Genomic DNA, 209,998 nt, shown 5'->3' with positions numbered 1-209,998 from the left:
CCTCTTCCCTCTTCCCTCTTCCCTCTTCCCTCTTCCCTCTTCCCTCTTCCCTCTTCCCTCTTCCCTCTTCCCTCTTCTTTCTTACTGCCCTGAATCCGGCCAGTCGATGGTTGCTTCCTGGCCGTCGGGCAGCACCTGCAGGAAGTGGTCCGGGTCGTCGCCGGGCTGCCAGCCTCCCAGGGAGCAGCGTACCTCGCAGCCCAGCCGGCCGGCGGCTTCGCGGGCGCAGTCGGTATCCGTCGCCCAGGGCGTGTCGGGGCTGTCGAACCATAGGCTGGCGAAGCCGTCGGCGGCCTTGAGCACCAGCAGGATAGCGATGTCATGGCCGTCATGCTGGCCTTGCGCGCGCCAGCGATTCTTGCCGGCCGAGGTCATTGGCGGGGCGCCAAGGGTGTCGCCGAGCCAGGCATTCAACGCCTCCGGATCGACGTTGGCCAGGTAGATCTCGATGTCGGGATACATTTCCATGACTACTACCTCCGGCTCAGGGCCGCGATGTGCCGTTGACGAACAGGCGGGCGAGAACGGCTTCGTAGATCCGGCTTAGATCATCGAGGTCGGCGGCCCTGACGCGTTCGTCGACCTTGTGAATGGTGGCGTTCAGGGGCCCTAGTTCGACCACCTGGCTGCCGAGGCTGGCGATGAAGCGACCGTCCGAGGTGCCTCCGGAGGTGGAAAGCTCAGGCCGTCGGGCGAGGACATCCTCGACGCCGGCCAGGGTGGCGTCGACTAGTTCGCCTTCGGCGGTCAGGAAGGGTTCGCCGTTGAGGGTCCAGTCGATGTGGAAATCCAGGCCGTGAGTTTCGAGGATGGCCTCGGTGCGCTGCTGCAGCGCCTCATGGGTGACCTCGGTGGAGTAGCGGAAGTTGAAGGTCGCTTCCAGGTCGCCGGGAATCACGTTGGTGGCGCCGGTGCCGGCACGCAGGTTGGAAATCTGGAAACTGGTGGCTGGGAAGAAGGCGTTGCCGCCGTCCCAGTGCTCGCGCACCAGGGCGTCGAGTGCCGGTGCGGCCTGGTGGATGGGGTTGCGGGCCAGGTGCGGGTAGGCCACATGGCCCTGAGTGCCACGCACATGCAGGACGCCGCCGAGCGAGCCGCGGCGGCCGTTCTTGATCACGTCGCCGAGTTGCTCGGTGGAGGAGGGCTCGCCGACGATGCAGTAATCCAGGCGGTCGTGTGACTCACGGAGGTGCTCGACCACCGCGCGGGTGCCGTCCACCGCCGGGCCTTCCTCGTCGGAGGTGATCAGAAAGGCGATGCGTCCGGGATGATCCGGATGCTCGGTGACGAAGCGCTCCACGGCGGTGAGCATGGCGGCCAGGCTGCCCTTCATGTCCGCCGCGCCGCGCCCGCACAGCATGCCGTCGTCGTCGATGCGCGGTTCGAAGGGCGGATATTGCCAGTGCACCTCGGGGCCGCTGGGCACTACGTCGGTATGGCCGGCGAACGCCAGTACCGGGCCGTGATGGCCGTGCACGGCCCAGAAGTTCTCGACGTCGCCGAACGGCAGTCGCTCGATCTGGAAGCCGAGCTGGGCGAGGCGCTCGATCATCAGCTCCTGACAGCCCTGATCGTCGGGGGTGACGGAGGGGCGTCGCATGAGCTCCATGGCGAGCTCGAGCGTGGGGGACAGGGTATTGACGGTCTCGGGTGAGGTCATGCGGGATTCCGGCGGGCCGGCCCCGGGCGCCGCAGCGCCCGGGAACGACTCAGTTGTGGGCGTGCAGCGCTTCGTTGAGGGCGATGGCGCTCTTGTTGGTCAGGCACTCGATGCGGCCGTTCTGGGAATTGCGACGCAGCAGCAGGTCGTCCTGGCCGGCCAGTTCGCGTGCCGCCACGGTACGGACTTCCTGGCCCTGGTCGTCGAGCAGGGTGACCTTGGCGCCGGCAGTGATATAGAGCCCGGCCTCGACGGTGCAGCGATCCCCCAGCGGAATGCCGATGCCGGCGTTGGCGCCGATCAGGCAGCCTTCGCCGACCTTGATGACGATGTTGCCGCCGCCGGACAGCGTGCCCATGGTGGAGCAGCCGCCACCCAGGTCGGAGCCCTTGCCGACCAGCACGCCGGCGGAGATCCGGCCCTCGATCATCCCGGGGCCTTCGGCACCGGCGTTGAAGTTGACGAAGCCTTCGTGCATCACTGTGGTGCCCTCGCCGAGGTAGGCGCCGAGGCGTACCCGGGCGGTGTCGGCGATACGCACGCCGCCGGGTACCACGTAGTCGGTCATCTTGGGGAATTTGTCGACGCAATCCACCGAGAGGGCCCGGCCTTCGAGGCGGGCCTTGAGGCGGCGTGCCGGCAGCTCTTCGATATCGATGGCGCCTTCGTTGGTCCAGGCGATGTTGCGTAGCAGTCCGAACATGCCGGTCAGATCGATGCCGTGCGGCTTGACCAGGCGATGGGAGAGCAGGTGTAGCTTGAGATAGACCTCGGGAGCGTTCTGGGGAGCGGTGTCCTCGGCGATGAAGGTGGCGACCAGCGGCCGCTGGCTGGCGGCCAGGGATTCGGCAAGCTCGGCCTGGACCTCATGGCCGGCGGCCTTGAGCGCCTCGGCGAGCTCGGCGCAGTGTTCCGGCAGGAAGCTGATCGCGGCGTTGCCGGCGGGGGCGTCCAGCACCTTGGCGGCGGCTTCGACCAGGCTGGCCTCGGGGTTCAGCAGGGGCGCCGGATAGTAGATCTCCAGCCAGTCGCCCTGGGTGTTCTGAGTGCCGATTCCGAGTGCAAAGCTGAGCATGTGGGAGTCCTCTCGGGTGCAGGGGCGCCGGGGCGCCTCACAGGTTGTCGTAGTCGCCATCGCGGAAGCCGACGAGGATGTCGTCGCCGGTGTCCAGCAGTGGTCGCTTGAGCAAAGTGGGGTTGGCCAGCATCAGCTCGCGGGCCTTGTTGGCGTCGATGTCGGCCTTGTCGGCGTCGTCGAGCAGCCGCCAGGTGGTGCTGCGCTTGTTGAGCAGGGTCATGACCGGAACATGCTCGAGGATGTGTTCGAGCAGCGCCGCGGACAGGCCGTCCTCGCGCAGGTCGTGGGTCTGGAAGGGGATGCCCTTGCCTTCCAGGGTCTTGCGGGCGCGACGGCAGGTGTCGCAATTCTTGATCATCATCAGCGTCATCATGGTGTCGTCTCCCAACTGACGGTTTGCTCGATCAGGTCGCGCATGCGCCAGGCCGCTTGCGTGGTGGCCTCCAGGTCGTCGACCAGCGCCAGGCGGACCCGGCCGGCGCCGGGGTTGTCGCCGTCGTTGCCTGGCCGCCCCATGTAGCTGCCCGGCAGTACGCTGACGTGCCTCTCGGCGTATAGCGTTCGGGCGAAGGCCTCGTCATCGCCGCCGGGCACCGCCGGCCAGAGATAGAAGCTGGCCTCGGGTGTCGGGAAATCCATCACCGGGGCGAGGATCTCGGTCACCGCCGCGAACTTCTCACGATAGGCGTCGCGGTTGGCGCGCACATGCGCCTCGTCGCGCCAGGCGGCAATGGAGGCGTGTTGCAGCGGCAGCGACATAGCGCAGCCATGGTAGGTGCGATAGCGACGGAAGGCCGAGATCAGCTCGGCGTCTCCGGCCACGAAGCCTGAGCGCAGCCCCGGCAGGTTGGAGCGCTTGGAGAGCGAATGGAAGACCAGGCAGCGCCGGTAGTCCTGGCGGCCGAGTTTCGCGCAGGCCTGCAGCAATCCCGGTGGTGGGGCGGATTCGTCCAGGTAGAGTTCCGAATAGCACTCGTCGGCGGCGATGATGAAATCGAATTCGTCGGCCAGTTGAATCAGGCGCTCGAGATCCTCGAGCGGGGTCACCGCGCCGGTGGGGTTGCCCGGTGAGCAGACGAAGACGATCTGCACCTCGCGCCAGGTCTCGGCCGGTACGGCCTCCAGGTCGGGACGGAAGTCGTGTTCGGCCCGGCAGTCCAGGGTGAGCGTCGTGCCGCCAGCCAGCAGGGTGGCGCCTTCATAGATTTGATAGAAGGGATTGGGCACGGCGACCCGCGCGGGGCGTGTCCGGTCCAGGGCCGCCTGGACGAAGGCGAAGATCGCCTCCCGGGTGCCGTTGACCGGTAGGACCTGGCGATCGGCATCGAGGTCGTCGAGGTCGAAACGCTGGCTCGCCCAGTCGGCGATGGCGCGGCGCAGCTCGACGAGCCCGCCGGTTGCCGGATAGCGGGCCATTTCGTGGCGCTGATCGACGAGTGCCTGCAGGGCGCCCTCGAAAGGGGCATGGCGAGGTTCGCCGATGGTCAGCGGAATATGGGGCAGTGCATCGGGCGGCGTAATGCCCGCCTTGAGGGCGGCAAGCCGCTCGAACGGATAGGGTTGGAGCGCGTCGAGGTCGGGGTTCATGAGTGTCCAGTCGAGGGCCGTGATCGGCGTCGTTGTGTCGTGTCGCGTCGCGCGGGCAGAAGGCCGATTATAGGGAACCCCCGGATGGGCCTCAAACGCGCCGGTCGGCATTCCCCTCAGCCGCTTATGTCGAGCACTTCGATCAGGCGTTCGCGCAGGCGACGCTGGCGTTCAGCGTCGATGAGCGGGGCTCCAGCCTTGTCGGTAATGAAGAAGACGTCCTCGACACGCTCGCCCAGGGTGGCGATCTTGGCTGCTGAGAGGGCGATGTCCTGCTCCATGAAGATGCGTCCGACGCGTGCCAGCAACCCTGGGCGGTCCGGGGCGATGAGCTCGAGCAGGGTGCGTTCATTGGCTGGGTCCTGGCGGATGAAGACCTGGGTGGGCACGCGGAAATGCTTGAGCTGCCTCGGTGTGTGCCGGGTGACGATCTGCGGATAGTCGTCGGGGTCGTCGAGTTCCTCCACCAGGTGGTGGCGGATTTCTTCCAGCCGAGCGGGATCGCGGATGGCATGGCCGTGGTCGTCGAGGACGATGAAGGTGTTGAGGGTCCAGTTGTTGCTCGAGGTGGCGATGCGGGCATCGTGGATCGATAGCCCCAGTTGTTCCATGGCCGCTGAGGTGGCGGCAAACAGATCGTCCACTGAGCGGGTGTGGATGAACACCTTGGTGCCGCCTTCGGCCATGTCGGCGGTGGGCGCGCTGAGCAGAATCAGCGGCAGGTCACTGCCGGCGTGGGCGAGGATACCCTGGGTCTGCCAGGCGATCTCGCTGGGGGCGTACTGGAGGAAGTAGTCCTCGCCCAGCGAGGCCCACAGGCGATCGACCTGCTCCATGTCGGCGCCGACCGTGGCCAGCAGGGAGTGGGCCTCATCACGCGTCTCGCGCACCGAGTCGTCGCGCTCCATGGGGTTTTCGAGGCCACGGCGCAGGGCGCGCCGGGTTTCGCCGTGGAGCTGGCGCAGCAGCGAGGCTCGCCATCCGTTCCATAGCGTGGGGTTGGTGGCATTGATGTCGGCCACCGTCAGCACGTAGAGGTAGTCGAGCCGGGTCTCGTCACCGACGCAGCGAGCGAAGTCGCTGATCACGTCGGGATCGGTGATGTCGCGCTTCTGGGCGACCATGGACATCAGCAGGTGATGCTCGACCAGCCAGCTCACCAGCCGGGTGTCGCGCTCGGAAAGACCGTGCTCGCGGGCGAAGGCCTCGACATCCTGGGCGCCGATCAGCGAGTGGTCGCCACCGCGGCCCTTGCCGATATCGTGGAACAGTCCGGCGATCCACAGCAGGTCCAGGCGGGGTAGCTGCTGCACCAGTTCGGCCGCGACGGGGAAGCTCTCCCGGGCGTCGGACTTGCGGAAGCCGTGAATGCACTTCAGCAGCAGCAGGGTGTGGGCATCCACGGTGTAGATGTGGAAGAGGTCATGTTGCATCAGGCCCACGGCCTGGCCGAAGATCGGCAGATACTTGCCGAGCACGCCGTAACGGTTCATGCGCCGCAACTGGCGGGCCACGTTGCCGCTGGAGCGCAGCAGCGCCATGAACAGGCGCTGGTGGTGAGGGTCGGCGCGAAAACGGTCGTCGATCAGATGACGATGGTCGCGGATCAGGCGGATGGTGTCGGCGCGCACGCCCTCGATCTCGGGGTGCTCGGCCATCAGCAGGAAAAGTTCCAGCAGTGCCGAGGGGTGTTCCTGGAAGAGTATCCGCGAGCGGGCCTGGATGTAGCCGCCCTTGATCTCGAAGCGCTCGTTGAGGGATGTGGTCTCGAACGACTCGCCGCCGTGCAGGATGGCTTCGTCAAAGTGCTGCAGCAGCATGTCGTTGAGCCTGGCGAGCGCGGTGACGTGGCGATAGTAGCGCTTCATGAACTGTTCGACGGCCAGGCGCTCCGGGGTGTCGTGGTAGCCGAACAGCTCGGCGATGGCGCGCTGGTGGTCGAACAGCAGGCGGTCCTCGGCGCGGCCACTGAGCATGTGCAGCGCATAACGCACCTGCCAGAGGAAGGCTTGGCCCTGGCTGAGGATGTGCAGCTCGGCGTCGTTCATGAAGCCATGGGCGACCAGGTCTTCGTAGCGCTGGGTGGCGAAGTGTCGCTTGGCCACCCAGCCGATCATCTGGATGTCGCGTAAGCCGCCCGGGGAGCTCTTGATGTTGGGCTCCAGGTGGTACTCGGAGTTGTTGAAGCGGTAGTGGCGGCTGATCTGCTCCTGCCACTTGGCCTCGAAGAAGCGGTCCGCCGGCCACAAGTGGTCTGGTGACAGGCGTTGCTGCATGGCCTCGCGCAGTCGCTCGGGGCCGGCCAGGGTGCGTGATTCGATCAGGTTGGTGATCACCGTGACGTCGGCGGCGGCCTCGTGGAAGCAGTCGGCGAGCGAGCGTACGCTGTGGCCGATTTCCAGGCCGATGTCCCAGAGAAAGGTGATGAAGGTGGTCAGGGGCTCGCGGTAGAGCGTGTCGTCGTCCTGTTCGAGCAGTAGCAGCAGGTCGATGTCCGAGTGGGGATGCAGTTCGCCGCGACCGTAGCCGCCTACGGCGAGCAGGGCGATGCCGTCGTCGGGCCAGTCATGCTGCTCCCAGGCGAGCGCCAGCAGGCGATCCAGGCACCGGGCGCGGCCATGAACCAGGTCGCGAATGTCGGCGCCGGCGCGAAAGCGTTCGTCGAGCCGTGCCTGAATCTCGCCCAGCGCCGCCTTGAAGGGCGCGATGGGCGAGCGGCTGCCGCCGAGTTCGGCGCGGAACTTCTCGATGTCGAACAGCGTCTCGTCGGACTCGAACCGATAATGGTGGAGCAGCATGATGGACCGGCTCAGTGATCGAGGAACGAGAGGTCTTCGTCGCGACGAGCGGTGAGGACCTCCACGCCGGTGGCGGTAACCAGCAGGGTGTGCTCCCACTGGGCGGTGAGCCCCTTGTCCTTGGTCACGGCGGTCCAGCCATCCCGGAGCACCTTGGTGCGATGGTCGCCGATATTGATCATCGGCTCGATGGTGAAGCACATGCCTTCCGCGAGGGTGATGTCTGCCTCGGGGGCATAACCATCATAGTGCAGGATCTGCGGTTCTTCGTGGAAGCCGGCGCCGATGCCGTGTCCACAGAAGTCACGTACCACTGAATAGCCGTTGGCTTCGGCGTGCTGCTGGATGACGCGGGCCAGGTCGGAGAGCCGCACACCCGGGCGTACCTCGGCGATACTCTTGTACAGGCACTCCTGGGTGACGCGCGACAGCCGCTCGCCCTGGATGGTCTCGCCGACGATGAACATCATGCTGGAGTCGCCGTGGTAGCCATCGGCGGTTTTTACCGTGATGTCGATGTTCATGATGTCGCCTTTCTTGAGCTTCTTGGCGTCATCGGGGATGCCGTGGCAGACCACGTGATTGAGCGAGGTGCAGATCGACTTGGGAAAACCGTGATAGTTCAGCGGGGCGGGCGTGGAGCCCAGCTCGTTGACGATGTAGTCGTGGCAGCGCCGATCGAGCTCGCCGGTGCTGACGCCGGCCTGCACGTAGGGGGTGATCATTTCCAGCACACTGGCGGCCTGGCGGCCCGCTTCGCGCATCTTCTCGATTTCGTCGGGCGTCTTGATGGGTACGTTCATGGAAACTCGGATTCAGGGGTGGCATGGCCGCCAGCAACGCGCCAATCGCGAAGCGTGGACGTCGGGCGACTTCATCTCGAAGGTAATCCATGGTATAAAGCTGCGCGCCTTCCTGCAATCGCCGATCCTGCTCGTCCCCAAGGTGTCGAGTTGGTAGTACGGTCGGAAGGTGCCAATGTAAACGCAACGCCTTGAAAACACACATGCACCGGCACATGGTCCCGGGTGCTGCCGGCACGACCGGCGGTCGGATCCATGGGGTGCATGGAGGCCTAACCCGATTTTTCAGGAGTCATCCATGGCACACGTCAATATGCGTGACCTGCTGAAGGCAGGCGCTCACTTCGGTCACCAGACCCGTTACTGGAACCCGAAGATGGGCAAGTACATCTTCGGCGCACGTAACAAGATTCACATCATCAACCTCGAGCATACGCTTCCGGCCCTGAACGAGGCCATCGATGTGGTCGAGAAAATGGCGGCCGCGAACAACAAGATCCTGTTCGTGGGCACCAAGCGCAGCGCCAGCAAGGTCATCAAGGAAGAAGCCAATCGCGTCGGTCAGTCGTTCGTCAATCATCGTTGGCTCGGCGGCATGCTGACCAACTTCAAGACGATTCGCCAGTCCATCAAGCGCCTGCGCGAACTTGAGACCATGCACGAGGACGGCACTTTCGAGAAGCTGACCAAGAAAGAAGTGCTGATGGCGACTCGCGAGCAGGACAAGCTCGAGCGTTCCATCGGTGGTATCAAGGACATGGGTGGCTTGCCCGATGCTCTGTTCGTGATCGATGTCGATCATGAGCGGATTGCCATCAACGAGGCGAACAAGCTGGGCATTCCGGTCATCGGTGTGGTGGATACCAACTCCGATCCGGATGGCGTCGACTACGTGATCCCGGGCAACGATGATTCCATCCGCGCCATTCAGATCTACGTGAAGGCGATCGCCGATGCCTGCGCCCGCGCGAAGGAAGGCCGTCCCGACGAATTCGTCGAGGTCACCGAGGAAAGTGCTGGCGACGACGCCGCCGCTGCCGAGTGATCGAGGGCCCGGCAGGGCCGTGAAATCGCGCCGCTTGTCGGCGGTCCGTCGCCGTGACGGCGCAAGGGGGCTCCGGCCCCCTTGCTTGCGCCCCGGGGCGGAAACGGGATTCGCCGGGTACGCCCGGCTCCCATCTTCCAGGTCGAACCATTCAGAGGACACTACCCATGGCAGCTATCAGCGCCTCTCAGGTCAAGGAACTGCGCGAGCGTACCGGGCTCGGCATGATGGAGTGCAAGAAGGCACTCACCGAAGCCGGTGGTGATATCGACACCGCCATCGAGAATCTGCGCAAGAACTCCGGTCTCAAGGCCGCCAAGAAGGCTGGTCGTACCGCCGCCGAAGGCGCCATCGTCACCCGCGTCGCGGAAGATGGCAGCTACGGTGTGATGGTCGAGATCAACTCCGAGACCGACTTCGTGGCCCGTGATGACAACTTCATCGCCTTCGCCGACAAGGTGGCCGATGCCTTCTTCGCCGCCAAGAGCGAAGACGTTGCCGCCATCATGGAAGGCGAGCTGGAAGCCGATCGCGAGCAACTGGTACAGAAGATCGGCGAGAACATCGGCGTGCGTCGCAGCGTCGTCGTCGAGGCCGCATCCCAGGGCGGCAGCCTGGTCGGTGCCTATGTGCATGGCAACCGCATCGGCGTGCTGACCGTGTTGAACGGTGGCAATGCCGAGGTCGCCAAGGATGTGTCCATGCACGTCGCCGCGCTCAACCCGGCCGTGGCACTGCCCGAGAACATGCCCCAGGAAAAACTGGACGAAGAGAAGGCGATCATCCTGGCCCAGCCTGATATGGCTGGCAAGCCGGAGCAGATCGCCGAGAAGATGGTCCAGGGTCGCCTGAAGAAGTTCCTGGCCGAGAACAGCCTGACCGAGCAGCCCTTCGTCAAGGATCCGAACCAGAGCGTTGCCGAGTACGTGAAGGCCGCCGACGGCGAAGTGATTGGCTTCACCCGTTTCGAGGTGGGCGAGGGCATCGAGAAGGAAGAAGTCGATTTTGCCCAGGAAGTGATGGAACAGGCCAAGCGTAGCTGAGGTCAAAGGTTCCAGCATGACGATGGCGTGCGCAATGGCGCACGCCATCGCGTATCCGGCCGGTGTGTCCGGCCACTCACGTCCATTCGCCGAGTTCCGGGAGATCCACGCATGAGCAGTGCCGAGCAAACCGTTCCAGCAAAGTCCGACAAGCCCCGTGCTGACGTCTCGAAATACAAGCGCATCCTGCTCAAGCTGTCCGGTGAAGCCCTGACCGGTGACGCAGAGTTCGGCATCGATCCCAAGGTGCTGGATCGGCTGGCGCTGGAGATCGGGCAACTGGTCGGCATCGGCGTCCAGGTCGGCATCGTCATCGGTGGCGGCAACCTGTTCCGTGGTGCGGCGCTTCACGAGGCCGGCATGGACCGGGTTACCGGCGATCATATGGGCATGCTGGCCACGGTGATGAACGCGCTCGCCATGCGCGACGCCCTGGAACGCTCCAACATCCGCTCGCGGGTGATGTCGGCGATTCCCATGAGTGGCGTGGTGGAGCACTACGACCGGCGCACCGCCATCCGTTACCTGACATCCGGTGACGTGGTGCTGTTCTCGGCGGGCACCGGCAACCCCTTCTTTACCACCGACTCCGCGGCTTGCTTGCGTGGTATCGAGATCGATGCCGATGTCGTGGTCAAGGCCACCAAGGTGGATGGCGTCTACGACAAGGATCCGGTCCGGCACGTCGACGCGGTCAAGTACGAACAGCTTTCCTATGACGACGCGCTCGACCAGAAGCTCGGCGTCATGGATTTGACCGCCATCTGCCTGGTGCGGGACCATGACATGCCGGTTCGCGTGTTCGACATGAACAAGTCCGGGGCGCTGCTGAACCTGGTGGTGGGCGGCAGGGAAGGCACGCTGATTGACAGAGGGTGAAATCGTGATTGACGACATCAAGAAGGATGCGGAAACCCGCATGAAGAAGAGCCTCGAGGCTCTTCACAATAACTTCAACAAGATCCGCACCGGGCGCGCTCACCCGAGCATCCTGGATGCGGTGAACGTGGAGTATTACGGCAGTCAGATGCCGATCAACCAGGTGGCCTCGGTCAACGTCGAGGACGCCCGGACCCTGACGGTGGTGCCCTGGGAACAGAGCATGGTGCCCAAGGTGGAAAAGGCCATCATGACCGCCGAACTGGGCCTCAACCCGGCCAGTGCCGGTAATGTCATCCGGGTGCCGATGCCGATGCTCACCGAGGAAACTCGCAAGGGCTACATCAAGCAGGCGCGTCAGGAGGCCGAGAACACTCGGGTGGCGGTGCGCAACGTGCGTCGCGATGCCAACCACGAGCTCAAGACGCTGCTCAAGGACAAGGAAATCACCGAGGACGATCAGCGTCAGGGTGAGGACGATATCCAGAAGATCACCGACAAGATCGTCGCCGAGATCGACAAGGCACTGGAGTCCAAGGAGCACGATCTGATGCAGGTCTGAGGGAAAAGCGGCGCCGCTCGAGGGCGTCGCCCCGATACCTGCACACCTGTGTTCCATTCGCCATGCGAGACATCATGACGTCACCGCAGTCCCTTCATCTGCCGCCCAACGGGAACGCCCCCCTTCCGCGTCACGTGGCCATCATCATGGACGGCAACAACCGCTGGGCGAAGGCCCGTGGCCTGTCCGGCGTACGGGGCCATCATGCTGGCGTCGAGGCCGTGCGAGCGGTCATTCGCCGGGCCGCCGAGCGCGGTGTCGGCACCCTGACGCTCTTTGCCTTCTCCAGCGAGAACTGGAGGCGCCCGGCCGCCGAGGTTCAGGCCTTGATGGAGCTGTTTCTGATGGCACTCAAGCGTGAGGTCAAGAAACTGCACGAGCATGATATCCGGTTGTCGGTCGTCGGGGAGCGCGAAGGCTTCTCGTCGGCGATCCAGAAGCATATCGAAGCGGCGGAATCCCTGACTGCCGACAATACCGGCCTGCACCTGGTGATCGCTGCCAACTATGGTGGCCGCTGGGATATCGCTCGCGCCGCCCGACAGCTCGGTGAGCGCGTCGCTGCGGGTGAACTTGACCCGGCCGGCATCGACGAACGGGCCATGCAGTCCGAACTGTGCCTCGGCGACGCCCCACCGGTGGATCTGTGCATTCGCACCAGTGGCGAGTGTCGTATCTCCAACTTTCTGCTGTGGCAAATGGCTTACGCCGAGCTTTATTTCACGCCGGTACTGTGGCCGGACTTCGGAGCTGAAGCCTTCGATGAGGCCCTGGTGGATTTCGCCGGGCGGCAGCGGCGCTTCGGCATGACGGACGAGCAGGTCGAGGCGCACGGTGCTTAAGCAGCGCATTATCACCGCCGCCTGGCTGGCGCCGTTGACTCTGCTCGGGCTGTTCGGCCTTGAGGGCGTCCCCTTTGCGTTGTTCACGGCGGTCGTCGTGCTACTGGCCGGGTGGGAATGGACCCGGCTGGCCGGCCTGGAGTCGTCGCGCCAGCGCGGACTGACGGTCGCCGCTCTGGGCGGTGCCATGTTGCTGCTCGGCCTGATGGGGGCCACCCATGCGACCTGGCCGCTGTATCTGGGCGCTCTGGGATGGTTGCTCAATCTCTACTGGGTGACGAGTTATCCGGCACGCTCGGCGCAGTGGCGTTTCTCCGGCGTGCGGCTGGCCATGGGCGCCTGGGTGCTCCTGCCGACCTGGGTGGGCTTCAGCGTGCTGCGCGAGAGCGGGGCAGTCTGGCTGTTGTTCGTGTTGTTGCTGGTCTGGGGGGCCGATATCGGCGCCTATTTCGTCGGCCGGGCGCTGGGGCGACGCAAGCTGGCGCCGAGTGTCAGCCCCGGCAAGTCCTGGGAAGGCGTGGCCGGCGGTGTGCTGGTCAGTTCGTTGCTGGCGGTGTTGTTCGCCGTTTGGCAAGGGCTGGGCGTGACCGATGGCCTGGGCCTGCTCGCCGTGACGATCATCGTGACGCTGGCCTCGGTACTGGGCGATCTTCTGGAAAGCATGCTCAAGCGTCATCGGGGGCTGAAGGATTCCAGTCAGCTGTTGCCCGGCCATGGCGGCGTGCTGGACCGCATCGATAGCCTGACCGCAGCCGTCCCCTTGTTCGCCCTGCTGCACCTGGGAGTCTCTTGACCATGTCCTTCGCTGCGCCGCTTGACGTGACCGTGCTGGGGGCTACCGGTTCTATCGGCACCAGTACGCTCGATGTCATCGCGCGTCACCCGGCCCGCTATCGCGTTCATGCCCTGTCGGCGAACCGCTCCCGGGATCGCCTGCTGGCGCAGTGCAAGACGCATCGGCCGAGGTTGGCCGTACTGGATCGCGAGGCGGACGCTGACTGGTTGCGCGAGCAACTCGCCGACGCGGGAGTGGACACCGAGGTCCGGGCCGGCGTCGAGGCGTTGGTCGAGGTCAGCGCGGCGCGCGAGGTCGATGTGGTGATGGCTGCCATCGTCGGTGCCGCCGGCCTGTTGCCGACCCTGGCGGCGGTGCGGGCTGGCAAGCGCGTCCTGCTGGCCAACAAGGAAGCCCTGGTGATGTCCGGGGGGCTGTTCATGGAGGAGGTGACGCGTTCCGGCGCCACCCTGTTGCCCATCGATTCCGAACACAATGCCATTTATCAGTGTCTACCCACCGAGCATCGCGGCGGATTGGCACGACATGGCGTCACGCAGTTGCTGCTGACGGCATCCGGTGGCCCTTTCCGGGGCTGGGATGCCTCGCGGCTGGCGAAGGTGACGCCGGAACAGGCCTGCGCCCATCCCAACTGGTCGATGGGCCGCAAGATTTCGGTCGACAGCGCCACCCTGATGAACAAGGGGCTCGAGTTGATCGAGGCCTGCTGGTTGTTCGATGCCCACCCCGATCAGATTCAGGTGGTGGTGCACCCGCAGAGCGTGATTCACTCCATGGCCGCCTATAACGACGGTTCGGTGATCGCCCAGTTGGGCAATCCCGACATGCGCACGCCGATCGCTTATGGGCTGGCTTGGCCGGAGCGCATCGAGTCAGGCGTGCAGGCGCTGGATCTGTTCGAGGTGGCGCGCCTTGATTTCGAGTCACCCGATGAGTCGGCCTTTCCCTGTCTGCGTCTGGCGCGCGAGGCCATGACTGCTGGCGGAACGGCGCCTGCGGTGCTCAATGCTGCCAACGAGGTGGCCGTCGAGGCCTTTCTCGAAGGGCGGCTGGGGTTTGCCGGGATCGGTGAGTTGGTGGGCCGAGTGCGTGATGCCTGCCCGGTGGAGTCGGCCGATGAACTCGGCGGGATCCTCGAAGCCGATGAGCGGGCGCGGCGCGAGGCGTGGACAAGGCTCGAGAGCCGATGACGTTGCCTGGTCATGCGACAATTGATCCGACGTGCCTCGATGGTGGGGCGGTCGTGGTAGGTAACGAGTGCCTGGACTGCCAGGTTAACAGGAGACTGCCGTGGGCCTGATCCAGAACGTGCTGGCCGTGATTGTGGTGCTCGGCCTGCTGATCACTTTCCATGAATTTGGCCACTTCTGGGTCGCGCGCCGTTGTGGCGTCAAGGTCCTGCGTTTCTCGGTGGGCTTCGGCAAGCCGCTGTGGTCGCGTCGTGACCGCCACGGTACCGAGTTCGCCATCGCGGCGATTCCCCTGGGCGGCTATGTCAAGATGCTCGACGAACGAGAGGGGCCGGTGCCTCCCGAGGAGCGGCATCGCGCGTTCAACCACAAGAATGTCTGGCAGCGTATCGCCATTGTGGCCGCTGGGCCGCTGGCCAATTTCCTGCTGGCACTGGTGGCTTACTGGGCGCTGTTCGTCGTCGGCACCACGACCGTAGTGCCGGTGATCGGAGACGTGACACCGGGTTCGCCGGCCGCCGAGGGTGGCCTTGCCGCCGGCCAGGAGATCACGGCGGTCGAGGGCGAGGCGGTGCGTTCCTGGGAGGAGGTCAATCTCGAGCTGGTCTCCGCCATCGGGGCCAGCGGTGAATTGAGCGTCGCCGCGCGCGATGAGGGCGACAGCGTCGCTCGCGAACATCGTCTGCCCGTGCAAGATTGGCTGGTGCGCCAGGATCCGCCTCGCCCGCTGGCAACTCTGGGCGTCACGCCTTGGCGTCCCGAGGTGCCGGCAGTGATCGATCGTGTTGCCGAAGGCGAGCCGGCCGCCGCGGCAGGGCTCGAGAGCGGCGACCGGATCCTGGCGGTGGCGGGCCAGCCGGTGAAGGATTGGTCGCACTTCGTCGAGGAGGTACAGGTTCGTCCCGGTGAGCGCGTTGACGTCGAGGTAGAGCGCGACGGTGAGACGTTGACCCTGCCGCTGACGCCGCGCGCCCGGGATCGCGAGGATGGCTCGAGTGTTGGCTATATCGGCGCCGGTGTGGCGCCGGTGGCCTGGCCGGAAGAATATCGCCGCGAGATTCGCTACGCTCCTCTGGCGGCATTGGGGCAGGCGGCGAATCGTACCGGCGACATGACGCTGTTGACCTTCGACGCTATTCGCAAGATGCTGGTGGGACTCATCTCTCCCTCCAATCTATCCGGTCCCATTACCATCGCACGTATCGCCGGCGACTCGGCGCGTTCGGGATTGGAGAGTTTTGTCAGTTTCCTGGCCTATCTGTCGATCAGCCTTGGCGTGCTCAACCTGCTGCCCATCCCGGTGCTCGATGGTGGGCATCTGCTCTATTACATCGTTGAGGTGGTGCGTGGCCGGCCGGTATCCGAGCGTGCCCAGGCCGTCGGCTTGAGAATCGGGCTGGCGCTGGTCGGGACCCTGATGTTGATGGCGCTGTATTTCGACCTGATGCGGCTCTGGTAAAACCGTACTGCGGCTTGTCAGTTGCCCGTACAAATGTATAAGGTGCCTGTCTGGACAGGTAGGCAGATCAACGCGAGCGAATGACTGCATGAAGATCAAGACCATCGGAATGGCGGCGCTGCTGCTTGCCGGTGCCAATACGGCACAGGCTGAATCCTTCGAAGTTTCCGACATCCGTGTGGAAGGCCTGCAGCGGGTCTCGGCCGCCTCGGTGTTCAATGCCTTTCCTGTCAGTGCACGGGAGCGGGTCGATGACCGTGAATTGGCGGCGGCGGCGCGCGATCTGTTCGCGACCGGGCTCTTCGATGATATTCACCTGGCACGCGAAGGCGATGTGCTGATCATCCAGGTGGAGGAGCGGCCGACCATTTCCCGCCTCAGCATCGAGGGCAATCAGCAGATTCAGGATGAGGATCTGCGCAATGGATTGAGCCAGGCCGGGCTGGTCGAAGGCCAGGTCCTGCAGCTTTCCACGCTCGAGGAAATCCAGCGTGAACTGGCCGGACTCTATCAGTCCCAGGGGCGCTACAACGCGACCATCGATGCCGAGGTCGAGCAGGTTGGCGCGGGTCAGGTGCAGGTCAATATCGACATCGATGAAGGCGATGTCACCAAGATCCGCGAGATCAACATCGTCGGCAATGAAGCCTTCGACGATGAGACGCTGCGCGATGTCTTCGAGCTCGAGGACCGGCCTGGCTGGTTCTTCGGCTGGTTCACCAATGACTCCTACTCCCGCGAGGCCTTGTCCGGCGATCTGGAGCGCCTGCGCTCCTTCTACATGGATCGCGGTTATGTCAACTTCGACATTGACTCGACCCAGGTGTCCGTGGCGCCGGACAAGTCGCGGATTTTCATTACCATCAACGTTAATGAAGGCGAACGCTATCACCTGGGTGACATCCGCTTCGCCGGCGACTTGCGTATCCCCGAAGACGAGGCGCGCGAACTGCTTCAGGTGCATAACGGCGAGGTCTTCTCGCGCAGTAATGTCATCGCCTCTTCCGAGGCGCTTCGCTCGCGACTGGGTGCCGAGGGGTTTGCCTTCGCCAATGTCGACGGTATTCCCGAGGTTCGCAACGACGGCGAGACGGTGGACCTGACCTTCCAGGTGGAGCCGGGACGCCGCGCCTATGTGCGTCGTATCGAGTTCGTCGGCAATACCACGACTCAGGACGAGGTGCTGCGCCGGGAAATGATCCAGATGGAGGGGGCGCCGGCCTCCACCGAGTCGATCAGCCAATCCCGGCAGCGTCTGGAGCGTCTGGGTTTCTTCAAGCAGGTCGAGGTGCAGACCGAGCCGGTGCCGAATGCCAATGATCAGCTCGATGTTACCTACAAGGTCGAGGAGCAACCGTCCGGCTCGATTTCCGCGAGTCTTGGTTTCTCCCAGAGCGCCGGGGTGATCTACGGCGCCTCGCTGTCGCAGAACAATTTCCTGGGTACCGGCAACCGCGTGAACATCGGTGCCCAGAAGAGTGATACCTACACCAATGTCAACTTGGGGTTCACCGATCCCTACTGGACGCTCGACGGCATCTCGCGTGGCTATAACCTGTACTATCGCAAGACCGATTACGAAGATTCCGACATCTCGACCTACTCGACGGATGCCATGGGGGCCGGCATCAACTTCGGCTACCCGATCAACGAGCTGACCCGCTTGAACTTCGGCGCCACCGTCGAGGATCTCACGGTCAATACCTATCGGGACACGCCTTCCGAGATCCAGCGGTATGTCGATGACCAGGGCGATCATGCCCAGGCGTTGAAGCTCACCGCCAGTTGGACACGCAACGATCTCAACCGGGGCATCATGCCTACCGCGGGCAACTATCAGCGGCTGTCGCTGGAAACGACGGCGCCGGGCAGCGACGCCGAGTACTACAAGGCGCGTGCCCAGGCTCGTCACTTCTTCCCGATGAACGAGGAAGAGACCTGGTCGCTCAAGTTCCGTGGCGAGGTCGGCTACGCCGATACCCTGGGGGGCAATGATCCCTATCCGTTCTACGAGAACTATCTGGCCGGTGGTCTCGGGTCGGTGCGTGGTTTCACCACCAATACCCTGGGTACGGCTACCACGCCGCGTAACCATGGCGACGACAAGACGCTCGGCGGCAACGTGCTGGTCGAGGGCAGTGCCGAACTCATCTTCCCCATGCCCTTCGTCGATGACAAGCGTTCGGTACAACCCTCGGTCTTCATCGATGCCGGTAACACCTTCCTCACCGAGTGCTACCCGGTTATGGATAGCGACAGTTCCCATTGCGACTCTGGTGTCGATCTGGGTGAGCTGCGTTACAGTGCTGGCGTCGGGGTTTCTTGGCTGACCCCGGTGGGGCCGCTGACCTTCAGCGTCGCCGAACCGCTCAACGAAAAGAGCGACGACGACACCCAGTTCTTCCAGTTCTCGCTGGGGCAGACCTTCTGATCCCGGGGTATGGCACAAGGAGTCGATGACATGCGCAAGTTGACCGCTGCTCTGTGTCTCGGGTTGATGGGGGCCTTTGCCGGCCCCCTTCAGGCTCAGGCTGCCGAGGTTGCCACGCTCGATTGGCAGAAGGCATTGCTCGAGACCAATGCCGCCCAGCGTTCGATGAACCAGTTCCGCAACAGCACCCATGCCAAGCAGCAGGAGGCCGAGTTGCTGGGACACACCCTGCAGTCGATGCAGCAGCGATTCCAGGACGGCGGACAGCCAAGCCAGGCAGAACAACAGGATTTCCAGGCCAAGCGGCAACGTTTTGAGCAGCTGCGCCAGGAGATTCTCCAGGCTCGCCAGGAGGCGGAACAGCGCTTTCTGGAGGATGCCGAGCCTAAGCTCGACCAGGCCGTGCAACGCGTCATCGATCGTCATGACGTCCAAGTGCTGGTGGCTCCACAGGGGGTGGTGCACGCCGAGGGTGACCTCCCTGACCTGACCGGTGAGGTGACCGAGATTCTCAACTCGCTCAATTGACCGGGCTCAGCCTTCCAGAACCGGAATTCCATGAACCAAGACGCCCACTCCCTGACACTTGCCGAGATCGCCACACGCCTGGGAGCCGAGCTCCGGGGCAACGGTGCACAGCGGGTGAACGGCCTGGCAACGCTGCGTGATGCCGGGCCGGAGCATATTACTTTTCTGGCCAATCGGGCCTACCTCAAGGATCTGGCGGATACCCGGGCCGCCGCCGTACTGCTGCACTCGAGTCATGCACAGAGCTGTCCGGTGGCCAGCCTGACGCTGGCGAACCCCTATCTGGGCTATGCCGAGCTGTCGCGGTTATTCGATCCACTGGCCAACCGTGAGTCGGCCGGCGTTCATCCCTCGGCGGTGGTTGCCGAAGATGCTCGACTGGGAGAGGGCGTGAGCGTCGGTCCCCAGGCGGTCATCGAATCCGGCGTGGTCCTCGGCGATGGGGTGATTGTCGGGCCGGGATGCGTGGTCGGTGCCGACACCCGGATCGGAGCCGACTCCCGTTTGCATGCCAATGTCACCCTCTATCATGGGGTCATCATCGGCGCTCGGGCCATCCTGCATAGCGGTTGTGTGATCGGTGGCGATGGCTTTGGCTTCGCCCACGATGGCAAGGGATGGCACAAGATCGCCCAACTGGGCGGCGTGGTGCTGGGTGATGATGTCGAAGTCGGCAGTTGTTCGAGTATCGACCGCGGGGCCCTTGGCGACACGTTGATCGGCGATGACGTCAAGATCGACAGCCAGGTGCAGATCGCACACAACGTGCAGATAGGCGAACACAGTGCCCTGGCGGGCTGTGTCGGTATTGCCGGCTCCACGCGGGTCGGGCGCCACTGCATGCTGGGCGGCGGCGTGGGGCTGTCGGGTCACCTGACGATCTGCGATGGCGTCCAGGTCACTGGCATGAGCCTGGTCACCAACTCCATCCATGAGCCGGGTATCTACTCGTCGGGTACCGGTGCCATGGACAACGCCCAGTGGCGGCGTAACGCAGTGCGCTTCAAACAACTGGACGACATCGCGCGCCGCCTGAGCCGCCTGGAAAAAGCCGAGCGCGGCGCTTGAGGCCGTATCGCAGGGCGGTATAATCCTCGCCCCTCCGCCGGCCTGGAGCCGGCGGTCATGCCCGTCGCGTGGGGCGGGCCATCTGTCATGTCAGAGGCTGCTACGATGGTAATGGACATCAATGAAATTCGTGAATATCTGCCCCACCGCTACCCTTTTCTGCTGGTGGACAGGGTGACGGAAATTGCCCTCGGCGAATCCATCGTTGCCTACAAGAATGTCAGTATCAATGAGCCGTTCTTCAACGGCCACTTTCCCCATCATCCGATCATGCCGGGCGTGCTGGTGATCGAGGCATTGGCGCAGGCGTGCGGTATTCTTGGGTTCAAGACCGTCAACAAGCTGCCCGCCGATGGTTATGTCTATTATCTGGTGGGTAGTGACAATGTCCGCTTCAAGCGCCCGGTGATGCCCGGCGACCAACTGCGCCTGGAAGCGCTGGTGGAGCGCGAGAAGCGGGGTATCTGGAAGTTTGCCTGCAAGGCCACCGTGGACGGCGACGTGGCCTGCGAGGCCGAGATCATCTGTGCCGAGAGGAAGGTCGCTTGATTCATCCCACCGCCATCGTCGACCCCGGAGCGTGCCTGGCCGATGACGTCGAGGTCGGGCCCTTCACGGTGATCGGCCCGGATGTCGAGATCGGCGCCGGTTCCCGCATCGGGCCCCATGTTGTGATCAAGGGCCCGGCAAGACTCGGTGAGCGTACGCGCATCTTTCAATTCGCCTCGGTCGGCGAGGATTGTCAGGACAAGAAATATGCAGGAGAGCCGACCCGCCTGGTGATGGGCGATGACAATGTGGTACGCGAAGGCGTGACCCTGCATCGCGGCACCATGCAGGACCGAGCCGAGACGACCGTCGGCTCACGCAACCTGTTCATGGCCTATGCGCATATTGGCCATGACTGCGTGATCGGCGACGACTGCATCCTGGCCAACCAGGTGACCCTGGCAGGCCACGTGACGTTGGGCGATTTCTCGATTCTCGGCGGTCTGTCGGCCGTGCACCAGTTCTGTCATTTCGGCGAGCATGCCATGGCGGGAGGCGGTTCGATCATCACCAAGGACACCCCGGCCTATGTGATGATCAATGGCAACCCCGCCCAGGTGCATGGGCTCAATTTGATAGGGTTGCGGCGCCGTGGCTTCAGCAACGAGGCGCTCAAGGCGCTGGGCGATGCCTATCGCCTGGTCTACCGCCAGGGGCTGACCGTCGAGCAGGCGCTGAGTACCATACGCTCGCGCTACTCCCTGCCGGAGACCGAGACCTTCGCGGCCTCCATCGAGGAGTCGTCCCGGGGCATCATTCGCTGAGCGAGGCGGTGCCATGGGCATGCAACGTATCTATGTGGTCGCCGGCGAACTTTCCGGCGACATTCTCGGGGCCGGGCTACTGCGCGAGCTCAAGGCGCGCCATCCCGAGGTGGAATTCCGGGGCATCGGCGGGCCGCGCATGATTGCCGAGGGCGTCGACAGCCGCTTCCCACTGGAGACACTATCCGTGATGGGGCTGGTCGAGGTGCTCAAGCACCTGCCCAGGCTCGTGGGCGTCCGTCGCGCCCTCCGCCGGGACGCCCTCGACTGGCAGCCGGACATCATGATCGGCATCGATGCGCCCGACTTCAATCTGGGGCTGGAGCGGCAACTGCGGGACGCCGGCCTGACCACCGCGCATTATGTCAGCCCCTCCGTCTGGGCTTGGCGCCAGGGGCGGGTCAAGGGCATCGCGCGTGCCGTGGACGCCATGCTGACCTTCCTGCCCTTCGAGGCCGCCTTCTATGCCCGCCACCGGGTGCCGGTGGCCTATGTCGGGCATCCCCTGGCCGACGAAATGCCGCTGACCAATGATCGGCTCGCCGCTCGCGAGTCGCTGGGGCTTCCGGCTCAGGGCACCATGCTGGCCGTGCTGCCGGGGTCGCGCTCCAATGAGGTGCGCTTCCTGGGAGCAACCTTCCTGGAGGCTGCCGAACGGTTGTGCGCCGAGCGCCTGGAGCTGAATGTCGTCATTCCCGCTGCCACGCCGGCTCGTCGAGAAGAGCTGGAAGCCCTACTGGCCGAGCGCGAGGCCCTGCGCGGTCGCGTGACGCTGGTCGATGGGCGCTCGCGCGACGCCATGGTGGCCAGCGACCTGGTGCTCTTGACCTCGGGAACCGCGGCGCTGGAGGCGATGCTCTGTCATCGCGCCATGCTGGTGGCCTATCGCATGGCACCCATGACGCACTTCCTGGCCAAGCGCCTGGTCAAGACCGAATGGATCTCGCTGCCCAATCTGATCGCTCGTGAAAGCTTGGTTCCCGAACTGATCCAGGAGGCGGCCAGCGCCGATGCCATCGCCGCTCGGCTGGCAGCGTTTCTCGATGATGACGAGACGCGCAAGGCCCTGGAGAAACGCTTCGCCGCCATGCACGCCGAACTGCGCCGGGACGCCAGTCGGCGTGCCTGCGACGCCATCGAAGCGCTGGTGGAAGGGCGCGCGCTGCCGGCCTCGGTATCGCCCGAAGGTGATGGTGTCGAGGAGATCGTCTCATGAACGCCAAGTCATTTCCGCCACTGGTCATCGAGTATCATGGCGAGCGGCTGGCCGGTGTCGACGAAGTCGGTCGCGGCCCTCTGGTGGGTCCGGTGGTGGCGGCGGCAGTGATTCTCGACTCGCGCGACCCCATCGACGGGCTCACCGATTCCAAGAAGCTGTCCGCCAAACGACGCGAAGCGCTCGATGTCGAAATTCGCGAGCGGGCGCTGGCCTGGTCGGTGGCCGAGGCATCGGCCGATGAAATCGATACGCTGAATATCTATCACGCTACGCACCTGGCCATGCGGCGCGCTATCGATGCCTTGAATCCCGCCGCCGAGTATCTGCTGGTGGACGGTAATCGACTGCCCGGGCATCATGTGCCGGGGCAGTCGGTGGTCAAGGGCGATGCTCGCCACGCGGCGATTGCCGCCGCCTCGATCCTGGCCAAGGTAGCCCGGGACGCCGGCATGCAGACCCTGGATACCCGCCATCCCGACTATGGCTTCGCCCGTCACAAGGGCTACCCGACCCGCGAACACTTGGCTGCCCTGGAGCGCCTGGGGCCTCTGCCCGAGCACCGGCGTTCCTTTGGCCCAGTGAAACGCCAGCTGACGTTACTCTGACGCGACTGTGCGATCCCAAGGCAGGGAATAACGGTTGCAGAGAGTGACACGCCCTGTTGCCAGTTCGCGGGCGCTATCGTTTCGTTTCCTTGTTCTCCATTCACTGCCAAGCCCCGAGTTCACCATGACCACACCCTTCGTTCATCTGCGCGTTCACAGTGAATTCTCCCTGGTCGACGGCCTGATCCGCCTCAAGCCGCTGATCAAGGCGGCGGTTGAGCAGGGCACGCCGGCGTTGGCGCTGACCGACGAAGCCAACCTGTTCGCCCTGGTCAAGTACTACACTGGCGCCCAGGGAGCTGGTCTCAAGCCGCTCATCGGCAGCGACCTGTGGCTGGCCAACCCTCATGACGAGGAGCATCCGTATCGCCTGACGCTGCTGGCGATGGACGAGACCGGCTATCGCAACCTCATCGAGCTGATCTCGCGCGGCTGGCTGGAGGGGCAGCGACAGGGCCGGGCGCTGCTCGAGCGTTCCTGGGTGATGGCCCAGAGCGAGGGGCTGATCGCGCTGTCCGGCGGCCGAGAAGGCGATATCGGCCGCCACCTGCTTGCCGATCACCATGCCGAGGCGCGTGAACTGCTTGACGAGTGGAATGCGGCCTTTCCCGGACGCTACTACCTTGAGCTGACGCGTACCGGCCGCGCCCTGGAAGAAGAATGCGTGCACCTCTCAGTGGATCTCGCCGTCGAGACGCAGACGCCGGTGGTGGCCACCAATGACGTGCGCTTCCTTGAGCGCGAGGACTTCTGGGCCCACGAGACCCGAGTGGCGATCGGCGAAGGCAAGGCGCTGGATGACGCCAGGCGCGAGCGCCATTACACCGAGGAACAGTATCTCAAGCCCCCCGAGGAAATGGCCGAGCTGTTCTCCGACATCCCCGAGGCGCTCGAGAATAGTGTGATGATCGCGGCGCGCTGCAACGTCGATGTGCGCCTTGGCGAGATCTTCCTGCCCGAGTACGGTATTCCCGAGGGCATGACCCAGGAAGAATTCTTCCGCAAGATCTCCCACGACGGCCTCACCGAACGTCTGGATTTCCTCTATCCGGCCGAACGCTATCCCCGGGACGGTGCCGAATATGCCGAGATCGACGCCCGTTATCGCGAGCGACTCGACTTCGAGCTCAACATCATTCTGCAGATGGGCTTCCCCGGCTATTTCCTGATCGTGATGGACTTCATCCAGTGGGCCAAGGACAACGATGTCCCGGTCGGGCCCGGACGAGGCTCTGGCGCCGGCTCGCTGGTAGCCTATGCGCAGAAGATCACCGATCTTGATCCTCTCGAGTATGACCTGCTGTTCGAGCGCTTCCTCAACCCCGAGCGCGTCTCGATGCCCGACTTCGATGTCGACTTCTGCATGGAGAAACGCGACCGGGTGATCGAGTACGTGGCCGACCGCTATGGGCGCGATGCGGTCTCGCAGATTGTCACCTTCGGCACCATGGCTGCCAAGGCGGTGGTGCGCGACGTGGCCAGGGCCCAGGGCAAGCCGTATTCGTTGGGAGACAAGCTCTCCAAGCTGATTCCCTTCGAGGTCGGCATGACGCTCGGCAAGGCGATCGAGGACGAGCCCCAGCTCAAGGAATTTCTCGAGGCCGACGAGGAAGCCCAGGAAATCTGGGAAATGGCGCTCAAGCTCGAGGGCATCACTCGCGGCACCGGCAAGCACGCCGGGGGCGTGGTGATCGCGCCGACCAAGCTGACCGATTTCTCCCCGCTGTTGTGCGACGAGGATGGCAGCGGGTTGCGCGTCCAGTACGACAAGAACGACATCGAGGACGCCGGCCTGGTCAAGTTCGACTTTCTGGGCCTGCGTACCCTGACCATCATCGACTGGGCGCTGGAGATGGTCGACAAGGTGCGTGCCGTGGAAGGCCAGGGGCCGCTGAACATCGACGCCATCCCGCTGGACGACAAGCCGACCTTCGAGATGCTCAAGAAGGCCGAGACCACGGCGGTTTTCCAGCTTGAATCCCGCGGCATGAAAGAACTGATCAAGCGCCTGCTGCCCGACTCGCTGGAGGACATGATCGCCCTGGTGGCGCTGTTCCGTCCCGGCCCGCTGCAGTCGGGCATGGTCGATGACTTCATCAACCGCAAGCACGGTCGGGCCGAGATCTCCTATCCCCACCCGGACTACCAGCACGAACTGCTCAAACCGGTGCTCGAGCCCACTTATGGCATCATCCTGTACCAGGAGCAGGTGATGCAGATCGCCCAGGTGATGGCCGGTTACAGCCTGGGCCAGGCCGACATGCTGCGCCGCGCGATGGGCAAGAAGAAGCCCGAGGAAATGGCCAAGCAGCGCGCCGGCTTCATGGAGGGCTGCGCCGAGAACGGTATCGACAAGGACCTGGCGGGCAACATCTTCGATCTGGTGGAGAAATTCGCCGGCTACGGTTTCAACAAGTCGCACTCCGCGGCCTACGGCCTGGTGTCGTACCAGACGGCCTGGTTGAAGGCGCACTATCCGGGCCCCTTCATGGCCGCGGTGATGTCCACCGAGATGGACAACCTCGACAAGGTGGTACCCTTGATCGAGGAGTGCCGGTCGCTCGGGCTCACCGTGACCCCGCCGGACGTCAATGTCGGGGGCTACAAGTTCACCGTCGATGCCGAGGCGCGGGTGGTTTATGGCCTGGGCGCCATTCGTGGCGTCGGCGAAGGGCCGATCGGCGCCATCGTCGAAGCCCGCGAGGACGGCGGCGCCTTCCACGACCTGTTCGACTTCTGCAAGCGGGTCGATCCCAAGCGCATGAACAAGCGTACCCTGGAGGCCTTGATTCGCGCCGGCGCCCTGGACAACCTGGGCCCGAGCCGCGCGGTGCTCGCCGCGTCGCTGGACGATGCCCTCAAGGCCGCGGCCCAGAATCAGACCAACCAGAACCTCGGCATGATGGACATGTTCGGTGAGGCATTTGCCACACCACAAGACGACGACATCGACGCCTACGCCGATTACCGTCGGGTTCGTGACTGGACGGACAAGGAGCGCCTGGCCGGCGAGAAGGACACCCTCGGGCTCTATCTCACCGGGCACCCGATCGACGAGTACGAGCAGGAGTTGTCGCGCTTCGTCTCGACCCGGATCGTCGATCTCAAACCATCCCGGGAGCCACAGCGGGTGGCCGGGCTGGTGGTGGGGGTTCGCACCATGAAGTCCAAGCGTGGCGACACCATGGCCTTCGTTACCCTGGACGATCGTACCGGCCGCATCGAAGCGTCGCTGTTCGGTGAGCTGTTCGACTCCCTGCGTGGTCGCATCGATACCGACCAGGTGCTGATCGTCGAAGGCGAGGTCTCCACCGACGACTATTCTGGCGGACTGCGGCTGCGCGGCAAGGATGTCACCCTGATGGTCGACGCCCGGACCCGCTATGGCCAGGCCGTAGAGCTGTCGCTCGATGGGGCCGCCGTCAACGGTCGTCTGGTGGATAGCCTGCGTGACAGCCTTATGCCGTATTGCAAGGATGATGGGCTGCCGGTGCGGTTGCGCTATCGCAATGCCGAGGCCGCCGGCTGGCTGGAGCTGGCCGAGCAGTGGAGGGTCCAGCCCACCGACGAGTTGCTGATCGCCCTGCGTGAGGTGCAGGGGCAGGATGGTGTTCGCCTCAAGTACCGATAATCAGGCGGTGGGCATGCGGGCCTGTGTATCGTGTACGGGGCCCGTCTTGCGTGGGATTGTCAGGGTGCGATAATGCCCGGCATTCGACGATTTTTTCCCGGTCACTCCGCGGCCGATGAGACAAGGCTAATCCATGAATCCGAACTACCTAGATTTCGAACAGCCCATCGCCGAGCTCCAGGCCAAGATCGAAGAACTGCGCATGGTCGGCAACGACAGCAAGGTCAGTCTGAGTGACGAGATCGGCCGGCTCGAAGAGAAGAGTCGCAAGCTCACCGAGTCGATCTTCAAGGACCTGAGCGCCTGGCAGGTCTCTCAGGTGTCTCGGCATCCGCAGCGCCCCTATACGCTGGATTACCTGGAACACGTCTTCACCGACTTCGACGAGCTCCACGGTGATCGTCGCTTCGCCGACGACGCCGCCATCGTCGGCGGCGTGGCGCGTCTGGACGACAAGCCAGTCATGATCATCGGCCACCAGAAGGGCCGCGACGTGCACGAGAAGGTGCGCCGCAACTTCGGTATGCCGCGCCCAGAGGGCTACCGCAAGGCATGCCGGCTGATGGAAATGGCCGAACGCTTTCGCATGCCGGTACTGACCTTCATCGACACTCCGGGCGCCTATCCCGGCATTGATGCCGAGGAGCGCGGGCAGAGTGAAGCCATCGCCTATAACCTGGGTGTGATGTCGCGCCTCAAGACGCCGATCATTTCCACCGTGGTGGGTGAGGGGGGGTCCGGCGGCGCCTTGGCCATCGGTGTCTGCGACGAGCTGGCCATGCTGCAGTATTCCACCTACTCGGTGATCTCGCCCGAGGGTTGCGCCTCCATCCTGTGGAAGAGTGCCGACAAGGCCTCCGAGGCGGCTCAGGCCATGGGGATAACCGCCGAGCGTCTCAAGGAGCTGGGTTTCGTCGATACGCTGATTCCCGAGCCCCTGGGCGGCGCTCATCGCCAGCCATCGGTCACCGCCGAGCGGATCAAGACGGCCCTGCTGGAGAGCCTGGATCGCCTCGAGGCCATGGAGACCGATGCGCTGCTGGAGCGGCGGTATGAGCGCTTGATGTCCTACGGCGCCCCGGTGTAAAGCCCTTTCTGCGCTCGGCCGTCCGGCGTTAAAAATCGGCGGGTGCGCCAGCCCGATCGAAATGTTCCTTTACCCACATGTAAACGCCGCTTTCTCGCCGGTTTTTGCCTTGTGGCCCTCAGGGATGTGGGAAATGTGTTGGCTGGAACAGCGATGACGTCTCCATCAGAGAGCCCGAGCGGTATCCCTGCCCATGAGTCTCGAGTCCTCCTCCCTGCAAACCTTGCTCGATGAGGCCCTGGCGGCGACGCCGCCGGGGCGTGCGGTCTGGGTGGCGCTGTCCGGCGGGCTCGATTCTTCCCTTCTGTTGACGCTGGCGGTGGAGGCGAGTCGACGCCATCCGCGGCCGCTGCGTGCCTTGCACGTTCATCATGGCCTGCAGGCCGCCGCCGACGATTTTGAGCGCCATTGCCACGAGCTTTGCGAGCGCCTTGGGGCGCCGCTGTGGGTCGAGCGGGTCGATGTCGATGTGTCCGGTGGAGAAGGTCTGGAAGGCGCGGCGCGGCGCGCCCGCTATGCGGCCTTTCAGCGCTGCCTGGAGGCGGGCGATACTCTGTGGCTGGCCCAGCATCGCGACGATCAGGCCGAGACCTTCCTGCTGGCGGCGCTGCGTGGCGCCGGTCCGCGGGGGGTAGCCGCCATGCCCATCGAACGCCAGCAGGCCGGGTTCCGGCTGGTACGCCCTTGGCTCGGTGTGTCCCGTGCGGCCCTGGAAGCCGAAGCGGCACGCCGGGGGCTCGGCTGGGCCGAGGATCCGAGTAACGCCGAGATGATTCAGGATCGCAACTTCTTGCGTCATCGTGTCATGCCGGCTTTACGGGAGCGCTGGCCCGAGGCCGGGGCAGCGTTGGCGCGCAGTGCTGAGCTGGCTGGCGAGGCCGACGGTCTGCTCGACGAGTTCGCTGCCGAGGATCTGGAAAGGCTGGGAGGCGATCCCGGTCGCCTGGCCATCGAGCACCTGATGATGCTTTCGACGGCGCGTCGTCGCCTGCTGATTCGGCATTGCTCGAGCCGCTTGGGGTTGTCGTTGCCACCGGCCAGGCGGCTGGACAGTCTGCTCGATCAGCTCGAGGCGCGACGCGATGCCGAGGTTCGGATCGTCTGGAAGGGCGCCGAGGCACGGGTCTGGCGCAAGGCGCTGTACCTGATGGCGCCGCCCGTGCCGCTGCCGCTTGCCTGGCGGGCCGAGTGGGATGGTCGGTCGCCGCTGGTGACGCCATTGGGGGAGTTCCACATGAATCTCGTGCGCGAGGGCGGCTCGCCCGCGAGCCTGATGCTGGCGCCGCGTCTCGGAGGCGAGCGCTTGCGATTGTCGGGGCGTGGCCGACGCGATCTCAAGCGTCTGCTGCAGGAACTGGACGTGCCGCCCTGGCAGCGTGACCGGGCATGGGTGGCCTGGCATGGCGAGAGTGTGGTGGCGCTGGGAGGCCCGGAAGGGTGGCTGGCGCTCGCCGAGGGCTGGCGAGCACCCTGAATTCAGCGCAACGTCAGTTCCAGGCCGGCGGCTTGCTGGTAGGCAATTTCCTGCTCGAGATCGGCCAGCAGCAGGTTGGGGTCGTCGCTCTCGTCGCAGTGGAGTTCCAGCGCTTCGCCCGAGGCGCGCAGCTCGGGCAGGGCGGGCGGCTGTTCGGGGCGCGAGTGGTTGAGCAGTACCGCCAGGCGCAGCAGGCGGGCCAGGCGCCCATGGGAGACCTGCTCGGACGCAGGCAAGGCCTGCCACTCCTTGACCGGGAACTTGCGCCGGTGGGCGCGAACGAGAAACGCCAGCAGGCGCTGCTCGGGACGCGAAAATCCCGAGAGGTCGGAATATTCCAGCAGGTAGGCACCATGGCGGTGGAACTGGCTATGCGAGATGGCCAGGCCGATCTCATGCAGCCAACTCGCCCATTCCAGGAAGTGTGCCTGGTCGTCGTTCAGTTGCCAGGCATCGCGTACCTGTTCCAGTAGTCCCAGCGCCGTGGTGGCGACGTTGTCGGCCTGCCGAATGTCGACGTCGTAGCGCTGCCGCAGGGCCTCCAGGGTCTTGAAGCGTGGATCTTCCGGACTGTTGCGCCCGACGAGGTCGTAGAGCACGCCCTCGCGCAGGGCGCCATCGGCGTAGCGCATTTCTTCCAGATCGAAGGCCTCGAAGATGGCGACGAGAATCGCTACCCCGGCGGGAAAGACACGAGCACGGTCGGGCTTGAGTCCACTCAGGGATACCTTGTCCAGGCGCTTGGTTTTGATCAATCGCTTGCGCAGGTCGAGCAGGCCCTGTCGGGTGATCACGCCGTCGGGCGACTTGGCGGTGGCGGCGATCACGCTGGCGGCGGCCTTGATGGTGCCGCTGGAGCCCACCGGGTCCCGCCAACCGACTTTCTGGTAAGGGCGGCGGATGCTGGCGAGTTCGGAAAGCGCGGCGAGTTCGGCGCGACGCATGCGTTTCTCGCTGAGTTCGCCGTTGTTGAAGAAGCGCTGGGTGAAGGTCACGCACCCCATGCTGAGGCTTTCCAGGGCCTGCGGCTCGAAATGCTCGCCGATGATGAACTCGGTGGATCCTCCTCCGATATCGATGATCAGGCGGCGCCCGTCCTCGGCCAGGGCATGTGCCGCACCGAGATAGATGAGGCGCGCCTCCTCGCGACCGGCGATGATCTCGATACGGGTATCCAGCAGGGCTTCGGCCCGTTCGATGAAATCCTGACTATTGTCGGCGCTGCGCAGGGCGTTGGTGCCGACCACGCGCAGGTTGTGCGGCGTGATGCCTTCAAGAAAGGGAGCGAAGCGTGCCAGGCAATCGAGGGCACGGGTCATGGAGGCTTCGTCGAGCCGGCCATCATCGTCGATGCCATCGGCCAACTGGACCTTTTCTCCCTGGCGGGCAACCACCTGCAACCGGTCATGCTGGTAGTTGGCCACCAACAGGTGAAAACTGTTGGAGCCGAGGTCGATGGCGGCCAGACGTCGCGGCTCGTCCGGCATGGCGATGGCTGTATCTCCGGGAGCGGTGTCCGGGCTGTCCTTGAGCGCTGTCATGGCGGGTCCTTCATGATGACTGGCCAAAGGTTGCGGGTCCCCCGGGGGCTTGTCAATCGCCAGGCGCAGGGGCTTGCGTTTCGTCGCGGTGTTGACTAGTATCGAGGCGTTCGCCTGTTCCGAATGCTTTCCGACCGCTCAACGGCGACAGCGCCGCGGTCAAACTTCAAGTCGTCAGATAGCCCACTACATCAGCTCATGATTCTGGCCTTTGGCCCAGAAGCGCTGATTCAGGCGAAACTAACCTGCTCCCTCGATATACGTTCATGGTAGACATCCCCATATTCGGTGGTTGTCCATTCATGGGCATAGGATTCACGCAACGAGAGCAGCCTGTCCGGGCTCTGAACGCATCCAAGATGGCGTTTCCGTCTCGCCTCCTGTCCATCACGGCGCATATCGCCCGGCTTTCAAGAGCAACGTCTGAACACACCGATGAATCTTACCGAACTCAAGCAAAAGCCCGTGCCGGAGCTCCTGGAAATTGCCCGCGACATGGGCATCGACAATCTGGCACGCTCCCGTAAGCAGGACATCATTTTTGCCATTCTCAAGAAGCACGCCAAGAGTGGCGAGGCCATCTACGGAGATGGTGTGCTGGAGATCCTGCAAGACGGGTTCGGCTTCCTGCGTAGTGCCGACAGTTCCTATCTGGCCGGCCCCGATGATATCTACGTCTCGCCTTCCCAGATTCGGCGTTTCAATCTGCGCAAGGGCGACTCCATTTCCGGCAAGATTCGTCCGCCCAAGGAAGGGGAGCGTTACTTTGCGTTGTTGAAGGTCAGCCAGATCAACTTCGACAAGCCGGAGAACGCCAAGCACAAGATCCTCTTCGAGAACCTCACGCCGCTGTTCCCCCAGGAACGGCTGCGCATGGAGATCGGCAACGGCTCCACCGAGGATCTGACGGCGCGCATCATTGACCTGACCTCGCCCATCGGCAAGGGGCAGCGTGGTCTGCTGGTGTCGCCGCCCAAGGCGGGCAAGACTCTGATGCTGCAGAACATCGCCACGTCCATCACCCGCAACAACCCCGAGTGCCACATGATCGTGCTGTTGATCGATGAGCGCCCGGAGGAAGTGACCGAAATGTCGCGTACGGTGCGTGGCGAGGTTGTGGCCTCGACCTTCGACGAGCCGCCCGCGCGTCACGTGCAGGTCGCCGAGATGGTTATCGAGAAGGCCAAGCGCCTGGTCGAGCACAAGAAGGATGTCGTGATCCTGCTCGACTCCATCACGCGCCTGGCCCGGGCTTACAACACCGTGGTGCCGTCCTCGGGCAAGGTGTTGACCGGTGGTGTCGATGCCCATGCCCTGGAGAAGCCCAAGCGCTTCTTCGGCGCGGCGCGCAACATCGAGGAAGGCGGCAGCCTGACCATCATCGCCACGGCGCTGGTCGATACCGGCTCCAAGATGGACGAGGTGATCTTCGAGGAATTCAAGGGCACCGGTAACATGGAAGCCCACCTGGATCGTAAGCTGGCCGAGAAGCGTGTCTATCCGGCGCTCAACATCCGTCGTTCCGGGACACGCCGCGAGGATCTCCTCGCCTCCGAGGAGGAGATGCAGCGCATGTGGATCCTGCGCAAGCTGCTCAATCCCATGGAAGACGTGGCGGCCACCGAGTTCCTGATCGATCGCTTGAAGGATACGAAGACTAACCTGGAGTTCTTCGAGGCCATGAAGCGGCGCTGATTCTGGCCTGCTGCGCTCGACGATACGGCGTTGAAAGCCTTGTCTGGCGAGCAGCGCTAGCCTGGAACTGGCAAGGCCGGGCGAAGTAAGGAGGGGCGGCATGATATGCTGCCCCTCTTGCTTTTTGTCGTTCAGGAAACGGGAAGGCCGCATGAAGTACAAGGACCTGCGCGAATTTATCGCGGCGCTGGAGCAGCAGGGCGAACTGCAACGCGTGACCGCCGAGGTGGATCCCTATCTCGAGATCACCGAGATCTGCGACCGCACCCTGCGGGCCGGCGGGCCGGCGCTGCTGTTCGAGAACGTCAAGGGGCACGACATGCCGCTGCTCGGCAACCTGTTCGGCACGCCGAAGCGAGTGGCCATGGGTATGGGGCAGGAGTCGGTGGCAGCGCTTGGCGAGGTGGGCGAGTTGCTGGCCTTCCTCAAGGAGCCCGAGCCGCCCAAGGGCTTTCGCGATGCGCTGGACAAGTTGCCGGTCTTCAAGCAGGTCATGCGCATGGGGCCCAAGACGGTACGCAAGGCACCGGTGCAGGAGCTGGTCTATGAAGGCGACGAGGTCGATCTCGATCGTCTGCCCATCCAGCATTGCTGGCCAGGCGATGCCGCACCGCTGATCACCTGGCCCCTGGTGGTAACCCGAGGGCCGCACAAGTCCCGCCAGAATCTGGGTATCTATCGCCAGCAGAAGCTCTCGCGCAACCGCCTGATCATGCGCTGGCTGTCCCACCGGGGCGGCGCGCTGGACTATCAGGAGTGGTGCGAGGCGCATCCCGGCGAGCCTTTTCCGGTAGCGGTGGCGCTGGGCGCCGACCCGGCGACCATCCTCGGCGCCGTGACGCCGGTGCCCGATACCCTGTCCGAGTATGCCTTTGCCGGCCTGTTGCGTGGTTCGCGCACCGAGCTGGTCAAGTGCGGCCATTCCGAGCTTGAGGTGCCCGCCTCGGCGGAGATCATCCTCGAGGGCGTCATCCATCCCGGCGACACGGCGCCGGAAGGCCCCTACGGTGACCATACCGGCTACTACAACGAGGTAGAGGAGTTTCCGGTCTTTACCGTGACGCGCATGACCATGCGCAAGGGGGCGATCTACCACTCTACCTATACCGGACGCCCCCCCGACGAGCCGGCGGTGCTTGGGCTGGCGCTCAATGAAGTGTTCGTGCCCATCCTGCGCAAGCAGTTTCCGGAGATCGTCGACTTCTATCTGCCGCCCGAGGGGTGTTCCTACCGCATGGCGGTGGTGACCATGAAGAAGCGCTACCCGGGCCATGCCAAGCGGGTGATGATGGGCGTGTGGAGCTTTCTGCGCCAGTTCATGTACACCAAGTTCGTGGTGGTGCTCGATGATGATGTGAACGCCCGGGACTGGAAGGATGTCATCTGGGCCATCACCACGCGCATGGATCCGGCCCGAGACACCGTGATGGTCGAGAATACGCCGATCGACTATCTGGATTTCGCCTCCCCGGTCGCGGGTCTCGGCTCCAAGATGGGGTTGGACGCCACCAACAAGTGGCCAGGCGAGACCGAGCGCGAGTGGGGCAGGCCCATCGTCATGGACGAGACCGTGAAGACCAGGGTCAGCGAGCGCTGGGCAGAATTTGGCATCGAACTTTCCGACACCGACAAGAGGCATGCATGACAGCCAGGACCCTGATCTGCCGGGTGATCGAGGTCGAAGACCTCACACCCGACGTCTTCCGCGTTTATCTGGAAGGGCGCGCCGAGGCCGTGGCCCACGCGGCCGGGCAGTATCTCGAACTCAACATCGGCGACGGCGAGTGGGTGCCTTTCTCCATTGCCAATGCGCATGGCGGAGATGGTCGCATCGAGCTGCATATCCAGCATTGGCCGGAGCGCAGCAACTCCGCCAAGCTGCGTGAACTGCTGGTGGAGGCTCAGCAATTGACGCTACGCCTGCCCGGTGGCGATTGCATCCTCGATCCCGGCAGCCAGCGCCCGCTGCTGCTGGTTGCCGCCGGTACTGGCTTCGCGCAGATGAAGGCCCTTGTGGAATCGGCCCTGGCCGATGACCCCGAGCGTCATATTGATCTATGGTGGGCCGCCAAGGAGCGGCGCGACCTCTATCTGGAACGCTTGCCCCGCGAGTGGGCCGAGCAGCACCCCAATGTCCACTTCCACGGTGTCAGCGAAGCCGGCGTGGAGGAGGGTTTCGACGCCGAGCGGGTGAGCGGCCATCATGGGCGCGTGGACGAGGTGCTAGCCGAGCAGCTCTCCGATGTCTCCGCCCATGATGTCTATCTGTCCGGTTCGCCGGGCATGGTCTATGCCTGTGTCGATGTCCTGGCCTCGCTTGGACTGGTGCCGTCGCGGGTGTTCTCCGATGTCTTCGCCTATGCGCCCCGTGAGCCGTTGGTGCCGACCGTGGGGAGCCTGGTCAGGGAGAGGCAGGCATGAGTGCATCGCCGATCCTGATCACCGGGGGCGCGCAGCGTCTTGGTCGGCATTGTGCCGAGCGATTGTGTGACGACGGACACCCGGTGATCATCAGCTATCGTCGCGAACGCCCGGCGTTGGAGGGGTTGCGGGCACGCGGCATCGTCACCCTGCAAGCCGATTTCGGTGACCAGGCGGGCATTCGCGATTTCATTGCGCGGTTGCGGGAAACCACTCCGTCGCTGCGGGCCATCGTCCACAATGCCAGCGACTGGCTGCCCGACGCCGAGGGTGACGAGGCCGCTGACAACTTCGAGCACCTGTTCCGGGTGCACATGCTGGCGCCCTACATGATCAACCTCGAGGCGCGTGAGTTGCTTGAGGCTTGTGGCGAGCCATTGCGTGACATCGTGCACATGACCGACTACGTGGCGAGCCGAGGCTCGCGCAAGCATATTGCCTATGCGGCCTCCAAGGCGGGCCTGGAGAATCTGACGTTGTCCTTCGCCGCCCGTTACGCACCCGCCATCCAGGTCAACACCATCGCACCGGCCATGATCATGCTCGGTGAGAACGACGACGAGGCCTACGCCGAGAAGGCCAGGGCCAAGTCGGCGCTGGCTACGATACCCGGCCCCGGGGTGATCTACGAAAGCCTGCGTTACCTGCTCGACAATCGTTATGTGACAGGAACGACGCTGCCGGTGGATGGCGGCCGGCACCTGCGCTGAGGCATCTGTATTGAGAGGGTGTTTGCCAATTTCGGCGCTTCGACATCGAACACTTGTCATCGGCGCCGCGACACGGCAGGATGTCGAGGAGACTTCAGGAGACGACCATGCACACGAACCGTTGCCCCCAACAGCCACTTCCCGCCCCGCAGGCGGCGTGTGGCTGTGAGCAGCGCTTCGAGAGTCGTTGGCCCGGCTACCGCTATTGGTTTAGCGACGGCGTGCCGGCGGCCGTGTCCTGACGCCACTTCAGCGAAGGACACGACCGCGAGGCACGCCCCATCAAGGGTTGCCTCCATCAACGAAACCCCCGGACGGCAACCCCGCTCGGGGGTTTCGCGTTTTGTCCCCATGCTTTCATCGAGGAGAACGACCATGACCGTCAACCATCGCTTTTACGCCGACCGCCGTATCCTGGGACGGGACTATTACGGCTATGGCTGGCGATTTAGCGTTGCGCGGTCGGGCCTGGATGCCACCTCCGACCGTGAGCTTGCCGGTGGCGCGGTAACCGCCAATCGATGTTCACGCTCACGGAGTTGAAGCCCATGAATGCCCCCGTTTCCTCGCTTTCCCAACATGCGGCCCTGGCCGCCCGAGACGACGACACTACTATCCTGCCTACTCCAGAAGCGCTGCGTCGCGATGTTTCGCTGGCTGCCCCGCTTGCCGGTCGTATTCACCAACAGCGCCAGGCCATACGCGATATCCTTGCCGGTCGCGATGATCGTCTGCTGGTAGTCGTCGGCCCCTGCTCGATCCACGATCCCGACGCCGCTCTCGACTATGCTCGTCGCCTGGCCGAACTGACGCCGCACATCGAAGACCGCATCCTGCCGGTGATGCGGGTTTATGTGGAGAAGCCCCGCACCACCGTGGGCTGGAAGGGGCTGGCCTATGATCCCGATCTGAACGGCGGCGGCGACATGGCCCGGGGACTTTCGCTGTCGCGCCGGTTGATGCGTGACATCGCTGAGCTGGGACTACCGGTGGCCACCGAGCTGCTACAGCCGATGCTGGCCGCCTACCTGGACGATTTGCTGTCCTGGGTCGCCATCGGGGCACGAACCACGGAGTCCCAGCTGCATCGCGAACTGGCCAGTGGCCTTGAGGCCGTAGTGGGCTTCAAGAATGCCACCAATGGCAATCTCGGAGTTGCCCTGGACGCCATGCACGCTGCACGACATCCCCATCAGCATTTCGCCATGGCGCCGGACGGACGCCCGGTGGTGCGGGAGACGCCCGGCAACTCCCATACCCATGTGGTGCTGCGCGGCGGACACGGTGAACCCAACTATCGGGCGCCCCAGGTGGCGGCCAGCCGCCGGGCCTTGGCGGATGCGGGGCTCCCGCCGCGCCTGATGGTGGACTGCAGCCACGCCAATGCGCGCAAGGACCACCGCCGCCAGAGCGAAGTGATGCTCGACGTGCTGGGCCAACGACTGGCGGGTGATGATGCGCTGATCGGCCTGATGCTCGAGAGCCACCTTCACGAGGGCAAACAGCCGCTCGAACCCGGTCATCTGCGCTATGGTGTTTCGGTGACCGACGCCTGCATCGGCTGGGAAACAACCGAGCACCTGTTGATGACAGCAGCCGAGAAGTTGCGCTGAAGGAGGAAAAGCGCGGCGACGCCGCTAGAAGAACGAAGAACGGCACTGCGTGCCTTCAAGAGAGAAGAAAGCCCTTTGGTGCCCCAACCCTTGGGGCGAGCTTGTCTTCTCTCTTCTTCTCTTCTCTCTTCCGTCTTAAGCGCGTGCCGCGTAGGCGTAGAGCAGGGTTTCCTGGGCGCTGATCGGGGCGGCGTCGCCGGGTGTCTGTTTGACGTAGGTGCCGTCGCCCTGCAGCAGCCAGCTCTGGCAGTTGTCCACCAGGTAGGTCTCAAGGTCCTTGCGGACCCGGGCCGCCAATTTCTTGTCGAGCAGCGGGAAGCAGGTCTCCACGCGGTGGAACATGTTGCGTGCCATGAAGTCGGCGCTGGAGCCCCAGGTTTCCGGCCTGCCGTCGTTGTGGAAGTGGAACACCCGGGTGTGTTCCAGGAAGCGGCCGATGATCGAACGCACGCGGATGGATTCCGAGATGCCTGGCAAACCGGGGCGCAGGCAGCACATGCCGCGGATGATCAGGTCGCATTCCACGCCGGCCTGGGAGGCGCGGTAGAGAGCCTGGATCAGCTTGGGCTCGGTGAGTGAATTGCACTTGATGATCAGGTGGGCACGCTTGCCCTTGCGGGCGTGCGCGGCTTCGCGGTCGATCATCTCCACCAGGCGCTCGTGCAGGGTGAAGGGCGCGTGCAGCAGTTTTTCGATCTTGCGTGCCCGGCCCATGCCGGAGAGCTGTTGGAAGACCTTGTGGACATCGGCGCACAACACCGGGTTAGCGGTAAGCAGGCTGTAGTCGGTATACAGCTTGGCGGTCTTGGAGTGGTAATTACCGGTGCCGAGGTGGGCGTAGTGGCGCAGTTCGCCTCGCTCGCGACGTACGATGTGCATCATCTTGGCGTGGGTCTTGTAGGCCATCACGCCGTAGATGACGATGGCGCCGGCCTCCTGCAGGCGCGAGGCGAGGGCCAGGTTGTCGGCCTCATCGAAGCGCGCCCGCAGTTCGATCACTACGGTCACTTCCTTGCCATTGCCGGCGGCCTCCACCAGGGCGTTGACGATCGGCGAGTCGGCGCCCGTGCGGTAGAGAGTCTGCTTGATGGCCAGCACGTCCGGGTCTCGGGCGGCTTCACGCAGCAACTCCTCCACGGGGGCGAAGGACTGGAAGGGGTGGTGGAGCAGGATATCGCCCTCGGCCATGGCGTGCAGCACACTGTCGCGCTTGCTGAGTACCTTGGGTTGCCCGGGAATGAAGGTGCGGTAGAGCAGTTCGGGACGATCCACATCGCCGAGCACTGACATCATGCGGGTCAGGTTCACCGGGCCGTTGACCCGGTAGAGGTCTGCCTCGCCCAGCTCGAACTGCTTGAGCAAAAAGTCGACGAGTTCGTCGGGGCAGTTGTCGGCTACCTCGAGCCGCACACCGCTGCCGTAGCGACGTGAAAGCAGCTCGCCGCGCAGTGCCGAGGCCAGATCGGAAACGTCTTCCGGATCCACCGAGAGGTCGGCGTTGCGGGTCAAGCGGAACTGGTAGCAACCGCGCACCGACATGCCCGGGAAGACTTCTTCGGCATGGGCGTGGATCATTGACGACAAGAAGACGTATTCGGTAAAACCTTCCTCGCACAGCTCGTTGGGGAGGGCGATCACCCGGGGCAGGGAGCGCGGTGCCGGCAGGATGGCCATGCCGCCTTCGCGCCCAAAGGCGTCCTTGCCCTCCAACTCGACGATGAAGTTCAGGCTCTTGTTGACCAGCCGCGGGAATGGATGCGATGGGTCCAGTCCGATGGGGCTGACAACCGGCATGATCTCGGCCTCGAAATACTGTCGTACCCAGTCGCTCTGTGCCTCGCTCCAGTCGCCACGGCGACGAAACCGCAGCCTTTGTCGTTCCAGCTCGGGGATCAAGTGATCGTTGAGGATCCGGTACTGGCGCTCGACCTGCTCATGGGCGATCTGGGAGATTTCGCTCAGCACCGAGCGAGGTGAGCGACCATCGGCACCGGTCGTCTCGTCGCCCAGCATTATCTGGTTCTTGAGACCCGCCACGCGAATCTCGAAGAACTCGTCCAGGTTGGACGAGAAAATCAGCAGGAACATCAACCGATTGAGTAGCGGATGCGCCTCGTCCAGCGCTTGCTCGAGGACTCGAACGTTGAACTGCAGGTGCGACAGCTCGCGGTTGAAGTACAGGCCTGGGTCGGTGAGGTCGGTCTCCGGGTCCGGCATCGCCTTGGGCTTGATGCCGGTTCGGGTCTGGTTGAGTCGAGGAGCCGGTGCCTCGCCGCTCGTGGTGATCTCCAGGTCGGTCTTGGCGTTGGGGCCGTGTGATTCTTCCATGGGAGTTCCCTGCTTTCATCCATCGGCCGGCGGGGCTCCCATCCGGCGCTCAGGTTTCGTTGGAACCGCCGGCGAGCAGGCGAGCCGCTCGCTTGGCGAAATATGTCAGGATGCCGTCGGCACCGGCACGCTTGAAGCACATCAGTGACTCCAGCATGACCTTGTCGGTATCCAGCCAGCCGTTGTCGAAGGCAGCCATGTGCATGGCATATTCGCCGCTGACCTGATAGGCGAAGGTGGGCACACGGAATTCATCCTTCACGCGGCGGACCACGTCCAGATAAGGCATGCCGGGCTTGACCATCACCATGTCGGCACCTTCGGCGAGGTCGAGTGCCACTTCGTGGAGGGCCTCGTCGCCGTTGGCGGGATCCATCTGGTAAGTGGCCTTGTCGGCGCGCCCCAGATTGCCGGCCGAACCCACGGCGTCGCGGAAGGGGCCGTAGTAGCTCGAGGCGTACTTGGCGCTGTAGGCCATGATTCGCGTATTGTGCAGTTGCTCTTTTTCCAGCACCCGACGAATGGTGCCGATACGCCCATCCATCATGTCGGAAGGGGCTATGATGTCGACGCCTGCCTCGGCGTGGGACAGGGCCTGCTTGAGCAGGGTCTCCACGGTACGGTCGTTGAGCACGTAGCCGTCGGCGTCGAGAATACCGTCCTGCCCGTGACGGGTGTAAGGATCCAGGGCCACGTCGGTCATGATACCCAGCTCCGGGACGGCCCGCTTGAGCTCGCGAATGCTGCGCTGGATCAGCCCACTGGCGCTGTAGGACTCTTCGGCCAGTTCACTCTTCAATGATGGCTCCACTACCGGAAAGAGCGCCAGTACCGGAATGCCCAGGTCGCGGGCTTCCCGAGCCTCCTCGATGAGCAGGTCCAGGGATAGCCGCTCCACGCCGGGCATGGAGGGTACCGCCTCGCGCTGGCCTTCGCCGTCGAGCACGAACACCGGCCAGATCAGGTCGGCCGGCGTCAGGGAATTCTCGCGCATCATGCGGCGCGAGAATTCGTCACGGCGCATGCGGCGCATGCGCGTATCGGGAAACTGGCGTGAGGTCATGAGACTCAAGGTTACTTCTCCGGCTGGTGACCTTGGCCGCCAGGCAAAGTCTGGAAGCTCAAGATGACATTATGATGACAATACCTCGAGTATATCAGCGCGTCTCGATGTCGAAAGATGCGTCTTGTCGCACCCGTGACGACTCTCTACAGTGAAGGGCTCACATTGACTGACCCCCGTCCGGTAAACCGGTGGGAACACGCGTTCAAGGAGACGAGCATGAGCAAGCAGGTGGCGGTGATTCTGTCGGGGTGCGGGGTGCAGGACGGTTCGGAGATCTACGAAGCCACCCTGACGCTGTTGCGCCTGGATCAACTTGGCATCGGCTATCGTTGCTTCGCCCCGGACATCGATCAGCACGACGTGATCGATCATCGCAGTGGAGAGGCCCGGGACGAGGAGCGTCGCAATGTGCTCGTCGAATCGGCGCGTCTTGCCCGCGGAGATGTCGCGGCCCTCGAAGAGCTCGAGGCCGATGAGTTCGATGCCGTGATCCTGCCGGGCGGTTTCGGTGCGGCCAAGAATCTCTCCACTTTCGCCGAGGACGGTGCCGACATGGTCGTCCAGACTGGCCTGCAGGAAGCATTGGCGGGCTTCTACGAGGATCGCAAACCGATCGGTCTGATGTGCATTGCCCCGGTGATGGTGCCGCGACTGCTCGGGCCGGGTATCGCCGTGACCATCGGCCATGATCCGGGCGTGGCCGGTGCCATCAGTGCCATGGGCGGGCTGCATCGCAGCTGCGGTGTCGAAGATATCGTCGTGGATTTCGAGAATCGCGTCGTCACCACGCCGGCCTACATGCTGGCGACCCGCATCGGCGAAGCCGCCACCGGCATTTTCAAGCTGGTCGACCGTATCGACGAATTGATGGACCTGTAGCCGCGGAGCGGCTCGGGAAGAACGCGGCTACGCCGCTAAAGAAGGAAGAACGGCGCTCGGCGCCTTAGCAAAGAAAACGCTTGATACCGCGGGGGAGGGGATCCTGTCTTCCCTCTTCCCTCTTCCCTCTTCCCTCTTCCCTCTTATTCCTCGCTTTCCGCGTCGCGTTTCCGCTTGACCAGTCGGCCGAAGAGTAGCCCCACTTCGTAGAGCAGGTACATCGGTACCGCCAGCAGGCTCTGGGAGACGACGTCGGGCGGGGTCAGCAGCATGCCGATGACGAAGCAGCCGAGAATGATGTAGGGCCGCTTGCGAGACAGGCTCTCCACCGTGGTGGCGCCGGAGAGGATCAGCAGGAAGGTGGCGACGGGGATCTCGAAGGCCACGCCGAAGGCGAAGAACAGCTTGAGAACAAAGTTGAGGTATTGCTGGATGTCGGTCATCACCGCGACTTTTGCTGGCCCGGCCTGGGTGAAGAACTGGAACAGCAGCGGAAAGACCACATAGTAGGCAAAGGCGATCCCGGCGTAGAAGAGCACGATGCTGGAGGCCAGCAAGGGCAGCGCCAGATGCTTTTCGTTGTCGTACAGGCCCGGGGCGATGAAGGCCCAGGCCTGGTGCAGCACGAAGGGGACCGCGATCAGGAAGGCCACCATCAGGGTCAGCTTGAAGGGTGCCAGGAAGGGCGAGGCCACCTCGGTGGCGATCATCTGCGAGCCTTCCGGCAGCAGTGCCATCAGCGGGTCGGCAACGAAGGTGTAGATATCGTTGGCGAAGGCATAGAGCCCCAGGAAGATCACCAGGATGACCACCACGGCACGCATCAGCCGCGAACGTAGCTCAACCAGGTGCTCGATCAGCGGGGCTTGCTTTTGCTCCTGTTGGCTCATCGGGGGGTGGCGTCCTTGTCAGCATCTTGAGAGGCGGACTCGCCGAGGCGTCGTTCGGTGTCGGCAGGTTCGGTGGGTGGCTCGGTAGTCGCTTCAGGCGAGGGCTTGCGCTGGGCCGGGGCGGTGTCATCGGAGGTGCGGGTATCGTGCTCGGCGATACCTTCCACACCGCGCTTGACGCGATCGACCCCTTCGTCGAGCTTCTTCTGCTGCTCGTCGAGCTTGCGACGCAGTTCCTCTGCCTCGAGCTGGGTGGTGATTTCCCGCTGTATATCGGACACGGAGCGCTTGATGCGACCGATCCATAGGCCGACAGTGCGGACCGCCTTTGGCAGTCGCTCGGGCCCCAGTACCAGCAGGCCGACGATACCGAGGAGCAGGAGTTCGAGAAAGCCGATGTCGAACATGGCGGCTTACTTGCGCTCGTCCTGTTCCTCTGCCTTTCGCTCGGCCTTGACGTCGTAGGTCGTGCCCTCGTCGTCATGGCTGACCCGCGCCTGAGGATCGTCCTGGCCCTTGGCGTCGTCTTTTTCACCCTCGTCCATGGCTTTCTTGAAACCCTTCACGGCACCGCCCAGGTCACCGCCCACGTTGCGCAGCTTCTTGGTGCCGAAGATCAGGATGATGATGCCGAGCACGATCAGCAGTTGCCAGATACTGATACCACCTAACATGGAGACTTCCTCAGTTTTGGCTTCGGACTTGCCGAAGCGAAAGTGCGAATCGAAACGATGCCGACACGAGTCGGGGTCGATGGCGTTATCGCGCGGCCTTCTCGTCGTGTCCTGACACGCCGAAGCGGCGGGCCAATTCGTCGAGCACCTGGCGATGGTCGAGATCCAGATGCGACAGCATCACCAGGCTATGAAACCACAGGTCGGCGGTCTCGGCGACCAGCGCTTGACGCTGCTCGTCTCCTCCGTCCTCGGCGTCCTTGGCCGCCAGCAGGGTCTCGGTGGCTTCCTCGCCGACTTTCTCGAGTATCTTGTTCAAGCCCTTGTGATGCAAGGCAGCCACGTAGGAATCTTCCGGGGCCGCGTGGCGGCGCTCTTCGAGCACGTCGTGAAGGCGTTCGAGAATATCGCTCATTGTTTAAGATTCCGTTACAGGGTTGTCAGTTCCAGACCAATAACAGAGCGCCCAGCAGGGCGGCGCCGAGCACCGGCCAGGGTTGTCCGCCGGCCCATTCGGCCAACGGCTGCCAGGCCAGGGCCGCCACCACCAGCAAGACGCCCAGGCGCAATCGCCGCTGGCGGCGACTCTGCAGGTCGAGGCGGCGTCGGATGTCGTCCACCGCCTCGGACTGACGACGTTGATGCTGATGGCCGTGTTCGGCCCGGGAAAGCGCCTGGTGGGCCAGTACGGGGAGTTCCGGTAGCTGGCGGGAGAGTTCCGGGGCCTGGCGCTTGAGCGATTCCCAGAGGCCGCGGGCGCCGGCGCGTTCGCGCATCCATTGCTCCAGGAAGGGCTTGGCGGTGGCCCACAGGTCCAGGTCTGGATAGAGCTGGCGCCCCAGGCCCTCGATGTTGAGCAGGGTTTTCTGCAACAGCACCAGTTGCGGCTGGACCTCCATGTTGAAGCGCCGCGCGGTCTGGAACAGACCCAGCAGTACCTGGCCGAAGGAGATGTCCTTCAGCGGCTTCTCGAGGATCGGCTCACAGACGGTACGCACCGCGGCGGCGAACTCGTTGGCCCGGGTATCCTCGCCGACCCAGCCGGACTCGATGTGCAGGGCAGCGACTTCGTAGTAGTCCTGATGGAAGAAGGCCAGCAGGTTGCGTGCCAGGTAGTCCTGGTCTTCGCGGGTCAGGCTGCCGACGATGCCGCAGTCGATGGCGATATACTGCGGGTCCCAGGGCGTCTCGCGCGCCACGAAGATGTTGCCCGGGTGCATGTCGGCGTGGAAGAAGTTGTCGCGGAAGACCTGGGTGAAGAAGATCTCCACGCCCCGTTCGGCGAGTTTCTTGAGATCGGTGCCCTGGGCCTCGAGCGCGGCGGTATCGGCCACCGGCACACCGTGGATGCGCTCCTGGACCATGACCCGATGGCGGGTCAGGTCCCAGTGGGTCGCCGGCACGTACAGTAGCGGCGAGTTCTGGAAGTTGCGCTTGAGCTGGGAGGTATTGGCGGCTTCCTTGGTCAGATCGAGTTCATCGAACAGCGTCGATTCGTAGTCGCGTACCACCTCCACCGGTCGCAGGCGGCGTGCCTCGGGAACCCGCGCCAGGATACCGGCGAGCCGGTACAGCAGCGCCATGTCCTGGCGCATGACCCGTTCGATGCCGGGGCGGATGATCTTGACCACCACGTCCTCGCCGCTGTGCAGGGTGGCGGCGTGAACCTGGGCGATGGAGGCCGAGGCCAGCGGCGCCACGGCGAAGCGGGCGAAGGCGTCGTCGAGCGACATGCCAAGTTCCTGCTCCACCAGTGCGCTGGCTTGCTCGCCGGGGAAGGGCGGCACCTGGTCCTGGAGGCGCTTGAGTTCGTCGGCGATATCCGGTGGCAGCAGGTCGCGGCGCGTCGACAGCATCTGGCCGAACTTGACAAAGATCGGGCCGAGGGTCTCCAGAGCCAGGCGCAGGCGCTCGCCGCGGCAGCGTGAACCGATGGGAATCAGGCGTAGCGGCGACAGCAAGAAGAGCATGCGCAGCCACCAGGGCATGCGTGCCAACGGCAACAGGGTATCCAGCCGGTAGCGGCTGATGACCCAGATGATGCGCAGCAGGCGCGGGGTCATGCCGAGGCCTCCGGGGCGGTCAGTCGGCGGCGTAACCGCTCGAGACGCGCTTCCAGGCGGTCGGTGGCGAGCTCGAGTTCGGTGAGGTGGTCGCGCATCACCTCGAACTGATGCTGCCCCGGTAGTAGCCGGGCCTCTTCGAAGACATATTCGGCCACGTCGGCGCGCAGTTCGCGCTGGGTGCGCAGGCCCCAGCGACCGACATTGCGCATGCCTTCGGCCAGGCTATGGGCGGGCACGTCGCCAAGCCAGCGCGCCAGTTCGCCTTCCCAGTCCAGATCCAGGTCCAGCAACAGGTCGCGGACTTCTTCCAGCAGGTGGACGCGCCCCCTGACGGACAGCTTGCCCTGGAACATCAGGCGCTCGATGGAGGCGCCGCCCAGCAGTTCGCCGAGCGTTTCAGCGTCGAGCTCGACGGTGACGTCGAAGGCCCCCTCATCGAGGTCATCGGGGCGCAGCAGATCGATGCCCTCGGGGTGGAAGTGGGCGCTGAGTGCCAGGGGCGGTTGCTCCAGGCGCAGCAGGATGTGTTTCCCGGCCAGGCGCGCCAGCCGTGACGGCGCGGCGGGATCGCGGGCGAGCAGGGCATTGAGGGTACGTTCGAGGCCGGCCAGCAGCAGGGTCGATGTCATCTCGGCCTCACAGTTTGATGCCGCGATGCAGGGCGACGATGCCGCCGGTGAGATTGGTGTACTCGACGCGCTCCAGACCGGCGGTTTCCATCATTCCCTTGAGAGTCTCCTGATCGGGGTGCATGCGAATCGACTCGGCCAGATAGCGGTAGCTGTCGGCGTCGCCGGCGACGCATTCGCCCATGCGGGGCAGCAGGCGGAAAGAATATTCGTCGTAGGCACGGTTGAGCAGGGCGCTGCGCGGTTTGGAGAACTCCAGGACCAGCAGGCGGCCACCGGGCTTGAGCACTCGCGTCATGGAGCGCAGGGCGGCGTTCTGGTCGGTGACGTTGCGCAGGCCGAAGGCAATGGTGATGCAGTCGAAGCTGTTGTCGGGGAAAGGCAGGGTCTCGGCGTTGGCCTGTACGTACTCGACATTGCCGCCCACGCCCCGGTCGAGCAGCTTGTCGCGGCCGACCCGCAGCATGGATTCGTTGATGTCGGCCAGTACCACGCGGCCGCGCGGGCCGACCAGACGCGAGAACTTGAAGGTCAGATCGCCCGTGCCGCCGGCGATGTCGAGCACGCTGTGGCCGGGCCGCACGCCGGCGCGTTCGATGGTCAGGCGCTTCCAGACCCGGTGAATGCCGAAGGACATCAGGTCGTTCATCACATCGTAGCGGGAGGCCACCGAGTGAAAGACGTCCGCCACGCGGGAGGCCTTCTCCGTGACCGGGACTTCCTGATAGCCGAAATGCGTGGTGTGCTTGTCGCTGGTCATGCGAGGGGCTCCCGAATCAGCTGCACTGAAGGAGGCGAGGCCAGGCCTCGCTCGATGGGGCGACATTGTAGCGCCCCGTGACCGTCCTTGTCTTGACGCGGACGTCACTTGCCTCGCAGGGAAATTGTCTCCCCTATAATTGTTTGATCTCGATGCCCAACGGCTCCCGCGAAGCACCGGCCTCTTCCAGGCGCTTCAGGTAGTCAGCCCAGTTGGTCTCGCGGTGCTGGATGAGATCATGCAGGTAATCCCAGCTGTATAGCCCGCTGTCGTGGCCATCGTCGAAGTGCAGCTTGATCGCGTAGCGGCCGACTCGCGAGATATTGGCCAGCCCGACGTCCTTCTTGCCGACCTGCAGGGTGGCGGACTCGGGGCCGCCATGGCCACGTACCTCGGCGGATGGCGAGAAGACGCGCAAGTATTCCACCGACAGCCGGAAACTGACGTCATCTTCATAGATCAGCTCCAGCTCGCGGGCCTGCTTGTGGTAGTGAACCTGAATGGGGATCGGAGCGGACATGGGCACCTCTGGTGAGACGCAAGAGAGAAGATGGAAGAAGGAAGGCGTTATGCTGCCGCCCCTGCGTCGATCAAGGGCCTTCTTCCTTCTTCCAGGCGCGAAGCGCCGTTCGTCCTTCTTACAGCGGCGCAGCCGCGTCTTAGAGAATATACCGCGACAGGTCTTCGTCCATCGCCAGCTCGCCGAGCTGGGAGTCGACGTAGGCGGCGTCGATGGTCAGTGTCTCACCGAGGTCGGAGCCCTTGAAAGAGGCGTCTTCGAGCAGCCGTTCCATCACCGTGTGCAGGCGGCGGGCGCCGATGTTTTCGGTGCCTTCGTTGACCTTCCAGGCGATCTCGGCGATGCGTTCGATGCCGTCGTCAGTAAACTCTACCTTGAGGTCTTCGGTAGCGAGCAGAGCCGCGTACTGACGGGTCAGGGCCGCGGAGGGTTCGGTGAGGATGCGCTTGAAGTCGTCTGGCGTCAGGGCGTTGAGCTCGACGCGGATCGGCAGGCGGCCCTGGAGTTCGGGGATCAGGTCCGACGGGCGCGACAGGTGGAAGGCGCCGGAGGCGATGAACAGGATGTGGTCGGTCTTCACCATGCCATGCTTGGTAGACACGCTGGAGCCTTCGATCAGCGGCAGCAGGTCGCGCTGCACGCCCTCGCGGGAGACCTCGCCACCGCTGGACTGGCCGCTGCCCTTGGCCACTTTGTCGAGCTCGTCGAGGAAGACGATGCCGTGCTGTTCGACGGCTTCGATGGCGCGCTGCTTGATGTCGTCCTCATTGACCAGCTTGGCGGCTTCCTCGTCGCGCAGCAGGGCGAAGGCGTCCTTGACCGCCACCCGGCGGGTTTCGGTCTTCTGCTTGCCCATGTTGGAGAACAGGCTCTGCAGCTGGCTGGTCATTTCTTCCATGCCCGGCGGGGTCATGATATCGACGCCCTGGCTCTGGGGCGTAACTTGGATATCGATCTCCTTGTCGTCGAGCTGGCCTTCACGGAGCTTCTTGCGGAAGGTCTGACGGGTGACGTTGTCGGTGCGTGGCTGGTCTTCCTGGCCGCGTGGCGGCGGCAGCAGAGCGTCGAGAATGCGATCCTCGGCGGCATCCTCGGCGCGATGGCGCACCTCGTCCTTGGCCTGTTCGCGGACCAGCTTGATGGCGGCTTCGGTGAGATCGCGAATGATCGATTCCACATCGCGGCCCACATAGCCCACCTCGGTGAACTTGGTTGCCTCGATCTTGATGAAGGGGGCGCCGGAGAGCTTGGCCAGACGGCGGGCGATCTCGGTCTTGCCCACACCGGTAGGACCGATCATCAGGATGTTCTTGGGCGTGACTTCCTGACGGAGTTCTTCGTCGAGCTGCATGCGCCGCCAGCGATTGCGCAGGGCGCTGGCCACGGCACGCTTGGCGTCCTGCTGGCCGATGATGTACTGGTCCAGGGCGTGGACGATTTCGCGGGGGGTCATCTGAGTCATGATCAGAGCTCTTCCAACGTGACGTGGTGGTTGGTGAACACGCAGATGTCGCCGGCGATCTCCAGCGATTTCTCGGTGATCTCACGGGCCGACAGCTCGGTGTTTTCGAGCAGGGCGCGAGCCGAGGCCAGGGCGTAGTTGCCGCCCGAGCCGATGGCAATGATGCCACGCTCCGGCTCGACCACATCGCCGTTGCCGGTGATGATCAGCGAGGCGTGCTTGTCGGCCACCGCCAGCAGCGCTTCAAGGCGACGCAGGGCGCGGTCGGTTCGCCAGTCCTTGGCCAGTTCCACGGCAGACTTGACCAGGTTGCCCTGGTACTTCTCGAGCTGGGCTTCGAAGCGCTCGAACAGGGTGAAGGCATCGGCGGTGCCGCCGGCGAAACCGGCGAGTACCTGACCGCGGTAGAGGCGACGCACCTTGCTGGCGTTGCCTTTCATCACGGTATTGCCCAGTGATACCTGACCATCGCCGGCCAGGGCCACCTGGTCGCCGCGACGCACGGAAACGATCGTGGTCATGGAGGGGACTCCTTGGGGGAGCGAGGCTCCCGATGACTTTGGAAAGGCTCCACGAAGGTCGGCGCGGATGAATCGCTGCGTTGCGCGGTGCGCGAAATCCTCACATGGCACTTGTCCATGCTTTGGTTCCAGCTCCGTGCGCCTTGCGCTTCACTCCGCTCGCCGAGTCGTGCAGCGATTCCCTTTGGGCGCCAGCTGGCTGGCGCCGTGAGAATGCGTTGTTCGAGTAGGTGTGGGCGGGGAGGGGGAAATTCAACCGCCCATGAGGGGCATGGCGGCGCAGGCCGCCGCCACTCAGTTCTGCAGTTGGATGAGCAGGGGCTCGATGCCCTGGGTGACCATCAGATCCTGGGCACGCGAGAGCTCGTTGCGGTCGGTATAGGGACCGGCCTGGACGCGATGCCAGGTGGCGCCATCACCGGTCTTGACCTCGGTGATATTGGCCAGCAGGCCGAAGTCCTTGAGGCGATTGGCGAGTTGCTTGGCATCGGCGGTCGAGCGGAAGGACGCGGCCTGCAACACGTAGCGGCCGTCGTCATCGACCTCCGGCTCTTCGGCCGGTGCCGCCGTGGATTGGGTGGTATTGGCGGCGATGACCTGGGCGATGGGGTCGTCCACTGGAGCTTCGTCGGACGACTCGTCGTCCTGCGACGTCGAGCTCGCCCGCTCCGGGCGCGAGACCGTCGAGTCGGGCATCTGGCCACCCGGCGCGACCACTTCGGATTCCGGCAGCAGGGTATAGAACTCGAAGGTCGGCATGGGCGACTCGTCCGGCTTTGCCTCCGGTTTGGCGGATGTCTCGTCCTGCGCCGTGGCGTCGGAAGACGACGATGCCACCTTGGCCCGGGGCGTGTCCGGCTCGTCCTGCCAGGGAGCGGTGCCATGTTGGTGCTGGGAGATCAGAAAGCCGGCCACCAGGCCGGCCAGCCCCCATAGCCATCCCGGTACGCCGCGGCTTGGTGCCTTGCTCTTGGAGGAACGGCGCTGGCTGGTGGCGCCACGCTTGCGGGGAGGTGCCTTCTTGTTGGTCGCCATGGCCTACATCTCCTCAGGGGCACCGACGCCCAGCAGGTCGAGACCGTTGCGCAGCACCTGGCGAGCCGCCAGGCCCAGCGCCAGGCGGGCGTTGCGTTGAGCGTCATCCTCGACCATGACCTTCACCGCGTTGTAGCAGGTATGGAACTCGGCGGCGAGGTCCTGCAGGTACTGGGCGATCTGCTGCGGTTCCCGGGCGAAGGCGGCGCGCTCGACGACCTCGGGGTAGCGCGCCAGCCGGTTGAGCAGGGCCTTTTCCTGTTCGGTATCGAGCAGGGACAGGTTGCCCATGGCCAGTGCGTGGTCGAAGGGGCGCTCATCGGCCTGGGCCTTGCGCAGCATGCTGCAGACCCGGGCATGGGCGTACTGGACGTAATAGACGGGGTTGTCGTTGGACTGGGAGCGCGCCAGGTCGATATCGAAGGTCAACTGGGAGTCGGCACGGCGCGCGGCCAGGAAGAAGCGCGTGGCGTCGCGCCCCACCTCGTCGATCAGGTCGCGCAGGGTGACGTAGCTGCCGGCACGCTTGGAGAGCTTTACCTCGACGCCGGAGCGGGTGACCAGCACCATCTGGTGCAGCACATAGTCGGGCCAGCCTTCGGGGATGCCGACGCCCAACGCCTGCAGGCCGGCACGGACCCGGGTCACCGTGGAATGGTGGTCGGCGCCCTGTTCGTTGATCACCGTGGTGAAGCCGCGCTGCCACTTGTCCAGGTGATAGGCGACGTCGGGCAGGAAATAGGTATAGTCGCCGTCGCGTTTGCGCATCACCCGGTCCTTGTCATCACCGAAGTCGGTGGTGCGCAGCCAGGTGGCGCCGTCCTGTTCGTAGGTGTGACCCTGCTCAGCCAGGCGCTCGGCGGTGCCCGCGACCTTGCCGTCGCGGTACAGCGATGACTCGAGGAAGTAGACATCGAAGGCCACGCCGAAGGCGCGCAGGTCCAGGTCCTGCTCGCGGCGCAGATAGGCCACGGCGAAGTCGCGGATGGCGTCCAGGTCGTCCGGATCGGCCTTGGCGGTGACATGGCGGTCGTCGGCATGGACGCTCTCGCCGGCTAGGTAGGCATTGGCCACGTCGGTGATGTAATCGCCCCGGTAGCCGTCGGCGGGCCAGGCATCGTCCTCGGGCGTCACGCCCTTGGCCCTGGCCTGCACCGACAGGGCCAGATTGCTGATCTGGGCGCCGGCGTCGTTGTAGTAGAACTCGCGGGTGACGTCGAAGCCCGTGGCTTCCAGCAGACGGCACAGGCAGTCGCCGATGGCGGCACCGCGACCATGGCCGACGTGCAGCGGCCCGGTAGGGTTGGCGGAGACGAATTCCACCTGAACTTTCTGCCCCTGGCCCACCAGACTGCGCCCGAAGGCATCACCGCTGTCGAGCACCTCGCGTACCACCTGGGCGGCGGCATCGGTGGCGGCGAAGAAGTTGATGAAGCCGGGGCCGGCGATCTCGACCTTGCTGACGGCTTCGCTGGCGGGCAGCGCCGCTACCAGTTTGTCGGCCAGTTCGCGCGGTTTCAGGCCGGCTGGTTTGGCCAGCATCAACGCCAGGTTGGTGGCGTAGTCGCCGTGGGCCTTGTCCTTGGCGGGATCGACCTTGATGGTCGGGGCGATCTCGGAGGGCAGTACCGCCTGGCGCTGGAGGTCTTCCAGGGCGCGCTCCAGAAGCGAGATGATGGTGTCTTTCATGGGAAAGTCTTCGATGTCCTGTGGCGCGGGCTCGTGGGGAGGCACCGAACCCATCGCCCGCATGGGCATTGAGCAGTGTCTCCCTGGCGCTCGCCCGTCAATGGGCAATTGGGCACGTATTATCGACAATTGTGCCGCGGCTTTAAACCCTAACCCGGCTTCGAGCTTCGAGCTTCGAGATGCGAGATGCGAGATGCGAGATGCGAGTAGTGGGGTAGCCTGATACTCGTCACTCGTCACTCGTCACTCGTCACTCGTCACTCGCCACTCGTCACTCGTCACTAGGCGAGGGTCTGCGGGTCGATGTCCAGCGACCAGCGTACGCGCCGTGCGGTGGGTTCGGCTTCCAGCCAGGCGATGAGCCAGGCGCCGGCTTCGTGAAGGTGACTGCGTTTGTCGGCGCCGAGCATCACCTGCATGTGGTAGCGGTTCTGGCGGCGTTCCATGGGCGCGGGGACTGGGCCGAGGCAGTCGACGTTCAGGCCGCGCTGTTCGATATGTTCGCGGGTGGCTTCGGCGACCCGCTCGCCGAGTTCGTTGACGTCGCTATCGCGTGGGCTTTCCAGGCGCAGCAGGGCTAGAAAGCGAAAGGGTGGCAGGCTGGCAGCACGCCTTTCCTCGAGCAGTTGCTCGGCCAGGGCGTCGTAGCCGCGAGCCGCCAGGAGCCTGAGGTTGGGATCGTCGGGGTGCAGGGTCTGTACCAGCACGCGACCGGGATGAGAGGAGCGACCGGCGCGGCCGGCGACCTGCTCGAGGAGCTGGGCGCTGTGCTCCAGGGCGCGAAAGTCGCTGGCGTAAAGACCGGCGTCGGCGTTGACCACGACGACCAGGTTGACGTGCGGCAGGTGGTGGCCCTTGGCCAGCATCTGGGTGCCCACCAGCAGGCAGGGCTCGCCCCGGCGCACTTCGCCGAGGGTGCGCTCCAGGGCGTCGCGTCGCCGGGTGCTGTCGCGGTCGATGCGATGCACGGGAATGTCGGGAAAGCGTTCCGCCAGGGTTTCTTCGGTGCGTTCCGTGCCGCTGCCCAGGGGGCGTAGATCGGCGCTGCCGCAATCGGGGCAGGCATCGGGCAGGCCGCGTCGGTGATCGCAGTGGTGGCAGGCCAGCAGCGGCGGCTGGCGATGCAGGGTCATGTGAGCATCGCAGTGGTTACACTCGGCCAGCCAGCCGCAGGCGTGACAGGCCAGGGTGGGAGCGAAGCCGCGGCGATTGATGAACACCAGGATCTGGTGCCCGGCATTCAGGGTCGTCTTGATGGCATCGATGACAGGGGCGATCAAGCCGCCCTGGCGGGGGCGGCCGCGCAGGTCGACCAGTTCCAGTCGGGCCGGGGCATGGCGGCTGGCGCGGCGGGTCAGGCGCAGGTGGCGGTAGTCGCCGGCCCGTGCGCGGTGCAGCGACTCCAGCGAAGGAGTGGCGCTGCCCAGCACGACCGGAATGCCATGCCGGTGGGCTCGGATTATCGCTAAGTCTCGGGCGTGATAGCGCAGCCCCTCCTGCTGCTTGAAAGAGCCGTCGTGTTCCTCGTCGACGATGATCGCGCCGGGGCGAGCCAGGGGCGTGAAGATCGCCGAGCGGGTGCCGATGACGATGGGCGCTCGGCCGTTGGCGGCGGCTTCCCAGGCATCCAGGCGTTCATGGTCGGTGAGACCGGAGTGCAATGCCACTACCGGTACCTGGAAGCGCTTGCGGAAGCGCTCCAGGGTCTGGGGCGTCAGGCCGATTTCGGGAACCAGGACCAGCGCCTGGCGTTGTCGGCCGACGACTGCCTCGATCAGTTGCAGATAAACTTCGGTCTTGCCGCTGCCCGTGACGCCGTGCAGCAGGCAAGGGTGAAAGGCGTCCAGTCCTTCGTGCAGCGCGCCCATGGCGGCCGCCTGTTCGCCGTTCAAGGGCAGGGCCGGCTCGGCGAGCGCGGGACCTTTCGGTGGGCCGCCGCCGGTCACGGGTTGTTCGTGACGTTCGATGAGCCCCTTGTTGACCAGGGCCTTGAGCTGCTCGCGAGTGAAGGACTGGGCCAGTACGGCCTGTGTGACCAGGCCGTGCGGATGCTGGCGCAGCATGGCTAGCAGGGCAGCCTGACGCGGGGCACGTTCGAGTCCTGCCGGGGCATCGGCGTGCCCTGCCTCGGTGACGTTCCAGTGCTCCCGGGTGCGTGCGGCCAGGGCGCGCCCCTGGCGGAGCAGGGCGGGCATGGCGTGATGGAGGGTGTCGCCGATGGCATGCTGGTAATAGCGGGCGGTGAAGCGGCACAGCCAGAGCCAGTCTTCGGGCAGGGGGGCGTCATCCAGGCAGGCATCGATCGGCTTGAGGTCGGCCAGTGGCAGCTCGCTCTCATCGCGGCACTCGATGATCACGCCGACCACCTGGCGCCGCCCGAAGGGCACGCGTACCCGCAGCCCCGGATGCCAGCCGTCCGAGGGTGCCGGGCCCGCGGGGCGATAGTCGAACAGCCGGCGCAATGGCGAAGGTATGGCGACCCTCAGAACACGAGGGGTGGGGCGAAGGAAATCGGGCAATTGGCCTCCGGTGCCGGCTCTGCTAGAATACTCCGCCGCCGCGTCACCTTGATGGCGCGGGCAGCCGGTTTGCACGTTCCGATAAACCGTATGCGGTGCCTGGCAGAAGATCAGGTGGCGGCATACAGCTTTGCGAGGCTCAAGATGAAACAAGGTATCCACCCGGATTACAAGACGGTCAGCGTGACCTGCTCCTGCGGCGCCGCTTTCGAAGTGGGCTCCACCGCCAATCACGAGCTGTCTCTGGACGTCTGCTCTCAGTGCCACCCCTTCTATACGGGCAAGCAGAAACAGGCCACCACCGGTGGTCGTGTCGAGCGCTTCAACAAGCGCTTCGGTGCTGCCCTCAAGCGCTGAGTCGATACCTCGCGGCCATGTGCCGGAGGAAACGAGAGGAACCCGCCCCTGGAGGCGGGTTCTTTTTTGCCTGCCAGTTTGCCTGCCAGTTGCCATGCATCAATAACGGATGCGTTATGACTGAGCTGCTTGCCATAAGATTCGACAAATAAGCGACATCGGTACTGAATTGGCTTGAAAAACTGCCTAGTTTCATAAAGTTGAGAAATGGAAGTTTTTTCTATAATCTGGATATCCTACTGAATCGCAGATCGGATCCTCAGCATGACAGACGCGAAGAGACAGGCGGCGCTGGACTATCACGCGAAACCCATCCCCGGGAAGCTGTCGGTGGAATTGACCAAGCCCACCGCCACGGCTCGAGATCTCTCCCTGGCCTATAGCCCGGGCGTGGCCGAGCCGGTTCGCGAGATCGCACGGGACCCGGAAAATGCCTATCTCTACACCGGGAAGGGCAATCTGGTCGCCGTCATTTCCGACGGTAGCGCCATCCTTGGTCTGGGCAATTTGGGCCCTCTGGCCAGCAAGCCGGTCATGGAAGGTAAGGGCGTGCTGTTCAAGCGCTTCGCCGGCATCAACTCCACCGATATCGAGGTCAATGCGGAAAGCCCACAGGCCTTCATCGATACCGTGGCGCGCATCGCTGATACCTGGGGGGGCATCAACCTCGAGGACATCAAGGCACCTGAGTGTTTCGAGATTGAACGTGCCCTGATCGAGCAGTGCAACATTCCGGTGTTTCACGACGACCAGCATGGCACTGCTATTGTCACCGCCGCCGGCATGCTCAATGCCCTGGATGTCGCCGGCAAGTCGCTGGAGAGCGCCAGGATCGTCTGCTTGGGCGCCGGTGCGGCGGCGATTGCCTGCATGAAGCTGCTGATCGCCTGTGGGGCGCGCTCCGAGAACCTGGTGATGCTGGACCGCAAGGGCGTGATCCACAGCGGCCGCGAGGACCTCAATCAGTACAAGGCGATGTTTGCCGTCGATACCGACAAGCGCACGCTGGGGGATGCCATCGAGGGTGCCGATGTCTTTGTCGGGCTGTCCGGCCCCGGCCTGATGACGGAGGAGCACATTCGTCGGATGGCGGACAATCCCGTGGTGTTCGCTTGCACCAACCCCGACCCCGAGATTCATCCGGACCTGGCGCGGGAAATTCGTCCGGACGTGATCATGGCCACGGGTCGTTCCGACTACCCCAATCAGGTCAATAACGTGCTGGGATTCCCCTTCATATTCCGCGGTGCCCTGGACGTACGAGCGACTCGCATCAACGAGGAAATGAAGGTGGCGGCGGTCCATGCGCTCAAGGACCTGGCGCGCGAGCCGGTCCCGCAGGCAGTGCTGGAGGCCTACGACAAGGAAGCCATGAGCTTCGGTCGTGACTACATCATTCCCACGCCGGTCGACGTTCGCCTGCTCGAGCGCGTGTCCTCGGCGGTGGCCCAGGCGGCGGTAGATTCAGGCGTGGCGCGCCGTCCTTATCCGGCCCATTATCCGCTGAAGACGGTGGATGATGTCTATGGCGGCGGCTGAGCCCGCGATCCCGTGTAATGCAAGACGACGCCGCCGGCCCCAGGGCCGGCGGCGTCGTTTCATGGGTTACCAGTCGTAGATCAGCGAGGCGGTGGTGGTGTGATCGGCCTTGGCCATCGCTTCCTCGGGCGGCTGGGAGTTGTGCTCGACCTCGTGGGAGAGCTTGAGGGCCAGGTGGTCGTTGAGGCTCGCGGTCAGTGAGGTCAGTGAACGTGACGTGAGGTTCTCGCGTGTGTGTTCGAGGGAGAATTCCTGGCCGAAGGTAGCGGTATCGGACATCTTCCACTGATAGTCCATGGCGCCGTAGACCACACTCAAGTCGCGGTCGCTCGTGCCCGGCAGGCTGTCGTGGCGGTAGCCTGGCCCGGTTTCCAGGGCCAGCGCCTGTCGGTCGTCGTTCAGTACGCGGCGACCATAACCGGCGATGGCGGTGATCTGGTAGTGGTAGCCGCTGAATCGGTCCTTATCCCAGCGCGTGAAGCCGAACAGGTAGTCCATGCCATTGAGGTCGTAACGCTCACGGGCGGTCGCCTGGTAGCGTTCGGCGCTGGTCTCGTTGTCCTGGGTGACGTGACGTATCTCGCCGCGCAGGCTGTGGGTGAAGTCGCCGGTCAGCCAGGCCAGATGGCCCTTGGTGATCAGTGTCTGGCTATCGGTATTGCCGGAGAGGCTGGTATAGCCGAGTTCGGCCGTGCCGCTCCAGGCCGGGGCATCCTCCGCAGGAGCTGGAGGCGAATAAAAGGGGCGAGCGCTGGCGTCGCTGGCGAGTGCCAGCAGTCCCAGACTGGTCCATAGGACGTGGCGCACCTTGAAACGCATGACGGTGGTCTCCCGGTCATCGTGAATGGAAGCTGGAGTGACGTCCGGGCGATGAGGAGAGGCGGCGTCCTGCCGCCTCTTCTCTCAGGGGTCAGAAAATAGCTTCGTAGATGCCGGTGCCCTGCGAGCCGCTTTCCTGCTCGACTTCTCGTTCCACGCGCCGCGGCTGGTAGCTGGGCAGGTGGTCAGCGCGGAACAGCTCCTGGATGCCGCCGCCCTGGTCATCACGCAGCAGGCGGCCAGTATCGGGATCCACGCGCCGCTCGACGACATTCTCGGGGCGTTCGGGCAGTTGCTCCGGGCGCCCTTCGAGCGCCTGTCCCATGAAGTCCAACCAGATGGGCAGGGCGGCCTGGGAGCCGTATTCGGCGGTGGGCGAGTTGTCATCCTTGCCCACCCAGACGGTCGTGGCGAGGTCCATGTTGAAGCCGGCAAACCAGGCATCACGCTGGTCGTTGGTGGTGCCGGTCTTGCCGACGATATCCTCGCGCTCCAGCGCCAGGGCGCCACGGGCGGTGCCGTGCTCAACCACTTCGCGGAGCATGTCGCGGAGGATGTAGATCGCGCCCGGATCGGCGATACGGGTCGCGACCCGGTAGGTTTCGCCATCGATCTCGGTGGTCGTCTGGCCGGGCGCGCAATCGCGGCAGGCCACCTTGGGATCGGCTTTTTCCACCAGGGTATGGTGTTCGCCGCGGGTCACGTTCTGGATGAACCAGGGCTGGACGCGGAAGCCGCCGTTGGCAAGCGTCGCGTAGGCGCGGGTCATTTCCAGCGGCGTCAGGCTGGCGCTGCCCAGGGCGAGGGAGAGGCCGTGGGGCAGGCGTTCGGGGTTGAAGCCGAACTCATCGAGGAACTCGAGGGTGCGGTCGAGGCCCAGCGATTGCAGCAGGCGAATCGTCACCAGGTTGCGGGAGCGGGCCAGTCCCACGCGCAGCCGGGTCGGCCCCAGAAAGTCGCCACTGGAGTTGCTGGGGCGCCACAGCTCGTTGCTGCCATCGCGCATGACCACCGGTGCATCGTTGATCACGGTGGCGGGAGTCACATCGCCACTGTTGAGTCCTGCCAGATAGATGAATGGCTTGAAGATGGAGCCGGATTGGCGACGGGCCTGGACGGCGCGATTGAACTTGCTGGCGTCGAAGTCGAAGCCGGCTTGCAGTGCCAGGATCGCTCCCGTCTGGGGGTCCATGACGACCAGCGAGCCCTGGGTATCGGGTTGCTGGGAAAGCCGCCAGCTGTCGTCCTCGCGCTGCATGATGCGCACCAGAGAGCCGGGGGTGGCGATGTCGGCGGCGCTGCTGGGCGTGGCGCCGCGGCTACGGGCGCTGTGATAGGGGCGGGCCCATTTGAGGCCGTCCCAGTCGAGCGTCTTGATCTCACGGTCGCTGGTCAGCACGCGCATCTCGCGGCCTTGGCTCTCGATCACGATGGCCGGTTGCAGCGGGCCGAGTTCAGGGGTGCGCTCGAGCACCTGCAGCCAGTTGCTGACGTCGCCGTCGATGCCTTCGACCTCGGTCTGGCTACGTTCGGCGGCGCGCCGTGCGGTTTCCATGACCTCCGGTGACTCGGAGAGTTCTTCCTCGAGTCCCTGGCGCTCGGTACGCTCTTGGGCTTCGGCCAGGCTGCGCGGGATGTCGGTCTGTTCGGGGCCGCGCCAGCCGTGGCGGGTATCGTAGGCGATCAGGCCGTTGGCCAGAGCCTGTCGAGCCATGGGCTGGAGTTCGCTGTCGAGGGTCGTGGTGATGCGATAGCCCCCGGTATAGGCCTTGTCGCCGAAGCGTTCGGTGGCGAACTGGCGCGCCATTTCGGCGACATAGTCGGCTCGCACCTCGGCCTTGGCGACATGGCGGCGAGCGGTGACCGGTTCCTGAACCGCTTCCTGGTAGGCGGCCTGGTCGATGAAGCCGAGATCTCGCATGCGGAACAGGATCCAGTTGCGGCGGATCAGCGCACGCTCGGCGTTGGCCAGCGGGTTGAAGGTAGAGGGGGCCTTGGGCAGGCCGGCGATCATGGCCTGCTCGGCCAGGGTCAGCTCTTCCAACGGCCGGTCATAGTAGACCTCGGCGGCGGCGGCGATGCCGTAAGAGCGGTGGCCAAGGAAGATCTTGTTGACGTAGAGCTCGAAGATTTCCTCCTTGCTGAGGATCTGCTCCATCTCCAGCGACAACAGGATCTCGCGGACCTTGCGAATATAGGTCCGATCGAGGGTCAGCAGATAGTTGCGCGCGACCTGCATGGTGATGGTCGAGCCCCCTGACTGTATGTCGCCACCACTGACGACCAGCTCGACGGCGGCCCGCGCCAACCCCTTGGGGTCGACCCCGTGATGGTCAAAGTAACTGGCATCCTCGGCGGCCAGCAGGGCCTGGACCATGCCTTCGGGGATCTCGTCGAACGACACCGGCATGCGTCGCTCTTCGCCGAATTCGCCGATCAACTTGCCGTCGCGGGTGAAGATGCGCAGCGGGGTCTGCAGCTCGAAGTCCTGTAACTGGCGGACGTCCGGTAGCCCCGGGGCGAAATACAGTGCCGCGCCGACCACGGCCAGCACCGAGGCGGTGGTAAGCGAAACCAGCAGCCAGAGTGCTGAAAAGACCAGGGTTCTGAGGAACTTCATGAAAACGCGGTATCCGTGCTGAGAACAAGAACGTCGTAGCGAGGTGCGCAGTGCGGTCGTGCGATGCGACGGCCATTATAGGAAGACGGAGAAGGGACCACCAGCGTTGACCGGTGGCGACAGTGTTTTTGTGTGGAATTTGTCATTTGCATCTAACCTTCGGGGACGGGCGTGCGACGATAGTCGCCAAGGTGCAGGGACGCACTGGATGTCCGTGGCATGACTCGCACCGGAGGGTGTGAGCAATGTGGCGATTCAAGGCAGCCGACAAGGGCTTGATCGGTGTCGATATCGGCGTATCGACCGTCAAGCTCATCGAGTTTCGCTTCAAGGGTGTCGAGCCGCAAGTATCGGGCCTTGCTATGGCGCCCCTGCGCATGGGCGCCGTGATCGAAAATCGTATTCATGATGATGGTGCTGTCGCTGACGCTCTATCGCATGCCCTGGCCGCTGCCAAACCACTTGGCAAGCGGGCGTGTGTTGCCGTGCCGGCCGGGGCTGCTATCGTCAAGACCCTGAGCCTGCCCGCCTCGCTGGGCGAGGACGACATCGAGTCCCGGCTCCAACTTGAGTCGGACAAGCATATTCCCTTTCCGTTCGATGACATCACCTTCGATTTCCAGTCGCTGGGAGCACTCGACGATGCTGATGATCAGCAGGCGGTGCTGCTGGTTGCCTGTCGGCGTCAGACCGTCGAGCAGCGTGTCGAGCTGTTGCGTCGCGTCGGGTTGACGTCAGTGGCCGTGGATGTCGATACCTTTGCCGTGGAACGGGCGATGGCGGTGCCCGGGATCCGTTTCTCGCCCTCTGGGGAAGACGGAGAAGGGGTGGCGCTGGTGGATATCGGTACCGACAGCAGCACCCTTTATATCCTGCAGCGTGGGCGCGTCGTCTATCGGCATGACATCGCCCTGGGTGGGCGGGTGCTGATCGAGGCAACCCGTGGTCGCCATGGAACTGAGCACCGGCAGGACGACACTCTGGCGCCCTGTGTCGATGCCCTGGCACGGCAGGTTGGCCGGGCTATGCAGCTTTATCATGCCGCAGGTCGGGGGCGTGAGATACGGCGCATGGCGCTGGCGGGAAGCGTCAGCCTGTTGCCAGGACTCGCGGGACGACTGGCGGGGGAAAGTGGCCTGCAGGTAGCGGTGACCAATCCGTTGCACGGAGTGAGATGGCATCCTCGCGTCGATGCTCGGGCCCTGGCCGAGGCGGCTCCGGATATGCTGATCGCTCGCGGGCTGGCGATGCGGGGGCGTTCATGAGTGTCGATATCAATCTGCTGCCATGGCGCGATGCCTGGCGGGAGAAACGTCGTCGTCGCTGGCGAATCATGCTGCTGGGTGCCCTGTTGGTCGGGGTGGCGGCGGGGTATGGCCTGGAGCGCCATCATGCTGATCGGTTCGAGGCGCAGCAGCGTCGCCATGCACTCATCGAACGCCATGCCGAGGCGCTACGCTCCGCCGTCCAGGCAGTTGAGCGCCAGGAAGCTCTGTTGGCTGATCTGGTGCTACGCCGGGCCGAGCTGAAGAGCCGTCTCGACAAGCGTGGGGAGGTCCTGGCCATCTTCAATGGCCTGGCCTCCACACGAGTGGCGGGGGTGCGCTATTTAAGCCTCGAGCGGCGAGGAGGGCTGTTGATGCTGGTTGGCTCGGCCGACAGTCACCAGCGGATCGCCGCGCAACTGCAGGCGCTTGAGGCGTCGCCTGCCTTTGAGGCGCCATCGTTGTCGGAAGTGGTGCCCCTGTCTCAGGGGTGGCAGTTCCGGCTGAACCTGGTGCAGGCAGGACGAGGAGGGCGCTCGTCATGAACTGGATGCCGGTTTGGCTGCGTATGCGGCAACTGGAGTGGCGCGAGCTTGACGTTCGTGACGCCGATCGGTGGCCACTCGGCTTGAAATGGCTGTGTTGCGCTCTGCTGGCGGTTGTCGTGTGTGTTGGGAGTTACGTTGTTCTGGCACTGCCGACCGTGAAGACCCTGGACGAGGCGAAGCGCGAGGAAGCCATGCTGCTGGAGGCGTACCGCCGTGATGCCGCCCGCGCGGCGCACCTGTCGGGGTTGCGAGAGCAGGTGGCGGCGCTCGAGCAGCGTCTGGCTGAGCTGCAAACTGCCTTCCCCGAAAAGGCCGATATGGCGTCGCTGATCGACGACGTCGGGGCTCTGGCGCTCGACCGTCAATTGACGATCGAGGCGGTTCGGCTTGGAAACGCCGCCGAAACGGGGCTCGTCGTTGTGCATCCTGTTTCGATCCAGGTGACGGGGTCCTTCAATCGGCTGGGAGACTTCGTTGCCGATGTCGCCAATCTCCCACGCTTGGTCACCTTGCATGATGTGCGACTGGCCGTGGAAGAGGGGCGATTGCACCTATCTGTACAGGCGAGGGCCTACAGCGTCGAACCGTCGAGTGCCAAGGAGGAAGGATGATGCGCTGGGTTCGCGTTGCTGCTCTGGGATTGGGGGTGCTGTCGGGGGGTTGTCATGACGCCGGTCTCGATGCACTGGAACGGCAACTCGTGGCATGGCGCGCCGATGCCGTGGCCACAGCCGTGGAAGAGGTATCGGCATTACCGGCGCCAGTGGCGGCGAGCTATCGCTTCGCCAATTCCCCAAATCCTTTCTCGGTCGTTGAGCCGGTGAGCGCGCGCCGTGGCGTGGCTGGAGTGTCGCCAGACCGCGCGCCACTCGAGGGCTATGCGCTAGAGGCATTGACCCTGGTGGGCACGCTGAGTACCGCGGGCGAAGCCTGGGTGCTGGTGAAAACGCCAGAAGGAAACGTGCATCGACTGGGTATCGGTGGCCGCCTTGGGCGCCATCAGGGGCGCATTGTCGCGATCTCAGGGACAAGAGTGCACCTGATGGAGAAACACCCCGATGGCAACGGGGGCTGGAATGAGCGCGACGTTATCCTGGGGTTGGATGGCTGAAGCGTCGCGCCCACGGCATGGAGGCTGAGGACATGGCAAGAAAGTGGAATGGCGCGATGGGCGCAGTCCTGTTGGCGGTGGCCATTGTGGCATCGCCTTGTCAGGTGAAGGCGGTGGAGAATGTCGGCGAGAAGGTCAGTGCTGACGCACGTCTCATCTCGCTCAATCTGCGGGATGTTTCGGTACGTACTGCGCTGGCGGCCATCGCCGATGTCACCGGGTTCAACCTGGTGGCCAGTGACAGCGTGTCCGGGCGGGTGACGCTAAACCTTGAGGAGGTGCCCTGGCAGCAGGCGTTGGCGTTGATTCTCGAAAGCCAGGGGCTGGCCAGCCGTTGGCAAGGTAACGTCATCATGGTGGCGCCCGCCGAGGAACTGGCGGAACGCGGGAGCCGGAGAGAACAAGCCGGGGGAATCGTGCCCGAGGTGCCGCTGGTGATCGAGCATCTGCGCGTCAAGTACGCCAAGGCGGAGGATCTGGCGGACATGTTGCGCGGCGAGACGGGCATTGGCCTGCTGACGGAGCGGGGGCGGGTTGCCGTGGATGTGCGTACCAATACGCTGCTGGTGCAAGATTCCGCCGAACGTGTCGCCGCGATTCGGCGGATGCTGGCGCGTCTCGACGTGGCGGTGCGCCAGGTACGCATCGAGGCGCGTATCGTCATCGCCCGGGACAGCGTGGCGCGCGAATTGGGTATCTCCTGGGGCTTGTCCGCCAACGAAGGGAGTACGCCGAACGGGCTCAACGCCGGCGGTGCGTCCAGCGGCGTGGCCGAATCGGGTGGATTGGCCGTGGACCTGGGAAGTGCTGGGTCACCGGCCACGACCTTTGGCTTCGGCTACCTGTCCGGCGACGTGCTGCTCGACCTCGAATTGCGCGCCCTGGAAAGCGAAGGCAAGAGCCGGATCATCTCCCAGCCCAGGGTGATCACCGCCAATCAGCGTACTGCGCTGATCAAGCAGGGCACCGAGATTCCCTATCAGGAGGCGACTTCGAGCGGCGCCACCAATGTCGAGTTCAAGGAAGCTGTCCTGTCCCTTGAAGTCACGCCCCAGATCACACCCGATGATCGCATCATCATGGAGCTTGTGATCAACAACGACACCGTGGCCCAGGAAACCTTCGGCGGGGCCCCGGCCATTGATACCAACCAGATCGCTACCCAGGTGCTGGTCGATGACGGCGATACGGTGGTGCTCGGCGGGATTCTCTCCACCGAGCAGGTTCGTCAGTTGTTCAAGACGCCCCTGTTGGGTGATTTGCCACTACTCGGCCACCTATTTCGCTATACCGAGAACAGCAGCGATCAGGTAGAGTTGTTGGTATTCATTACGCCCCGAATACTGGACGACAACCTGGCGACTCACTAATGCCGGCATTACCCAATCTGATCCTGGTCGGTCCCATGGGGGCCGGAAAAAGTACCATCGGCCGCCTGTTGGCGACCGAGTTGTCGCGGGAGTTCCTCGACAGCGATCATGAGATCCAGTCGCGTTGCGGCGCCGATATCCCCTGGATCTTCGATGTGGAGGGCGAGGCGGGCTTTCGTGACCGCGAATCCCAGATGCTCCGGGAGCTGGCCGAGCGTGAACAAGTGGTCATCGCGACCGGCGGCGGGGCCGTGCTGCGTGAGGGAAATCGCCGGGTCCTGCGCGAAAGTGGCACCGTCATCTATCTCTATACCACCGTGAACCAGCAATTGCGGCGTACGGCCAAGGATCGCAACCGTCCGCTGCTACAGCGTAACGACCGCCGTCAGGTGCTCGAGGAGATGTTCGCGCTGCGCGACCCGCTCTACCGGGCGACCGCGGATATCATCGTGCGTACTGACCGCCGTGGTCCGCGCGCCGTGGTCGGCGATATCCTGCGCCGCGTGGAACGCCTGGTCGACCCACTTCAATGCAAGGCCTGATGCCATGACGCAATCTCCTGAAGTTCCGCCGTCCCATGATGCCCTGCGCACTCTGCGAGTGGCATTGGGCGAGCGCAGCTATCCCATCCATATCGGCCCGGGGTTGCTGGGCGACCCTCAGTGGCTGACGCATCACCTGGCCGGTCGTCAGGTGATGGTCGTGACCAACGAGACGGTGGCGCCACTGTATCTGGAGGCGCTCAAGCGCGGCCTGCCGGACGATCTGGGGGTGCGCGAGCTGGTGTTGCCCGACGGCGAAGCGACCAAGAACCTGGCCAGCGTCGAGCGCATCTGGGACGAGTTGCTGGCGGCCGGATTCAACCGTCGGTGCACCTTGATCGCCCTGGGCGGCGGCGTGATTGGCGACATGGTCGGTTATGCCGCCGCCAGTTATCAGCGTGGCGTGGCCTTCATCCAGGTGCCCACGACCCTGCTGGCCCAGGTGGATTCCTCGGTCGGTGGCAAGACCGGGGTCAATCATCCGCGCGGCAAGAACATGATCGGTGCCTTCTGGCAGCCTCGGGCGGTGCTGATCGATACGGACACCCTGGTAAGCCTGCCGCCCCGCGAGCTTTCTGCCGGGCTCGCCGAAGTCATCAAGTACGGCCTGATTCGGGACGCCGACTTCCTGTCCTGGCTGGAGGAGCGCATGCCGGCGTTGCGTCATCTCGATGCCGCCGTCTTGACGTCCGCCATCGAGCGTAGCTGCAGTCTCAAGGCCGAGATCGTCGCCGAGGACGAGACCGAGCAGGGCGTGCGGGCTTTGCTCAACCTGGGTCACACCTTCGGCCATGCCATCGAGACTCATCAGGGCTATGGGCATTGGCTGCATGGCGAGGCCGTGGGGGCCGGCATGTTGATGGCCGCGGAACTGTCGCATCGGCTGGGCTGGCTCACGGAGGCCGATGTGGCACGGGTTCGCGCGATCCTCGAGGCGGCATCGTTGCCGCTGGCGGCACCGGCCGACATGAAGGCGGAGGACTTCCTGGCACTCATGCGACTGGACAAGAAGAACCTGGATACACGGTTGCGCTTGATCCTACTGCGTCGACTCGGTGATGCCTGCATTCATGATGAGACGCCGCCCGAGGTGCTGAGCGAGTTGCTGGAGGGCTTCCCACGCCGCTAGGAGAGCACTGATTCTAGCTATCCTGGACGATGGTGGGGTTCACAATACTCATTGAGCTGCCAGTCACAAGCATCTGACATTCGCATAACGACGCCCGCGCCTTGTCGCGGGCGTCGTCGTTTTGGGGTGTCCATATCGCCGTTTTGCGTGAATTTGCATGCCATATGCCATATCGGCATGGGGTTTTGAAAAGTTATGCGACTAAAGTCTCATTATGGGTGATGAGTCTCCGAGAACCACGTCAACGTTTTGCAAACTGTTGAGTTGCTAGGATTTTTTTCTTGAATGGATGTGCAAGTCACGGATTTTCTGGAGAAAACGCAGGGCGGGAGGTACGAGGGGCGTTGCGTTGAAGGTGGGGGCTGGCTATTCTGGACGGCCTTTTGCCGTGCAGTTTAGAGACCTGATCAGCGTCTCTGTGTAAAAAGAAAAACATAAAAATATAACACATAATTTCTGCAAATAAAACTCTTCGTAGCTGAGGCACGTCCATGAACCGAGGTCTCCACCAGCCCGACGAATTCCGTGACAACTGTGGGTTCGGCTTGATCGCCCACATGGAGGGGCAGGCTAGCCACGACTTGCTGAAAACCGCCATCGAGTCGCTGACCTGCATGACGCACCGTGGCGGCATCGCCGCCGATGGCAAGACCGGCGACGGCTGCGGCCTGTTGTTGAAAATGCCCGAGTCCTTCATGCGCGAAGTGGCGCGGGAAGCACTTGGCGCTGAGCTGGGCGAGCGCTTCGCGGTCGGTTCGATCTTCCTGCCCGACGACGACGCCCGGGAAGCGCAATGTCGGGAAACCCTGGAAGTCGAGCTGGTCAAGCGCGGATTGAACGTGCTCGGCTGGCGCGAGGTGCCGGTAGACCCCAGTGTCTGTGGCCCCATGGCGTTGGATTGTCTGCCGCGCATCCGGCAGTTGTTCGTCGAGCCCGGCGAGGCGAGCGGCGACACTTTCGACGTCGACCTGTTCATGGCGCGTCGCCATGCCGAGCAGGCCCTGCGCGACGACGCGGACTTCTATGTCTGTTCACTGTCGCCCGAGGTGGTGTCCTACAAGGGCCTGGTGATGCCGGTGGACCTTCCCGCCTTTTATCGCGACCTGGGCGATACTCGCCTGGAGACGGCCATCTGCGTCTTCCACCAGCGCTTCTCGACCAACACTGCGCCGCGTTGGCCGCTGGCCCAGCCGTTCCGGCTGCTGGCCCACAATGGCGAGATCAATACCATCGAGGCCAATCGTGGCTGGGCCAACTCGCGCAAGGAAAACTTCACCAGCGAGCGGCTGCCCGACATTGCCGAGCTCGACGAGATCGTCAACACCACGGGTTCCGACTCCTCGAGCATGGACAACATGCTCGAGGTGCTGCTCACTGGCGGCATGGATCTGCATCGGGCGGTGCGCATGATGGTGCCGCCGGCCTGGCAGAACGTCGAGATCATGGACGGCGATCTTCGTGCCTTCTATGAGTACAACTCCATGCATGCCGAGCCCTGGGATGGCCCGGCTGGTGTGGTCATGACCGATGGCCGCCAAGCGGTCTGCATGCTCGACCGCAATGGCCTGCGCCCGGCACGCTGGGTGATCACCCGCAACGGCTACATCACCCTGGCATCCGAGATCGGTACCTACGATTATCGGCCCGAGGACGTGGTGGCCAAGGGGCGTGTCGGCCCTGGCCAGATCCTGGCGGTGGATACCGAAACCGGCGAGGTCCTGCATACCGAGGACATCGACTCGCGGCTCAAGTCGGCTTATCCCTACAAGCGCTGGCTCAAGCAGGAGGCCAACTACCTGGAGTCGGCGCTCACCGAGCTGGCACGCTTCCAGAATATGGATGCCGATGCCCTGGCCGTGCAGCAGAAGATGTTCCAGATCAGCTTCGAGGAGCGTGACCAGATCCTGCGTCCCCTGGCCGAAAGCGGTCAGGAGGCGGTGGGTTCCATGGGCGACGACACGCCCATGGCGGTGCTTTCCACCAAGCAGCGGCTGTTGAGTGACTATTTCCGCCAGAAGTTCGCTCAGGTCACCAATCCGGCCATCGACCCGCTGCGCGAGTCGATCGTGATGTCGTTGGAAAGCTGCATCGGCGCCGAGCTCAATGTCTTCAAGGCAACGCCGGAGCACGCGCATCGCTTGATCTTGACCACCCCGGTCCTCTCGCCGCGCAAGTTTACCGCCCTGGTGACTCAGGAGGACCCGGCCTTCGCCAGCCAGACGCTGTCGCTGGCCTATGACCCCGAGACCACAGGGCTCCACGGCGCCTTGAAGGCGCTTTGCGCCGAGGCCGAGAAGGCCGCTCGCGGCGATCGAGTGCTACTGGTGCTGTCCGACGCCAACCTGGAGAAGGGGCAACTGCCCATTCATGCCGCCCTGGCAGTGGGGGCGGTGCATCATCACCTGGGCCGACTGGCACTGCGGCCTCGCGTCAACCTGATCGTCGAGACCGGTTACGCCCGCGATGCCCACCAGATGGCGGTGCTGTTCGGGGTCGGGGCCACGGCGGTCTACCCCTGGCTGGCCTATCAGGTCATGGCCGACATGCATCGCACTGGCGAACTGGTCGGCAATCCCGCCGATGCCCGGGAAAACTATCGCAAGGGGCTGCAGAAGGGGCTGTTCAAGATTCTCTCGAAGATGGGGATCTCGACGCTGGCTTCCTACCGCGGCTCTCAGTTGTTCGAGGCCGTGGGCCTTGCGTCCGAGGTCATGGACATGTGCTTTACCGGCATGGCCTCGCGCATCGAGGGCACTGGCTTCGCCGAGCTGCAACTGCAGCAGGAGCTGCTGGCCAAGGATGCCTGGAAGCCGCGCAAGAGCATTTCTCACGGCGGCCTGATGAAGTACGTGCATGGCCACGAGTACCACGCCTACAACCCGGATGTGATCAAGGCACTGCAGGAAGCCGTGCAGGAAGGCGATTACACCAAGTGGAAGAAATTCGCGGCCCTGGTCAACGAGCGCGATCCGGCTACCATTCGCGACCTGCTTCGGCTCAAGCCCGCCGAGACGCCGCTGCCGCTGGAGGAAGTGGAGCCCGTCGAGAACCTGTTGCCGCGCTTCGACAGCGCCGGCATGTCGCTCGGCGCCCTGTCGCCGGAGGCCCACGAGGCCCTGGCCCAGGCCATGAACGAGACCGGAGGGCGCTCCAACTCCGGCGAGGGCGGTGAGGATCCTGTTCGTTACGGCACCATCCGCAGTTCCAAGATCAAGCAGATTGCCTCCGGGCGTTTCGGCGTCACGCCGGCCTACCTGGCCAATGCTGAAGTACTGCAGATCAAGGTGGCCCAGGGCGCCAAGCCTGGCGAGGGCGGCCAGTTGCCTGGCGGCAAGGTCAATGAGTTGATCGCCCGGCTACGTTATGCGGTGCCCGGCGTGACGCTGATCTCGCCGCCGCCGCATCATGATATCTATTCCATCGAAGACCTGGCGCAGCTGATCTTCGATCTCAAGCAGGTCAATCCCGACGCCCAGGTCTCGGTCAAGCTGGTCTCCGAGCCCGGCATCGGCACCATCGCCACCGGCGTGGCCAAGGCCTATGCCGACCTGATCACCGTCTCCGGCTACGATGGCGGCACGGCGGCGAGCCCGCTGACTTCGATCAAGCACGCCGGTAGCCCCTGGGAGCTCGGCCTGCCCGAGGTTCATCAGGCGCTGCGTATCAACGGCCTGCGCGACAAGATTCGCCTGCAGACCGACGGCGGTCTGAAGACCGGCCTGGACGTGATCAAGGCGGCGATCCTCGGCGCCGAGAGCTTCGGTTTCGGTACCGCGCCGATGGTCGCGTTGGGCTGCAAGTACCTGCGTATCTGCCACCTCAACAACTGTGCAACCGGCGTCGCCACTCAGCACCAGGCCCTGCGCGACGAGCATTTCCGCGGGACGGTGGATATGGTCAAGCACTACTTCCGCTTCATTGCCGAGGAAGTGCGCGAGCTGATGGCCATGCTGGGCGTGCGTCAGCTCACCGACCTGATCGGCCGCACCGATCTGCTCGAGGCGATCGAGGGCGTGACACCTTCCCAGCGCCGGCTGGACCTGTCGCCGTTGATGACCAACGACTTCGTGCCGGCCGAGGCGCCGCAGTTCTGCCAGGTCGAGCGTAACGTGCCCCACGATCCGGGGGCCAAGAACCAGGAAGTGCTCGCCGCCCTGAAGACGGCGATCGAGCAGAAATCCGGCGGGGAGTTCGAGTTTGCCATCACCAACTGCGACCGCTCCGTGGGGGCGCTGGCCTCCGGGACCATCGCCAAGCGCTATGGCGAGGCGGGGCTCGAGGATGCGCCGGTGACCGCGTGTTTCCGCGGCGTGGCCGGCCAGAGCTTCGGGGTCTGGAACGCTCGCGGGCTCCACCTCTACCTGGAAGGCGATGCCAACGACTACGTCGGCAAGGGCATGAACGGTGGCCGGGTGGTGATCGTGCCGCCGCGAGAGAGCCGCTTCGAAAGCCACAAGACGGCGATCATCGGCAATACCTGCCTGTACGGTGCCACTGGGGGCAAGCTGTATGCCGCCGGCCAGGCTGGCGAGCGCTTCGGGGTGCGCAACTCTGGTGCCCAGGCGGTGATCGAAGGGGCCGGCGATCACTGCTGCGAGTACATGACCGGCGGTCTGGTCGCCGTGCTCGGCGAGACCGGCGTCAACTTCGGCGCGGGCATGACCGGTGGCTTTGCCTATGTGCTCGACGAGGACCGCACCTTCGTCGACAAGTACAACCACGAGCTGGTGGAGATCCACCGGGTCAACACCGAGGCCATGGAGGCCCATCGTCGACACCTGAGGGAAGTCATCGAAGAATTCGTCGCCGAGACCGGCTCGCAGCGCGGTTGCGACATCCTCGAAGACTTCAGCGACTTCATTCGCCACTTCTGGCTGGTGAAACCCAAGGCGGCGAGTCTCGCCAGCCTGCTGGACCAGTCCCGGCGTCAGCCGGAGTGAGTGAAGCGATCAGGTTCGTACTAGAGGAGCACAGAACATGGCCAACCGTTTGAGCAACGATTTTCAGTTCATCGACGTGGGTCGTCAGGACCCCGAGAAGAAGCCGGCGCGTACCCGGGCGAAGCAGTTCGCCGAGATCTACGAGCCGTACAAGCCCCAGGACGCGGCGGCCCAGGCACACCGCTGCCTGCACTGCGGCAACCCCTACTGCGAGTGGAAGTGCCCGGTGCACAACTACATCCCCAACTGGCTACAACTGGTCAGCGAGGGCAACATCCTGGAGGCCGCCGAGCTTTCCCATCGCACCAATTCGCTGCCGGAGGTGTGTGGCCGGGTCTGCCCCCAGGACCGGCTGTGTGAAGGTGACTGCACGCTCAACGATGGCTTCGGCGCGGTGACCATCGGGTCGGTGGAGAAGTACATCACCGATACCGCCTTTGCCATGGGCTGGCGCCCGGACATGTCCAAGGTCGCCTGGACCGACAAGAAGGTGGCGATCATCGGTGCCGGCCCGGCGGGGCTCGGTTGCGCCGATATCCTGGTACGCAACGGCGTCAAGCCGGTGGTGTTCGACAAGTACCCCGAGATTGGCGGCCTGCTGACCTTCGGCATCCCCGAGTTCAAGCTTGAGAAGACCGTGATGGAGCGGCGTCGGGCGGTCTTCGAAGAGATGGGCGTAGAGTTCTGCCTTGGTGTCGAGATCGGGCGCGACATGCCTTTCGAGCAGTTGCTCGAGGAATACGATGCCGTCTTTCTCGGCATGGGCACCTACAAGTACATGGAGGGCGGCTTCCCCGGCGAGGAACTGCCGGGCGTGCACAAGGCGCTCGACTACCTGATTGCCAACGTCAATCACTGCCTGGGCTTCGAGACGGACCCGGCGGACTATGTGTCCCTCGAGGGCCAGAAGGTCGTGGTGCTGGGCGGCGGCGACACCGCCATGGACTGCAATCGCACCGCTATCCGCCAGGGCGCGGCTGCCGTGACCTGCGCCTATCGCCGCGACGAAGACAACATGCCGGGCTCGCGCAAGGAAGTGGCCAATGCGCGCGAGGAAGGCGTGGACTTCCTGTTCAACCGCCAACCGGTGGCAGTGGTCGGCGAGGATCGGGTCGAAGGCATCAAGGTCGTGCGGACCCGTCTCGGCGAGCCCGACGAGAACGGTCGCCAGCGCCCCGAAGTCGTGCCTGGCTCCGAAGAGGTGGTGCCCGCCGATGCGGTGGTCATCGCCTTCGGCTTCCAGCCGAGCCCGGCACCCTGGTTCGAGACCGTGGGCATCGAGCTCGACGAGAAGGGGCGGGTCAAGGCACCCGAGGAAGGCGCCTACGCCTTCCAGACCACCAACGAGAAGATCTTCGCCGGCGGCGACATGGTGCGTGGCTCTGATCTGGTGGTGACTGCCGTGTTCGAAGGCCGCCAAGCCGGTGAGGGCATCCTCGACTATCTGGATGTCTAAGCCCTGAACGTTGTTCAGAAGAGGGAAGGGGGAAAAGAGGGAAGAGGAAAGAACGCCCGGACGTCGTCCGGGCTGGAAGGGGGAAGAAACCCCCGAACACCGAGCCGGCAGTCTGTAACTCGACGTTTGTGGCGGAAGCACTGATGGTCGGCGGCACCGGTGGCAGTTCGGAGCGGAGGTCCTTTTCCATGGATGGAAAAGGTAGCGCCCAGGGAAGGGTTTACAGCGCCTCCGCGTAGAACTGCCGCCGGGAAGCCGTGGCAGGACAAAATTGAGCACGAGGCCGTCATCTGCTACTCTGTGGTCCCATCCTGGCGCGGCTTCCTGCCGGGCCTACCGATCACGTTTCGACAGGTTCTCCATGACACGATATATCTTCGTGACCGGCGGCGTTGTGTCCTCACTCGGCAAAGGCATCGCGTCGGCCTCGCTGGCGGCTATTCTCGAGGCGCGCGGCCTCAAGGTCACCATGCTCAAGCTCGATCCCTACATCAATGTGGATCCGGGCACCATGAGTCCATTCCAGCATGGCGAGGTGTTCGTCACCGAGGATGGCGCCGAGACCGACCTCGACCTGGGGCATTACGAGCGCTTCATTCGCACGAAGATGACCCAGGCCAACAACTTCACCACCGGTCGTGTCTACGAACACGTGCTGCGCAAGGAGCGTCGCGGGGATTACCTGGGGGGCACCGTGCAGGTGATCCCGCACATCACCGACGAGATCAAGCGCCGCGTCTACGAGGGTGGCAAGGATTTCGACGTGGCGCTGGTCGAGATCGGCGGCACCGTGGGGGACATCGAGTCGCTGCCGTTCCTCGAGTCGATTCGCCAGATTCGCAGTGAGTTGGGCGCCAGCCGGGCGATCTTCATGCACCTGACGCTGGTGCCCTACATCAAGACTGCCGGTGAGACCAAGACCAAGCCGACCCAGCACAGCGTCAAGGAACTGCGTTCCATCGGTATCCAGCCGGATATCCTGATCTGTCGGAGCGAAGTCGACCTGGAGGAAAGCGAGCGTCGCAAGATCGCATTGTTCACCAACGTCGAGGAACGTGCGGTCGTGCCGTTGCAGGATGCCGATACCATCTATCGCATCCCGCTGATGCTGCACGAGCACGGCCTGGACGAGATCGTCTGCGACAAGCTGCGCCTGGATGCCGGCGAGGTGGATCTCAGCGAATGGATTCGCGTGCTCGACGCCAAGCTCAATCCGCTCAAGTCGATCAACATCGCCATGGTCGGCAAGTACATGGAGCTGCTCGATGCCTACAAGTCGCTCAATGAAGCGTTGATCCACGCCGGCATCCAGTCCCGCATCAAGGTCAACATCGACTACGTCGATTCCGAGGACATCGAGCGCCACGGCCCCGAGCGACTGGCCGGCAAGGATGCGATCCTGGTTCCCGGTGGCTTCGGCGAGCGCGGCGTGGAAGGCAAGATCGCCACGGCCCGCTTCGCCCGGGAGAACAAGATTCCCTTTCTGGGGATCTGCCTCGGCATGCAGGTGGCGGTGATCGAGTTCGCCCGCCACAAGGCCGGCTGGGAAGATGCCAACTCCACCGAGTTCACCCGCGATACCCAGCATCCGGTGGTCGGGCTCATCACCGAATGGATCAGCCCGGAAGGCAAGATCGAACTGCGCGACGAGGCCTCGGACCTGGGAGGCACCATGCGCCTGGGCGGGCAGGTCTGTCGCCTGGCGTCGGGAACCCGGGCCCGCGAGGCCTATGGCGACGACGAGATCGTCGAGCGCCACCGTCACCGCTACGAGGTCAACAACCAGTTCGTCGAGGCCCTGGAAAAGGCTGGCCTGGTCGTCTCGGGCAAGAGCGTCGATGGCTCCCTGGTGGAGATGATCGAACTGTCCGATCACCCCTGGTATGTGGCCTGCCAGTTCCACCCGGAATTCACGTCGACGCCCCGTGACGGCCACCCGCTGTTCACCGGCTTCGTCAGTGCGGCACTGGAGCACAAGGCGGAGCGCAGTCGCGCCCAATCCACACCGCAGGAGTGAGAGCGATGACCGACCCCGAACGCCCCATCGAATTCGCCGGCCTTCGGGTCGGCAATTCGCTGCCGCTGACCCTGTTCGGCGGCATGAACGTGCTGGAGTCCCGGGAGCTGGCCCTCGAGGTCGCCGAGGCCTATGTCGAGGTCACCTCCCGGCTCGGCATGCCCTATGTGTTCAAGGCCAGCTTCGACAAGGCCAACCGTAGCTCCATCCATTCCTTCCGTGGCCCCGGCCTGGAGGATGGTGTGGCGATGCTCGCCGAGATCAAGGAGCGCTTCGGGGTTCCGGTGATCACCGATGTGCATGAACCCTGGCAGGCCGCGCCGGTGGCGGAAGTCGCTGACGTCATCCAACTGCCGGCCTTCCTGGCCCGCCAGACCGATCTGGTGGTGGCCATGGCTGAAACTGGCGCGGTGATCAACATCAAGAAGCCCCAGTTCCTCGCGCCTCATGAGATGCGCCATATACTGAGAAAGTGCGAGGAAGCCGGCAACGACCGCCTGATCCTCTGTGAACGGGGCTCGAGCTTCGGTTACAACAACCTGGTGGTCGACATGCTCGGCTTTGGTGACATGAAGCAGACTGGCTATCCGCTGTTGTTCGATGTCACCCATTCCCTGCAGCGCCCCGGCGGGCGTGCCGACAGCGCCGATGGGCGTCGCGCCCAGGTCGCCGAGCTGGCGCGCGCCGGCGTGGCCGTGGGCCTGGCAGGTCTCTTCCTGGAATCGCATCCCGACCCTGACAATGCCAAGTGCGATGGGCCCTGTGCCTTGCCTCTGGACAAGCTCGAACCCTTCCTGGCGCAACTCAAGGCACTGGACGACCTGGTGAAGGGGTTTGAGCCACTCGAGATTGCCTGATTCTTTCAACGCTGACTGACTCGCTTAAGGACGACACAACCTATGACCAAGATCGTCGAACTTCGCGCCCTCGAGGTGCTCGATTCACGTGGTAACCCGACCGTGCAGGCCGAGGTGCGCCTGGAAAGCGGCGCCGTGGGAGAAGCCTGCGCGCCCAGTGGTGCCTCCACCGGTTCCCGAGAGGCCCTCGAGCTGCGCGATGGTGACAAGTCCCGGTACCTTGGCAAGGGGGTGTCGAAGGCCGTGGCGGCCGTCAATGGCGAGATCCGCGAGCGCCTGCTGGGCATGGACGCCCGCGACCAGCGGGGCCTGGACAATGCCATGCTCGAGCTCGATGGCACCGACAACAAGGCGACGCTGGGCGCCAATGCGATCCTCGCGGTCTCCCTGGCGGCGGCCAAGGCCGCGGCCAATGCCAAGGGCATGCCGCTCTACGCCCACATTGCCGAACTCTACGGCCAGCCGGGGCAGTACCTGATGCCGGTGCCGATGATGAACATCCTCAACGGCGGCGAGCATGCCGACAACAATGTCGATATTCAGGAGTTCATGATCCAGCCGGTGGGCGCCGAGAACTTCCGCGAGGCTCTGCGCATGGGAGCCGAGGTGTTCCACGCCCTGAAGAAGGTGCTGGCCGCGCGTGGCCTGTCCACTGCCGTGGGCGATGAGGGGGGCTTCGCGCCGAACCTCGAGTCCAATGCCGAAGCGCTGGCGGTGATCAAGCAGGCCGTGGCGGATGCCGGCTATGAACTCGGCCGCGATGTCACCCTGGCGCTGGATTGCGCTTCCAGCGAATTCTACCGGGATGGCCAGTACGCACTGTCCGGCGAAGGCAAGTCCTTTGACGCGGCGGGCTTCGTCGACTACCTGGCCGATCTGTGCGACCAGTATCCCATCGTCTCCATCGAGGATGGCATGGATGAGTCCGACTGGGACGGCTGGCAGGCGCTGACCGACAAGCTCGGTGATCGCGTGCAACTGGTCGGCGACGATCTCTTCGTCACCAATACGCGTATCCTCAAGCGCGGTGTCGATGAGGGAATCGGCAACTCCATCCTGATCAAGTTCAACCAGATCGGCTCGCTCTCCGAGACCCTGGACGCCATTCGCATGGCCCAGGATGCCGGCTTTACCGCCGTCATCTCGCACCGCAGCGGCGAGACCGAGGACACCACTATCGCCGATCTGGCCGTGGGTACCAGCGCCGGTCAGATCAAGACAGGCTCGCTGTGCCGCAGTGACCGGGTTGCCAAGTACAACCGCCTGCTGGTGATCGAGCGCGATCTCGGCGAGCGGGTGGCTTACCCCGGGCGCGGTGCCATCAAGGGGCAATAAGCGAACGATGTTGTTATTGGTCCTTTGATTTGTAGGAGATTTCCTACAGATACCCGAAGACATTAATGACAAAGTTCCTACGAAGACCGCTGCCTTTCGCAGCGGTCTTTTTTTATCTTATTGATATTGAGTGGCTTTTTTGAAGAAGCCTATGACGACACACCTGGTTTGCTGTCATTCGGGCCACTTGAGAAGCTTCGCAGGCGTGCCACAATGCACTCGGGACAAGGGAGAGCGGAGCTCTTCCGGCAGGATGCCACGGGATGCAGTCTCGAGTGCGCTCGGTGTGACAGGACGTCGCCTCCGAGCATGGACGGCACTTGCAGGACGATGAGCGAAAGGATTCGCTCAAGGATTGGCTAGGAGCGGGCGGCCTGCGGGCCGCCTTTTTTTGTCTGATGTTCTCCTTGAACTGATGTGTCTCCTTGGACATGGCAGCAGATGCAAAGATGCCGGATGTCTCACGACATCCGGCATCTTTGCGTTCCGCCATCGGCATGGTCACGCGAGCCGGTGCTCGGTCGCGAAAGCCGCCTGTCGCAGGGAGCACAGGCAGGCGCGCCTGCCGTGCTGGCTCAGCGCTCCAGGTGCTCCAGCTTGCCGGTCTTGCCGTCCCACTCCTCGGCGTCTTCCGGCGGGTCCTTCTTCTCGGTGATGTTCGGCCAGGTCTCGGAGAGTTCGGCGTTGATCTCGATGAACTGTTCCTGTCCCTCCGGTAGCTCGTCCTCCGAATAGATCGCCTCGGCCGGGCACTCCGGTTCACACAGGGCGCAGTCGATGCACTCGTCGGGGTGGATCACCAGGAAGTTGGGGCCTTCATAGAAGCAGTCCACCGGGCAGACCTCGACACAGTCGGTGTACTTGCACTTGATGCAGTTTTCGGTGACGACGAATGTCATGTCTGTCTCCCTTCCTCGGGCCGGGTTGCGCCACGGCCAATCGGTCTCGTATGATGAATTTGGGTTATAAAAACCATTTCTTTTATAATATAGTGAGCTTTCTGGCCCCATTCTAGTCGGGCCGCTACGCCGACCGCAAGGCGATTAGAGCCTTTCCTTCCAGTGATAGAGCCACTCCAGCGCCTGACGCGGTGTCATGTCGTCCAGTCCTAGACTTCCCAGGCTCTCCAGCATGGGATGCGGCGTGCTGGCGAACAGGTCGGCCTGTTGCGGGGCACTGCCCGAGGCGGCGTTGTCGTCCGCGGGCAAGCTGCGCTGGCCCTGGTCGATTTCCTGCTGCTCGAGGCTGGCAAGCTTTTCCCGCGCCCGGGCGATCACTGCCTGGGGCACGCCGGCGAGCTGGGCGACCTGCAGGCCATAGCTCTGGCTGGCCGGGCCATCCTCCACCCGATGCATGAAGACGATGCCTTCCTTGTGCTCCGTGGCCGTCAGATGGACATTGGCCACGCCGCTGGCCTGCTCGGCCAGTGCGGTCATCTCGAAGTAGTGGGTGGCGAACAGTGTGAAGGCGCGACTGCGGGTCAGCTGCTCGGCGCTGGCCCAGGCCAGCGACAATCCATCGAAGGTGCTGGTGCCGCGTCCGATCTCGTCCATCAGCACCAGGCTGTGATCGGTGGCGTTGTGCAGGATATTGGCGGTTTCGGTCATCTCGACCATGAAGGTGGAGCGCCCGCCGGCCAGGTCGTCCGAGGAGCCGATACGGGTGAAGATGCGATCCACGGGGCCGATCGAGGCGGCGTCGGCGGGCACGAAGCTGCCAGTGTGGGCGAGCAGGGTGATCAGGGCAGCCTGTCGCATGTAGGTCGATTTACCGCCCATGTTGGGGCCGGTGATCACCAGCATGCGCCGCTCGTCATCCATATTCAGGTCGTTGGGCACGAAAGGTGTCTCGCTGACCTGCTCGACCACCGGATGGCGGCCGCCGCGAATGCTGAAGCCTGCCGTTTCGGGCAGTTCTGGACGCACGAAGTCCAGCGCCCGGGCGCGCTCGGCGAGGGTCGCGAGCACGTCCAGTGCCGCCAGTGCCTGGCCGGTGGCCTGGAGGGTGGAAAGCTCGGCGTTGAGGTCGTCGAGCAGGCCATCGTAGAGCAGTTTCTCGCGGGCCAGCGCACGGGACTTGGCCGACAGCGCCTTGTCCTCGAACTCCTTGAGCTCGGGGATGATGAAGCGCTCGGCGTTTTTCAGGGTCTGGCGGCGAATGTAGTCCACCGGCGCATCCCGGGCCTGGGCGCGGGGAATCTCGATATAGTAGCCGTGAACCCGGTTGTAGCCGACCTTGAGGCCGGGCAGGCCGGTGCGTTCGCGCTCTCGGGTCTCCAGTTCGACCAGGTAGTCGCCGGCGTGCTCGGCCAGGCCGCGATGTTCGTCGAGCTCGGCGTCGAATCCTTCGGCGATCACGCCGCCGTCGCGGATCACCACCGGCGGGTTCTCCACCAGGGCCCGGTTCAGCGTATCGGCCAGCGTCGGGTAGGGATGGATGCGGCGCTTGAGATCGTCCAGGGCGGTGCCCTCGTCGAAGCGGGCCAGTTCGGCCTCGAGATCGGGGAGGGCATTCAAGGCGTCGCGCAGTCTGGCGAGATCCCGGGGGCGGGCGCTGTAGAGGGCGACCCTGGCCAGGATGCGTTCCACATCGCCGATCGCCTTGAGGGCCTCGCGGGGCGCGACGAAGCCGTCACCGTCGAGCAGGGCGGCGACCGCGGCCTGGCGACCCGATACCTGGGCGCGATCGCGTAGCGGTCGATTGAGCCAGCGCTTGAGCAGGCGCGATCCCATGGCGGTGGAGGTGGTGTCGAGCACGCTGGCCAGGGTGTTGTCGGTGCCGCCGCCCAGGTTGACGCCGATCTCCAGGTTGCGGCGGCTGGCAGCGTCGATCACCACGGCGTCGTCGCGGCTTTCCACGCCGATGGCGGTGACATGAGGAAGCTGTGAGCGCTGGGTGTCGCGGGCGTAGTCGATCAGCACGCCGGCGGCGGTGATGGCGGCCTCCAGGTGCGCGCAGCCGAAGCCTCTCAGGTCCTGGACAGCGAACTGGTCGCACAGGGTGCGCGTGGCGCTTTCCAGGTCGAACAGCCAGTCGTTCTGCCGGCGCAGGCCCCGATGCGCCTCGAGGCCGGGCGGCAGGGTCAAGCTCTCGGCGACCAGCAGCTCGGCGGGATCCAGGCGAGTCAGTTCGGCCAGCGCCTCGGCTTCACCCTCGACCTCTAGCACGCTGAAGCGCCCGCTGGACAGCTCCAGCCAGGCCAGGCCCCAGCGCTCGCCGGCGGCGTGCAGCGCGACCACCAGGTTGTCGCGGCGGGCGTCGAGCAGCGCCTCGTCATACAGGGTGCCCGGCGTGACGATGCGCACCACCTTGCGCTCCACCGGGCCCTTGGCGGTACTCGGGTCGCCCATCTGCTCGCAGATGGCCACTGACTCGCCGGCGGCGACCAGTCGCGCTAGATAGCCTTCGGCGCTGTGATAAGGCACCCCGGCCATGGGAATCGGCTTGCCTGCCGATTGGCCGCGCTGTGTCAGGGTGATGTCGAGCAGGGCGGCGGCGCGCTTGGCATCATCGAAGAACAGTTCGTAGAAATCACCCATTCGATAGAAGAGCAGCACGTCCGGATGTTCGCGCTTGATCTTCAGATATTGGGCCATCATCGGGGTGTGCTGGGCGCTGGCCTGTGACATGGGCTTCCTTGGATTGCCGGTGGTGATGACGCGCATGCCATGCATGTCGCGGGCAAAGCCAGTATTCTACGCTCAAGGACGTTCGGCGTCAGGAGCGTCGTTGTCCAGTCACCATCGGCCTGGAGGACATCCCATGGCGTTACATGCCGAAAGTTCGGATCCCCTCGATCCGGCGAGACTCGCCGAATACCTGGGGCGCCTGTGCCGGGAGCGGGGCATCGTGGTCAGTACCGCAGAATCCTGTACCGGTGGTGGCGTGGCCAGTGCCATCACCTCGGTCGCCGGCAGCTCCGATTACTTCGAGACTGGCTACGTGACTTATGCCAATACCGCCAAGACGCGCCTGCTGGGTGTCTCGGAGGTTGCGCTGGCCGAGCACGGTGCGGTCAGCCGGCAGGTGGTAGAGGCCATGGTGGCCGGGGCCTGTGCCGAGAGCGGAGCCGACCTGGCCGTGGCCATCAGCGGCGTCGCCGGCCCCGGCGGCGGCACCGACGACAAGCCGGTGGGCACTGTGTGGCTGGCCTGGGGCGATGGATGGCAGCGCGCGGCCGAATGCCGGCACTTCCCTGGCGATCGCGATGCCGTGCGCGAGGCGGCGGTTCGCGAGGCGCTGGTGGGGTTGATTCGCTGGCTGACGCCGCACGAATAGCTCGTGCGGGGCTGGTCGAGCGGCGCTTTTTTCGTCATACTACTGTGCAATCATACAGTGAAGAGGGCGCGGCCGCCGGCCGGCTCTCGATTATTCGCTATCGCTTAGGAGGCCTGTCATGGCTCAGGACGAAAACCGTTCCAAGGCGTTGAACGCCGCGCTATCCCAGATCGATCGACAGTTCGGCAAGGGAACCGTGATGCGGTTGGGCGACACGCCGCGTGTGGTGATGCCGTCGGTCTCCACCGGCTCGCTGGGTCTGGATATCGCCCTGGGCATCGGCGGCCTTCCCTATGGGCGTGTCGTCGAGATCTTCGGCCCCGAATCCTCGGGCAAGACCACTCTGACGCTCGCGGTTATCGCCGAGGCACAGAAGCAGGGCAAGACGTGTGCCTTCATCGACGCCGAGCACGCTCTCGATCCCAGTTATGCCGAGAAGCTCGGCGTCAATCTCGACGATCTGCTGGTCTCTCAGCCCGACACCGGTGAGCAGGCGCTGGAAATCTGCGACATGCTGGTGCGCTCGGGCGGTGTCGACGTGATCATCATCGACTCGGTGGCTGCCTTGACGCCGCGGGCCGAGATCGAGGGCGAGATGGGCGATTCCCACGTCGGCCTGCAGGCACGCCTGATGTCCCAGGCGCTGCGCAAGGTGACCGGCCACATGAAGAGCGCCAACTGCATGGTGGTGTTCATCAACCAGATCCGCATGAAGATTGGCGTGATGTTCGGCAGCCCCGAGACCACCACCGGCGGCAACGCCCTGAAGTTCTATTCCAGCGTGCGCCTGGATATCCGGCGTACCGGTTCGGTGAAGCAGGGTGACGAGGTCGTCGGCAACGAGACGCGAGTCAAGGTGGTCAAGAACAAGGTAGCGCCGCCGTTCCGTCAGGCCGAGTTCCAGATCCTTTATGGCAAGGGCATCTACCATGCCGGGGAAGTGGTCGACCTGGGCGTCCAGTGTGGCCTGGTCGACAAGGCGGGCGCCTGGTACAGCTATCAGGGCAACAAGATCGGCCAGGGCAAGGCCAACGCCGCCCAGTTCCTCGAGGACAACCCGGCGGTGATGGAAGAGATTGAAAGCCAGATTCGCGCCCAGTTGCTGGCCGCTCCGGAACCTCGCGAGGAAGAAGCCGAGGCCGAGGCGTCCGTCGGCGAGGGTAGCGAGCGCGAGGACGGCCTGCTGTAAACGATGCGCGAGACGGCCGAGAGCACACCCCGGGACGATGCCATTCGCCTGCTGGCGAGGCGGGAATATGCCCGGGGCGAGTTGCGCGAGCGCCTGGCCGCGAAGGGCCATGCCGCCGAAGACGTAGAGGCCTGTCTGCTCGAGCTGGAAGAGCAGGGCCTGCAGTCCGACGCGCGTTTTGCCGAAAGCTTCCTGCGCTCCCGGGTCGCCCGGGGGCAGGGGCCACTCAAGTTGCGCGCCGAGCTTGGCCGTCGGGGTATCGACGATGATATCGCACGCCAGGCCTTCGCCGAGCTGGCCTCCGAAGTCGATTGGTTCGAGCTGGCCGCCGAAGTGCTGGCACGCCGTTTCTCGGGGCCCGGCCAGACGCCACGGGAGCGGGCCCGAAGGGAACGCTTCCTGGCCGGCCGGGGGTTCGATTTCGAACAGCTCCGACATGCGCTGACCCACGCCTGGGACAACGCCTGAGGCAATCCCACCCCTCCCGCCCTGTCGTTGCTTGACGACTGCGCTATAATGGCTCCCTTTGCGAAGGAAGCACTGACTAAATGCCAGCGTGGCTCGGTGCCTCGACCGTTGCTCGATGGTCGCCGGCCTGGCCGAAGCTTCGGCCAATCCCGCCAGCGTCGGTCGCGATATCCCGAGGGCCGCGTGCTCGAGCACGCTCGCCGATTTATTGAGTGCTTCCCAGTGCCCCGAGCGGCGTTCTCCGCTCGGAGGGCCACCATGCTTATCGTCACGGATATTCCATGAAAAGTGCAGACATCCGACAGGCCTTTCTGAGCTACTTCGAGGAGCGAGGGCACTCCATCGTCCCGTCAAGCTCCCTGGTGCCGGACAACGACCCGACCCTGCTGTTCACCAATGCCGGCATGGTGCCGTTCAAGGACGTCTTCCTGGGGCGCGACCCGCGCCCCTATGTGCGTGCGACCTCGGCCCAGCGCTGCGTGCGCGCCGGCGGCAAGCACAATGACCTGGACAACGTCGGCTATACCGCGCGTCACCACACCTTCTTCGAGATGCTGGGCAACTTCAGCTTCGGCGACTATTTCAAGCGCGATGCCATCCATTTTGCCTGGAACTTCCTCACCGAAGTGCTCGGCCTGCCGCGGGAAAAACTCTGGGTCACCGTCCATGTCAGCGACGATGAGGCCGAGCGCATCTGGAAGGACGAGGTGGGCATCGACCCCGAGCGCTTCTCCCGGCTCGATGAGGACAACTTCTGGCAGATGGGCGACACCGGCCCCTGCGGGCCGAGTTCCGAGGTCTTCTTCGACCATGGCCCCGAGGTGTGGGGTGGCCCTCCCGGCAGCCCCGAGGAGGATGGCGACCGCTACATCGAGATCTGGAATCTGGTGTTCATGCAGTACGACCGCGATGCCGCCGGCAACATGAACCCCTTGCCCAAGCCGTCCATCGATACCGGCATGGGGCTGGAGCGCATCGCCGCGGTCATGCAGGGCGTGCACTCGAACTACGAGATCGACCTGTTCCAGAACCTGCTCGCCGCCGCCGCCAAAGCGACGGGCCATGACGACATTACGGCGCCTTCGCTACGCGTGATCGCCGATCACATTCGCTCCTGTGCCTTCCTGATCACCGATGGCGTTCTGCCCTCCAACGAGGGGCGTGGCTATGTACTGCGTCGCATCATTCGGCGTGCTGTGCGTCACGGCCACAAGCTCGGCGCTCAGGGCAGTTTCTTCCACAAGCTGGTGGCGGCGCTGGACGCAGAGATGGGCGAGGCCTATCCGGAGCTGCGCGAGGCTCGCGATCAGATCGAGCGCGTGCTGCTCAAGGAAGAGGAGCAGTTCGCGCGGACCCTGGAGCATGGCATGGGGCTGCTCGGGGAAGCGCTGGATGCCCTCGAGGGCGACACCCTGCCCGGGGAGACGGTGTTCAAACTCTATGACACCTATGGCTTCCCCTTCGACCTGACCGCGGATGTATGCCGCGAGCGCGGCGTCTCGCTGGACGAGGCCGGTTTCGGGCGCGAACTGGAGGCCCAGCGCGAGCGTGCCCGGGCGGCCAGTCAGTTCGGCGTCGACTACGGCGCGGCGCTGGAGCTCGAAGGCGAGACCGATTTCACCGGTTACGACCGGCTCGAGGATCGTGCCACCGTGGTGGCCCTGGTCGACGGGCAAGGCAATGCCCTGGCGCGGCTCGAGGCTGAACAGCAGGGCGTGGTGGTGCTCGATCGCACGCCCTTCTATGGCGAGTCCGGCGGCCAGGTCGGCGACACCGGCTATCTCGAGCTCGAGGGCGGACGTTTTCTCGTCGAGGACACCCAGAAGCAGGCGGGGCATCATCTGCACCAGGGCCGCCTGCTCAAGGGCGAGCTCGAGGTCGGCGCCAGCGTGACGCCGCGCGTCGATCCGAGCCTGCGGGCCGCCACGGTACGCAACCACTCGGCGACTCACCTGCTGCACAAGGCATTGCGCATGGTGCTGGGCGATCATGTCCAGCAGAAGGGCTCGCTGGTGACCCCGGAACGCCTGCGTTTCGATTTCAGCCACTTCGAGCCGATGACTGCCGAGCAACTGGCCGAGGTCGAGCGGTTGGTCAATGAGCAGGTGTTGGCCAACGCGCCGACCCGCATCGAGCAGATGACGCTCGACGAGGCCAAGGAAAAGGGCGCCGCGGCGCTGTTCGAGGCCAAGTATGCCGACAGCGTGCGAGTGCTGACCATCGGCGCCGACGATTTCTCCGTCGAGCTATGCGGCGGGACGCACGTAGCGCGCAGCGGTGACATCGGCTGTTGCCACATCGTCGCCGAGGCCGGCATCGCCAGTGGTGTGCGCCGCATCGAGGCGATCACCGGCGAAGGCGCCCTGGCCTACTTCCGTGAGCAGGAGGCGCGAGTGGCCCGCATCGGCGAGCGTCTGAAGGCCAAGCCGGAGCAGGTCGAGGAGCGCGTGACCTCGCTGGTCGAGCGCAATCGCGACCTGGAAAAGAAACTTGAGCGTCTCAAGGCCAAGCTGGCCAGCGCCGCCGGCAGCGACATGCTCGACGAAGCCCGCGAGGTCAAGGGCATCAAAGTGCTGGCCAAACGCCTCGAAGGCGTCTCCGGCAAGGAACTGCGCGGCCTGCTCGACCAGCTCAAGAACAAGCTCGGCTCGGGCGTGGTGGTGCTCGGCGTGGGCGACGAGCAGGCCGGCAAGGTCAGCTTGATCGCCGGGGTCACCGATGACCTGACCGGCCGGGTCAAGGCCGGCGAACTGGTCAATCACGTGGCCTCGCAGGTCGGCGGCAAGGGCGGGGGACGGCCCGACATGGCCCAGGCCGGTGGTAGCGATGTCCCGGCCCTGCCCGGCGCGCTGGATAGCGTGCCCGTATGGGTCGAGTCCAAGCTCTGATGATCATGGGGGCCGAAGGTGGGATGCCTTCGGCCCCTGGTTTATAAAGCCAACCGTTTTCATTCGAACGCTAACCCGGATACGAGGGACAACGATAAATGGCACTATACGTACAGAAGTTCGGTGGCACCTCGGTGGGCTCCGTGGAGCGCATCAAGGCTGTGGCCGAGAAGGTCAAGGGCTTCCGTGATGCGGGGCACCAGGTTGTGGTCGTGGTTTCCGCGATGAGCGGCGAGACCAACCGACTGATTGGCCTGGCCAACGATATCAACGACGAGCCGACGCCGCGCGAGATGGACATGCTGGTCTCCACCGGTGAGCAGGTGACCATCTCGCTGCTGGCCATGGCGCTGCACAAGCTCGGCGTGCCGGCTACCTCCTACACGGGTTCCCAGGTCGGCATCATGACCGACAGCGCCCATACCAAGGCGCGCATCCAGCGTATCGAGACCGAGGACATGCGCCAGGATCTGAACGACGGCCAGGTCGCTGTGGTCGCCGGTTTCCAGGGTGTCGACGAGGAAGGCAACATCACCACGCTGGGGCGCGGTGGCTCCGACACCACTGGGGTGGCCCTGGCCGCGGCGCTGGGCGCCGACGAGTGCCAGATCTACACCGACGTCGACGGCGTCTACACCACCGACCCGCGGGTCTGCTCCCGGGCACAGCGTCTGGATACCATCACCGTCGAGGAGATGCTGGAACTGGCGAGCCTGGGCTCCAAGGTCCTGCAGATCCGCGCCGTCGAGTTCGCCGGCAAATACAATGTTCCGCTGCGCGTGCTGTCCAGTTTCGAGGACGGCCCGGGCACACTGATCGTCGCAGATTCCGACAATGACGAGGACTCCATGGAAGAACCGCTGATCTCCGGTATTGCCTTCACCGCCAACGAGGCCAAGCTGACGCTGCTCAACACGCCCGATGTGCCCGGTGTGGCGTCGCGCATCCTGGGGCCGATCGCCGATGCCAACATCGAGATCGACATGATCGTGCAGAACGTGGCGCCGGCTGGCGATTACACCGACTTCACCTTCACCGTGGCCAAGAGCGACTACAAGCAGACCCTGCGCATCCTCGAGGATGAAGTGCTGCCCGCGCTGGGCGAGGGCGAGGTCAAGGGCGACGACAACATCGCCAAGGTCTCGCTGGTCGGTGTCGGCATGCGTTCCCATGCCGGCGTGGCGTCCAAGATGTTCCGCGTGCTGTCGGAAGAAAACATCAACATCCGCATGGTTTCCACATCCGAGATCAAGATCTCCGTGGTGATCGACGAAAAGCACATGGAGCTGGCGGTGCGCGCCCTGCACAAGGCCTTCGGGCTCGACAAGGCCGACATCGAAAGCGAATAAACGGCACCCGGGTTCGCCGACAGCTTCTACGCTGGTAGGGAGTCCATGACACTGGAGTGAAAGGGCTTCCTTTCAACGTGATGATGCAGTGTCATGGTCGGCACTATTGGCTCGGGGGCGACATCGTGCCATGGTGACACGCGCCGTCGTCCCCTGTAGGTGGCAGCATCCCGTAGCCAGAAGTCTGAAAAGGAGATCAGTCATGCTCATCCTGACCCGCCGCGTCGGCGAAACCCTGATGATTGGCGACGATATTACCGTCACCGTCCTTGGGGTAAAGGGCAACCAGGTCCGCATTGGTGTTAACGCACCCAAGGATGTCGCCGTGCACCGCGAAGAGATCTATCAGCGCATCCAGCGCGAGAAATCCGACGACGGTGCCGACGACGAGACAAATTGAGCTTCGATACCGGCGTGTGTCGACGCCGGGTCGAGTGAGAAATGTTCTCCGAATGCTGGACAATGGCCTTTTAAATCGGTAGGATGCGCACCGTGCCGATGAGGGAGAGGTGGCCGAGTGGCTGAAGGCGCTCCCCTGCTAAGGGAGTAAGGGGTTAATAGCCCCTTCGAGGGTTCGAATCCCTCCCTCTCCGCCAAGTTCGGCATGGTGAAGGTTGCGCCCGTAGCTCAGCTGGATAGAGTACCTGACTACGAATCAGGTGGTCGGAGGTTCGAATCCTCCCGGGCGCGCCACTTCCCTACAGATGAATCCATATTCATCGTACCCAGGGATTCACCGTCAATGTCAACGAGTCGTATCGTTGTGTGCTGCGCCCGTAGCTCAGCTGGATAGAGTACCTGACTACGAATCAGGTGGTCGGAGGTTCGAATCCTCCCGGGCGCGCCAGATTCCGACCCGTCCTCCTCGCGAGGGCGGGTCTTTTGGTTTTCTGTCGTCATTTTCTCGCTAGCCGGAGTGCGCGTGCCCATAGAGGGGCCTCGACTCCGCGATCGTTTGAGGCGCCGTCGCAATGCGACGAGCGTCTCTTTTTTTAATCCCTTCTTTTAATTAATTCTTCTCGTTTCCGATTCAGACCGTTTCATCCAAGGCCTCGTCGCAGCTTTCCGGTTCGGGAGACGTCGCGGCGGAAGAGGCGATGTGAGCAAGGCTTGTCCGCTCCACGACGAAGTCGACGAAGGTGCGGACCTTCGGCGAGATCAGGCGCCCGCCGGGGAAGACGGCATTGAACTCGACTTCCGGGCCTTCCCATTCCGGCAGAATACGTTTCAAGCGATGTTCTTCCGGCCCCAGGCAGGCAACGGCCTCGCTGGTGAGCATCAGGCCCGAGCCGTCGAGCAATAGCCCTCGCAGCACGAAAGGGTCGTTGGCGACGGAAACGGGGTCCAGCTCGATTTCCTGCTGCTGAATGCCCTTGTGCAACCGCCAGAAGAAGCGTTGCCCACGTTGGTCGGTACTCCTGGCCAGGGTGGGGTGGTAGGCCAGGTCGGCCGGTTCCCGTGGCTCGCCGTATCGCGCGATATAGCGACTGCTGGCATAGATGAAGGAGCGATATCGTGCCAGGGGGCGGGCCACCAGGCTGGAGTCGGGCAGCGGGCCGATGCGCAGCGCGACGTCGATCTGTTGGGCGACCAGGTCAAGTCGTTCATTGGAGAGCACCAGGTCGATCTTCACTTCCGGGTAGAGGGTGCGGAAATCCCGCATCAGGGCCGAGGTAAAGTCGGTGCACATGGTGAAGGGCGCGGTGACCCTCAGCCAGCCGCGTGGATTGCCTTCGAGCCGTTGCACGGCGCTTTCGGCTTCGCCGAGCTCCTGCACGATACGATGGCAATAATCGTAATAGACGCCTCCGGCCTCGGTCAGGCTCAGCCTGCGGGTGGTGCGATTCAGCAGGCGTGCGCCCAGTCGCAGTTCCAGCGCCTGAATCTTGCGGCTCACGGTGGTCTTGGGAATGCTCAGCAATCGGGAAGCTGCAGTGAAACTGCCTTGTTCCACGACCCTGGCGAAGATCAAGGCATCGTTGAGATCTTGCTGCATCATCGGCGTCCTGTGTGAGCCGGCTAACTGTTCCGTCAGTGGAACAGTATTTCCCTGATATCCCGGCTAATCAAAAATCCCTTCGGCTTCTAAGGTGGTGTGCTGCAGCGCATGCCGACGATGTCGATTTTCCTCCATCCAGTGCGATTAGAGGATATTCACGACATTTCATCCGTCATGACCTGGCGGTTGCCGGCAATGCATTCGCCGTCACGAGTCGATCGAGGGACTGCCATGAACGTCCACAAGATGTTCTTGCCATCGTTGTGTCAGCGTTTCCCCATGGTGGCCGCCATGGGGGTGGGGTTAAGCGTGCTGGCCGGTTGCGACAGCCAGGCCGACGGTGCCCCGGAGGAACCACCTCCTCCTCAGGTTAGCGTGGCTGAGGTGGTGGTCAAGGACGTGAGTTTCTGGGATGAATTCACCGGGCGCATCGATGCGGTGGATGAGGTGGAGCTGCGTCCGCGCGTCTCGGGCTACCTGGAGGAGATCCACTACAGCGAGGGGCAGACCGTGGAGAAGGGGACGGTGCTGTTCACCATCGACCCACGCCCCTACCAGGCCGATCTGGCCCGCGCCGAGGCTGAGCTCGAGCGCGCCCGCGCCAGGGCTGAACTGACTCGCAGCGAAGCCGGCCGGGCCGAGACCCTGGCCCAATCCCGCTCCATTTCCCGCGAGGTGCTGGATCAGCGCCGGGCCACCGCCGCCCAGGCCGAGGCCGATATCCTGGCCGCCCGAGCCGAGGTCGAGAGGGCACGCCTGAACGTGGAGTTCACCGAGGTGCGAGCGCCCATTTCGGGGCGTACGGGGCGCGCCCTGGTGACCGTCGGCAACCTGGTGTCGGATGCTACCGCGCTGACTTCCATCGTTTCGCTGGACAAGGTCCATGTCCATTTCTACAGCGACGAACAGACCTTCCTGAACTACGGCGAACTGGCGCGTTCCGGCGAACGCTCGAGTTCTCGCGAGGAGCGCACGCCGGTGCGCGTCGGGTTGGCCAACGACACCGGCTATCCGTACGCGGGCGAGGTGGACTTCGTCGATAACAGGCTGGATGCCACCACGGGCACCATGATGGTCCGCGCCGTGCTCGACAATGATGAGGGGCGCTTTACGCCGGGCATGTTCGCCCGGGTGCAACTGCTCGGTAACAGTGCCGAAGACGCGCTGCTGATCGACGACAAGGCGGTATTGACCGATCAGGACCGCAAGTATGTCTACGTCGTCGACGATGAGGGGATTGCTCAGCGCAAGGATATTCGGCCGGGACGCATGGCCGATGGACTCAGGGTGGTCGAGACAGGGCTGAAGTCGGGAGAGCGCGTGGTGGTCAAGGGTGCCCATCGGATCTTCTACCCGGGCATGCAGGTGGCGGCGGAAAGCGTCGACATGGAAAGCACTCCCGAGCCTGCCGGGCTGGCCGTTCACTAGGCTTCGACTCGCACTTAATCACCGAGAGCAGGCACTTTTCGTACAGACCTTGGGGTGGGCGCCGGGCGTCCGGCCCGAAGGGGAGGCATTGCCATGGATTTTGCGAAGTTCTTCGTCGACCGTCCAATCTTTGCTGCGGTACTGTCGATTCTCATCTTTGTCGCTGGCGTGATCACCGTTCCGCTGATGCCGGTCAGCGAGTATCCGGACGTGGTGCCGCCTTCGGTCGTGGTGCGCACGGCCTATCCGGGGGCCAACCCCAAGGTCATCGCCGAGACAGTGGCCTCCCCGCTGGAAGAGTCGATCAACGGTGTCGAGGACATGATGTACCTCAAGTCGGTGGCCGGCTCCGATGGCGTGCTGCAGATGACCGTGACGTTTCGCCCCGGTACCGATCCGGATGATGCGGCGGTCAAGGTGCAGAACCGGGTCAGTCAGGCGCTGGCGAGGTTGCCCGAGGATGTACGACGACAGGGCGTGACCACGCAGAAGCAGTCGCCGACCTTTTTGATGGTCGTGCACCTGACCTCGCCCGATGGTCGCTACGACACGCTCTACTTGCGCAACTATGCACGGCTGCACGTCAAGGATGCGTTGGCGCGCCTCCAGGGGGTCGGGGAGGCGCAGATCTTTGGCGGTGGCGATTACGCCATGCGGGCCTGGCTCGACCCGGACAAGGTTGCCGCGCGGGGGCTGACGGCCAGCGACGTGGTGGGAGCGATACGCGAGCAGAACGTCCAGGTCTCGGCCGGCCAACTCGGCGCCGAACCCATGCCCGACAGTGACTTCCTGACTCTGATAAATGCCCGAGGGCGCCTGACCACCGAGCGGGAGTTCGGCGATATTGTGCTCAAGAGCAGCGCCAATGGCGAAATCGTGCGGTTGGCCGATGTCGCTCGACTGGAGCTCGGGGCCGGCGACTACACCCTGCGCTCGCAACTGGATGGCAACGACGCGGTCGCCATCGGCGTCTTTCAGGCGCCGGGCGCGAATGCCCTGGAAATCCAGGAGCAGGTCATCGACACCATGGACGAGCTGTCCCAGTGGTTCCCGGAAGGCGTCGAGTACGAGGCGGTGTACGACACTACCATCTTCGTGCGCGACTCGATCGGGTCGGTGATCAAGACGCTGCTCGAGGCGGTGCTGCTGGTGGTGCTGGTGGTTACGCTCTTCCTGCAGACCTGGCGTGCTTCGATCATTCCTTTGATCGCGGTGCCGGTATCGGTGGTGGGCACCTTCGCTGTGCTCTACCTGCTGGGCTTCTCGATCAATACCTTGACCCTGTTTGGCTTGGTGCTGGCGATCGGCATCGTGGTCGATGACGCCATCGTGGTGGTCGAGAATGTCGAGCGCAACATCGGGGATGGCCTGGCGCCGCTGGCCGCTGCGCATCAGGCGATGAGAGAGGTCTCTGGCCCGATCATCGCCATCGGCCTGGTGCTGTGCGCGGTCTTCGTGCCGATGGCGTTTCTGTCCGGCGTCACCGGGCAGTTCTACCGTCAGTTCGCGGCAACCATCGCCATCTCCACGATCATTTCCACGATCAACTCGCTTACCCTGTCGCCAGCCTTGGCGGCGATGCTGCTCAAGCCACATGATGCGCCCAGGGATCGGCTGACGCGCTTGATCGACCTGTTGCTCGGCTGGGTGTTCCGCCCCTTCAATCGCTTCTTCGGCAGCAGCTCGGAGAAGTATCAGGGGGCGGTCGCGCGATCGTTGCATCGGCGGGGTGCCGTGTTCGCGGTCTATGCGCTGTTGCTGGTGGGGACCGGGCTGATGTTCCAGGCGGTCCCGCCGGGCTTCATTCCGACCCAGGACAAGCAGTACCTGATCGCTGGCGTCAAGCTGCCGGAAGGAGCCTCGCTGTCGCGTACCGATGAGCTGTTGAGCCAGGTCGGCGATATTGCCATGGAGAGTGAGGAAGTAACGCATTCGATCGCCTTCCCGGGGCTCAATGCGCTGCAGTTCACCAATACGCCGAACAGCGGCGTGGTCTTCCTGACCTTATCGCCGTTCGACGAGCGAAGTCGCTCGGCGGCCGAGATCAACGCCGAGATCAACCAGAAAATCGCCGGCTTGCAGGACGGCTTTACCTTCTCGTTCATGCCGCCGCCGATCCTGGGGCTGGGCAATGGCAACGGCTGGCAGATGTTCGTCGAGGATCGTGCTGGCCTGGGCTACGGGGCGCTGCAGAACGCGGTACAGGGCTTTCAGGGTGCGATTGCGCAGACCGAGGGCATGGGCTTTCCGATCACCAGCTATCAGGCCAACGTGCCCCAACTGGATGCCGAGGTCGATCGGGTCAAGGCCAAGACCCAGGGTGTGCCGCTGACGGCGCTGTTCGATACGTTGCAGACCTATCTCGGCTCGACCTACGTCAACGACTTCAACCAGTTCGGCCGCACCTGGCAGGTGATCGCCCAGGCCGATGCTTCCTTTCGCGACGATGTCGAGGACATAGCCGAGTTGCGTACCCGCAACGAGAGCGGCGAGATGGTGCCGATCGGCTCGATGGTGCGGATCGACCAGACTTTCGGGCCGGATCCGGTATTGCGCTACAACGGCTATCCCGCCGCCGACCTGGCCGGTGAAGCGGATCCACGGGTACTGTCCTCGACACAGGCGATGGAGGCGCTTGAGGAACTCGCCGCCACGGTGTTGCCCAATGGTATGGACATCGAGTGGACGGATCTGAGCTTTCAGCAGGCCACCCAGGGCAATGCCGCGCTGGTGGTGTTCCCGCTGTCGGTGATGCTGGTGTTCCTGGCCCTGGCCGCGCTCTACGAGAGCTGGACCCTGCCACTGGCCGTGATTCTGATCGTGCCGATGTGCATGCTTTCGGCGTTGCTCGGTGTGTGGTTCATGAAGGGCGACAACAATATCTTCGTCCAGGTGGGCCTGGTGGTATTGATCGGTCTGGCATGCAAGAACGCCATCCTGATCGTCGAGTTTGCCCGAGAGCTGGAGCGCCAAGGGCGCGGTATCGTCGAGGCAGCGCTGGAAGCCTGCCGCCTGCGCCTGCGGCCGATCATCATGACCTCGATCACCTTCACTGCCGCGGTGGCTCCGCTGATGCTGGCCAGCGGCGCAGGTGCCGAGGTGCGTCAGGCGCTCGGCGTGGCGGTCTTCGCCGGCATGCTCGGCGTGACGCTGTTCGGGCTGTTCCTGACGCCGGTGTTCTATGTCGCGTTGCGCAAGCTGGTGACGCGCGGCGAGCGGGCACAGCCGGCGGCGGAAGGCTATCAAGCGTGAAGCTATCAGGCGTGAAGGGCCTCTTCACTGTCTGAACCATGCGAGGCGCGGGCCATTGGCTCGTGCCTCGTTGCCATGGATGCTTGCCCTATCGGGTCCGGTTCTTCTGACGTCGCCGAGGCCCGTAGTCCCGCCAGGAAATCATCCAGATCCGTGATGCGCCGCAGGGCCTGGAAGCAGCGTGCCGCTTCGGGATCTCGTCCGCGCATGTGGTTCATCCACTGCTTTAGTCGAGCCACCACGGCTTTCTGTGAAAGTATGCTACGCTGCATTGCAGCATATTCGAGCAGTAGACTGGCCTTATCGGACCAGGGAGTCGGGGGAAGGTGTTCGCCGGTACCCTGCCAATGGCGGATGCGGGGTGCCAGGCCGGGGTCGGCCAGGGCGCCGCGACCGAGCATGACATCGCGGCAGCCCGAGAGGGTGCGGGCCTTCCAGTAATCCTCGAGAGTCCAGATGTCGCCGTTTGCGATCACCGGGATCGACAGTCGGTGGCGAATGCGGCCGATCCACTCCCAGTGCGCCGGTGGGCGATAGCCCTCGTTGCGGGTGCGGGCGTGAACCACCAGTTGGCTGGCGCCGCCGTCCTCGGTGGCGCGGGCGCAGTCCAGTGCCAGGCGTCGATCGGCGAATCCCAGGCGGATCTTGGCCGTTACCGGAATGGCGTCGCCCACGGCGTCGTGGACGGCGCTGACGGCAGTGCGCAGACGCCACGGGGTGCGCAACATGGAAGCGCCCCCGTCGTGTCGGTTGACCAGTTTGGCGGGGCAGCCAAAGTTGAGATCGAGACTCGTCGCGCCGAGCGCGAGCGCCTGGCGTGCGTTGGCCGCTAGAGCCGCGGGATCCGAGCCCAGCAACTGCAGGTGCACGGGGGCGCCGCTGGGTGTGCAGGGAGGTCCAGCGGCCAGTTCAGGGCAGTGACGAAGGAAGACACGCGGCGGCAGGCGAGCGTCCACCACGCGCACGAATTCGGTCACCGTCCAGTCGATGCCGGCGGTGCGGGTCAGCAGGTCGCGTGTCGCGGCATCGATGACCCCTTCCATGGGGGCTAGGCCGATACGACCATCATGTAGTAAATTAACAACGTCGACTTCCACCATGGCGTCATTGTAATTCATTGCGAGGTTGGCAGGTTATAGCCTCAGCATTCATGTGTTCGTCATCGGCATATCCGGATGGCGGCGCGAACGAGGAGCAGACCGCATGCAGGATACGCAGTTATTGAACGAGGGCTTTGCCCTGATGGGGCTCGGCATGGGGTTCGTATTCGTCTTCCTGACCGTTCTGGTGATTACCACGACCCTGATGTCCTGGGTCATCGGGCGATATTTCCCGGAGCCGGTGCCGGCCCATCCTTCGTCGACCTCAGGTCGGTCGGCTGCAGCTCGCGATGATGACGTCATGGCCGCGATCAGCGCCGCCGTGCACCGCCATCGCCGTCGTCACCGACGCTGAGCGATAAGGGAATCGCTTTCCTTGCCCTTCGTTTCATGACGACTCATTTCAGATACAACGATAAGGAAACCCGCATGAATGAAAACGCCCGCCCGCTCGGCATCACCGATGTAGTGTTGCGCGATGCCCATCAGTCGCTGTTTGCCACGCGCCTGCGCCTGGACGACATGTTACCGATTGCCGAGAAGCTCGATCGTGTCGGTTTCCGGTCGCTGGAATCCTGGGGTGGTGCGACCTTCGACGCCTGTATCCGCTACCTCGGTGAGGATCCGTGGGAGCGGATACGGGCGTTGAAAGAGGCCATGCCCAATACGCCCCAGCAGATGCTGCTGCGGGGCCAGAACCTGCTCGGCTATCGTCACTACGCCGACGACGTGGTCGATCGTTTCGTCGAGCGGGCCAAGACCAACGGGGTCGATGTGTTTCGTGTCTTCGATGCCATGAACGACCCGCGCAACCTGGAGCGCGCCATCCGGGCCGTGCGAGCCAATGAAGGCCATGCCCAGGGCACCATTTCCTATACCGTGAGCCCGGTCCATACCATGGAAAGCTGGGTCGAGCTGGCGCGTTCCATCGCCGACATGGGCGCCGATTCCCTGGCGATCAAGGACATGGCGGGCCTGCTTACGCCCTACGATGCCTTCGAGCTGGTGTCGCGCCTGAAGAAGGCGCTGGACATTCCCATCCACTTGCACTGTCACGCCACCACCGGCATGTCCACGGCCACTGCGCTCAAGGCAGTGGAAGCGGGGGTCGACAACGTCGATACCGCCATTTCCTCGATGTCGATGACCTACGGTCACAGCCCGACCGAGTCGCTGGTGGCCATCCTCAAGGGCACCGAGCGCGATACCGGGCTCGACCTCGAACTGCTCGAGGATATTGCCGGCTATTTCCGCGAGGTGCGCAAGAAGTACGCCGCCTTCGAGGGGGCGCTCAAGGGCATCGACTCGCGGATTCTGGTGGCGCAGGTGCCGGGCGGCATGCTGACCAACATGGAGGGCCAGCTCAAGGAGCAGGGAGCCGGCGACAAGCTCGACGACGTCCTGACCGAGATTCCCCGGGTACGCGAGGATCTGGGCTACATCCCCCTGGTGACGCCGACCTCGCAGATCGTCGGCACCCAGGCGGTGATGAACGTGATGATGGGTGAGCGCTACAAGTCCATCTCCAAGGAAGTGCAGGCCCTGCTCAAGGGCGAGTATGGCGCCGCGCCCGCCGCCTTCGACCAGGAGCTCCAGGCACGCGTTCTCGAAGGCGCCGAGCCCATCACCGAACGTCCGGCGGATCGCCTGTCACCGGAGATGGAGCGGCTTTCCGAGGAACTGACGAGCAAGGCCAGCGAAGACAGCATCCGCCTGGCCGAGGGCGAGCAGCGTATCGATGACGTGCTGACCTATGCGCTCTTCCCGCAGATCGGCCTGAAGTTCCTCGCCAATCGCGACGATCCCGAGGCCTTCGAGCCGGCGCCTCAGGCACCGGAACGTGGCGCCGCTCCGACGACCACGCCGCCGGCGAAGGCCCAGGCGCCGGCCGCCGAGTCGACCGATCCCGAGACCTATACCGTCAAGGTCAACGGCAAGACCTATGTGGTCGAGGTCGCCGAGGGCGGTGAGATCGACCGTGTGCAGGAGCAGGCCGCGCCCCCTCAGGCACCGTCGGCGCCGGCCGCTTCCTCGGGCGAGGCCATCACGGCACCCCTGGCGGGCAACATCTTCAAGGTCAACGTCAAGCCGGGCGACAGCGTCGCCGAGGGCGATGTGGTGATCATCCTCGAGGCCATGAAGATGGAGACCGAAGTGCGTGCCGCCAGTGCCGGCACTGTTTCGGAGATCAAGGTCAGCGAAGGTGACAGCGTGGCCGTGGGCGACGAACTGATCGTTCTCTAGAAAGCCTTCGGCGCTTCATCAAGGATGGATTCATGACAGACAAGCTATTGACCCTGTGGCACGGCTCCGGGCTCTACAACCTGGGCTGGGGCCAGGGTGTGATGATCCTGGTCGGGCTGGTGCTGCTCTACCTGGCGATCAACAAGAAGTTCGAGCCGCTGTTGCTGGTGCCGATCGGCTTCGGTGGCATCCTGGCCAATATCCCCGAGGCGGGGTTGGCCCTGTCGGCCGCCGAGCAGGCTGCCCACCAGGCCGGTCCTCAGGTACTCGAGCGCTTGGCCTCGGCGCTCGGAATGACACTGGACCCGGCCGCCGGAATCGAGAGTGCGCGGCATCTATTGACCGAGACGCTGCACGGCGACACTTCGCCGGCACTGGTGCGCGCCGCCAATGACGCGGCTGCCGATGCCGGTTATGCCCCCGGCATGCTGCATCAGTTCTACAGCGTGGCTATTGCCTCCGGCGTGGCGCCGTTGGTGATCTTCATGGGTGTTGGCGCGATGACCGACTTCGGTCCGCTGCTGGCCAATCCGCGCACCCTCTTCCTGGGGGCCGCCGCCCAGTTCGGCATCTTCGCCACGCTACTCGGCGCGGTGGGGCTCTCGGCGATGGGCGTGATGGATTTCTCGCTCAAGCAGGCCGCTGCCATCGGCATCATCGGCGGTGCCGACGGGCCGACCTCGATCTATGTTTCGAGTCTGCTGGCGCCGGAGCTGCTGGGGGCCATTGCCGTGGCATCCTATTCCTACATGGCACTGGTTCCGCTGATTCAGCCGCCGATCATGCGGGCGCTGACCTCGACCCGGGAGCGCGAGATCACCATGACCCAGCTGCGGCCGGTGTCCAAGCTGGAGAAGATCGTCTTTCCGCTGGCGCTGCTGATCCTGGTTGTGCTCTTCCTGCCGGATGCCGCGCCCCTGCTGGGGATGTTCTGCTTCGGTAACCTGATGCGCGAGTGCGGTGTGGTGGAGCGGCTCTCCGATACCGCTCAGAATGCCCTGATCAACACCGTGACCATCTTCCTCGGGCTTTCGGTAGGTTCCAAGCTGATGGCGGATCGCTTCCTGGCGCTGGAGACGCTGGGCATCCTGGCGCTCGGGATGGTGGCCTTTGCCATCGGCACCGCCTGCGGTGTTCTTATGGCCAAGCTGCTCAATGCGGTCAGCAAGCAGTCGATCAATCCACTGATCGGCTCCGCCGGGGTCTCGGCGGTGCCCATGGCGGCGCGGGTCTCCAACAAGGTGGGGCTGGAATCCAACCCCCACAACTTCCTGCTGATGCATGCCATGGGGCCCAATGTGGCCGGCGTCATCGGTTCGGCAGTGGCCGCCGGGGTGATGATCAAGTATCTCGGCTGACCCTTCATGACGCACCTTTTCCTGCCACGATGATGATACGGCGCCTCGAGGGGCGCCGTATCGCGTTCTGGGGACGCCATCCTCCTGTCATCTTCCGCTCCTAGCCTTGAGGCATCGGCGCTGCGGCGCCCGACTGGAGCGAGTGTCGGATGATCGATATCGAAAGTGCCCTGCTGGGCAAGTCCCCCCGCATCGCGGCCTGGCCTGCCTGGATGCGCAGGCCGCTGGTTGCCGGCCTGCGCCGGCTGGTGCACGAGCGTGACGTTAACGCCTTCCTGGCCCGCTATGGGCGACTGGGCTGGCTCGAATTCATCGACCAGGTCTTCGATTATTTCCGGTTCGGCTACACTCTGTCGTCCCGGGATCGCGACAACATTCCCGCCACCGGCCGGGTGGTGATCGTGGCGAATCACCCCATGGGGGCTCTGGATGGCCTGGCCCTGATCAAGATGGTGGCCGAGCTGCGTCCCGATGTGCGGATCCTGGCCAATGACCTCTTGCTGCAGATCGAGCCGTTGCGCGAAGTGATGCTGCCGGTGGACAACCTGTCGCGGAAGGGCTTTCGGCGCAGCCTGGAACGCATGATCGGCGCACTGGAGGAGGATCGGGCGGTGATCGTCTTCCCCTCCGGCGAGGTGTCGCGGGCCGGCCCTGCCGGGATTCGCGACGGCAAGTGGTTGTCGGGCTTTCTGCATGCGGCGCGGCGCACCAATTCGCCGATCCTGCCGGTGCACGTGGGCGGTCGCAATTCTTCGCGCTTCTACAGCCTGGCATCGCTGAGCGCACCGCTCGGGACCCTGATGTTGCCCAGCGAGATGTTCCGTCAGCGCGATCGTCAGATCGCCCTGCGCGTGGGCGGCTTGATTCCGCTGGAACGCTTCGATCGTGACGACCTGACCACGCCGGTCAAGCTGAAGCTGTTGCGCAAGCATGTGTATCGACTGGGACGTGGCCGCAAGGGCGTGTTCGTCAGCGAGACCGGCATCGCCCGGCCGGAGAGCCGCCAGCGTCTGCGCGAGGAATTGCGCGAGGCGTGTCGCCTGGGCGAGACGGCGGATGGCAAGCGGATCCTGCTGTTCGATAGCCGGCCCGACTCGGCGGTGATGCGTGAAATTGGTCGTCTACGCGAGATCACCTTTCGCCGCGTCGGTGAGGGAACCGGCAACAAGCGCGATCTGGACGACTTCGACAACCACTATCGCCACTTGATCCTGTGGGACGAACAGGATCTGGAGATCGCCGGCGCCTATCGGCTGGGCGAGGTCGGCGCGATCCTCGATCGTCATGGCCCGGAAGGGCTCTATAGCTCGACGATCTTCCAGCTCGAGCAGGCGCCCTGGGAGCAGTGGCGTCATGGCCTGGAGCTGGGGCGCAGTTTCGTGCAGCCGCGCTACTGGGGGCGGCGCAGCCTGGATTATCTCTGGGTCGGCCTGGGGGCCTACCTGCGCGAGCACCCCGAGGTGCGCTGGCTGTTCGGGCCGGTGACCATTCCCAACCTGATGCCGCCGTTGGCCAAGGAGCTGCTGGTGGGCTACTACCAGCATTACCATGGCGACGGCGAGACCCGGATCCGGCCCCGGGCTCCCTACCGACTGTCGCGGGCCGGGCAGCAGGAAGTGGAGCGGTTGCTACGGGGTGACGATGCCAAGGAGGATTTCCGGCGCCTGCGCCATGCCCTTCAGACGATGGGCGCCGGCGTGCCGGCCCTCTACAAGCAGTACATCGATGTTGCCGAACCTGGCGGGGCTCGCTTCCTGGCCTTTGGCGTGGATGCCGGCTTCGGCTACTGCACCGACGGCCTGGTGGTGGTCGACGTCACGCGGCTCAAGCCGGAGAAGCGAGCGCGTTATATCGGCACGACGACACGGCAGGGTGCCACGCGGCAGGCGGACGCGGAACGGGCTGCTATTGCTGGAGAGGCTCGAGCAGCGTCATTCGCCCCTTGAGCCGGGCATTGAGTGGCTCGAGGTCGCGCTCTACATCGCTCGGCCAGCCGAGGGTCAGCGTCACGCCGTCGGCCTGGTAGTCGGCGTGTTCGATAGGAATGTCGTGCGCGCTACACCAGGCGCGGGCCACGGCTTCGCCGGCGAAGTCGACCCTCAGGCTCAAGGGCATGCGTTCGACGACCTCGCGTTTGGGCAGGCTGTCGAGCGCCTCGCTGACCGCTTGGGCGTAGGCACGCGCCAGGCCGCCCGTGCCGAGCTTGATGCCGCCGAAATAACGGATGACCACGCAGCCGACTTGCCCGAGCCCGGCGCCTTCCAGCACCTGGAACATGGGCCGACCGGCGGTGCCGCCGGGCTCGCCGTCGTCGGAGAAGCCGATGGCGTTCTGTTCGCCGGGAGGGCCGGCGATGAAGGCGCTGCAATGGTGGCTGGCGCCAGCATGGGCGCGACGCGCCTCGGCCAGCAGGGCCTCGAAGGCGGTCGCGTCCGGGGTGTGTGCGGTCCAGGTGATGAAGCGGCTGCGCTCGATTTCCAGCTCGGTTTCGCGCCAGGCGCCCTCGGCGAGGTCAGGAACGGCGTAGCGCATCAGGCGGCCAGATCCGGCTGACGCACCACACCCATCACCAGCCCCAGCACTTGGATATCGCTGTTGCGCAGATAGATGGGCGCCATCTCTTCGTTGGCCGGTTGCAGTCGCACGCCGGACTTCTCGATATAGAACTTCTTCAGGGTAACCTCCTGATCATTGATCATCACCACCGCCGTTTCGCCGTTCTCGGCGCTTTCGCGACGCTCGATGATAATCACATCCCCGTCGAAGATGTTGCAATCGATCATGGAGTTGCCGTGCACCCGTAGGGCGTAGGTGTTGCGCCTGACCATGCGCGTGGGCACCTCGATGCTGCCGGCGTCCAGGCAGGCCTCGATGGGCATGCCGGCCGAGACACGGCCGAGCAGGGGAATCTCCACCAGTTCATCGGCGTCGATGGGCGACCAGGAGGAGGCCAGGGGCAGATTGGGCTGGCGGAGCAGGTACTGTGCTTGTGCGGTGGAACTTGGCATGGCGCGACGTCTCTCTGTTGGCGATGACTGTCGATTCATACAGTACTTGGTCAGCATAGCAGGCGATATGAATCTGGCAAGAGTCGGTTGCCCTCGCTGGCGTCGAGCATCATGGGCTCATCTTTTCGGTATCTTTGTATACTGGCGATGAAAACCTTTTCCGTGTACAGTTTTTGGCCAGATTCCCCTGGTTCGGAGTGTACCTTGAGCCTGCGTCTGCAAGCCCGAAAGCTGGCCTGTGAGCGGGATGGTCGCTGGCTGTTTCGCGATCTCGACCTGGAGATCCGCAGTGGTGAGATCCTGCGTGTCGAAGGGCCGAACGGCAGCGGAAAGACGACCCTGCTCAAGATTCTGTCCGGGCAACTGGCGGATTACGAGGGCTCAATTTTCTGGCGGGACGCGCCGCTGCGACGCGTTCACCGGAACTTTCTCGCCAGTCTGCTGTATCTCGGCCATGCTCCCGGCGTCAAGGCGGCCTTGACGCCGCTCGAGAACCTGGCCTGGTATCAGGCCATGGCCGGTACCGGTGGCACCGAGGCGCAACGGATGTCGGCCCTGGAAATGGTGGGGCTGCGAGGCTTCGAAGATCTGCCCGCTGGTCAGCTCTCCGCCGGTCAGCAGCGGCGGGTAGCGCTGGCACGCCTCGAGTTGACGCCGCGCCCACTATGGGTGCTCGACGAGCCCTTTACCGCCATCGACCGCGAGGGCGTGGCCGATCTGGAAGCGCGGCTGGCGGCTCATGTGCGAGGTGGGGGGAGTGTGGTGCTGACCACGCACCAGGCTCTGGATATACCGGTGCCGATGTGTCGCGTGCGGCTGGGCGAGGGGAAGGGCAATGTCGCGTCCTGAGGCCAGCCCGAAAAGCTATGCGCGGGGTCGGGAGCCGGAGGCCAGCGTTGCGCTTGCCCTGCTCGCGACCATGCGCCGGGATCTGTTGGCGCTGCTGAGACGTCCCGGAGCGGCGTTCAACTCCCTGGCCTTCTTCGCCCTGGTAATCACCCTGTTCCCGATCGGCATCTCGCCGGATCCGGAATTGCTGGCAACCATCGCGCCGGGCCTGTTGTGGGTGGCAGCGCTGCTTGCGGCCTTGCTGTCGCTGGATGGCATGTTTCGCGACGACTTCGCGGACGGCACTCTCGAACAGCTTCTGCTGGCGGCTCAACCGCTGCCGCTGATGGCGCTGGCCAAGGTGGCGGTACATTGGCTAACGACCGGTTTGCCACTGGCATTGATGGCGCCGGTGCTGGGCGTCATGCTGTCGCTGCCGCCCGGCAGCTATGCGGTGCTGGTGCTGTCGCTGGCGCTGGGTAGTGCCACGCTGAGTGTGATCGGCGCGATCGGCGCGGCCTTGACCGTCGGCCTTTCTCGGGGCGGTGTGCTGCTGTCGCTTTTGGTGTTGCCACTCTATGTGCCGGTGCTGATCTTCGGCGCCGGTGCCGTCCAGGCGGCGATCGCGGGCACCAGCGTGGCAGCGCATCTGGCCTTGCTCGGCGCATTGCTGGCGGTATCGCTGGTGTTCGCGCCCTGGGCGATCGCGGCGTCGCTGCGTATCAGTCTCAACGGTTGAGGTATCGTCACGTCAATGTGGGCCTTCTTTCACAAACTTGCTTCCCCGAAAGGCTTCTATGCCTTTAGCGCGCGGCTCTCGCCCTGGTTCTGGGCGGCGGCGGCGGTGCTGATCGGAGCGGGTGTCGTCTGGGGGCTGGCCTTCGCGCCGGCCGACTATCAGCAGGGCAACAGCTTCCGCATTATCTATGTCCATGTGCCGGCGGCCTTTCTCGCCCAGTCGATCTTCGTCGCCATGGCGCTGGCCGGGCTGGTGTTCATGGTCTGGAAGATCAAGCTGGCCGACATGGCCGCCACGGCGATGGCCCCGCTGGGCGCCGGCATGACCTTCGTGGCGCTGTTGTCCGGCGCGGTGTGGGGCGTGCCGACTTGGGGAACCTGGTGGCAGTGGGACGCCCGTCTGACCTCGATGCTGATCCTGTTCTTTCTGTACATCGGGGTGATCGCCCTGCGGGGCGCCTTCGACGGTCGCGACAGCGGCTCGCGGGCGGCCTCGGTGCTGACCATGGTCGGCGTAATCAATATCCCGATCATCAAGTATTCTGTGGAGTGGTGGTACACCCTGCACCAGCCCGCCACCTTTTCCATTACCTCGCGTCCGGCGATGCCCGTCGAGATGTGGCTGCCGTTGTTGATCATGGTGCTGGGCTTCTATAGCTTCTTCATCGCCGTGACCCTGACGCGGACGCGCAGCGTGATCCTGCATCGCGAATCCGCCAAGCGCTGGGTACGCGAGCTGGCCGGGGAGGATGGCTGATGGCCTTCGATTCATTCGCTGCCTTCCTGGCCATGGGCGGTCACGCGGCCTATGTCTGGCCCGCCTACGGCGCCACCTTGCTGTTGTTGATCGGCGTGGTGCTGCATCTGCGCCTGGAGCGCCGACGGCTGTGGCGCGAGCTGCGCCGCCGAGCGCGACGTGAGCGCCGCCAGGCAGGTGACGCGAACAGGGAGGTGAGCTCATGAGGGCCAGGCGCAAGCAGAAGTTGTTCGTCATCCTGGGAATGGTCGCCCTGGTCGCGGTCGCGGTGGGGCTGACGCTCTATGCCCTGCGCAGCAATATCAACCTGTTCTTCAGCCCGGTGCAGATCGTCGCCGGAGACGCCCCGCTGGAACGGCAGATTCGTGCCGGCGGCATGGTCAAGGAAGGCTCTGTAAAGCGTGATCCGGAAAGCCTGGACGTGACCTTCACCGTCACCGATTACGTCGAGGACGTCAGGGTGCGCTACAGCGGCATCCTGCCTGACCTCTTCCGCGAAGGGCAGGGCGTGGTGGTGGTCGGCCGGCTGCAACCGGAGGGCTGGGTGCGCGCCGACGAGGTGCTGGCCAAGCACGACGAGAATTACATGCCGCCTGAGGTGGCCGAAGCCCTGGAGGAAGCCGGCTATGCGCCGGAAGACTACCAGGACAAGGCCGCCGAGGTGGGCGAACGGTTGGACGCCGAGCGGCGTGTCGACCAGGAATGATGTGGAGTCGCCATGCTGATCGAAATGATCCCTGAGATCGGCCATTTTGCCTTGATCATCGCCCTGTTGATGGCGGCGGTTCAGGCGTGTGTGCCGCTGGCCGGGGCGGCGACCCGCCGACCGTTGTGGATGGCCTATGCGCGTCCCATGGCGGCCGGCCAGTTTGCCTTCTTGATCGTTGCCTACGCCTGTCTAACGGCCAGCTATCTACTGGATGACTTCAGCGTGGCCACGGTGGCCAACAATTCGAACTCGATGCTGCCCTGGTACTACAAGTTCAGTGCCGTCTGGGGCAACCACGAGGGTTCGGTACTGTTGTGGAGCCTGATCCTCGGCGCCTGGACCTATGCCGTCTCGCGTTTTTCCCGGGAACTGCCAAGGGACATGCTGGCCCGGGTGCTGGGCGTGATGGGGCTGATCAGCACGGGGTTTCTGGTCTTCGTGCTGGCGACGTCCAACCCCTTCGCGCGGCTGCTGCCCGATGTGCCGTCCGATGGCGCCGATCTGAATCCGCTGCTGCAGGACGTTGGCCTGATCATTCACCCGCCGATGCTCTACATGGGGTATGTCGGCTTCTCGGTGGTCTTTGCCTTCGCCATCGCCGCGCTGCTGGGCGGTCGCCTGGATGCCGCCTGGACGCGCTGGGCACGGCCCTGGACCAATGTCGCCTGGGCTTTCCTCACCGTGGGCATCGCGCTGGGCAGCTGGTGGGCCTATTACGAACTCGGCTGGGGCGGCTGGTGGTTCTGGGATCCGGTGGAGAATGCCTCCCTGCTGCCCTGGCTGGCCGGGACCGCGCTCATCCATTCCCTGGCGGTGACCGAGAAACGTGGGGCCTTCAAGAGCTGGACAGTGCTGCTGGCCATCTCGACCTTCTCGCTGTCGTTGATGGGAACCTTCCTGGTGCGTTCGGGCGTGCTCACCTCGGTGCACGCCTTCGCCAACGATCCGTCGCGGGGGCTTTTCATCCTGGTGCTGCTGGGTATCACCGTGGGCGCGTCCTTGCTGCTGTTCGCGCTGCGCGCACCTCGGGTCAGCCAGCGGACGGGCTTCGCCTGGTTGTCCCGCGATGCGTTGCTGTTGATCAACAACATCCTGCTGGTGGTCATGACGGTCACCGTGTTGCTGGGCACTCTCTATCCGCTGCTGCTCGATGCCTTCGGGCTGGGCAAGATCAGCGTCGGGCCTCCTTACTTCAACGCCCTGTTCGTGCCGCTGACGGTGCTGCTCTGCATCTTCATGGGGCTGGGGCCGCTGGCGCAGTGGAAGCGTACGCACGCACGAACGCTCTGGCGGCGCACCTGGCTGGCTGGCGGTATGGCCCTGGTCATCGCCGGAGCGATACCGCTGCTGTACGACGGCGAGTGGAACCTGCGGGTCTCGCTGGGGCTGGCGGCGGCGCTGTGGATCGTACTGCCGATGCTGCGTGGCCTGCTGGACAGAATGCGCCAGGGCACCTCGAGGCTGGCCGCCCTGCGCAAGCTGTCGCTGGCCTATTGGGGCATGCTGCTGGCGCACCTGGGCGTGGCGGTGACCATCATCGGCGTTAGCGTAGTCGCCAACTACGCCGTCGAGCGCAATGTCCGCATGGGCGTCGGCGATACGGCCAGCCTGGCCGGCTATACCTTCACCCTGACCGAGCTCGGCGAGCGTCGCGGGCCCAACTTCGTCGCCGAAACGGCCCGCCTCGAGGTGCAACGCGGCGATGACGATCGGCATTTCGTGATGACACCAGAGAAGCGCCTTTACCTTGCCACCGGCATGCCGATGACCGATGTCGCCTTGCGCCCGGGGCCGCTGCGTGACCTTTACGTGGCCATGGGCGAAGAACTGGGTGATGGCAGTTGGGCCTTGCGGCTCCAGTACAAGCCGCTGGTACGCTGGTTGTGGCTGGGTGCCCTGCTGATGGCCATCGGTGGCCTGCTGGCGGTGATTGATCGTCGCTATCGCCGCGCGGTCACCGCCCGCGACCCGGAGCGTGCCGCCCTGAAGAACGCACAGGAGGCCAGCGCATGAGGCGTCGTCTGCTGCTGTTGCTGCCGCTGCTGGGATTTCTCGTGCTGGGGGGCTTTTTGTACCGCGGCCTGTCGATGGATCCGTCGTACCGCGACTCGGCCATGGTGGCTCGGGACTTCCCGGCGTTCGATCTCGCTACCCTGGCCGATCCCGAACGCCGGGTGGACGCCTCTCTGCTCGAGGGCGAGGTGACCCTGGTCAATGTCTGGGGCGAGTGGTGCCCGACCTGCAAGCAGGAGATGCCCCAACTGCTCGAGTTGGCCGAGCGCGGCGTACGATTGGTGGGGGTCGACTACAAGGATACCCGGGCCAAGGGCCGCGACTTCCTCGAAGAGTTCGGCGATCCCTTCGAGATCAATATTTTCGATCCCGAGGGCAGCCTGGGCTTCGATCTCGGCGTCTACGGCGCGCCGGAGACATTCCTGGTCGATGCCGAGGGGGTGATCCGCTATCACCACACCGGCTACATTGCCCCCGAAGACGTGTCCCGCGTGATCATGCCGGAGGTGGAAAAATGGCGCGAGTGAGTGTCTGGCTGCTGATCCTGCTGGCGGCGCTGTCGCTGCCGGCCCTGGCCGCCGTGGAAGTGCGCCAGTTCGACGATCCTGTCCTCGAGCAGCGCTACCGTGATCTCACGGCGACGCTGCGCTGCCCCAAGTGCGAGAACCAGTCGATCGGTGACTCCGACTCGCCCATCGCCGGCGACATGCGCGAGCGTGTCTACCAACAGCTGCAGCAGGGACGCTCGGACAAGGAAATTCTCGACTTCATGGTGGATCGCTTCGGCGACTATGTGCTTTATAATCCGCGCCTCGAGGGACGCACGTTCTTGCTGTGGGGCCTGCCTGCGGCGCTGGTGGTGCTCGGCATCGTGCTGGTGATCCTGCTGGTGCGTGCACGTCGCCATGTCGCCGCCCGCGGGCTCAGCGAGACCGAGCGTGCCCGGCTCGACTCTCTCGTCAACCGCCAGGGCGCGCATCACGATACCGTTTACCATGACCCGGCTCATCACGACCCGGTTCATCACGAGAGGAACGAATGACTCAGCTCTGGCTCGCCTTCGCCATCCTGCTGCTGCCGGCCTTGTGGTTGCTGATCGTGCCCCTGCGCCGCGCCGAGGGCGTGCGCGCGGCCCAGTGCGCCGCCGAGCAGAGCGAACCGGGTACCGAGCAGAATGTAGCGATCTACCGGCGTCGCCTGGCCTCGCTCGAAGCGGCCCTGGCGCGGGGAGACATCGATGCCGAGCGCTTCGAGGAGGATCGGCTGGAGCTGGAGCGCGGCCTGCTCGAGGATACCGAACGCTCGCGTCGCTCGCCCTTGAAGTCCGCACTGTCGGGGCGCCTGCTGGTGCCGGTGACGATGATCTGTCTGGTGGTGGCCAGCGTGTTCTGGTATCGCCACGAGGGTGCAGAGGGCGACCTGGCACTGCGTGCCGCCCAGCAGCAGGTTCTGCAGAAACCCGATGCGTCGGTGACCGAACTGGTCGAGGCGCTCGAGATCCAGGCCGCGCGGCAGCCGGAGAACGTCAACGTCTGGCGTGCGCTGTTCCCGCTCTATCGTGATACCGGGCAAGTCGAGGACGCCGAGTCGACCCTGAGCCGGCTGATCGAGCTGGAAGGGCGGCGTCCGGCGCTGTTGGCCGAGCTGGCGCAGTTGCGCTATTTCGCCGCGGGACGCACGCTCGACGAGGATGTTCAGTCGCTGGTCGACGAGGTGCTCGCCGAAGCCCCCGATCAGCCCACGATACTGGGCATGCTGGGAATCGATGCCTTCGAGAACGGCAATTATCGGCTGGCCATCGAGCGCTGGCGCCGGGCCATTGCCGGCATGGGCGACACGCGTTCCGCCGATGCCCTGCGTCAGGGCATCGAGACCGCGCAGCAACGCCTGGCGGCCAGTGGGCAGGCGCGCAACGGGAAGCCAGGCAATACGCAAACGAATGGCGGCGCTTCGCCCGATGCCGCCATCGACAGGGTGGTCGACTGATTCATGCGCCTGACCTCCATTCGCCTGGCCGGCTTCAAGTCCTTCGTCGACCCCATCAGTGTGCCCTTCGACGGCAACATGACGGCCATCGTCGGGCCCAACGGTTGCGGCAAGTCGAACATCATCGACGCCGTGCGCTGGGTCATGGGTGAATCCTCGGCCAAGACCCTGCGCGGCGAGTCGATGGCCGATGTCATCTTCAACGGCTCCACCGGTCGCAAGCCGGTGGGGCAGGCTTCCATCGAGCTGATGTTCGACAACCGCGACGGATCCATGGGTGGCCCCTACGCCCAGTATGCCGAGATCTCGGTGAAGCGCCAGGTCACCCGCGAAGGGCAGTCCAGCTACTTCTTCAATGGCCAGAAGTGTCGGCGTCGCGACATTGCCGACCTGTTCCTCGGCACCGGTCTGGGACCGCGTTCCTACGCGATCATCGGCCAGGGCATGATCTCGCGGCTGATCGAGTCGCGGCCCGAGGAACTGCGTGCGACCCTCGAGGAAGCGGCCGGCATCTCCAAGTACAAGGAGCGGCGCCGCGAGACCGAGAACCGCATGCGCCGGACCCAGGAAAACCTCGAGCGCCTGGAGGACATCCGCGAAGAGCTGGACAAGCAGCTGGACAAGCTCAAGCGCCAGGCCGATGCGGCGCGGCGCTACCAGACCCTCAAGCAGGAGGAATACCGGCTCAAGGGTGAGCTGGCGCTGCTGCGCGGTCGTGCCCTGAAGGCCAGCCAGGATGAGGAAGAGACTCGGGTCGGCGAGCTCGAGACCGCCGTGGAGCGCGAGGTGCTGGGCCTTCGCCAATGCGAGACGCGGCTGGAGGAAGCGCGGGCCGAGCATGATCGCCTGGCCTCCGAGCTGGAGGGCTATCAGGCGCGCTTCCACGAGACCACCACCGCGATCGCCCGCCTGGAGCAGGATCTCGAACATACCCGTGCCCGGGACCAGCAACTGGCCCGGGATCTGGAAAGTGCTCGCCGTGAACTGGATGACCTGAAACGGGTGGGCGAGGACGACGGCGAACGTCTGACCCGGCTCGATGAGCGCCTCGAGACACTGGGCCCTGAGCAGGAAGAGGTCGCCGAGCGGCTCGCCGAACTGGAGGCCGCCCTGGAGGAGGCCGAACCGCTCGCCGAGGAAGCCGATGCGGCCTGGGAAGCGTTTGGCGAGCGTTGGCAGGAAGACAGCCGCGAGGCCGAACGTTCTCAGGATCGCCTGCGTGAGCAGGAATCGCGCCTCGAAGGTATCGAGGGCGATGTTCGCAAGCGTCGCCAGCAACGCGAGGAACTTCCCGACATTGCGGCACTCGAAGCCCAGCGAGGCGAGGTCGCTGAGCGTCTGGCCGAGCTCGAGGAGCAACTGGCATCCAGCGAGGAGAAGCGTGACGCCTGGCAGGAAAGTCGCGATGCCGCCCGCGAGCGGGTCCGTGACGCCGAAGAAGCGCGTGAGCTTGATCGGCAGCGACGCAGCACCCTGCAGGGCGAACTGGCGTCGCTCGAGGCGCTCATCCAGGCAGCGCTCGCCGATCACGACGAGCACCTGGACACGCATCTGGCCGAGCATGGCCTGGAAGGCGCCGCTCGGCTCGGCGAACGGCTCGATGTCACGCCGGGCTGGGAAGAATCGGTCTCCTGGGTGCTGGCCCCTTGGCTCAAGGCTCGTGTGGCATCGCCGGATGACGGGGCCCGTGTCCTCGCCCCGGATCTGGCCGCCGAGTTGGGCCTGTTGTCCGGGGAAGAGCGCCAGGCACCGGCCGGCAGTCTCGCCGCCGAGGTGAAGGGCGCCGGCGCGTCGGCCCAGTGGCTGGCGACGATCCGCTGCGTGGCCACTCGGGAAGACGCCTGGGCCGGCCAGGCGGCGTTGGCGCCCGGCGAAAGTCTGATTACTGCCGATGGCCTCTGGGTCGGCGACGGCTGGGCCCGGCATCGCGGTCAGGAAGCGGGGCCGGATGCCCTGCTGGTCAGTCGCCGCCGTGAAGCCGAGGTGCGCGAGGAACTGGCGACGGTGGAAGCGCGACTCGAGACGCTGGAGGCTCAGCTCGCCGAGGCCGGCGAGGAGGTCGAGCGGGCCGAAGCCGGCCTGGAGGTAGTGCGTGTCGAGCAGCGCGATCTGGAGCAACAGCGTCAGCAACTGGCCGTTCAGGACAGCGGGCTGGCCAGTCGGCTCGAGCATCTCCAGGGACGGGCCGCCGAGCTTGCCGAGGAAGTCGAGGGGCTGGAAGCGTCCGCCGAGGAAACGCGCCAGGCCATCGAGGAAACCCGGGAGCACTGGCAGGCTGCCATGGCCCGGCTGGAGGAAGGCGCCGAGAAGCGCGAGCGGCTGGAACGGGAGCGCCGCGAGGCCCGCGAACGGCTGACGTCGCTGCGCAGCCAGCAGCGTCCGCTCGCCGAACAGTCCCAGCGCCTGGCGCTGGAGCATCAGCGCTTGACCACCGAGCGTGCGGGACTGGCGGAACAGCAGGGGCGCTCCGGTGAGGCACGCCAGCGTCTCGAACAACGTTGCAGCGAACTGGAGGAAGAACGCGAAGGACTGCATGAACCCGACGAGGAACGCCGCGAGCGGCTCGACGAGCTGCTGCACCGTCGTGAGCGCGAGGAACGGGAACTCAACGAGGCCCGCTCCCGTGCTGCTGCCCTGGTCGAGCGGCTGCGCGAGGATGAACAGGCACGCCAGGGGCATGAGCGTCAGCTCGAAGGCATTCGCGAGCGTCTCCAGGAATCGCGCATGCAGGTTCAGGCCCTGGCGCTCAAGGCCGAGTCCCAGGACGAGCAGTTACGTGAGCTTGGACACGATGTCGATGCGCTGGCCGGGTCGCTGGATCCGAACGCGACCGAATCCGCCTGGCAAACTCGCCTTGAAGAAGTCGGCGAGCGCATCCGCCGGCTCGGCGCGATCAATCTCGCCGCTATCGAGGAATACGACCAGCAGGCCGAGCGACGCGACTATCTCGAGGCCCAGCATGTCGAGCTCAGCGAGGCTCTGGAGACGCTGGATCGGGCAATTCGGCGCATCGACCAGGAAACCCGGACGCGTTTTCGCGATACTTTCGAGCGAGTCAATACGGGTCTGCAGACGCTTTTTCCCAAGATCTTCGGCGGCGGGGTCGCATGGTTGACCCTGACCGGCGACGATTTGCTGGAGACCGGGGTCGCCATCATGGCCAGGCCACCGGGCAAGAAGAACAGCACCATTCATCTCCTGTCAGGAGGCGAAAAGGCACTGACTGCATTGGCCATGGTTTTTGCCATCTTTCAGCTCAATCCAGCACCCTTCTGCATGCTGGATGAAGTGGATGCGCCATTGGATGATGCCAATGTGGGGCGCTACGCCAAGCTGGTTAAGGAAATGTCGGAGTCGGTCCAGTTCATTTATATCACCCATAACAAGATCGCCATGGAAGCGTCGGAACGGTTGATGGGCGTGACCATGCAAGAGCCAGGGGTATCGCGTCTGGTCTCGGTTGGCGTCGAGGAGGCGGCGGCTCTTGCCGAGGCCTGATGGACTTGAACGATAATGGTGAAAGGGTTTACAAGGAAGGTAACAATATTGCAGTGCAAGTACGCAAAGGGATTGACGAAGGGCGATTGCGAAGGGCCTTGTCGACACTCGGTAAAAAAAGTCCGAGCTTGACAAACAAAAAAAGTGGCCTTTTTTTGGGCAATCGCGCTATGCTGTTGTCGAACAACCTTCAGGCATGGCGCCTTAGCAAAAGGCATGACGACCCATGGAACTTAGAGAGTGGCTGATCATTCTTGGGCTGGCATTGGTGACCCTCATCGTGATTGATGGGGTACGTCGCCTCCAGCGCCAACGTCAGGTGCCGCGTCTCGACCGGGCCGGTTACGAGCCGGCGGCCGGCGCGACGGCGGATCCCGATGATGAAGATCCTGAGGCAGCGGCTCGCGAAGCCGAGCTCAGTTGGGAACTGCCCAACGGAGGGGCGCGTGTCGTCAGGCCGGCTGAGCAGTCGGACGTGAAGCCCAAGCCGAAATTGCAGCGACAGGATCATCCGGGGCCTTCCCGGGTGCTTTCCGAATTTCGGCGTCAGCGCCGGGATGACGACGAGGCACCGGAGATCGGCGGCGTGGCGGCTGCTTCGGCATCGAGCGCAGCGACCATGAGCGCCGCATCGGGCTCCAGTGCGTGGTCGGGTAGCGATACCGGCGGTGAGCACGACGTTTCGGCCATGGCCGAAGCGCGTGAAGAAACGCGTGAAGAAGTGAAAGGCGAGCGGCGTGAGCCCGAGCTCGACATCGGTGCCGGTTCGAGGGCCGATCATGCGCCGGAGGACGAGCGTCGTTCCAATGATCCCGCGCATGAGCCTCTGGCAGCCGACCCCGACGATCACGAGACATATCACGATGATGACGAGCGGTATCGCCTGGTCGATCTCGAGGGCATGAGCGATTCGTTGAAGAGCGGTTCCAAGCGAGTGGGGTCCTCCATGCAGCGTTTCGGTTCCTCTCTGCAGAAGACGCTCGCCGAGCGGCGCGACCACAAGCGGCAGGAGCGTGTGCGCAAGGAGCAGGAGCGTGCGGAGCGCAAGCAGCGCGAACAGGCCGAACGCGAGGAGCAGGCTCATCGTGACCGGGAGGCTGCTGAGGCCCGGGCCGCGCGTGAGGCGGAGCGTCGTCGCTTCGAGGCCGAGACCGCTGAACGTGACGATGATCCCTTGTTCGATGGCGCTTCTTCTTCGCGCTATGACGAGCCAGCTTCGCGCTATGACGAGCCAGCACCTGCCGCGGCCGAGGTGGCGGAAATGCCGCTCGAGGACGATGTGGTCAAGGCGCATCCGGTGCTGGAAAAGGCCATGCGTCACGACGTGAGCGCTGGTCATGCCCGCGAAGCCTTGAGCCATGCCGAGGAAGTCATCGTCATCAGTGTGATGTCGCGTGATGAACAGGGCTTCTCGGGGGCGGCCCTGCTGGACCTGATGCTGGCCTGCGGATTGCGTTACGGTCGCGACATGGGCATCTTCCACCGCTTCGAAACCGAGGACGCGGAAAGCCCGCTGCAATTCTCGATGGTCAATGTGGTCAAGCCCGGCACCTTCCCCATCCATTCCATGGATGACTTCCACACGCCGGGCGTCACCCTGCTGATGCCGCTGCCGAGCGCGAGCGACACCTCTGCGGCCTTCGAGGCGATGGTCGAGACGGCCATGGTCATCGTCCGCCACCTGGGCGGTGAGCTGAAGGACGAGCACATGAGCGTGATGACCGCGCAGACCGTGGAATTCGCTCGCCAGCGTGTGCAGGAGTTCGAGCGTCGCAACCGGCTGCATCGCTATCAGGTGAATTAACGCCTGAACCGGAAGTTGGAAGAGCAACCCCCGTGAGGTCATCCCACGGGGGTTGCTGCTTTGGTAAGCTAGGCGATCATGCAGGCCTTCGAGCTTCGAGGCCTTCGCCATAAATCGAGACACGGATGACATGACCCAGCCCGACCCCACGATTCAGGACGAGGCGGCGCGCCTGCGTGCCGAACTCGATGATGCCAATCATCGTTACTATGTGCTCGACGAACCCCGCATGACCGATGCCGACTATGACCGCAAGCTGCGTCGGTTGCAGGAAATCGAGGCCGAGCATCCCGAACTCGTCAGGTCCGACTCGCCCACCCAGCGGGTCGGTGCCGCTCCCGCCGAGGGGTTTCCGGAGATCGAGCACGCCGTGCCGATGTTGTCACTGGACAATGCCTTCGACGAGGAGGAGCTGGCCGCCTTCGTCAAGCGCGTTGCCGACCGCCTCGAGGTCGATGGTGAATCGCTTGCCTTATGCTGCGAGCCCAAGCTGGATGGCGCGGCGGTGTCCCTGGTCTATGAGCGAGGCGAGCTTGTCGCCGGTGTGACCCGCGGCGATGGCCGTACCGGCGAAGGCATCACCTCGAATCTCAGGACGCTGAAGTCGATCCCGCTGAAGCTGCGTGGCCGGCACTGGCCGGACGTGCTGGAAGTGCGCGGCGAGGTGACCATGCGCCATGCCGATTTCGAGGCCATGAACGACAAGGCCCGGGAAGAGGGCGGCAAGGTGTTTGCCAACCCGCGCAATGCCGCCGCCGGCAGCCTGCGTCAGCTCGATCCGCGTATCACCGACCAGCGTCCGCTGGAGTTCAGCGCTTATCAGGCGGCGCGCATCGAGCCGGATGCCGGAGACGCCAGCCATAGTGCCCTGATGGCTCGACTGGGCGAATTCGGGTTTCGCACCAGCACCGAGCTCCGGGTCGTGCATGGGCCCGAAGGTGTGATCGAGTACTGCCGGACGCTCGGCGAGAAGCGCGATTCCCTCGGCTACGATATCGACGGCGCGGTGATCAAGGTCGATGATCTGCGCCTGCAGCGCGAACTGGGCTTCGTGGCCCGGGCGCCGCGTTGGGCCATCGCCTTCAAGTTTCCCGCCCAGGAGCAGGTGACGCGCCTCAACGACGTGGAATTCCAGGTCGGTCGCACCGGCGCCATCACGCCGGTGGCGCGGCTCGAGCCGGTCTCGGTAGCCGGGGTCACGGTTTCCAACGCCACCCTGCACAATGCCGACGAGATCGCCCGGTTGGGCGTCATGATCGGTGATACGGTGGCGATTCGGCGCGCCGGCGATGTGATTCCCCAGGTGGTGCGCGTACAGGAGGAGGACCGGCCCGGTGATGCCCGGGAGATCGTCTTCCCCGAGCGTTGTCCGGTCTGCGACTCTCAGATCGAGCGGCTCGAGGACGAGGCCGTGGCGCGCTGTTCCGGCGGCCTGTACTGCGCCGCGCAGCGCAAGGAAGCCCTCAAGCACTTCGCCAGCCGGCGTGCCCTGGACGTCGAGGGGCTGGGCGAAAAGCTGATCGACCAGCTCGTCGAACTCGACTGGGTACAGACACCGGCCGACCTGTTCGCCCTCGAGGCGGAGCGTCTCGCCACGCTGCCGCGCATGGGCGAGAAATCCTCGCAGAACCTGGTGGCGGCCCTGGAGAAGGCCAAGGCGACGACGCTGCCACGTTTCATCTTCGCGCTGGGGATCCGCGAAGTGGGCGAAGCCACCGCCGCCAATCTGGCGCGTCACTTCGGCACCCTGGAAGCACTGATGGATGCCGAGCGCGATGCCCTGGAGCAGGTGGACGATGTCGGTCCCATCGTGGCCGCCCATGTGCATACCTTCTTCCGCCAGCCGCACAACCGCGACACCATCGCGGCACTGCGCCGGGCCGGCGTGCACTGGGAAGAAGCCGAGGTCGAGATCGGCCCGACCCCGCTCGAAGGGCAGAGCTGGGTGTTGACCGGCACCATGGAAAGCATGACCCGGGACGAGGGCAAGGCCCGTCTCCAGGCGCTGGGCGCCAAGGTGGCCGGCAGCGTGTCGAAGAAAACCGCCTGCCTGGTGGCCGGGGAGGCCGCCGGCAGCAAACTGACTAAGGCCGAACAACTCGGCGTGGAAGTCATCGACGAGGCGACCTTCCTCGAACGCCTGGAAGCCTGGGAGAAAGGAGACGCACAGGATGGGTGAGCGTTTCATCGAAGTACCGTACCGGATGCTGCCGGCGGAGACCCTGGATGCTCTGCTGGAGGCCTTCGTGACCCGTCAGGGATACGATACCAGCGACACCGAGCAGGGCATGACCGGCTGGACGGCGCAGCTCAAGAGACAGTTGGAGAACGGCGAGCTGTTGATCGCCCACGACCTTGAGACCGAGACCACCGAGGTCATGACGCTGGCGCAGTGGCGCGCCTTCGGCCGCGACCTCGCCGACGACGAGGAAGAAGGGTAGGCTGCGCTACGAGCTGGGTGCCGGGGATAAGGTGAAGCGAGGGTCATCCGCCATGAATGGCGGATGTAGCGCCCAGGGAAGGGTTCACAGCGCCCTCGCGAAGACTTGCCGATTGGGTATGAAGGGGACTCTTGAGCAGCGCTTCCTCAAACCAGCAGCGGTACGGCGATACTCGAGATCAGCAGGATCAAGGCGCCGCCGAGCCGCGACGAGATCTGCGCGAAGGGCATCAGCGACATGCGACGTGCCGCGGAGAGCACCGCGACGTCGCCGGTACCGCCCATGTTGGCCATGCACAGCCCGGCAGTGATCGCCGATTCGATCGGGTAGAAGCCGACCAGCTTGCCGACCAGGCCAGCGCCGAAGGCCGCCCCGGCGACCACCGCGAAGACGATCAGCACATAGGTCAGCGAGATGGCGTCGATCACCTGGCCGAGGTCGGTATAGGCGATGCCGATACCGAACAGCAGGGCGAAGGTCCAGTTGCGGGCGACGAACTGGAACCATTGGGCGGCCGAGTCGTTGATCGAGTCCGGTACCACGTCGAGGATCTTGAGCACGGCGACCAGCACGATCATCAGTGCATAAGGATGCAGCGGGATGACCAGGCCCAGCAGCTGGCCGGCGGTGAACAGCGTCAGGGCCGCCACCACGCCGACGCCCAACTTGCCCAGCTCGGGTGTGCTCTGGTGTTCCTCGACCTCGACGCCAGGCATCATCTGGCCATCACCGGTCAAGCCGGGGAAGCGCTTGCCAAGGCCGTTGAGCAGTCCGGCGACGATGATGGCGAAGACGTTGCCCAGCGCCAGTGCCGGCACCAGGATCGAGATGTAGTAGCTGGCCGGCTGACCCAGCAGTTGTTCGTAGATCTGACTCATCGGCACCGCGCCGGCCCCCATGCCGCCGCCGAGGATCGGCAGGGTGATGACCACCACGGCATCCTGGGCGGAAAAACCCAGCAGCGCGCCGACCGCCATGGCAAACAAGGCGGCGCCCAGTACCGCGCAGAGCAGCGGCAGTGCGTAGCGCGCGCCGACCTTGACCAGCACTCTGGAATCCATGCCCAGGATACTGCCGGTGATCAGCGCGGCAATATAGAAGTTGAGAAAGCCACCGGCCTTCATGAAGTCGGTGACGTTGTCGACCACCGGGGCGGGCAGCCAGCCGAGGTAGACCAGGCTGGCGGCACCGAAGATTGCCAGGATGGCGCCGCCGCCCAGATAGGTCTTGAGGATCGGCAGACGGTCGCCGATGAAGCCGAGACATTCGCCGAGCAGCATCATCACCAGCAGGGCGCCGATCATGCCGGTGGGTAGGCTGTCTGTGGCGATGGCCGCGACCATGACCGCCAGGGCCAGGGTGAAGATGGGCAACGGCATGCCGAAGATGCGCTGAGCGAGCCAGGCATGCGACGTCGCGGTGTGCGGCGCGGCCTGCTCCGTCAGGGACTGACTCATGGGATTCTCCTTGGGGCGGGTCATCTCGTGCGAGATGACGGTGAGCGGACGGTCTGTCTTGGCCGTCGACGGCTGATGGCTGGCGACGAGGATAGGCCTCTCACGCACCGCGCCAAGATTGGGGAAGTTGTTAAAGCGTTTTGAAAATATTGAAAGTCATGGCGCGCTTGACGGCATAGCGGCAGGGTGCCTGGAATGCCACCAAGGTCGAATGTCGCCCTGTCATGTCCTGCTGTCCGGAGCCGATTCCATGCCACGCCCCCACCTGCGTTTGAACAGCCTGATCTTCCTGTTGGTGGCGGTGATGGTGATCCTCTCGCTGGGCCTGGCGTTGTGGCTGTTCACCGCCCAGTTGGATGAAGCGCTCGAGCAGTCGCAGGCGAGGCGTGTCACCGACCTGGCCCAGACCCTGGCCGACGAACCTGGAGTGCGTGCGGCGCTGCTCGAACGACGCCGGCAGCCGGCCGACGCTACGGGGGACGCTGCTCTCCAGTTGCGTATCGACGGGCTGCGGCAACGTCTGGGTGTCGATTTCATGGTGGTCATGGACGACCGTTCGACGCGTCTGACTCACCCGGAGCCGTCACGCATCGGTCACCACTTCCGCGGTGGCGACGAAGGCCGGGCGCTGGCCGGCGAGGTCTATCACTCGCGGGCGGAGGGTACCCTGGGCACCAGCATCCGTGGCTTCGCGCCGGTGCGCGATGATCAGGGCAGAGTGATCGGCGCGGTGGCGGTGGGAGTGACGCTCGAGTCCCTGGGGGCGCTGCTCGCCGATAACCGTCGTGACGTGATGGTCGGTGTGCTTCTGCTGATGGTCGTCGGTGCCTTGGGCGCACGCTGGCTAGCACGTTACATCAAGCGCGTGCTGCTGGGGCTCGAGCCCTATCAGATCACACGCTTGGTGGAGGAGCGCCAGGCCATGCTGGCCTCGGTGCATGAGGGGATCCTGGCGGTAGATCGCGAAGCGCGCATCACTCTGGCCAACCCGACCGCCCGGCAACTGCTGGTCGGTGCCGGTCTGAGGCCGCCGCCCCTGGGCGAGGCGGTGGCCGACTATCTGCCGCACAGCGGCTTGCCCGAAGTGCTCGCCGGCGATGGCGAGAAGCTCGACCGGGAACTCGACCTCAACGGCCAGGTGGTACTCGCCAACCGCCTGCCGATCCATCATCGTGGGCAAGTGATCGGCGCCATCGCCACCTTTCGCGACAAGAGCGAGGTCAATGCCCTGGCCGAGCAGTTGACCGGCGTCAGCCGCTATGCGGAGGCCCTGCGTGCTACCACCCATGAGTTCAAGAATCAGCGCCACGTCATGCTGGGGCTGGCGCAGATGGGAGATCTCGACAGCCTGCGCGGCTATCTGGGAGAACTGGTCGACCATCACGTCACGCCTGGAACGGCCCTGGTCTCGGGCATCGAGGATCCGGTGCTGGCAGGCTTTCTGCTCGGCAAGCGCAGTGAGGCCCGAGAGCGCGACCTGCACCTCGAGGTGTTGCTCGAGTCGAGCCTGCCCACGCCGGCCGAATCGGCATCGGCGCATACGTTGGTCACGGTGCTGGGCAATCTGCTGGAGAATGCTTTCGATGCCGTCGAGGGCCGAGACGAACGGTGCGTGACGTTGACGCTGAGCTGGGACGAAGACCTGCTCGGCGTGCACGTTCAGGACACCGGTGGCGGCATCGCGCCCCGGGTCCGCGAGCGACTGTTCGAGCCGGGCGTCTCGACCAAGGGCGCGCGACGCGGTCTGGGGCTGGGTGCGGTGCGTGAACGGGTCGAGGCATGTGGTGGCAGCCTGGTGGTCTACAGCGAGGCGGGCCGGGGCACCTTGTTCGAAGTCGAGCTGCCTTATCCGGTGGTTTCGCAACGCGGTGAAGGAGACGCATGATGCGCGTGTTGATCGTCGAGGATGACCCCATGGTCATGCGCCTCAATGTCGAGTACCTCAATCGACTGGACGACATGCGGCTGGTCGCCCAATGCGACGGCGTGGCGGCAGCACTCGATGTGCTCGAGCGCGAGGCGGTCGACCTGGTGCTGCTCGATGTCTATCTGCGCAACCGCAGCGGCCTCGAGGTCGTCCGGTATCTACAACGCAACGGACGCGATGTCGAGGTGGTGCTGATCACCGCCGCCGCCGAGACCGCAACGGTGCGCACCGCACGACGTCTGGGTGTCAGCGACTACCTGGTCAAACCGTTCACCTTCGAGCGCTTCCGCGATGCCTTGCTGGCCTGCCGGCAGGCGCGCGATGCCCTGGCCGAGCTGCCGGGCGAGGTGGCGCAGCAGGATATCGATCGCCTGTTCCAGCCGGCTCAGCCTCCCGCGCCGCGCCGGGCGGGCGATCTGCCCAAGGGGCTGACCGTGCCGACCCTGGCGAGAGTGGCGAGTGCGATCCTGGCGCTCGACGACGACGCCTTTACCACTGAGGCTTTGCTGCCGGCCACTGGTATGTCGCGGGTCTCGGTGCGCAAGTACCTCAAGTACCTGACCGACATCGAGCTGCTCGACGAATCTTTCCACTACGGTCAGGTGGGGCGGCCCTCCTTTACTTATCGATGTCTGGATCGGCGTATGCTGGGGAGCCTGACTGACGCCTAGAATCGGCCGCGCTCAGCCGCCGCGAATCAGCTCGCGGATCAGGCGTCGCCCCAGGTGCAGGTGGTCGACCAGCGGCGCTTCCAGGGGCATCGGTTCGTCGCAGATGCGCGAGGCGATGACCTCGGCGCATAACGGTGCGCTGGCCAGCCCTCGGGAACCATGGGCGGCGCTGATCCATAACCCTGGATGATGCTGTCCGGCAAGGTCGGGAATCCGGGTGGCGTCCTTGGCCAGCAGTGCATAGGCCTCGCGCCAGGCGGCGGCGTCCGGGACGGGACCGGCGTAGGGTGTCTTGTCCGGACTCGCCGCGCGCACCGCAGCGCGCCCGTCGAATGCCGCCGTGTCGAGCGGTGCTCCCGCCCCTTCCAAGGCCGCGGCATAGCCGGGGAGGGTGCGGGTCAGTTCGTCGCGGTTGGCCTGGTGGTCGGCATCGCTCACTCGGGTATCCGACTCGTTGGGACGGAAAGTGGCGCCAAAGGTCAGTTGGCCGTCCCGGGGCGGCGCCACATAGCCGCCCGCGCAGATCACCCGGCTCGGTGCAGGGGCGTTCTCGGGCAGTGTCAGGCTCGAGACCTGGCCGCGCACCGGCTGGAGCGGCAGGTCGGCGGTCTGGGCGAAACGGTTGGCCAGGCTCGCCGTGGCGATCACCACCTGGTCGGCATCGAGTTCGCTCGGCCCTTGGTCGGTCGTCATCGACAGCCGCCATCCCTCGGGCGTAGCGGTGATGTCGTCGATCTCGGCACGCTGGAACGTCACGCCGGGCGTGGCGGCGAGTCGTCGACACAGCTCGTTCGGCCGGACCCAGCCGGCAAGCGGATACTCGAGGCCGCCGTTTTCGATCGGGATGCCGGCGAGCTGGCTGGCCTGCTCCGAGGACACGCCGCGCACCACGCTGTCTGGCAGCGGATGGTTGGCGAGGAAGGAGGCCTGGCGCTTCGCCTCGCGTGGGGTGGTGGCAAGCTGCAGTACGCCGCAGGGTTGCCACAGGCTGCCCTCGGGATCGAGTGCATCGAGCCAGCGTCGGCTGTGCAGCAGGCCGGCCAGGTAGCAGCGGCTCTGGTCGTTGGTCTCGGCGGCGAGCTTGACGTAGAGCACGCCCTGGCGATTGCCGGAGGCTCCGGCACCGGGGCCTTCGCGGTCGATCAGCGTCACCGCCACGCCGCGCCGGGCCAGGGCGGCGGCCACGCTGGTGCCGGCGATACCGCCGCCGATGACCGCCACTCGCCGCCTCGGGCAAGGGGCGGGCGGTGTGAACCAGGGCGTGGCACGACGACGTTCGTCCGCCGGAGGCGTGGCGATCTCACCGGCGAGCATCTCGCGCTTGCGACCGAAGCCGGGCACCTTGCGCCAGGCGAAACCGGCGGCCTTGAGGCCGCGCTTGACCACTCCGGCACAGGTGAAGGTGGCGAAGGTGGCACCGGGTCGCGAACGCGCCGCCATGGCGGCGAACAGCTCTGGCTGCCACATGTCGGGATTGCGGGCCGGGGCGAAGCCGTCCAGGAACCAGGCATCGACACGGCCGTCGAGCCATCGCAGGCGCTCGGCCGTATCGCCGAAGTGCAGGTCCAGGGTCACACGCGCGTCGAGCCACAGGCGGTGCACGCCGCTGACCGGCTCGGGCCACTGGGCCAGCAGCACCGCCGCGCGGTCGGCAAGGTCGGGCCAGGCGGCCAGTGCCCTGGCCAGGTCCCGGCGGTCGAGCGGGTAGAGCTCGGTGGAGACCAGGTGCAGCCTGGCGCGGGCGGGTGCATGGGCATCGAAACAGGCCCAGGCACACAGCATGTTCAGCCCGGTGCCGAAGCCGGTCTCGCCGATGACGAAGGGACGGCCCTCCGGCCAGTCCTGGAAGCGTTCTGGCAGGCGGTTGGCCGCGAGGAAGACGTGCTCGGTCTCGGCACGGCCATCATGGCGCGAGAAATAGACATCGTCGAATTCGCTCGAGTGCGGCGTATCCTCCCCGCCGTCGTCGGGTCGCCAGTCGAGGTGGGCCCGGGTCAGGCCGGCGAGCGGCGGCAACGGATCGTGGGGGGAGGGCAAGACGTGACTCCGCGACAGTTGGTCAAAGTTTGATCGATGTCGTCATGGCGGCATGATGACTGGGCCGGGGGAATGCGTCCGCGGCGTTTCAACAATGTTATCCACAGTAGTTGTGGGAAACCCGCAGTGGATAACTCAAGGTGACGCCGGGATCAGGGCAGCACCCGCTTGAAGGGCTTCACGGTCACCTTGGCGTAGACGCCGGCAATGACGAAGGGGTCGGCATCGGCCCAGGCCTGCGCGCTTTCCAGGTCGTCGAACTCGGCGACCACCAGGCTGCCGCTGAAGCCCGCATCGCCCGGCGATTCGCTGTCGATGGCGGGATGCGGGCCGGCCAGGACCAGGCGGCCCTCGTCGCGCAGCGTCTCGAGACGAGCCAGGTGGTCGGGGCGCGCGGTCAAGCGCCGTTCCAGGCTGTTGTTCACATCTTCGCTGATGATGGCGTAGAGCATCACGGATAGTCCTCGGTGAAGCGGCTTGCACCGCGTGAACGAGAGGGCTCGGCATTGACCCTCATGGGCCGCGCGAGCACCATGGACGTTATTCTGACAAAGACACTTGCCGGCGTCATGCCAATGAATGCACTTCCCGAGCGTTTCGAGGGCGAAGCGCTCTCCATCGATCTTCACATGCACTCCACCGCGTCCGACGGGGCCCTGTCGCCCGAGGCGCTGGTCGAGGCATGCGCGTCCCGTGGGCTGACCCATATGGCGCTGACCGACCATGATACCGTTGCCGGTGTCGAGCGGGCGAGCGCTGTCGGCGAGAGTCACGGCGTGGTGGTGCTGCCCGGCACCGAGCTGTCCTGCCAATGGCGAGGCCTCAACATCCATGTGGTGGGGTTGTTGCCGTCGGGTGCTCGGGGCGAGTTGGTCGCGGGGCTGGAGCACCAGGCCGAGGCGCGTGAGCGCCGTGCCGTGCAGATCGCCGCGCGCATGGAGCGGGTCGGCCTGGAAAACGCCCTCGAGCGGGCCCGGGAACAGGCGGGCTCGGACCGCCCCCTGGGGCGCCCGGACTTCGCCCGAGCCTTGGTAGCAGCGGAGCTGGTCCCGGATATGGCCACTGCCTTTCGACGCCATCTGGGCAACGGCAAGGCGGGGGACATCAAGGCCCATTGGCCTGCGCTTTCCACGGTCGTGGCCTGGGTGCTCGATGCCGGCGGCGTGGCAGCACTGGCGCATCCGCTGCGTTACGGCCTGACACGCCGCAAGCGAGGGCAACTGCTCGACGACTTTCATGCCGCCGGGGGCCAGGCCGTCGAGCTGGTCAGCGGCTTCCAGAATCCTGATGCCACGCGTGACCTGGCGCGCCAGCTGGACGAACGGGGGCTGCTGGCCTCGCTCGGCAGCGACTTCCACTTCCCCGGAGGGCATCTGGCCCCGGGCAGCATGACACCGGTGCCGCGCACGGCGGTGGCGCCGGTCTGGACTCATTCTCGTCTCGCGGCCACGTTCGGCCTTCCCATGCCGGCGGCTTGAGCCGCTGAACGTCCTCGATAACATGACTCGACAATATGAACAGGGAGCGCCCATGAGCCAGTTCTTCCAGATTCATCCGGAAAATCCCCAGAAGCGACTCATCGATCAGGCGGTCCGTATCATCCGCGATGGTGGTGTGATCGCCTATCCCACCGATTCGGGTTATGCCCTGGGCTGCCATCTCGGTGACAAGAAGGCCATCGAGCGCATCAAGTGGTTGCGCTCCCTCGATGACAAGCACAACTTCACCCTGGTGTGTTCGGACCTGTCCGAGATCGGCGCCTACGCCAAGGTGGACAACGCCGTCTTTCGCCTGCTCAAGGCACATACGCCCGGCGCCTATACCTTTATCCTCCAGGCTACCAGCGAGGTGCCGCGGCTGTTGCTGCATCCCAAGCGTCGTTCCATCGGTGTGCGGGTGCCGGACCATCCGATTCCCCGGGCGCTGCTCGCCGAGCTGGGCGAACCCTTGATGAGCGTGACGTTGATCCCGGTGGGGGAAGAACAGCCGATGACCGATGCCGAGGAAATCCGCGAGCGCTTCGGTGCGCACCTGGATCTGGTCGTCGATGGCGGCGCCTGTCACCTGGAGCCGACCAGCGTCATCGATCTGCGCGAACTTCCGCCGCAGATCGTCCGCGAGGGACGCGGGGATATCGCGCCCTTCCAGGAGTAACTGTCGAAAAGCGCCCCGCTGCGGCGTAACGCCTCTCCCTTGGTCCGGCCGCGTGCCGGGCCTTCATGACGCTCGACGCGGCGTGCCACCCCGTTTCCTGAAGCGCAGCACGATCAAGCCGATCCCGACGATCACCAGGCCGCCCCCGATCAGCTTGTGGGGGCCCAGCGAGTCGCCGAGCAGCAAGACGCCGAGCCCCACTGCCAGTACCGGAACCAGCAGCGTCAACGGCACCACGCGATTGACGGGGTGACGGCGCAGCAGGCCATACCAGGCGCCGTAGGCGACGATCGAGGACATCACCGCCGTGTAGAAGACAGCCCCCCAGCCGATCCAGCCGGCGTCACCGAGCGCTGCCAACTGGTCCCGTTCGAGCCACCATGAACCCAGCGCGACCTGGGGGATGGCGAACAGGGCCACCCAGCCGGCCAGTGCCAGGGGCGGCACATTGGGACCGCGCTTGATCAGCAACTGCGAGATGGCCCAGCCGAGAGCACTGGTGAGCAGCAGGGCGGTAGGCAGCGGGGCGGGCAATGTCGGGCCGCCGGCCAGCACCATGACGCCGGCGAAGGAGAGGATCAGGCCCGTCAGGCGGCGGAACCCCAGGCGCTCCTTGAGCACGATCACCGCCAGCAGGGTGGCGAAGGGCGTACCCATCTGCACCAGCAGGGCGCCGGTTCCCGCCTCGGCCTGATCGAGGCCGATGAACAACAGGGCGAAATGCAGCGTGCCGAAGGTCAGCGACAGCAAGACCAGAAAGGGCAATTGGTGGCGGGCGACCGGATGAAAGGGCACGAGCAGCAGGGCTACCAGGGAAAAGCGCAGCGTGGTCAGCAGCAGGGGGGGTATGTCGGCCACGCCGACCTTGATGACGATGACGTTCAGCGCCCAGATGATGATGACACCCAGGCCGATGGACAGGTCGCGTAGTGGCACGAGGCTTCCTCGGTCGATGGCGAGCAGGAAATCGCCAGCATAGCAGACGAGGTAGGGTGCCTGGGCAGGCAGGCGCGGGAAGAGCCGCTCGACTCTCCCCGCAAGTCCTGGGGGCTTGGATTTTGCTAGAAAGTCCAGCGAACCATGGCCTGTGGAAAGGACTCGTCGGTGTCCTCCAGGCCGAACTTGTTTTCCCAGTGCTGGTATTCCATGCCGATGCCGAGATGCTCGGTGGCGTGCCAGACCAGTTGCGGCTGGGTCAGCAACTGGGCTTCCAGGTCGCCTTCCTCGGTGATGTAGTCGATGAAGCCCTCGAAGCTGAAGTTGGCATCTCCCAGCGTGAAAGGCAGGTTCCACGCCGCCGTGTATTGCTCGGAACTGCCTCGGGCCGCGCTGCTCTCGTCGTTGCGATACATGGCAAAGAGCTTGAAGAACTGGAAGCCCGGTATCTGCAGGTCGGCGGACAGGCCGGCCATGTGAGTGGTCTTGCGTACCGAGGAGTTGCGATCGATGTCCAACTGCCCGGTGACGTAGAAGTCGCTGACCGGCCCGATGGACAGGTCGCGGCCACTGAGCTTGCCGATGTTACCGCGCAGGTTCCACTCGGCGTGCACGCTGCCATAGTCGTCCTCGCCCTCGCTGCCGTGATCCAGGTTGGTGACATCGACGAAGAAGAAGCTGTCGCCATAGGTCCAGCCCGTGGCGTTGGCCAGGGTCAGGATGGCGTGTTCCTCGTTGTCGATGGGAAAACCGGCCCCGGCCTGACTCTCGTAATCCCAGCCATACAACGCTTCTACCTTGGTGGTGCTGTATTGGGCGGCATTGGCGCCCTGGGCCAGGCACATCGAAGCGGCGGCGGTGGCCAGGACGAGTCGTGTCTTGTTGAGCATCATGAATCTCCGCTGTTCATTGGATGTTGTCGTTGGAGCGGGTCGATGCCTCGAGCGGCCCTGCCGAGAAGGGATCCCGGCACTGTTGGTGGCAGGCGTGCCACGCTGGGGGAGCACAGGGACGCTGTCGAAGCTTGTTATTGTGTCATTACTTGTAGACAAGTGGATGTCACACTGTCTGTCAGTGCTTGTATACAGTTATAAAATCTATGGCGTCCACCGGCAATATTTTTTGTGTACAAAGATGTCTGCCGCGTGTCAGCTGGCTTCGCTGGGTGCCGTCCCTCCTTGTGGGGAACGGTGTCTTGCAGGCATATTTAAAAGTTGTGAAAAACAAAGCCCTCTGGAATCTGGAGAAGACGGAGCCGGCCCGACAATCAATAACCGCAACGCGGATACCAAGGACACGTCATGCCAACGACCCGCCCCCTTTCACGATTCGCCGCCACTCTGGCTGGCGCCGCCCTCCTGACCTCGGCCTTGACCGCCCAGGCCCGGGAGCTTTCCGTTTCCACCGTGTTGTCCGATGCCTTCCCCTGGGGACAGGCCGCGCAAAAATGGGCCGAGCTGGTGGAAGAACGCTCCGACGGCGAGCTGACGCTGCGCGTCTATCCCAATGCCCAACTGGTCAGCGGCGACCAGACCCAAGAGTTCTCTGCCATGCGCTCCGGGTTGATCGACCTGGCGGTCGGCTCGACCATCAACTGGTCGCCCCAGGTGCCGGCGCTCAACCTGTTCTCGTTGCCCTTCCTGCTGCCCGATGAAGAGGCCGTTGATGCGGTGACCGGCGGTGAGGCCGGTGAGATGATCTTCTCCGCCATCGAGGAAAAGGGCGTGATACCGCTCGCCTGGGGCGAGAATGGCTTCCGCCAGCTTTCCAACTCGAGTGGCGCCATCGATGAGCCGGCCGACCTCGAGGGGCTCAAGATCCGTGTGGTGGGCTCGCCGCTGTTCCAGGACACCTTCACCGCCCTGGGGGCTAATCCGACCCAGATGAGCTGGGCCGATGCCAAGCCGGCATTGACCACTGGTGCCGTGGATGGCCAGGAGAATCCCCTGTCGGTGTTCGATGTGGCGCGCATCGATCAGGTGGGGCAGACGCACCTGACCCTGTGGAACTACATGAACGACCCGCTGGTGTTCGCCGCCAACCGCCAGGTGTGGGGTTCGCTCTCCGAGTCGCAGCGCGAGATGCTGCGCGAAACGGCCGTCGAGGCTGGAGCCTGGGAGATCGCCATGACGCGTGAGGAAGAGGCCGCGCGGCTGGAGGCGATCCGCGAGCGCGGGGTGAATGTCACCGAGCTTTCCGAGGCGCAGCACCAGGCCTTCGTCGAGGCCACCGAGAGCGTCCATGACAAGTGGCTGCCGCGTATCGGCGAGGAGATCGTGGAGGCGGCCCGCCGCGATATCGACGCGCCCGAATGATGCGCTGAATGCGCCCGGTCATCGCGCCGGGCGCCACCGCTTACTCGCCAAGAACCCTTGTCATGAAACGTCCTGATGCAAGACTCGAGCGTGTGCTCGCGACCCTGGCCATTCTGATCATTGGTCTGATCAGCCTGGCCAATGTGGTGGTGCGTTATGTCACCGACGTCTCCTTCGCCTTTACCGAGGAGTTTTCGGTCTTCCTGCTGGTGCTGTTGACCTTCGCCGGCGCCTCGGTGGCCCTGCGTCGCCATCGCCATATTCGCATCGGCCTGCTGGAGCGGGCCTTGCCGCCCGCGGCGCGGCGTGTCCTGATCCTTTTCCAGGGGCTCTGCGGTCTCGTCGTGCTGGGGCTGATCGCCTGGTTCGGTGCCAGGTTGGCCTGGCAGGAGTATCAGTGGGAGACGCTCTCGCCGGGGCTCGGGCTGCCCCAGTGGTGGTATCTGGTCTGGTTGCCGCTGCTGGCCGTGCTGATGCTGTGGCGGCAGTGCCAGCAGACTCTCGAGCGCCTGCGCGGAGGGCTCGACGATGAGTCCTGATCTCTGGATGCTGCTGGCCTTTGCCGGCCTGCTGATTGCCGGCGTGCCGGTGGCCTTCTCATTGGGCCTGTCCGGCGCGGTGGGCATCGTCGCCGGGCTTTCTCCCTCGATGCTGTCGACGCTGGGCACCAACACCTACAACAGTGTTGCCAAGTATCCCCTGATCGCCATTCCGCTATTCATTCTCACCGGGCTGATCTTCGAGCGCGCCGGGGTGGCGGCGCGTCTGGTGCGCTTCGCCCAGGCGCTGATCGGCCCACGCCACGGCGGGCTGGCGCTGGTGGCGGTGCTGGTGTGCATGATCATGGGCGGCATGAGCGGCTCGGGGCCCGCCGATGCGGCGGCCGTGGCCATGGTGATGCTGCCCAGCATGACCCGGGCCGGCTATCCGCGGCCCTTTTCGGCGACACTGATCGCCGCCTCGGCCTCCACGGCCATCCTGATTCCGCCGTCGGTGGCCTTGATCCTGTACTCCATCGTGGTGCCGGGAGTGGACCTGCGCGCGTTGTTTGCGGCCGGCCTCTTTCCGGGGGTGCTGGCCGGGGCGGCGTTGCTGGTGCCGGCCTGGTGGCTGGCGCGTCGTTATCGCTGGGAAGCGCCGGAGAATGTCGAGCGCCCGCCGCTCGCCGAGAGCTTTCGTCAGGCCATCCCGGCCCTGTTTGCACCGGTACTGATCCTGGGCGGCTTGCGCAGCGGCCTCTTCACGCCCACCGAGGCGGCGGTGGTGGCGGTCGCCTACGGCGTGGTGGTCGGCCTCTGGTTGACCCGCGAACTCGGCTGGCGCGACCTTTGGGAGCTGTTCGGCGAAGCGGCTGTGATCTCCGGGGTGGTGATGCTGATCATCGCCCTGGCCGGAATCTTCGCCTGGGCTGGCACCATGCTGGGGACCTTCCGCCACCTGGCGGAATGGGTGATCGGCCTGTCCGATAACGGCATCCTGCTGCTGGTGCTGATCATGCTGGCGGTGCTGGTGGCCGGCATGCTGCTGGACGCCATCTCGATCTACCTGATCCTGATGCCGATCCTGATACCGGTCATGCAGCATTTCGAGTGGAATCCGGTGTGGTTCGGCATCCTGCTGGCGATGAATATCGCCATCGGCCAGTTCACGCCGCCTGTGGCAGTCAATCTGATGGTGACCACCGAGGTGGCCCGCGTGCGTCTGGAACAGACCATCGGTTGGGCGATGGTCTTCGTTCTCGCCATGGCAGCGGCCCTGGCGCTGGTGGTGGTCTTCCCGGGTATTGCGCTGTGGTTGCCGAGGGTGCTCGGTTATAACGTCTAGGCTACGGGCTACGGGCTACGGGCTACGGGCTACGGGCTACGGGCTACGGGCTACGAGTCTCGGGTTGCCGCTCTTGGGGTTCGCAGCTCGTGGCTCGTTACTCGTGGCTGTTAGGCCTTGTCTGAAAAGTCGCCGACCAGGGCATCGAGCCACTGTTGATGCAGCGCGCGGCTGGCATCGTCGAACAGCACGAAGCGAACCTGGCGCACGGCCGGGCAGTCGGGCAGGGTGGCGAGCACCGTGGACAGGGCAATGCGCGCCGCTTCGGAAGCGGGGTAACCGAAAGCGCCGGTGGACAGTGCCGGGAAGGCCAGGCGTGCGATGCCATGCTGCTGGGCCAGACGCAGGGCATTGCGGTAGCCGTCGGCTAGCAGGGTGTCGGAGGGTTCGTCGACGCCGTAGACCGGCCCCAGGCAGTGGATGACATACCGGTTGGGAAGCTCGAAGGCCTCGGTGATCACCGCCTGGCCGGGCTGGATCGGTGCCAGGGGGCGGCAGGCGTCGGCGAGGGCCGGTCCGGCAGCGCGATGCAGGGCGCCCGCAACGCCGCCGCCGCTGCGCAGGGCCGCATTGGCGGCGTTGACCACAGCTTCCATGTCATCCTGACGTGCGATGTCGCCCTGACGGCATTCGATGAAGGGGGCGGGAGTCTGCATGTCGATCTCCTCGGTCGGCGCTATTCTTCATCAGTAGTCTGGGGGCAATGACGACGCAACGGCAACCGCCATGTCGGGATGAAATGTTGCGTCGTCGACCGTCAGGCATGAAAATTAACGAACGCTAAACGTTGTGGCCGACTAGACTATCACGGCAACGGCAGTCAATATGCCGCACCATGTTGCTGCGGTTTTCGCTAAAGTAGGAAGGGGCGGGCAAGCCGCCGACGATCGTCGACACGAGATCGCCGATCGAACGCTTCGACCATAACGTCACAATGAGGTGTGTTCATGAAACGCCATGTATTCTCTGCCGCCACTTTCTCCGGCGCCCTGCTCGGGGCCGCGATGTTCGCGTCGCCGGCCATGGCGCAGGAAGAAGAGCAGTTCATCACCATCGGTACCGGTGGCCAGACCGGCGTCTATTACGTGGTCGGCCAGTCGGTGTGTCGTCTGGTGAACCGTCTGGAAGACGCCAACATCAAGTGTAACGCTCCCTCCACCGGCGGTTCGGTAGCCAACATCAATGGCATCCGCAGTGGTGAGCTGAACATGGGGGTCGCCCAGTCCGACGTTCAGTACCAGGCTTACAATGGCACCGGTAACTTCGAGGATGACGCCTATGAAGACCTGCGCGCGGTGTTCCGCGTTCATGGTGAGCCGTTGACCCTGCTGGCTCGCGCCGATTCCGGCGTCGAGACCCTCGACGACCTGGAAGGCAAGCGCGTCAACATCGGCAATCCGGGGTCCGGGCAGCGCAACACCATGGAAGTGGTGATGGATGCCAAGGGCTGGACCGAGGATACCTTCTCGCTGGCCTCCGAACTGGATGCCGCCGAGATGGCCTCCGCTCTTGCCGACAACAACATCGACGTCATGGCCTATGTGGTCGGCCACCCCAACGGGGCCATTCAGGAAGCTACCACCACAGTCGACTCCAAGTTGATTCCGCTCAACGACGAGACCATCCAGGGGCTGGTGGAAGAGTATCCCTACTACTCCATGTCGACGATCCCGGGCGGGCTGTACAAGGGCAACCCGGATGACGTCGCGACCTTCGGTGTGGCGGCGACCTTCGTGTCCTCCGCCGAGACCGATCCCGATGTCGTCTACCAGACCGTCAAGGCGGTGTTCGACAACTTCGATCGCTTCAAGAAGCTGCACCCGGCCTTCGCCAACCTGGAGCCCGAGGACATGGTGTCCGAAGGGTTGTCAGCACCGCTGCACGAAGGCGCCGCGCGCTATTATCGCGAGCAAGGCTGGATCGAGTGATCAGGAGTTGAATGAGATCATGCATCTCATTGCAGGATGCGCGGCCCCTTGTCGGGGCCGCGCTTTACGTTGGCGGTGCCGGTCGGTTGCCGGCGGCGCATGGGAAGTAGAAACCGAGTCAGAGTAGGACACGCATATGACTGAGGATAACAAGAGAGGGCCGGACGCCGAGGTCGATCTCGAGGATATGGTTTCCTCGAGCGACTCGGGCGCCCGCAAGCCGGCGGGGATGCCAGGCAAGTTGCTGGTGAGCATTGCCGGGGCATGGTCGCTCTTTCAATTGTGGATCGCGTCCCCTCTGCCGTTTGTGTTGGGGTTCGGGGTCTTCAATGCCACCGAGGCGCGTTCCATCCACCTGGCCTTCGCATTGCTCCTGGCGTACATGGCCTACCCGGCGCTGAAAGGCTCGCCGCGGGATCGTATCCCCTTGATGGACTGGGGACTGGCCATCCTGGCCATGGCGGCTGCCGCCTATACCTTCGTGTTCTACGAGCAACTGTCCCAGCGGCCTGGAGCACCGATCCTGCAGGATGTGATCGTCGGGGTGATCGGCCTGCTGCTGCTGCTCGAGGCCACGCGACGGGCCCTGGGGCCGCCGTTGGCGATCATCGCCAGCATCTTCATCATCTATTCGCTGGCAGGTCCCTGGATGCCGGGGATCCTGTCGCACCGTGGCGTGAGCCTCTATGGCTTGATCAATCACCAATGGCTGACCGGCCAGGGGGTGTTCGGCATAGCGCTCGGTGTGTCGACGAGTTTCGTGTTCCTGTTCGTGCTGTTCGGCGCCTTGTTGGACAAGGCGGGTGCCGGTAATTACTTCATCAAGGTGGCCTTCTCGCTGCTGGGCCACTACAAGGGCGGCCCGGCCAAGGCAGCCGTGGTGGCTTCCGGCATGACGGGACTGATTTCCGGCTCGTCGATCGCCAATACCGTGACGACCGGTACCTTCACCATTCCGATGATGAAACGGGTCGGCTTCTCCTCGGAGAAGGCCGGTGCCGTCGAGGTGTCGTCGTCGGTCAATGGTCAGATCATGCCTCCCGTGATGGGCGCGGCGGCCTTCCTGATGGTCGAGTTCGTGGGCATCTCCTACGTCGAGGTCATCAAGCACGCCTTCCTGCCGGCGCTGATTTCCTATATTGCGCTGATCTACATCGTGCACCTCGAGGCCCTCAAGGCGAACATGCAGGGCCTGGAGAGCAGCAATCCGGCCAAGCCGCTGGTGCGCAAGGTGATCGGCTTCCTCGGCGGCCTATTGCTGATGATGGTCACGGCCATCGCGGTCTATTACGGCCTGGGCTGGCTCAAGCCGATACTCGGCGACGCCGCGCCCTGGGTGGTGTCCCTGGTTCTGGCGGCGGTCTATATCGTACTGCTCAAGCTAGGAACCGGTTATCCCGAACTCGAGCTCGACGATCCCAACGAACCGATCTACTCGCTGCCGCAGACACGGCCCACGGTGATGGTCGGCCTGCACTACATCCTGCCGGTGATCGTGCTGATCTGGTGCTTGATGGTGGAGCGCCTGTCGCCTGGGCTTTCGGCCTTCTGGGCTACTGTCTTCATGATCTTCATCATGCTGACCCAGCGCCCCATTACGGCGTTGTTCCGGCATCGAAGCAACGTCGGGACGGATATCCGCGAGGGTTTTCAGGATCTGTGGAGCGGCCTGGTGACGGGGGCTCGCAACATGATCGGCATCGGTATCGCCACGGCTACCGCCGGGATCATCGTCGGCGCCGTCTCCCAGACCGGGGTGGGCCTGGTGCTGGCCGACGTGGTCGAGATCCTGTCGATGGGCAACCTGATGCTGATCCTGCTGTTCACTGCGGTGCTCAGCCTGATCCTCGGCATGGGGCTGCCCACAACGGCCAATTATATCGTTGTGTCGGCGCTGCTGGCGCCGGTGATCGTCACTCTCGGGGAACAGAACGGCCTGCTGGTACCGCTGATCGCGGTGCATCTGTTCGTCTTCTATTTCGGCATCATGGCCGATGTCACGCCGCCGGTGGGGCTGGCCTCTTTCGCCGCGGCGGCGGTATCGGGAGGCGACCCTATTCGCACCGGCTTCCAGGCGTTCTATTACAGCCTGCGTACGGCGGCGCTGCCTTTCCTGTTCATCTTCAACACCGATCTGCTGCTGATCGATGTCTCACCGCTGCAGGGTGTGATGGTCTTCGTGGTGGCGACGCTGGCGATGCTGATCTTCGCGGCGGCGACCCAGGGCTTCATGATTGCTCGCAATCGCTGGTACGAGTCGATCCTGCTGCTGCTGGTGGCCTTCACGTTGTTCCGTCCGGGGTTCTGGATGGACATGATCCACGATCCCTATCGGGAGATACCACCGGCGCAGTTCGTCGAGGCGTTGGGTAATGTCGACGAGGACAGCACCCTGCGGTTGCAAATTCTGGGTGAGGATGACCTGGGGGATCCGTTGACGACCTACATGACCATGCCAGTGCCGAAGGGTGACAGTGGCGAGGAGCGTCTGGAGAATCTGGGGCTGGAGTTGCTTGTCGAAGACGAACGAGCGGTGGTCGATATGGTGACCTTCGGCAGCCAGGCGCAGGAACTTGGCTTTGATTTCGATCAGGAAATCATCGAGGTGTTGGCGCCAGTGGATCGCTGGGTCAAGGAGTGGATGTGGATTCCCGCCTTCCTGGTATTCGCGCTGGTAGTGTTGCTGCAGCGTCGGCGCCGGGATCGCGGCAGCAAGCCGGTATCAGCCTGAGGAGGTGAGCCATGTACAGCAAGATCCTGTTGCCGGTGGACCTTAACGCAGAGGCCTCCTGGTCCAAGGCGTTGCCCACGGCCTTGACGTTGTGCCGCAGCTTCGGTGCCTCGTTGCATGTCGTGACGGTATTGCCGGATTACCAGATGCCCCTGGTGGGAAGCTATTTCCCCTCGGGGTTCGCCGAGAAGGCCCGTGAGGCGGTCAGTGAAGCGCAGCACGAGTTCATTCGTGACAAGGTGCCGGAAGATATTCAGGTCCAGAGCGTGATCGTCGAGGGATCGCCCTGGGAGGCAATCATCAAGGCTTCCAAGAAGGTCGAAGCCGATCTGATCGTCATGGCCTCGCACACCAAGCGCAAGTTCGTCGATTATGTCCTCGGTCCCAACGCCGAGCATGTGGTGCACCACAGCAAGGTATCGGTGATGATCGTGCGCTGATCGGCCTTCGCGCCCCGGAAAGTGTCGTCTCGTCCGGGGCGCGATGTGACGAGACTGTCACTGCATGTGGCGCCTGAATCACGTAGTCTTGTCGACACGACCAGTAACCGAGATGTCCCCATGTCCCTCAGGCCCGTGCTCGCGGTGATCGTCGGTCTGGTGGCGGCCATGGGCGCCGCCGTCGAGGCAGCGCCCCTGCCGTCACCCAGCGGCGAAGTGCTCCTGACCGTTCGCGGCAATATTTCGCGTCCCAATGTCGGTGACGAGGCACGTTTCGATCGCGCCATGCTCGACCGTCTGGCATCGCGCTCCATCGTCACGACGACGCCCTGGCACCCCGGCCCGGGGCGTTTCGAGGGGCCGCTCTTCTCGGCCCTGCTGGACGCCGTGGGCGCCAACGGCAGTGAAGTGAGGGTCGTGGCCCTGAATGGTTTCGAGGCCAGCATCCCGATCAGTGACTTCGAGCGTTATGACGTCATCCTGGCCATGCGGCGCAATGGCCAGCCGATGCCGATTCGGGACTTCGGCCCCTTGTTCGTGGTGTATCCCTTCGACCAGCATCCCGAACTCAGGACCGAGGCCATTCGCTTTCGCTCGGTGTGGCAGGTGAATCGCATCTTTGTTTATTAAGTAATTGGTAAACACGCTCTGAGCCTGCCAGGAGGAGCCGGTGCTTCAGCAATACCCCCTGCGCCTCAAGCTTGGCGCCATTTCCGCTCTGGTGCTGTTCGCCGCTGCCTTGCTGGTGGTCGGGCTGGTGGCCTGGCGACAGGATAGCCTGATCTGGCGAGTGGGCGAGGATACCACCTGGCATGCCTACAAGCTGGACCGCGATGTCGTGCAGCTACGCAACTACCTGGCCTTGCATGAGCCCGATGAGGCCGCTCTTGAGGATGCCCGACTGCGTTTTGAACTGCTTTATAGCCGACTCACCCTGCTGAAGGGCGGCGATATCGCCGGTCTCATCGCATCGATCCCGCTCGCCGAGCGACTATCGGGCAAGATAGAGCGACGTCTCGAGGCACTCGATGCCATCCTGAGCGAGGCTGACACCCTGGATGGTGAGACTCTGGACAGGATGAGCCGCGAGCTGGTTGCCCTGAGCGAGTCCACCGAACGCTTGGTCGTGACCATCAATGGTCATCTGGCCGAGGCCTCGACCCGTGAGCGCGACCGCCTGAAGTGGCTGTACGGGCTGTTGCTGGTGTTGATTCTGGCAATGAGCGTGGCGGCGATGATGGTGGTGACCTTCCTGATTCGCGAATCCCGTGACAATGCCGCCGCCCGCCGCGCCCTGGAAGCGCTCAGCGACGAGCTGGAGGTTACGGCGCACCGGGCCGAGTCGGCCAGTCAGGCCAAGTCGGAGTTTCTCGCGACCGTCAGCCACGAGATTCGCACACCGCTCAACGGCGTGATCGGCATGAGCGAATTGCTGTCGGAGCACCACCTGCCGGAGGGCGCCCGGCATTACGCTGACACCATCCATGACAGTGCGCAACGCCTGCTGGAGCTGATCAACGACATTCTGGATTTCTCCAAGATCGAGGCCGGAAGGCTCGACCTGGAAACCCGGTCGTTGTCGCTCACCGAGCTGGTGAATGGCGCGTTGTCACTCTTCGCCCCCCATGCCGAAGCCAAGGGTATTCGTCTGGTGGCATGGATCGATCCGGCCCTGCCGGCCCATATCGTCAGCGATCCGGGGCGTTTGCGTCAGGTTTTGTTGAACCTGCTGTCGAACGCCATCAAGTTCACCGAGCGAGGCGAGGTGCGCGTGTCGGCATTCGTCACCGATGATGGCGAACTGGGGATGGATGTCATCGACACCGGTTGCGGCATCGACGAGCAGTGTCAGGCGCAGTTGTTCGAGCCTTTTCGGCAGGGCGACCCTTCCACCGCCCGTCGCTTCGGCGGCACGGGGCTGGGGCTGGCCATCTGCAAGCGCTTGGTGGAAGCTCTGGGAGGCCGCATCGGCATGGAGAGCCAACTGCGCGTCGGCAGTCGTTGCTGGGTTCGGCTGCCCCTGGTGCCAGGTGCTGAGGAAACGGTCACCCCGGAGGTCGACTCGCATCGCGAGGACGACAATGCCCTGAGCGGTGCCAGGCTGTTGGTGGTGGAGGACAATGCCGTCAACCAGCAGGTCGCCAGCGCCATGCTGAACAAGCTGGGGTGCCGGGTCAGCTTGGCTGGTTCCGGCCATGAAGCGCTGGAATGCGCCGAGGCGGAATGTTTCGATCTGATCTTCATGGATGTCCAGATGCCCGACATGGATGGCCTGGAGGTGACGCGTCGGCTCCGCGAGCGCGGCGGCTGGATGGCTGAAGTGCCGATCGTGGCCATGACCGCTGGCGGTCCAGGTGGCGATCATGCCCGTTGCCTGGCCGCGGGCATGAATGGCTATCTGGTCAAACCGCTATTCCAGGACGTCCTGCAGGCGATATTGCGACGTCATCTGCAGCGGGGCACAGACGAAGCGGTGACACGGACGGCGGCGGTGGGGCCGGAGACGCTGCTGGATAGCGAGGTCATCGAAGCCCTGCAGGCGAGTCTCAGTAGCGACGAGCTGGCGGCGCTGGTAGAGCGCTATCGCGGGCAGGCCCGTGAGCATCTGGCGTCGCTGAACGACGCCGTGGCGCGCGGCGATGCCGGGGAGGTCCGCCATCAGGCCCATCAGCTCAAGGGAGAGTCCGCCAGCCTGGGGGCGGTGAAGGTTGCCGATGCGGCCCTGCACCTGGAGCAGGCCGGCGAGGATGGTGCACTCGACGGAGCGTCGGCCGATGTGCAGCGGCTGGAGTACGCGCTCGAAGGCACCCTGCAGGCGCTCGATGAGCTGGACGCGTCGCTCCGGTAACGCGTCGGAGCGGCTGTGTCAGGCGCGCGCTCCCTGCCGCGGCTCGGGGGGCGCCGAGCGGCGATGCAGTGTCCGGCCGATGACCTGGTGCCCGGGGCGATAGTCGCCATTGGCCGCCGCCTCGGCGCAGGCCAGGGTGGTGGCCGCGATGCGAGCGTGGTCCTGGACCGCCGAGTCCACCGCCAGAGGCAGGAAGTCGAGCAGCCGGTTGTCGCCGAAGGTGGCCAGGCGCAGGTCGCCGGGCAGGCCGCCGTCTTCCAGCAGGACATCGAAGACCCCGTCGAGCAGGGCATAGGAGGCGGTGATCAGAACGTCGGGCAGGCCGTGCTGGTCGAGCAGCGTCCGCATCAACTCAGCGCCGGCGGCGCGATCATAGCGCTCCGCGCTATGCAGGCTGGCTTCCATGTCGTGCCGGGCCAGGGCGTCCTGAAAGCCGGCGCGACGCTCGCGGCTGATCGACAGTGCCGGCACGGCGTCGAACCAGGCGACGCGCTGGACCGGGGCATCGAGCGCCACGCGGGTAAGTTGCTCGGCGGCTTGTCGGTCATTGCTCACCACGCTGGCGAAATGCGTCGGATCCAGGCCCCGGTCCATCGCCACCACCGGTAAGCCGCTCTCCATCAGGTCCCGGTAGAAGGGGGCCTCCATCGGCAGGCAACTGGCGGTGATCAGCGCATCGCACCCCTGGGCCCTCAGGGCCAGGGCCAGTTCGCGCTCGCGCGCCATTTCGTCATCCGAACCGGCGATCAGCAGGTGATAGCCGCGTTGGCGGGCTTGTTGCTCGAGCAACTTGGCCAGGCGCGCGTAGCTGGCGTTTTCCAGGTCGGGAACGATCAGTCCGAGCAACTGGCTGGAGCCGCGGCGCAGGGCGGCGGCCTGGGCATCGACCCGGTAGTGGTAACGGCTCACCACGGCCATGACCCGGTCGACGGTATCCTGGCTGATACGGCGTTCCCGGGCCTTGCCGTTGATGACGTAGCTGGCGGTGGTGCGGGAGACCCCGGCCAAGCGTGCGATTTCTGCGAGCGTCATGGGACCTTCCGGTGCGTGGCGATCGGTGACGGCGGTGATGTCGTGCCTGCTTCCTGCCAAAGTCGTAGATGTTCAAGCTTGCCATATAGTATGAATCGATCCAGCATTGAAATCATTAAGGTGACACGATTCAGCATCAGGGCGACCCCGCTCGCGTCACCGCCGTACAGGAGAACCCCATGCTGACGCTACGCGAGAGTGACATTCTGCTCGATTGCCGGGCCGAGAATTGGCGTTCGGCTCTGGACCTAGCCGCCGAATCCCTCGTCGGCGCGGAACTGACCGAGCCTGCGTACCGGGAAGGGCTGCTGTCCCGGGAGACGCAGTCCTCCACTTACCTGGGCAATGGCATCGCGATTCCCCATGGCACGCCGGAGAGTCGCACCCATGTGCTGCGCACCGGCGTGCGGGTGCTGCAGTTTCCCCGGGGCATCGAGTGGCACGATGGCCAGCGGGTGCATGTGCTGGTGACCATTGCCGCCCAGAACGACGAACACCTGGATATCCTGCGCCAGTTGACGCACGTGCTGGACCGCGACGACGTCGCCGAACGTCTGGCCAATGCCGATGATGCCGGGGAAGTCGTGGCGCTGTTGTCCCGCGTTCCCGTCGAGGCGCGGCTCGACGCCGATACCTTGTGTCTGGGAGTGCCAGCGCGCGACATTCGCGAGCTGGCGCTGGCCGGCGCGGCCCGGCTGAGACAGGCTGGCTGTGTCGAGGATGGCTTCATCGCCGAGATCGCGGGGGCGATGCCCCGGCGGCTGGGTCAGGGCACCTGGCTGGCCATGGCCCGGCGCGATGTCTCGGTTCCGGCGCTCTCGCTGGCCACGCCTGCCACGGCCCTCGAGGTACAGGGCGAGGGCGTGAATGGCGTGTTCTGCCTGGCGGCGCGGGAGGACGCACACCTGGGGCTGCTGGAGCGAATCGCCAGCCTGCTGGAAGGCGGTGAACTCGAAACCTTGCGACGCGGCGATGCCGAAACGGTGCTGGCACGCCTGTCGGGAGAGGGGGCGGCGGCGCACACGCAACGCGTGCGGGTGCTCAACGCCCATGGCTTGCATGCGCGCCCGGCCAAGCAACTCGTCCAGGTGGCCCGGGAACAGGCCGTGCCGATCCGGGTGCGTCTGGCGGAAGGCGGCGCCGAGCCGGTGTCGGCGACCAGTTTGACCAAGGTGATCGGGCTCGGCGCGCGGCGTGGCCAGTGGCTGGTGTTTTCCGCCGAGGGCGAGGATGCCGAACAGGCGCTGGCGACCATCGACAAGGCCGTCGCCGATGGGCTCGGCGAGGCGGTGGAACCCTTCGACGACAGCCGCGAGTCCGTGCAGGCGGCGGTGACGACCGACGAGGAAGACGCGCCGCAGCCCTTGCCGGCAGACACCGCTTATCAGGCGGTGGCCGCCTCGCCGGGCCTGGCCATTGCGCCAGTGTTCGTGATGCGCATGCCGCGCTTCGATTATCCCGAGCTTGCCGATGACCCCGCCGCCGAGACGCAGCGTCTCGAAGTGGCGGTTCGCGAAGGCGGCGAGCAACTGGCGGCGCTGGCACGCAGCGCGCGGGGCGGGGAGGTCGCCGAGATTCTCTCCATGCACGAGGAGATGCTCGACGACCCGGAGTTGTTGCAGGCCGCCCGCGAAGGCATTCAGGAAGGGCGTTCCGCCGAGGCTGCCTGGTGGGAGGCCATCGATACCGCTGCCCGTGCCCAGGAGATGCTTGCCGACCGGCTGCTCGCCGAGCGCGCCGCCGACCTGCGCGACGTGGGACGACGGGTGCTGGGGCGGCTTTGTGACGTGGCCTTGCCCGAGCCGCCGACGCATCCCTACATCCTGGTGATGGACGATATCGGTCCCTCTGATGTGGCCCGCCTCGATACCGAGCGCGTACGTGGCCTGTTGACCGCCAGGGGCGGCGCCACGGCACACAGCGCGATTCTCGCCCGGGCGCTGGGGATTCCCGCCGTGGTGGGTGCTGGCGAGCGCATCCTGTCGCTGGAGAACGGGACCTCCCTGATTCTCGATGGCGAGCGGGGCCGGGTTGTGCCGGCCCCGGGGGAGGCGCGTCGCCAGCGCGCCGAGCGTCAGTTGGCGGACCGCGAGCGTCGCGAGCGCGAGGCCTGGGAGGCCCGCTTCGAACCGGCCCGCACGCGGGACGGGCATCGTGTCGAGGTGGCGGCCAACCTGGGCAATACCGCGCACGCTGCCGACGCGGTCTCGCGGGGCGCCGAAGGGGTCGGCCTGCTGCGCACCGAGTTCTTGTTCATGGCCCATGCCGAGGCACCGGATCTCGATACCCAGATGGCGGAGTATCGCGAGGCGCTCGATGCCCTGGACGGCCGTCCCCTGGTGGCGCGAACCCTGGACGTGGGGGGCGACAAGCCTTTGCCGTACTGGCCGGTTCCCCAGGAAGACAACCCCTTCCTCGGGTTGCGCGGCATTCGCCTGGCGCTGACGCGTCCCGGGGTGCTGGCAACGCAGCTCGAGGCGCTGCTGAGGGCGGCGGTCGGCAGGCCGCTGCGCATCATGCTGCCCATGGTCAAGGATGTCGCCGAGCTGCGCACCGCCCGGGCGATGCTCGACCGACTGCTCGCCGAGGTGCCGGAGCACGAGCGAACCACCGACGTTCAACTGGGCGTGATGATCGAGGTGCCCTCCAGCGCCCTGCTGGCGTCGAGCCTGGCCGTGGAGGCGGATTTCTTCTCGGTGGGCACCAATGACCTCACCCAGTACGCCCTGGCCATCGATCGCGGGCATCCCGAGCTTTCCGCCCAGGCCGACGGCCTGCATCCCTCGGTGCTCAAGCTGATCGAGATGACCGTCGAGGCGGCCCATGCCCAGGGCAAGTGGGTTGGGGTCTGCGGTGAGCTGGCCTCGGATGCCGCGGCGGTGCCGGTGCTGGTGGGACTCGGCGTCGACGAGCTCTCGGTGAGCGCTCGCCAGGTACCGATGGTCAAGGCACGGCTACGCGAGTTCGATCTGGCGGATGCCCGCGATCAGGCGCGACGCGCGCTGACCCGGGCCACTGCCGACGAGGTGCGCGACGCCCTGGAGGAGACATGATGGCGCCGGTGCTCGTGCTCAGCCTCAATCCGGCGCTCGACCTGTCGGTCGGCCTCGAGCGCCTGGCGCCCGGCCGCGTCAATCGCACTCGCGAGACGCACCTGGAAGCCGCCGGCAAGGGCGTCAACGTTGCCAGGGTGCTGGTGGCGCTGGGACACCGGGTGACGCTGTCGGGCTTTCTCGGTAGCGACAACGATGGCGTCTTTCGTCGCGCCTTCGAGACCCTGGGGGTCGAGGATGCCTGCCTGCGCGTTCCCGGCGAGACCCGCACCAACGTCAAGCTGGCCGAGGATGATGGACGCGTGACCGACATCAACGGCCCGGGCGTGATCATCGACGCCGAGGCCTGGCTCCGGTTGATCGGCGAACTGGAGCGGCGTCTCACGGCATCGACCGGTCGCCCCCGGGCGGTGGTGATCGCCGGGAGCCTGCCGCCCGGCGTGACGCCCGACAAGCTTGGCGAACTCGTGTCCCGGGTGCGCCAGGCGGGTCTGCCGGCATGGGTGGACACCAGCGGCCCGGCGCTCGATGCCGCCATCGCGGCGGGAGCCACGGCGGTCAAGCCCAATGAACATGAACTCGCCGTCTGGGCCGGCCAGTCGGCGCTGGACGGCGCGGCACGTCACGCGGCGGCACGTCGGCTGCGCGATGCCGACGTCGAGGAGGCGGTGGTCTCCGCCGGTGCCGACGGGGTGCTGTGGCTCGGACGAGGTGGTGACTGGCAAGCCGTGCCGCCGAGGGTGGCGGCCGTCAACACCGTGGGCGCCGGCGACACCCTGGTTGCGGCGCTGCTGCATGGCGTGCTCGAGGAGGCATCGCCCGACGCCGCGCTGCGCCTGGCCACGGCCCTGTCCGCCGAGGCCGTACGGCATGTCGGGGTGGGACGCCCGGACGCCGCCGATTTTTCCGAACTCCAACGACAGACTCGCGTGAGCCGCCTGGATGAAGGCGACGACGCAGGGGGAGCGCTTGCATGAATGTGATCCTGATCACCGCCTGCCCGAGCGGCATGGCCACCACCTATCTCGCCGCGCGTCGCCTGCAGAGCGCCGCCGAGCGCCTGGACTGGCACGTCACGGTCGAGGCGCATGGCGAGGCGACACCCGTCACGCCGGTCGACGACGCGACCCTGGAGGCCGCCGAACTGGTCGTGGTGGCGGCCGAGCGAATTCCCGAGGCCGCGCGCTTCGCTGGCAAGCGCGTCTTCCAGGCAACGATCGACCAGGCGCTGCCCGATCCCGAGGCCTTCCTGGCGCGCGCCGAGCGCGAGGCTCGTCCCTTCGAGCCCGAGGAGGCGACGGCAGAAGCGCAAGAGAGCGGGGCCGAAGGACAGCGCATCGTCGCCGTGACCGCCTGCCCGACGGGCGTGGCGCATACCTTCATGGCCGCCGAGGCGCTGGCCGAGGCAGGACGTTCGATGGGCCACGAGATTCGTGTGGAAACCCAGGGTTCGGTGGGCGCCCAGGATGCGCTCACCGAGGAAGAAATCGCCGCCGCCGCTGTGGTGATCCTGGCCTGCGATATCGAAGTGGACCCGACCCGCTTCGCCGGCAAGCGCACTTATCGTACTTCCACCGGCAATGCCCTCAAGAAGCCGCGACCGACCATCGAGGCGGCCCTGGCGGAGGCCGAAGTGGAACACGAGGGGACGGCCGGCGGCGGCGAAGCCAAGAAGAGCATCAAGGAGAAGGGCGTCTACAAGCACCTGCTGACCGGCGTCTCCTTCATGCTGCCGATGGTGGTCGCCGGCGGCCTGTTGATCGCGCTGTCCTTCGTGTTCGGCATCGAGGCCTTCAAGGAAGAGGGCACACTGCCCGCCGCCCTGATGCAGATCGGTGGCGAGACGGCATTCGCGCTGATGATCCCGGTGCTGGCCGGCTATATCGCCTATTCCATCGCCGATCGGCCCGGCATTGCGCCGGGGATGATCGGCGGTATGCTGGCGTCCAGCATCGGCGCCGGTTTTATCGGTGGCATCCTGGCGGGCTTTCTGGCCGGTTATACGGCCAAGGCGGTGACCCGCTACATCAAGCTGCCGGCCAGCGTCGAGTCGCTCAAGCCGATCCTGATTATCCCGCTGCTGGCCAGCCTGGTCACCGGCTTGGTGATGATCTACGTGGTGGGCGAGCCGGTGGCCGGGATTCTTGCCGCCCTGACGGCCTTTCTCGAGAACATGGGCTCGGCCAATGCCGTGCTGTTGGGTACCCTGCTCGGCGCCATGATGTGCTTCGACCTGGGTGGGCCGGTCAACAAGGCATCCTATACCTTCGGTGTGGGGCTGCTGGCCTCGGAGAGCTATGCGCCGATGGCGGCGATCATGGCCGCCGGTATGGTGCCGGCCATCGGCATGGGCATCGCCAGCTTCGTGGCCGGCGGCAAGTTTTCCGAGCCGGAGCGAGAGGCCGGCAAGGCGTCCTTCGTGCTTGGCCTGTGCTTCATCACCGAAGGCGCCATTCCCTTTGCCGCCAAGGACCCGCTGCGGGTGATTCCCGTCAGTATGGTCGGGGGCGCCCTGACCGGCGCACTGACGATGCTGTTCGGCGCCAAGCTGATGGCTCCCCATGGCGGCATCTTCGTGCTGCTGATTCCCAACGCCATCACGCCGGTGCTGCTTTATCTACTGGCGATCGTCGCCGGTTCGCTGGTCACCGGGCTGGGCTATGCCATGCTCAAGCGTGGCGACAAGGCGATGTCGGTGGCAACGGAGGGATGAGGCGGCGTCGAGGGCGACGTTCGCCGGAACCTGAGTAGTACGCCTGCACCTCCCGGCCGCTCCGGGAGGTGTTGTCCTGCCAAAGGTGTTGTTCTGCCAAAGGTGTATGTCCCGTTGGCGATGTATGGCCAAGACTGAGGAGTGTTCATTCAGCACGACAATCCTCAGGAGCCAAGCCATGATCTACGCCAATCCCGGTACGCCCGATGCCCTGGTCGATTATGCCGCACGTTACGGCAACTATATCGGGGGCGAGTTCGTGCCGCCGGTCAAGGGGCGCTATTTCGACAACATCAGCCCGGTCAACGGCGAGGTGATCTGTGAGATCCCCCGTTCCGGTGCCGAGGACATCGAGCTCGCCCTGGACGCGGCCCACGCCGCCGCTCCCGATTGGGGGCGAACCTCCGCTACCGAACGTGCCAACCTGCTGCTGAAGATCGCCCAGCGCATCGAGGACAACCTCGAGATGCTGGCCGTCGCCGAAACCTGGGACAACGGCAAGGCGGTGCGCGAGACGCTCAACGCCGACCTTCCCCTGGCCGTCGACCACTTCCGCTACTTCGCCGGCTGCATTCGCGCCCAGGAAGGCACGGCGGCCGATATCGACGCCAACACCGTGGCCTATCACTTCCACGAGCCGCTAGGGGTGGTGGGACAGATCATTCCCTGGAACTTTCCACTGCTGATGGCTACCTGGAAACTGGCCCCGGCGCTGGCCGCCGGCAACTGCGTGGTCCTCAAGCCCGCTGAACAGACACCGGCCTCGATCCTCGAGCTGATGAAGTTGATCGGTGACCTGCTGCCCGCCGGCGTGGTCAATGTGGTCAACGGCTATGGCGCCGAGGCCGGCGAGGCACTGGCAACCAGCAAACGTATCGCCAAGATCGCCTTCACCGGCTCCACGCCGGTGGGTTCGCACATCCTCAAGTGCGCCGCCGCTAATATCATTCCTTCCACCGTGGAACTGGGCGGCAAGTCGCCCAACATCTACTTCGCCGACATCATGAATGCCGAGCCCGAGTTCATCGACAAGGCAGTCGAGGGGCTGGTGCTGGCCTTCCTCAATCAGGGCGAGGTGTGTACCTGCCCGAGCCGAGCGCTGATCCAGGAGTCGATGTACGACGACTTCATGGCCAAGGTGGTCGAGCGAACCAAGGCGATCAAGCGCGGCAACCCGCTGGATACTGACGTCCAGGTCGGTGCCCAGGCCTCCCAGGAGCAGTTCGACAAGATCATGTCCTACATGGACGTCGCCCGTGAGGAAGGCGCCGAGTTCCTTACCGGCGGTGACCGCGAAAGCTTCGATCCCGCCTACGACAAGGGCTATTACATCCAGCCGACCCTGCTCAAGGGGCATAACAAGATGCGTGTCTTCCAGGAGGAAATCTTCGGCCCGGTGGTCGGGGTGACGACCTTCAAGGACGAAGCCGAGGCGCTGGCCATCGCCAACGATACCGAGTTCGGCCTGGGGGCCGGGGTGTGGAGTCGCGACATCAACGTGGCCTTCCGCATGGGGCGTGGCATCCAGGCTGGCCGGGTGTGGACCAACTGCTACCACCAATATCCGGCGCATGCTGCCTTCGGGGGCTACAAGAAGTCCGGCGTGGGTCGTGAGACCCACAAGATGGCGCTGGAGCACTACCAGCAGACCAAGAACCTGCTGGTCAGCTACGACACCAATCCGCTCGGTTTCTTCTAAGTTTCTGCCACCTGTGGTCGAGGTGTTCCGGGGGGCGCGACGCAAGTCGCGCCCCCGATTCGTCAGCGGCTACAAGATCATCGCGTTTTCCGTCATCATCGTTCTTTCGATACTGGCGGAGAGCACATGGAAATCCTCGACCTTGAAACCCACGATCTTCATCAAGAACGGTTGCAACGGGTGGCGACACTACTCAAGGCGAGCGGAGCCCGTCGGGTGCTGGACCTGGGGTGCGGCTCCGGCAGACTGCTGCAGTATCTGATGCGCGAACCGCAGTATGAAAGAGTCGTTGGCCTGGAGCTTGATGGCGAATTGCTGGCCCAGGCCAAACTGCTTCTGGAAAACTTGCCAGGAAGCCGCCGGGAATGCCTGGAACTGGTGTGTGCTTCCTATACCGAGCCCCATCCGGCCTTGTCCGGCTTCGAGGCCGCCGCCATGGTGGAGACAATCGAGCATGTTCTCCCTGAGAAGCTCTCGGCGGTCGAGCAGGCTGTCTTTGGCGAGATGCGCCCAAGCTTGCTGATCATGACCACCCCCAACCGCGAGTACAACCCGCTCTACGACATGGAACCGGGCGAGTTGCGTGATGCGGATCACAAGTTTGAGTGGGATCGTGCACGATTTCGCGAGTGGGTCAGTGGCGTGGCGTGGCGCAATGGCTATCGCGTGACGATCTCCGGTATCGGCGACTGGGACCCGGAGTTTGGTCAGCCGACGCAGGTGGCGCGTTTCGAGCGCTGACCATGAGCTGGGGATAGAAAAACTGGGGTACAGAATAGAAGCGGCGGCCATTCGGCCGCCGCTTCCTGTCACTGAGCTGTCGATGATGCTCAGGTTGGCGCGATTTCCGCGGGCGGTTCGCCCACCGAGCCGGGCATGGCCTGCACGTTGCCGCTTTTGCCGGCCAGCGACAGGAAATGCAGGTGGCGTTCGTACTCGGCGAGCACATCGCCGATCACCTGGCCACGGGTATAGCCATTGAGGTCCTTGTCCGCACCCCCTTCGGACAGATAGACATCGAGACGTACATAGTAGTCGTCATCCACCGGCAGGAAGCTCGGTGTGCGCAGCCGTTGAGCGTGAATCTGATAGACGAAGCTGGCGGCGTCATCGAAGCCGACCTGCAGTGTCAGGCTGGGCAGGGGCTCGCCGTCGATCGCTTCCTCGGTCACTGTCGCTGACTGGCCGCGACTTTCGAGTTCCTCGGCGAACTGGCGAAGGGCCGGGCGGATGGCGTGCTCGATGGTGGCGGCGGCGCCGGCACGGTTGGAGGTATCCAGGGCGCGGTCCAGACGCTCTCGCCAGTCGCCTCCCGGTGCGGCTCCGCTGACGTACTGGCGGGCATCGGCCTTGGTGCTTTCCAGCTTCAGGGCTCGGGCCATGCCGGCCATGATGGCGAATATCACCAGCGAGAAGGGCACGGCGGTGATCACCACGGCACTCTGGAGGGCCGACAGACCACCGGCCATCAGCAGGGCCACGGTGACCAGGCCGATCGCCACTGACCAGAAGATGCGCAGGCGGATCGGAGCATCGTGGTTCACGTCGGACAGGATCGAGGTGAAGTTCGCCAGCACCAGGGCGCCGGAGTCGGCGGAAGTGACGAAGAACACGACACCGAGCAGGGTGACCACCGAAGCAGTGACACCGATGTACGGATACTGTTCGAGGAACGTATAGATCGTGGTCTGCGGCGAGTTGAGTGCCTCCTGGCCGAGCTCCACCAGCCCTTGGTTGGCGACCATCTCGATACTACTGTTACCGAAGATCGACATCCAGGCCATCATGAAACCGAGCGGGATCAACAGGGCGCCGATGACGAATTCGCGAATGGTGCGACCACGCGAGATGCGCGCCAGGAAGAGGCCGACGAAGGGCGTCCAGGCAATCCACCAGCCCCAGAAGAAGATGGTCCACCAGCCTTTCCACTGCTGGGCGTCGGGCCCGGCAAAGGCATAGGTGTCGAAGCTCTTTCCGGGGAAGCCGCTCAAGTAGTCGCCGGCGTTGAGAACCAGGGCGTCGAGCAGGTGCAGCGTATCGCCCTGGAAGAGCACGAACAGCAGCAGCAGTGCGGCCAGGCCCATGTTGAACTCGGAAAGACGGCGAATGCCCTTCTCCACGCCGGTGACCACCGAGATGGTGGCCAGGATCACTACCAGCACGATCAGCACTACCTGGGTGGAAAGGCTCTCAGGAACGCCGAACATGAAGGTCAGCCCGTAGTTGAGCTGCATCACGCCGATGCCAAGGCTGGTGGCGATGCCAAATACGGTGGAGATCACGGCGGTGATGTCCACGGCATTGCCGATGGGGCCGTGGATACGCTTGCCGAGCAGCGGGAAGAGGGCGCTGCGAATGGCCAGTGGCAGGCGATGCCGATAGCTGAAATAGGCCAGTGCCATGCCCATCAGTACATACATGCCCCAGCCGGTCAGCCCCCAGTGCAGGAAGGTCTGGGGCACGGCGGCACGCATCGCCGCGGCGCTCTCCGGGGCCAGGTCCGGTGGTGTCAGGTAGTGCGACAGCGGCTCTGCCACGCAGAAGAACAGCAGGTCGATGCCGATTCCGGCGGCAAACAGCATTGAAGCCCAGGAGACCAGCGAGAATTCTGGGCGTGAGTGGTCGGGGCCCAGGCGGATTCTGCCGACGCGTGAGCAACCGATGACGATCACGAAGACCAGATAGACCACGGCGGCCAGCATGTAATACCAACCGAAGGTATCGTTCACCCAGGCCAGGCCGGCGTCGAAAAAGGCGCCGGCCTCCTCGGTGAACGTCATGGTCAGGATCAAAAAGATCAGGATACCGGCCACACTGCCGTGGAAGACCGTGCGGTTGATCCGGTCGCGTCTTTCAGGAATGGCGTAGTTATCCGACATTCAATATATCCTCTTTCTGCTTTGCAGTTCTTTTTTTGAATGAATGTTCAAATAAAATACGCACATCCTTCGTTGACTGCAAGTCGAATGGCGGAATCGACCGAATGGCGGGAGTTGTAGACGAGAGACGGGGCCACGACGCAAGACGCCCGGCACGGGGCCGGGCGTCTTGGAACGTACTGAGAAGAGGAAGTATTGGAAGGCGGGGATCAGCCGTCCATGGGCTCGGAGTGCTTGGGGCCATGCCCATGATCATGCGGTCGGCCGGGGCCATGGCCTTGGGGCCGCAGGGCATCGCCGAGTTCCTCTATCTGTTGCTCGCTCAGATGTTCGGAAAGGGCATCGCGATGCGATTGCATCAGGTCTTTCCAGGCTTGGCGGCGTTCCTCGGGACCTTCGAATTCCTGCTCTTTCAGTGTCTCGGCTTCAGAGCGGAATTCATCGCGTTGCTGGGCCAGGGCCTCGCGGGTCGAGTCGGAAAGCTCCCACTCGTCGAACAGGGCCTTGATGCGCGCTTCACGTGCTTGTTGCTGCTCGGCGCGGTGCTCTTCATGCATCTGTTGCTGGGCCTTCTCGAGGGCGGCCTTACCGTCTTCCCCGAGGATCTCATCGATCTGTTGGCGATGCTCGTCGCGCAGGTCCTTCATCGCGTCGCGATAGTCCTCGCGGGCTTCCTTGAGTTCGTCGCGGGTCTGCTGGTCGATGCCGGCTCGCTCGAATGCTTCCTGGCGGAGATCCTCGCGATGCTCACCCGGGTGAGGCGGATGATCGGGCGAGGCGCTGGCGGCGAGCGACAGCGGCGCGACGAGGGCGGCCAGCAGGGCGGGCATCAGCAGCTTGCGGGAAAGCGATGTGGTCATGAACAGACTCCTTGTGTCCTGAAGTGACATGGCCAGTATTGGCGCCCGGCGTGCAAGGTCAGTGTATTGAGCGTGCAAACAACAAGGAGGCGGAGGGCAACAACGTTCAATACTGCTCGCCGTGTCGCGCCTAGTGTTGCCAGGAACAGTCCCGTCAACAGGAGACACGTGATGACGTTCAGCTTGTTGCTTTCCATGTCGGCCTTCGCCCTGGCCGCATCGATATCGCCGGGGCCGGTGAATATCGTGGCCCTGTCGGCCGGAACCCGTCATGGCCTGCGCGCCAGCATGCGGCATGTCGCCGGCGCCTCCCTGGGGTTCACCCTGTTGCTGCTGCTGATCGGACTCGGCCTGCATGAGCTGTTGGCAAGCTGGCCATCGATCATTGAGGGCGTTCGCTGGGCCGGAGTGGCCTTCCTCGTCTATATGGCGATCAAGCTCGGCGTCGATAATGGCCAACTCGGAGAGGGTGGTGACACTCGGGGCCCCTCCATGTGGCAGGGCGCCATCATGCAGTGGCTCAACCCCAAGGCCTGGCTGGCCTCGTTGGCGGGAATGGGAGCCTATGCCGCCAATGGCGAGGTCGGCCTGATCCTGCGCTTCGCGCTGCTCTATCTAGTGATCTGTTATCTGTCGATCGCCTGCTGGGCCGCGGCCGGCGCCTTCCTGCGGCACTGGCTGCGCGACGCGGCTCAGGTGCGGCTGGTCAATCGCGTCCTGGCGTTGTTGTTAATGGTCAGTGCCGGTTATCTGGTGGTGGCGGTGAGGTAATGGCCTGGCGTGGTGGCCCTCAGGCGCTTGAAGGTGCGCTGGAAATGCGCCTGGTCGGCGAAGCCGCAATCGAGCGCGACTTCGGCAATGGGGCGGCCGGCCCGTAGCCTGGCGCAGCCGAGCTGAATGCGGCGGTTGATGAGGAAGGCGTGCGGTGTCATGCCGTAGAGAGCCTTGAAGCGGCGTACCAGATAGGAACGCGACAGGCCGGCGGCGTGGCAGATGTCGTCCAGGCCGATGGCCTCGGTGCAGTGAGCGTCGATGTACTCCGCCGCGCGTCGCAGGCCAAGAGGGTGCGCCTCGAGGGGCTGTAGCCGGGGGGTGAGTCGGCGTTGCATCTCGACGACCAGCTCGATGGCTCGGGTTTCCCGGGCCAGGCGTGTGGCATCGGGGGAGAACAGGGTGTCGCAGAGACCGGTGACTCGCCGGTACAGCGCCGGGTGACGGCTCGAACGGGCGGCGAAGGTCTGGAAGCCGAGGTGCGCGGGGGCGCCGAGTTCATGCTGCAGGCCGGCGAGCCAGTCGCAGTCGAGATAGAGCATGTCATACGACCAGGGGCGGTCGTCGATGGGGTTGCAGGCATGCACTTCCTCTGGATTCATGACCACGACGCTGCCCGGGGTGACGGTTTCCGTGTGGCCCTGATTCCAGTAGGTGCTGTGGCCGCCGGTGATGGCACCGATCGAAAAGGTCTCGTGGCTGTGCTTGGCATAGCAAACGCGATGCCCGTCGGTGACTCGGCGTGCTTCGAGAAACGGCAGGGCGGGGTCGCGCCAGAAGTGCATGACGTCTCGATGGCGTTCCATATCGCTTTCCCTCATCTGGAACCTTCAGGCTAGACCCGAGGGAGGACAGGCGCCATTCGTCACTCTTCGGGCTGATACTTGTAGCCCACGCCATAGACCGAGCGAATGATCTCGCGATCCGGCCAGATATCGGCGATCTTCTTGCGCAGCTTCTTGACGTGGCTGTCCACAGTACGTTCGGAAACGATGCGATGGTCGCGGTACATGTGATCCATCAATTGCTCGCGGGAGAAGATGCGTCCGGGCGAATGCATCATCACCCGCAGAAGCTGGAACTCTACCGCGGTCAGTGCCAGGTCGTGCCCATCGGCCATGGCACACCAGCCATCGTCGTCCAGCACCAGGTCGTCGGTGCCCGTGTGTCGGTCGGCGTCGGCCGCTCGGCTACGGCGCAGCACGGCGCGGGCGCGGGCGACCACTTCGCGGGGGCTGAAAGGCTTGCAGATGTAGTCGTCGGCACCGAGCTCCAGCCCCAGCAGGCGATCGACCTCCTCGACCCGAGCGGTGAGCATGATGATGGCCACCCTGGGCCAGCGCTGGCGGATCTCGCGGCACAGGGTCAGGCCATCGGTGCCCGGTAGCATCAGGTCCAGCAGGACCAGTTCGGGCGGTGCCTCCTGGGATTCGAACCAGGGCAGTACCGTATCGCCGTGATCGAGGTGGTGCGTGGTATAGCCGCTGCCTTCCAGGTAATCGGCCACCAGGCGAGCGATCTTGGGTTCATCTTCGACGATCAGGACGCTGTCGGTGGTGATGTGGCTCATGTGTCAGTCCCTCTGAGCTGGTGATCGGTGATGGCCGGAAAGGTCAGCGTCCAGCATAACCCGCCCAGTACCGAAACGCTGGGTGTCATTTCGGCACCATGGGCCCGGGCCAGTGCCATGGCGATGGACAGTCCCAGGCCGCTGCCGCCACTGGCTCGGCTACGCGATCCCTCGACCCGGTAGAGACGCTCGGTGAGACGTGGCAGCTCGGCCTCCGACACGCCGGGCGAGCTGTCTTCCCAGCAGAGTTGCCAGGACTCGTCCTGCCGCGTGAGCGTGACCCGCAGGCGACCGGGCGCGCTGGTATAGGCGCAGGTGTTGTCCAGCAGGTTGGTCCAGAGTTGGCGCAGGCGCTGGGTATCGCCGCGAATCCAGGCCGGGCCGTTGATGTCGGTATCGAGCGAGATGTCTTCGTCGGCGAGCCAGCCTTCGGCCTCGCCGAGGCGTGATGCGAGGCTGTCGGCCAGATCGAGTGGCGCCAACTGGACTTCGAGGGCACCGGCATCGCTCTGGGAGAGCAGTCTCAGGTCGGAGACCAGGCGCTCGAGCTGGCCGACCTCCTGGCTGAGCGAGCCCAGGCTGTCCAGGTTCAAGGGGCGCACGCCGTCCTGCATGGCCTCGATCTCGCCGCGCAGCACAGCGAGCGGGGTGCGCAGTTCATGGGCGATGTCCGAGACCCAGCGGCTGCGGGCCTCGCGGCTGGCTTCCAGCGTGGCGGCCAGGACGTTGAAGTCGTGGGCCAGGTGCGACAGCTCGTCGCCGCCGCGTTCGGTCAGGCGAGTGCTGTAGTCGCCCTCGGTGAGACGTCGAGTGGCCAGCGTCATGCCGCCGGTGCGGCGCCCCAACCACCACGACAGCCCGCCGGCGAGCAGTAGCGACGCCAGGCCCAGAGCGGCGACGATGATCGCCAGGTTGCGGCGTTGCTGGGAGAGGAAGATGCGGTCCATGCGCGCCATGAGCTGCTGAGGCGGCCGGTAGCCCAGGGTGCCGACTTGTTCGCCATTGTTGATGATCGGCAGCCAGCGCAGCTCGGCGGCGTCCCGGTCGTTGTCCGGGGGCAGGCCGATCACCGGCAGGCCGCGGGCGTCATGCAGCACGAAGTCCCGGGGGTCGCCGAGTCGACGTTCGATGCCTTCCGGTGGTGGAGCGTCGCCGGGCCATAGTTGATGGCGAACCAGGTGATGCCAGGCGCGTGGCGACTGTCGCAGCCATTGCCAGTCGCCGCGCCGCGACCACTCGTCGGCAAGACCTTCGGCCAGAGTCTCGGCGCGGCGCGTCTGGGTGCGGTCGAGGTATTCGATGAAGCCCTGGTCGAGGCTGCGCGACACGGCGATGAACACCAGCCCCGCGATAGCCACGTTGACTACCAGGATGATCACGAACAGCTTGATGCCGAGTCGCGAGAAGGAGGGGCGGAAGGGGCGCATACGCGGGGATTCCTCGGGCAGGGAGCATCGCCTCAGGATACCGTCACGGGGAGCTGGCATCGTGCAATCCCGGTGAAAGTCGTCGGTCGATCAGGGACAACTGTCGCCGACGACCAGCTCGGTGTGCAGCAATTGGGCCCGGGGTGGTTCCAGCCCGAGGATCATGCGGGCCGCGACACGCCCTTTCTCGACGCTATCCTGGCGCATGGTGGTCAGGCGTGGCGATCGGTACTGCCCTTCGGCGATGCCGTCGAAACCGGTCAGGCGCAGGTCCTCGGGCACGCGCAGGCCGCGTTGCTCGGCCAGGGTCAGGGCGGTGAGCGCGATGCGGTCGGACATGCACAGCAGAAGATCCGGTCGCTCGTCATCGGGGAGATCGAGGATGGAGGCGATCACCGGAGCGCAGACGTCATGGGTATTCTCCTCGATATTCCACATCGGCACCGAGGCCGGGTCGATGCCGTGCTCGTCGAGGGCACGATGGAAGCCGGTGAGCCGCGAACGCGTGATGGTACGGTCGGCCGGGAGCAGTTCCTGGTCGGGGGCGACGCGGTCGTTACAGGGATGCTTGGTGAGCCGCAGGTTGATGATGCCGGGGCGCCGCGACGATGTCTTCAAGGCATGGTTGGCGATGGCGTAGCCGGCTGGTTCGTTGTCGATATGTACCGCCGGGTAGCCCTCGAGGCTGAAGTCCACTGCCACCAGGGGGCGCTGGTTCGGCAGCGGCAGGTCGTCGAGCAGCATCAGGCTCGGCATCAGACCGTAGACGATGAAGCCGTCCGCGATACTCGACGAGCCGGGGACCTGAGAGGCATTTTTGCGGCCCGAGAGCAGCAGCATGGTATGGCCGTGCGCGTCGAGCACCTCGGCGATACCCGACAGCAGCTCGCTGGCCACTGCATCGTTCAGGCTGTAGGTCAGGCTTTCTGCCAGGATCACCGCAATGATCCGCGAGCGACCGGTGCGCAGGCTGCGCGCCTTGGCGTCGGGGCCGCGATAGCCCAGCTGCTTGGCTTCGTTGAGGATGCGTTCGCGCAGCAGTGGCGAAAGCTGGTCGGGGCGGTTGAAGGCGTTGGAGACGGTCGCCGTGGAAACGCCGAGCTTGGCGGCCAGCTCCTTCAAGGTGATGCGGCGGGGCAGTGAGGACACTTTCGTTTCCCTGCTAAGTGCTTCGTTGTCTAGGATACCGGTCTTCCGTTCCCCGGGACAGTGCGGCCATTCTAGTCGGGCCTCGATCCGTCGGACGAGCGGCGATCGATACACGTCTCGCCCGGCGGAGGCGTGTCGTTCGTGGGGCCTGACAGCGGGGGCAATGGCTGGCCCGACCGAAGGTACACCGATCGGGCGAGGGGCATGGCCTTACCAGCCGCGGCGACCGAGGCGCTCGAGTTCACGGTCCAGTTGGCGGACGGCAGTGACGCCGTCCAGCTCGCCGGAGAGCACCCGGTGAGTATGGTTGAAGAAGGCGTTGGAGACTCGCGCATAGGCGTCGCCGGTCACGGTGGCGGGTCGCGGTACGCCATTGGTCAGGGTCTCGTAGATATCGCTCATGGAAGGGTTGCTGGCCAGCACCTGCTCGTCCTGGTAGAGCGATTCGATGGTCGGGTTGCGGCCCATTTTGACGGCGTGAGCCTTCTGCTGCTCCTGAGCGGTGATGAAAGCGACCAGCTCGGCGGCCAGCTCGGGATGCTCGGAATAGCGCGAGACGGCGAAGTTCCAGCCGCCCAGCGTTGCCTTCGACTCGCCCTCGGGACCGTGAGGTAGCGGCGCCATGCCGACCTTGCCGGCCACTTCGCTGCCGTCGCCGTTGGCCAGTGACCAGACGTAGGGCCAATTGCGCAGGAACAGGGCGTTGCCGGACTGGAAGATACCACGGGTCTCTTCCTCGGTGTGGTTCAGCGCACCTTCCGGCGAGATGGTGCCGATCCAGGAGGCGGCCAGGTCGAGGGCGGCAGCGGCACGGGCGTTGTCGATGGTCACTTCGCCCTTTGCGTCGACGAGGGTGCCACCCCCATGGCTCGCCACCCATTCCAGGGCGTTGCAGGTCAGCCCCTCGTAGGCCCGGCCCTGGAAGCTGAAGCCCCAGAAATCGTCGTTGCCGGCCTCGCGCTCGGCGGCCTGGATGTCGGTGGCAATCTCGGTCAGCTCCTGCCAGGTCTCGGGAACCTCATGGCCGTATTTCGCGAGCAGGTCCTTGCGGTAGTAGAGCACGCCGGCGTCGGTGTACCAGGGCATGGCCACCAGACGGCCGTCGACGGTGTTGTTGTCGACCAGCGCCGGGAAGAAGCCGTCGGTGATGTCATCCGGCAGGTACTCGTGGAGGTCCACCAGATGGTCGTCGAGCATGCCCGGCCAGACGATGTCGACCATCAGCACGTCGACATCGCTGGACTCGCTACCCAGCAGTTGCTGATAGAGCGAGAGTTTTTCGGTGGGGCTGTTGGGGGTGGAGACGACCTTCACGGTATTGCCGGTCTGCTCGGCCCACTGCTGGGCGGCGATCGGACAGTAGTCGGAGGTGTCGCCGGCGCCACAGGCGATGGCGATCTCCGTTGCCAGAGCATTCTGGGCGATCAGCGTCGAACCGCCCAACAGGAGCCCGGCGAGCAGGCGATGGTGGGAAGGCGAAAGGTGAAACGATGTCTTCATGGGCTACCTCATCTTGTTTGTCGTTGTTGGGGCTTCCATTCCGCCTCCAGGGCGCATCGGGTCGGTGTCGAACGTGCCGCGGCCCGGCAACCGCCGCGTGTGGGCCAGGGGCGGCGGTATTGGTGGAATCAGGCCGCCTGACGTTGCCTGGCGAGGCCGAGGGCCTGGTCGGCGGTGTCGAACAGGTGAACGTGCTCGAGTTCGGGCACCAATGCCACCCGCTGGCCGATCTCCCAGCGGCTGGGGGCTTCGCTGCGATGGATCAACAAGGTATCGCCGGCCTTGGGCTCCAGATAGACGTAGACCTCGTTGCCCAGGTACTCGACGTTGACGATCTCGAAGGCGTTGTCCCCCTGGGCCTCGGCCAGGCTCAGGTGCTCGGGACGCACGCCAAGGCTCAGGCCGGTGCCGCGGGACTGGCCACTGGCGTCCTGGGGCAGGGCCAGCTCGCCGAGGCCCGGTGCCTTGATCCTGCAGCCCTCGTCATCGCCGCCGAGGAGTTCGGCCGGCATGAAGTTCATGGTCGGCGAGCCGATGAAACCGGCGACAAACCGCGTGGCCGGCCGCTGGTAGAGCTCCTGGGGGCTGCCGACCTGCTCGACGCGACCATCGCGCAGCACCACGATCTTGTCGGCCAGCGTCATGGCTTCGACCTGATCGTGGGTGACGTAGACCATGGTGGAGCCCAGCCGGTGGTGCAGGCGGGCGATCTCATTGCGCATCTGCACGCGCAGCGAAGCGTCGAGGTTGGATAGCGGCTCGTCGAACAGCAAGATGCGCGGTTCGCGGGCCATTGCCCGGCCCATGGCTACGCGCTGGCGCTGGCCGCCGGAGAGTTCCTTGGGCTTGCGGTGCAGCAGTTCCTCGAGTTGCAGGATACGTGCGGTGGCCATGACCCGGTCGTCGACGGTCTCGTTGGCCATCTTGGCCAGCTTGAGGCCGAAAGCCATGTTCTCGTAGACCGACATGTGCGGGTAGAGCGCATAGGATTGAAACACCATGCCCACGCCGCGCTCGCGGGGCGGCAGGTCGTTGACCACGCCATCGGCGATCCTTAGCTCGCCGTCGGTGATCGACTCGAGTCCGGCGATCAGCCGCAGCAAGGTCGACTTGCCGCAGCCCGAAGGGCCGACAAAGACCACGAATTCGCCATCGCCGATCTGGAGGTCGACATCCTTGATGATGTGGGTATGACCGAAGACCTTGTTGAGCTTGTCGAGCGTCACGCTTGCCATCTGGCGACTCCTCGCCGGCCCATCGGGGCCGGCCTGCTTGGTGTTGTGTTATCGATCGAGCTGGATAAAGGCGGCCTGGTAGGGCGGCAACTGCAGCATCGTGCCCTCCAGGGTGGTAGTGAAACCGTGGCCGTCGAGAGGTATGCCGGTCTGCGGCAAGGTGGTCTGCCGGGCTTCGCCGTCGAGGTTGAACACACAGAGGAGCCGTTCATCGTCCTTCTCGCGGATAAAACCGAGCAGCGCCTCGCCGACGTCGACCAGTTCGAGATCGCCGTCGAACAGAGCCGGATGGGCACGGCGAAAGGCCAGCAGACGACGGGTGGCGGCCAGAACCGAAGTGCGGTCGTCCTGTTGGCGTGACACGGCGAGTGGCAGATGACTCGCTTCGACCGGCAGCCAGGGTTCCACTCCTTCGGCGGTGAAGCCGCCACTCGCCATATGCTCCCAGGGCAACGGCGTGCGACAGCCGTCGCGGCCCTTGAACTCCGGCCACAGCACCTTGCCGTAGGGATCCTGAAGGCGTTCGAAGGGCACCTCGGCTTCGGGCAGGCCGAGCTCCTCGCCCTGATAGAGGCAGACACTACCGCGCAGCGACAACAGCATCGCCAGGGTCACCTTGGGATAGGCGACCGGGTCCTCGCCGGCTCCCCAGCGGGTGGCGCTTCTCACCACGTCGTGATTGGAGAGTGCCCAGCACGGCCAGGCATCGCCGGCCAGCCGCTGGAAGCGTTCGAGCACCTCGCGGATGTAGGCCGGCGAATGGGGGGCGTTGAGCAGGTCGAAAGTGTAGGCCATGTGCAGCTTGTTGCCGCCGGCGGTGTATTCGGCCATGCGCTCGAGCGGATTGTCGTCACCGATCTCGCCGACGGTGGTGGTGCCGGGAAACGCGTCCATCAGTGCGCGCAACTCGCGCAGGAAGTCGAGGTTTTCCGGGCGACTCAGGTCATGGACGTGGCGCTGCCAGGTATAGGGATTGCTGTCCGGCGCGCCGAGCGTCTTGGCCTCGCCGGCGGGCACTGGCGGGTTGTCGCGTAGTTTGGCGTCGTGAAAGTAGAAGTTGACGGTGTCCAGGCGGAAGCCGTCGACGCCGAGCTCCAGCCAGAAGCGCATGTTGTCGAGCTGTGCCTGGCGAACCTCGGGATGATGGAAGTTGAGATCCGGCTGGCTGGCCAGGAAGTTGTGCAGGTAATACTGCTGGCGACGCGAGTCGAAGGTCCAGGCCGAGCCGCCGAAGATCGACAGCCAGTTGTTGGGTGGCGTGCCGTCGGGCTTGGGGTCGGCCCAGACGTACCAGTCGGCGCGGGCGTTGGTGCGATCGGCGCGACTCTCCTGGAACCAGGGATGCGCCTCCGAGGTATGGCTGATCACCTGGTCGATCATCACCTTGAGGCCCAGCTCATGGGCGCGGGCCAGCAGCGCCTTGAAGTCGTCGAGGGTGCCGAACATCGGGTCGACGTCGCGGTAGTCGCTGACGTCGTAGCCGAAGTCGGCCATCGGTGAGGTGAAGAAGGGCGACAGCCAGATACCGTCGACGCCGAGGCTCGCCACATAGTCGAGCTTTCCGGTGATGCCAGGCAGGTCGCCGATGCCGTCGCCGTTGGCATCCATGAAACTGCGCGGATAGATCTGGTAGATGACGCCGCCGCGCCACCAGGTCAGGTTGTCTTGCATGGTCTTGTCCATCGATGACATGTGGCTTATCCCTTGACGGCGCCGGCGGTGAGACCGGAGACGATGCGTTTCTGGAAGATCATCACCAGGATGACCAACGGCACGGTGACGGTGACCGAGGCGGCCATGATCGGACCCCAGGGCAGCTCATGCTGGCTACCGCCGGAGATCAGGGCGATGGCGACCGGTACGGTGCGCTGGTCGTCGGTGAGGGTGAAAGTCAGGGCGAACAGGAATTCGTTCCAGGCGGCGATAAAGGCCAATAGCCCCGTCGTGGCCATGGCCGGCCACATCAACGGCAGAAACACCTTGGTGATGGTGATCCAGGGCGTGGCGCCGTCCATGATCGCTGCCTCTTCCAGTTCCATGGGCAGCTGGCGCATGAAGGTCGTCAGCACCCAGACGGTGAAGGGCAGGGTGAAGATGGTGTAGCTCAGTATCAGCCCGCCCGGGTTGTTGTAGAGGTTCAGCGTTCGGATCACCTCGAACAGTCCGGAGAGCACCGCCACCTGGGGAAACATCGACACGCCGAGGATCGTCAGCATCACCGTGGTGCGGCCGCGGAAGCGCACCCGGCCCAGGGCATAGGAGGCGGTAATGCCCAGCAGCAACGCAATGGCCACCACCGACAGCGAGACGACGATGGAGTTGAAGATGGCGCGTACGAAGCTCTTCTGGGTGAAGATCTGCACGTAGTTGCTGACGTCCAGCGAGGATAGCCAGAAATCGACGCGGAACAGCTCGCTGGAGGGCTTCAGCGAGGTGACCACCGCGTAGTAGAAGGGGAAGATGGCGTAGACCATCACCACGGCGATCAGGGCATAGAGGCCGACGCGCTTGGCGAGCTTTATCAGTTGATACTGGTTCATTGATCGACTCCCAGTTGACGGCGGCCCAGGTAGAGGTAGATGACCACGGCCAGGGCGATGATCAGGAACAGCAGGGTGGAAGCGGCGCTGCCGTAGCCCACGTCCTGAAACTCCACCAGTTGCTGGCGGGCATAGATCGACATGGTCATGGTGCTGGTGGAATTGGAGGTCAGCACATAGATCACGTCGAACACGCGCAGGGCGTCGAGCAGGCGGAAGATCACTGCTACCAGCAGTGCCGGGGTGATCAGTGGCAGGGTCACGCGGAAGAACACCTTGACCGGATGGATGCCATCGACCTCGGCAGCTTCGTAACAGTCCCTGGGCAACATCTGCAGGGCGGCCAGCACCAGCAGGGCGACGAAGGGGATGGTCTTCCAGACGTCGACCATGATCACCGCCCACATGGAGAGGTCAGCGTCGGCGGTCCAGGCCAGGGGCGCGTCGATCAGCCCCAGGGCCATCAGGATGTGGTTGATGATCCCGAACTGGTCGTTGAGCATCCAGGCCCACATCTTGGCCGAGACGATGGTTGGGATGGCCCAGGGAATCAGCACCGCGGCCCGCACCAGCATGCGGCCCTTGAATTCGGCGTTGAGCAGCAGGGCGACGATGATGCCGAACACCACCTCCAGCGAGACCGAAACCAGGCTGAAGTAGACGGTATTCCACACCGAGTTCCACCACACCGGGTCGGTGAGCAGGCCATACCAGGCGCCGTCGTCGTAGACCAGATAGTTCTCGAAGCCGATCAGCGCCGCGCCGGCGGTATCCGATAGCGAGGCATCGGTGAGGCTCAGATAGAAGGTGCGCAGAAGTGGCCAGCCGGCGACCAGGGCCAGCGCGACCAGCATCGGCGCGAGAAAAGTCCAGGCGGCGCGGACTCGCTGACGACGCACCTTGGTGCCGCGGTAGCCCGCCGGGTTGCGTCGCGCTGCCTGGGGTGCCTGTTCGGTGACGGGAGTCGACATGGAGATCTCCTGAGTTACCAGCGACGACGCTTGATGCGCGAGAGCTCGCTGTCCAGATCGGAGACGGCCTCGGCGCCGCTCTGGTTGCCGGACAACACCTCATGCACGGCGTTGAAGAAGCCGTTGCTGACCCGACCGTAGTTGTCGCCGGTGACGGCGGAGGGGCGAGCCACGGCGTTGGTGAAGGTGTCGTAGAGGGTGCCGAAGAAGGGCACCGCTTCGAGCACCTCCTCGTCCTTGTAGAGCGACGTGAGGGTGGGGTTGTAGGCCGCCTCGATGGCGCGTCGTTTCTGTTCGGCCTCACCGGTCAGGAAGGCCACCAGCTCGGCGGCGAGATCGGGATGCTCGCTGTACTTGGAGACGGCCAGGTTCCAGCCGCCCAGGGCAGCGGCGCTTTGGTTTTCGCCGCCCGAAGCCGCGGCGCTGGCGCCATCTGGCCCGTGGGGCAACTTGACCACGCCGACCTTGCCGGCCACCTCGCTGTCCTCGCTCTGGGCCAGTGACCAGGCGTAGGGCCAGTTGCGCATGAACACGGCATTGCCGGACTGGAAGATGCCGCGGGCCTCCTCCTCGGTGTAGTTGAGTACGCCCTGCGGGGCGATCTCGCCGATCCAGCTCGCGGCCAGGTCCAGCGCCGCGGCGGCATTCTCGTTGTCGATGGTGATCTCGCCGTCAGCGTCGACGAGGGTGCCGCCGCCCTGGCTGGCCACCCACTCGAGGGCATTGCAGGTCAGTCCTTCGTAAGCGCGGCCCTGGAAGACGTAGCCCCACATCTTGTCGTTGCCGGCCTCGCGCTCGGCGGACTGGATGTCGGTGGCGATGTCGGTCAGTTGTTGCCAGGTTTCTGGCGGCTCGAAACCATGCTGCTCGAGCAGGTCCTTGCGGTAGTAGAGCACGCCGGCGTCGGTGAACCAGGGCATCGCCACCAGCCGGTCGTCGACGGTGTTGTTGGCGACGATGGCGTCGAAGTGACCGGCGGCGGCGTCCTTGCCGAGCGTTTCATGGAGGTCGAGCAGGTGGTTGGCCAGCAAGCCCGGCCAGACCACGTCGATCTGCAGCACGTCGATATCGTCGGAGCGAGCCGACAGGATCTGCTGGTAGAGGGACAGCCGCTCGGTGGAGGAATTGGGCGTGGAGACGATCTCCACCTCATGGCCGGTTTCGGCCTCCCAGGCCTCGACGCCCTGCTCGCAGAGCGCAAGTTCGGCGCCCACCGCGCCACAGGAGATGGTCAGGTCGGCCGACAGGGCCGGGGTGGCGCTCACGGCGCCCAGCAGGGCGAGGCCGGAGGCGATCAGGGGCTGGCGTTGCATGGTATTACCTCAGTCGCTTGTTGTTGTAGAGCCTGTTGTAGAGCTTGTTGTAGAGCTTGTTGTAGAGCTTGTTGTAGAGCTTGTTGTAGAGCTTGTTGTAGAGCATCGTCTTAAACGATTAAGACATGGTGCTCAGTTAAGCGATGCAGGAACGGCTCCGCAACCTAGACTTTCGTCGCGAATGCCGGGCCGGGAAATGTACGATCTTGTTTGTTTACTATTTTTTCTGCTCTTTCTTTATGGTTTAGACGTAAGTCGTGTTTTTTTTACGTCATGTTGTGACTAATGTCTGAAACGATTAAGTTCCGATGTGCGCCATATCGATCGTCTTCGTGCCGGCAAGCCTGGCAGGCGTCACCGGACGAAATCCTTCGCGACAACAACAAAGGCATTATCACGATGACATTTCCGACCCCACGCCCGCGCAAGTCACTGCTCGTCATGGCCGTCGCCACCGCCATGAGCACCAGCGGCATGGCCAGTGCCCAGACGACCAGCGATCTCGAGGCTCGGATGGCCGAGCTGGAACAGCGCATCATTGCCGCCGAGCAGCGTGCTGCGGCTGCCGAGCGACGTGCCGACGAGGCCGAGCAGGAGGTGGCTCAGAAGCAGGCTACCGGTGCGCCATCCGACAGCCAGGACATCGAGTCGCGGCTTGCCAAGGTGGAGCGCCACGCCAGTGGTGAAGAAGGCTTCTCCTTCAACGCCTACGCCCGTTCGGGGTTGCTGATCGGTGAGAATGGCAAGAGCACCGAGGGTGGCCCCTACTTGACGCCTGCTGGGCAGCAGGGTGGCGCCGTGGGTCGTCTGGGCAACGAGCCGGATACTTACGCCGAGGCGATCCTCAACTACAAGATGCGCTTCGATAACGGCGCCAAGGCGAAGTACACCACTATGATCGCCGATGGTGTCACTACCAGTAATGACTGGACATCCGACGAATCGAGTCTCAACGTGCGTCAGGTCTATGCCGAGTTCAGCGATCTGCCAAGCTTTACCGGTGCCTTCGAGAACGCCTCCATCTGGGCAGGCAAGCGCTTCGACCGCGACAATTTCGATATTCACTGGCTCGATAGCGATTTCATCTTCCTGGCCGGTACCGGTGGCGGTATCTACGACATGCAGCTTGCCGACAACTGGAAGTCGAATCTGTCCGTTTATGGGCGCAGCTTCACCGACTTCCCGGTCGATAGCCATAATCCGGCCGAAGAGTCCGGCAGTACCGACAACTTGATCCTCACGACCAATAACTACTTCGGTAACTGGCAGTGGATGCTCAGCGGCATGAATGCTACCGACAACGATGAGCGTCTGACCGAAGGCAACATCAGCGCCGCGGATAACGGCGTACACACGATGGTGGCTTATCATGGCGACAGCTTCTTCGGCCTGAATGACGGTAACTTCAAGGCGGCGGTGATGCATGGTCAGGGGCTGGGTGCCGAGACCAAGAGCATCGGGTCCAACGGCAACTTGAGCGAGGATGCCACCGCGACACGCCTGGGCCTTTATGGCACCACCTACCTGGCGCCCAACTGGCGCGTGGCGCCGGCGATTCTGGCTGAAACCAGCGAAGACCGTTACGTCGCAGGTGACCAGTATGACTGGGCAACGTTCAATGTTCGCCTGGCCAATGAGCTGACCGAAAACTTCGAGATGCAATATGAAGGCAGCTACCAGTGGATGGATATCTCGCCCGAAGGCTTTGGTGGCAACAATGCCGTGGAAGGGGATTACACCAAGCTGACCATCGCGCCGACCTTCAAGCCGGAGGTGGGAGGCTTCTGGAAGCGTCCGGAGATCCGGGTGTTCGCCTCCTGGAGCGACTGGGACGAAGCGCTCAACGACTATTCGGCGGACGACGCCTTCGGTAGCGACGGCTTCACCGGCGGCGAGTGGGCCTTCGGGGTGCAGAGCGAGATCTGGTTCTGATCCAGCCGGCTCGGCGTCGTCCGGGCCGATGATGGCTTGCTGTTCTGATTCTTGCCCGCGGCACTTTTGCCGCGGGCCTTTTGCATGGGACCGGCACCGCGTTGCCCCTGTCCTTCCGGAGTCTGATTCATGCCACTGCTTCAGGAAAAGCTCGGTCCTCCGGGGCTCCTTACCCCTCTGGTGGCCCGGCCGCGTCTCAATGATCGCTTCGCTTTCGACGAGCGCATTCGCCTGCTGGTAGTGCAGGCACCTCCCGGCTATGGCAAAAGCAGCTTGGTAGCCGAGCGGCTGGCGGCACTGGAACAGCCCGCCGCCTGGCTGCGTCTCGACGCCCGCGACGATGCACCCCAACGCTTCGTGAATTACTTCGGCGCGGCGCTGGATCGCTTGTGCCGTGAGCAGTTGGGATACTCGCTGTTGCCTACCGATGAGAGCCCTTTCGAGGAGCGTATCGACGCCTGGCTGGCCAGTCTGCCTGCCGAGGCACCTCCCTGCCGTCTGGTGATCGACGAGTTCGAGCACATCCGCCACTCCGTCATCCGCGATGGTCTGGTTTACTGGCTACGCCACCAGCCGCGCTGGCTGACCCTGACCCTGATATCGCGTAGCCGACCGTCGCTCGGTTTGCCGGGCCTTCGCCTGCGCGGCGAGGTCGAAGAGATCGATGCGCAGGCGCTCGCCTTCGACCTGGAGGAGGCCCAGACACTGTGCGCCGAGCAGCTCAGCTTCCCGCCCACCCGGGTCAGCCTGGAGCGGGCCCTGCGGCTGACGGGGGGGTGGGTAATGGCCCTGGACTGGCTGATCCAGCGCACCACTACGCGGGCCGGTTTCGACAGCCTGCTGGAGCGTCTGGACGGCAGCCATCCGGATTTCGTCGCCTGGTTCGATGAGCTGCTGGAGGCTTGTCTCGACGAACCCGATCGCCGGCTGTTGCTGCAGCTCGGGGTTCTGGAGCGCTTCTCCCCGACGCTGGTGGCACGTCTGCTCGAGGGGGAAGGTGTTTCCCAGCGACTCGAGGCCCTGGAAGAGGCTGGCCTGTTCCTGGAACGGCCTGATCCTCACGAGCAGTGGTTTCGCTTCCAGCCGCTGTTCGCCAGCTACCTACGCCACCGCCGCCATGAGCTGAGCCTGGCGTCACAGCGCCAACTGCATCGCCGTGCCAGTCAGGCGTGGTTGGCGCTGGGCGATCCCGCTCTGGCCCTGGCACAGGCTATCGAGGCCGATGACCCCGAGGTTCTCACGGCGCTGGTGGAGCTCCAGGGCCCCCATCTGCTGGCTCATGGTCACTTCGCACTGCTGGCGCGGGCCCTGGCGACGCTCGGCGAGCCGCGTATCGGTGCCTCGCCGCAATTGACGCTGCTGCATGGCTGGGTGTCCCACGCCCAGTACCAGTTTGGCCGTACCGCCCAGGCCATCGGTTGGATCGAGGCCCAGCTCGAGGAGCCAGCCTGGCAGGAACTCACCGCCGAGTTCGCTACCCTGCGCGCTCAGTTGGCGATCAACCAGGGCGACGCCGAGCGCGCCGCGCCGCTGGCCGAACAGGCCTTGACCCGACCGGCCCGCTATCTGGCCGCCACGCCGGTATCGGCCGGTGCCATCCTCTGCGAGTCGCGTTTCGTCCAGGGGCGACTCGAGGAGTCGCTGGTGCGGATCCATGAGGTAGAGCGTGAAGCGAAGCGCATCGGCGATGACCAACGGATGTTGTGGGCGCTATGCCACCATTCGGAGACCCTGGTCGCCCAGGGGCGTCTGCAGACCGCCTACGATATCCAGGAGCGGGCCTTTGCGCATATCGAGCATAGTGGCCTGGATCGGCTGCCGGTCGCCGAGTTTCTGTATCGCATCCGTAGCCAGTTGCTGTGGGAGTGGCACCGACTGGACGAGGCCGAGCAGGCAGCCCTCAAGGGTATTGCCCTGCTCGATCGCCAGGGCGAGCGCTGGACCCTGCAGTGCCATGTGAGCCTGGCCAAGATCGCCCTGGCGCGCGGCGATCAGGCCCAGTGTGCCGACCACATCCGGCGTATGCGCAAGATACTCGCCGACGGCGACTATCACATCGACTGGCGGGCCAACGCCCACGCTACTCTGCTGGCCTGGTGGCAGGCCAACGACGACCACGATGCCGTGGCCCGTTGGCTGCAGGAGGCGCCGCCCGCCGAGCCCGATACCGCCAGCAATCACTTCGCCCAGGCCAACGTGCGCAACCACGCCCGGGCCTTGATGCTGCTCGGCCGGCCCGAGCAGGCCCGGGCGCTTCTGGAGGCCCTGGAGATTCAGGCTGCGCGTTTCGGCCTGGTTACCGATGCCAACCGCAATCGGCTATGCCTGGCGCTGCTGGAATGGCAGTGCGGGCATGTGCCGGCAGCCCTCGACCATCTGCTCGCAGCCTTGGAGCTGGCCTCGCGCACGGCCCTTACCGGCAGTTTCCTTCGCCTTGGCCGCCCGCTTTCCAACATGCTCACCCGGCTGCTCGAGACTCGAGAGCTGGACGAGCTGGCCAGGCATCGCGCCGAGCGGCTGCTCACGCTGGCTGGCCGTCAGCGTGACTTCGGCCGCGCCGTGCGCTTGATGCTCGACGAGTCGGTGATCGCCGACATCGTCGCCCGCCCCGATGTGCCTGAACTGATCCGTACTTCACCCCTGACCCGTCGTGAGTGGCAGATTCTGGGGTTGATCCATGCCGGACTCTCCAACGAACAGATCGCCGAACAACTGTCGGTGGCACCCACTACCGTCAAGACGCATATCCGTAGCCTCTACCAGAAGCAGGGCATCCGCCGCCGCGAGGAGGCCATTGCCCTGGCCGGTGACCTGTTGGCCCGTATCCAGGGAGACTAGCCCGAATATGGCACCAACTGCTCGCGTCCTCCTTGCGTCCACAGATGCGGCACATCCGGGCTGGCGCCTCCTCCCCCCACCTACGCCTGTCGCTCATCCCGCGGGAGGATCTCTCGCGCCGGTCCTGCCGCCACCATGAGCGTGACGCTTTTCCCGCGGGTGCGGCTCCAACGCCGACGCCCATCCACGACGAGGACCCGGCACATGACCACAGACACTTCCCAGTACCTCGGCCGACAGGGCGCCGACTGGTGGCGTGGTGCGGTGATCTACCAGATCTACCCACGCAGCTTCATGGACGCGAGCGGCGATGGCATCGGCGACCTGCAGGGGGTGATCGACCGGCTCGACTACATCGCCTCACTGAATGTCGACGCTATCTGGCTGTCGCCGTTCTTTACCTCGCCGATGCTCGATTTCGGCTACGACGTCAGCGATTATCGCGATGTCGACCCCATGTTCGGTACCTTGGCCGACTTCGACCGTCTGGTGGAGGCCGCCCATGCCCGCGGCCTCAAGGTCACCATCGACCAGGTGCTCTCCCACACCTCCGATGCGCATGCCTGGTTCCAGGAAAGCCGTGAAAGCCGCGACAATCCCAAGGGTGACTGGTACGTGTGGGCCGACCCCCGGCCCGACGGCGCCCCGCCCACCAACTGGCAGGCGATCTTCGGCGGCTCGGCCTGGCAGTGGGACACCCGCCGCTGCCAGTATTACCTGCACAACTTCCTGGTCGAGCAGCCGGACCTCAATTTCCGCAATCCTGAGGTGGTCGAGGCCATCCTCGGCGAGGTCCGCTTCTGGCTGGAGCGTGGTGTCGACGGTTTCCGCCTGGATGCAGTGAACTTCTGCACCCACGGCGAGCTCAAGGACAACCCGCCGAGGGAAGATATCCCGGAGGGTTTCATCGGGGTACGCCCCGACAACCCCTATGGCTACCAGCAGCACCTCTACGACAAGACCCAGCCGGAGAACCTGGCCTTCCTCGAGCGACTGCGCGCGCTGCTTGACGAGTACCCTGGTACGACCAGCGTCGGCGAGGTCGGCGACGACGACTCGCTGGGCGTGATGGCCGAGTATTCCAAGGGCGGCAAGCGCCTGCACATGGCCTACTCCTTCGATCTGCTCGGCGAGCGTCATGACCCCGAGTACCTGCGCGGCATCCTGACCGAGATGGAGGCGCGCATCGAAGATGGCTGGCCCTGCTGGGCACTGGGCAACCACGATGTCACCCGCTTGGCGACCCGCTGGGATGCCGAGGACGATGCTGCCAAGCTGCGTCTCTATCTGGCCTTCCTGCTGACTCAGCGTGGCAGCATCTGCCTCTACCAGGGCGAGGAGCTGGGCTTGAGCGAGGCCGAACTGAGCTTCGAGCAGTTGGTCGATCCCGCCGGCATCACCTTCTGGCCGGCCTACAAGGGCCGTGACGGATGCCGTACCCCCATGCCGTGGAAGGCCGATGCTCCCCACGGTGGTTTCTCCAGGGGCGCATCCTGGCTTCCGGTGCCCGACGAGCACCTGGGGCTGGCCGTGGACCAGCAGGATCGAGAGCCGGACTCGCTGCTCAACGCTACCCGCGACTTCCTGGCCTTCCGCCGTACCCAGCCGGCGCTGGTCAAGGGCGACATCGCCTACCATCCGGTGCGTGACGAGGTGCTGTGCCTTGAGCGATGCCATCCGTCGAGCGCCCCCGGCGAGCGCCTGCTGGTGGCACTGAACTTCGCCGGAGAGCTTCGCGAGCTGCCGGCCCCGCGCGCTGCGCGCGCCTTCGATGACGCCCCAGCGATGGTCAACGGCCATTGGCAGGGCGGCACTCTCACCCTGCCGGCGTATGGCATCGCCATCGCTCGCTGCCCGCAATCCGACCAGGAGGATTCGTCATGGGACATCTGACACTGAGTGGCATCGGCAAGGACTATGATGGTGTCGAGATATCGCGCGATATCGACCTGACCATCAACGATGGCGAGTTCGTGGTCTTCGTCGGCCCCTCGGGCTGCGGCAAGTCGACCCTGCTACGCATGGTCGCCGGGCTCGAGGACATCAGCCGTGGCGAGATGAGCCTGGACGGTGAGCGGATCAATGAAATACCGCCTCAGGAGCGAGACATCGGCATGGTGTTCCAGTCCTATGCGCTCTACCCGCACATGACGGTGGCCGAGAACATGGCCTTCGGGCTCAAGCTGGCGCGCACCAACAAGGCCGAGATCCGCCGTCGCGTCGAGCATGCCGCCGGAATCCTGCAGCTCACTCCGCTGCTCGAGCGTCGGCCAAAGGACCTTTCCGGTGGCCAACGCCAGCGAGTGGCGATCGGTCGTACCCTGGTCAAGGAGCCGGCGGTGTTCCTGTTCGACGAGCCGTTGTCCAACCTCGATGCCTCGCTACGGGTCGAGATGCGGGTGCAGATCGCCGAGCTGCACAAGCGCCTTGGTGCCACCATGATCTACGTGACTCACGACCAGGTCGAGGCCATGACCCTGGCCGACCGCATCGTACTGCTGTCGGGTGGACGCATCGCCCAGGTCGGCGCACCGTTGTCGCTCTATCACTTCCCGCACAGCCTCGAGGTCGCGGAGTTCATCGGTTCACCACGCATCAACACCCTGCCGGTGACGGTGGTCGACCCTGGATCGCGGCGTACCGGCGTGCGTCTGCCCTCCGGCGAGACGTTGGCCGTGGCGGTGGATGGGCGTGGCCTCAAGGCGGGCGACGCCGCCATCATGGGGGTTCGCGCCGAAGACTTCGTTGCCCCCGGGCAGGGCGAGGCGACCCTTAAGGCCAAGCTGATGGTGGCCGAGAAGCTCGGCTACGAGACGCTCGCCCACCTGCAGGTCGAGGGCGTCGAGGGCACCGTGACGCAACGCCTCGACGGCCTGGCCCGCCTCGAGGAACACCAGGCCGTCGATCTGGGATTGTCCGGCGACCACTGCCATTTGTTCGGCCGCGACGGCCAGGCCTGCCCACGTCAGGTGGAGATTCCCGGCATTGCCCATTGAGGTGCCTGCTCGCTCCGAACCCGGTCCTTGGCTCTTGTCAGCTCAGGCCCGAAAGGAAAAATCACCCAGATGGCCTTAGGATGTAGGGCCTGGACACGCGAATCGGGCGACACGCATGACGGAACGCGAGAAAATGCTGGCGAGCGAGCTCTATGACCCTCGCGACGCCGAATTACAGGCACTACGCCGCCGGGCACGTCTCTTGACGAGGGCCTTGAACGACAGTCGTGATGATGAAGAGGACGAGCGCGCCCGCTTGCTACGTGAACTCATCCCCAATGCCGGGCCCCATCTCTGGGTAGAAGCGCCTTTCTACTGCGACTATGGCTGTCATATCTGGTTGGGCGAGAACGTTTTCTTCAATTTCAACTGCGTCGTGCTGGATGTCGCACCGGTGACGATCGGCGATAACGTGTTGTTGGGGCCTGGCGTACAGCTCTATACGGCCACCCACCCGTTGGATGCCAAGACCCGTCGCAGCGGACAGGAGGCAGGGCGCCCCATCGCCATTGGCGACGACTGTTGGCTCGGAGGCGGTGCCATCATCAACCCGGGTGTGTCGGTTGGCCCGCGTAGTGTCATCGGTGCGGGCAGTGTCGTGACGAGCGATATTCCGGCCGATGTCTTTGCCGCGGGCAACCCCTGTCGCGTCATTCGCAAGATTGAGAACCGAGCCATGGAAGAATGACCCCGCGACGGGGCTGATCCATCACCGAAGCGGGCTCGCTCATCTGCGCTCGCTCTTCCTGCCCTGGCGCTTGCGTCCTGGGCAGTTTCGTTGCGGTACTTCATGTCTTCTCGATTTGGAACCTGCCCTCCTCACGGCAGGGAAAGCCCTCATGCCCCCTATGTCCACGACCACTGCCGGGTCCACGATCACTGCCGGCGCGTGCCAGCGACTCGGCGCGGGATGGCTTGCGCGCCAACAGGGAGGAGGTGATTGAGCGGAACGTCGAGGTCAGCATGGCGGACATCGAGACACATCGAGCAACGGTGGAGGTGGAGCTTCGCGGCTACTGGGCGAGGTGTCGCGGCTGACCAGTGTTGAGCTTTCTTCCCGCAATGAGCCTCGCCAGCATAAAACCCGGCCGAATGGCCGGGTAAGTCAGCGTCTTGTCAGGACGTGGGAAGCCTTACGAGGAGGTTCTCAGCCCTTGACGCCCCCTGACGTCAGCCCGCTGACGATCCAGCGCTGGCAGAGCAGGAAGACCAGGGTGATGGGCAGCCCGGAGAGCACCGCCGCGGCGGCGAAGTCGCCCCAACGCTGGTTGTGCTCGGCGAGGTACTGCTGGGAGCCGACGGCCAGGGTCAGCTTGTCCTCGTCGATCAGCAGCACCGAGGCCATCGGGTATTCCATGATCGACATGATGAAGGCGAGGATGAACACCACTATCAGGATCGGTACCGACAGCGGCAGCAGGATATGCCGGAAGGCCTGCCAGGTGCTGGCGCCGTCGACCATGGCGGCCTCCTCCAGGGAACCATCGATGGACTCGAAGTAGCCCTTGATGGTCCAGATGTGCAGCGCCACCGCACCCAGCGAGGCGAGGATCAGCGCGCCATGGGTATTGATGCCCAGCCAGGGCACCAGTTGCCCGAGGCGGTCGAACAGCGCGTAGAGGGCCACCAGCGACAGTACCGCCGGGAACATCTGGAATATCAGCATGCCCTTGAGGATCGGCGCCTTGCCCTTGAAGCGCATCCGCGCGAAGGCATAGGCGCTGGTGGTGGAAAGCGCCAGGATCATCAACGAGGACACCATTGCCACCTTGATCGAGTTCCACAGCCACAGCAGCACCGGGAACGGCGGCTGGATGACACTGCCGTCGGGGCGTTCCCAGGGGATGCCGAAGGCCAGCGCCCAGTGTTCCAGGGAGAAACGCTCGGGGATCAGGCTGCCGGTAGCGAAGTTGCCCTCGCGGAAGGAGATCGAAATCACCAGCAGCAACGGAAACACCACCATGGCGACGAAGCCCAGCAGAGCCAGCTGGGCGCCCAGCTTGCGGGCGCGGATGGAACGGGGTTGAACCATGGCCATGAAATGACTCCTCTTAGACCTTGACCTTGGACAGACGCAGGTTGAGCACCGAGAGGCCGACCACCAGCAGGAAGATCAGGGTGGCGATGGCCGCCGCCAGGCCGAAGTTCTGGCCGGCATCCTGGAAGGCAATGCGGTAGGTGTAGCTGACCAGCAGGTCGGTGGTGCCTGCCGGCGTGCTTGCGCCGAGGATGTCCGGGCTTCCTTCGGTGAGCAGGGCGATCAACACGAAGTTGTTGAAGTTGAAGGCGAAGGCGGCAATCAGTAGCGGCATCAGCGGCTTGAGGATCAGCGGCAGTGTGATCCTGAACAAGTTGGTCAGTGGCCCGCCACCGTCCACCGCCGAGGCCTCGAAGAGGTCGCGGGGGATCGACTGGATCAGCCCCATGCACAGCAGCAGCATATAGGGATAGCCCAGCCAGGTGTTGACGATCAGCAGCATGGTGCGGGCCAGCGCCGGGTCGGTGAACCAGTCGGGACTGATGCCGAACAGATTCTCGAGGATCAGGTTTATCTCCCCGTAGTTCTGGTTGAACATGCCCTTGAAGATCAGGATCGAGATGAAGGCCGGCACCGCATAGGGCAGGATCAGCAGGGTGCGGTAGAGGGCCTTGCCGCGCAGATGCTCCCACTGCAGCAGCGATGCCAGCACGAAGCCCACCGCCAGGGTGAACACCACCGTCAGCCCGGCGAAGACGAAGGTCCAGACGAAGATCTGCAGGAAGGGGCCGCGAATGTCCGGGTCGGTGAAGATCTTGGTGTAGTTGTCCAGGCCCACCGCGACCGGCCAGCCGGGGGTGAGCCGCTCGCCGTCCTCGGTGACGAAGAAGCCGCGCTCGTGGTCGGGCGTCAGGGTGGTGCCGTCGCGCCGGTCGGTCAGGCTGCCGTCGGGGTTCTCGGCAAAGCGCGGCAGCATCGGCGCGAAGCTGCGCAGGCCGGCCATCTTGAGCTCGGTGCCGTCCGATGCCACCAGGGTCAGGGCCTCAAGGGTATCGCGCCGGGCGATCACCTCGCGCAAGTTCAGCGCCTCGCCCGGCGGGCTCGCCTGGACTGGCTCGATCGCCAGGGGTTGCCCCGCCTCGGCGTGTGCCAGGGGCTCGGATATCAGTTGCCGCACGCCCTCCAACTTGCCGGCGCCCTTGGCCTCCAGATAGAGGCGCGTCCGATTTCCCTCACGGACCAGTTGGAAATCGAAGGCCTGCCCCTCGGCCTGGTAGGTCTGGTCGAGGAACTGCGCTCGCACCCGCTCCTCGCTGAGCAGGTTGCTCGAACTGTAATTGCTGAAGCTGATGCCGATGGTATAGAGCAGCGGGAAGATCACGAACACGCCCATCCCGGCCAGTGCCGGGAAGATGTAGCGATGACTCATCAGCTCACGCTTGCCGAACACGATCGCCAGGCTGGCCCCCAGTACGAGGAACAGCAGCGAGAACATCCACTGGCCGCGCAGGTGGAAGGCCAACACCAACCAGAGCATGGCCAGTACCAGCAGTATGGTCAGGGCACGCAGTGCCCAGCGGGTGTAGCGCTCGGCGGGGTAGCGGGAGCGATGGCGCGGCAAGCCGCGCGAGGCGTTGGTCACAAACATGGGGTCACCTGCGGTCTGCCCCGGCCTGGGCGTGGTTCACGGCCGGCCGGGTCATGGACTCTGGAAGGAACACGGTTACTCGATGGCGGTGCGGATGCGCTCGGCGGCGGCGTCCAGCGCCGCCTGCGGCGACTGGCGGCCGCTGCCGATGTTCTGCAGCGCCGGTTCCATGGCCGACCAGAAGGCCCCCATCTCGGGAATGTTCGGCATCGGCTCGCCAATCTCGGCATTGGCCAGGGTCGCGGCGATCCGCGGATTGCTCTCCAGGTCCTGCTGGTAGGCCTTGTGGGCCATGGCGCCCAGCGAGCCATCGCCGTTGAAGGTGCGCAGGCCCTCCTCCTCAAGCAGGTAGCTCTCGAGGAACTCGGTAGCCAGAAAATCGTTGGGCGAGGCCGAGTTGATCATCGCCGCCATCACCCCGAACAACGGCTTGGCCCGCTCGTCGCCGACCCTGGGCAGTAGCGCCACGCCGAAGTCGATGCCGCTCTGCTCCAGGTTGCTCCAGGCCCAGGGGCCGCTGATCATGGCGGCTACCTCGCCCTTGTTGAACCGCGTATCGGTGACACTGTAGTCGGTGCCCTCGGGCAGCACACCGCTCTCGATCAACTCACGCAGCAGGCGGGCACCTTCAATGGCTCCGGCGTTGTTGACGCCGATATCGCTGATCTCATAGCCCTCCTCGGTGCGCCGGAAGGGGTAGCCGCCATTGGCTGCCAGCAACGGCCAACTGAAGTAGGGCTCGCCGTAGTTGAAGAGGATGGCCTTTTTGCCCTCCTGTTCGAGCTCGGCGTCGAGCGCGGCGAGATCGGCGAAGCTCTCGGGGGCTGTCTCCACCAGGGCCTTGTTGTAGATCAGGCCCAGCGACTCCACCGAGATGGGATAACCGTAGGTTTCGCCGTTCCACTCGACGGCGTTCCAGGTGAAGTCGAAGTAGCGCTCACGGTAGCTGTCGGAGGGGGCGACGGCCTTGAGCAGGCCGCTCTGGGCCCACTCGCCCATGCGGTCGTGGGCGAAGATCACGATGTCCGGCCCTTGGCCGCTGCCGGCAGCCTGCTGGAAACGATTGGTGATGTCGTCGGGGTTGACGAGGTCGATGTCGATGCCGGTATCGGCCGTGAACCGCTCGGCTACCTCGCGGATGCCCTGGGGGCCCTTGTTGTCGCCGATCCAGATGGTCAGGCGGTCGTCCTCGAAGGCCAGAGCAGGCAGGGCGGCTCCGGCGCTCAAAGTGGCGGCCAGCAGGAAGGAGACGGAGTGCAGGCGTGGGGTCATGATGTCGACTCCCTTCTTGTTGTGGTGACGGTGTCGTGAATATGCGTGAGTGGGTACCCGGCAAGGCTCGCCGATCCATTGGGTGGGTGCCTCCTCCCTGAGCGGGAGGAGGGCGGCGTAAGGGTGGGGCGTAGGTCATGGTCTCGGGAGCACAGAAGGGGCATGCCAAAGCGGCGATCCCTTGGGACCGCCGCTGGTGAGCAGGCCTGGACGAGCATCGGGCCGGCAGAAAGTCCTGGTCGGCTCGACCACCTAGCTTGGCATGGTCCGGATATCTGTACTGGCCAGGGTCAGCAAGTGCGGATGACGGATGTATTCGAGGCGCTCGTCACCCAATGGGCCTACAGCGTCAGCAGGAACAGGATCAGCGGCGGCGAGAGCAGCGAGAGAATGAAGCCGCTGACCACGGCGACCGGCACGCAGGCAACACCGCCGTGCTGCTGGATCACCGGGAGGGTGAAGTCCATGGAGGTGGCGCCGCCATAGCCGATGGCCAGGGCGGCATGGCGCTGGATGACCAGCGGAATCAGCACGAAGGCGACGAGTTCACGGAACAGATCGTTGAGAAAGGCGATGCCGCCGAGCAGCGGCCCCAACTGGTCGCCGATCAGGATGCCGGACAGCGAGTACCAGCCGAAGCCGGCGGCCATGGCCAGTCCTTCGTTCCAGCGCAGGTCGAGCAGCGGGGCGGCCAGCAGCCCGCCGATCAGCGAGCTCGCCGCCAGGACGCTGGCGATGGCCAGGCCGAAGCGGTTGAGCAGGATCTGCCTGAGCGGCATGCCGGAGTTTCTGAGCTGGCAGCCGATCAGGGCCAGCAGGGCGTAGAGAACCCATTCGGAAAGCGTCTCGGCCCAGGCGAACAGGGGCTCGCCCAGCGCTCCTTCTGCCACCAGGCCGAGGATAACGCCGGCTAGCACCATGCCGATCAGCGACAGCGAGCCCGCCATGGCGGCCAGCTTGCTGGTGGGCGCGCCGGCCACTGCTCGGGAAGCGTCAACCTCGAGGCGCAGGCGACGTGACAGCCAGGCCAGGGCCGTCAGGTTGCAGGCCGAGATCACCACGCACAGCAGCAGCGACTGGCCGCCCAGTTGTGCCAGCTTGCCGCCGAGGTCGTCGAGGCCGGCCAGGCTGATGCCCATCAGCAGTAGGATCACGTAGATGGAGACGTTCACGCCCCGATTGATCCCGGCCATGAGCGTTGGGTGGCGAACGCGTACCAGATAGCCGAGCACTAGGGGCAGCAGGACGATCAACAGGCCACTCAACATCGCGACATTCCTTCCTTGGAGAGATACGCCGCCGGTTTCCAGGCTACCGGCAAATTCTCCACTCTAGGCGTTTTCGAGGTGTGGCGGAAGGCCGGCGATCAGGGCGAATCGAGGCGGGTGAGCGTCAGGTGACTGCGCCGCTCGCCGTCGCGGTAGTAGGCCACGGACAGCAGCAATCCCGGCAGGCGAGGCAGGAAGTCGAAGACCAGGCGGCGGTCCGGTTCGTCCGGCTCGGTCACTTCCACGCGCAGCGCCTCGAACCGGCCTGCGGGGAGATCCAGCGTCTCGCGTCCCAGGAGCCGGTAGTCGATGCGCTCCTCGCGCCCGCGATGGTCGAGATAGTGAACCCGGCAGTCCGAGGTGCAAGTTCCGTCGATGGCCTGCCGGGACAGGGCGACAAGGGCACTCTGGCGGTCCGGCCATGTCTGCAGGGCGTCGCGCTCGAGTCGGTAGGACCGCTGGATGCCCAGCAGCGAGTAGCCGGAGGCGTAATAGAGAGAGTGAACCCGGCCGTCCTCGTCGAGACGGAAGCGCCCCATCTCATGACCGCTGATGCCCGGCAACTTGGTACTCATCTCGCTCTGCCAGCCGATGCCGGTGTGCTGCAACTGATGCTGAATGTCGGCATCGGGCCAGCCTGCCACCTGCAGGTGGTAGCGGGCATCGAATGGCTGCGGTGGCGTTGCGGCAGCAGCGGAACCGGCAAACAGCAGGAGCAGTGGCAGCAGCCACGAGGGGCGTAGCGGCAAGGCAGGCATGAAAGATCCTCATCGGTGTCGACAGCCCTGGGAACGCGAAGGGAGGCGCGGGGTTCCCGAGGATAGGCAGAACCGGCGGCCATGGCCAGCTTCATGCGGTTCGCCCTGGCCCCGATGCGCTCGTCGCCTCGCCGAACATGGCCTATGCTGGCGGCAGAAGTGCTGCTCCACCCACCGAGGAGGTTCATCCCATGGCCAGGTTACTGCTCATCGCCGGCGATTTCGTCGAGGACTACGAGATCATGGTGCCCTTTCAGGCTCTGCAGGCCATGGGCCACACGGTGGACGCCGTGTGTCCCGACAAGCGCGAGGGCGATCGGATCCGTACCGCCATCCATGATTTCGAGGGCGATCAGACCTATACCGAGAAGCCCGGACATGACTTCATTCTCAATGCCACCTTTTCCGAGGTGTCGGCGGCCGACTATGACGGTTTGGTGATTCCCGGCGGGCGTGCCCCGGAGTATCTACGCCTGGATGAGCGCGTGCTCGAGTCGGTGCGTCACTTCTTCGAGTACGAAAAGCCGGTGGCCGCTATCTGCCATGGCGCCCAGTTGCTGGCCGCCGCCATTTCCCTGTCAGGGTTCAGGGTCTCGGCCTATCCGGCCTGTGCGCCGGAGGTTTCGCTGGCCGGGGGCGACTATGCCCAGATCGAGGTCGATCAAGCCATCACCAGCGGCAAGCTGGTGACCGCTCCCGCCTGGCCGGCGCATCCGGCCTGGCTGGCGCGTTTCAACGAACTGCTGTGATTCGCCGGCGCATCTCCGATGGGTAGCCGGGGCCGCCGATTCTGGCGGCCTCGATCGTTCGGTTCATCGCCGTGCGACGAGGGCCTTACTGAGCGTCACCGGGTAATCCTCGCCGTTCGTGGTGAGTCGGGTGAGGCTTTCCGGAAGGCTCTGCCGGGCCTGTGCCACGCGTTCCCGGGCGGATTCCGCCAGTGCCATGCCCGCAGGGTCGGGCTGGCCTTGTGTCACGCTGCGCACCAACAGCGGTATCCCGTCTTCGAGCTGCTCGTCGCGGCCGGTGATGGTATCGCCGACGAAGTGGCCGGCAGCGTCGAAGTGACGGTAGACCTGCTTGCGGCCCGGCAGGTTTACCTTGCCCGGTGAATGTTTGACCCGGGGCTTGCCGGCGTATTCCACCAGCTTGTAGGAAAGATCGATGACCGGGGCGTCGGTCGAGGCGCCCATTTGGGTGCCGACACCGAAGGCGTCGATCGGGACGTCGGCCTTCAGCAGGGCGTCGATGGCGTGCTCGTCCAGGCCACTGCTGGCGATGATCTTCACGTCGCCGAGGCCGGCGTCATCGAGCAGTTGGCGCGCGGCGCGGGCCAGTTCTTCGAGATTACCCGAATCGAGCCGGATGGCGCTGATGCGCAGGTCGGGCTCGTCGTGCAGTAGGGCGATGACCTCGCGCACGCCCGCCAGGGTGTCATGGGTATCCACCAGCAGAGTGGTGTCCGGCATGTGGCAGGCGAAGGCGCGGAAGGCCTCGCGTTCGCTGTCGTGGGCGAGAATGTAACTGTGTGCCATGGTGCCGTTGAGGGGCAGGTCGTGGCGCAGGCCGCCGAGCACGTTGCTGGTGCCGGCTAGGCCGGCAGTGCGGTAGGCACGCACGCCGCGCACTGCGGCGTCGATACCGTGCATGCGGCGCAGGCCGAAGTCGACCACCGGCCGTCCCCGGGCCGCCATGACCAGTCGTACCGCCTTGGAGGCCAGGACCGTCTCCAGTTGCACCAGGTTCATGACCAGGCTCTCGAGTAGTTGTGCCTGGGCGATGGGCGCGTCGACTTCCAGCAAGGGCTCGTTGGCGAAGACCGGCGTGCCCTCCGGGAGCGTCCAGATGTCGCCCTCGAAGCGCCAGTTCGCCAGCCAGTCGAGGAAGGCGTCGTCGAAGCGCCCGGTCTCGGCCAGCCGTGCGATGGCGTGTTCGCTGAAGCGTAGCTGGCTGAGCCGCTCGGCAGCATGCTGCTGGCCGCAGGCGAGCATGAAGCGGCGTTCGGCCGGCAGGCGGCGGAAGAACAGGCTGAAGGTCGACGGGGCGTTCATGCCTTCGCGCCAGTAGGCCTGGGTCATGGTCAACTGGTAGAGGTCGGTGAGCAGCGCCAGCTCGTCGTCTTCCACCGTCAGCGGGACGGTTATCGGCATAGTTCGGCACCGGCGTCGGTGAGGGTGTTGCGGCAATCCTCGATGGCATCGGGATCCACCGCCGCGCTCAAGTCGTCGAGCAGTCGTGTAGCAAATCCCTCGTGCAACGCATCGAGCGTGGTGGCCTTGACGCAGACGTCCAGCGCCAGGCCGCAGACCGTGACGCGTTCGATCCCGCGTTCGCGCAGGTAGTTGCCGAGTCCGGTGTCGTCGAAGGCGGAGTAGGCGTCGCGGTCGAAGGCGGTGGCCTTGCTGACGCGTATGGTCGTTTCGGGCAGCGCCAGGTCGGCGTGAAAGGCGGCGCCCGGGGTGTCCTGCACGCAGTGCACCGGCCAGGGGCCGCCCCGATGGGCGAAGCTGGCGTGGTCCACCGGGTGCCAGTCCCGCGAGGCAACGATCAGGGCGCCAGCCCGCTGCGCCGCGTCCATCTCGGCGTTGATGCCTGGCACCAGTGCGTCGCCGCCGGCCACGGCCAGGGCGCCGCCCGGGCAGAAGTCGTTCTGCATGTCGACCACCAGCAGGGCATCGCGGTGGTCGTAGTCCTGGGTGAGCTGAGACATCGCGCACCTCCTTCACGGGGAATCGGTGGGTGTCAGCCAATGAGGGCGTGCGTCGATATCGCCCCCGCTATCCATCAGCGTATCGCGTGCACGGGCGTTCGTGTAGGCCAGGGCGTCAGTAGCCGGCCGCCGGATCGATGGTCGGCTGGGGCGTGCCGTTCTCGAAGGCGCGCAAGGCCTCGGCGACCTGGTCGACGGCATCGCCGAGTGGCGTGGGGCCGGCCATGTGCGGCGTGACGAGGATGCGGGGATGCGACCACAGCGGACTGTCCTCGGGCAGAGGTTCCACCGGGAAGGCGTCGAGCAGGGCGCCGCGCAGTCGTCCCGCATCCAGGGCCTCGAGCAGTGCCGTCTCGTTGATCAGCGAACCGCGCCCAGGATTGATCAGGCTGGCGCCCTCGGGCAGCAGGCCGAGGGTTCGCGTGTCGATGAGGTGGCGGGTCGCCGGGGTGTCCGGGAGCAGCAGCACCAGGCTGCGTACCTGGCCGAGCAGGGTGTCCAGTCCCGCCTCTCCATGGTGGCAGGTTACGGCGTCGAGCTGCTTGGGCGAGCGGCTCCAGCCATGCACCGGGAAGCCGTCGGCGGCCAGGGTGGTGGCGACCTTGGCACCGATGGCGCCGAGCCCCAGTACGCCCACCGGCCAGTCCGTCTTGTCGATCAAGGGGCGCTCGCGCCATTCAGCGGCGGCCTGCTGACGGGCGTAGTGGTCGAAGTCGCGCTGGAAGTGCAGCACCCCGTATCGCACGTAGTCGGCGATCGGGCCGGCCATGCCGGCGTCGCGCAGCTTGACGATGGGCACGTCACGGGGCAGGGCGGGATTGTTCAGCAGGGCATCGACGCCGGCACCGAGATTGACGATGCCCTTGAGCCGGCCAAGCTCGGCGAACAGCTCCGCCGGGGGCTTCCAGGCGGCCAGGTAGTCGATGTCGCGGCGCTGCTCGGCGCTCGCTTCGCCGGTCAGGATCTCGGCATCCGGCAGGCGTCGGGCCAGGGCCTCACGCCAGTCATTGGCGCGGTCGTGGTGGACGAGTACGCGCATCATGTCCTGCTCCTGATTGCCTAGTAGACGAATTGCATCATGGGCGGTGGCGCCTCGCCGAGCAAGTTGGCGAGACGTTTCAGGCCCTCCTCGAAACGCTCGATGTCGGATTCGGCGCCGACGCTCAGGCGCACCCGCCGAGGGGCCGCCGTCTGTTCGACCATGAAGGGAACGGCGGTGGTGATGGCCACGCCTTCCTGCTCGGCCTGCTGCTGAAGCTCCTCGGTACGCCAGGCGGTGGGGAGCGCCAGCCAGACATGCAGGCCGGTGGGGCGGGCCGTGTGCTCGTGACCGCTCAACAGCCGGGAAGCGAGGCGCTGGCGTTCGGCGAGCAGTTCGCGCTGTTCGCTGGCCATGTGCTCCAGGGTGTCGTCGGCAATCCAGGCGTCGGCGATCTCAAAGATCAGCGGCGTGGCCATCCAGGTGGTGGCGCGCATGCGTGGCAGGGTGTGGTGCAACTGCCCGCGCGGCACGCTGAGGTAGCCGGCGCGCAATCCCGGCACCGTGGCCTTGGTCAGGCTGGTGACGTGGAAACCCTGGTGCGGCACGCGGGCGGTGAGGGGCGTCAGGCCGGGAGCCTCGAGCAGGGCGTGGACATCGTCCTCGATGAGCCAGACGCCATGACGCTCCAGTACCTCGGCGATGGCATCGCGGCGCTCCTCACTCATGGTGGCGCCAGTGGGGTTGAGCTGGGTGGGCGTCAGGCAGACGCCCCGCGGCTTGAAGCGTTGGCAGGCGATATCCAGGGCTTCGGGCAGCGCTCCCTGGTCGTCGATGGCCACGCCGCGCAACTGGAACCCCAGGGTGCGTGACAGGGCGATCAGGCCATGATCGGTGAGCGCCTCGGTCAGCACCAGGTCGCCGTGCTGGACGACCGTGGAGATCGCCAGCAGCAGGCCATGAGCGGCGCCATTGCAGAGGATGCGGTCATCCGGCTCGCCGGGAACGCCGAGGCGTCGGGACAGCCATTCACTGGCCCTTTCACGCTGATGGGGAAGCCCGGCGATCGGGCGGCTGGCGGTCACTACATCGGGACTGGCCTGCTCGGCGAGCAGGGCGAGGGTTTCGCGAAAGCGCAGGTGGTGGCCCGGTGGGCAGACCGGATGGGCGATGGACAGATCGATCAGCGCATCCTCGGGTCGAGGTTCGGAATTGCGCAGATAGGCGGATTCCCGGGTATCGTCGAGTGCGTTGATCCAGGTGCCGCTGCCGGTGCGCGCCTGGACAAGCCCCATCTTTTCGGCCTGGGAGTAGGCGCGGGAGACAGTCTGGACGCTGACACCCAGGGTGTCGGCCAACTGACGATGCGGCGGCAATCGGGTGCCGGGTGTCAGCTCGCCCTGGCGAATCGCCTCGGAAAGTGCCCGGGCGATGGCGAGGTACTTGGGGCCCGTCTCGGAGAGATAAGGCGTCAGGTTAATTGTCATGATTCAATAAAGCCTTTGACCGCCCGCCAAGTGGTGGTGATAGTATCAGACTAGCGATATTGGCCGGTAATTGTCATGAGACATGTTAACAAATGTCATGACAATGAATATGGCCCTGACACGGTCGGCAAGTTAGCGCTATGGAAGCACCGCACGAATCGCCGAGCGTAGTAAAGTGCAAGGCGCCCGGAGCACAGAAAGCGAGACATAACATGTCGTTAGGCGAGCTTTCGCGCACCGGGTGACGCCGCGATTTGCCCGCGCAAGCATTTGTGCCGTGTTTCCCTATGCCCCGGTGCCTCGGGCAAGAGGCAGCCGGATATCGGTGACATGATCGTTTGGCGAGCGATTTCATGATTCAGGTTTCATTACCCTTCACCCGTGAGGAATACGCTGGCCGGCTATGGAAGGTACGCACCGAAATGGCGAGCCGGGGTATCGATGTACTGATCATCAGCGACCCGTCCAATATGGCGTGGTTGACCGGTTACGATGGCTGGTCGTTCTATGTGCATCAATGCGTGCTGCTTGGTCTCGAAGGCGAGCCGGTCTGGTATGGACGACGCATGGATGCCAATGGGGCGCTGCGCACCTGCTGGATAGATCCGGACAACATCACCTATTACCCGGATCACTATGTCCAGAATCCGGACATGCATCCCATGGACTACCTGGCCCAGACGATCCTGCCCGATCGTGGCTGGCACAAGGGCGTCGTGGGCATGGAAATGGACAACTACTACTTCTCGGCCAAGGCCTATCAGTGCCTGCTGAGGGAGCTACCCCATGCGCGTTTCATGGACGCCAACTCGCTCGTCAACTGGTGTCGTGCCATCAAGTCGCCCCAGGAAATCGAATACATGCGCGTCGCCGGCAAGATCGTCGCCGGCATGCACTCGCGCATTCTCGAGGTCATAGAGCCGGGGCTGCCCAAGAGCAAGTTGGTGTCGGAGATCTACCGGGTCGGTATCGAAGGCTGGACGTCGCCCGACGGCAAGGTGTTCGGTGGCGACTATCCTGCCATCGTGCCGATGCTGCCCACCGGGCAGGATGCGGCGGCACCTCACCTGACCTGGGACGATTCACCGTTCCGCAAGGGCGAGGGGACCTTCTTCGAGATCGCCGGGGTCTACAAGCGCTACCACGCGCCGATGTCGCGTACCGTCTACCTGGGGCGTCCGCCCCCTGAGTTCGTGCGTGCCGAATCGGCCCTGCTCGAGGGCATCGAGAACGGCCTGGAGGTGGCCAAGCCCGGTAACCGCACGGCCGACATCGCCATGGCGCTGGGCGCGGCCATGGACAAATACGGTTTCGACCGGGGTGGCGCGCGCTGCGGTTATCCCATCGGCATCAGTTATCCGCCGGACTGGGGTGAGCGCACCATGAGCCTGCGCCCCTCCGACGAGACGATCCTCGAGCCGGGCATGACGTTCCATTTCATGCCCGGCCTGTGGGTCGAGGACTGGGGTCTCGAGATCACCGAGAGTATTCTGATTACCGAAACCGGCTGCGAGACGCTGGCCGACTTTCCGCGCCAGCTGTTCGTCAAGTAAGGAGTCACCATGAGCAAGCAATCCGGCCAGCAGCGGCCCAGCCCGATTTCCGCCACCGTCGACTTCGAGGCCGACGGCGTCCAGCACGGTTTTCTCAAGCTGCCGATCTCCAATGACGAGTCTGCCTGGGGCGCGGTGATGATTCCCGTCACCGTGGTCAAGCGTGGCGAAGGCCCTACGGCGCTGTTGACCGGCGGCAATCACGGCGACGAGTATGAGGGCATCACTGCCCTGCAGAAGCTCTCCAGCCGGTTGCGGGCGGAGGACGTTCAGGGCCGGGTGATCATCGTGCCGATGATGAACACGCCCGCTTGCATGGCTGGCCGCCGGACCTCGCCGATGGACGGCGGCAACCTCAATCGCAGTTTTCCGGGGGATCCGAACGGTTCCGTCACCGAGAAGATCGCCGACTACTTCACCCGCGTGCTGGTACCGATGAGCGATGTCGTGCTCGACCTGCACTCCGGCGGACGAACACTGGACATCATTCCGTTCGCCGCCTCCCACGTGCTCGATGACGCCGAGCAGCAGCGTCGTGCCCTGGAGGGGGCCAAGGCCTTCGGTGCGCCCTATGCCATCATGATGTTCGAGCTCGATGCCGAGGCGCTGTTCGATACCGCCGTGGAGCGCCAGGGCAAGATCTTCGTGGCCACCGAGCTGGGTGGCGGTGGCACCTCGACGCCCGAGAGCCTGGCCATTACCGAGCGCGGCATCGACAATTTTCTGGTGCATTATGGCCTGGTCGAGGGCGAACTCCAGGTGCCCGACGAGCCCCAGATCTATCTCGACATGCCCGATGCCAGTTGCTATGTGCAGAGCGAGCACACCGGCCTGCTCGAACTGACCGTGGCACTGGGCGAGCCGGTGACGCAGGGGCAGGTCATCGCCCGGGTCTATGACATGACGCGCAGTGGCGTCGCACCCGTCGAGTATCGGGCCGAACGCGACGGCGTGCTGGCCGCACGTCGCTTCCCGGCCAGTGTCAATATGGGTGATACCATTGCGGTGATCGCCGAGGTCGTCGAGTCGCTCGGCTGAAACTGACAATCAGGTAGATCCATGAAGCTCGATCGCTATGATCTGAAGATCCTCGAGATCCTTTCCCGAGACGGTCGTATCACCAAATCGAAACTGGCCGAGGCCATCAACCTTTCGGTCAGTCCCTGCTGGGAGCGCGTGCGGCGCCTCGAGAAGGCCGGCGTCATAGAAGGCTACGGCGCTCGTCTCAACACCGATGTGCTGGTCAAGCGCACTCCGGTCTGGGTGCAGATCGAACTCAAGGCCCACAATGCCGAGAGCTTCGCGCGCTTCGAGGCGCTGGTGCACGACACGCCGGAGGTCACCGAGTGCGTGGCCGTCGGCGGAGGCGTGGATTACCTGGTCAAGTTCGAGGCGACCACGATCGACACCTATCAGCGGCTGATCGATGACTGGCTGGTCTCCGACGTCGGCATCGAGCGCTATTTCACCTACATCGTCACCAAGACCGTCAAACGCCCCGCGGATGGCTTCACCATGGACGATTTCGCATCGAGTCGAGCGTGACCGGTCTGGCGTGTCTTCTGCGTTGATTCGCTTCGCCGCCCATGGGCATAAGCTGAAGGGAGAGGAGGCGAAGTCCCGCCATTGACGGGTGATCCCACCGGCATGACGGGAAAGAGCCGCTGGCCGAGGGGCTGAGCCCTGTGGCTTGTCTGCAAAGTCGGTGAGCGAAGACCAGAGCCCGGGCTCGCTCTCGGCGGGCCAGCGCATTTCCTGCATCCAGCGGGGGCACAGGGCAAGAATACGCGCACGCACGGAGGGTGCGAGTGTAAATGAGTATCTTGAGCTGATGCTTAACGCCGTATGGTCGAGCGGAGGCAATTTCCGGACAAGGCCTGGTGATTCGAGATCGCCTGACGCAGAGGGAATGACATGTCCTACTTCACGATTGCCGGTGTCCAGATGCATGCCCTGCATCATGGCGACAATACCGAGGCCATGCGCCACCGCATCGATGTCCTGATGAGCCGTTTCCCGCAGGTGCAGATGGTACTGTTCAGCGAGTTGATGCCGATGGGGGCCTCACCGCTTCACGCCCGGCCGTTGTCCAGTCCGGCCGAGGCGCTGTTCTGCCAGCTGGCCGAGCAATACCGGATCTGGTTGATTCCCGGTTCGATGTTCGAGCAATGCGAGGATGGCATCTACAACACCTTGTCGGTCATCAACCCCCATGGCCAGGTGGTGGCTCGCTACCGCAAGATGTTTCCCTTCCGTCCCTACGAGGCCGGCGTGGAGAGCGGCAGCGAGTTCATCACCTTCGACGTGCCCAACGTCGGACGCTTCGGGGTGTCGATCTGCTATGACATGTGGTTCCCGGAAACGACCCGCACTCTGGCGTCCATGGGAGCCGAGGTGATCCTGCACCCGACCATGACCGACACCATCGACCGCGACATCGAACTGGCCATTGCGCGAACCAACGCGGCAGTCAACCAATGTTACTTCTTCGACATCAACGGCGCCGGCGCTCTCGGCAACGGCCGCTCCATCGTGGTGGGGCCCTCGGGTGATGTCATCCATCAGGCCGGCACTGGTGAAGAGATCATGCCCATCGAGGTCGATCTGAGTCGTGTGCGTCGCGAGCGCGAGACTGGTCTGCGTGGACTCGGTCAACCGCTCAAGAGCTTCCGTGACCGTCGTGTCGATTTCTTGCTATACCGCAATGAAGGCGGCTCCTCACCCTTTCTGGATTCACTGGGGCCGCTCGCCAAGCCGCAACGTACCAATATCGAGGAGGGATGATTCGACCCGGACGGGCGCCTGGGCATTTATACAATGCGATCCCACCGAAAGAGGACTTGCCATGTTTGCTGGAATCCTTGATGTCTGGCGACGCCTGTTCGTTCCATCCACGGCCGCCGGTACCGCCGACGCCACCGAGCCCGACCGGCTCGTCCCCGCTGCCGAAGCGGCAGAGGGCGAGACTTCCGTCGATAGCCAGGGGGCAACCACAATGAGCAAAATAACAAGCATTGCCGACGTCCGTCGTCATTTTCTCGGCAACAAGCGACCGGTGTATTTCATATCGGCCACCAACTTCAATCTGCTGGGAATCGGCGACTGGGTCGGAAACTTCCGTCATATCAACTATATCGACTGCTTCGATCGGCGCCAGCGCAACGTCTTCGTACCCCGCGAGAAATTCCCTCGCGACTTCGAGGGCATCGAGGACATCAACAACTACCTGCTCGAACACAAGGAAGTGATCGACTTCATCCAGTCCCGGGCCCAAGGGGATGACGCCGGTATCGCCGCCTTTTTGATGTTCGATGAACATACCGAGGAGATCTGTGAGCAGTTGGGGCTCAAGGTCGCTTTCCCGCCGGCCGAACTGCGTCAGCGGATGGACAACAAGATCGAGACGGTGCGTATCGGCAACAAGGCCGGCGTTCCCAGCGTGCCCAATGTGCTGGCCAGGGTGGGTAGTTACCAGGAACTCTGTGACGTCAGCCGCGAGCTTGGTGATGACCTGGTGGTGCAGACCGCCTTCGGCGACTCGGGGCATACCACCTTCTTCATCGCCAGCGAGGACGACTACTACAAGCATGCCGAGGAGATCGAGGCCGAACCCGAGGTCAAGATCATGAAGCGCATTGACTGCCGAGGTTCGGCCATAGAGGCCTGTTCTACCCGTTGCGGGACCGTGGTGGGGCCCTTGATGACCGAACTGGTCGGGTTCAAGTCGCTGACGCCCTACAAGGGTGGGTGGTGCGGCAACGAGATGTTCTCCGGGGCCTTCAGTCAGGCGGTGCGCGACAAGGCGCGGGAATATACCTTCAGGTTCGGCGAGGCGCTGCGTGATGAAGGCTATCATGGCTACTTCGAGCTCGACTTCCTGATCGACATGGCAACCCAGGATGTCTATCTCGGTGAGCTCAACCCTCGCGTCACCGGGGCGAGTTCGCTGACTAACGTGGCAGCCTTTGCTCACTCCGACATTCCGCTGTTCCTGTTCCACCTGCTGGAGTTCTCGGGTCTCGACTTCGACCTCGATATCGACGAGATCAATGAACGCTGGTCGCATCCCGACAGTGTCGATAGCTGGAGCCAACTGGTCATCAAGCATACCGACGAAAATGTCGACTTGCTCACTGCCGCGCCGGCCTCCGGAGTGTGGCGGATGGAAGAGGACGGCAGCGTCGTCTACGACCACTACGACTCCCACCCTCATGCCGCCGAAAACGAGAGAGAGGCCTTCTTCCTGCGTATCAGCGGTGAAGGGGATTTTCGATATGAAGGGGCCGATCTGGGGATTCTGATCACGCGTGGGCGACTGATGGATGATGACTTCCAGCTCACCGAACGAGCCCGTGCCTGGATCGATGGCATCCGTGGCCAGTTCGCCGGCCAGCCGCTCCAGGATCCGGTCGTGGAGGAAGTCGCTGTCAGCCATGCCATCGGCGGCGGCAACTTCAAGATCCTATGAGCGGGAGATACCACGCTGATCTGCCGCCGGGACGATCGTTCGGGGACGGCGCGCCCAAGGTGCTGGACTTTCATACCGTACGGGAGAAGGTGCCCGGGCGAAGGTGGAAGTCGCTGTTCGACTACCACTGGCCGGCTTACGAGCAGTGGTACTTGAGCGAGGGCGAGCGTGAGCGTCCGGGCTACCTGGCCTGCTACAACGCTCTGCGCCGCCATATGCCAGAACTGATGGATACCTATCGGACCCTGTGCGAACTGGCAGGTGGCGGAGACCTCAGTTCGCGGCTGCTGAGTCTTTATCGGCCGCCGGCCTATATCACCGGCTGCTCGCAGGCGGTGCTGACCCGGTCGTCCACCACCTTGCTGGCGCGCAACTATGATTATCCGCCGGAGCTGTGCGAGGGCACCATCCTCTACAGCCACTGGAACGAGCGACGGGTGATGGCCATGTCCGACTGCCTGTGGGGTGTGCTGGATGGCATGAACGATGCCGGTCTGGCGGTCTCCCTGGCGTTCGGTGGACGCAAGGCGGTGGGGGATGGTTTCGGGGCACCGATCATCCTGCGCTATATTCTGGAGTTCTGTGACAACGTGCCCCAGGCTGCCGAGGTGCTGGCTCGGGTGCCGACCCACATGGCCTATAACATCACCGTTGCCGACAGCACGGGGCGCTATGTGACGGCAATGATCGCCCCGGACCAGCGTGCCAGCATCCGTCGTGTGCCAGTGGCCACCAACCATCAGAAGAGAATCGAGTGGTACGCCCATGCCCTGGCATCGGAGACGTTGATTCGCGAGCGTCAGCTGTCGATCCTGGTGGATGACGAGACGACCAGCGAAGCGCGCTTCGTGTCCGCCTTCGCTGCGCCGCCGCTGTTCCGCCATGACTATGCGCGTGGTTTGGGCACCATCTATACCGCAATCTATCGTCCGGTCGACGGCCGAGCCGAATTTCACTGGCCGGGTCTTGGTCTGGACCTGACGTTCGATGACTTTCCCGAAGAACGCATCACCGTGCGCTATGGCACACGGGGGCTCTATACGGGCTGAGAGGGTGCAGAACAAGAGCCAGAAGGGGGTCGCCATGCATGACAGCAGTCATACCGAAACGCCCTATACCGCACTGGGCTTCTACCACAAGATCTCCCAACTGCGTGCCGATACCTGGAACGCGCTGAAGCGAGACCTGGGCCAGCTGAGCAAGCTGGATGCCGCCGATCAACGTGCCCGGAACCTGATCAAGGCCATAGACGTCAAGCTGACTCGCCTGGAGATCATTGAGGACTATCACGCCTTTCCCTCCAAGGAAGATTTCCGTCACCTCTGGTCGTTGTTCGACCGAGAGGAGTACCTGCTGCTGGAGCGGGTGGTCAAACGGTTGGTACGGGCGTTGATCAGCGAGTCCTACCGGCGACGCCACGTCGATCTCAGCGAGACCGACGCCGATGCGGAAGATCTCGAGACCCTCGATGCCCTCAATCAGCTCAGGCGCGGCCATCCGGCCTCCAACAGCTCCGCGCAGCCCTACTTCGAGCTGCTGATCGTCGATAACCTCTCGGCACAGGAGGAAGAGGTCGTTCGTGAGGCCTTTCACAACCTGCGTCGACCAGAGGACCGTTTTGTCTATGACGTGGTCACGGTGCGCAGCTTCGAGGATGCCTTGATCGCGGTGCTGGTCAACCCCAATATCCAGGCCTGTCTGATCCGCTACGAGTTCCCCTACAAGTCGAAGTACAACCTGAGCGCCCTGCGCAACTACCTGGAGGGGCTCTCCGAGCAGGAGCTGGAGAATCAGTCCGAGGCCGAGCGCAGCATCCTGCTCAGTTCGATGATCCACGAGCTGCGCCCCGAGATCGACCAGTTCCTGGTCACCAGCGGCGACGTGGAGGCCACGGCGAGTCGCGACATCCGCTACTTCAATCGCATCTTCTACCGCGAGACCGACTATATCGAGCAGCACCACACCATCCTGCGTGCCATCGACAATCGTTACCAGACGCCCTTCTTCGATGCCTTGCGCGAGTACAGCAGGAAACCCACCGGGGTCTTTCACGCCATGCCCATCTCACGGGGCAAGTCGGTGACCCGCTCTCACTGGGCGGGCCACATGATCGACTTCTACGGCATCAATATCTTCCTGGCCGAGACCTCGGCGACCTCCGGCGGGCTCGACTCACTGCTGCAGCCCTATGGGCCGATCAAGAAAGCGCAGGAGTACGCCGCTCGAGCCTTCGGTGCTCGACAGAGCTTCTTCGTCACCAACGGCACTTCCACGGCCAACAAGATAGTGGTGCAGGCACTGATCAAGCCCCGTGACATCGTGCTGATCGACCGTGATTGCCACAAGTCGCACCACTACGGAATGGTGCTGGCCGGTGCCCATGTCAGCTACTTGGATTCCTATCCGCTCGATGATTATTCCATGTACGGGGCCGTGCCGTTGCGGGAGATCAAGAAGACCCTTCTTGCCTACAAGCGAGCCGGTGAGCTCGACAAGGTCAAGATGCTGTTGCTCACCAACTGCACCTTCGACGGGGTGGTGTACAACGTTCGCCGGGTGATGGAGGAGTGCCTGGCGATCAAGCCCGACCTGGTGTTCCTGTGGGACGAGGCATGGTTCGCCTTTGCCGGCTTCAACCCGACCTACCGCCCGCGCACCGCCATGCACACGGCACGGACCCTGCGCGATCGCTATCGCAGCGAGGCCTACCATGAGGAGTACGCTGCCTGGAAGGCCGAGTTCGATCGGCTCGATCCGGATGACGATGCTACCTGGCTCGACCGGCGGTTGCTGCCTGACCACGACCTGGTGCGTATTCGTACCTATGCGACCCACTCGACCCACAAGACGCTGACCTCGTTGCGCCAGGGATCGATGATCCACGTCTGGGATCAGGACTTCCGCCAGAAGGTCGAGGCGCCGTTTCATGAGGCGTACATGACCCACACCTCGACGTCGCCCAACTATCAGATCGTTGCCTCGCTCGACGTGGGGCGCATGCAGGCCGAGATGGAGGGCTTCGAGTTGGTGCACGCCCAGGTCGAGGCGGCGCTCACCCTGCGCGAGCAGCTTTACACGCACCCGTTGCTGCAGAAGTATTTCCGAGTGCTGAAGAACGCCGACATGGTGCCCGCGGCATATCGCGAATCAGGGGTCGAGTCCTACTATGACCCGGTGACCGGCTGGAACCAGATGGAAGAGGCATGGGCGCGCGACGAGTTCGTGGTCGATCCCAGTCGCGTGACCATCGCCATCGGCGCTACCGGGGTGGATGGTGATGCCTTCAAGAACGAATACCTGATGAACAAGTACGGTATTCAAATCAACAAGACCTCGCGCAACACCGTGTTGTTCATGACCAACATCGGTACGTCTCGCGGTGCTATCGCCTATCTGCTCGATGTGTTGATCAAACTGGCCAAGGAGTTCGAGTATCGCTGGGAGGAAAGCAGCCGTCCCGAACGCAAGATCATCGAGCATCGCGTGCACTCCTTGACCCGGGAATTACCGCCGCTTCCCGATTTCAGTCGTTTCCATGACGCCTTCCGGCAGTGTTCCGAGACGCCTCAGGGGGACATTCGTTGCGCCTATTTCCTGGCCTATGACGAGGAAAATACCGAATATCTGCGCTTCGACAACGGAGCGCTGCAGGCGCAGATGAGTGCCGGACGCGACGTGGTCTCGGCGAGCTTCGTGATTCCTTATCCCCCGGGCTTTCCGGTGCTGGTGCCGGGCCAGGTGATCAGCGAAGGCATCCTGCACTTTCTTCAGGCGCTGGACGTCACCGAAATCCATGGCTATCGTCCAGAGCTCGGTCTGCTGGTGTTCACCGAAGCGGCTCTAGTCGATCCCGCGGCGGCCTGAGGCGTGTTCTTGCCCGACCGAGGGTGTCCGGGCGAGCGCACAGAAAAAACACCAAGTCAGTCGCACGGGAAAAAAAATCCTCATGCTCCCGGCGCCTTGCTTCGAAAAGTCCTGACCCTTCATCTCCCTTATCATGGAGACATCACGCGGCTGGAGCCGCGGTTGTCTTCATGGTCGGCGTCGCATGGACGTCGGCGCGTCAGGGGAGGTGCTTATGACGCTGTCCAACCAACTCAGCGATCTGCGACTGTTCCGTCAGTATGCCTATATCGATGGCAAGTGGACTCACGGCGATGCCGGTCGTGAGGAGGCCGTCTTCGATCCCGCCACCGGCGAGGCCATCGGCCATATCCCGGTGCTGGAAGCCGAGCAGATCCGGGGGGCGGTGGACGCCGCCGAGGCGGCATTCGTGCAGTGGCGCGCACTGCGCGCCGACGAGCGTTGCGAGCGTCTGCTGGCCTGGTACGACCTGCTGCAAGCCAACCGCGAAGACCTGGCCACCCTCATGACCCTGGAGCAGGGCAAGCCTCTGCCCGACGCCCGTGGCGAGGTCGAGTACGGTGCCAGCTTCGTGCGCTGGTTCGCCGAGGAAGGCAAGCGCACCTTCGGCGACACCATTCCCAGCCATATCCCCAACGCTGCCCTGGGGACCATCAAGGAGCCGGTGGGCATCGCCGCGCTGATCACGCCCTGGAACTTCCCGCTGGCGATGATCACCCGCAAGGCCGCCGCCGCCATGGCCGCTGGCTGCCCGGTGATCGTCAAGCCGGCCCACGAGACGCCCTATTCGGCGCTGGCGCTGGCCGAACTGGCCGAGCGCGCCGGTATTCCTGCCGGGGTGTTCAACGTGGTGCTGGGCGAGGCGGCCGAGGTGTCGAAGCTGCTGTGCGATGACGAGCGCATCAAGGCGCTGTCCTTCACCGGTTCCACCCGGGTCGGTCGCCTGCTGCTGGAGCAGAGCGCGAACACCGTCAAGCGCGTGTCGCTTGAGCTCGGCGGCAATGCCCCCTTCATCGTGGGGCCGGACATGGACCCGCGGGAAGCCGCCTTCGCGGCGGTGGCGGCCAAGTTCCAGACTGCTGGCCAGGACTGCCTGGCGGCCAACCGCATTCTGGTCCACGAGTCGATCCACGACGCCTTCGTCGAGCAGTTCGCCGAACGCATGGCGGCGCTGACCGTGGGCAACGGCCTGGAAAGCGAAGTGGATCTGGGCCCGCTGATCCACGGCCAGGCGGTCGAGAAGGCCTCGGCCATCGTCGACGATGCGCTGTCTCGCGGGGCCACCCTGGTGGCGGGCGACCAGCGCGAGGCGCCCGGTCCGAACTTCTTCATGCCAACCCTGCTCACCGGCGTGACGCCGCAGATGCAGGTGTGGCGCGAGGAGAACTTCGCGCCGGTGGCGGGCATCACGTCCTATCGCGACGACGACGACGTCATCGAGATGGCCAACGATACCGAGTACGGCCTGGCGGCCTATGTCTACACCCACGATATCCGCCGCATCTGGAAGCTGCTGCGGGCACTGGAGTACGGCATGGTCTCGGTCAACTCGGTGAAGATGACCGGCCCCCCGGTGCCCTTCGGCGGCGTCAAGCAGTCGGGGCTGGGCCGCGAGGGCGGCGTGACCGGTATCGATGAATATCTCGAAACGAAGTACTACTGCCTGGGGGCCCTGGGTTCGGTGTCGGGAAGCTAGCCTGGCTACGAGCTACGAGCTACGAGCTACGAGCTACGAGCTACGAGCTACGAGCTACGAGATACGAGATACGAGATACGAGATACGAGATACGAGATACGAGATACGAGCAACCCCTCTCCGAAGTCTGGGGGGCCTTCGTAGCTCGCCGCTCGGTACTCGTGGCTTCCGACGTCCGGCGCTGCACCAATATTATTCAAGGAGAAACGCATGACCACTCACAAGGATCTGATCGATCGCGACCGCAAGGTGACCTTCCACGCCTCCACCCACCTGCGAGACTTCGCCCATGGCGACGCGCCGGGCCGCGTGATCACCGGCGGCAAGGGCATCAAGATCGTCGACAAGGACGGCCGCGAGTTCATCGACGGCTTCGCCGGCCTGTATTGCGTCAACATCGGCTACGGCCGCAGCGAGGTCGCCGAGGCGATCTACCAGCAGGCCCTGGAGATGTCCTACTACCACACCTATGTGGGCCATTCCAACGAGCCGCAGATCGCGCTTTCCGAGAAGATCCTCGAGCTGGCCGGACCCGGCATGTCCAAGGTCTACTACGGCATGTCCGGCAGCGACGCCAACGAGACCCAGCTCAAGATCGTGCGCTACTACAACAACGTGCTCGGCCGCCCGCAGAAGAAGAAAGTCATCTCGCGCATGCGCGGCTATCACGGCTCCGGCATCGCCTCCGGCTCGCTGACCGGGCTGAAGGCGTTCCACGATCATTTCGACCTGCCGATCGAGACGATCCGCCACACCGAGGCGCCGTACTACTATCATCGTGCCGCCGAGCAGGAAGGCATGACCGAGCGCGAGTTCTCCAAGCATTGTGCCGCCAAGCTGGAGGAGATGATTCTGTCCGAAGGACCGGACACCGTGGCCGCCTTCATCGGCGAGCCGGTGCTCGGCACCGGCGGCATCGTGCCGCCGCCCGAGGGGTACTGGGACGAGATCCAGGCGGTGCTGGCCAAATACGACGTGCTGCTGATCGCCGACGAAGTGGTGTGCGGTTTCGGTCGCACCGGCAGCGACTTCGGCAGCCATCACTACGGCATCAAGCCGGACCTGATCACCATCGCCAAGGGCCTGACCAGCGCCTATCAGCCGCTCTCCGGGGTGATCGTCGGCGACCGCGTCTGGGAAGTGCTCGAGCAGGGCACCGGCGAGTACGGCCCGATCGGCCACGGCTGGACCTATTCCGGCCACGCCCTGGGCTGTGCCGCCGGGCTGGCCAACCTGGCGATCATCGAACGCGAAGGCCTTACCGCCAACGCCGCCGAGACCGGCGCCTACCTGCAGGAGCGCATGAAGGCCGCTTTCGCCGACCACCCGGTCGTCGGCCAGGTGCGTGGCGTGGGCATGATGGCAGCGCTGGAGTTCTCCGCCGACCCGGCGGTGCGTCGTCATTTCGATCCGTCCCTCAAGGTCGGGCCGCGCATGTCCGCCGCCGCCCTCGAGGAAGACCTGATCGCACGCGCCATGCCGCAGGGCGATATCCTCGGCTTCGCGCCGCCGCTGACCACCACTCGCGAGGAAGTCGACGAGATCGTCGCGCGCACCGAGCGGGCGGTGAACAAGGTGACCGATGCGCTGACGCGGGAAGGTGCCATCCAGGCCGCCTGAAGCTGGTGAAAGCATTGAAGGTCACTGCGATGTGACGATAATCGCCGTAGGGTTTTCCCTGCGGCGATTGTGTTTTGGCGTTGCATGACCTGCGAGGAGAGGTGAGATGTCGAAGCCTGTGCATGGCGTGACATTGGCCGAAATCTACGCGGCGCGTCGGCGTATCGCCGGGCAGGCGGGGCGCACGCCGCTGGTGCGCTCCGAGGCCCTGTCGCGACGCTTCGATGCCGAGATTCTGCTCAAGCTGGAGACCCTGCAGCCCACCGGTGCCTTCAAGCTGCGTGGCGTCGCCAACATGATCGCGGCCTTGCTGGAGCGCAACGGCCGCGAGGCGCTGGCGGCGGGCGTGACCACCGCATCCACGGGCAATCATGGTCGGGCGGTGGCCTATGCCGCCTCACGGCTCGGCGTGCCGGCAGTGATCTGCCTGTCGCGTCGGGTGCCCGACAACAAGGTCGCAGCCGTCGAGGCCTTGGGCGCCGAGGTGCGGCGCGTCGGCGACAGCCAGGACGAGGCCTTCGGTGAGGTCGAGCGACTGGTGGCCGAGAGCGGCATGGTGGCGATTCCGCCCTTCGACGATCCCTTGATCGCTGCCGGGCAGGGGACCATCGGCGTGGAGCTGATGGAAGATGCGCCGGATCTCGATCACGTGCTGGTGGGGCTTTCCGGCGGCGGCCTGCTGGGCGGCATCGGCGCTGCCCTCAAGGCCATTCGTCCGTCGCTGGAAGTGACCGGCGTGAGCCTGTCGCAAGGTGCGGCCATGCATGACAGCCTGCTGGCCGGTCATCCGGTGGCGGTCGAGGAGGTCGAGAGCCTCGGCGATTCGCTGGGCGGCGGCATCGGGCTGGACAATCGCTGCACCTTCGCGCTGGTGCGCGAGGTCATGGACTCGCACTGGCGCGTCTCCGAGCAAGCCATTGCCACGGCCATGGTCGAGTTGCTCGAACACGAGAAACTGCTCGTCGAGGGCGCCGCCGCCGTGGGATTGGCGGCCCTGAATGAACACGAGCTGGACGTGCGCGGACGCAAGGTGGCGCTGGTGCTCTCCGGCAACGGGGTGTCGCTGGAAACGCTTGAGCGTGCCCGAGCCCTGGCGGGACGATAGGGAGTGAAGAGTGAAGAGTGAAGAGTGAAGAGTGAAGAGTTAGGCGTTAGGCGTCTACTTTTTCAGGGTCACTTCAGCCCCCTTACCTCTCACTTCTTATCTCTCACTTCTTACCCCTCACCCTTGCGACTGGAGGTTTTCCATGCAGCTTTATCAGCGCGATGCCATTGCCCGAGCCGTCACCCTCGATCGTGATGCGCTGGCGGCGGTGGAGGCTGGGTTTGCCGCCCTTGGCCGGGGCGAGGTGGTGCAGCCGCCGATCCTGTCCATGGCCATCGAGGAGGCCAACGGCGAGGTCGACGTCAAGACGGCGCACATTCGTGGCGCCGAGCGCTTCGCCATCAAGGTCAGCCCGGGCTTCTTCGACAATCCCAAGCTCGGCTTGCCGAGTCTCAACGGCCTGATGATGGTGTTCTCCGCCCGGACGGGACTGGTGGAAGCGGTACTCTTCGACGAGGGCTATCTGACCATGATCAGGACGGCCCTGGCCGGTGCCATCGCCGCCAGGCACCTGGCGAGGGAGAACAGTCATCGCGTGGCCGTACTCGGTGCCGGCGAGCAGGCCGAGCGGCAGGTGGAGGCGCTGCGTCTGGTGCGTGATATCCGGATCGTCGATGTTTGGGCTCGGCGCCGCGAAGCCGCCGAGGCATATGCCGAAACGCTGCGCGGTCATGGCCTGGAGGTCAATGTGCACGACGATGTGGCGACGGCCTGTGAGCGGGCCGACATCATCGTTACCGCCACGCCGTCCCGGGAGCCGCTGCTGCGGGCCCGGGATCTGCCGGATGGCGTGCATGTCACTGCCATGGGTGCCGACAGCCCCGACAAGCGTGAACTGGATACCACGGTACTGACCCGTGCCGATGCCTTCGTCTGCGATACACGGGCCCAGAGTGAGATCAACGGCGAACTCAAGGCCTTCGCCGGACGTGAAACGCCTTTCAAGGTTCACGAACTGGGGCAGGTGATCGCGGCCCGCGAGATGTTGCGGCTGTCGGAGGCCACCATCACGGTCTGCGATCTCACTGGCACCGGCGTGCAGGATACTGCCATCGCCGATTACGCCCTGTCCCGGCTGTCGGGGTAGCGGGCTTCGAACGAGGCCTGGCGAGCCACGCTGTCATTAGGCGCGACATGTGTCATCGAGCTTGCCGATGATGGGCAAAGCGACCAATCTTGAACTTGAGGACATCCGCATCAACCCCTTGTCGAGGAGATCGTGATGAGCAGGCGCGTACTGGCCTTCGATGTCTATGGCACCCTGATCGATACGCATGGCGTGGTCGCCGAGTTGCAGTCCCGCCTGGGCGATCCGTCCATGGCGATGGAGTTTTCGCGGCGCTGGCGCGACAAGCAACTGGAGTACAGCTTTCGGCGGGGGCTGATGGGCGCCTATGTGGATTTCGCGCGTTGTACCCGGGAGGCACTGGACTTCACCGATCGGGTGCTGGGCGTCGGCCTGTCCGAAACCGACAGGGAACACCTGATGGGCGCCTATGCGAGCCTGCCGGCCTTTGACGATGTCAAGGCGGCACTGGCCCGTCTCGCCGAGACCCATGTCACCTGCGTGGCCTTTTCCAACGGTAGTCGCGAGGCGGTGAGCGGGCTGCTCGAGGGAGCCGGCCTGAGCGAGTATTTCGCCGATATCGTCAGCGTCGAGGAGGTCCGGCGCTTCAAGCCGGACCCGGCGGTCTATGCCCATCTGCGTCAGCGCCTCGAAGTTGAGCCCGGCGATACCTGGCTGATTTCCAGCAATGCCTTCGATGTCATCGGTGCGCGCTATGCCGGGCTGCATGCCGCCTGGGTCCGGCGCAGCCCGGAGGCGCCCTTCGATTCCTGGGGCATCGATCCCGACATTACGGTTTCCGATCTCGGGGGATTGGTCGACTACTTGAATTGAACTGCCAGCCCCGAAAAGGGAACCCCAAGAGAAGAGTCGCTCAATGCCCGGCGGTGTGGTCTTCCGCCGGGGACTCGAAGTGTCGACCCGCGTGATGTAGCAGCTCGAATTGTCGGTCGCACTCGCGACAGGCGCTGCACATCGTCAGGTGGAAGCGTAGCGACAGGCGCTCGCGGAGTGTCAGGGAGCGGTCGCGCTTCATCGACATCAGGCGGGTGGCATCTTTGCACATCAGCATTGGGGATTCTCCGTCAGCCAGCCACTTTCGATACAGGTACGCAGCCTCAGCCGGGCCCGATGCAGCATCACCCAGCAGTTGTTTTCCTTGATGCCGGTTTCGTGGCAGATGTCACGAGTGGAGAGTCCCATCAGCTCCCGCAGCGAGAAGACGCGGGCGAGGTTGTCCGGCAAGCCGATCATGCAGGCATCGAAGACCTGCCAGAAGCTTTCGTTCTCCAGCGTGGCTTCGGGATCTCCCCAGCAGGATGGACGGGCATGAGGCTCCCAGCGTCCGTTCCGCTGGAAGAGCCGGTCGATGACATCATCGCGGGGCTCGTCATCCAGCGGCTGCCACTGGCCGCTGCTTCGCTGGTCGCGCATGGCATCGAGAATCTTGTGCTTGAGGATGCCGAATACCCAGGTTTCGTATCCGGAACGTCCGGAGAAGGTGTCGGTCTTTTCCATGGCGGTCACCAGGGCGTCCTGAACGGTATCCTCGGCTCGGGCCTTGTCGCGTAGATGCAGGAGGGCGAAGGACACCAGGCGGGGTCGCACGGCCTCGAGTCGTTTTCCATACCCTTGATCATCGGCAATGGTCTCAGTTCCGTCGTTCACGAATCGCCCCCTTGTCGTGGGATGTCATCGGACCGTCCATCGCGCCCATACATCGACAAGGGTAAACGAAATGTGACGTCAACGCCGTGTGTTGGACAGCCAAGCGCCGATCAGACAGTCCAGGGAGACGATGCCCGGGCCGCGCAATATCAGGATCAGCAGGCTACTGGCCCAGAGCCCATGAGTGACCCAGGCACCGGGATAGACGAAGACCTGGATCACCAGGGTCATGCACAGCAGTCCCGTGGCGGCGAGCCGGGTGGCGAGGCCGGCCCACAATGCCAGCGACAAGCTGAACTCGGCGATCGTGGCCAGATATGCCGCCAGGACTGGGGGAATCAAGGGCAGGTCGTATTCATTCGCGAACAGAAAGAAGGTGCTCTGACTGATGCCGCCGGCATCCACCTTGGTCAGGGCCGAGAGGAAGAAGACGCTGCCGAGGACGGCACGCATCAGCAGCAGTACCGCATCCAGGGGCAGGCGGTCCAGCCAGGGTGTCAGGTGTCGATAATAGCCTGCCAGGGGCTTGAGCAAGTGAAGCTTCATGATAGTGCCTCCTCGTCATGGAGCCGCATCAGAGCACCAAGGCCGATCAGCGTGCCGAGTGCCTCGCCGGTTTCCGTCTGACCATGGCGCTGGCTGCAGGCCGCCAGGGCCTCGCCGAGGGCTGGTCGGGCCTCGAGGGCGTGATAGAGCGCTCCGCAGGCTGGCGTGACCGGTTGGATGTCGACACGTCGCCCGTGGCGTACCAGCAGCCAGTGCCATTGGCCCCGTGCCCCGACAGGGGCGCCGGCTTCGCCCCGCTCCAGGGCTTGCCACAAGTCGAGCACGTCATGACGTCCGATCAGGTGGTGCGAGGCGGGGCAGGGTTTGCACTGGAGGGCGTCAGGGTCATGCGCCCGGGCTAGTAGTTCGGCATCCAGCGGCGGTGCGGCGGCGGCATGGCTGACATCGAGCCGGGCGCGCTCGAGGCGACAGATGTCGATGACATAGGGGTAATCGGCCATCGCCGGCAGGCTGTCGAGGATGTCGGCAAAGCGGTACCCGTAGCGGATCAGGCGTGGCTCATCGGGGAGATGATGGCGCGCGTAATCGTTCGCCACGGAGGTGAAGAAGCGTTCGCCAAGCAGTGTGCGGGTATGCGGGAAGGTTGCAGCCAGCGCCTCGATCAGGCTCTGCCTGACGTTGTTGCGATAGACGGCGAACCCCTGCTGCCGGCTCGGGCCGCTATCCGTAGTGTCGGGAGCCCGCAGGGCCTCGGCGAAGCGATGCTGCCACTCGGCCAGGGAGGTCATGACCCGCCCTCCGCGGTGGCGGCCGTCGCTCGATGTGCGGAATGGTGAAAGCGCGCCAGATCGACTTCCTCGAGCCAGCGAGACAGGGCCGGGATGCGCGCGTCCCACTCGATCAGGGTCGGTACCTGGGGCAGCCAGCGTGACAGTTGGGCATAACGCTGCCAGACGGCGTCGGAGACGGGACTGCCGTGATCGTCGATGCGCAGTGGCGGGGTGACATCGGTATCGAGATGGTGCCCGGCGAGATGGAACTCGCCCACGGCCGATAGCGGCAAGGCGGTGAGGTAGGCATCGAGATCCCGTCCGAGGTTGTGGGCGCTGATGTAGGCGTTGTTGATGTCCAGCAGCAAGCCGCAGCCGGTCCGGTCGACGAGCTCGGCGAGAAAATCGGCCTCTTCCAGGGTGTTGTCGAGATGCACATAGAGGCTGGGGTTTTCGACCAGCAAGCGGCGCCCCAGCGCTTGTTGCGTTTCATCGACATGCCGAACCACCACGGCCAGACTCTCCTCCGTCAACGGCAGCGGCAACAGGTCGTTGTAGCAGTCTCCCTGCAGACGGCTCCAGGCGAGATGCTCCGAGACCAGCGCCGGGCGCAGTTCGTCGACCAGACGGACGAGTCGGCGCAGGTGGGCGGTATCCAGCGGTTCGGCACTGCCCAATGACAAGCCGACGCCATGCACCGAAAGGGGATAGCGCTCGGCGATGGCGGCGAGGTCGTCGCGGAACGGACCTCCCGCACTCATGTGGTTCTCGGCGTGCAGTTCCAGGAAATCAACGTCGGCGCGTTGTGCCAGGAGTTCCGCAACGTGCTGATGCTTGAGGCCGATACCCTGGGCGGCCCATGGCAGGCCAGTGACATCCATCGACATATGAGGTCTCCAGAGTCGCGGCCCGCCCCGGAGGGCGAGCCGTTGGACAGAATCAGGGCCGGTCGATCTCGGTCAGGCTGCCGTTGCCATGCGGGGTTTCGATGCTGGTGCAGGTGCCCTCGGGGACCAGTTTCCAGGCATTGCCCTGATAGTCGACGGTGGACGTACCGGCGCAGGTCGTGCCGGGGCCCGCCTTGCAATCGTTCTGGCCTGCCAGCGCCACGCCATAGCATTTTTCCATGGCCTTCTCCTCGTCAGCGCTGGCGGTGGTCATGGCGCCGGCCTGGGCAAGGGCGGTGGTAATGACGGCGGCCATCAGCATGGAATGTTTCATGGTCTGTCTCCGTGCATTTCTGCGTTGTTGGTGGCCCTCGGGCATCGGATCGATACGTCGATGGGCATTGTTGTGTCGGAGCAGGTGGCGAAACCTTACAGATGCCATGAAAGTCGTCGGTGGTCGGCGCCTCATAGTTCGATGAGCGGCCCGCCGGCGGCCTCGGCGTCGGCGCGATCATGAGTCACCATCAGGGTCGGCAGAGCGTCGCGCCTGATACGCTCGAATACCAGGCGACGCATCTCGTCGCGCAGGGCGGTATCGAGCTTGGAGAAGGGCTCGTCCAGCAGCATGGCGCGGGGGCGGGCGAGCAGGACCCGCATCAGGGCGACCCGGGCGCGTTGACCGCCCGAAAGGGTGGCCGGGTCGCGTTCGGCGAAACCCGCCAGGCCGATGTCGTCGAGCGCCGCTTCCACCTCGCTGCGGCGTTGTCGACGTGCGCCGCCGGCCGGCATGCCGAAGGCCAGATTGCCGCCCACATCGAGATGGGGAAACAGCAGGGGATCCTGGAACAGCAGGCCGAGACCGCGCCGTTCCGGCGGCAGCCGCCCAAGCTCGGTCTCGCCCAGCCGAATGCGGCCCGAGGCGCGAAAGCCGAGCGGCAGGAAGCCGGCGACATGGGCCAGCAGGGTCGATTTGCCGACGCCGGACGGCCCCATCAGGGTCAGGATCTCGCCGGGTTCGATGCGGGCCGAGACCTCGATCAAGGGCTTTCCTTCATGCGTGATGACGATCTCGTCGAGTCGCAAGGGTGCGGTGGTCATGCGGCGTCTCCGGTGAGCATCTGGCGGCGGTCTCGCCACCACAGGCGGGGCAGGGCCGTGGCCAGCAGGAAGCCCAGTGCCGGCAGGGCGAGCTGGTACAGGGCGTAGACGGCAGTGAGGCGTCGATCGCCGCCACTGGCCAGGTTCACCGCCTCGGTGGTCAGGGTAGTCAGGCGTCCGGCACCGAGCAGCAGGGTCGGCAGGTACTGGCCGACGCTGACGGCAAAGCCCACGGCGCCGGCGACCAGGATCGGTGCGGCGAGCATGGGCAGGCGAACGCGCAGAAAGACGCTGGCGGGCGAGGCGCCGAGCGTGGCGGCGACCTGGCGCCAGCGGGGATCCTGGCGGCGATAGCTTTCCGCCAGCGACAGGAAGGTATAGGGCAGCACGAACAGGACATGGCCCAGGGTGACCACCGGCCAGCCGGGCGCGAGTCCCATCTGGGCCTGCCACTGCACGAGCCCCTGCAGGAAGGCCACCTGGGGGACCAGCAAGGGCAGGTAGAGGATCAACTGAGCGCCGGCGCCCAGCGGCCGCCGACGATGGGTTTCGGCCTCCAGGCAGCCGAGGGTCAGCGCCAGGGCGATGCCGGTGGCGGCCAGTCCGATGGTGACGGTACTCGAAAGGGATGCCCCAAGGCCCATGGTGGCCTGTCGCCAGGCATGCAGCGTCGGCGTGGCGGGCCAGGCGTCCGGAAAGGGCCAGTAACCGGCCAGCGACCAGAGAATGAGGCCCGCCAGGGCGGCGAGCAATACGCCGATGGCCAGCCAGGTCACCAGGCTGCCGAGGCCTCGCCCCAGGTATTCGCCGCGTCGTCGGTGTCCATCGCGCAGCCAGGCGGCTCCCAGCCGCGAGACCAGCCGTTCGCCCAGCCACCAGATCAGCAGGGCGGCGGCGGTGATGCCGATCTGCAGCAGCGCCCCCGCGGCGGCCTGGAAGCGCATTGTCAGGTCGGGATCCCCCAGCCAGCGCACTACGGCCACGGCCAGGGTTGGTGGTGTCGAGGGGCCGAGGATCATGGCCACTTCGATGTTGGCGGTGGCGAAGACGATGACCGCGTAGAGCGGCAGCCGGATCAGCGGATAGAGGGCCGGCATCACGCCCTTGAGAAAGCCGTTGAGCCGCCCGTAGCCCAGCGCACGCGCCATCATCAGGCGTTCCCCGGCCCGGCATTGGGGCAGGGCGGCCAGGCTCATCAACAGCAGGAAGGGAATCTCCTTGAGCGTCAGCCCGAGGATCAGGGCCAGGCCGGCCTCGTCACCGGGAAACAGGTAGTCGGGCGGTTGGCTCCAGCCGCTGAGCCAGGGCGAGACCAGGCGACTGGCCAGTCCCGAGGGCGTCAGCAGAAAGGCCAGCCCGATGGCGGCCGCCGCGTGGGGCACCGCCAGCAACGGCGAGAGCAGGCGGCGTATCGTGCCGAAAAAGCGCGTCTCGAGGAAGGTGGCCAGGCACAGCGCCACGCTGACGAACGCCGCCAGGGCGCTGGCGATTCCGGTGAACAGGCTCAGGCGCACCATCTCGACCAGGCCGGGGGTGTCGCCGAGCGCCCGCCAGTGGTTCAGCGTCAAGGTTTCGCCGCCCAGTGCCGGGTGCCAGCCAAAGGCCGGGGCGATCACGCCGGCCAGTCCCAGGAGGACCGGCAGGATCAGCAGCGCCAGGGTCATGGCGGGCGCGGCGCGTATCGTTGTCACGAAGCTAGGCATCAGGCTCTCGTTCTCGCTTCAGCCATCGCCATAGCGCGCCTGCCACTGTGCTTCCAGGGCCTCGACCCAGCTCGGGTGGGGTTCGGGCAGGGTGCGCTGCAAGGCCTCGGGAGGCGGGCTCGCGGGATGACGCTTGCCCTCGAATGCCTGGCGCTCGTCGGCATCGAGACGGCGCATGTCGAGTACGCTGGGATCGCCCCAGACATCGATATCCTGCTTGCGGGCCTGGGCCTCGGGCGACAGCAGGAAGTTGGCCAGTACCATGGCGCCGGCCTTGTGGCGAGCGTTGAAGGGAATCGCCACGAAATGGACATTGCCCAGGGTGCCGCCTTCCAGCACATAGCTGCGAGTGCTGGGAGGCAACTGATGGTCGGTCACGGCGGCGGCCGGCTCGGCCGGGTTGAAGGTGAAGGCCAACGACAGCTCGCCGTCGCCCATCAGGCGCTTGAGCTCGGGGCCGCCGGAGGGAAAGTGTCGCCCCTGGCGCCAGAGATGGGGATGCAGGGCATCGAGATAGTCCCAGAGCGGTGCCATCACGGCGTCGACATCATGACGCGAGGCGGGGTCGGCCAGCACGGATGGGTCTTCGACCTGTGAGAGCAGTACCTGCTTGAGGAAGGTACCGCCGAGGAAGTTTGGCACCAGGGGATAGGTGAATCGCCCCGGATGCTCGCGGACCCAGGACAGCAATGCCGACAAGCTGCGCGGTGGTTCAGCGACGCGTTCGGCATCGTGGTAGAAGGTCAGCTGCGCCTTGCCCCAGGGCGACTCGTAGCCCTCGGTCGGCAGGGTGAAATCGGTGAGCACCTCGGGGTTGTCGTCGGGGGCGGTCAGCGAGAAGTTCGGCAGTTGGCGAACGAAGGGCCCGAACAGGAGGTCACGTTTTTTCATGGCGGCGAAGTTCTCGCCGTTGATCCACATCAGGTCGACGGTGCCCGCTGCGTCGTTGCCCGCGGCCTGCTCGGCGACGATCCGGGATATCGTCGTGGCGATGTCGTCCACCTTGACGTGCACGACCTCCAGGTCGTGTCGTTCGTCCATCCGCTCGGCCACCCAGCCGATGTAACGGTTGATGGCGGGATCGCCGCCCCAGGCGCTCCAGTAGACGGTCTGGCCGTGGGCCTGGCGCTCGATGGCGGACCAGGAGGCATCCAGCGGCGAGGTGTCGTCGGCGGCCAGGCTCGTCGCGAGCGAGGTGCCGGCCAGGGCGAGGGCTAGGGCGAAACGGCGTGGCATCGGCGGCATCCTGGTCGAGGGAGTCCCTTGATGGTAACCGCTGCGAGGCAAAGAAAAAGGGCGCCGCCGAAAACGGAGCGCCAACGAGCCAGCATGCCAGGCATGCAGGGGTGAGGCGGCATGGTCCGCCACGAGAGCGTTGAACGGTGCGAGGGTGATCCTGTCTCTGGGCGCGCCCACGTCGGGCTATGGGGGCTAAGCCAGACGCTGTCCCGAGACACTGGGATGAAACAATGGCTGGACGGTGTTGCCGTCAGGGTCCTTGCAGTAGAGGCTGCGCCCGCCATCGGCATGCTCGTGAGGGCCGCGCACCACCTCGACGCCCTGCGACACCAGGTAGTCGTGCCAGGCGTCGATGTCGTCGCGCTCGTCGACGACGAAACCGAGATGGTCGAGGCGTTGCGGGTCGCCGCCGGTGTCCTGCTTGGCGCGGGCCAGGGAGACGTTGTCGTTGCCGAGCGTCAGGTAGACCAGGTCGGCATGGGCGCGCCGCAGGATGTCCATGCCCAGGATCTCGACGTAGAAGCGTTCGCAGGCTTCGAGATCCTGAACCTGCAGGGCGATATGGCGCATGCCGTTGAACGGAGCGGGGCGTTGCATGGGGCCTCCTTGTGCGCGGTCGAGGTTGAAACGTATAGTGGAAAATATTTTCATAAATAGCATCGTTCCACAACCCCAGGGAGATCGCCATGTACTGCATCATCGTCCAGACCCGCCTCAAGCCCGGCACCCGGGAGCGCTTTCTCGAAGCCATGCTGCCCAATGCCGAGGCATCGGTGCGCGAGGAGCCCGGCTGCCATGCCTTCGATGTGATCGAAGATCGCGATGAACCGGACCTCATTCACCTCTATGAGATCTACACTGATCAACAGGCCCTGGTGGCCCACAAGGAAACGTCCCACTACAAGGAGAGTCGCGCGGTCGTTAACGAACTGATCGCCGAGCAGAAGGTGATTCGCGCCGATGTGCTGGCGATGAATCCCGAGCGCTGAGAGCCGAGGGAACGGCGGGACGGTTCACGTTGTCTCCCGTGTCGAGGTGAGGCGCATGTATCGCGAGCCGAGGCAGCATCAGCGGCGTTCCGTCATCTGGCTGTGCCTGGCCTGCCTGCTGCTGGCGGGTGCCCTGCTGGCGTGGCAGGCCGTGGCCCAGCAGGCGGAGCGCGGGCAGGAGAGAGGCTCGGCGCTGGTGATGACGCTCGAGGGAGCCATCGGTCCCGCCACCAGCGATTACTTCCAGCGCGGCCTTTCCATCGCCGAGGCGGACGGCGCCGAGCTGGTAATCGTGCGCCTCAATACGCCGGGTGGCCTGGACGCCTCGATGCGCGACATGATCAGCGCCATGCTCGCGTCCGACGTGCCGGTGGCCTTCTATGTCGCGCCTGCCGGTGCCCGGGCCGCCAGTGCCGGTACCTATCTGCTGTATGCCAGCCATGTGGCGGCCATGGCGCCGTCGACCCACATGGGCTCGGCTACGCCGGTTCAGCTCGGGGGCGGTGGTGTGCCGGGTATCGGCGGCGAGCCCGAAGAAACGCCGGACGAAGAGGGGGGCGCCGGTGATGATGTCGGTGGCACCGAAGCGGAGGAAATGTCCGACGCGCCGGCAACCTCGGAGAACGGCGACTCGGACAAGCGTCGTGGCGAGACTGCCATGGAGCGCAAGGTGCTGGAGGATGCCGTCGCCTATATCCGTTCCCTGGCCGAGCGGCACGGGCGCAACGCCGACTGGGCCGAATCCGCGGTGCGCGAGGCGCACAACCTGACTGCCAGGCAGGCGCTGGAGCGTAATGTCATCGATGTGGTGGCCAGCGACCTCGATGACCTGCTCACCCAGATCGACGGCCGCGAGGTGGTCATGGCCGACGGGCGGCGTACTCTCTCCACCGAGGGGCTGGCCATCCAGCGCTTCGATCCGGACTGGCGTACCCGGCTGCTGGCGGTGATCACCAATCCCAATGTTGCCTATTTCCTGATGATCATCGGCTTCTACGGCCTGATCTTCGAGCTTTCCAACCCCGGTAGCCTGGTGCCTGGTACCGTGGGCATCATCTCGCTGTTACTGGCGTTGTTCGCCTTTCAGGTGCTACCCGTTAACTATGCCGGCCTGGCATTGATCCTGGTCGGGATGGGGCTGATCGTCGGCGAAGCCCTGATGCCGAGCTTCGGCATCCTCGGCATGGGCGGCATCGTGGCCTTCGTTATCGGATCGGTGATGCTGATGGACGCGGATACCCTGAACATATCATTGCCCCTGATCGGCGGCGTGGCCCTGGTGGCGGCAGGCTTGATGCTGTGGGTCGTGACCCGTTTCATGGGCCTGCGCCGACGCCCTGCGCGCACCGGGCAGGAAGAGCTGCTGGGCAGCGAGGCCCGGGTGCTCGAAGGGTTCCAGGGCGAGGGCCATGTGCGACTGCACGGCGAGCGCTGGAATGCCCGCAGCGAGGTGTTCCTCCAGCCCGGGCAGGTCGTGCGGGTGGTCGACATGGATGGCCTGACGGTCGTGGTCGAACCCGCCGATATCGCCCCGGGGGAGGGCCCTTCGGGCGTCAACGATGAGGAGAATGCGTCATGATGCTTTCCTATCTCGTGCCGGCCGTCCTGGTGCTGCTGTTGCTGGCGGCCTCGATTCGCATCCTGCCGGAATACAAGCGCGGCGTGGTGTTCTTCCTGGGCCGCTTCCAGTCGGTCAAGGGGCCGGGGCTGGTTATCATCATTCCCGCCATCCAGAAGATGCAGGTGGTCGATCTGCGGGTGATCACCATGGACGTGCCGGAGCAGGATGTGATCTCCCAGGACAACGTCACCGTCAAGGTCAACGCGGTGCTCTATTTTCGGGTCGTGGACCCGGAGAAGGCCATCATCCAGGTGGAGCACTTCGTCAACGCCACCAGCCAGCTTGCCCAGACGACCCTGCGCTCGGTGCTGGGCAAGCACGATCTCGACGAGATGCTCTCCGAGCGCGACAAGCTCAACGACGACATTCAGGAGATCATCGATGCCTCGGCTGAGGGCTGGGGTATCAAGGTCGCCAACGTGGAGATCAAGCACGTTGACCTGGACGAGAGCATGATTCGTGCCATCGCCCGTCAGGCCGAGGCCGAACGCGAGCGGCGTGCCAAGGTGATTCATGCCGAAGGTGAACTGCAGGCCTCGAAGAAGCTGGTCGAAGCCGCCAATATCATGTCGGAGAACCCGGCCGCCCTGCAGTTGCGTTACCTGCAGACGATGAACGACATGAGCAACAAGAACGCCTCTACCATCGTGGTGCCGCTGCCCATCGACATCATGGAGGCTTTCCAGAAGGTCAAGGGTTCCGTCGCCAAGCCGTCCTCCCGGCCGTCGCCAGCGGCCGATGACGCGTCCGACGACAACGATGACGGTCGGAAGTGATCCTTGCAGGCCTCTGGTGAGGCCTGCAAGGGGGCTCAAGGGTCAGAATTGCGGGGCATCGTAGTCGTGGGGCTCGTCGGTATAGACGCAGACGTTGGCGTGCTCCACGTCGCCGTCGTCGGCCTCGACATGAGCGGCGAAGAAGGCCTTGATTTCCTGGCGGTTGCAGTGTGCCTCGAAGGCTTCGCGGCTGGCCCAGATCTCGTGGAACACGATGGGGTAGCTCGTCCCTCGGGCGTTGGGATGGTCGATGTGGCGAGTCACCGTGTATTGGATGCAGCCGTCCTCGCGGTGAGCATTGGGCTCGAGTGCCTGCAAGGCCTGGAAGACCTTCTCCTCGCAGCCGGGCTTGGGCTTGAAGTTGGCAATGCAGTAGATCTTCTGTGACATTTCGTTTCTCCGTATCGTGAATTACAGACCAGCGGCAGTCCGCAGGTCATCCACCCGGTCGAGCTGCTCCCAGGGGAAAGTGGTGAAGGTTTCGTCCATGGTCTCGCACGCCACCCGCGTGTTCTTGTCGCGAGCGATGATGGCATCGAGCGCCGCATCGGAAATCTGGTCGGCGATCTTGTCCGGATGCCCTTCGGACATGGATTCGGAGGTGAGCAGGGAGTATCCGCTCATTGAATCTTCCAGCCGATGAATGGAAAGGCGTCGTCAGCTGACCCGATGGTAGCCACCGAGAATGCCCTGCTTGCTGAGTACAAACTGCCATAACTGGATATCCCGAGCACGGAAGGCACCGGCACAGCTTTGCAGGTAATAGCGCCACATGCGATAGAAACGCTCGCCGTAGGTGTCGGCGAAACGGTGCCAGTTGGCCTCGAAGTTGGCATGCCAGGCCATGAGGGTCTTGTCGTAGTCGGCGCCGAAGTTGTGCAGGTCTTCGACCACGAAAAGCTCCTCGGCAGCATCGGTGATGTGCCCCAGGGCTGGCAGTTCGCCGTTGGGAAAGATGTACTTGTCGATCCAGGGATCCGGCGAAGTATCGCGCACGTTCTTGCCGATGGTGTGCAGCAGGAAGAGGCCGTTGTCCTTGAGGCAGCGCTCGGCGACTTCCATGTACTCGCGATAATTCTTGCGCCCCACGTGCTCGAACATGCCGATACTGACGATACGATCGAACTGCTCGGTCTCGTCACGGTAGTCCTTGAGACGGAACTCCACCGGCAGCCCATGTTTCATCAGTTGTTTGCCGTATTCGGTCTGTTCCCGGGAAATCGTCAGGCCAACGCATTCCACGCCATAGTGCTCGGCGGCATAGGCCATGAAACTGCCCCAACCGCAGCCGATGTCGAGTACCCGCATGCCGGGTTCCAGCTCGAGCTTGCGGCAGATGAGATCCAGCTTGGCTTCCTGTGCCTCATCCAGAGTGGTGGCGTTCTTCCAGTAACCGCAGGTATAGGTCATGCGCTTGTCGAGCATGGCGGCGTAGAAGTCATTGCCCAGATCGTAGTGAGCCTCGCCGACCTCGAAGGCACGCTTGGCGGTCTGAAGGTTGAGCATCCGCGTACGCAGGTGATGGAAGACCAGCTTACGCGGATTGATTTGGTCGGGCAGGCGTGCGCGAAGCAGGTGATGGAAAAATTCGTCGAGACGCTCGGCGTCCCAGGCGACGTTCATGTAGCTCTCGCCAAGGCCGAGGTTGCCGCGTGCCAGCGCCTCGTCGATGACGCGATGGGCGTTGAAGCGGATATCCCAGGGGCGATCACCGTTGATGCGGATATCCGCTTTCTCCAGTAGTTCGGCGACGAACCGATGCGACGAAGACGATTCATCGAAGAAAGCGGAATGCGCGAAGGTCGTACTTTTCAATGCTTGGTTCCTTGTCGTGTCCTGGCGGAGAAGGAAGCGTTATCGGGACCTCTTGTGGTGGTGGGTGAACATTGTGATCGCTTAGGGTGGAGCAAAGATCATGAAATAGATTCCTCTTCGAGGCGTACCTTTTCGATGTAAAAAAACCGGCACTCACCAAGTGAAAATGTACCCCGAGCGATGGGCCGGTTTCGGAAAACGTTAGCGCAGCAACAGCACGGGGATATCGGCCTTGCGCAGCATTTCGGTAGTGGTACTACCCACCAGCAGATGCCGAATACGGGAATGGCCGTAGGCCCCCATCACCAGCAGGTCGATGTTCTGTTCTTCCTGGTAGGCGTGCAGGGTCGG

The 209,998-nt window shown here is 64.5% G+C and carries 176 protein-coding genes, 3 tRNA genes and 2 pseudogenes; 108 read left to right on the top strand and 73 right to left on the bottom strand.

Translation table 11 applies throughout. The features are described 5' to 3' along the window. Positions 1-81 precede the first annotated feature (81 nt). The 7 genes from FZZ93_RS10180 to map all read right to left on the bottom strand — a co-directional run bounded on the left by FZZ93_RS10180 (position 82) and on the right by map (position 7,926). Positions 82-468: a hypothetical protein gene (locus FZZ93_RS10180; protein ID WP_149322215.1), complete on the bottom strand. Its 387-nt coding sequence runs from the start codon at positions 466-468 to the stop codon at positions 82-84. A gap of 16 nt (positions 469-484) precedes the next feature. Next, positions 485-1,660, bottom strand: coding sequence for a succinyl-diaminopimelate desuccinylase (dapE, locus tag FZZ93_RS10175; RefSeq protein WP_149322214.1), 1,176 nt, complete (start codon positions 1,658-1,660; stop codon positions 485-487). Between the two features lie 49 nt (positions 1,661-1,709). Continuing rightward, positions 1,710-2,735 carry a 2,3,4,5-tetrahydropyridine-2,6-dicarboxylate N-succinyltransferase gene (gene dapD / locus FZZ93_RS10170; protein WP_149322213.1) on the bottom strand — a complete coding sequence of 342 codons (1,026 nt, stop codon included), beginning with the start codon at positions 2,733-2,735 and terminating at the stop codon, positions 1,710-1,712. A gap of 37 nt (positions 2,736-2,772) precedes the next feature. Continuing rightward, entirely contained in the window at positions 2,773-3,111 is a 339-nt protein-coding gene (locus FZZ93_RS10165; RefSeq protein ID WP_149322212.1) for a Spx/MgsR family RNA polymerase-binding regulatory protein, read from the bottom strand. Then, positions 3,108-4,325: a succinyldiaminopimelate transaminase gene (gene dapC / locus FZZ93_RS10160; protein ID WP_149322211.1), complete on the bottom strand. Its 1,218-nt coding sequence runs from the start codon at positions 4,323-4,325 to the stop codon at positions 3,108-3,110. The genes FZZ93_RS10165 and dapC overlap by 4 nt, the downstream gene beginning before the upstream one ends. A 116-nt stretch (positions 4,326-4,441) precedes the next feature. Beyond that, positions 4,442-7,123, bottom strand: coding sequence for a [protein-PII] uridylyltransferase (locus FZZ93_RS10155; RefSeq protein ID WP_149322210.1), 2,682 nt, complete (start codon positions 7,121-7,123; stop codon positions 4,442-4,444). Positions 7,124-7,134: 11 nt separating this feature from the next. Next, a complete protein-coding gene (gene map, locus FZZ93_RS10150) occupies positions 7,135-7,926 on the bottom strand; it encodes a type I methionyl aminopeptidase (RefSeq protein ID WP_149322209.1) in 792 nt (263 codons plus the stop codon). Here map and FZZ93_RS18345 point away from each other — a divergent pair. The 19 genes from FZZ93_RS18345 (at position 7,925) to tilS (ending at position 29,098) form a co-directional block, all read left to right on the top strand. Further along, entirely contained in the window at positions 7,925-8,083 is a 159-nt protein-coding gene (locus tag FZZ93_RS18345; RefSeq protein ID WP_187774506.1) for a hypothetical protein, read from the top strand. The genes map and FZZ93_RS18345 overlap by 2 nt on opposite strands. Positions 8,084-8,224: 141 nt before the next feature. Next, entirely contained in the window at positions 8,225-8,971 is a 747-nt protein-coding gene (rpsB, locus tag FZZ93_RS10145; protein ID WP_149322208.1) for a 30S ribosomal protein S2, read from the top strand. A 167-nt stretch (positions 8,972-9,138) separates the two neighbouring features. Continuing rightward, positions 9,139-10,014 (top strand): translation elongation factor Ts, encoded by an 876-nt coding sequence (gene tsf, locus FZZ93_RS10140; RefSeq protein ID WP_149322207.1) that lies wholly within the window; start codon positions 9,139-9,141, stop codon positions 10,012-10,014. Between the two features lie 111 nt (positions 10,015-10,125). Next, a complete protein-coding gene (gene pyrH, locus FZZ93_RS10135; RefSeq protein WP_149322206.1) occupies positions 10,126-10,893 on the top strand; it encodes a UMP kinase in 768 nt (255 codons plus the stop codon). Between the two features lie 4 nt (positions 10,894-10,897). Beyond that, positions 10,898-11,455: a ribosome recycling factor gene (gene frr, locus FZZ93_RS10130; RefSeq protein WP_149322205.1), complete on the top strand. Its 558-nt coding sequence runs from the start codon at positions 10,898-10,900 to the stop codon at positions 11,453-11,455. A gap of 74 nt (positions 11,456-11,529) precedes the next feature. After that, positions 11,530-12,297 (top strand): polyprenyl diphosphate synthase, encoded by a 768-nt coding sequence (gene uppS, locus FZZ93_RS10125; protein ID WP_246146177.1) that lies wholly within the window; start codon positions 11,530-11,532, stop codon positions 12,295-12,297. Continuing rightward, positions 12,290-13,090, top strand: coding sequence for a phosphatidate cytidylyltransferase (locus FZZ93_RS10120; protein WP_149322203.1), 801 nt, complete (start codon positions 12,290-12,292; stop codon positions 13,088-13,090). Before uppS ends, FZZ93_RS10120 begins: the two co-directional genes overlap by 8 nt. A 2-nt stretch (positions 13,091-13,092) precedes the next feature. Continuing rightward, positions 13,093-14,283 carry a 1-deoxy-D-xylulose-5-phosphate reductoisomerase gene (ispC, locus tag FZZ93_RS10115; protein ID WP_149322202.1) on the top strand — a complete coding sequence of 397 codons (1,191 nt, stop codon included), beginning with the start codon at positions 13,093-13,095 and terminating at the stop codon, positions 14,281-14,283. Between the two features lie 100 nt (positions 14,284-14,383). After that, the gene (gene rseP, locus FZZ93_RS10110; RefSeq protein WP_149322201.1) at positions 14,384-15,742 is read left to right on the top strand and encodes a sigma E protease regulator RseP; all 1,359 of its coding nucleotides are present in this window, start codon (positions 14,384-14,386) and stop codon (positions 15,740-15,742) included. An 88-nt stretch (positions 15,743-15,830) separates the two neighbouring features. Continuing rightward, positions 15,831-18,173, top strand: coding sequence for an outer membrane protein assembly factor BamA (gene bamA, locus FZZ93_RS10105; RefSeq protein WP_407650233.1), 2,343 nt, complete (start codon positions 15,831-15,833; stop codon positions 18,171-18,173). A gap of 30 nt (positions 18,174-18,203) precedes the next feature. Next, positions 18,204-18,701: an OmpH/Skp family outer membrane protein gene (locus FZZ93_RS10100; protein WP_149322200.1), complete on the top strand. Its 498-nt coding sequence runs from the start codon at positions 18,204-18,206 to the stop codon at positions 18,699-18,701. Positions 18,702-18,731: 30 nt separating this feature from the next. Continuing rightward, entirely contained in the window at positions 18,732-19,769 is a 1,038-nt protein-coding gene (lpxD, locus tag FZZ93_RS10095; protein ID WP_149322199.1) for a UDP-3-O-(3-hydroxymyristoyl)glucosamine N-acyltransferase, read from the top strand. Between the two features lie 105 nt (positions 19,770-19,874). Further along, positions 19,875-20,318, top strand: a complete 444-nt coding sequence (gene fabZ / locus FZZ93_RS10090; RefSeq protein ID WP_041602655.1) for a 3-hydroxyacyl-ACP dehydratase FabZ — start codon at positions 19,875-19,877, stop codon at positions 20,316-20,318. Then, positions 20,315-21,082, top strand: coding sequence for an acyl-ACP--UDP-N-acetylglucosamine O-acyltransferase (gene lpxA / locus FZZ93_RS10085; protein WP_149322198.1), 768 nt, complete (start codon positions 20,315-20,317; stop codon positions 21,080-21,082). The genes fabZ and lpxA overlap by 4 nt, the downstream gene beginning before the upstream one ends. A gap of 13 nt (positions 21,083-21,095) precedes the next feature. Beyond that, positions 21,096-22,298: a lipid-A-disaccharide synthase gene (gene lpxB, locus FZZ93_RS10080; protein WP_149322197.1), complete on the top strand. Its 1,203-nt coding sequence runs from the start codon at positions 21,096-21,098 to the stop codon at positions 22,296-22,298. Continuing rightward, complete coding sequence (rnhB, locus tag FZZ93_RS10075; RefSeq protein WP_149322196.1) at positions 22,295-22,906, top strand: ribonuclease HII; 612 nt, start codon at positions 22,295-22,297, stop codon at positions 22,904-22,906. Before lpxB ends, rnhB begins: the two co-directional genes overlap by 4 nt. A gap of 124 nt (positions 22,907-23,030) precedes the next feature. Then, positions 23,031-26,537: a DNA polymerase III subunit alpha gene (dnaE, locus tag FZZ93_RS10070; protein WP_149322195.1), complete on the top strand. Its 3,507-nt coding sequence runs from the start codon at positions 23,031-23,033 to the stop codon at positions 26,535-26,537. Positions 26,538-26,670: 133 nt separating this feature from the next. Then, on the top strand, positions 26,671-27,624 hold the full coding sequence (gene accA, locus FZZ93_RS10065) for an acetyl-CoA carboxylase carboxyl transferase subunit alpha (protein WP_149322194.1): 954 nt from the start codon (positions 26,671-26,673) through the stop codon (positions 27,622-27,624). Positions 27,625-27,817: 193 nt separating this feature from the next. Next, the gene (tilS, locus tag FZZ93_RS10060) at positions 27,818-29,098 is read left to right on the top strand and encodes a tRNA lysidine(34) synthetase TilS (RefSeq protein WP_149322193.1); all 1,281 of its coding nucleotides are present in this window, start codon (positions 27,818-27,820) and stop codon (positions 29,096-29,098) included. A gap of 2 nt (positions 29,099-29,100) precedes the next feature. Here tilS and ppx read toward each other — a convergent pair whose 3' ends face one another. After that, positions 29,101-30,585 carry an exopolyphosphatase gene (ppx, locus tag FZZ93_RS10055; RefSeq protein ID WP_149322223.1) on the bottom strand — a complete coding sequence of 495 codons (1,485 nt, stop codon included), beginning with the start codon at positions 30,583-30,585 and terminating at the stop codon, positions 29,101-29,103. A gap of 489 nt (positions 30,586-31,074) precedes the next feature. Here ppx and rho point away from each other — a divergent pair, with 489 nt between their 5' ends. The 7 genes from rho to FZZ93_RS10030 all read left to right on the top strand — a co-directional run bounded on the left by rho (position 31,075) and on the right by FZZ93_RS10030 (position 37,078). After that, positions 31,075-32,334, top strand: coding sequence for a transcription termination factor Rho (gene rho, locus FZZ93_RS10050; protein WP_149322192.1), 1,260 nt, complete (start codon positions 31,075-31,077; stop codon positions 32,332-32,334). Between the two features lie 151 nt (positions 32,335-32,485). After that, positions 32,486-33,979 carry a 4-hydroxy-3-polyprenylbenzoate decarboxylase gene (gene ubiD / locus FZZ93_RS10045; RefSeq protein WP_149322191.1) on the top strand — a complete coding sequence of 498 codons (1,494 nt, stop codon included), beginning with the start codon at positions 32,486-32,488 and terminating at the stop codon, positions 33,977-33,979. Further along, positions 33,976-34,755 (top strand): NAD(P)H-flavin reductase, encoded by a 780-nt coding sequence (locus tag FZZ93_RS10040; RefSeq protein ID WP_149322190.1) that lies wholly within the window; start codon positions 33,976-33,978, stop codon positions 34,753-34,755. The genes ubiD and FZZ93_RS10040 overlap by 4 nt, the downstream gene beginning before the upstream one ends. Next, on the top strand, positions 34,752-35,465 hold the full coding sequence (folM, locus tag FZZ93_RS10035) for a dihydromonapterin reductase (protein WP_149322189.1): 714 nt from the start codon (positions 34,752-34,754) through the stop codon (positions 35,463-35,465). The genes FZZ93_RS10040 and folM overlap by 4 nt, the downstream gene beginning before the upstream one ends. Positions 35,466-35,572: 107 nt before the next feature. Continuing rightward, positions 35,573-35,707: a hypothetical protein gene (locus FZZ93_RS18620; RefSeq protein ID WP_281290369.1), complete on the top strand. Its 135-nt coding sequence runs from the start codon at positions 35,573-35,575 to the stop codon at positions 35,705-35,707. A 133-nt stretch (positions 35,708-35,840) separates the two neighbouring features. Then, positions 35,841-36,008, top strand: coding sequence for a hypothetical protein (locus FZZ93_RS18340; RefSeq protein WP_187774505.1), 168 nt, complete (start codon positions 35,841-35,843; stop codon positions 36,006-36,008). 5 nt (positions 36,009-36,013) lie between these two features. After that, positions 36,014-37,078, top strand: coding sequence for a 3-deoxy-7-phosphoheptulonate synthase (locus FZZ93_RS10030; protein ID WP_149322188.1), 1,065 nt, complete (start codon positions 36,014-36,016; stop codon positions 37,076-37,078). Positions 37,079-37,213: 135 nt separating this feature from the next. Here FZZ93_RS10030 and ppk1 read toward each other — a convergent pair whose 3' ends face one another. Together ppk1 and hemB are read right to left on the bottom strand one after the other, a co-directional pair. Beyond that, on the bottom strand, positions 37,214-39,406 hold the full coding sequence (ppk1, locus tag FZZ93_RS10025; RefSeq protein ID WP_149322187.1) for a polyphosphate kinase 1: 2,193 nt from the start codon (positions 39,404-39,406) through the stop codon (positions 37,214-37,216). Positions 39,407-39,455: 49 nt separating this feature from the next. Further along, positions 39,456-40,469 (bottom strand): porphobilinogen synthase, encoded by a 1,014-nt coding sequence (hemB, locus tag FZZ93_RS10020; protein ID WP_407650236.1) that lies wholly within the window; start codon positions 40,467-40,469, stop codon positions 39,456-39,458. A 219-nt stretch (positions 40,470-40,688) separates the two neighbouring features. On the opposite strand from hemB, the gene elbB reads away from it, so the two are divergent. Next, positions 40,689-41,351 carry an isoprenoid biosynthesis glyoxalase ElbB gene (elbB, locus tag FZZ93_RS10015; RefSeq protein WP_149322185.1) on the top strand — a complete coding sequence of 221 codons (663 nt, stop codon included), beginning with the start codon at positions 40,689-40,691 and terminating at the stop codon, positions 41,349-41,351. Positions 41,352-41,494: 143 nt separating this feature from the next. On the opposite strand, the gene tatC is transcribed toward elbB, so the two are convergent. The 13 genes from tatC to FZZ93_RS09950 all read right to left on the bottom strand — a co-directional run bounded on the left by tatC (position 41,495) and on the right by FZZ93_RS09950 (position 54,116). Next, positions 41,495-42,241: a twin-arginine translocase subunit TatC gene (gene tatC / locus FZZ93_RS10010; RefSeq protein WP_149322184.1), complete on the bottom strand. Its 747-nt coding sequence runs from the start codon at positions 42,239-42,241 to the stop codon at positions 41,495-41,497. Next, positions 42,238-42,648: a Sec-independent protein translocase protein TatB gene (gene tatB, locus FZZ93_RS10005; protein WP_149322183.1), complete on the bottom strand. Its 411-nt coding sequence runs from the start codon at positions 42,646-42,648 to the stop codon at positions 42,238-42,240. The genes tatC and tatB overlap by 4 nt, the downstream gene beginning before the upstream one ends. 6 nt (positions 42,649-42,654) lie before the next feature. Then, on the bottom strand, positions 42,655-42,915 hold the full coding sequence (gene tatA / locus FZZ93_RS10000) for a Sec-independent protein translocase subunit TatA (protein ID WP_149322182.1): 261 nt from the start codon (positions 42,913-42,915) through the stop codon (positions 42,655-42,657). An 85-nt stretch (positions 42,916-43,000) separates the two neighbouring features. Continuing rightward, positions 43,001-43,330, bottom strand: a complete 330-nt coding sequence (locus FZZ93_RS09995) for a phosphoribosyl-ATP diphosphatase (RefSeq protein ID WP_149322181.1) — start codon at positions 43,328-43,330, stop codon at positions 43,001-43,003. A 25-nt stretch (positions 43,331-43,355) separates the two neighbouring features. Further along, entirely contained in the window at positions 43,356-44,978 is a 1,623-nt protein-coding gene (ubiB, locus tag FZZ93_RS09990) for a ubiquinone biosynthesis regulatory protein kinase UbiB (RefSeq protein ID WP_149322180.1), read from the bottom strand. Further along, positions 44,975-45,610 carry a ubiquinone biosynthesis accessory factor UbiJ gene (locus tag FZZ93_RS09985; RefSeq protein ID WP_149322179.1) on the bottom strand — a complete coding sequence of 212 codons (636 nt, stop codon included), beginning with the start codon at positions 45,608-45,610 and terminating at the stop codon, positions 44,975-44,977. Before FZZ93_RS09985 ends, ubiB begins: the two co-directional genes overlap by 4 nt. A gap of 7 nt (positions 45,611-45,617) precedes the next feature. Continuing rightward, complete coding sequence (gene ubiE, locus FZZ93_RS09980) at positions 45,618-46,370, bottom strand: bifunctional demethylmenaquinone methyltransferase/2-methoxy-6-polyprenyl-1,4-benzoquinol methylase UbiE (protein WP_149322178.1); 753 nt, start codon at positions 46,368-46,370, stop codon at positions 45,618-45,620. 133 nt (positions 46,371-46,503) lie between these two features. Further along, positions 46,504-46,890 (bottom strand): gamma-butyrobetaine hydroxylase family protein, encoded by a 387-nt coding sequence (locus FZZ93_RS09975; RefSeq protein WP_149322177.1) that lies wholly within the window; start codon positions 46,888-46,890, stop codon positions 46,504-46,506. A gap of 139 nt (positions 46,891-47,029) precedes the next feature. After that, a complete protein-coding gene (gene hslU, locus FZZ93_RS09970; protein ID WP_149322176.1) occupies positions 47,030-48,352 on the bottom strand; it encodes an ATP-dependent protease ATPase subunit HslU in 1,323 nt (440 codons plus the stop codon). A 2-nt stretch (positions 48,353-48,354) separates the two neighbouring features. Next, on the bottom strand, positions 48,355-48,873 hold the full coding sequence (gene hslV / locus FZZ93_RS09965) for an ATP-dependent protease subunit HslV (RefSeq protein ID WP_013333524.1): 519 nt from the start codon (positions 48,871-48,873) through the stop codon (positions 48,355-48,357). 294 nt (positions 48,874-49,167) lie between these two features. Then, complete coding sequence (locus FZZ93_RS09960) at positions 49,168-49,908, bottom strand: SPOR domain-containing protein (RefSeq protein WP_149322175.1); 741 nt, start codon at positions 49,906-49,908, stop codon at positions 49,168-49,170. 3 nt (positions 49,909-49,911) lie between these two features. Further along, on the bottom strand, positions 49,912-51,597 hold the full coding sequence (gene argS, locus FZZ93_RS09955; protein ID WP_149322174.1) for an arginine--tRNA ligase: 1,686 nt from the start codon (positions 51,595-51,597) through the stop codon (positions 49,912-49,914). 281 nt (positions 51,598-51,878) lie between these two features. Next, entirely contained in the window at positions 51,879-54,116 is a 2,238-nt protein-coding gene (locus FZZ93_RS09950) for a primosomal protein N' (RefSeq protein ID WP_149322173.1), read from the bottom strand. 144 nt (positions 54,117-54,260) lie between these two features. Between FZZ93_RS09950 and rpmE the strand changes: the two genes are divergently transcribed. Then, a complete protein-coding gene (gene rpmE / locus FZZ93_RS09945) occupies positions 54,261-54,473 on the top strand; it encodes a 50S ribosomal protein L31 (RefSeq protein ID WP_149322172.1) in 213 nt (70 codons plus the stop codon). A 264-nt stretch (positions 54,474-54,737) separates the two neighbouring features. Next, on the top strand, positions 54,738-56,012 hold the full coding sequence (locus tag FZZ93_RS09940; protein ID WP_149322171.1) for a malic enzyme-like NAD(P)-binding protein: 1,275 nt from the start codon (positions 54,738-54,740) through the stop codon (positions 56,010-56,012). Positions 56,013-56,078: 66 nt separating this feature from the next. On the opposite strand, the gene FZZ93_RS09935 is transcribed toward FZZ93_RS09940, so the two are convergent. Next, positions 56,079-56,831: a DUF481 domain-containing protein gene (locus FZZ93_RS09935; RefSeq protein ID WP_149322170.1), complete on the bottom strand. Its 753-nt coding sequence runs from the start codon at positions 56,829-56,831 to the stop codon at positions 56,079-56,081. Between the two features lie 91 nt (positions 56,832-56,922). After that, positions 56,923-59,451 (bottom strand): penicillin-binding protein 1A, encoded by a 2,529-nt coding sequence (locus FZZ93_RS09930; protein ID WP_149322169.1) that lies wholly within the window; start codon positions 59,449-59,451, stop codon positions 56,923-56,925. A 245-nt stretch (positions 59,452-59,696) separates the two neighbouring features. On the opposite strand from FZZ93_RS09930, the gene pilM reads away from it, so the two are divergent. The 12 genes and pseudogenes from pilM (at position 59,697) to eno (ending at position 76,021) form a co-directional block, all read left to right on the top strand. After that, on the top strand, positions 59,697-60,716 hold the full coding sequence (gene pilM, locus FZZ93_RS09925) for a type IV pilus biogenesis protein PilM (RefSeq protein WP_149322168.1): 1,020 nt from the start codon (positions 59,697-59,699) through the stop codon (positions 60,714-60,716). Next, positions 60,713-61,261: a PilN domain-containing protein gene (locus FZZ93_RS09920; RefSeq protein ID WP_187774504.1), complete on the top strand. Its 549-nt coding sequence runs from the start codon at positions 60,713-60,715 to the stop codon at positions 61,259-61,261. The genes pilM and FZZ93_RS09920 overlap by 4 nt, the downstream gene beginning before the upstream one ends. Next, positions 61,258-61,875, top strand: coding sequence for a type IV pilus inner membrane component PilO (locus FZZ93_RS09915; RefSeq protein ID WP_149322166.1), 618 nt, complete (start codon positions 61,258-61,260; stop codon positions 61,873-61,875). The genes FZZ93_RS09920 and FZZ93_RS09915 overlap by 4 nt, the downstream gene beginning before the upstream one ends. Continuing rightward, the gene (locus FZZ93_RS09910; RefSeq protein ID WP_149322165.1) at positions 61,872-62,375 is read left to right on the top strand and encodes a pilus assembly protein PilP; all 504 of its coding nucleotides are present in this window, start codon (positions 61,872-61,874) and stop codon (positions 62,373-62,375) included. The genes FZZ93_RS09915 and FZZ93_RS09910 overlap by 4 nt, the downstream gene beginning before the upstream one ends. A gap of 155 nt (positions 62,376-62,530) precedes the next feature. Next, positions 62,531-63,745, top strand: a pseudogene (locus tag FZZ93_RS09905) (type IV pilus secretin PilQ); the annotation flags it as partial. Then, positions 63,745-64,287 carry a shikimate kinase AroK gene (gene aroK / locus FZZ93_RS09900; protein WP_149322163.1) on the top strand — a complete coding sequence of 181 codons (543 nt, stop codon included), beginning with the start codon at positions 63,745-63,747 and terminating at the stop codon, positions 64,285-64,287. The pseudogene FZZ93_RS09905 and the gene aroK, both read left to right, overlap by 1 nt. Before the next feature lie 4 nt (positions 64,288-64,291). Next, complete coding sequence (aroB, locus tag FZZ93_RS09895) at positions 64,292-65,416, top strand: 3-dehydroquinate synthase (RefSeq protein WP_149322162.1); 1,125 nt, start codon at positions 64,292-64,294, stop codon at positions 65,414-65,416. Between the two features lie 491 nt (positions 65,417-65,907). Continuing rightward, the gene (gltB, locus tag FZZ93_RS09890; protein ID WP_149322161.1) at positions 65,908-70,356 is read left to right on the top strand and encodes a glutamate synthase large subunit; all 4,449 of its coding nucleotides are present in this window, start codon (positions 65,908-65,910) and stop codon (positions 70,354-70,356) included. Positions 70,357-70,393: 37 nt separating this feature from the next. Beyond that, a complete protein-coding gene (locus FZZ93_RS09885; protein WP_149322160.1) occupies positions 70,394-71,812 on the top strand; it encodes an FAD-dependent oxidoreductase in 1,419 nt (472 codons plus the stop codon). Between the two features lie 361 nt (positions 71,813-72,173). After that, on the top strand, positions 72,174-73,829 hold the full coding sequence (locus FZZ93_RS09880; RefSeq protein WP_149322159.1) for a CTP synthase: 1,656 nt from the start codon (positions 72,174-72,176) through the stop codon (positions 73,827-73,829). 5 nt (positions 73,830-73,834) lie between these two features. Further along, positions 73,835-74,686, top strand: coding sequence for a 3-deoxy-8-phosphooctulonate synthase (gene kdsA, locus FZZ93_RS09875; protein ID WP_149322158.1), 852 nt, complete (start codon positions 73,835-73,837; stop codon positions 74,684-74,686). Between the two features lie 42 nt (positions 74,687-74,728). Further along, a complete protein-coding gene (gene eno, locus FZZ93_RS09870; protein WP_149322157.1) occupies positions 74,729-76,021 on the top strand; it encodes a phosphopyruvate hydratase in 1,293 nt (430 codons plus the stop codon). Between the two features lie 575 nt (positions 76,022-76,596). Here eno and fdxA read toward each other — a convergent pair. Both fdxA and mutS read right to left on the bottom strand, forming a co-directional pair. Continuing rightward, positions 76,597-76,920 carry a ferredoxin FdxA gene (fdxA, locus tag FZZ93_RS09865; protein ID WP_013333504.1) on the bottom strand — a complete coding sequence of 108 codons (324 nt, stop codon included), beginning with the start codon at positions 76,918-76,920 and terminating at the stop codon, positions 76,597-76,599. A 144-nt stretch (positions 76,921-77,064) separates the two neighbouring features. Beyond that, entirely contained in the window at positions 77,065-79,650 is a 2,586-nt protein-coding gene (gene mutS / locus FZZ93_RS09860; RefSeq protein WP_149322156.1) for a DNA mismatch repair protein MutS, read from the bottom strand. A 133-nt stretch (positions 79,651-79,783) separates the two neighbouring features. On the opposite strand from mutS, the gene FZZ93_RS09855 reads away from it, so the two are divergent. The 9 genes from FZZ93_RS09855 to FZZ93_RS09815 all read left to right on the top strand — a co-directional run bounded on the left by FZZ93_RS09855 (position 79,784) and on the right by FZZ93_RS09815 (position 87,040). Beyond that, positions 79,784-80,299 carry a CinA family protein gene (locus tag FZZ93_RS09855; RefSeq protein ID WP_149322155.1) on the top strand — a complete coding sequence of 172 codons (516 nt, stop codon included), beginning with the start codon at positions 79,784-79,786 and terminating at the stop codon, positions 80,297-80,299. A 118-nt stretch (positions 80,300-80,417) separates the two neighbouring features. Further along, complete coding sequence (gene recA / locus FZZ93_RS09850; protein ID WP_149322154.1) at positions 80,418-81,488, top strand: recombinase RecA; 1,071 nt, start codon at positions 80,418-80,420, stop codon at positions 81,486-81,488. A 3-nt stretch (positions 81,489-81,491) separates the two neighbouring features. After that, positions 81,492-81,956, top strand: a complete 465-nt coding sequence (locus FZZ93_RS09845) for a regulatory protein RecX (protein WP_149322153.1) — start codon at positions 81,492-81,494, stop codon at positions 81,954-81,956. A gap of 281 nt (positions 81,957-82,237) precedes the next feature. Further along, positions 82,238-84,844: an alanine--tRNA ligase gene (alaS, locus tag FZZ93_RS09840; RefSeq protein ID WP_149322152.1), complete on the top strand. Its 2,607-nt coding sequence runs from the start codon at positions 82,238-82,240 to the stop codon at positions 84,842-84,844. Positions 84,845-84,942: 98 nt separating this feature from the next. Next, entirely contained in the window at positions 84,943-86,193 is a 1,251-nt protein-coding gene (locus FZZ93_RS09835; RefSeq protein WP_149322151.1) for an aspartate kinase, read from the top strand. Between the two features lie 202 nt (positions 86,194-86,395). After that, positions 86,396-86,593: a carbon storage regulator CsrA gene (csrA, locus tag FZZ93_RS09830; RefSeq protein ID WP_149322150.1), complete on the top strand. Its 198-nt coding sequence runs from the start codon at positions 86,396-86,398 to the stop codon at positions 86,591-86,593. A gap of 103 nt (positions 86,594-86,696) precedes the next feature. Beyond that, positions 86,697-86,789, top strand: a tRNA-Ser gene (locus FZZ93_RS09825). Positions 86,790-86,809: 20 nt separating this feature from the next. Continuing rightward, positions 86,810-86,886, top strand: a tRNA-Arg gene (locus tag FZZ93_RS09820). Between the two features lie 77 nt (positions 86,887-86,963). After that, positions 86,964-87,040: transfer RNA gene (locus FZZ93_RS09815), tRNA-Arg, on the top strand. A gap of 183 nt (positions 87,041-87,223) precedes the next feature. On the opposite strand, the gene FZZ93_RS09810 is transcribed toward FZZ93_RS09815, so the two are convergent. Then, on the bottom strand, positions 87,224-88,192 hold the full coding sequence (locus tag FZZ93_RS09810) for a LysR family transcriptional regulator (RefSeq protein ID WP_149322149.1): 969 nt from the start codon (positions 88,190-88,192) through the stop codon (positions 87,224-87,226). A 231-nt stretch (positions 88,193-88,423) separates the two neighbouring features. Here FZZ93_RS09810 and FZZ93_RS09805 point away from each other — a divergent pair, with 231 nt between their 5' ends. Both FZZ93_RS09805 and FZZ93_RS09800 read left to right on the top strand, forming a co-directional pair. After that, positions 88,424-89,620 carry an efflux RND transporter periplasmic adaptor subunit gene (locus FZZ93_RS09805; RefSeq protein WP_149322148.1) on the top strand — a complete coding sequence of 399 codons (1,197 nt, stop codon included), beginning with the start codon at positions 88,424-88,426 and terminating at the stop codon, positions 89,618-89,620. 93 nt (positions 89,621-89,713) lie between these two features. Next, positions 89,714-92,872: an efflux RND transporter permease subunit gene (locus FZZ93_RS09800; protein WP_149322147.1), complete on the top strand. Its 3,159-nt coding sequence runs from the start codon at positions 89,714-89,716 to the stop codon at positions 92,870-92,872. Positions 92,873-92,877: 5 nt separating this feature from the next. Here the strand turns inward: FZZ93_RS09800 and FZZ93_RS09795 are convergent, their stop codons facing one another. Beyond that, on the bottom strand, positions 92,878-93,915 hold the full coding sequence (locus FZZ93_RS09795; RefSeq protein WP_246146178.1) for a tRNA dihydrouridine synthase: 1,038 nt from the start codon (positions 93,913-93,915) through the stop codon (positions 92,878-92,880). Between the two features lie 160 nt (positions 93,916-94,075). On the opposite strand from FZZ93_RS09795, the gene FZZ93_RS09790 reads away from it, so the two are divergent. The 4 genes from FZZ93_RS09790 to olsF all read left to right on the top strand — a co-directional run bounded on the left by FZZ93_RS09790 (position 94,076) and on the right by olsF (position 99,520). After that, entirely contained in the window at positions 94,076-94,327 is a 252-nt protein-coding gene (locus FZZ93_RS09790) for an OadG family protein (RefSeq protein WP_149322146.1), read from the top strand. A gap of 74 nt (positions 94,328-94,401) precedes the next feature. Then, positions 94,402-96,216, top strand: a complete 1,815-nt coding sequence (gene oadA, locus FZZ93_RS09785; RefSeq protein ID WP_149322145.1) for a sodium-extruding oxaloacetate decarboxylase subunit alpha — start codon at positions 94,402-94,404, stop codon at positions 96,214-96,216. A gap of 32 nt (positions 96,217-96,248) precedes the next feature. Continuing rightward, the gene (locus FZZ93_RS09780) at positions 96,249-97,574 is read left to right on the top strand and encodes a sodium ion-translocating decarboxylase subunit beta (protein WP_149322144.1); all 1,326 of its coding nucleotides are present in this window, start codon (positions 96,249-96,251) and stop codon (positions 97,572-97,574) included. 149 nt (positions 97,575-97,723) lie between these two features. Then, positions 97,724-99,520, top strand: coding sequence for a bifunctional ornithine lipid synthase OlsF (olsF, locus tag FZZ93_RS09775; protein WP_149322143.1), 1,797 nt, complete (start codon positions 97,724-97,726; stop codon positions 99,518-99,520). Here olsF and FZZ93_RS09770 read toward each other — a convergent pair. After that, complete coding sequence (locus FZZ93_RS09770; protein WP_149322142.1) at positions 99,480-100,106, bottom strand: IMPACT family protein; 627 nt, start codon at positions 100,104-100,106, stop codon at positions 99,480-99,482. The genes olsF and FZZ93_RS09770 overlap by 41 nt on opposite strands. Continuing rightward, on the bottom strand, positions 100,106-100,582 hold the full coding sequence (gene lexA, locus FZZ93_RS09765) for a transcriptional repressor LexA (protein ID WP_149322141.1): 477 nt from the start codon (positions 100,580-100,582) through the stop codon (positions 100,106-100,108). Before lexA ends, FZZ93_RS09770 begins: the two co-directional genes overlap by 1 nt. Positions 100,583-100,786: 204 nt before the next feature. On the opposite strand from lexA, the gene ccmA reads away from it, so the two are divergent. From ccmA to FZZ93_RS09700, 13 genes are all read left to right on the top strand, one after another. Then, a complete protein-coding gene (ccmA, locus tag FZZ93_RS09760; RefSeq protein WP_149322140.1) occupies positions 100,787-101,431 on the top strand; it encodes a cytochrome c biogenesis heme-transporting ATPase CcmA in 645 nt (214 codons plus the stop codon). A gap of 70 nt (positions 101,432-101,501) precedes the next feature. Further along, positions 101,502-102,149, top strand: coding sequence for a heme exporter protein CcmB (ccmB, locus tag FZZ93_RS09755; RefSeq protein WP_407650235.1), 648 nt, complete (start codon positions 101,502-101,504; stop codon positions 102,147-102,149). A gap of 15 nt (positions 102,150-102,164) precedes the next feature. Continuing rightward, complete coding sequence (locus FZZ93_RS09750) at positions 102,165-102,905, top strand: heme ABC transporter permease (protein ID WP_149322138.1); 741 nt, start codon at positions 102,165-102,167, stop codon at positions 102,903-102,905. Then, positions 102,905-103,111 (top strand): heme exporter protein CcmD, encoded by a 207-nt coding sequence (gene ccmD / locus FZZ93_RS09745; RefSeq protein WP_149322137.1) that lies wholly within the window; start codon positions 102,905-102,907, stop codon positions 103,109-103,111. The genes FZZ93_RS09750 and ccmD overlap by 1 nt, the downstream gene beginning before the upstream one ends. Continuing rightward, complete coding sequence (gene ccmE, locus FZZ93_RS09740) at positions 103,108-103,611, top strand: cytochrome c maturation protein CcmE (RefSeq protein WP_149322136.1); 504 nt, start codon at positions 103,108-103,110, stop codon at positions 103,609-103,611. Before ccmD ends, ccmE begins: the two co-directional genes overlap by 4 nt. Before the next feature lie 12 nt (positions 103,612-103,623). Further along, positions 103,624-105,627, top strand: a complete 2,004-nt coding sequence (locus tag FZZ93_RS09735) for a heme lyase CcmF/NrfE family subunit (RefSeq protein WP_149322135.1) — start codon at positions 103,624-103,626, stop codon at positions 105,625-105,627. Continuing rightward, a complete protein-coding gene (locus FZZ93_RS09730) occupies positions 105,624-106,154 on the top strand; it encodes a DsbE family thiol:disulfide interchange protein (RefSeq protein ID WP_149322134.1) in 531 nt (176 codons plus the stop codon). Before FZZ93_RS09735 ends, FZZ93_RS09730 begins: the two co-directional genes overlap by 4 nt. Next, positions 106,142-106,669, top strand: coding sequence for a cytochrome c-type biogenesis protein (locus tag FZZ93_RS09725; protein WP_149322133.1), 528 nt, complete (start codon positions 106,142-106,144; stop codon positions 106,667-106,669). The genes FZZ93_RS09730 and FZZ93_RS09725 overlap by 13 nt, the downstream gene beginning before the upstream one ends. Next, the gene (ccmI, locus tag FZZ93_RS09720) at positions 106,666-107,613 is read left to right on the top strand and encodes a c-type cytochrome biogenesis protein CcmI (RefSeq protein ID WP_149322132.1); all 948 of its coding nucleotides are present in this window, start codon (positions 106,666-106,668) and stop codon (positions 107,611-107,613) included. The genes FZZ93_RS09725 and ccmI overlap by 4 nt, the downstream gene beginning before the upstream one ends. Positions 107,614-107,616: 3 nt before the next feature. Continuing rightward, positions 107,617-111,111: a chromosome segregation protein SMC gene (smc, locus tag FZZ93_RS09715; RefSeq protein ID WP_149322131.1), complete on the top strand. Its 3,495-nt coding sequence runs from the start codon at positions 107,617-107,619 to the stop codon at positions 111,109-111,111. 226 nt (positions 111,112-111,337) lie between these two features. After that, on the top strand, positions 111,338-112,915 hold the full coding sequence (zipA, locus tag FZZ93_RS09710) for a cell division protein ZipA (protein ID WP_149322130.1): 1,578 nt from the start codon (positions 111,338-111,340) through the stop codon (positions 112,913-112,915). A 130-nt stretch (positions 112,916-113,045) separates the two neighbouring features. Continuing rightward, positions 113,046-115,094, top strand: coding sequence for an NAD-dependent DNA ligase LigA (gene ligA, locus FZZ93_RS09705; RefSeq protein ID WP_149322129.1), 2,049 nt, complete (start codon positions 113,046-113,048; stop codon positions 115,092-115,094). Then, a complete protein-coding gene (locus FZZ93_RS09700; protein ID WP_149322128.1) occupies positions 115,087-115,356 on the top strand; it encodes a YheU family protein in 270 nt (89 codons plus the stop codon). The genes ligA and FZZ93_RS09700 overlap by 8 nt, the downstream gene beginning before the upstream one ends. 146 nt (positions 115,357-115,502) lie before the next feature. Here FZZ93_RS09700 and FZZ93_RS09695 read toward each other — a convergent pair whose 3' ends face one another. Further along, positions 115,503-116,813, bottom strand: a complete 1,311-nt coding sequence (locus tag FZZ93_RS09695) for a 2-hydroxycarboxylate transporter family protein (RefSeq protein WP_149322127.1) — start codon at positions 116,811-116,813, stop codon at positions 115,503-115,505. A gap of 250 nt (positions 116,814-117,063) precedes the next feature. On the opposite strand from FZZ93_RS09695, the gene dcuS reads away from it, so the two are divergent. After that, positions 117,064-118,698 (top strand): DcuS/MalK family sensor histidine kinase, encoded by a 1,635-nt coding sequence (gene dcuS / locus FZZ93_RS09690; protein ID WP_149322126.1) that lies wholly within the window; start codon positions 117,064-117,066, stop codon positions 118,696-118,698. Further along, on the top strand, positions 118,695-119,411 hold the full coding sequence (locus tag FZZ93_RS09685) for a response regulator (protein ID WP_149322125.1): 717 nt from the start codon (positions 118,695-118,697) through the stop codon (positions 119,409-119,411). The genes dcuS and FZZ93_RS09685 overlap by 4 nt, the downstream gene beginning before the upstream one ends. Positions 119,412-119,423: 12 nt before the next feature. On the opposite strand, the gene mnmC is transcribed toward FZZ93_RS09685, so the two are convergent. Both mnmC and FZZ93_RS09675 read right to left on the bottom strand, forming a co-directional pair. Further along, positions 119,424-121,448, bottom strand: coding sequence for a bifunctional tRNA (5-methylaminomethyl-2-thiouridine)(34)-methyltransferase MnmC2/FAD-dependent 5-carboxymethylaminomethyl-2-thiouridine(34) oxidoreductase MnmC1 (gene mnmC / locus FZZ93_RS09680; RefSeq protein WP_149322124.1), 2,025 nt, complete (start codon positions 121,446-121,448; stop codon positions 119,424-119,426). 152 nt (positions 121,449-121,600) lie between these two features. Next, a complete protein-coding gene (locus tag FZZ93_RS09675; RefSeq protein WP_149322123.1) occupies positions 121,601-121,900 on the bottom strand; it encodes a YciI family protein in 300 nt (99 codons plus the stop codon). 123 nt (positions 121,901-122,023) lie between these two features. On the opposite strand from FZZ93_RS09675, the gene FZZ93_RS09670 reads away from it, so the two are divergent. Further along, positions 122,024-122,926 carry a PHP domain-containing protein gene (locus FZZ93_RS09670; RefSeq protein WP_407650232.1) on the top strand — a complete coding sequence of 301 codons (903 nt, stop codon included), beginning with the start codon at positions 122,024-122,026 and terminating at the stop codon, positions 122,924-122,926. Between the two features lie 52 nt (positions 122,927-122,978). Further along, positions 122,979-123,602: an L-threonylcarbamoyladenylate synthase gene (locus FZZ93_RS09665; RefSeq protein WP_149322122.1), complete on the top strand. Its 624-nt coding sequence runs from the start codon at positions 122,979-122,981 to the stop codon at positions 123,600-123,602. A gap of 63 nt (positions 123,603-123,665) precedes the next feature. Here FZZ93_RS09665 and FZZ93_RS09660 read toward each other — a convergent pair whose 3' ends face one another. Both FZZ93_RS09660 and FZZ93_RS09655 read right to left on the bottom strand, forming a co-directional pair. Further along, entirely contained in the window at positions 123,666-124,538 is an 873-nt protein-coding gene (locus FZZ93_RS09660; RefSeq protein WP_149322121.1) for a DMT family transporter, read from the bottom strand. Positions 124,539-124,663: 125 nt separating this feature from the next. Continuing rightward, positions 124,664-125,431, bottom strand: coding sequence for an outer membrane protein OmpK (locus FZZ93_RS09655; protein ID WP_149322120.1), 768 nt, complete (start codon positions 125,429-125,431; stop codon positions 124,664-124,666). Between the two features lie 408 nt (positions 125,432-125,839). On the opposite strand from FZZ93_RS09655, the gene FZZ93_RS09650 reads away from it, so the two are divergent. From FZZ93_RS09650 to FZZ93_RS09640, 3 genes are all read left to right on the top strand, one after another. Next, on the top strand, positions 125,840-126,853 hold the full coding sequence (locus FZZ93_RS09650) for a DctP family TRAP transporter solute-binding subunit (protein WP_149322119.1): 1,014 nt from the start codon (positions 125,840-125,842) through the stop codon (positions 126,851-126,853). 62 nt (positions 126,854-126,915) lie between these two features. Next, positions 126,916-127,392, top strand: coding sequence for a TRAP transporter small permease (locus FZZ93_RS09645; protein ID WP_149322118.1), 477 nt, complete (start codon positions 126,916-126,918; stop codon positions 127,390-127,392). Then, on the top strand, positions 127,382-128,677 hold the full coding sequence (locus FZZ93_RS09640) for a TRAP transporter large permease (RefSeq protein WP_149322117.1): 1,296 nt from the start codon (positions 127,382-127,384) through the stop codon (positions 128,675-128,677). The genes FZZ93_RS09645 and FZZ93_RS09640 overlap by 11 nt, the downstream gene beginning before the upstream one ends. A gap of 110 nt (positions 128,678-128,787) precedes the next feature. Here FZZ93_RS09640 and FZZ93_RS09635 read toward each other — a convergent pair whose 3' ends face one another. Beyond that, positions 128,788-129,333 carry a macro domain-containing protein gene (locus tag FZZ93_RS09635; protein WP_149322116.1) on the bottom strand — a complete coding sequence of 182 codons (546 nt, stop codon included), beginning with the start codon at positions 129,331-129,333 and terminating at the stop codon, positions 128,788-128,790. Between the two features lie 291 nt (positions 129,334-129,624). Here FZZ93_RS09635 and FZZ93_RS09630 point away from each other — a divergent pair, with 291 nt between their 5' ends. The 5 genes from FZZ93_RS09630 (at position 129,625) to FZZ93_RS09610 (ending at position 136,624) form a co-directional block, all read left to right on the top strand. After that, complete coding sequence (locus FZZ93_RS09630) at positions 129,625-130,605, top strand: TAXI family TRAP transporter solute-binding subunit (protein ID WP_149322115.1); 981 nt, start codon at positions 129,625-129,627, stop codon at positions 130,603-130,605. Positions 130,606-130,741: 136 nt separating this feature from the next. Then, positions 130,742-133,336, top strand: a complete 2,595-nt coding sequence (locus FZZ93_RS09625; protein ID WP_149322114.1) for a TRAP transporter permease — start codon at positions 130,742-130,744, stop codon at positions 133,334-133,336. Positions 133,337-133,347: 11 nt separating this feature from the next. Next, a complete protein-coding gene (locus FZZ93_RS09620; protein WP_149322113.1) occupies positions 133,348-133,776 on the top strand; it encodes a universal stress protein in 429 nt (142 codons plus the stop codon). A 120-nt stretch (positions 133,777-133,896) separates the two neighbouring features. After that, the gene (locus FZZ93_RS09615) at positions 133,897-134,406 is read left to right on the top strand and encodes a putative pterin-binding protein (protein ID WP_149322112.1); all 510 of its coding nucleotides are present in this window, start codon (positions 133,897-133,899) and stop codon (positions 134,404-134,406) included. Positions 134,407-134,446: 40 nt separating this feature from the next. Continuing rightward, positions 134,447-136,624: an ATP-binding protein gene (locus tag FZZ93_RS09610; protein ID WP_149322111.1), complete on the top strand. Its 2,178-nt coding sequence runs from the start codon at positions 134,447-134,449 to the stop codon at positions 136,622-136,624. Positions 136,625-136,642: 18 nt separating this feature from the next. Here FZZ93_RS09610 and cra read toward each other — a convergent pair whose 3' ends face one another. Beyond that, complete coding sequence (gene cra, locus FZZ93_RS09605; RefSeq protein WP_149322110.1) at positions 136,643-137,656, bottom strand: catabolite repressor/activator; 1,014 nt, start codon at positions 137,654-137,656, stop codon at positions 136,643-136,645. 179 nt (positions 137,657-137,835) lie between these two features. Between cra and ptsP the strand changes: the two genes are divergently transcribed. The 5 genes from ptsP to FZZ93_RS09580 all read left to right on the top strand — a co-directional run bounded on the left by ptsP (position 137,836) and on the right by FZZ93_RS09580 (position 145,862). After that, positions 137,836-140,709, top strand: a complete 2,874-nt coding sequence (gene ptsP / locus FZZ93_RS09600; RefSeq protein ID WP_149322109.1) for a phosphoenolpyruvate--protein phosphotransferase — start codon at positions 137,836-137,838, stop codon at positions 140,707-140,709. Further along, positions 140,709-141,686 carry a 1-phosphofructokinase family hexose kinase gene (locus FZZ93_RS09595; RefSeq protein ID WP_187774503.1) on the top strand — a complete coding sequence of 326 codons (978 nt, stop codon included), beginning with the start codon at positions 140,709-140,711 and terminating at the stop codon, positions 141,684-141,686. The genes ptsP and FZZ93_RS09595 overlap by 1 nt, the downstream gene beginning before the upstream one ends. Continuing rightward, positions 141,683-143,422, top strand: a complete 1,740-nt coding sequence (locus FZZ93_RS09590; protein ID WP_149322107.1) for a PTS fructose-like transporter subunit IIB — start codon at positions 141,683-141,685, stop codon at positions 143,420-143,422. The genes FZZ93_RS09595 and FZZ93_RS09590 overlap by 4 nt, the downstream gene beginning before the upstream one ends. 178 nt (positions 143,423-143,600) lie before the next feature. Then, entirely contained in the window at positions 143,601-145,121 is a 1,521-nt protein-coding gene (gene exaC / locus FZZ93_RS09585; RefSeq protein ID WP_149322106.1) for an acetaldehyde dehydrogenase ExaC, read from the top strand. A gap of 126 nt (positions 145,122-145,247) precedes the next feature. Beyond that, positions 145,248-145,862 carry a methyltransferase domain-containing protein gene (locus FZZ93_RS09580; RefSeq protein ID WP_246146175.1) on the top strand — a complete coding sequence of 205 codons (615 nt, stop codon included), beginning with the start codon at positions 145,248-145,250 and terminating at the stop codon, positions 145,860-145,862. 89 nt (positions 145,863-145,951) lie between these two features. On the opposite strand, the gene betT is transcribed toward FZZ93_RS09580, so the two are convergent. Continuing rightward, entirely contained in the window at positions 145,952-148,000 is a 2,049-nt protein-coding gene (gene betT, locus FZZ93_RS09575) for a choline BCCT transporter BetT (RefSeq protein WP_149322105.1), read from the bottom strand. Between the two features lie 209 nt (positions 148,001-148,209). Further along, positions 148,210-148,860: a hypothetical protein gene (locus FZZ93_RS09570; RefSeq protein WP_149322104.1), complete on the bottom strand. Its 651-nt coding sequence runs from the start codon at positions 148,858-148,860 to the stop codon at positions 148,210-148,212. Between the two features lie 171 nt (positions 148,861-149,031). On the opposite strand from FZZ93_RS09570, the gene FZZ93_RS09565 reads away from it, so the two are divergent. Next, complete coding sequence (locus tag FZZ93_RS09565) at positions 149,032-149,631, top strand: LysE family translocator (protein ID WP_149322103.1); 600 nt, start codon at positions 149,032-149,034, stop codon at positions 149,629-149,631. Here FZZ93_RS09565 and FZZ93_RS09560 read toward each other — a convergent pair. The 10 genes from FZZ93_RS09560 to FZZ93_RS09515 form a co-directional block, all read right to left on the bottom strand. After that, positions 149,607-150,437, bottom strand: coding sequence for an AraC family transcriptional regulator (locus tag FZZ93_RS09560; protein ID WP_149322102.1), 831 nt, complete (start codon positions 150,435-150,437; stop codon positions 149,607-149,609). The two genes, FZZ93_RS09565 and FZZ93_RS09560, sit on opposite strands and share 25 nt — an antisense overlap. Positions 150,438-150,496: 59 nt before the next feature. Continuing rightward, a complete protein-coding gene (locus tag FZZ93_RS09555; protein WP_149322101.1) occupies positions 150,497-151,201 on the bottom strand; it encodes a response regulator in 705 nt (234 codons plus the stop codon). After that, positions 151,198-152,628 carry an ATP-binding protein gene (locus FZZ93_RS09550; protein ID WP_149322220.1) on the bottom strand — a complete coding sequence of 477 codons (1,431 nt, stop codon included), beginning with the start codon at positions 152,626-152,628 and terminating at the stop codon, positions 151,198-151,200. The genes FZZ93_RS09555 and FZZ93_RS09550 overlap by 4 nt, the downstream gene beginning before the upstream one ends. 90 nt (positions 152,629-152,718) lie before the next feature. Further along, a complete protein-coding gene (locus tag FZZ93_RS09545) occupies positions 152,719-153,777 on the bottom strand; it encodes a LacI family DNA-binding transcriptional regulator (protein WP_246146174.1) in 1,059 nt (352 codons plus the stop codon). A gap of 210 nt (positions 153,778-153,987) precedes the next feature. Next, complete coding sequence (locus FZZ93_RS09540; protein ID WP_149322100.1) at positions 153,988-155,277, bottom strand: ABC transporter substrate-binding protein; 1,290 nt, start codon at positions 155,275-155,277, stop codon at positions 153,988-153,990. Positions 155,278-155,405: 128 nt separating this feature from the next. Further along, positions 155,406-156,512, bottom strand: coding sequence for an ABC transporter ATP-binding protein (locus FZZ93_RS09535; RefSeq protein WP_149322099.1), 1,107 nt, complete (start codon positions 156,510-156,512; stop codon positions 155,406-155,408). A 48-nt stretch (positions 156,513-156,560) separates the two neighbouring features. Beyond that, positions 156,561-158,183, bottom strand: coding sequence for an alpha-glucosidase family protein (locus tag FZZ93_RS09530; RefSeq protein WP_149322218.1), 1,623 nt, complete (start codon positions 158,181-158,183; stop codon positions 156,561-156,563). A 26-nt stretch (positions 158,184-158,209) separates the two neighbouring features. Continuing rightward, positions 158,210-159,052: a carbohydrate ABC transporter permease gene (locus tag FZZ93_RS09525; RefSeq protein WP_149322098.1), complete on the bottom strand. Its 843-nt coding sequence runs from the start codon at positions 159,050-159,052 to the stop codon at positions 158,210-158,212. Then, positions 159,049-160,023, bottom strand: a complete 975-nt coding sequence (locus tag FZZ93_RS09520) for a carbohydrate ABC transporter permease (RefSeq protein ID WP_149322097.1) — start codon at positions 160,021-160,023, stop codon at positions 159,049-159,051. The genes FZZ93_RS09525 and FZZ93_RS09520 overlap by 4 nt, the downstream gene beginning before the upstream one ends. 14 nt (positions 160,024-160,037) lie before the next feature. Further along, the gene (locus FZZ93_RS09515; protein WP_149322096.1) at positions 160,038-161,336 is read right to left on the bottom strand and encodes an ABC transporter substrate-binding protein; all 1,299 of its coding nucleotides are present in this window, start codon (positions 161,334-161,336) and stop codon (positions 160,038-160,040) included. Positions 161,337-161,735: 399 nt separating this feature from the next. Here FZZ93_RS09515 and FZZ93_RS09510 point away from each other — a divergent pair, with 399 nt between their 5' ends. From FZZ93_RS09510 to FZZ93_RS09490, 5 genes are all read left to right on the top strand, one after another. Continuing rightward, positions 161,736-163,268, top strand: coding sequence for a carbohydrate porin (locus tag FZZ93_RS09510; RefSeq protein ID WP_149322095.1), 1,533 nt, complete (start codon positions 161,736-161,738; stop codon positions 163,266-163,268). Positions 163,269-163,397: 129 nt separating this feature from the next. Next, on the top strand, positions 163,398-166,106 hold the full coding sequence (gene malT, locus FZZ93_RS09505; RefSeq protein WP_149322094.1) for an HTH-type transcriptional regulator MalT: 2,709 nt from the start codon (positions 163,398-163,400) through the stop codon (positions 166,104-166,106). 204 nt (positions 166,107-166,310) lie between these two features. Continuing rightward, entirely contained in the window at positions 166,311-167,999 is a 1,689-nt protein-coding gene (locus tag FZZ93_RS09500; protein WP_149322093.1) for an alpha-amylase family glycosyl hydrolase, read from the top strand. Then, a complete protein-coding gene (gene ugpC / locus FZZ93_RS09495) occupies positions 167,987-169,102 on the top strand; it encodes a sn-glycerol-3-phosphate ABC transporter ATP-binding protein UgpC (RefSeq protein ID WP_149322092.1) in 1,116 nt (371 codons plus the stop codon). The genes FZZ93_RS09500 and ugpC overlap by 13 nt, the downstream gene beginning before the upstream one ends. Before the next feature lie 115 nt (positions 169,103-169,217). Further along, positions 169,218-169,790 carry a sugar O-acetyltransferase gene (locus FZZ93_RS09490; protein ID WP_149322091.1) on the top strand — a complete coding sequence of 191 codons (573 nt, stop codon included), beginning with the start codon at positions 169,218-169,220 and terminating at the stop codon, positions 169,788-169,790. Between the two features lie 459 nt (positions 169,791-170,249). Here FZZ93_RS09490 and malG read toward each other — a convergent pair whose 3' ends face one another. The 5 genes from malG to FZZ93_RS09465 all read right to left on the bottom strand — a co-directional run bounded on the left by malG (position 170,250) and on the right by FZZ93_RS09465 (position 176,026). Beyond that, complete coding sequence (gene malG, locus FZZ93_RS09485) at positions 170,250-171,140, bottom strand: maltose ABC transporter permease MalG (RefSeq protein ID WP_149322090.1); 891 nt, start codon at positions 171,138-171,140, stop codon at positions 170,250-170,252. A gap of 13 nt (positions 171,141-171,153) precedes the next feature. Beyond that, a complete protein-coding gene (malF, locus tag FZZ93_RS09480; protein ID WP_149322089.1) occupies positions 171,154-172,728 on the bottom strand; it encodes a maltose ABC transporter permease MalF in 1,575 nt (524 codons plus the stop codon). A 75-nt stretch (positions 172,729-172,803) separates the two neighbouring features. After that, on the bottom strand, positions 172,804-174,000 hold the full coding sequence (gene malE / locus FZZ93_RS09475) for a maltose/maltodextrin ABC transporter substrate-binding protein MalE (RefSeq protein WP_149322088.1): 1,197 nt from the start codon (positions 173,998-174,000) through the stop codon (positions 172,804-172,806). A gap of 341 nt (positions 174,001-174,341) precedes the next feature. Continuing rightward, positions 174,342-175,268: a LysO family transporter gene (locus FZZ93_RS09470; RefSeq protein WP_149322087.1), complete on the bottom strand. Its 927-nt coding sequence runs from the start codon at positions 175,266-175,268 to the stop codon at positions 174,342-174,344. Positions 175,269-175,366: 98 nt separating this feature from the next. Then, the gene (locus FZZ93_RS09465; protein WP_149322086.1) at positions 175,367-176,026 is read right to left on the bottom strand and encodes a ubiquitin family protein; all 660 of its coding nucleotides are present in this window, start codon (positions 176,024-176,026) and stop codon (positions 175,367-175,369) included. Between the two features lie 191 nt (positions 176,027-176,217). Here FZZ93_RS09465 and FZZ93_RS09460 point away from each other — a divergent pair, with 191 nt between their 5' ends. After that, positions 176,218-176,775 (top strand): DJ-1/PfpI family protein, encoded by a 558-nt coding sequence (locus FZZ93_RS09460; protein WP_149322085.1) that lies wholly within the window; start codon positions 176,218-176,220, stop codon positions 176,773-176,775. A 63-nt stretch (positions 176,776-176,838) separates the two neighbouring features. Here FZZ93_RS09460 and FZZ93_RS09455 read toward each other — a convergent pair whose 3' ends face one another. The 4 genes from FZZ93_RS09455 to ehuR all read right to left on the bottom strand — a co-directional run bounded on the left by FZZ93_RS09455 (position 176,839) and on the right by ehuR (position 181,202). Beyond that, complete coding sequence (locus FZZ93_RS09455; RefSeq protein ID WP_149322084.1) at positions 176,839-178,176, bottom strand: nicotinate phosphoribosyltransferase; 1,338 nt, start codon at positions 178,174-178,176, stop codon at positions 176,839-176,841. Further along, complete coding sequence (locus FZZ93_RS09450; RefSeq protein ID WP_149322083.1) at positions 178,167-178,736, bottom strand: nicotinamidase; 570 nt, start codon at positions 178,734-178,736, stop codon at positions 178,167-178,169. Before FZZ93_RS09450 ends, FZZ93_RS09455 begins: the two co-directional genes overlap by 10 nt. 115 nt (positions 178,737-178,851) lie before the next feature. After that, positions 178,852-179,775 carry a 2-hydroxyacid dehydrogenase gene (locus FZZ93_RS09445; protein ID WP_149322217.1) on the bottom strand — a complete coding sequence of 308 codons (924 nt, stop codon included), beginning with the start codon at positions 179,773-179,775 and terminating at the stop codon, positions 178,852-178,854. A 20-nt stretch (positions 179,776-179,795) separates the two neighbouring features. Beyond that, positions 179,796-181,202 (bottom strand): MocR-like ectoine utilization transcription factor EhuR, encoded by a 1,407-nt coding sequence (gene ehuR / locus FZZ93_RS09440; protein ID WP_149322082.1) that lies wholly within the window; start codon positions 181,200-181,202, stop codon positions 179,796-179,798. Positions 181,203-181,555: 353 nt separating this feature from the next. Here ehuR and doeA point away from each other — a divergent pair, with 353 nt between their 5' ends. The 12 genes from doeA to FZZ93_RS09380 all read left to right on the top strand — a co-directional run bounded on the left by doeA (position 181,556) and on the right by FZZ93_RS09380 (position 197,408). Continuing rightward, complete coding sequence (gene doeA / locus FZZ93_RS09435; RefSeq protein WP_149322081.1) at positions 181,556-182,755, top strand: ectoine hydrolase DoeA; 1,200 nt, start codon at positions 181,556-181,558, stop codon at positions 182,753-182,755. A 9-nt stretch (positions 182,756-182,764) separates the two neighbouring features. Beyond that, positions 182,765-183,793 carry a N(2)-acetyl-L-2,4-diaminobutanoate deacetylase DoeB gene (gene doeB / locus FZZ93_RS09430; protein ID WP_149322080.1) on the top strand — a complete coding sequence of 343 codons (1,029 nt, stop codon included), beginning with the start codon at positions 182,765-182,767 and terminating at the stop codon, positions 183,791-183,793. 21 nt (positions 183,794-183,814) lie between these two features. Next, on the top strand, positions 183,815-184,300 hold the full coding sequence (locus tag FZZ93_RS09425; protein WP_149322079.1) for an Lrp/AsnC family transcriptional regulator: 486 nt from the start codon (positions 183,815-183,817) through the stop codon (positions 184,298-184,300). Between the two features lie 369 nt (positions 184,301-184,669). Further along, a complete protein-coding gene (locus FZZ93_RS09420; RefSeq protein ID WP_149322078.1) occupies positions 184,670-185,539 on the top strand; it encodes a carbon-nitrogen hydrolase family protein in 870 nt (289 codons plus the stop codon). Positions 185,540-185,600: 61 nt separating this feature from the next. After that, complete coding sequence (locus FZZ93_RS09415; protein WP_246146173.1) at positions 185,601-187,223, top strand: biotin carboxylase; 1,623 nt, start codon at positions 185,601-185,603, stop codon at positions 187,221-187,223. A gap of 59 nt (positions 187,224-187,282) precedes the next feature. Beyond that, positions 187,283-188,272: a C45 family autoproteolytic acyltransferase/hydrolase gene (locus tag FZZ93_RS09410; RefSeq protein ID WP_246146172.1), complete on the top strand. Its 990-nt coding sequence runs from the start codon at positions 187,283-187,285 to the stop codon at positions 188,270-188,272. A gap of 34 nt (positions 188,273-188,306) precedes the next feature. Continuing rightward, complete coding sequence (locus FZZ93_RS09405) at positions 188,307-191,087, top strand: aminotransferase class I/II-fold pyridoxal phosphate-dependent enzyme (RefSeq protein ID WP_149322076.1); 2,781 nt, start codon at positions 188,307-188,309, stop codon at positions 191,085-191,087. A gap of 214 nt (positions 191,088-191,301) precedes the next feature. Then, positions 191,302-192,783: an NAD-dependent succinate-semialdehyde dehydrogenase gene (locus FZZ93_RS09400; protein WP_149322075.1), complete on the top strand. Its 1,482-nt coding sequence runs from the start codon at positions 191,302-191,304 to the stop codon at positions 192,781-192,783. Positions 192,784-192,993: 210 nt separating this feature from the next. Further along, a complete protein-coding gene (locus tag FZZ93_RS09395; RefSeq protein ID WP_149322074.1) occupies positions 192,994-194,403 on the top strand; it encodes an aspartate aminotransferase family protein in 1,410 nt (469 codons plus the stop codon). 106 nt (positions 194,404-194,509) lie between these two features. After that, complete coding sequence (gene eutB, locus FZZ93_RS09390; protein WP_149322073.1) at positions 194,510-195,508, top strand: hydroxyectoine utilization dehydratase EutB; 999 nt, start codon at positions 194,510-194,512, stop codon at positions 195,506-195,508. A 142-nt stretch (positions 195,509-195,650) separates the two neighbouring features. Continuing rightward, positions 195,651-196,595 (top strand): cyclodeaminase, encoded by a 945-nt coding sequence (locus FZZ93_RS09385; RefSeq protein ID WP_149322072.1) that lies wholly within the window; start codon positions 195,651-195,653, stop codon positions 196,593-196,595. Between the two features lie 135 nt (positions 196,596-196,730). After that, positions 196,731-197,408 carry a haloacid dehalogenase type II gene (locus FZZ93_RS09380; protein WP_149322071.1) on the top strand — a complete coding sequence of 226 codons (678 nt, stop codon included), beginning with the start codon at positions 196,731-196,733 and terminating at the stop codon, positions 197,406-197,408. 40 nt (positions 197,409-197,448) lie between these two features. Here FZZ93_RS09380 and FZZ93_RS09375 read toward each other — a convergent pair whose 3' ends face one another. The 10 genes from FZZ93_RS09375 to FZZ93_RS09330 all read right to left on the bottom strand — a co-directional run bounded on the left by FZZ93_RS09375 (position 197,449) and on the right by FZZ93_RS09330 (position 205,043). Further along, entirely contained in the window at positions 197,449-197,646 is a 198-nt protein-coding gene (locus FZZ93_RS09375) for a zf-HC2 domain-containing protein (protein ID WP_149322070.1), read from the bottom strand. Further along, the gene (locus FZZ93_RS09370) at positions 197,640-198,242 is read right to left on the bottom strand and encodes a sigma-70 family RNA polymerase sigma factor (RefSeq protein WP_149322069.1); all 603 of its coding nucleotides are present in this window, start codon (positions 198,240-198,242) and stop codon (positions 197,640-197,642) included. The genes FZZ93_RS09375 and FZZ93_RS09370 overlap by 7 nt, the downstream gene beginning before the upstream one ends. A 78-nt stretch (positions 198,243-198,320) precedes the next feature. Continuing rightward, complete coding sequence (locus FZZ93_RS09365; protein WP_149322068.1) at positions 198,321-198,788, bottom strand: DoxX family protein; 468 nt, start codon at positions 198,786-198,788, stop codon at positions 198,321-198,323. Then, complete coding sequence (locus FZZ93_RS09360) at positions 198,785-199,537, bottom strand: HvfC/BufC N-terminal domain-containing protein (protein WP_149322067.1); 753 nt, start codon at positions 199,535-199,537, stop codon at positions 198,785-198,787. The genes FZZ93_RS09365 and FZZ93_RS09360 overlap by 4 nt, the downstream gene beginning before the upstream one ends. Continuing rightward, positions 199,534-200,406, bottom strand: coding sequence for an MNIO family bufferin maturase (gene bufB / locus FZZ93_RS09355; protein WP_149322066.1), 873 nt, complete (start codon positions 200,404-200,406; stop codon positions 199,534-199,536). The genes FZZ93_RS09360 and bufB overlap by 4 nt, the downstream gene beginning before the upstream one ends. A gap of 52 nt (positions 200,407-200,458) precedes the next feature. Beyond that, positions 200,459-200,740 (bottom strand): BufA1 family periplasmic bufferin-type metallophore, encoded by a 282-nt coding sequence (locus tag FZZ93_RS09350; protein ID WP_149322065.1) that lies wholly within the window; start codon positions 200,738-200,740, stop codon positions 200,459-200,461. A gap of 131 nt (positions 200,741-200,871) precedes the next feature. Continuing rightward, the gene (locus tag FZZ93_RS09345; RefSeq protein ID WP_149322064.1) at positions 200,872-201,504 is read right to left on the bottom strand and encodes an ATP-binding cassette domain-containing protein; all 633 of its coding nucleotides are present in this window, start codon (positions 201,502-201,504) and stop codon (positions 200,872-200,874) included. Further along, the gene (locus tag FZZ93_RS09340; RefSeq protein ID WP_149322063.1) at positions 201,501-203,207 is read right to left on the bottom strand and encodes an ABC transporter permease; all 1,707 of its coding nucleotides are present in this window, start codon (positions 203,205-203,207) and stop codon (positions 201,501-201,503) included. The genes FZZ93_RS09345 and FZZ93_RS09340 overlap by 4 nt, the downstream gene beginning before the upstream one ends. Before the next feature lie 18 nt (positions 203,208-203,225). Next, entirely contained in the window at positions 203,226-204,443 is a 1,218-nt protein-coding gene (locus FZZ93_RS09335) for an ABC transporter substrate-binding protein (protein WP_149322062.1), read from the bottom strand. A 195-nt stretch (positions 204,444-204,638) separates the two neighbouring features. Further along, positions 204,639-205,043 carry a VOC family protein gene (locus FZZ93_RS09330; RefSeq protein WP_187774502.1) on the bottom strand — a complete coding sequence of 135 codons (405 nt, stop codon included), beginning with the start codon at positions 205,041-205,043 and terminating at the stop codon, positions 204,639-204,641. Positions 205,044-205,132: 89 nt separating this feature from the next. On the opposite strand from FZZ93_RS09330, the gene FZZ93_RS09325 reads away from it, so the two are divergent. Genes FZZ93_RS09325 through FZZ93_RS09315 form a run of 3 tightly spaced genes read left to right on the top strand, consistent with a single transcriptional unit; the run spans position 205,133 to position 207,832 of the window. Next, positions 205,133-205,435 carry a putative quinol monooxygenase gene (locus FZZ93_RS09325; RefSeq protein WP_065241512.1) on the top strand — a complete coding sequence of 101 codons (303 nt, stop codon included), beginning with the start codon at positions 205,133-205,135 and terminating at the stop codon, positions 205,433-205,435. Between the two features lie 55 nt (positions 205,436-205,490). Continuing rightward, entirely contained in the window at positions 205,491-207,014 is a 1,524-nt protein-coding gene (locus FZZ93_RS09320; protein WP_149322060.1) for an NfeD family protein, read from the top strand. Beyond that, positions 207,011-207,832 (top strand): slipin family protein, encoded by an 822-nt coding sequence (locus FZZ93_RS09315; RefSeq protein WP_149322059.1) that lies wholly within the window; start codon positions 207,011-207,013, stop codon positions 207,830-207,832. The genes FZZ93_RS09320 and FZZ93_RS09315 overlap by 4 nt, the downstream gene beginning before the upstream one ends. 42 nt (positions 207,833-207,874) lie before the next feature. Here the strand turns inward: FZZ93_RS09315 and FZZ93_RS09310 are convergent, their stop codons facing one another. The 4 genes and pseudogenes from FZZ93_RS09310 to FZZ93_RS09295 form a co-directional block, all read right to left on the bottom strand. After that, positions 207,875-208,222 carry a putative quinol monooxygenase gene (locus FZZ93_RS09310; RefSeq protein WP_149322058.1) on the bottom strand — a complete coding sequence of 116 codons (348 nt, stop codon included), beginning with the start codon at positions 208,220-208,222 and terminating at the stop codon, positions 207,875-207,877. A gap of 51 nt (positions 208,223-208,273) precedes the next feature. Continuing rightward, a pseudogene (locus FZZ93_RS09305) lies at positions 208,274-208,456 on the bottom strand (S-adenosylmethionine synthetase N-terminal domain-containing protein); the annotation flags it as partial. A gap of 33 nt (positions 208,457-208,489) precedes the next feature. After that, a complete protein-coding gene (gene cfa / locus FZZ93_RS09300; RefSeq protein WP_149322057.1) occupies positions 208,490-209,647 on the bottom strand; it encodes a cyclopropane fatty acyl phospholipid synthase in 1,158 nt (385 codons plus the stop codon). Between the two features lie 201 nt (positions 209,648-209,848). After that, positions 209,849-209,998 (bottom strand): universal stress protein (locus FZZ93_RS09295; RefSeq protein ID WP_149322056.1); only part of this gene is annotated, 150 nt, incomplete at its 5' end.

The organism is Halomonas eurihalina (assembly GCF_008274785.1).
Lineage (GTDB): Bacteria > Pseudomonadota > Gammaproteobacteria > Pseudomonadales > Halomonadaceae > Halomonas > Halomonas eurihalina.
Note: the sequence above shows the minus strand (reverse complement) of the source record. Positions and strands in the feature narration are given on the sequence as shown.

Bases quoted from the DNA above. Each gene is read 5' to 3' on its own strand.
- FZZ93_RS09450 (WP_149322083.1), bottom strand. From the start codon at position 178,736: ATGTCTCAGCTCACCCAGGACTACGACCACCGCGATGCCCTGCTGGTG.
- FZZ93_RS09650 (WP_149322119.1), top strand. From the start codon at position 125,840: ATGCCAACGACCCGCCCCCTTTCACGATTCGCCGCCACTCTGGCTGGC.
- FZZ93_RS09425 (WP_149322079.1), top strand. From the start codon at position 183,815: ATGAAGCTCGATCGCTATGATCTGAAGATCCTCGAGATCCTTTCCCGA.
- FZZ93_RS09340 (WP_149322063.1), bottom strand. From the start codon at position 203,207: ATGCCTAGCTTCGTGACAACGATACGCGCCGCGCCCGCCATGACCCTG.
- rpsB (WP_149322208.1), top strand. From the start codon at position 8,225: ATGGCACACGTCAATATGCGTGACCTGCTGAAGGCAGGCGCTCACTTC.
- FZZ93_RS09780 (WP_149322144.1), top strand. From the start codon at position 96,249: ATGACAGACAAGCTATTGACCCTGTGGCACGGCTCCGGGCTCTACAAC.
- ehuR (WP_149322082.1), bottom strand. From the start codon at position 181,202: ATGACAATTAACCTGACGCCTTATCTCTCCGAGACGGGCCCCAAGTAC.
- ubiB (WP_149322180.1), bottom strand. From the start codon at position 44,978: ATGACCCCGCGCCTGCTGCGCATCATCTGGGTCATCAGCCGCTACCGG.
- FZZ93_RS09790 (WP_149322146.1), top strand. From the start codon at position 94,076: ATGCAGGATACGCAGTTATTGAACGAGGGCTTTGCCCTGATGGGGCTC.
- FZZ93_RS09590 (WP_149322107.1), top strand. From the start codon at position 141,683: ATGAATGTGATCCTGATCACCGCCTGCCCGAGCGGCATGGCCACCACC.
- FZZ93_RS09640 (WP_149322117.1), top strand. From the start codon at position 127,382: ATGAGTCCTGATCTCTGGATGCTGCTGGCCTTTGCCGGCCTGCTGATT.
- csrA (WP_149322150.1), top strand. From the start codon at position 86,396: ATGCTCATCCTGACCCGCCGCGTCGGCGAAACCCTGATGATTGGCGAC.
- FZZ93_RS09400 (WP_149322075.1), top strand. From the start codon at position 191,302: ATGACGCTGTCCAACCAACTCAGCGATCTGCGACTGTTCCGTCAGTAT.
- FZZ93_RS09800 (WP_149322147.1), top strand. From the start codon at position 89,714: ATGGATTTTGCGAAGTTCTTCGTCGACCGTCCAATCTTTGCTGCGGTA.
- FZZ93_RS09645 (WP_149322118.1), top strand. From the start codon at position 126,916: ATGAAACGTCCTGATGCAAGACTCGAGCGTGTGCTCGCGACCCTGGCC.
- FZZ93_RS09795 (WP_246146178.1), bottom strand. From the start codon at position 93,915: ATGGAAGGGGTCATCGATGCCGCGACACGCGACCTGCTGACCCGCACC.
- FZZ93_RS09635 (WP_149322116.1), bottom strand. From the start codon at position 129,333: ATGCAGACTCCCGCCCCCTTCATCGAATGCCGTCAGGGCGACATCGCA.
- ptsP (WP_149322109.1), top strand. From the start codon at position 137,836: ATGCTGACGCTACGCGAGAGTGACATTCTGCTCGATTGCCGGGCCGAG.
- FZZ93_RS09555 (WP_149322101.1), bottom strand. From the start codon at position 151,201: ATGAGCCACATCACCACCGACAGCGTCCTGATCGTCGAAGATGAACCC.
- cra (WP_149322110.1), bottom strand. From the start codon at position 137,656: ATGACGCTCGCAGAAATCGCACGCTTGGCCGGGGTCTCCCGCACCACC.
- dcuS (WP_149322126.1), top strand. From the start codon at position 117,064: ATGCCACGCCCCCACCTGCGTTTGAACAGCCTGATCTTCCTGTTGGTG.
- dapC (WP_149322211.1), bottom strand. From the start codon at position 4,325: ATGAACCCCGACCTCGACGCGCTCCAACCCTATCCGTTCGAGCGGCTT.
- FZZ93_RS18340 (WP_187774505.1), top strand. From the start codon at position 35,841: ATGACCGTCAACCATCGCTTTTACGCCGACCGCCGTATCCTGGGACGG.
- FZZ93_RS10155 (WP_149322210.1), bottom strand. From the start codon at position 7,123: ATGCTGCTCCACCATTATCGGTTCGAGTCCGACGAGACGCTGTTCGAC.
- doeB (WP_149322080.1), top strand. From the start codon at position 182,765: ATGAGCAAGCAATCCGGCCAGCAGCGGCCCAGCCCGATTTCCGCCACC.
- ubiD (WP_149322191.1), top strand. From the start codon at position 32,486: ATGAAGTACAAGGACCTGCGCGAATTTATCGCGGCGCTGGAGCAGCAG.
- FZZ93_RS09395 (WP_149322074.1), top strand. From the start codon at position 192,994: ATGACCACTCACAAGGATCTGATCGATCGCGACCGCAAGGTGACCTTC.
- FZZ93_RS09750 (WP_149322138.1), top strand. From the start codon at position 102,165: ATGTGGGCCTTCTTTCACAAACTTGCTTCCCCGAAAGGCTTCTATGCC.
- FZZ93_RS09445 (WP_149322217.1), bottom strand. From the start codon at position 179,775: ATGCGCGTACTCGTCCACCACGACCGCGCCAATGACTGGCGTGAGGCC.
- FZZ93_RS09625 (WP_149322114.1), top strand. From the start codon at position 130,742: ATGACTGAGGATAACAAGAGAGGGCCGGACGCCGAGGTCGATCTCGAG.
- FZZ93_RS09580 (WP_246146175.1), top strand. From the start codon at position 145,248: ATGGAAATCCTCGACCTTGAAACCCACGATCTTCATCAAGAACGGTTG.
- FZZ93_RS09405 (WP_149322076.1), top strand. From the start codon at position 188,307: ATGCATGACAGCAGTCATACCGAAACGCCCTATACCGCACTGGGCTTC.
- argS (WP_149322174.1), bottom strand. From the start codon at position 51,597: ATGAAAGACACCATCATCTCGCTTCTGGAGCGCGCCCTGGAAGACCTC.
- FZZ93_RS09960 (WP_149322175.1), bottom strand. From the start codon at position 49,908: ATGGCGACCAACAAGAAGGCACCTCCCCGCAAGCGTGGCGCCACCAGC.
- FZZ93_RS09725 (WP_149322133.1), top strand. From the start codon at position 106,142: ATGGCGCGAGTGAGTGTCTGGCTGCTGATCCTGCTGGCGGCGCTGTCG.
- FZZ93_RS09470 (WP_149322087.1), bottom strand. From the start codon at position 175,268: ATGTTGAGTGGCCTGTTGATCGTCCTGCTGCCCCTAGTGCTCGGCTAT.
- FZZ93_RS09670 (WP_407650232.1), top strand. From the start codon at position 122,024: ATGAATGCACTTCCCGAGCGTTTCGAGGGCGAAGCGCTCTCCATCGAT.
- FZZ93_RS09675 (WP_149322123.1), bottom strand. From the start codon at position 121,900: ATGCTCTACGCCATCATCAGCGAAGATGTGAACAACAGCCTGGAACGG.
- FZZ93_RS09810 (WP_149322149.1), bottom strand. From the start codon at position 88,192: ATGATGCAGCAAGATCTCAACGATGCCTTGATCTTCGCCAGGGTCGTG.
- gltB (WP_149322161.1), top strand. From the start codon at position 65,908: ATGAACCGAGGTCTCCACCAGCCCGACGAATTCCGTGACAACTGTGGG.
- FZZ93_RS09320 (WP_149322060.1), top strand. From the start codon at position 205,491: ATGTATCGCGAGCCGAGGCAGCATCAGCGGCGTTCCGTCATCTGGCTG.
- FZZ93_RS09615 (WP_149322112.1), top strand. From the start codon at position 133,897: ATGTCCCTCAGGCCCGTGCTCGCGGTGATCGTCGGTCTGGTGGCGGCC.
- ccmI (WP_149322132.1), top strand. From the start codon at position 106,666: ATGACTCAGCTCTGGCTCGCCTTCGCCATCCTGCTGCTGCCGGCCTTG.
- mutS (WP_149322156.1), bottom strand. From the start codon at position 79,650: ATGTCACAGGCCAGCGCCCAGCACACCCCGATGATGGCCCAATATCTG.
- FZZ93_RS09540 (WP_149322100.1), bottom strand. From the start codon at position 155,277: ATGAAGACATCGTTTCACCTTTCGCCTTCCCACCATCGCCTGCTCGCC.
- ccmB (WP_407650235.1), top strand. From the start codon at position 101,502: ATGCGCCGGGATCTGTTGGCGCTGCTGAGACGTCCCGGAGCGGCGTTC.
- elbB (WP_149322185.1), top strand. From the start codon at position 40,689: ATGAGCAAGCAGGTGGCGGTGATTCTGTCGGGGTGCGGGGTGCAGGAC.
- FZZ93_RS09530 (WP_149322218.1), bottom strand. From the start codon at position 158,183: ATGCAAGACAACCTGACCTGGTGGCGCGGCGGCGTCATCTACCAGATC.
- FZZ93_RS09805 (WP_149322148.1), top strand. From the start codon at position 88,424: ATGAACGTCCACAAGATGTTCTTGCCATCGTTGTGTCAGCGTTTCCCC.
- FZZ93_RS18620 (WP_281290369.1), top strand. From the start codon at position 35,573: ATGCACACGAACCGTTGCCCCCAACAGCCACTTCCCGCCCCGCAGGCG.
- tatA (WP_149322182.1), bottom strand. From the start codon at position 42,915: ATGTTAGGTGGTATCAGTATCTGGCAACTGCTGATCGTGCTCGGCATC.
- FZZ93_RS09975 (WP_149322177.1), bottom strand. From the start codon at position 46,890: ATGTCCGCTCCGATCCCCATTCAGGTTCACTACCACAAGCAGGCCCGC.
- malF (WP_149322089.1), bottom strand. From the start codon at position 172,728: ATGTTTGTGACCAACGCCTCGCGCGGCTTGCCGCGCCATCGCTCCCGC.
- FZZ93_RS09375 (WP_149322070.1), bottom strand. From the start codon at position 197,646: ATGCTGATGTGCAAAGATGCCACCCGCCTGATGTCGATGAAGCGCGAC.
- recA (WP_149322154.1), top strand. From the start codon at position 80,418: ATGGCTCAGGACGAAAACCGTTCCAAGGCGTTGAACGCCGCGCTATCC.
- malG (WP_149322090.1), bottom strand. From the start codon at position 171,140: ATGGCCATGGTTCAACCCCGTTCCATCCGCGCCCGCAAGCTGGGCGCC.
- FZZ93_RS09365 (WP_149322068.1), bottom strand. From the start codon at position 198,788: ATGAAGCTTCACTTGCTCAAGCCCCTGGCAGGCTATTATCGACACCTG.
- FZZ93_RS09915 (WP_149322166.1), top strand. From the start codon at position 61,258: ATGAACTGGATGCCGGTTTGGCTGCGTATGCGGCAACTGGAGTGGCGC.
- FZZ93_RS09630 (WP_149322115.1), top strand. From the start codon at position 129,625: ATGAAACGCCATGTATTCTCTGCCGCCACTTTCTCCGGCGCCCTGCTC.
- doeA (WP_149322081.1), top strand. From the start codon at position 181,556: ATGATTCAGGTTTCATTACCCTTCACCCGTGAGGAATACGCTGGCCGG.
- rnhB (WP_149322196.1), top strand. From the start codon at position 22,295: ATGAACGCCAAGTCATTTCCGCCACTGGTCATCGAGTATCATGGCGAG.
- bufB (WP_149322066.1), bottom strand. From the start codon at position 200,406: ATGTCGATGGATGTCACTGGCCTGCCATGGGCCGCCCAGGGTATCGGC.
- FZZ93_RS09735 (WP_149322135.1), top strand. From the start codon at position 103,624: ATGCTGATCGAAATGATCCCTGAGATCGGCCATTTTGCCTTGATCATC.
- FZZ93_RS09985 (WP_149322179.1), bottom strand. From the start codon at position 45,610: ATGACATCGACCCTGCTGCTGGCCGGCCTCGAACGTACCCTCAATGCC.
- FZZ93_RS09520 (WP_149322097.1), bottom strand. From the start codon at position 160,023: ATGTCGACTCCCGTCACCGAACAGGCACCCCAGGCAGCGCGACGCAAC.
- FZZ93_RS09920 (WP_187774504.1), top strand. From the start codon at position 60,713: ATGAGTGTCGATATCAATCTGCTGCCATGGCGCGATGCCTGGCGGGAG.
- FZZ93_RS09930 (WP_149322169.1), bottom strand. From the start codon at position 59,451: ATGAAGTTCCTCAGAACCCTGGTCTTTTCAGCACTCTGGCTGCTGGTT.
- FZZ93_RS09310 (WP_149322058.1), bottom strand. From the start codon at position 208,222: ATGTCACAGAAGATCTACTGCATTGCCAACTTCAAGCCCAAGCCCGGC.
- ugpC (WP_149322092.1), top strand. From the start codon at position 167,987: ATGGGACATCTGACACTGAGTGGCATCGGCAAGGACTATGATGGTGTC.
- FZZ93_RS09360 (WP_149322067.1), bottom strand. From the start codon at position 199,537: ATGACCTCCCTGGCCGAGTGGCAGCATCGCTTCGCCGAGGCCCTGCGG.
- dnaE (WP_149322195.1), top strand. From the start codon at position 23,031: ATGACCACACCCTTCGTTCATCTGCGCGTTCACAGTGAATTCTCCCTG.
- FZZ93_RS09770 (WP_149322142.1), bottom strand. From the start codon at position 100,106: ATGCGCTACGCCGTTCCTGACCTCGCCGAGGGCGCCTGGCGCGAAACC.
- FZZ93_RS10030 (WP_149322188.1), top strand. From the start codon at position 36,014: ATGAATGCCCCCGTTTCCTCGCTTTCCCAACATGCGGCCCTGGCCGCC.
- FZZ93_RS09550 (WP_149322220.1), bottom strand. From the start codon at position 152,628: ATGCGCCCCTTCCGCCCCTCCTTCTCGCGACTCGGCATCAAGCTGTTC.
- aroB (WP_149322162.1), top strand. From the start codon at position 64,292: ATGACGCAATCTCCTGAAGTTCCGCCGTCCCATGATGCCCTGCGCACT.
- ligA (WP_149322129.1), top strand. From the start codon at position 113,046: ATGACCCAGCCCGACCCCACGATTCAGGACGAGGCGGCGCGCCTGCGT.
- FZZ93_RS09665 (WP_149322122.1), top strand. From the start codon at position 122,979: ATGAGCCAGTTCTTCCAGATTCATCCGGAAAATCCCCAGAAGCGACTC.
- hemB (WP_407650236.1), bottom strand. From the start codon at position 40,469: ATGACCTCACGCCAGTTTCCCGATACGCGCATGCGCCGCATGCGCCGT.
- aroK (WP_149322163.1), top strand. From the start codon at position 63,745: ATGCCGGCATTACCCAATCTGATCCTGGTCGGTCCCATGGGGGCCGGA.
- FZZ93_RS09835 (WP_149322151.1), top strand. From the start codon at position 84,943: ATGGCACTATACGTACAGAAGTTCGGTGGCACCTCGGTGGGCTCCGTG.
- hslU (WP_149322176.1), bottom strand. From the start codon at position 48,352: ATGACTCAGATGACCCCCCGCGAAATCGTCCACGCCCTGGACCAGTAC.
- lpxB (WP_149322197.1), top strand. From the start codon at position 21,096: ATGGGCATGCAACGTATCTATGTGGTCGCCGGCGAACTTTCCGGCGAC.
- FZZ93_RS09385 (WP_149322072.1), top strand. From the start codon at position 195,651: ATGCAGCTTTATCAGCGCGATGCCATTGCCCGAGCCGTCACCCTCGAT.
- FZZ93_RS09855 (WP_149322155.1), top strand. From the start codon at position 79,784: ATGGCGTTACATGCCGAAAGTTCGGATCCCCTCGATCCGGCGAGACTC.
- FZZ93_RS09595 (WP_187774503.1), top strand. From the start codon at position 140,709: ATGGCGCCGGTGCTCGTGCTCAGCCTCAATCCGGCGCTCGACCTGTCG.
- oadA (WP_149322145.1), top strand. From the start codon at position 94,402: ATGAATGAAAACGCCCGCCCGCTCGGCATCACCGATGTAGTGTTGCGC.
- FZZ93_RS09325 (WP_065241512.1), top strand. From the start codon at position 205,133: ATGTACTGCATCATCGTCCAGACCCGCCTCAAGCCCGGCACCCGGGAG.
- FZZ93_RS09535 (WP_149322099.1), bottom strand. From the start codon at position 156,512: ATGGCAAGCGTGACGCTCGACAAGCTCAACAAGGTCTTCGGTCATACC.
- dapE (WP_149322214.1), bottom strand. From the start codon at position 1,660: ATGACCTCACCCGAGACCGTCAATACCCTGTCCCCCACGCTCGAGCTC.
- FZZ93_RS09515 (WP_149322096.1), bottom strand. From the start codon at position 161,336: ATGCAACGCCAGCCCCTGATCGCCTCCGGCCTCGCCCTGCTGGGCGCC.
- tilS (WP_149322193.1), top strand. From the start codon at position 27,818: ATGAGTCTCGAGTCCTCCTCCCTGCAAACCTTGCTCGATGAGGCCCTG.
- tatB (WP_149322183.1), bottom strand. From the start codon at position 42,648: ATGTTCGACATCGGCTTTCTCGAACTCCTGCTCCTCGGTATCGTCGGC.
- zipA (WP_149322130.1), top strand. From the start codon at position 111,338: ATGGAACTTAGAGAGTGGCTGATCATTCTTGGGCTGGCATTGGTGACC.
- FZZ93_RS09730 (WP_149322134.1), top strand. From the start codon at position 105,624: ATGAGGCGTCGTCTGCTGCTGTTGCTGCCGCTGCTGGGATTTCTCGTG.
- FZZ93_RS09380 (WP_149322071.1), top strand. From the start codon at position 196,731: ATGAGCAGGCGCGTACTGGCCTTCGATGTCTATGGCACCCTGATCGAT.
- FZZ93_RS09685 (WP_149322125.1), top strand. From the start codon at position 118,695: ATGATGCGCGTGTTGATCGTCGAGGATGACCCCATGGTCATGCGCCTC.
- FZZ93_RS09935 (WP_149322170.1), bottom strand. From the start codon at position 56,831: ATGCGTTTCAAGGTGCGCCACGTCCTATGGACCAGTCTGGGACTGCTG.
- lpxD (WP_149322199.1), top strand. From the start codon at position 18,732: ATGAACCAAGACGCCCACTCCCTGACACTTGCCGAGATCGCCACACGC.
- FZZ93_RS09350 (WP_149322065.1), bottom strand. From the start codon at position 200,740: ATGAAACATTCCATGCTGATGGCCGCCGTCATTACCACCGCCCTTGCC.
- FZZ93_RS09415 (WP_246146173.1), top strand. From the start codon at position 185,601: ATGTTTGCTGGAATCCTTGATGTCTGGCGACGCCTGTTCGTTCCATCC.
- FZZ93_RS09330 (WP_187774502.1), bottom strand. From the start codon at position 205,043: ATGCAACGCCCCGCTCCGTTCAACGGCATGCGCCATATCGCCCTGCAG.
- FZZ93_RS09455 (WP_149322084.1), bottom strand. From the start codon at position 178,176: ATGCCGATAACCGTCCCGCTGACGGTGGAAGACGACGAGCTGGCGCTG.
- folM (WP_149322189.1), top strand. From the start codon at position 34,752: ATGAGTGCATCGCCGATCCTGATCACCGGGGGCGCGCAGCGTCTTGGT.
- malE (WP_149322088.1), bottom strand. From the start codon at position 174,000: ATGACCCCACGCCTGCACTCCGTCTCCTTCCTGCTGGCCGCCACTTTG.
- FZZ93_RS09910 (WP_149322165.1), top strand. From the start codon at position 61,872: ATGATGCGCTGGGTTCGCGTTGCTGCTCTGGGATTGGGGGTGCTGTCG.
- lexA (WP_149322141.1), bottom strand. From the start codon at position 100,582: ATGCCAAGTTCCACCGCACAAGCACAGTACCTGCTCCGCCAGCCCAAT.
- FZZ93_RS09565 (WP_149322103.1), top strand. From the start codon at position 149,032: ATGACGTTCAGCTTGTTGCTTTCCATGTCGGCCTTCGCCCTGGCCGCA.
- FZZ93_RS09995 (WP_149322181.1), bottom strand. From the start codon at position 43,330: ATGAGCGATATTCTCGAACGCCTTCACGACGTGCTCGAAGAGCGCCGC.
- FZZ93_RS09570 (WP_149322104.1), bottom strand. From the start codon at position 148,860: ATGACCACATCGCTTTCCCGCAAGCTGCTGATGCCCGCCCTGCTGGCC.
- FZZ93_RS09460 (WP_149322085.1), top strand. From the start codon at position 176,218: ATGGCCAGGTTACTGCTCATCGCCGGCGATTTCGTCGAGGACTACGAG.
- FZZ93_RS10165 (WP_149322212.1), bottom strand. From the start codon at position 3,111: ATGATGACGCTGATGATGATCAAGAATTGCGACACCTGCCGTCGCGCC.
- FZZ93_RS09880 (WP_149322159.1), top strand. From the start codon at position 72,174: ATGACACGATATATCTTCGTGACCGGCGGCGTTGTGTCCTCACTCGGC.
- fdxA (WP_013333504.1), bottom strand. From the start codon at position 76,920: ATGACATTCGTCGTCACCGAAAACTGCATCAAGTGCAAGTACACCGAC.
- ccmE (WP_149322136.1), top strand. From the start codon at position 103,108: ATGAGGGCCAGGCGCAAGCAGAAGTTGTTCGTCATCCTGGGAATGGTC.
- FZZ93_RS10180 (WP_149322215.1), bottom strand. From the start codon at position 468: ATGGAAATGTATCCCGACATCGAGATCTACCTGGCCAACGTCGATCCG.
- FZZ93_RS10040 (WP_149322190.1), top strand. From the start codon at position 33,976: ATGACAGCCAGGACCCTGATCTGCCGGGTGATCGAGGTCGAAGACCTC.
- eno (WP_149322157.1), top strand. From the start codon at position 74,729: ATGACCAAGATCGTCGAACTTCGCGCCCTCGAGGTGCTCGATTCACGT.
- FZZ93_RS09525 (WP_149322098.1), bottom strand. From the start codon at position 159,052: ATGAACCAGTATCAACTGATAAAGCTCGCCAAGCGCGTCGGCCTCTAT.
- FZZ93_RS09315 (WP_149322059.1), top strand. From the start codon at position 207,011: ATGATGCTTTCCTATCTCGTGCCGGCCGTCCTGGTGCTGCTGTTGCTG.
- ccmD (WP_149322137.1), top strand. From the start codon at position 102,905: ATGGCCTTCGATTCATTCGCTGCCTTCCTGGCCATGGGCGGTCACGCG.
- betT (WP_149322105.1), bottom strand. From the start codon at position 148,000: ATGTCGGATAACTACGCCATTCCTGAAAGACGCGACCGGATCAACCGC.
- accA (WP_149322194.1), top strand. From the start codon at position 26,671: ATGAATCCGAACTACCTAGATTTCGAACAGCCCATCGCCGAGCTCCAG.
- ubiE (WP_149322178.1), bottom strand. From the start codon at position 46,370: ATGACCAGCGACAAGCACACCACGCATTTCGGCTATCAGGAAGTCCCG.
- FZZ93_RS18345 (WP_187774506.1), top strand. From the start codon at position 7,925: ATGGAAACTCGGATTCAGGGGTGGCATGGCCGCCAGCAACGCGCCAAT.
- pyrH (WP_149322206.1), top strand. From the start codon at position 10,126: ATGAGCAGTGCCGAGCAAACCGTTCCAGCAAAGTCCGACAAGCCCCGT.
- FZZ93_RS10100 (WP_149322200.1), top strand. From the start codon at position 18,204: ATGCGCAAGTTGACCGCTGCTCTGTGTCTCGGGTTGATGGGGGCCTTT.
- fabZ (WP_041602655.1), top strand. From the start codon at position 19,875: ATGGTAATGGACATCAATGAAATTCGTGAATATCTGCCCCACCGCTAC.
- ispC (WP_149322202.1), top strand. From the start codon at position 13,093: ATGTCCTTCGCTGCGCCGCTTGACGTGACCGTGCTGGGGGCTACCGGT.
- FZZ93_RS09940 (WP_149322171.1), top strand. From the start codon at position 54,738: ATGACAGACGCGAAGAGACAGGCGGCGCTGGACTATCACGCGAAACCC.
- bamA (WP_407650233.1), top strand. From the start codon at position 15,831: ATGAAGATCAAGACCATCGGAATGGCGGCGCTGCTGCTTGCCGGTGCC.
- FZZ93_RS09845 (WP_149322153.1), top strand. From the start codon at position 81,492: ATGCGCGAGACGGCCGAGAGCACACCCCGGGACGATGCCATTCGCCTG.
- dapD (WP_149322213.1), bottom strand. From the start codon at position 2,735: ATGCTCAGCTTTGCACTCGGAATCGGCACTCAGAACACCCAGGGCGAC.
- eutB (WP_149322073.1), top strand. From the start codon at position 194,510: ATGTCGAAGCCTGTGCATGGCGTGACATTGGCCGAAATCTACGCGGCG.
- FZZ93_RS09695 (WP_149322127.1), bottom strand. From the start codon at position 116,813: ATGAGTCAGTCCCTGACGGAGCAGGCCGCGCCGCACACCGCGACGTCG.
- FZZ93_RS09335 (WP_149322062.1), bottom strand. From the start codon at position 204,443: ATGCCACGCCGTTTCGCCCTAGCCCTCGCCCTGGCCGGCACCTCGCTC.
- FZZ93_RS09500 (WP_149322093.1), top strand. From the start codon at position 166,311: ATGACCACAGACACTTCCCAGTACCTCGGCCGACAGGGCGCCGACTGG.
- FZZ93_RS09620 (WP_149322113.1), top strand. From the start codon at position 133,348: ATGTACAGCAAGATCCTGTTGCCGGTGGACCTTAACGCAGAGGCCTCC.
- FZZ93_RS09700 (WP_149322128.1), top strand. From the start codon at position 115,087: ATGGGTGAGCGTTTCATCGAAGTACCGTACCGGATGCTGCCGGCGGAG.
- FZZ93_RS09560 (WP_149322102.1), bottom strand. From the start codon at position 150,437: ATGGAACGCCATCGAGACGTCATGCACTTCTGGCGCGACCCCGCCCTG.
- alaS (WP_149322152.1), top strand. From the start codon at position 82,238: ATGAAAAGTGCAGACATCCGACAGGCCTTTCTGAGCTACTTCGAGGAG.
- smc (WP_149322131.1), top strand. From the start codon at position 107,617: ATGCGCCTGACCTCCATTCGCCTGGCCGGCTTCAAGTCCTTCGTCGAC.
- FZZ93_RS09655 (WP_149322120.1), bottom strand. From the start codon at position 125,431: ATGATGCTCAACAAGACACGACTCGTCCTGGCCACCGCCGCCGCTTCG.
- exaC (WP_149322106.1), top strand. From the start codon at position 143,601: ATGATCTACGCCAATCCCGGTACGCCCGATGCCCTGGTCGATTATGCC.
- tatC (WP_149322184.1), bottom strand. From the start codon at position 42,241: ATGAGCCAACAGGAGCAAAAGCAAGCCCCGCTGATCGAGCACCTGGTT.
- uppS (WP_246146177.1), top strand. From the start codon at position 11,530: ATGACGTCACCGCAGTCCCTTCATCTGCCGCCCAACGGGAACGCCCCC.
- FZZ93_RS09510 (WP_149322095.1), top strand. From the start codon at position 161,736: ATGACATTTCCGACCCCACGCCCGCGCAAGTCACTGCTCGTCATGGCC.
- FZZ93_RS09420 (WP_149322078.1), top strand. From the start codon at position 184,670: ATGTCCTACTTCACGATTGCCGGTGTCCAGATGCATGCCCTGCATCAT.
- tsf (WP_149322207.1), top strand. From the start codon at position 9,139: ATGGCAGCTATCAGCGCCTCTCAGGTCAAGGAACTGCGCGAGCGTACC.
- pilM (WP_149322168.1), top strand. From the start codon at position 59,697: ATGTGGCGATTCAAGGCAGCCGACAAGGGCTTGATCGGTGTCGATATC.
- rho (WP_149322192.1), top strand. From the start codon at position 31,075: ATGAATCTTACCGAACTCAAGCAAAAGCCCGTGCCGGAGCTCCTGGAA.
- kdsA (WP_149322158.1), top strand. From the start codon at position 73,835: ATGACCGACCCCGAACGCCCCATCGAATTCGCCGGCCTTCGGGTCGGC.
- olsF (WP_149322143.1), top strand. From the start codon at position 97,724: ATGATCGATATCGAAAGTGCCCTGCTGGGCAAGTCCCCCCGCATCGCG.
- FZZ93_RS09345 (WP_149322064.1), bottom strand. From the start codon at position 201,504: ATGACCACCGCACCCTTGCGACTCGACGAGATCGTCATCACGCATGAA.
- rpmE (WP_149322172.1), top strand. From the start codon at position 54,261: ATGAAACAAGGTATCCACCCGGATTACAAGACGGTCAGCGTGACCTGC.
- ppk1 (WP_149322187.1), bottom strand. From the start codon at position 39,406: ATGGAAGAATCACACGGCCCCAACGCCAAGACCGACCTGGAGATCACC.
- map (WP_149322209.1), bottom strand. From the start codon at position 7,926: ATGAACGTACCCATCAAGACGCCCGACGAAATCGAGAAGATGCGCGAA.
- hslV (WP_013333524.1), bottom strand. From the start codon at position 48,873: ATGACCACGATCGTTTCCGTGCGTCGCGGCGACCAGGTGGCCCTGGCC.
- FZZ93_RS09885 (WP_149322160.1), top strand. From the start codon at position 70,394: ATGGCCAACCGTTTGAGCAACGATTTTCAGTTCATCGACGTGGGTCGT.
- FZZ93_RS09490 (WP_149322091.1), top strand. From the start codon at position 169,218: ATGACGGAACGCGAGAAAATGCTGGCGAGCGAGCTCTATGACCCTCGC.
- malT (WP_149322094.1), top strand. From the start codon at position 163,398: ATGCCACTGCTTCAGGAAAAGCTCGGTCCTCCGGGGCTCCTTACCCCT.
- ppx (WP_149322223.1), bottom strand. From the start codon at position 30,585: ATGCCGGACGAGCCGCGACGTCTGGCCGCCATCGACCTCGGCTCCAAC.
- FZZ93_RS09465 (WP_149322086.1), bottom strand. From the start codon at position 176,026: ATGCCTGCCTTGCCGCTACGCCCCTCGTGGCTGCTGCCACTGCTCCTG.